The following is a 230686-nucleotide window of genomic DNA, read 5'->3' as shown; positions in this document are numbered from 1 at the left end:
TCTCAAAAAAGGATTTCCGCTGCAATCGGGGCTAGGGGGGTCCCGAAACTTCGACGTTCAATGTTCGTTGATCAAGATTCATCATTCAAAAAAATGTCGAATGTCGATTAACGAATTTCGAATTTTGAAGTACAATTAAACGATTCAACAAATAAACGATTCAACAATAAATGAGCATTCCCGCACAATTCGACTCCAAAGCCATAGAACAAAAATGGTACGACTACTGGATGAAAAACAACTATTTCCATTCAGAACCTGATTCGCGCACGCCTTACACCATCGTAATTCCGCCGCCCAATGTGACTGGCGTCTTGCACATGGGGCACATGCTCAACAATACAATCCAAGATGTTTTGATCCGTCGCGCGCGCCTCAAAGGGTTCAATGCCTGTTGGGTGCCCGGAACCGACCACGCGTCGATTGCCACTGAAGCCAAGGTTGTAGCCAAACTCAAAGCCGAAGGCATCAACAAAAACGACCTCACACGCGAAGAATTCCTCAAGCACGCCTGGGAATGGACCGACAAATACGGCGGTGTAATCCTCGACCAACTCAAGAAATTGGGTGCGTCGTGCGATTGGGAACGCACCAAATTCACGATGGATCCCGATATGTCAGCTTCGGTTATTCGCTCGTTTGTCGATTTGTACAACAAAGGACTCATTTACCGCGGCTACCGCATGGTCAATTGGGATCCGGAAGCCAAGACGACTTTGTCCGACGAAGAAGTGATTTACGAAGAACAACAAGGCAAATTGTTTTATCTGCGTTATCAAATAGAAGGCAGCGATGAATACGTAACGATAGCGACCACGCGTCCAGAAACGATTCTGGGCGATACCGCGATTTGCATCAATCCGAACGATGAAAGATACACGCGCCTCAAAGGCAAAAAAGCCATCGTGCCGATTGCCAACCGCGTGATTCCGATCATCGAGGACGAATATGTCGATATCGAATTCGGAACGGGCTGCCTCAAAGTAACCCCTGCGCATGATGTCAACGATAAGGCATTGGGCGAAAAACACCACCTCGAGATCATCGATATCTTCAACGAAGACGCGACGCTCAATTCGTACGGTCTGCATTACCAAGGCAAAGACCGTTTCATAGTGCGCGACGAAATCGCCAAGGAACTCGAATCGCTCGGCAATCTGGTCAAAACCGAAACGCATTTGAACAAAGTAGGTACTTCCGAAAGGACCAAGGCCGTCATCGAACCGCGTCTGTCCGACCAATGGTTCCTCAAGATGGACGATTTGGTCAAACCGGCGATCAAAGCGGTTTTGGAAAGCGACGAAATCAAATTGTATCCGAAGAAATTCGAAAATACGTACCGCCATTGGTTGGAGAACATCCGCGACTGGAACATCTCGCGCCAATTGTGGTGGGGCCAGCAGATTCCGGCCTATTATTATGGCGACGGCAAAGAGGATTTTGTCGTAGCGGAAACGCCAGCCGAAGCACTCGAACTCGCCAAAGCCAAAAATCCGGACATCACCGCCGAAACCTTGAGACAAGATGCCGATGCACTCGATACGTGGTTCTCCTCCTGGTTGTGGCCGATGGCCGTTTTCGGGGGCATCATGGATCCGGAAAGCAAGGATTTCAAATATTATTATCCGACCAACGACCTCGTGACCGGACCCGATATTTTGTTTTTCTGGGTTGCGCGAATGATCATCGCGGGTTATGAATACGCCGATGCCAAACCGTTTACCAATGTATATCTGACCGGATTGGTCCGCGACAAGCAACGTCGTAAAATGTCAAAATCACTTGGGAATTCACCTGATCCATTGGATTTGATCGATAAATTTGGAGCCGATGGCGTTCGCGTCGGGTTGTTGCTCAGTGCTTCTGCCGGAAACGACATCTTGTTCGACGAAGAATTGTGCGCGCAAGGCAAAGGATTCACGAATAAAATCTGGAATGCCTTCCGACTCATCAAGGGTTGGGAAGTCGCCGATATCGCGCAACCCGAATCGTCCAAAGTGGCGATCGAATGGTACGAAGCCAAGTTGCAACAGACGTTGGCCGAAATCGAAGACCATTTCGAAAAGTACCGCATTTCCGATGCGCTCATGGCCATCTACAAATTGGTCTGGGACGACTTCTGTTCGTGGTTCCTCGAAATGATCAAGCCGGCCTACCAGCAACCGATCGACAGTGCCACATTCGCCAAAGCGATAGAAATGCTCGAAAGCAACCTCAAATTGTTGCATCCGTTCATGCCGTTCCTGACCGAGGAAATCTGGCAGCACATTGCCCAAAGAAGCGAGGACGAAGCTTTAATTGTATCGTCATGGCCGGAAAGAAAAGAATTGGAGGTCTCATCATTCGATATGAATGAAGATTTCTCAAATTTCGAGCGCCCGATGAAATTGATTGCTGCTTTTGATCATGCGGCTGAAGTCATTTCCGGAATCCGTACGATCCGCAAAGAGAAAAACATCCCATTTAAGGATGCCATCGATTTGAAAGCGGTCAACAAGGATCAATTGTCGACCTATTTCGATCCAGTCATCATGAAACTCGGCAACATTACCGCGTTGGAATACGTTTCGGAGAAAGTCGACGGCGCCTTGTCGTTCCGTGTCAAATCGAACGAATATTTCATCCCGATTACCGGGGCGATCGATGTCGACCAGGAAATCGCGAAACTGACCGAAGAATTGAATTACACGCAAGGTTTCCTTAAATCGGTGCAGGCCAAACTGTCGAATGAGAAATTCGTCAACGGCGCACCCGAGAAAGTCCTCGAGATGGAACGCAAGAAAGAAGCCGATGCGCTTGCGAAGATCGCGACGATTGAGCAGAGCTTGGCGAGTTTGAAATAAAAAAAAATCCCGAATACTATTCGGGATTTTTTTATGCTTTAATGTTTAGTACCTCCTGATCGGGAAAACATAAGTGCCGCCGTCTTTGTCTGAGGTATGGTATTGCGCGGTATTGCTGACCGTATAGATGGTGTAGCCTTGATAGGCCGTGGTTTCTGTGGAAGTCCAGCAACTGTCCAGGTTGATGTTGATTCCCCGGAGGCTTTGCAATACAGTGACCATTTCATCCCTGGATCCCAAAAACCAATCCGTGTAACTGTTTTTTACAAAATTATAGCAGAGTCGTGCCGCGCAATTGGCCGCGCCACAACCCGATACGATTGTGGTGGTATTGGTCAGCCCGGTTCCCATTTCGGGATAGGTGTTGGAAACCAGTGTGCCGTAGCAACCCCATTGTACGTAATTTCCACTGTACATGAGTGAGGTAGGATTTACTTCAAGATAACGCCATCCATCGGTCGATTCACCTTTGTCGAAAGCAACGTATCCGCCTGCTGGTCCAAAATAACCCGCCGTACGGAAGCTGGATTCTGCGCCATAATACACCTGATTGTTGTTGATTTCATAATAAGGGCGGGCATAGTACACCGTGTTGGGCGTCAGCGGATCGATCTGGATGATGTTGGTATTTTCTTGATAACCTGCCGACAGTGAGAAATTCAATTCTTCGCTATTGGCCAATGTAGGATTCTGGATGGTTCCATAACAAACCCCGATCTCGGTTACGTTTTCAGGCACATTAAGCACATTGATCCTGAAAAGTGCCCTGTTGGTGATGATGTTTTTGGTCGTCAGGTTCTCGATTGGATAGGTTGTCGAAAAAGTAATGTCATTTCCATAAACGACCTGGGAACCGACAAAATTGGAAGTCCTTGCGTAAGCGCGCACATGATAAAGCCTGTTGGGCTCGTACATGTTCAGTGTTTGCGAAAAAGCCCCGGTATGGCTGCCGTTGTTGCTTACCACACGGGCATTTTCTAGGGTTGGATTGATGTCGGTCCCGATGCAAAAGCCATAATCATACATTCCGGTTCCGGCATTGGTGATGTTTCCGTTGAGCGTAACCGAAAGCCCGTTGACATTCTCAGCCGAAACCGTATTTACGGCCGCAGGAGTAACGGTCGGAACTACAGGCTCGCCACCACCGTCATCCGATGAGGAGCAATGGACAAGCAAAAGGCTTGATAGTAAAACTGTTGAAATTCTTAAAATTGTTCTCACGTGTTTGATGTTTTTGTTTGATGGCGCAAGAAACTTCTAATTAATAGGAAAATCAAATTTTTAACAGAATTATTTTTTCAAAAAAAAAGCCCTAAAATAGGGCGGTGGTTTAATATTTTCTTCGCATCGCGTCTTCGTAACGCTCATTGACCTTGGTCCAGTTGATGGCATTGAAAAAGTTGTCGATGTAATTTTTGCGTTTGTACCGGAAATTGAGGTAATAAGCGTGTTCCCAAACATCCAGGCCCAAAATCGGTGTGCCTTTGATGGGCATCTGCGGCATCAGCGGATTGTCTTGGTTCGGGGTCGAGATGACTTGCAGTTTTCCGGCACGGTCAGTGATGAGCCAAGCCCAACCCGAGCCGAACTGCTTTGAAGCCGCATCAGAAAAAGCCGTCTTGAAATTGTCGAACGAACCAAAATCGCGGTTGATGGCTACGGCCAAGGTATCCTTGGGGGCGCCACCGGCTTTGGGTGCCATGCCTTCAAAAAAGAGGGTGTGGTTGTAATAACCGCCGGCATTGTTGCGCAAATCGGCGTTGCTCATGTCGAGCTTGGCGATCAGTTCCTCGATGGGCAGTTTTTCCTGCTCGGTTCCGGCAATGAGGCGATTGAGGTTGTTGGTATAAGTGAGGTAATGTTTCGAATAATGGATCTCCATCGTAAGCGCATCGAGGTTCGGGGCCAATGCATCATAGGCATATGGCAGCTTGGCCATGGCAAACGTCCCTTCGTCGGCTTTGACGTCATCGGGTTGCCCGAGGGTTACTTTTTCTTCTGCGGCAGGCAACGGAACCTCGACCACCTCGGTCAGTTTCTTTTTGTTGCACGAAAGCAAGGCCGCGGTAACCAAAAAACACGGCAGCAAAAGTTTGATCGTCTTCATAATGTTATTTTTTTTGTAGGGAAAGGATCGCCTCGATGTACAATTCTTTGGCCTCATCGATCGAGAGATGGCTGATTTGCATCCAGGCATTGGTCTTGAAGGCATTCCTGAGGTCGAAATTGGCGCTGAAATTGGCAGTCGGGCTTCCAGAAGTCGCCTGTTTGTAATAGGCATACAAACGCAACTGCACATCCTGTGGCAGATCGGATTGCGACATGGTATCGGCGATTTCGACCGCTTCCTTAAAACGGGTATCTAGATCTTTTTCGGACATTAGGATTTAGTGGCAATGATTGTTTTCCCGCCAACTGCCTTCTGGTTTAATTGGACGTTGATTTCGGTGCCTAAAGGTAAAAATAAATCCACCCTCGAACCAAATTTAATAAATCCGGCATCTGTCCCTTGGACGACCTGCATCCCAGCCTCGGCATAATTGACGATGCGTTTGGCCAAGGCGCCCGCAATCTGGCGGTACAGGATTTCACCAAAAATCCTATTTTCGACCACAACCGTGGTTCTTTCGTTTTCGGTGCTCGCTTTCGGATGCCAGGCCACGAGGTATTTGCCCGGGTGGTATTTGCTGAAATTGATCCTTCCGTTGACCGGATAGCGCGTCACGTGTACGTTGATCGGCGACATAAAGATCGAAACCTGTAGGCGTTGGTCCTTGAAATATTCGGCTTCGTAGACTTCTTCGATGACCACGACTTTTCCGTCGACCGGCGCGATGATGTGGTTGTCGCTGATGTCGACCGCCCTTTTTGGATTTCTGAAAAATTGCAAAATCATGACCAGAAAGAACAAAACGACGAGCATGGTCCCCATCCGAAGCCAAGGCAAAGTGATGAAATGATCGATAACCAATAGCAACACTACGGTCAGTGTCGTCGAAATCAGGATAATTTTTGCGCCTTCTTTATGAAACATAATACAGGATTTGGTATAACAAAAAAACAAATGGTGCTACAAATATAATACTATCCAGCCGATCGAGTATGCCTCCATGGCCGGGCATGATTTTTCCGCTGTCCTTGACGCCTGCAAGCCGTTTGAATTTGGATTCGATCAAATCGCCGATTGTCCCGAAAATACTCACGACAAGCGAAATCCCGATCCACAGTACAGTGGGTTCCAAAACGAAATATTGGGCGATGAGCACGCTAAAAATAAGTGCAAAGATAAGACCTCCGAGAAAACCTTCAATCGTTTTTTTGGGAGAAATGCGTTCAAATAGTTTGTGTTTCCCGAACGATTTGCCGATTACAAAGGCAAAAGTGTCGTTGGCCCAAATCAGGATGAAAATCGAAATGATGATTTTTGGGGTGTAATCGGTAGTGATGAGCGGAATCTTGGTGATCAGTACAATCGGGAGAATGATGTACCCGATCAGGTAGACGTATTTGGAAAGTACATCGAGCGGGCGTTGGTTTTTGGCAAAAAGAAACACCATACATTTGAATGAAACAAACAGGGTTGCCGCGAGTAAAAGCCATTGCATATTGCGGTTCAAAGGCGTAAAGGTCAACAGCAGATAGGCGGCGATGGCAATACCGATCGGGAGGAACCGTTTGATGTGCACCAATTCACAAAACTCGGCCACGGTGATGAGCAGGAAAATTCCAAACAGCAACAAAAAACTCGGCAAAAATAAAGTGGCTGTAACCAGTATCGCAATGTAGACGATACCCGACAGCGTTCTCGTGAGCGTTTCGTTCATCTTAAAGGTCTTCTAAAAGCAGCAGGTAGAGGTTTTTGGCAGAGCTTCCGTATTGCAGGAAATCTTCCTCTTTGGCTTTTTCGAAATATTTGATGGTAGTGATATTGGTAGGGTAGTCCTTGTCGTATTTTTTCTTGATCACGCGGAGTCCGTCGCTTTTGCTTTCGAGAATCTGGCTCGTCGTGGCGATGATGACAATGTTGACCGGTAAATCGTTGGGTTTGTTTTGTTTGATCTGGTTAGAGGAAAACAGGATCGAGCCTTCATCGGCTATGAGGTTTTCGCAACTGGCCAGTAAGAATTTGGGGTTTGAAACGTTCTTGTATTCGAGCTTGTTCTCATCGAGCAGATGGTACAATTTCGGTTCGAAACAAATCGCTTCACTCTCAAACCAGTCGTTTTCTTCGAGGATGTTCTCAAACTGTTCCTTGACCTCGTCGAGGTTTTCGCAATACAGGAATTTGCCACCGTTTTTCTTGAAATTGAAGGTGAACTTTTCATCAGCAGGAGCTGAAAGATTGGCTTGCAGGTTGTTGAATTCGCTCTCTTTTTCCTCGTCGGAAGAATCGTTGCCTGTGCCAAAAAATTTCCTGAAAAGACTCATAAAAATTAGATCAGTGTTTAGGTTTTCCCTCTTGAAAACATTCAAAGATAAAAAAATCTTATTTCAAAAACATTTGAAATAAGATTTTTTTTAAAGTTCAATTATTTTCTTACAAAGCCGTTTCTTCCTGCAGGTTGCTGTCGAAAGTACGCTTGCCAAAAATGGCTTCGAGGTCGTCCTTGAAAATCACTTCTTTCTCAATCAGGATGTCGGCCAATTGGTTCAATTTGTCCTTGTTTTCCTCAAGAATCTGGATGGCCCTTTGGTACTGGCTCTCGATCAAGGCCGAGATTTCCTTGTCGATCAATTCGGCGGTTTGTTCCGAATACGGTTTCGAAAAATTGTATTCATTTTGCCCCGTCGAATCATAATAGGTCACGTTGCCGAGCTTGTCGTTGAGTCCGTAAATGGTCACCATCGCACGGGCCTGTTTGGTCACTTTCTCGAGGTCGCTCAAGGCGCCGGTCGAGATGCGATTGAACGTTACTTTTTCGGCAGCACGTCCGCCCATGGTGGCGCACATTTCGTCGAGCATTTGGTCTGGACGAACAATCAAACGTTCTTCAGGCAAATACCAGGCGGCACCGAGACTTTGCCCGCGCGGCACAATGGTTACTTTGACCAATGGCGCAGCATGTTCGAGCATCCAACTCACGGTAGCGTGTCCGGCTTCGTGGATCGCGATGGCTTTCTTTTCTTCAGGGGTAACTATTTTATTTTTCTTTTCGAGTCCACCGACGATACGGTCTACGGCATCGAGGAAATCCTGTTTGTCGACTGCTTTTTTGTCTTTACGCGCTGCAATCAAGGCTGCTTCGTTACAGACGTTGGCGATGTCGGCTCCTGAAAATCCTGGGGTTTGTTTGGCCAGGAAATCGGTATCGAGCGCTTCTTCTTTTTTGAGCGGCGCCAAATGCACCTCGAAGATTTCTTTTCTTTCGCGGATGTCCGGCAGGTCCACAAAAATCTGGCGGTCGAAACGTCCGGCACGCATGAGCGCTTTGTCGAGTACATCTGCACGGTTGGTCGCGGCCAAAACGATGACATTCGAATTGGTTCCGAAACCATCCATTTCCGTAAGCAATTGGTTCAAGGTGTTTTCGCGTTCGTCGTTTCCGCCCGAAATATTATTTTTTCCACGCGCCCTACCGACCGCGTCAATCTCGTCGATGAAGATGATTGCCGGGGATTTTTCTTTCGCCTGTTTGAACAAGTCACGGACACGCGAGGCACCCACACCGACAAACATTTCGACGAAATCGGAACCCGACAACGAGAAAAACGGGACGCGTGCTTCACCGGCTACGGCTTTGGCCAGCAAGGTTTTTCCGGTTCCCGGAGGCCCTACGAGCAAAGCGCCTTTCGGGATTTTACCCCCGATACTGGTGTATTTTTCTGGATTTTTGAGGAATTCTACGATTTCCTGGATTTCTTCCTTGGCGCCTTCGAGTCCGGCTACGTCCTTGAAAGTCGTCTTGATGTCAGTTTTTTCGTCGAACAATTTGGCTTTCGATTTCCCGATGTTGAAAATCTGGCCGCCACCGCCACCACCGCCGCTGCTCATCTTGCGCATGATATAAATCCACAGTCCGACAATGATGATGATCGAGAACAGGTTGAAGAAATCGGACCAGTTGCTTTTTTGCTGGAAGCTGAAATCCTGCAATTTTTTCTGGGCTACGGCATCTTCCATTTTTTTCTGGAAAATTTCATCGTTCCCGATGTCGAACACATAGTGCGGGCCTTTGGTGTTCGGACGTTCGAACATGTCTTTGGACACATCCTTGTGCTCGGGCTTGGACAAGGCCGCTTTGGTCAGGTAGACTTCGGCTTCGGATTTATTGTAGACCACCACTCTTGCCACGTCGCCATGATCCAAAAACGTGTTGAACTTGGACGAGGTTGTTTTGGCTGGATCCTGGAATCCCGAGCCGCCGCCACTGACGAAAATCAATGCGAATATGAGGAAAATAGCGCCGTAAATAAGCCACGGACTTATTTTAAATCTGTTTGGACTAGGTTTATTATCCATTGTCTGTTTTTCTTTAGTATTTGGTTTGGATGGTCGTGATTTTGGCGTCACCCCAAAGGCTTTCGATATTGTAGTATTCGCGGATGTGTTTCTGGAAAACATGCACGACGATGTTGACATAGTCCATGAGCACCCATTCGGCATTGTCCGTGCCTTCCACGTGCCATGGTTTGTCCTTTAATTCTTTGGATACGGTTTTTTGGACCGAGTTGACGATCGCATTAACCTGGGTATTGGAATTACCGTTGCAGATGATGAAATAGTCGCAGGCTGCGTTGTCTATTTCGCGTAAATCCAAAATGTCTATATCGTTGCCTTTTACTTCTTCAATCCCTTTGATGATGTTAGCCAGTAAAACATCATTATTTATTGTCTTTTTCGCCATTAATGTTTTCGTATAAGTGTGCAAAGTTACCATTTTTTGTCTTTAAATTTGAACCTTAACACAAGATTAAATTCTGTCACACAAAAAATTCCGATGCGGTTAGTCAAACTTGATGCCATTGATTCCACGAATGATTTCCTCAAAAGTCTGTCACAACAGGAAAACGTTGAAAATTTTACAGTTGTAAGCGCTGAAAACCAGACCAAAGGCAAAGGCCAAATGGGCGCCGTCTGGAACTCAGAAGCGGGTAAGAATCTAATTATGAGTATGTTGGTCAAGGAGGTGTTGGTTGATGTCCATGCGATTTTTCGACTCAACGTCATCGTGGCTTTGTCGGTCATCGAAGTGCTGCAAAAGCATGTCATTCCAAAACCCAGCGTCAAATGGCCAAACGACATAATGTCAGGAAATAAGAAAGTTGGCGGGATTTTGATCGAAAACAGCATCAAAACGGGCGGGATACAATCGATTATCGGACTCGGGCTCAATGTCAATCAAACCAATTTCGACCATTTGCCGCAAGCTTCATCGCTGGCTTTGGTATCCGAAAAAGTGTTTGATAAAGAGGGATTGTTGGTTGAAATCGCCGAAGCAATTGAGCGCAACATTCCGCAAATTTCTTCCAAAAAGCTATGGGGAAATTATATTTCGAATCTATTCAGGATTGGCATTCCGACGCCGTTTGAAAAGCCAGCAGGTGAAAAGTTCATGGCCATTATCGATGGAGTGGAAGCCGATGGGAAAATCCGGTTAAAACTTGAAGATGATTCTTTTGAAACTTACGGAATTAAGGAAATCAAAATGTTGTTTTGAGAACCAAGACCGCTGCGCTGTAAGACCGTTTCACTGCTAGAGCCAAGACTATTGCGCATAAAAAAACCTTCCCGGTTAACGGAAAGGTTCTATTTATCGTAGCTTAAAGCCTATAATTTACTCATGTTTCCGGCCAAAGTCTCGATGAACTTTGAGATCGGGCCTTTGACCATCATCGCCATCATTGCATTGAATTCGCCCTCGAAAAACAACTGAACATCCGATTTGTTGTCGGCTAGCGAATCGATTTTGGCTTCCAATGTAAACGGCAATTTGTCGCTGGCCGCACCCAGGACGAGTTTGTTTGGAGCCGATTTCTCTTTCATTTTGAGTTTGATTTCGGGCATGCCTTTGAGTCCGAAAATAAACGATTCGTCTCCTGTCACCTCGAATTTCGCAATCGTGTCAGGCATTAATTTTTCGAAGTTCTTGACATCCGACAATTGGTCGAATAAATATTGTGCGGATTGGCCGACGCTGACTTTCGGAGATTCTAAATTCATATTTGGATTGTAAGATTATTGATTTTATGACTGTAAGATTAGACCTCGACGCCCCAAGTGTCCGGATGCAAACTCCATTCGCTCAAAGTGGCTTGTTCTTCCTCGGTGATGTATTTTTTGGCTACCGCAAGGTTGAGTAAATTTTGGTAATTGCTGAGCGTGTACAAATCGAGGTGTGCTTTCTTGAAGTTTTCCTCGGCCACATCGAATCCGTACGTAAAAATCGCCGCCATGCCTTTGACGTTGGCGCCCGCTTCGCGCAAGGCTTCCACGGCCATGAGGCTGCTGTTTCCGGTGCTGATCAAATCTTCTACCACCACGACATTCTGGCCTTTCTGGAGGAAACCTTCCACCTGATTTTTGCGGCCGTGTTTTTTGGGTTCGGGGCGCACATAAACGAATGGCAATCCCATGCTTTCGGCGACCAATACGCCAATTCCGATCGCGCCTGTGGCCACGCCGGCAATGACATCGGGTTTCCCGAATTGCTTCTCGATGTGCTTGGAAAATTCGTCTCGGATGTAATTCCGGATCAAAGGAAACGACAGTGTCAATCGGTTGTCACAATAAATAGGCGATTTCCAACCCGAAGCCCATGTAAAAGGATTTTTCGGATTCAATTTAATTGCATTTATTTGCAAAAGCAATTCGGCTGTCTTTTCGGCTGTATCTTTATTAAAAATCATAGTTACAAATGTATAAAGTTTTTGTGAACGACAAACCACTTTTTTTGACAAATGAGATTGTTAAAGAGACCGATTTCCAGATGTTCTTGTTGGAAAGTATTGACATCGAACAGCTTATTGTAAAGATGTTTTCAGGCAAAATTTCCAAGGCTTATCTGTATTATCCCGACGAAAAGGAAATCCTCAAAAAACTCAAGGAGAAAATTCCGGTGCAAAAGGCCGGCGGCGGGCTTGTCTATAACAAACATGGCGAGGTGTTGTTCATTTTCCGCAACGGCAAATGGGATTTGCCCAAAGGAGGCATCGAAAAAGGGGAGGAGATCGAAAACACGGCCCTGCGCGAAGTCGAGGAAGAAACCGGCGTTTCCAAATTGACGCTTGGCCGCAAGCTGCAAAAAACCTATCACATCTTCAAGCGCAACGGGCGATACAAGCTCAAGATCACGCATTGGTTTGAAATGCACACTACTTTCGCGGGTCAACTCCATCCGCAGGAAGACGAAGGAATCGAGAAAGTGGCATGGCTCAAACCCGATGAAATCCAGCAGGCGCTCACAAATTCTTACGAAAACATCAAGTTGCTTTTTGAACCCGAAAAGCAATACGAGTAGTTTTTATAGCCACGAATACACGAATTTTAAATCAAATCTTTAATTAAAAATTCGTGTATTCGTGGCCAAACTTTTTTATCTCAAAACCCGATACACCGGATATTCCATGTGCGACTTCTCATAGTAGTCGGAATGCGTGTAAATCCAATCCAATTGCGCCTGGCCCGAATCGGCAAAGGCTTTATCGGATGCTTTTTTCTGGTCGAATTCGGCTTTCAGTTTTGGGTTTTTATCGAGTAGTTCCTTGGCCAGATCCTCAAACACATAAGCCGAATAATGTTCTTTTTGCTGCAACACCGAATCGAAGAAATTCCACGCAAAAAACGAATCATTGCCCTGCGGTTCAAGCGTTTCAAGCAAATATTTGACGCCTGGCTGCTGGGTTTTGACCACGAAATCGCCAGAGTGGAAAACCATTTTTTGCTTCTTCGGAAGGAGCTTCACGGCACTGTGCGGATAATGGCCTTCATAAGCGTATTTCGACGTCTTGAAATCGCCGATGCGGTAGCTTTCGACTTCCATCTCGGTGTCTTTTTCCAAAGCGGTCATCTCGATTTGATTGATTTTGAGCAAATCGATGACGGGCCACCACGATTTTGGGATGACATACGCCTCGGGAATGGTCACTTCCAAGGACGGTTGGTAGGTTTGGTAATAGGAAACCGTTTTATTGAACGGTTTTTTTGTATCGTAAAACAAACGTGGCTTACCCGAAATGTCACTTGGCTTGTAACCGCCTTCGTATCCCAGGAATGGCAAATCGGTGGCCTTGGTCTTGTCGAGTTCCCATTGCAGCGTGTATTTTTTGCCGGGCGCATAATTGGCCAGATTGGCTTGGCGCAATTGCTTGATCTTACCGAAGTTTTGTTCCATGTAATTGATGGTCGTCAGCATGTATTGGTAAGTCACCTTGACACGCGACGCATAATCCTTGAGCATGTGCGTTTCTGGCATCGAGCCTACGGTATTGAACATCGACGCGAATCCGGTCGAATACCGCGGATAATCCATGAATTGCTCAAAGCCGTTGTCGGGTTTTTCATCGTGGATGTTGACGTACGGGACTGATTCGATGTTTTTCTTTTTGAGGTCGGCCAGCAACGCCGGAATCATTTCCTTTTCCCAAAACGTTCCAAGTTCGCCGCCCATTTTCTGGTGGTGCGTAGCGATATAGGTAAACACGTATTGGTAATCGGCGCCATTGCTCACATGATTGTCGATGAACACATCGGGGTCGACCTCGTGGAAAATCTGCGCAAAGCTCCTCGAGTTGCGTGCATCCGATTTGACGAAATCGCGGTTCAGGTCAAAATTGCGTGCATTGCCGCGAAAACCGTACACTTCCGGTCCGTTCTGGTTCGCGCGTGAATGCGAATTGCGGTTGAGCATCCCACCGATGTTGTACACCGGAATGTTGACAATCACCAGATTTTTGGGAACAGTTATTTTACCCAAAGCCAGATCGCGGAACAGCATCATCGTCGCATCGATGCCATCGGGTTCGCCGGGATGGATGCCGTTGTTGAGCAATAAGATGGCTTTCTTTTGGCGTATTTTGTCGAAATCGAAATTTTTATCGGGGCTGAACGTGACCATGTGCAGCGGTTCGCCCGAATCGGTCGGGCCCATTTCCTTCATCGAAATGGTTTCGAACTGTTGGTCGAGTAGCTTGAAATAGGCGATCGTTTCTTGATACGTCGCCGTCTGGTTGCCGTTTCCTTTTTCGTAAACGGTACGAAAATCAGGCTGGTTTTGAGCTGTCATAAAAGAAGTGATTAATATGATGAATGATGATTTGATGTGCATGTTAAGCAATGGATGTTATGCGGTAAGCGGAAGTTTTTTTATCGTTGAAATAAACTTTAACAATTTCGGCAGATTTTCTGTATCCAAGTATCATTTTTATTTTGTTGGGATATAACTTCATTGCCCCCTTCCCTAGAAGCAAGATATCTTTTTTTAGCATTACTGCATTATAGAAAAACTGTATATTTAATTGTGATTGATCACTATTGCTTCAATCGCACCGAATCCGGTACCAAAACCGTATAATCGCCGCCGTTGCGGATTACATCGCGCACAATGCTCGAACTGATGTAAGAGGTCTTGGCCGCAGTCAATAAAAACACGGTTTCGATTTTAGACAGCAAACGGTTCGTGTGCGCGATGGCTTTTTCGAATTCGAAATCGGCTGGATTGCGAAGACCACGCAGGATGAATTTTGCCTGTAGTCTATGGCACAAATCAATCGTTAAGCCTTCGTAGGTCACGACCGAAACACTCGGGAATTCGGCAAAGGCTTCCTCGATGAACCGCTTGCGTTCTTCCAACGGGAACATGTATTTCTTGTCGGCGTTGACACCGATGGCAATCACGATTTCGTCGAATAACGGGATCGCACGTTTGATGATGTCGTAATGGCCGTTGGTGATCGGGTCGAAAGAACCCGGAAAAATCGCTTTTCTCATCGGTTGTCTGTCAAAAGTGGAAATCAAAATTAGCAATAAAAAGGGAAAATCAGGTGATGCGTAAGGTTTTTATGGCTTCGACCCATTCAGATTTACGGCAATGCGGACACTGGGCGGTTCCGGTTTTCTGTGGTTCGGTGTGGCCGCAAAATGTACAGGCGTACATCCCATCCGACGGAATCATCTTGTTTTTTTGCAGGAACAGTTGCGGCGTAATCGGAAGTCCATATCGAACTTCTTCGTCCGGGTAAAAGAACACGCTCACTTCGCCCGAAGTCTCAAGATAGGCGTTTTTGACCTGTCCCAAATGTTCAACCGATTTGAGCCGCAGTTCGGTAAAAAACTCATCCTGCGCGAGGCTTTCCTTCTTGAAGTTGTGGATGGCGAATTTGCCGTCGGTCACCAGACATTCGGTCTTGCCTTCGATGAATGCCTCGAATTTCTTGCTTTTGCCCACGAGATAGGTGACGAACCGGTACAGCAGAATAATCACCGTGAAAACCGTAATGGCCGGAATCAAGCCGACGTCTTCGTAAAACATCGGGTCGCCCGCCGCCGAACCCAAAGCGATGATCAGCACGGTTTCAAAAACCGACAATTGCTTGACGCCGCGTTTGCCCGTGAGCCTTAGCGTAAGCAACAACACGACAAACATCACCGACGAGCGAAAGATGACCTCGAGCAGGAACTCGAATGGCAATTCATTAATCAGGACGCGTTCCCACTCGAAGATTTCTTTCATATTTTTTTAGTACCTGAGTGCCTGAGTAGCTGAGTGCCTGAGAATTTTTTGGAACTTAGCAATCGGGCGAAAGAGTTATTTTAGGGATAATTCGATAGCGTTCGTGAATAAATCGGTTAACGAAATTCCGGCGGCCTTGGCCTGTTGCGGAATCAAACTTTCGGTCGTGAGCCCGGGGATTGTATTCATTTCGAGCATGTGCGGTTCGTCATTGACAATGATGAATTCGCTGCGTGAGAAACCTTTCATCTTCAAGACTTCGTAGGCTTTCTTGGCCGTGGCGGCGACTTTGGCGGTAAGTTCGTCCGAAATGCGCGCCGGGGTGATTTCCTGTGATTTACCGAGGTATTTGGCTTCGTAATCAAAGAAGTCGTTCTCGGAAACAATTTCGGTCATCGGCAAAACGGTGATCTTGCCCTGGTAATTGATCACGCCGACCGAAACTTCGGTGCCGTCGAGGAAACTTTCAATGATGATCTCGGAATCTTCCTTATAGGCCGTTTCGATCGCGGTGGGTAATTCTTCGGCGGTCTTGACCTTCGAAATCCCGAAGCTCGAACCCGATTTGTTGGGCTTGACAAAACACGGCAAACCGACTTTGTTGATGATGTCGTTTGTATCTATTTTATCGCCAAGATTCAGGTAATAGGAGGTCGCTGTTTTGATGCCGTAAGGTTTCAATACCGAAAGCAAATCGCGTTTGTTGAATGTGAGTGCGGCCTGGTAATAGTCGCACGAAGACTGCGGAATGTGCAGCAATTCGAAATACGCCTGCATGAGTCCGTCTTCGCCCGGTGTACCGTGGATGGCGTTGAACACGGCGTCGAACGTAATTTTGTTGCCGTTGACGTTGACAGAAAAATCATTGCGGTCGATCGGGAACTCGTTGTCGTTGTCGTCTACGTACACCCATTTTTCCTTGAAGATGTGGATGCGGTAACCGTTGTATTTGCTCTTGTCGAGAAATTGATACACGACGTTGCCGCTTTTAAGCGAGATTTGGTATTCGGAGGAATAGCCGCCCATGATGATGGCAATATTTTTCATTTTTTTGGGTTTAGTGTATTGGGTTCAGGGTTTTTGGCTCAACATTCGACATTCGTTGATCTTCGGTTCAACATTCAAAAGTGAATTTCGAATGTCGATCAACGAACGCCGAACGTCGAAGTTTGTGGGAAGTCCTAGCCCCGATGGCAGCGGCATCCTTTTTCCTGCTCCTTTAGCAGGGAAAAGATACAGCGCACAGCGGGATCAAGCTCCCAAACAAAAATATCATTTTTTGTTGAAACGAAAAGGGCGAACGCAAATTATATTTGGCTGTAGAAAACCATAAAAATCGAACGAAAAACCTTTACAATTTATATCTTTGCCGCACGACGGAACCCAGTTAAAATCCTATTCCATGAGTTTAAAGCAATATCTGACGAGCAAGACTTTTTTCATCCAGATGGCCATCGCCATCGCGAGTGTACTGGTGTTTGGCTATTTGTTCATGCACTGGCTGACTTATACGACCGATCACGGGCACGAGATTACGGTGCCTGATTTGCGCAAGCTCAGCGAACAGCAAGTCGAGGACAAGCTCGACGAACTCGACCTCGATTACGTATTGCTCGACAGCGTCGATTATAAAAAGGATTATCCAAAACATTCGGTCGTGGAGCAGGATCCGCCGGCAGGGGCGAAGGTCAAGGAAGACCGCAAGATTTACATCAAGATCAATTCTTCCGGGTTTACGACCGTTCGCATCCCGAACCTAATCGAGAAAACCTACCGCCAGGCCGTCCCAACCTTGAAATCACTCGGACTCGAGGAAGGCAAAATCACGTACAAACCGTACTTGGGCAAAGACATGGTTTTGGGCATGAGCCTCAACGGAAAGAAACTCAATCCGGGAGACAAAGTGTTTAAATCGTCCAAAATCGATTTGATCCTCGGCGACGGGAAAGTGGGCTTTGAGGAAGAAGTCGACTCTGTACCGGCTGCCAAGCCAGAAACTGCAACCCCGTCCGAAGATGAATAACGAAATGAACGACGAGATTGAAAACCAGGAACTGCTCGAGGACGAATTGTTTGAGCATTTCAAGTACGAAGTCCCGAAAGGGCAGGCGCTGTTGCGCATCGATAAATTCCTGATGCAGATTATGCCGAACGTGACGCGCAACAAAATCCAAAAAGCAGCAGAAAACGGCGATATTTACGTCAATGATCTTCCGGTAAAATCGAATTATAAAGTCAAGCCTTTTGATGTGGTCAGAATTCTTTTGGCGCATCCGCCGTTTGAAAACCGTGTCGATCCTGAGAACATTCCGCTTGACATTGTTTACGAGGACGATGTTTTGTTGCTCATCAACAAACCCGCCGGGCTCGTCGTGCATCCGGGCCATGGCAATTACACCGGAACGTTGGTCAACGCCTTGGCGTATCATTTTGAAAACCTGCCGATGAATTCGAGTGACCGTCCCGGGTTGGTGCACCGCATCGACAAAGACACCACCGGACTTTTGGTCATCGCCAAGACCGAACAGGCGCTGACGCATCTGGCGTTGCAGTTCGAAAAGAAAACCTCCGAACGCGAATACGTCGCGATGGTTTGGGGGAATTTGAAGGAAGACGAGGGGACGATCGGCGGCTACATCGGGCGCCACATGAAAGACCGCATGCAGATGGCCGTTTATGACGATCCCGACAAAGGAAAACCGGCCGTGACGCATTACAAAGTATTGGAACGTTTCGGATATGTGACCTTGATTTCGTGCATTCTCGAAACTGGCCGTACACACCAAATCCGCGCGCACATGAAATCGATCGGGCATCCATTGTTCAACGATGCGCGTTATGGCGGCGACTTGATCCTAAAGGGAACAACCTTTACCAAATACAAACAATTCATCGACAACTGCTTCAAGATCATGGCGCGTCAGGCGTTGCATGCTAAGACTTTGGGATTCGTGCATCCGGTCACCAACAAAATGATGCGTTTCGATACCGAACTGCCGCAGGACATGAAAGACCTGATCGAAAAATGGCGCGGGTATTCGAGCAGCCACATGATCGACGAGGAAGAAGATTAAATTTTTTGGCCGCGAATTCACGAATTTTATTTCGGATTATTGGCTAAAAAATAGAACCTCAAATGATCAGAAAGCTATTACACAGCAGATTGGTAATAGATTCGTGAATTCGTTGCGAACTTTACTCCAATTCCCAATCCTTGAGCACTAACGAACTTACCACTTCCGTAGGCCAAACCTCGTTGCTGCTCCAGTTTTTGCGTGCGGTCTTCGAAACCGTCCGCCATTCGCGGTCTTCGATCGAATGGTACAGCACCGTGTATTTGAGTTTTTTGCCAAACGGATTCTTGATCCAAAGTTGTGTCGGCCTGGCGGTGTGTTCCTTGACGGTTTGGCAGAACTCGATCTCGAAAGTACGCTCCGGATTCAAATTCTTCTCGACGGTCTTCATCGAATGGATCGTATCGGCCTTGATTTCGACCTCCACCAAAACTTTTTCGTACGGATACAACTGCAAGGTTTTCTCCATCGCAAAATAAGGCGAACGTTCTACCTGCTGTGCATAGAATTGCTTGGCGTTGCGTTCGACCTTGAGCGTGAAAGCCTCGCGCTCAGGTTTGTCATTTTGTGCCTGTTGTGAAAATCCGTTCGAAAAGGCGAGCAAGCCCGCCAGTATGATACTGTATTTCATAAACTCAATCCCAATTCCCTAAAAGTGTTTCCTTGTCTAAAATCACCCGATTCAAAGCCGCGTTTGAACCAGTACATGCGTTGCTCCGAGGTGCCATGCGTAAACGAGTCGGGATATACCTGGCCCTGCATTTTCTTCTGGATCGCATCGTCGCCGACGGCATGTGCCGCGCTGAGTGCTTCCTCGATGTCGCCTGCCTCAAGGAAATGGTTCTTCTTTTCGCCGTAATGCGCCCAGAGTCCGGCGTAGAAATCGGCCTGCAATTCCAAGGCTACGGACAATTTGTTTGCATCGGCCTCGCTCAGGTCGCGCTGCTGTTCGCGCATTTTGGCCGAGGTGCCGAGCAAGGTTTGCACGTGGTGCCCGACTTCATGCGCAATCACATAGGCAATCGCAAAATCGCCGCCCTGCGCCCCGAAACGCGTCTTGAGTTCTTCGAAAAATGCCAAATCCATGTAGACTTTGCGGTCGCCCGGGCAGTAGAATGGCCCCGAGGCCGAGCTGGCGCCGCCACAAGCTGTTTCGACCGAATTGCGGAACAAGACCAATTGCGGTTCTTCATACGTCATCCCGTTTTCCTGGAAGATTTGGTGCCAGGCGTCTTCGGTATCGGCCAAAACGACCTTGACAAATCTTCCCATTTCTTCATCTGCTGCCGAAAGCGGTACCGATTCGGTTTGGCCTTGCTGTACCTGCTGTTGCACCTGCTCGAGCAGTTGGGACGAATCGCCGCCCATGAACATATTGATGACCAAAATGATTAACCCGATGGCGCCACCGCCAATCGCGATTTTTCCTCCTGAAATCGAGCGGCGGTCATCGACGTTGCCGCTTTCTCTTCTGCCTGACCATTTCATAGTTGTGTATTTTTAAGTTAGACTTTGATCCAGTTTGCAATGATTTTTTCGAGCGTGTCCTTGACAATCGGTTTGGAGGCGTAATCGTCCATACCGGCCTCGAGGCATTTTTCGCGTTCCCCGATGACCGTACCGGCCGTCAAGGCAATAATCGGCACATGACCGGTTTGTATTTTCCTGATTTCCGAAGCGGCTTCATAACCATTCATGACCGGCATCTGGATGTCCATGAACACGATCTCGGGTTGTTCGGCCCCGAATTTCTCGAGCGCTTCTTTGCCGTCGTAGGCTTCGACGATCGCACAATTCGGGATGATCTGCTTGATCAGCGTTTTGGCGAGCAACATGTTGATTTTATTGTCTTCGGCCACGAGCACCTTGATGGCGTTTTCATTTTCGTTGCGCTGTCCATTCAAACGTTTTTCCGTCGTTTTAATTTCGCAGGATTCGCCAAAATTTTCCTCCGAACTCGTCCTGAACGCCACATCGAAATAAAACTCACTGCCTTGCCCAAACGCACTCTCGAGCTGCAATCGGCTGTCCATGAGCCCAAGCAACTGGTTCGAAATCGACAACCCCAATCCGGTGCCGCCAAATTTTTTCGTCGTCGAGGTATCTTCCTGAGAAAAGGCGTCGAATATTTTTTCCTGGTTCGCTTTCTGGATGCCGATGCCGGTGTCCTTGACCGAAAAACGCAGCACGGTACCGTTTTTCGTATTCGAAATCGGGCGGATGCTGAACGCAATTTTGCCTTTTTCGGTGAACTTGACGGCATTGCTGAGCAGGTTGATCAGGATTTGCTTGAGTCGGATGTAATCGGCCCAGATCAATTTAGGAACGTCGGGCGCAATCTCGAGCGCCATGTCCAGCTTTTTGTTTTTGGATTCGTAGGTCACGAGTTCCATCACTTGGCCGGCCAACTCAAAGATATTGCATTTTTCGATGTCGAGCTCCAATTTTCCCGATTCAATTTTCGAAAAATCGAGGATGTTGCTGATGACCTCCATGAGCAAATTCGCCGATTGGTTGACTGTATGCATGTATTGTTTCTGGAAATCCTCGAGTTTGGTGTTCATGAGCAGGTCGGTAAAACCGATGATGCCGTTGAGCGGCGTACGGATCTCGTGGCTCATGTTGGCCAAAAATTCCGATTTGGCCTTGTTGGCTGCCTCGGCGATTTCCTTTTCCTTGACCGCGGTTTCGTTGAGCTTGCGCTCGGTGATGTCGATGAAAATTCCTTCGACAAACGCAATCGCCCCGTCCTTGAAAATCGGTTCACCGAATTCCTCGACCCAAACGATATGGCCGCTCTTGTGTATAATTCGGTAGACGGAATGAATCGGCTTGTTGTTTTCGATGGCTTCCTTGTCTTCCTGCAGCGAACGTTCCTTGTCTTTGGGATGGATCAAATCGATGAACGAAATCTTGTTCTCCAGGAAATCCGATTTGGGATAACCGGTCAGTTTTTCGATTTCATCATTGAGGTAAATCTTGGTCGAGCGCTCGTCGTATTTCGACAGATACACCGTCCCCGGAATATTATTGGCCAGCAACCGGAATTTTTCCTCGCTTTCATAGATCGCCTGTTCGTTGTTGATGCGCTCGATCGAGGCGGAAAAATTTCCGGCCAGCGTTTGCAGGATCTTGACCTCGTCTTCGGTCCAGTTGCGTTCCTTGGCACAGTCGTCTAGACCGATAAAACCGGTGAATTCTTCCTTGATGAATATCGGCAGGATCAGGATCGATTGGATGTCGTTGTCGGTCAGCAATTTCCTGAAAAACGTATCGCCGAGTTTGCGCGTAATGGTCGTAAACGGTTTCTTGTCGGTGACTTTTTCGACCACTTCGATCAGTTTTTCATGCGTAAATTGCTGCAACGGCGTGATCTGCAACACGAGGCTATCCTTGCCCCATTTGTATTTTTGGCCAATGAGGTTGGTTTGCGGATCGTTCTCGTAATAATACATGTGGTCGGCGTTGGTCACCTCGGCCATGATCGGGAAGGTTTCCTTGAAGATGTCGTCCTTGGTCTTGCTGTTGAGGAATTTTTCGGTGCACGAAGCCATGGCCGAAAGCAGTTCGCTTTTGTAGGCCAATGTTTTTTCGGCGTCGAGACGCATCTGTGATTCAATCGCGATCACGATCAAATCCGAAATCGACCGCGCGAATGTAATGTCTTCATTGTCCCATTCCTTGGGCTCGTTGATGGACTCGAAGCTGATGATGCCGTTGAGTTCGCCATTGATGAAAACCGGCGTGTCGAGCAATGAGAAAATCTTGTTTTTGGGAAGATAATCCGAGCACAGTTCCTGGGTCATTTCATTCGAATGCACATCGGGGGCGATGATTTGCTGTTCGCTTTCAATCGTTGAGAAATAAACCGGGTAATCCTCGCGCCGCAGCACAAAACCCTTTTCGAATTTGTCTTTGTGGCGTTCGTACAAATTCTGGCAGCGGATCTTGTCGGGCGAATACGTCCAATAACTCGCGCGGTCCACGCCCAATGTTTTGGTGGTCATTTCCAAAATGCTGCGCAGGATGCTGTCGAGGTTTTCCTGGCTCGAATAACTCTTGGCGGTGAAACTTTTGAGCGTTTCGTTGTATTTCTGTGTTTTTTCCTGGCGTTGGCTGCGTTCATTTTCGATGTTCTTGAGCACGGTGATGTCGCGCGCAATGGCCGAATAGCCAATGATTTCCCCGGCGCTGTCTTTGCGCGAATTGACTTTTTGCGAGAGCCAGAATTCGGCGCCGTCTTTCTTGATGGCCGGGAATTCGATCGTCTTGTGGTTGGTGTTGTTGAAATCGATGTCGGCAAAAAACTCGACGACCTTCTCTACATAATCTTCACGGATGAATTCCGAAAAATGCCTGTGGATGACCTCCGATTGGTCGTAACCGAGCGTCTTTTCGGCAAAATCGTTGACAAACGTAAACTGGCCGCGCGTGTTGGTTTCGAAAATGACGTCGTTGGCCGATTGCACCAAATTTCGGTACTGGTCCTGCATCAGGATTTGGCTCGTCACATCCTGGCCGATCCCGATGACCAGGTCGTCGTTGTACTTTTTATCTTTCCACTGGATGTATTTGTATTCCCCATTGCGGCATTTGAGCTTTCGGATGTGCAACCGTTCGTCTACATAGTTTTCATGATAGGCTTCGCCAATGAATTCCGGGTCTTCGGTCAGGTACCAAAAGCCGAGTCCCATGGCTTCGTCGGTGGTATAGCCCAAAATCGACAGGATGGTTTCGCTGCAAAAGGTCACTTCGCCCTTCTTGTTGGTCGCAATCGTAAGCGAATTCCCTTTGTTGACGATTTCGTTGGTGAACAGGAATTTGTCGAAATCCTTGCTGTACTTTGAATTCTTGTTCAATGTGATGTACAACAATACAATCGCCAGCAACACCAGCGTGATCAGGATGAGCAGTTTTAAATCGAATATCGTATTGTCTGGAATGTGCAGCGAAATGGAATGTGCCTGCAACTGCTGCTGGAAAGCGAACAAGAATACCAGGGCAAAAACAACTCTGTGGCGTGAGGGCATGGCGATCAATTAAACGGACCTGTTAAAAATAGGAAAACCAATACCTTCCGTGCAACAAAAGGTTTACAAAAAATACCGGGTTGTTAACAAGTTTTTTATTGATTGATCAATAGTTGTCTTCAATATCGTTGTTTTCTTCAAAACCGACCGAATGGACATAGAGGCTGTACTGCAACACATACACCAAAGGAAGCGTAAAGAAAAAACCGACGCAACAGGCCAGAAGGCCACAAAATGCAATGATGTAACACACGATCAGCAATAGTAAAATCACGAAAAACTGTCTTGAAACCACCGTGATGCTCGCGGTGATGGCTTCGATCGGGCGCAGGTTTCCGAAGATGACCAACGGGACGGCCAAAATGGTCAACACGCCTACAATGCCCCCGATGAGTCCGCCGACCCAGCCCAGGTGCAAAAATTCAAACCCCACGCTGACTAACGTATTGAACGTTCCCAAGACAAACCCGGCGATGAAAAGATTGACAAAATGATTTCCGCTGAAATACGAAAAAGCATTCGCGATGGAAATTTCTTCATTCTTTTCGGCATTGTAGCACATCTTGATGATGCCGGCAATGAGCGGAACGGTCAGCGCGGTAAACAAAATCATGACCGTCATGTAACCGATCAGTCCCACCGTACTGAATTGCGTAATGTCGATTTGTTCAAATTGTCGCCTGTTTCCCATTTGGTTCTGCCAATCGACCGAGGTCAAAATAACCGTCAAAAAAACGATGCAAAGCAAAAAGCTGAAAATCAGCAGCGATAGCCCGGCCATCGCCGCCACTTTTTTATAGGTTTCAAAAGTGTGGTTAAAAATGACCCCGAAATCGGACGGATAGCCATTTCTGCGGATTTCTTCAATTCTGTTCTGTACGGTTTTCATAGGTTATGGTTTAGGTTTAGAGCCATTTTAAAATGCGGCGTAAGGTTTTCAATTTGTCGCCATAAGGCGCATAGCGTAACGGAATGTCAAGCCAATTGGCCTTTTTGACAATGGGTTTGAAATGCGAAAAAGTATCAAAACTGCGTTTGCCGTGGTACGCGCCCATGCCCGAATGTCCGACGCCACCAAAAGGCAGGCGCGCATTGCCGAAATACACCACCGTGTCGTTGATGCATCCGCCGCCAAACGAGAAATCGCGGACCATGCGTTTGGCAAAAGGCTTGTCGTCGCTGAAGACATAGAGCGAAAGCGGTTTTTCATATTTCGAAATGATCGTTTCGATTTCCTGCTCGTTTTCATACGAAATCACAGGCAGCAACGGACCAAAGATTTCGTCCTGCATGATGGCACTCTCGAGCGCCGGTTCGTCGATGATGGTGGGGGCAATGTAATTCGTCTCGGCATTGATTTGCCCACCGAAATATACCTTGTCCGAGTCGATTTTGTCGGCCAGGCGGCTCCAGTTTTTGGCGTTGATGATGCGCGCGAAATCGGCTGACATTTGAGGGTTTTCGCCATAGGCTTTGGTGATTTCCTGTTTCAGATGGTCGAGCAGTTTGGGTTTGACCTTGTTCTGTACCAAGATATAATCGGGTGCGATGCAGGTTTGGCCCGCGTTGAGGAATTTTCCCCAGACGATGCGTTTGGCCGCCAGCGCAATATTCGCCGATGAATCAACAATGCAAGGATTTTTGCCTCCGAGTTCGAGCGTCACCGGTGTCAGGTTTTCGGCCGCGGCCTTGGCAATGATCTTGCCCACGGCCACACTTCCGGTGAAGAAAATATAATCCCAGCGGCGGGAGAGCAATTTTTGGGTGACTTCGGCACCGCCTTGGTAGACTTCCACATGGTTTGGGTCGAACACCAACCGTACGATTTCGGCCACCAGTTCGCTTGTTTTTGGGGTCAGTTCCGAAGGTTTGAGTGTTACCGAATTTCCGGCAGCCACAGCGGCCACGAGCGGTGCCATCGCCAGTTGAAATGGATAATTCCAAGGTGCGATGACCAGTACGCTGCCATAAGGTTCTGCATACAGGTAATCGCTGGTCGGGAAATTCAAAAGCGATGGAAAAACGCGCTTGGGCTTGGCCCAACGGTGGATGTTTTTGATCGCACGCTTGAGTTCGGCGACGACCTGATAGGTTTCGGTCAATACCGTTTCGAAAGCCGATTTACCGAAATCTTCCTGCAGCGCCTTGATGATTTCGCCTTCGCGCGATTGGATCGCATCGAGCAGTTTGATCAGCGTTTGTCTGCGGTAATTGATATCGGTCTTAAAATCCATTTTCCGTTTTTAATCACCCAAATGTAGCAAATTATTAATCCAATTGAAAACTGTATCCGATATACGCATCGGCCTGTTTCGAATCGAACAAGGCGGTAATCAGCGAACCGGAACCGATGAAGAAACCATAGGCCCTGAATCCCAATCCGGTAGAGAATCCCGAGAATTCGCTTTGGGCAAACGGCATCCAGAGTTCATAATTTTTGACGGTGTATCTCGGGGTCAAAGAGATGATGTTCTGCCCCGCGATTTGGGTATTTTCGTCGTCCTTGCGCGCCTTGATCTGGGTAAAGGCCGTCACATAAAACGACGGAACGATCTTGACATCGGCATAGGCCGAAATAACGGTGGGCAACTTGACTTTGAACGATTGCTTTTCGTTGGCCGTTTTGTCGAGGAAACCGCTCGCGAGCAAAACCGCCTCGACTTCCTTCATGCTTTTGGCATCCTGGAACTGGTTCATGTTCAAACTGTCGGTGCCCTGAATATTCAAGACATAATTGGTGGCCGCATTGTTCGAGGACTTGAACGTCATGCCGCCGATGTTGCGGATGGCTGCACCGACACTTAACCGGTAATGTTCACCGTCACGATCTTTCAAACGGTAATTGATCCCGAGGTCGACCGCGGCGCCATTGGGTTTTCCGTACAGCGAACGGGTATAATCGCTGAATTCGCTGAAATCTTCCCCGAGGTTTCCCGAATAGGCGATGTTGAGATTGGCCCGCGCCTCGGTCAGTGTCAACTCACCGAATTCATTGGTGATTTTTCCCGTAAAACTGTCGGCCCCGAAATTGGCATACGAACCCGGAAACAACAATTTGACCGAAGCACCGCCACTGAGTTTGTGGTCGCTGTCCTCAAACACAACCGTCGCAGCCGAGAACGCGATTTCGCCCCAGCTCGTGCCGTTCATCCTTTGGTTGTTGTTATTGTTGATGTAAGTGGAACCGGTTAGGAACGAATCGAGTGCACTTTTGGTCAGCGCGTCCCCGAGATCAGAATCGACATCAACCAAATCCAATCGCGCATAGGCTTTCGAGGTCAGCGCAAATGCCCATTTGTCGCGTTTGATGGCCACACCGGGTCCGGTGATTTCGCCATCCATACGCAAATCAATCGAGCCGCTTCCGGCAAACAGTTTATCGGTGAAACTGCCGCTGCCGATCAGGTCGCTGAAACCGAGTTCGTTGTTCGATGCCTTGGCGCTGACCGAAAAAATGTGGAGGTCATACGGCGATTCGATGTTGACCAGTTCGGCTGGGTTGACGCCTGCGTTGATGATGCCCGTTCGTTGCGAGGTATTGATTCCGGAATAGTGTTCCTGCGCGCTCACGCCCAGGCAGACCAATCCGCAGAAGGTTGCAAATATCTTGTTCATAGCATTGAATTTTTGATATCAATGTATAACGTTTTGAACCGTGAATTGTTATATAATCCGAAGTAGGAATTAGCGGATTTCCATTTCGACGGTCTGCCAGATTTTCTCGTCTGGGACAGGTGCTACAATGGTAAGCGCTTCTTTGGAAACGGGGTGGATGAAGTGCAATTTTCTCGCGTGCAGGTGGATGCCGCCGTCGGGATTCGAACGGTCGAAACCGTATTTGAGATCGCCCTTGATGGGTGAGCCGATGGCCGACAATTGCGAACGGATTTGGTGGTGGCGTCCGGTATGCAGGTCGATTTCGAGCGCGTAATAATTTTGCAAAGTGGCGATGATTTGGTAATCGAGTTTGGCCATTTTGCTGTCGGGCACTTCCTTGAGATGCGCCTTGGACGTATTGTTTTTCTCGTTTTTCTTGAGGTAATGTACGAGCGTATCCGAATCTTTCGCGGGTTTATTCTTGACGACGGCCCAATACGTTTTTTGGGTTTCGCGGTTCTTGAACAATTCGTTGAGCCGCGTCAGGGCTTTCGATGTGCGTGCAAAAACCACGATTCCGGTGGTCGGCCGATCGAGCCGGTGCACGACACCAAGAAACACCTCGCCGGGCTTGTTGTATTTGTCCTTGATGTATTCCTTGACGACCTCGCCCAAAGTCTTGTCGCCGGTTTTGTCGCCCTGGACAATATCGCCCACGCGTTTGTTGACGACGATGATGTGGTTGTCTTCGTGGAGGATTTGGAGGTTGTATTTGTCGGAGAGTGTTTTCAAGGATTATCAGATTTTCAGAAACGCCTGCGGCTATAGATTTTCAGATTGTTTAAGAGTAGTTTTAAAACGAGTAATCATTTTACAACCGTATTTAGCTTGTTAACTACAGGCTCGACTTCTTCCTGGGGTATAAATTTTAGATCAGATGCAATTAATAGTTGCGTTTCAACTTCGTAAGCAGAACCCAAAGCGATATCAAGAAATCGACAAAAATCTTTATTTGAATTCCGGGCAGAACCTTCGGCAATATTTGATGGAATTGAAACTGAAGATCTTCGCAATTGATTGTTAAGGCCAAATTTTTCTTGTTCAGGAAAATTAAGTGTTATGGTGTAAATTTCAGAGCATAGAAAACGACTTTGTTTCCAAACTTCAAGGTCTTTGAATCGGTGCATAATATGGCATGTAAAATTATTATATGGCAAATATTTTTTTGAAAAATTAATTCAAATCTGATAGTCCGAAAATCCGACGATTTGATAATCTAATACTGTTCCTTCTCATTCGGAAAATCCTTCGACTTCACATCATCCACATATTTCCCAATGGCATTGGTCATGTCATCGTATAAATTGAGGTACCTTCTCAGGAAACGCGGACTGAATTCATTGTTCATGCCGAGCATGTCGTGGATGACCAAAACCTGGCCGTCTACGCCACCGCCCGCACCGATGCCGATGACCGGAATCGAAATGCTTTGTGCGACTTTTTCGGCGAGCTTGGCCGGGATTTTTTCGAGCACGACCGCAAAACAACCGAGTCTTTCGAGTAATTTGGCATCTTCGACGAGTTTTTCGGCTTCGGCTTCTTCCTTGGCACGAACCGTATACGTCCCGAATTTATAGATCGATTGCGGGGTCAAGCCCAAATGGCCCATGACCGGGATTCCTGCATTCAGGATTTTCTTGATGGAATCCTTGATTTCGCTGCCGCCTTCGAGTTTGACCGCATGTCCGCCGCTTTCTTTCATGATCCGGATCGACGAACGCAAAGCCTCCTTGGGATCGGATTGGTAGCTCCCGAATGGCAAATCGACGACGACCAATGCGCGGTCTACGGCGCGTATCACCGACGAGGCGTGGTAAATCATCTGGTCTAAGGTAATCGGCAATGTCGTTTCGTGACCGGCCATGACGTTCGAGGCCGAATCGCCCACGAGAATGACATCGACGCCGGCAGTATCGACAATTTTGGCCATCGTGAAATCATAGGCCGTGAGCATCGAGATTTTCTCGCCATTGGCTTTCATCTCGATCAGTGATCGGGTCGTTACCTTCTTGTAATCTTTTTTTGCGACAGACATAGTGTTGTTTTGTTTTTGGAAGTGTAAAAGTAAGAAATGCTTTTGGAAGCGGTAACACGGCAGGCGTTTTTTATACTAACTTTCGAAAATAAATTCAGCTTATGAAAAAAGCAATTCTGATTCTTTTCGTATTGATTTCGCATGGCATTTTGGCGCAGGAAGCCGAAGTGAAAAAAGCCATCGAAACATTTTTTGAAGGCTTTCACCAGCGCGACACAGTTAAAATGCAATCGGTTTTTGCCAAAGAAATGGTGCTGCATTCGGTGGGCGAGAAGAAGGAAGGCGCCAAACTGTCGGTCGAATCGGTGTCGCAGTTTTCCAAATCCATCGCTTCGATCCCGAAAGACATGTCATTCGAGGAAAAGCTTTTGTCGTGGAAGATCCAAATCGACGGCAGCCTCGCGCACGTTTGGACGCCTTACGAATTTTACATCAATGGCAAACTGAGCCACAGCGGCGTCAATTCGTTTCAATTGTTCAAGGACAAAGCCGGTTGGAAAATTACCTATTGCATCGATACGCGCCGCAGACCTTGAATTTAAGAGCGTGTTCATTTGACATTCCAAATTTTCCTAATTTTGCGCCATGGCTTCCATCCTTATCATTGACGACGAAGAAAAACTGCGTGGCCTTCTGGCACGCATCATCAAAGGCGAAGGTTTCGACGTGACCGAAGCGGGCGACCTCAAAACCGGCTTCCAAAAAATCAGCCACCAGCATTTCGACGTGGTGCTGTGCGATGTCAAACTGCCCGATGGCAACGGCGTCGAATTCGTCCAGAAAGTCAAATCGGCTTTTCCGGCGCTCGAAATTTTACTGCTCACCGCGTTCGGCAACATCCCAGACGGCATCCAGGCGATGAAAAATGGCGCTTTCGATTACATCGTCAAGGGCGATGACAACGACCGCATCATTCCGCTGTTGTACAAGGCCGTCGAGCAATCGGGCTTGCGGCAGCAGGTTGATTCATTGCAGAAACAGCTCGGCGACCGGCATTCGTTCGATACGATTATCGGCAAATCCAAACCCATCGAAAGTGCCATCGATTTGGCCAGACGGGTTTCAGTAACTGCTTCAACCGTTTTACTTTTGGGCGAAACCGGAACAGGGAAGGAGGTTTTTGCGCGTGCGATCCACAACGGCAGCCCGAGAACCAACAAATCGTTTGTCGCGCTCAATTGCAGTGCTTTTGGAAAGGATTTGCTCGAAAGCGAACTTTTCGGATACAAGCAGGGCGCATTTACTGGTGCGGCCAAGGACAAGAAAGGTTTTATAGAAGAAGCCGATGGCGGTACGTTGTTCCTGGACGAAATCGGCGAGATGCCGCTCGAGTTGCAGGCCAAATTGCTGCGCGTACTCGAAACCAACGAGTTCATCCGCGTGGGCGATACGGTGGCCAAGAAATCGGATTTCCGTTTGATAGCCGCGACCAACCGCGACCTCAAGGCCGAAAGCGAAGCGGGCCGTTTCCGTTTGGATTTGTATTACCGGCTCAACATTTTCGAGATCCAGATTCCGCCGTTGCGCGAACGCGCCAAAGATATTCCGCTGCTGGCCGATTATTATGTGACGCAGTTCTCCGAAAAAATCAACCGCAAGAAACTCCGGATTGCCGATGAATTCCTGCAAGCCTTGCAACAATATCCGTGGCCGGGCAACATCCGCGAACTCAAGAACATCATCGAACGTTCGGTGATTTTGGCCGCAGAGGATACGTTGACCGTTGGGTTGCTGCCGTCGGAAATCGCCTATGCATCGGCTGCAAAGAGCAAAATGGTGTCGGCCTTCTCGATGGCAGGCGCCGAAAGACTGCAGATCCAAAAGGTGCTCAATTACACCAAAAACAACAAGGCCGAGGCGGCGCGTTTGCTTGAAATCGGCATCGCGACCTTGTACCGAAAGATCGAGGATTACGGGCTCGATAAATAACACTACAATACTGCCATTTTGATAACAGCCTATCATTTTGATAGGCTTTTTTGTTTTGGCACAGCGGTCATTCTTTTTTAATCGCTTGCCAATCAATGGCTTTTGAAATATTGGTTTTTTGGGAACGGACTTTGGCAAATGGGCGCCAAATAAAATCTGAAACCATGAGAAATCAAATCAACAATGTGTACGGACAGGCTTACCGCTTTGCCGAAATCACCAAGAATTTCATCAAGACCGGGCACGTGGCGCGCGCCAAGAAATGCCTCGCCGTCGCCGAGCGTTTGTATGTGCAGGGGAACACACAAACCAAAGCCATCATTTCGAACACTTATTTGTTTTCGGTGACCACCTTCCTCGAATTGCGCAATTGCCGCATCGCCGACCTGCTGCCGACTTCGCTCAGGGCCGAGTACATCAAGGAAATCAATGCTACCAATGCTTAAACTGTAAAAGATGACTGTGCTATTGTTTTCGCTGGGCGTGGTGTTGTTTGGGGTTTGTTTTCAATCGATCCGTTTTTTTGAAAAAATGTAACCATGGGCACTTTGTTTATTGTTTCACTGCTGGTTTTCGGGTATTTGATTTATGTATTGGTCAAACCCGAAGAATTCTAAATCCTTGATTTATGTTAACTGAACTCACAGGCATCGTCCTGATATTTTTATCGGCTGTCTTGCTGGCCGTTCCTTTCGGGAAATTTATAGCCGCGACATTTTCAGGTTCGCGCACTTTTCTCGATCCGGTTTTTAACCCGATCGAGAAAATGATTTTCAAACTTTCAGGCATACATGCCCAACGCGAAATGAACTGGAAACAGCACCTTCGCGCGATGCTCGGCATCAACCTGTCTTGGTTTGTATTGTGTTTTTTCGTGCTGCTTTTCCAAGGGCATTTGCCGCTGAATCCGGATGCCAATCCTTCGATGTCGTCCGATCTGGCTTTTAATACGGCGATCTCATTTGTGGTGAATTGCAACCTGCAGCATTATTCGGGAGAAACCGGTTTGTCCTATTTCGCCCAGATGATGCTCATGTTCCTGCAATTTGTCTCGGCTGCGACCGGAATCGCCGTGGCAGCAGTGGTTTTTCGGGCGATGAAAGAAGGCACGACCACCGCACTTGGGAATTTCTATAATTATTTGGTCAAAAGTTGCACCCGCATTTTACTGCCGTTAAGCATCATCATTGCAACGATTCTCGCGTTCAACGGCACGCCGATGACGTTCGAAGGCAAAGATTCCATCACCACTTTACAAGGGGATTCGGTCGAAGTGTCGCGCGGACCCGCTGCGGCTTTCGTGGCCATCAAGCATTTGGGCACCAACGGCGGTGGTTTCTTTGGAGCCAATTCGGCGCATCCGCTTGAGAACCCGAATTATTTGACCAACGCGGTTGAACTTTGGGCACAGCTCATTGTCCCGTTTGCGATGATTTTTGCGCTCGGTTTTTACCTGCAGCGCCGCAAATTCGCTTATATGATTTTCGGGGTGATGACGATCGGTTTTCTGTTACTGGCCGTTCCGACCGTGATGACAGAAATGAACGGCAATCCGGCCATCGATAAATTGGGAATCGCACAAACCGGTGCGATGGAAGGTAAGGAAGTGCGTTTCGGTGCACCGATGACGGGCTTTTGGAGTATCGCTACCACAGTAATTTCTACCGGTTCGGTCAACGGCATGCACGATTCGATGATGCCGATTTCGGGTACGATGCAACTCTTGGCGATGATGGTCAACGCGTTTTATGGCGGCTGTGGCGTCGGTTTTCTCAATTTCTACATCTTCATCATCCTGGCGGTTTTTATCTCCGGGTTGATGGTGGGAAGAACGCCCGAATTCCTGGGCAAGAAAATCGAGGCGCGCGAAGTCAAGATCGCGGCAATGATCGCGATCCTGCATCCATTGTTGATTTTGGCAGGAACGGCTTTGGCAGCCTATTGCTCGGCCAATGCTTTGCCGATGGGCAACTGGTTCGATGGTAGCGGTGGCGGTTGGCTCAACAACCCGGGCAACCACGGTTTTTCGGAAATGCTGTATGAGTTTACCTCGAGCGCAGCCAACAATGGATCGGGTTATGAGGGGCTTGCGGATAACAATCCGTTTTGGAACGTCACCACAGGCATTGTCCTGCTGCTGGCGCGTTTCCTTCCGATCATCGGGCCGGTAGCCATCGCCGGTTTGCTTGCTTCCAAGAAATACATCCCCGAAAGCGCGGGAACCTTGAAGACGGACACTTCGGTTTTTGGCATCATGATTTTTGCCGTGATCGGCATTATTGCCGCCCTGTCTTTCTTTCCTGCTTTGGCACTGGGACCGCTCGCTGAATATTTTACCTTAAAATAAATCGTATGACACCGCAATCCTCTGCTTCATTGTTTGACCAAAAACAACTCAATGAAGCCATCAAACAATCCTTTGTCAAGCTCAATCCCAAAACGATGTTCCGCAACCCGGTAATGTTTACCGTTGAAATCGGAACGGCGGTAATGCTTGTGGTCTGTATTTCGATCCTGTTGGGATTTGAAGGCCAAGGAAGTTTTACCTATAACTTTACCATTTTCCTGATTTTACTCGCGACTTTGTTGTTTGCCAATTTCGCCGAAGCCATAGCCGAAGCGCGCGGCAAGGCACAGGCCGACAGTTTGCGCAAAACGCGTGAAGAAACCCCGGCGCGCCAGTTGTTGGACAATGGGGAAGAAAAGTCCGTCAGTTCTTCTTCGCTTCGCAAAGGCGACGTTTTCCTCTGCGAAGCCGGCGACATCATCGCCACCGACGGTGAAATCATCGAAGGCTTGGCCACCATAGACGAAAGCGCCATTACCGGAGAAAGTGCCCCGGTCATCCGTGAAGCCGGAGGCGACAAGAGCAGCGTGACCGGCGGCACGAAAGTACTTTCGGATAAGATCAAGGTCGTAGTCACTTCCGAACCAGGTGAAAGCTTTCTCGACAAGATGATTGCGCTCGTCGAAGGGGCGTCGCGCCAGAAAACCCCGAATGAAATCGCACTGACGATTTTGTTGGCGGCCTTTACGCTGATCTTCATCATCGTCTGCGTCACGTTGAAACCTTTCGCCGATTATGCGCAAACCCCGATTACGATTGCGGCTTTTATTTCGCTGTTTGTGTGTTTGATTCCGACGACCATCGGCGGACTGCTGTCGGCCATTGGGATTGCCGGAATGGACCGCGCGCTGCGAGCCAACGTGATTACCAAATCGGGTAAGGCGGTCGAAACGGCAGGCGATATCGATGTGCTGTTGCTCGACAAGACCGGAACGATTACAATCGGAAATAGAAAGGCGACCAATTTTTTCCCGGCGCCCGGCGTCACTTTCCACGATTTTGTCGAATATGCCGTGTTGAGTTCGCTCGCAGATGACACGCCCGAAGGCAAATCGATTGTAGAACTGGCTTCGGCCATGGGCAAAGATGTGAAAATTGAACCTTCCGCATTGGCTTCACAAATTGCACAAACGATTCGTTTTACTGCCGAAACCCGTACTTCGGGTGTCATTCTCGTCGATGGAACCGACATCCGCAAAGGCGCGCAGGACGCGGCACGCAATATTGCAACCCAATCGGGAAATGATTTTCCTGCCCAAACTGCCGAACAAGTAATGCAAATCTCCTCGAATGGTGGAACGCCGCTGGTCGTGTTGCGCAATGGGAAAGTCCAAGGGGTGATCGAGTTGCAGGACATCATCAAGCCCGGCATGAAGGAACGTTTTGAACGTTTGCGCAAAATGGGCGTCAAGACCGTCATGGTTACGGGCGACAATCCGCTTACGGCGCAATACATCGCCCAAAAATCGGGTGTCGATGATTTCATAGCCGAGGCCAAACCCGAAGACAAGATGAACTACATCAAGGCCGAACAGCAACAAGGCAAACTCGTAGCCATGATGGGCGACGGTACCAATGATGCGCCAGCCTTGGCCCAGGCCGATGTGGGTGTGGCGATGAATTCCGGTACGCAGGCGGCCAAGGAAGCGGGCAATATGGTCGATCTCGACAACGACCCGACCAAGCTCATCGAGATTGTCGAAATCGGCAAACAGTTGCTCATGACGCGCGGCACGCTGACGACGTTTTCGATTGCCAACGATGTGGCCAAATATTTCGCTATTGTTCCGGCACTTTTCATCACGGCCATTCCGGCTTTGCAAGGATTGAACATCATGGGGCTGCATTCGCCCGAGAGTGCTATCCTGTCGGCGGTGATTTTCAACGCGATCATTATTCCGATGCTCATCCCACTGGCCTTGAAAGGCGTGGCCTATAAACCGATCGGGGCGAGCGCCATCCTCAAACGCAACCTGCTCATTTATGGGTTGGGTGGCATTCTGGTGCCGTTTGTGGGCATCAAGCTCATCGATTGGGTCGTGGCATTTTTTGTATAACAACTTCAATAATAAAGACATGAAACATACCTTTCAAATCGTAAGACTGACCTTCGTATTGCTGCTTTTGTGCGCGATTTTTTATCCGATGGTCATTTATGGAATTGCCCAATTTGTCCCCAACCAAGGCAAGGGCGAAACGGTTTCGTACAACGGAAAAGTCGTCGGGTACAAACTGATCGGACAGAAATTCGACCAGACCGGTTTCTTTTGGGGCCGACCCTCTGCGGTCGATTACAATGCGGCAGGCAGTGCGGGCAGCAACAAAGGGCCTTCGAATCCCGAATATTTGGCCGAGGTGCAACAACGCATCGACACGTTTTTGATTGCACATCCATACCTCAAAAAATCGGACATCCCAGCCGATATCGTAACGGCTTCGGGCAGTGGGCTCGACCCGGATATTTCCTACCAAGCTGCATTGGTACAGGTCAAACGCGTGGCCAATCAAAACCATCTCGCTGAGGCTACCGTACGCGAATTGGTCGAAAAACACCTCAATCGTCCAACATTGGCCGGCGTTCCCACCGTGAATGTGCTGGCGCTCAACATCGAACTCAAACAACTTCAATAATTAAATAAACACGAATGAAAATTTTTAAAATTTCCGCATTGCTATTTTTATGCAGTATCAAACTTTGGTCACAAACCGATTCGACTTCGACGGCCAAAATTCCCTTCGAGGGCATGGACCTTTCCTGGATCAATGGCCAGAACCGTCAGACCGAATTTCCCTTGCAACTCAAGGACAAAAATGGAGAAACCATCGTGACGGCCGTTACTTATGTCGATGCTTATTACAATTACAGTTTCCACCATCCGAAAGACAATACGCATACGATTTCCTCGTCGATCGGCCGAAGCAATGAGTTTACGATCAATATGGCAAGCATCGGTCTGGAAACCAATTACAAGAATGTCATCGGTCGTCTTTGGCTGCAATATGGCCAGATGGGATCGATCGTGCAGGACCTCGACGGCACCGTCGGCCACGGACGCAACACCAGCGCCAACAACCTCAAGTACATCCGCGAAGCAGCGGCCGGTTACCACTTTGATGTGGCGTATGGATTGAATGTGGAAGCCGGTATCTTTATGAGTTACATCGGATTGGAAAGTTATGTCATCGGCGAAAACTGGTCGTACCAACGTTCGATGCCGTGCGATTTTACGCCTTTCTATTTCCAGGGCGCGCGTGTGCAGTTTTTCCCGACCAAACATTTCAAGACCGAACTCTGGTTGCTCAACGGCTGGCAAAGCTACAACAGTTGGAACCGCAGCCTCGGTATCGGGTCGTCGAGCTATTGGCGTCCGAACGAAAACCTGCAGCTCGTAGCGAATTTTTACCTCAATGGGAAAGACTCGCGCAATACCGAAACTTCCCGTTTCCATCATGACAACAGCGTGGTCTACCGTTATTTCAAGAACAAGGATGCCAATGGGATTTCGCAGGCCGCGTTCAGCTTGAACAACCATTACGGTTTCCAGTCGGGTGATGGTGTCGAGGCGAAGGACAATTACATGCTCGGTACCTCGTTGGCCAACCGTTTGTGGTTCAACCGCAACAAATTGGCGCTCACTTTACGTGGCGATTATGTGACCAATCCGGGAGCGTACCTGGCCTTTTCACCTTCGCCGGTGACCGACAACGATTTTAATGATGCCTTGGCCGCCGGCAAAGACCTTAGCATTTTTCAGGGCACGGCTACTTTCGACATCATGCCCAACGATTTTGTGACGTTCCGATTGGAATACGGTTTCCGTTCGAGCAACATCCCTTATTTCGCAGGACCGGGCGGAACGACCAGCCCCGACGGATGGATAGACACCCCAACCGACAACTGGCGTCCTGACCTGCGCAAGTCAGAAAACAGGCTGACCGTTGCGGTAAGCTTCAGGCTGTAAAAGAGTTCACTATTTTTTTTTGCAAGCTCGGGAGCGGATTTTTTTTTCGCTTCCGGGTTTTATCGGTTTAAATTATGGACAAGATGAATCATGCAGAACATTTCCTCGAATTGATCCAACGCTCGCGCCGCGGCAAATTCAAGATCTACATCGGGATGAGCGCCGGTGTGGGTAAAACCTATAGAATGTTGCAGGAAGCCCACGCGTTGTTGCGCGGCGGCATCGATGTCAAGATCGGTTACATCGAGACACACCATCGGCCGGAAACCCATGCTTTGCTCGAAGGCATTCCTGTGGTTCCGCGTCGCCGGCTGTTTTACAAAGGCAAGGATTTGGACGAGATGGATTTGCAGGCGATCCTGAACCTGCGCCCCGAGGTCGTCATTGTCGACGAATTGGCGCACACCAATATCGAAGGCAGCAAGAACCAAAAGCGTTGGCAGGATGTACTCGAGATTTTGGAGTCGGGCATCAATGTGATTTCGGCGGTCAACATCCAGCACATCGAAAGCCTGAACGAGGATGTACGGCGCATCACGGGAATCGATGTGCGCGAACGCATTCCCGATCGCGTATTGCGGTTGGCCGATGAGGTCGTCAACATCGACCTGACGTCGGACGAACTCATTGCACGGCTCAAGGAAGGCAAGATCTACCGGCCGGATAAAATTCAGCAGGCGCTCGACAACTTCTTCAAATCGAATCAAATCCTGCAATTGCGCGAACTCGCGCTCAAGGAAGTGGCCGGGCAGGTGTTGCGCAAGGTAGAAACCGAAATTCCGAATACGGCGGGTTTGCGCCACGAACGCTTGTTGGCCTGTATTTCGAGCAACGACAAGACCGCCAAAAATGTCATCCGGAAAACCGCACGTTTGGCCAATTATTACAACAGTGCCGAATGGTTTGTACTGTATGTGGAAACGCCAAAAGAAAGCCCGGACCGCATTCCGCTCGACAGCCAGCGCCACCTAATCAACAATTTCAAGCTCGCCGTAGAATTGGGTGCCGAAGTGATCCGAGTTAGAGACCGCAACGTCGCCCAATCGATATTGGATACGGCCTCGAAAAAAAACATCACGACAGTTTGCATCGGCAAGCCGCATTTTACATTAATTAAAGTAATTTTGAATACGACAATCTTCAAGAAATTGCTCGGTAGCCTTTCGCAGTCGAATGTCGATTTAGTCATTTTGTCATGAAAACCAAAACCAAACTCAGTCTCGCCGTGGGATTGCTGCTCGCCTTGATATTGTTGCTGATTGGGATGAGCGGCTATTATGTTTTTGCGATCAAACGCGATACGCAGAACATCCTCAAGGCCAATTACCAGACACTCGAATATTCGCGCAACATGCTCGCCGAACTCGAGCGCATGCAGCCCGGAACAACCCAGCCGGCCGTTACTTTCGAGCAAAATCTCCGCAAACAATTGGGCAACATCACCGAAGATGGCGAGGCCCAGGTGACCCAACGCGTACAACAGAATTTTATGCGGCTCAGGCAGAATCCTTCGGATGAACAACTGCGCAAGGACATCCGGCAGGATATTTTCGAGATCCTCAAGCTCAATATGGACGCCATCAAAAACAAGGCGGATTTGGCGGAAAAGACCGCCGACACGGCCAACATCTGGATCGGCGTGGCCGGGACTTTGTGTTTTCTGATCGGGTTCAATTTGTTGGTGAACCTGCCGAGCCACATCGCCAACCCGATCCGCAAGCTCACCGACAGTATCCGGCAGATTGCCGACCGCAATTACACCGAGCGCGTCCATTTTTCAGGCTACAGCGAATTTGACGACCTCGCGCGTTCGTTCAATACCATGGCCGAAAAGCTTCAGGAATACAGCAACAGCAGCCTGAACCAACTTTTGGTCGAGAAAAAACGCATCGATGCCTTGCTGGGCAACATGCATGATCCGGTGATCGGCATCAATTGGGATGGCAAAATCCTATCGGCCAATGAGGAAGCGCTCAAAATATTCGGTCTCAAAAAGAAGGAAGTGGTAGGCAAGGAGGCGGCCGAAGTTCCCAACGATTTGCTGCAGACCTTGATTGTAGGGCAGCCGCAGAAGCAACCGCTCAAAATTTATGCGGATGGAAAGGAAAGTTATTTCGAACATGAAAACGTGCCGATCCAGATCATCCCGACCGGTGAGGAAACACCGATACCGATGGGGCGTTTCATCATCCTGCGCAACATTACGGTTTTCAAGGAACTCGATTTTGCGAAGACCAATTTCATCGCTACGGTCTCGCACGAACTCAAGACGCCGATTTCTTCGATCAAACTGGGCGTGAACCTTTTGGAAAACAAACAGACCGGTGAACTCAACCTCGAGCAAAAACAATTGGTAGACAGCATCCGGGAAGACAGCCAGCGGTTGCTCAAAATAACAGGTGAGCTATTGGAAATGTCGCAACTCGAAACGGGAAACATCCAACTGGCCATCGGCAAATGTTCGGTGGAAGAAGTCGTCGCTTTGGCGCTCGATGCTGTGCGTGCGCAGGCCGAACAAAAGGGCATTGCCTTGGTTTTTGAGCCTAAAATTACTTTGCCGGAAATCCGTGCAGACAAGGACAAAACATCCTGGGTAATTATTAATTTCCTGACCAATGCCATCAGGTATGCGCCCGAAAACAGTGTAGTGGAATTGGCTGCCGAAGTTTCAGCCGATGTGGTTTCGATCAGTGTATCCGATCAAGGGCAGGGCATCGACCTCAAATACCAGCCGCGTATTTTTGACCGTTATTTCAAGGTGCCGGGACAGCATAAATCGGGAACCGGATTGGGATTGGCCATCAGTCGCGAGTTTATCGAAGCCCAAGGCGGAACGATTGGCGTGGAAAGCAATTTGGGATTGGGCAGCCGTTTTTGGCTGAGCCTGCCGATGGCTTGAGTCTTATCGTTTTTTGTATTCAGAAAGCAATTGCAAGGTGTGTTGCAAGCCTTGGTTGCTTTGCCAGCCTTGGTGTCCGGGAATTACAAATCGGGCGTCGGGAAATTGGGCCAGGGTTTTTTGTACCGATTGTGGCCAGGCCTTCACATCGGCATCCGACAGATTGCCCAGGTCGGGGCTTTCGGTACTTTTGACAAAACAGCCGCCGTGCAAGACGCGGTCTTTGCCAAACCAGACGACAATGTTGTCCCTGCTGTGGCCGGCTCCGGGATAAAACGTTTGGATTTTATAGCCGCCGATGGTAAATACCGTATCTTTTTCAAACGTAAATTGTGCTTGTTGCTCGTTGTTCTTCTTGCACAACTGGAGGGTGTGTTTGGAAGAATAGGTCTTGATGCCGATTGATTTGAGGTAATCGAAACTGCCCGTACGGTCGGCGTGGAAATGCGTGGCCAAGCACAAAACTACTTTTTTGCCGTGGCGCTTCTGGATCGAGTCGAGCAGTGGTTGGCATTGTGTTTTATCCCAAGGCGAATCGATGAGCACGACGCCTTCATCGGTGACCAGGTAAGTGCCATTGGCCGGATAGGGATGGTCGCCGCCCAAATCATGGTAAGTCGTATAGGTGTACAAATCGCCGGTCAGGTGATTGATGTCAAGCTGGGCGTGGCAGGTACCGATCGCCAAAAAGAAGAAAAATAACCAGCGCATCATTGATTAGATTAACAGTCGGCCATATTGACCGCGACCGCAAGACCGCCCTCCGAAGTTTCCTTGTACTTCGAGTTCATGTCCTTGGCCGTTTGCCACATGGTGTTGATGACTTTATCGAGTGGAACTTTGGCGTTCTTGGCATCGGTTTCGAGTGCGAGTTCTGCTGCGTTGATGGCCTTGATCGCGCCCATCGTATTGCGTTCGATACATGGAATCTGTACCAATCCGCCGATCGGGTCGCAGGTCATGCCGAGGTGGTGTTCCATCGCAATTTCAGCGGCCATCAAAACCTGTTCTGGCGTGCCGCCCATGACTTCGCACAGTGCGCCCGCGGCCATCGCCGAGGAAACCCCGATTTCTGCCTGGCATCCGCCCATCGCCGCCGAGATGGTCGAGCCTTTCTTGAAGATGCTGCCGATTTCGCCGGCCACCATCAGGAATTGCTTGATTTCTTTTTCGCCGGCCTGGTGGTTTTCGATCACGCAATAATACATCAAGACCGCCGGAATTACGCCCGAGCTGCCATTGGTTGGCGCAGTGACGACACGGCCCAAAGCGGCGTTGACTTCGTTGACGGCCAACGCAAAGCACGACACCCATTTGAGGATTTGCCGGAACTTGACCTCGGTTTTGCGAATGGTTTCAAGCCATTCCTGCGGATTCGAATAATTGGCGAGCCCGATGAGGTTCTGGTGCATGTCGAAGGCGCGTCGGCGCACGTTGAGTCCGCCCGGAAGCGTACCTTCGGTATGGCAGCCGATGTACATGCATTCGAGCATGGTATGCCAGATGCGCATCAGTTCGCGGTCGATTTCTGCTTCGGAACGCATCGATTGTTCGTTCTCGTAGACGATTTCGGAAATTTTTTTGTTTTGCTGAATCGTGTATTGCAACAATTCTTCGGCATTCTGTATCGGATACGGAAACGCGCATTTGATCGCTTCCTTTTTCTTGGCGTTCGGTCGGTCTTCCTTGACGACAAAGCCGCCGCCGATCGAGTAGAATGTCGAGGCATATTCCTGGTCGTCATTGGTGTAGGCCGTAAAGGTCAAACCATTGGCATGGAACGGCAGGAAGTTTTTGTTGAAAACGATGTCCATCAGGAACGAGAACGGGATCTTGATTTCGTTGCCGAGGCGGATTTCGTTGTTGTTTTCGATGTCCTTGATGATGGTGGAAATGCTGTCGATTGGGATGTATTCGGGGTCTTGGCCGCTCAGGCCGAGCATCACGGCGAGATCGGTGGCGTGTCCTTTTCCGGTCAGCGAAAGCGAACCATAGAGATCGACCTTGACGCGTTCGACTTTGGACAGTAGGTTTTCCTGACGCAATTCGGCCAAGAAACGTTCGGCGGCGCGCCACGGTCCTAGCGTGTGCGAACTCGAGGGGCCGACGCCTATTTTGAGCATGTCAAACACCGATATACATTCTTCCATAACAAAGCAGATTTGAACACAAATATAGCAGAATGTTAGCAGTTATCGCATTTCGCGCCGTTAAAAAATAGGAATGTGCTAAAATTCAATTCAATAACTAATAATTATTCAAAAGATAATGATTTGGTCATTTTTGGAACGACTATTGGTTGGCGGCGTTAAGTCATTTTTAACATTTGGGTTATGGTATCGGTTCGGAGTTTACGTTTGTTGGGTTTGTTGGGATTTTTGTTGTTGTTTGCGCCGTTTTATGACCATTGCGATGGAATGCGGATGAAAAAGATGCGTGAACTTCCGGCAGAAGAAGCGCCAATAACCGAAGAAGTAATTAATGACAGCTTGTACGTCGCTGCGGATACGATTTCCTCTCAAGATATAGAAATCAATCAGGCGATTGATGAACCATTATTTGATAGAATTTATGAATGTATTGATGACATTGACTCTGAAAGTGCTTTTGAAATCGTACAGATTGAAATCAGTATGTTGCAAGATATAACAGGCGACTATTTTAAGGAAATTAAAAAAGAAGATACTATTGGAATAGTTTGTCTTCATTTGAAAAATATTTGTTTCTTTTTTGTTCTTCCATTGACTTTACTTCAATTCATTTATTCATTTACAAACAGAAAACAAGTTCGTTATAAACTGATAAAATTCAATTTAATTGCTTTGATTTGTTCAATAGCATTTCTTTTTGGAGATGGAACGCTCGACCACTTCAACCAAATCAAATGGGGCTATTACACTTTCACCATCAATCAAATCCTCATTTTTATTCTTTCCCGAAAACTGTTAAAACCACCGCAACAATAAACCGAGATTGAAGACCAACTGCCTATCTTTGCAGCCAATCATCAATCCATGCAAACCAAAAAATACTTCCTGGCAGCCATCGGCGCCTTTACCATCTGGGGTTTTTTCAGCCTCGCGCTCAAGCCGCTACACGATTATCCGTCGCTTGACATTTTGTTTTACCGTGTGTTTTATGCGGCGACCTTGCTGCTGTTGATCAACCTGGTTTTCCGAAAGAAGGCATTGCAGAATGACCTGACCGTTTTTAAAAATTTCGACCGCAAGCAGAAAGTCAAGATGCTCGGATTGACGATTCTCGGTGGATTTTTACTGATCGTCAATTGGTTTCTGTTCATCTATGCTATCAACCATGTCAGCCTCAAATCGGCGTCGTTTGCCTATTTGATTTGTCCGATCCTGACGACGATTCTGGCGTATTTCATCCTGAAGGAACAACTCGGCAAATGGCAATGGTTTGCGGTTGGATTGAGCTTCATCAGTTGCGCGTTGCTGGGTTTTGAAAGCCTGCGCGATTTAATATTTAGCCTAGTGATTGCGCTCACGTTTGCCATTTATTTGATTTCACAACGCAAGAACAACCAGTTCGACCGATTTGTAATCTTGACCGTTCAGATGGTGATCGCGTCGGTTGTGATCTTGCCATTTTTCCCGACTTATTCAGGCGTTGTTCCCGCCGAATCGGTGTTTTGGGTCATGATGAATTTCATCGTGATCTTGTTTACGATTATTCCGTTGTTCTTGAATTTGTATGCCCTCAAAGGCATGAACTCGGCGACGGTCGGGATTTTGATGTACATCAATCCGATGATCCACTTTTTGCTCGCGGTGTTTTATTTCCGCGAACCGGTCGAGCAGTTGGAAGTGGTGTCGTATTCGTTGATTTTACTTTCGGTCATCGTCTTCAACAAGGAAGTTTTGTTTAAGTCCCGCAAGCCCTAGCCCTGATGGAAGCGGCATCCTTTTGCGGCCGCAGCGCAGCGCAGGCCGCAAAAGATAAAGCGAACAGCGGGAATTAGCTTCTAATAATATTTACTGTTCAAATACTGGTTCGTATTGATCTTGGCGATCTGGTCCCACATACTCACGTTGCCGTGGCCCGTGAGCGGAACCGCGCTCGCGAACGTCTTGAAACGGTTGTAGGTATTTTGTTCCTCGGTCTCGATTTCGGTCATGAAGAAATCGGTGCCGTACAGGACTTTGTTGCCGTACGGTTTGTTGGCTTCGAGGTAGAACATGTTGTACAAGAAATTGTCCTTTTCGACAGCCCCTTCGGCCACATCATACGAAATGTCGGTGTAGGCGCCCGGATAGTGCGCGATGATTTCCTGGATTTGCGTAAACCAATTCTTTTTCGCCACGCCGTACGGTATTGATTGCTGTGGATTTTTGGCCGGGATGATCGAGGCGCGGATCTGGTCGACGCCGCCGAAATGGGCGAAACAGACTTTTAGGTTGGGCAATTTGTCGAGCATCGTTCGGTAGCTGTACGGTTCGAGGAAATAGGAACACGAATTTTTGCAATTGGCCGTTTCCTGTCCGCCCACGATCCATTTCTTGAAGTTCTTTTCGGTGATGAATTTGGGGCCGGCATAAAAAGCGTTGGCGTAAGGGTCGAAAGAAACGAGGTTTTGTTCGATGACCGCCTTGCTGTAATTGAAAATCCCGCCGAGGTAATAGCAATGCGACATGACCGGGACGCCGTTGGCCGCGGCCCATTCGAAGGTTTCCTTTAAACGATAATCGAAGGCATAAAAACCGGTGCTCGGGTAAATCTTGAGCCCGGCAAACGGATAGATGCTGCGGCCGCCCGATTCGATGCGCGTCTCGAAATAGCTTTCGACGGTTTTGCGCAGTTCGCTCCCGGTGTTTTTCCAGCGTGGGTCGATGCCGAGAAAGATTTGCATGCGGTCGGGATATTGTCGCTTGATGTCGATGACTTGTTGGATCTGGCCTTCGAAACCCGATTTGGTCTTGCCCGCGCCGATGTAATCCATGTTGAGCGTGAGCGCGATCATTTCCATCGATTTGTCGGTGTAGCGGTCGAGCAACTCCTCGAACACGTTGAGTTGGCTTTTGCTTTTGCCGATGCGCAGGAATCCCGCGTAGCGTTTGCCCTGGTCGCCAAAACTTTGAATGAGTTTCTGTATCATCCAAGCGCCGGCCTGGGTGTTGGTGGCGGTATCCAAAGCATTTGAAATCGGTTTGGGCATGTAGAGGTTGAGAAAATTCTCGGGTGCGTTGTCCATCGTAAAAATATGGCTGTGGACGTTTTTATACAGGTCTTTCATGTCGTTTTGCTTTTAATCGGGTTGGCTTTTTTGAGGAGGTCGAACCAGAACGGCGCACCGACGCTCGCGGCAAACGCACTGGCAATGAATCCGAGGCACAGCAGGACAAAATCCCAGACTCTTTCCATCGTGGTGGTTTGAATTGTTTGGCGCGCTTCCTTGTCCTTTTGCGCTTTTTTCTCGGCTGCGATCAGGGATTCGTTGATCGAATCGGCCTTCTTTTCTAAATAGCAATAATATTTGCAATCCTTTACAAGGGTTGAATCGGAAAGTCGGACACTATCACAGGCGGTCAATTCGAATCTTTGCTTCCCGGTTCTTTTGACTGTATCGTTGAACCGAAGCAGCACGGTTGATTTGGTCTTCTCCGGTTTTGATTTTTCCTTTTCTAATAAGATCAGCAGGATGGAATCACGGTATTTGCGTATAACCAGGGAAGTGAGGCTATCTCCCCGGTACTTCACTTTTTTATTTTTGAGCAATATTTCGTTGAGCTTTAGGGTGTCGCTGCACGTCTTTGGGAAGTACTGTTTTTTCTTTTCATAATTCCATCCAATCGGAATCTTATTGGCTTTGGTCAGGCTATCGATGCTGAACTGAAAGGCTTTGATGTCGGCTTTGACCGAATCGAGCTTGGTTGAATCCTTGGCCAATTGTTGTTGCAATTGTTCGGTCTTGATCCTGGCGGCTGACGACGTATCGGTTGGCATATCGATAACCGACATCTTGATTTTGTGGTCGTATTTATTGGCCAATTGCTCGAGCGCCACCTTGTTTTTTTGGTAATAGGCGATGACGGCTTTGCGCGCAGTAGGGTTGTCGTTGTAGTACTTGAAAAGCGTGACACTGTTGATGTTGAGCGCTACACTAATGATCAAACCGAGAAAAAACAACCGCATCTTGGTCGCCTTGCCATACCAGATGGAAGTGCGTGTGCAGAGTTGGGCATACCAGTCGCTGATGTCCTCGATGAGCTGTTTGTAAACGAGGTCTTCATTGAGCAGTCCATCGGTAGTGGCCTTGATCCTTGCCTTGGTCAGCGCACTTTTGAGAAAATCAATCACACTGCTGGGCAGCAGGATTTTGGTTCCATACTCGAAATCGCTGAGCAATGGGTTGTTGAATGTCGGTTGGTAATTCGGGTCGCCGTTCTTGGAACTCTGTACCAAGTGGGCATTGGCGACGACTTCGATGAGGGCTTCGGAGAAAATCTTGGGCGTGATTTCCGAAGCGGGTTTGTTGTGTTCACGGCTCAATAAATCAACGGCGCTGTTGGTGTAGAGCATCGAGCCCCAGTTGATTTTGTTCGGGTTGTCGTACAATTGCTGGAGAATGTACTTCTTGAAAAACCGTCCGCGTTCGCTTTTGATCTGGACGAGCGTTTCGTGGATCATGCTGCAGAAGATGGCAAACAGCGCCCAACTGATGATGATCGACAGCCCGACTTCTACAATCGGTAAAGAAAAAATATCCATGTCAGAAATGTTTGTTTGTGCTTACTCTTTAAGGGATTTTCGGCCTGCTCCGGATTATTTCCTGGCGATTTCTGTGGTATTTGTTTGTAACCTGTGGCATTTGGTTGATTCAAATATAGTTCAAAACTCATTTGGATGTACTGGTTAATTGCCTAGTTTTCAACAATTTTTTACCTAATTGCCGAGTATTCATAAAGTCAAAAATGTCATCTTGTCATACTTTTAATCCGCCTAAACTGACAATTTTAACATTTTCGGCGCATGGCACAACAATTGACTAACGCCCGACGAAAGTTTAAAAAACAATTCAACAACAATATAAATTAATAAATAAAATGGGTAAAATAATTGGAATTGACTTAGGAACCACCAACTCTTGCGTAGCCGTAATGGAAGGCTCGGAGGCAGTAGTAATCCCTAACTCAGAAGGAAAAAGAACAACGCCATCGGTCATCGGTTTTGTCGAAGGTGGCGAAATTAAAGTAGGTGATCCTGCCAAACGCCAGGCAGTGACCAATCCTACCAAAACGATCGCTTCGATCAAGCGTTTCGTAGGTCATACTTACGAGGAAGCAAAAGAGGAAGCGACCCGCGTACCATACAAAGTCGTCAAAGGTGACAACAATACGCCACGCGTTGACATCGACGGCAGAATGTATACCTCGCAGGAATTGTCTGCGATGACGTTGCAGAAAATGAAAAAAACGGCCGAAGATTACCTCGGGACTACCGTTTCTGAAGCGGTCATCACCGTTCCGGCTTACTTCAACGACGCGCAACGCCAGGCTACCAAAGAAGCCGGTGAAATCGCAGGTTTGAAAGTCATGCGTATCATCAACGAACCAACGGCTGCGGCTTTGGCATACGGACTCGATAAAAAAGGACACGACCAAAAAATCGCGGTTTACGATTTGGGTGGTGGTACTTTCGATATCTCGATCCTCGAATTGGGCGACGGTGTTTTCGAAGTATTGTCAACCAATGGTGACACACACTTGGGTGGAGACGATTTCGACCAGGTGATCATCGACTGGCTCGCCGACGAATTCAAGGCAGAAGAAGGAATCGACCTGCGTCAGGATCCGATGTCTTTGCAACGTCTCAAAGAAGCGGCCGAGAAAGCGAAAATCGAATTGTCATCGGGTGCAGAAACCGAAATCAACTTGCCATACGTAACCGCTACGGCTACAGGACCAAAGCACTTGGTGAAGAAATTGTCGCGTGCGAAATTCGAGCAATTGGCTGATTCACTCGTGAAGCGTTCAATGGAACCGGTTGCGAAAGCGTTGAAAGATGCCGGTTTGTCTAAATCGGACATCGATGAAATCATCCTCGTTGGAGGTTCAACCCGTATCCCAAGAATCCAGGAAGAAGTAGAGAAATTCTTCGGCAAAAAACCGTCAAAAGGGGTGAACCCGGATGAAGTAGTAGCCATTGGCGCTGCGATCCAGGGCGGTGTTTTGAGCGGAGATGTAAAAGATGTATTGTTGCTCGACGTAACGCCATTGTCGCTCGGTATCGAAACCATGGGTGGCGTAATGACCAAATTGATCGAGTCAAATACAACCATCCCGACCAAAAAGTCGCAAGTATTCTCAACGGCAGCCGATTCTCAACCATCGGTTGAAATCCACGTGTTGCAAGGCGAGCGTACTTTGGCTTCCGACAACAAAACGATCGGACGTTTCCACCTCGATGGTATTCCACCGGCCCCGCGTGGCGTTCCGCAAATCGAAGTGACTTTCGACATCGATGCCAACGGGATCATCAAAGTTTCGGCTACCGATAAAGGAACCGGAAAATCGCACGACATCCGTATCGAGGCTTCATCTGGCTTGACCGCGGAAGAAATCGAAAGAATGAAGAAAGACGCCGAGGCCAACGCCGACGCCGACAGAATCGCCAAAGAAAAAATCGACAAGCTCAACGAAGCCGACAGCATGATTTTCCAGACGGAAAGCCAGTTGAAAGAGTTGGGTGATAAATTGTCGGCCGACCACAAATCGGGTATCGAAAGTGCTTTGGAAGAACTCAAATCGGCACACCAGTCGCAGGATTTGACTGCCATCCAAACCGGACTCGACAAAGTCAACGCTGCCTGGAAAACCGCTACCGAAGCGATGTACCAACAAGGCGAACAAGGCCAACCGCAAGCCGATGCACAGCCGCAAGGCGAGGCGCAGGGCGACAACGTCCAGGACGTCGATTACGAAGAAGTGAAGTAATTTTGCTTATTATAGAAGAAAGAAACCGGATTGGAAACAGTCCGGTTTTTTTATTGGAACAGACGCCTGATTTTCCAATAGACACGCCTCAAGAATTTGCCCTTGCGGCGACGGCTTGTTTTTTTCGCACAAACGATGCGAGGCTGTCTGTTTGGATGGTTTGCGTTTGTTCCTGCGCGTAGAGCGGGTCATTTCCGGAATTGAAAATCCCCAGAATTCCTGCGATTCCGGCGGTCCAGATCGTCGATTTTTTTCTGTGGACCACCAATTCGCGATCGAGTTGCGTAGGGCTGAAACGGCCGCATAGATTTTCGCCCGAACTGATTTTTTCGGCAATCGTGCGGTCGGATAATTGGGTGAAATCGTAAACCGTTTTTTGGCAGGCAAGACAAAAACGGCCTTGGGCTTCTGGCGTCATGTTGCTCCAGTTTTCGTGACAGGGTTGGGGAATGTGTATTTTGACCGGATGCATTACGAACGCCATTTAAGGGTGAAAAAACGATTGATGCTTTGGAACATTCGTCCGAAAAAGGTGCGCTTTTTGGGTTCGATTCCACCAGTGTAAACATCTCCGGATAAAAATTCGACACGGGAATCCATTTCGATATTCAAAACGGTTGTGGTGTCGCTAACGGTAATGATGCAGTTGTGGTAACCGATAAACGAAAATTCGATCTGGTCTCCAGTCTTAGCCTTAATCTTGAATAGTCCATCGAAATCGGTAAGCGTACTGTCTAGCGTGCGTTTGTTGACCACATTGGTTGACGGCATGGCAAGCTTGCTTTCGGAAACCGTTCCCGAAATTATCCTTTCGGTATCAGAATCGGTCGCAACTTCACCCAATTTTGCAGAAAAGTTTTGACGGTCGGTTTGTAGGGTCGCTGGTTTCTCTTGTGCCAATATTTTTTGGTTTCCAAGTGTCAAAAAACCTAAAATACCGGCAACTCCGGCCGTCCATATCGTAGATTTCTGTTTAGGGACGATCAATTCGCGATCGAGTTGAGAAGCCAAGAACCGTCCACACAAATGATCGCCGGAATTAATTTTTTCAAAAATCGCCCGGTCGGATAACCCGGTAAAATCGATCACCGTTTTCTGGCAGGATTGACAAAACCGGCCTTGTGCGTCGGGTGTCATTTCGCTCCAGTTCTCGTGGCACGGCTTGGGGATATGGATTTTCGTTTGGCTCATGATACCAAAGATAGCATTTCGGGGCATTGGGTTGGTAGCGTTTAAAAAATCTCGCTGTTAAAAACGACCGAGCTTGTTTATCGGATGCTTTTTTTTGTAAATTCGGAAACTTTGAAAAACAACCTCCTATGAAGAAAATAGCTTTATTGCTCGTCGCCCTGATGATGGTTTCGACGGCATTCGCCCAAAAATCAAAGAAACCGGCCAAAGGTGCGGCCAAGGTCAGCAAAACAGTCATCGGCAAAGGGCCGAACATGACCGCAGAATTGATGAAAGGCAAGGACGCCTATCGTTTGTACCTGCTCGTCGGTGTGGGTAAGAAAGTCGATACGGTTTCATTGGAACGTTATGCTTTCGATCCGAAGGCGGCCGATCCAAAAATCAAGAACCTGCCGGAAAATCTGACCATTACACCTTTTACGGCCAAAGGCGTGAAACTGTACAACATCACTTGGATCGAAAAATCGCTGACCGAGATCCCGGACAAAAAAGAAGACGCCACGCGTACGGTATCGCAAATCTGGAACCTTGAAACCAAAGCCCAGATTTATAGCAATGTACAGACCGCTACCAAAATCACCGAAATCCTTTATTTGGATAAGGGGAAAAACGCCTCACAAACCAGCGAAAAGATGCGCAATGAAGGTTTTGCATTGACGGTTACCCCAGAAGGCGATCTCGTGCTCAAGAACAGGACACAGGAAAACCGCATGGGCTATGATGCCGCTACCGATAAATATGTGGCCATCAAGACGGCGCCGCAACCCGGACTCGCACCGGCAGGGAAAAAGAAGAAATAGACCGCTGCGCTGCAAGAGCCAAGACCGCTTCGCTACAAGACAAGAAAAGAGTCAGGAAAATCATTTTTTACCTGACTCTTTATTTTTTTATTCGTCTTGGTTCTTGCAGCGCAGCGGTCTTGCTTCTATAAGCGTTAGCGGTTTAAAAATGTGCAGCCAGGAAAAGTGCCAATTTCGAATTGATGTCCTGGCTCTGGGCAAACGTAAAATTGCCATGCGCGGCTTCATAAGTAAAACGTTGGTTGGCGATTCCGGCAGTGTTCAATGCCGATTCCAGTCGTGTTCCCTGCGAAGGCGGAACCAGCGGATCGAGATTTCCCAAGAATTGGATCGTCGGTGGATCGTTGGCATCCACATGTGAAATCGGGCTGACTTCGGTAACGGTTTCCGCGCTTGGGTCTGGGCCGGCGAGATAGGGGAAATAAGTCGTTTCGAGTTCGGTGCCCACGTAGGCCGGATCGTTGAAATCGGTTGGGCCGACAATGCTGCAAACCGCTTTGACGCGGTGCTCCGGGTCGAAATTATAGGCATACAGCATCGACAAATGTGCGCCTGCGCTGATGCCCAGGAAAGCATAATTTTTTGAAATCGCATAATCGCCGCTGTGGTCGACCAAATGTTCGATCACCGATTGGATGTCGTTGATTTGCTTGGGATAGGCCGGACTCTCGGCAGTGGCCAACCGGTATTCGACGTTGACAATCGCAAAGTCGGGAAATTGCAAACGTGCAAAGGCGATGCCCGCGGTCATGTCGTCTTTCGAGCCGCCAATCCAGGCGCCACCATGTACCATAATGAGTACTTTGGTCGTAAAGGCATTGCGGCCTTCGGGAAGATAGATGTCGATGATTTGCTGGTCATCGGGTCCGTAATGTACGTTGGATAAGGTTTGTGCCGGAAGCACAACCGTTTCATTTTTGCTGTCGTCCGAAGAACAATTCCACAGCACGACAGCCAACAACAATAAAAAATATTTTTTACTCACAAGTTTAATGTTTGTTTTTTGGTGTTCGTGAATCTTCGATTTCATCTGAATTTTTTTAGAACGCTAAGTTAAAGAAATTCGTCATTCGATCTTTAATCTCGTCCATTTGTTGTTCGGTGCAATCGGTATGGCCCATGTCGAGCTGGTAAAATTCGTTGTACACCAGAAATTGGCTGAGCTTGTTGTGCAGGATTTCGCCTTGCGTGGCCGGTACCAGATTGTCCTTCGAGCCATAAATCAACAAGGTCTTGGGGGTAAACAAATTGATGTAAGTGGCCGGGCTGATTTCATTGTAGAGGAGCGGGTTCGATTCGTAGTTGGGATAATCGCCCACAAAGTAAGGCAGGCCGGTATCGAACAAATCCCTTTTTTCGGCATACGACGGATCGCTGAAATCGCTCGGACCTACCATACTGCAAACCGCTTTGACCTGATGCGCGCTGTCGTGACGGTAGGCGTAAAGCATCGACAAATGCGCGCCGGCACTGAATCCAATCATGGCATATTGACGCGAAACGTCGTATTCCTGCGTGCGGTCATTCATGTATTGGATGGCCGCCTGGATGTCCTGGACTTGTTTTGGATAGCCAATGCTGGACAAGGTCCCGAGTCGGTAATTTAAATTGATAATTGCCGCTTCGGGGAATTTCGTCTTGAGGTAAACCACGATAAAATTGAGGTCGGCCTTGTCGCCCGAATACCAGCCACCGCCGTGTACAACCACAAAAACTTTGGTCAATAACGCATTGCGGCCCTTGGGCAGGTAAATGTCCATCACTTGTTGGTCATCGGGACCGTAGTGTTCGTTGAGGATTTGTTTGGCCAGTTTGGGCGTGGTAGGCGTAGTGTAGTCTTCTTTTTGATCCGAGGAATCGCAGCCAAATAATACAAACAAGAACAAGCAGTAGGTCAGCATCTTTTTCATTTTTCCGAATTTGAGGTTATGGGCAAATATAGAACGCCGAAAACCTGAAACTATTACAAATATTGCTGATTGTCTTATATAATTTGGTGAAAAATGTTTAATCGTTTAACCGTTGAATTGTTTAATCGTTTAATCGTTAAATTGTTTAATCGTTTAACTGTTTGATCGGAAGCGCCAAAGAAACAATCCACTACTCAGAAACCCTGATCTCAAACATCTTGTCCCAATACTTTCCGGTCACGAAAATGGTCTTGGTCTTCGGGTTGTAGGCGATGCCGTTGAGCACCTCGGCATTTTTGCTTTTGACTTCTTTGCGCAGCGCCGACAAATCGATCGCGCCCACGACAGAACCCGTAGCAGGGTCGATAATCGCGATCACATCTTTCTGCCAGATGTTGCCGTAGATTTTACCATCGATCCATTCGAGTTCGTTGATGGCTTTTACTTTGTCGCTGCCGGTGTAGACCTTGATGTAGTCGGTCAATTTATGGGTATTCGGGTCCATCGTCCAGATCGTTTCGGTACCATCCGAATGGTAAATGTTCTTGCCGTCATTGGTCATTCCCCAACCTTCGATCTTGCGGTCATACTGGAATGTCTTTTCCTGTTTCATCGTGTTGGCGTTGTAGATGAAGCCCGTGTTTTCTTGCCAGGTCAACTGGAAAATCTTGTCGTTGATGACCGTAATTCCCTCCCCAAAATACTGCGGATCCAAATTGACCTGCTTGTACGCAAAGCCCGTCTTGTAATCGAACTTTCGGAAATACGAACCGCCTTTCTGGCCGGTACTTTCAATCAAGGTATCGCGGAAAAATTCCAAGCCTTCGGTAAACGCTTTCTCGTCGTGCGGATAGGTATTGACCACGGTGTATTTGTAAAACTTAGGCTGTACGGGCGAAATCACTTCGATACGGCCATCGGAAACTTCTTCGGGAGTCGTATTGCCGTCGAAATACACCAGCGCCTTGATGTTCTGGTAGCCGAGTTTTTTGCCCTTCAGATCGATAGACAATTTGTCGAGCTGTTTTTTGGAAACAAATTTCACATCATTGAGGTAATACACGACGCTGTCCACTGTTTTTCCTTCGGGATTGAGCACCAAAATGCCCGCCGTTTCATCGGGTTTGTATTGTTCGTCTACGGTCGATTTGTCGAAACTGAAATATTTTTTGTCTTTGTCCTGGCAGCCGCCGGCAACAAGCAATATACTTAACGAAATGAGGGATAAGAAGTTAGGCGATTTCATGGCGATTTTTTAATGGTATTTGTATTTAAAGCGAACGATTCTGCGGGTTCGCCCTTGCGAAAATACAAAAAGATTGTATATTTGCAACGGCAAGTCCTACACGACCAGCTCCTGCAGAATCCTCCAGGGTGGGAACACAGCAAAGGTATGCGGTTGTAGCGGTGCGATGTAGATCGCTTGCCACTTTTTTTTAAATTTGTGGTCTTCCTTCGGGAAGATTTTTTATTTTTATCAGGAGCTAATTCCGGCTATTCGTTGCAATCTTTTTGCAATTCCGCTGCGCTGCATTGAAGATTTCGCTTCGTTGCACTCCGCGTAATCCAAAAAGGATTTCCACTGCTATCCGGGCTAGGGCCGACCGTTCAAAATTCGTTGATGGACATTCGTCATTCAATCTTTTTTCGAATGTCGAACCGCAGAACAACGAACGTCGAACCCCGAAGTTCAAAACCAAATCAAACACCAATTAACGTTCAACCTAAAAAAAACCAACCATGAAATTGAAAACCTTATTAATCGCATTGCTTTTCACAACAGCGGCTTTCGCCCAGGACGATGTCAAGGCCAAATACGCCGCATTCCAGAAAGAACTCGAAGCCTACCGTTCGGATCCTTTGGTTTCTTCCGAGAACAGCACGATCAAGCCCGCACCTTGTGGCCAGTACAACCTCAAGTTTATGGTCGTCGGCCAAGGTTTCGATGAGAAAGTGGCCGTTCCGCCGGCACGCAAACTGTGCGGCGATTTGAACAAATACGACAAAAGCAAAAATCCGAACCCGAACCCGGATTGGGACTACGAAATCAAGCCCATCGGCAACCGCTATTACATCATCCGTGCGGACAAGAAAGGCGCACAGGGATTGCAGGAATTTTATTATTACGAACGCGTTGTGAAGTAATTAGAAAATGAGTCAATGAGAAAATGAGATAATGTTGGAGAAACGTTGATTCTTATTTTTGACGTTTCAATAATCATCTCATTTTCTAATCATCTCATTATCTAATTTTCTAATTTTCTCATTGTCATATTGTCACATTAAAAAATGAAAGTCATCCTCATCACCGGCGCCTCCTCGGGCATCGGCAAAGCCATAGGCGATTACCTGCACCACAAAGGTTTTGTCGTGTACGGCACGAGCAGAAATCCCGAGCGCATCACCAATTCTGTTTTTCCGTTGCTCAAGCTCGAAGTTCGGGACCCTGAAAGCATCCGTCACGCCATCGCCGAAGTCATTCGTATTTCGGGACGTCTTGATGTCGTGATCAACAACGCCGGTGTGGGCATACTCGGTCCGCTCGAGGAAATCCCAACCGACGAAATCCGCAATAATTTCGAAACCAATCTCTTTGGCCCGATCGAAGTCATCAAAGCTGCCTTGCCACAGATGCGCGCACAACAATCGGGGCTCATCATCAACATCACTTCGATTGCCGGTTATATGGGATTGCCGTACCGCGCGGTCTATTCGGCCTCGAAAGGCGCGCTCGAACTCGTCACCGAGGCATTGCGTATGGAAGTCAAGCCGTTTGGTATCGAGATCACCAATGTGGCACCGGGCGAATTTGCGACCAATATCGCCGACCACCGTTACCATGTTCCGGTTTCTACGGCTTCGGCTTACAGTTCGTACGGTAAAACCATTGAGGTCATCAATTCACAAGTGGGCGGTGGCGACAACCCGATCAAGATGGGCGAGGCGATTTATGGCATCATCCAAACGGCCAAGCCCAATGGGCATTACAAGGTGGGGCCTTTCCTGTCGAAATTCTCGATCGTGCTCAAACGCATTTTGCCCGATAAGATGTACGAAAAGATGCTGATGAACCACTACAAATTGTAATTCGTTACCGATTTTCGGTTTTCTGTAGCAAATCAGTCAACCTTTTGCCCAAAACTGCATCCTGTCAATAACTTAAACTTGCATCAGGATGATCATCAGAAAAAAAATTACACTTGCGCTGCTGTTGCTTTGCCTTATCGGTGCATCGGCACAGGAAACCAAAAAGGTATTGTTCCTGGGGAACAGTTATACCTATGCCAATAACCTTCCGCAAATGATTGCCTATGCGGCCGAATCGACAGGGAAAAATCTGCTGTTTGATATGCATGCCCCGGGCGGCTATTATTTGGGTCAGCATTTGACCAATGCCGTGTCGCTCGAAAAAATCGCGGTCGGCAATTGGGACAACATTGTTTTGCAGGACCAAAGCCTCGCGATGGCCTATCCCGGTTATTTTATGAACGGCTTGCCCAGCAGCAGGGCGTTGGACAGCATCATCAAACTGCACAATCCGTGTGTACAGACCATGTTCTTTGCGACTTGGGGCCGAAAAAATGGCGGTACGCACGTGTGTGGCGAGCCGTATTGCGATCCGCCCGAAGTAATTGTACGCGATTATTTTCAGATGGACAGCGACATCGAGACGCATTACCAATTTTTTGCCGATTCGTTGAAATCATCAATGGGGCCGGTTGGCGCAGTATGGCGGTACATCCGGCAAAATTACCCATCGATCGAATTGTTTGAGCCCGATGAAAGCCATCCTACCTTGGCCGGAAGTTATGCCGCGGCCTGTTGTTTTTACGCCGTGATTTTCAGGAGCGATCCGAGTTTGATCACTTTCGACGGATGGATTCCTGCCCCGCAGGCGGCGGCGATTCGAAATGCCGCCAAACTTGTCGTTTACGATCAGTTGCTGCAATGGAATGTGGGCCTGTATGACGATTTGCTCGATAAAAGCTGCTGGAAATTGGGAGTACCCAAAAAAGAAACGACCCATTGGAAAATTTTCCCGAATCCCGCAACGGATGTGCTGCATTTTGTGGTTCCTGCTTCGGCACTCAAAAATGAAATGGCGATTTACAACAGTTTGGGTGTTTTGGTCAGAAGCATATCAATCGAACAGGAAGTTTTTAAGGTTGATGTAAGTGATTTGCCGGTTGGTTTGTATGGTATTGTAATAGCCGGTTTTGAGGAATCTTTCAAGTGGGTTAAAAAATAAGTGCGTGGTGCAAGTTCCAAAGTTGCAAAGATTCAAAGTTAAAACTTTCGGGAACTGGATTTTAATTGTAATTTCGCGGCGCGTTCACGATTGCGTTAGGGATTCCTTCGGCAGTCGCTTCGCTCGTGTGAGGCAAGCACCGCGTGCAGCCGATAGCCCGGCCGAAGGCAACGCCCAAAAAAAATACACAACATTTAAATACAAAACCATGAAATTTTTTATTGACACGGCCAATTTGAACGACATCAAGGAAGCACAGGCGCTGGGCGTTCTCGATGGCGTGACCACGAACCCGTCATTGATGGCCAAGGAAGGCATCACCGGAAGAAACAACATTTTGAAGCATTACGTTGACATCTGCAATATTGTGGATGGCGATGTGAGTGCCGAAGTAATTGCGGTCGATTTCGAAGGCATGATCAAGGAAGGCGAGGAGCTGGCCGAACTGTACGAACAGATCGTTGTGAAAATCCCGATGACCAAAGATGGCGTAAAAGCCTGTAAATATTTTTCGGAGAAAGGCATCAAGACCAATGTGACTTTGGTGTTCTCGGCGGGTCAGGCTTTATTGGCTGCGAAAGCGGGTGCGACTTATGTTTCGCCTTTTATCGGTCGTTTGGATGATGTTTCTACCGATGGTTTGAACCTGATCCAGGAAATCCGCGAGATTTATGACAACTACGGTTATGAGACCGGAATCCTGGCCGCTTCGGTACGCCATACGATGCACATCGTAAACTGTGCGAAAATCGGTGCCGACGTGATGACCGGGCCATTGAGTGCGATCCTTGGTTTGCTCAAGCATCCGCTTACCGATATTGGCTTGGCGCAGTTCTTGGCCGATTTCGAGAAAGGAAATAAATAAATTGATAATTAACAATTGACAATTAAAAAAGCGGTTTCAATATGAAGCCGCTTTTTTTATACTGTAAACTGAAAAAAAGTAAACATTGAATTATCGCGAGGCCAAGGCGTGTTGGTGTTCTTGCTTCTTGACAATCGGTGCGTTTTTGAGGTCGTCTTCGAAATTGAGGTTGAAGATATTGGTAAACGCATTTTTGATTTTGCCGTTGCTGTCGAGGATGATCGTGCGGTGTACCTTCGTGATGGCCCATTTGGCCTTGATGTCTTCGAAATCCTTGCAGCGCAATTCGACGATGCCACCGAATTTGTATTTGCCCAAGGTGTTGACCCATTTTTGCTGGTCTTTGTCGAGGTTGATCGCAACGAATTGGTAATCGGGATGCTTGGCCTTGAAATCGAGTACTTTTTTGTGGACGGCCATCAGGTGTGACACCAGGTTTTCGCTCCAGAAAAACAGCACGGTTTTTTGGGTGGCGATGGTGTTGGAGGAAACCGTATTTCCGTTGGCATCGACCAATTCGACCTCAGGTAAGGCATTGCCCACGGTGAGTTGCTGGATCGCGTGGCCGATTTTGAGGATTTCGTTTTTCTTGCTTTTGTCGGTCGAGTATTTGTGGTAGGTCTCGAAAAACTTCTTGTTGTTGACCATGTTCTGGTCCTCGAGCAGGTAAGTGAAGGCGATGCTGTTCAGGATGATGTTCTTGACCTTTTCATTTTTGATCAGCGTATCGGCGATGTTGAGTTTGTTGATGTTGGTCTTGAGTGCGAGGTCGACTTCGGTAAAGTGGTTGTGGTAGTTGATCGCGGCCTCGTTGTTGAGCATGTGCGTCAGGTAAGAAACGAAGGGCGAATAACCTGAAAGTTTGGCATTGTTGAAATCAATCGATTTGCGGAAATCGTAATATTCCTTAGGCAATTTCTCGACCACATCTTCACCCGTCCTGATCTTGTGCACCTGTGGATAAATCTCTTTCTTGGAATAATGGTGGAAATCGAGCGTGGCCTTGGCGTAGGCATCGAAATTCTCGTCCCATTTGAGTTCCTCTTTTTTGGCGAGGTAGAATTTTTCGCGCGATTGATACGAGGAGTCGATATTTTGGACAAACTTATCGACATCATAATCGAAAATATCAAAGATCTTGCTGCGGTCATCCTCATTCTTGAGGTAGAGTTCCATCAGGAAATTGTTCTTTTGGTCGCCGCGTCCGCAGAATACGATCGAATTGTCAAAGTCACGCGCATTGATGTGCACCATGATGCTGTCGTTCTTGTCGAAATAGACGTATTGGTATTCGGGCTCGTTCTTGAACGTGTACATGCCCGGTGTGAGCGAATCGAACTTGATGAAGAAACGGTTGTTGGCGTCGAGCTTGATGCTGTCGATCACTTCGGAATTCCTACAAAACAGCACATACGGGCTCGTAGGATTGGTCACCTCGCCGCCAAAATAGGCTGTGTAGTTGTCGCCTTTGAAGCCTTTGTTGCAGGAACAGAACAGGCTGAGCGCGGCAGATGAAAACATCAGATAGTGAAGGACTTTGTGTATATGCATATATCAAAAGCTTGTAAACAAAAATATCCAGTTGGTTTCATAATTTTTGTTAAGGCATAGTTAAATAAAGAAGGCTTATTTTATTGGTATTCAAGGCTGAAATATGCCAATTTTTTTTATATTTTTGCGCCGCAATTTAAATCAAACACATCATGTTAACTGTAAATAATTTATCGGTCCAGTTTGGTAAAAGAGTTTTGTTCGACGAAGTCAACACAACTTTCTCCGACGGCAACATCTATGGTGTCATCGGGGCCAATGGTGCCGGAAAATCCACTTTCCTCAAAATCCTCGCGGGCGACATCGACGCGACATCCGGGCACGTTTTCCTCGAACCCGGCAAACGCATGTCGGTGCTCAACCAGAACCACAACATGTTCGACGAGCACACGGTTTTGGAAACGGTCATGATGGGGAACAAGGTGTTGTACGCCGTCAAGAAAGAGATGGACGAACTCTATCTCGATTACAACGACAAGAACGCCGACCGCATCGGGGAATTGCAGGTGCAGTTCGAGGAGATGAACGGATGGAACGCCGAATCGGATGCCGCGACGATGTTGTCGAACCTCGGTATCGGTCCCGACGCGCATTATACGCTCATGGGCGACCTCGAGTCGAAACTCAAAGTCCGCGTGCTCCTGGCGCAGGCACTTTTTGGGAATCCAGATGTACTCATCATGGACGAACCTACGAACGACCTTGACCTTGAAACCATTACCTGGCTTGAGAATTTCCTGGCCAATTACGAAAATACGGTGATTGTCGTATCGCACGACCGCCACTTCCTGGATTCGGTGTGTACGCACATTTCCGACATCGATTTTGGAAAAATCAACCACTATTCCGGAAACTATACGTTCTGGTACGAATCGAGCCAATTGGCGGCCAAACAACGCGCGCAGCAGAACAAGAAAGCCGAGGAAAAGAAAGCCGAACTCGAGGAATTCATCCGTCGTTTCTCGGCCAACGTAGCCAAGTCGAAACAGGCAACCTCGCGTAAGAAGATGATCGAGAAACTTAACATCGCCGACATCAAGCCGTCGTCGCGTCGTTATCCGGCGATTATTTTTGACCAGGAACGCGAAGCCGGCGACCAGATTTTGAACGTGGTCGGATTGGCCGCCTCGATCGAAGGCGAGACCTTGTTCACCAATGTCGATTTGAACATGGCCAAAGGCGATAAGATTGTATTGTTCTCGAAAGATTCGCGTGCCACGACTGCCTTTTATGAAATCCTCAACGGCAAACAAACGGCCGATGCGGGCAAATTTGATTGGGGCGTAACCACGAACCAAGCCTATCTGCCGGCAGAAAACCACGAATATTTCGACAACGATTTGACGCTTGTCGATTGGTTGCGCCAATGGGCCAAAACCGAAGAAGAGCGCGAAGAAGTCAACATCCGCGGATTCTTGGGCAAAATGATTTTCTCAGGCGAAGAAGCCTTGAAAACGGCCCGCGTTTTATCGGGAGGCGAGAAAGTGCGTTGCATGATTTCGCGCATGATGATGGAGCGCGCCAACGTGTTGATGCTCGATGAACCGACGAACCACCTCGACCTCGAATCGATTACGGCTTTCAACAATTCGCTCAAGAATTTCAAAGGCTCGTTGATTTTGACCACGCATGACCACGAATTTGCACAAACGGTCGGTAATCGTATTGTGGAATTGACCCCGAAAGGCGTCATCGACCGTTACATGACCTTCGACGATTACCTCGACGATGAGAAGATACAGGAACTCAGAAAGAAAATGTATGCCTAAAAGAAAACCCGACCATTTGGAGTCGGGTTTTTTTATCAGCCAATCGAAGCCTCGAAATCGAGCAGCGCCTTCTTCTTGAGGAAATAGGTGCGGCCCAAGATCAGGATGAAATAATGTACCGCCTGGTTTTTGAGTTCGATGGCTTCCGAGTTGTATTGGTCTTTGAAAAAATAGATCGATGGGTCGTCGATATATTTTTCACAGGTTTTGCGGATGGCATCATCGGTGATCGTTTCGGAATAAAACGGATCGGACAACAAGTTTTGGAATTCGGCTTTGAATGTGGCCTCCGTTTGTTTGAAGTTTCGCATTTTGAGCAGTATGGTTTCCGATTGAAGTGTTTCGTAGGCAAATGAAAAATCATGGATCATTTGCTGGTACAGTTCCAACCGCGGATTGTACTGGTCTTCGGCCCTAAAAAAGTCCTTGTAGCGTTCCATCAAACGTTGTTCTTGGTTGGCCATTTTGGCCCTGTGGTAGAAATAGCTGAAAATGGCATCGTCGTTGGCAAGAATCGCTTCGCGGTTTAGCTCAATCTGGCGCAACAGCTTCTCGTAAACCAGTTGTGCGTCGCTGGCTTTGTAGCGCGTCCCGTCATAATCGAATGTCTTGATGTCGTAACTTCCGTTGGCAATCATCCGCAGCGTTTCGGCGTCATTTTCCATGGCCTTGAACACAAATATCATTTCAATCTTGTCGTTGTTGAAAAGGCTATCAAGCGCCGGTACCTCGGTACTCTTTTGAATTTGGGCCTCCAGGTCGAATTTCGGTGGATTGTAGTTGGCGTAATAGGAATTGAAAAGATCGGGCAATTTATTGGCCTGGTGGTCCTCGATCAGGTAGGCCGAAAAAGCATCCACATCGGCAATGAAGCGCTCTTTTGGATAGGCAACCCCAACAAACAGCTTACCGGTGACCCGCTTTTGCAAGGCTTCGAGATTTCGGAAAAGCACATTGGCCGGACGGTTGTCGGGATTCTGCGTGGAGACGTTGAGCTGTTGGTAAGCGGCAATCCTTTCGTCTTCCGAAGGGTGTGAATTCCATTGGTTGCCAAAAACCAATTTCGATTTGTTGAACCGCTCCGAAAAATCGGGTGTTACCTCTGGCAAACCATCGACGAGCGGAATTTTATTGTTGCTGGCGATGAAGTGCAGGGCCGCGGTTTGCTGCGGAAAAATATTGTGGGTGGTGTAAGCCTCGCTGAAATTGTTGTTGTAAAAGGCGATGACCTGATCGTAGGATTCAGAAGCCAGGTTCATGCGGCGCATCGAACGGATCATGGGTTCGGAACCGACAATATGGGTTGCAATGGCATCGGCATGAAATTCCATCTGGCGCGACAAGGCCAAGTGTTTGACGTTGACAAAATTGTACATCATCCGCAAAATTCCTTGTACGCCTTTGTTGAATCCGACGGCAATTTGGGTAAACAAGGCAAAATACCCACTGTGGTTGGCCCATTGATACATCGATTGTTCGTATTCGGCATTGTCGTAAAGGATGTCGTGGATGACTTTGTTGACATTGTAGACATAACTGCCCACTTTCATCAAACGTTGCGAAAAGTGCCCGAATTCATGCGCAAGGATGCCTTTGAGTTCGCTTACCGTAGTCGTGTTGACAAGCCCCAATCCGATGTGGAGGTTTTTCCTGACCGGCAAAAACATGCTCCAGAAACTCGATTCGTAAAACACCGAGGCATTGACTTCGGGCGAAACATAGACCCTTTTCGGGAATTTGGTTTGGGTTTGCTCGACCAGGTCGGTAATCATCTGATGGAGTTCGGGTTCCTGTTCGGTATCGATTTCGGTCAGGTTCGAATAATCGGCCCTGTTTTTCTTGAAAAGGAATTTGAGCATGAAAACGACAATGAACACCCCCACGGCAAACAATCCGACGCCCAGGATCAGGGTAATGAACGAAGGTTTTATTGCAATAATCTTGAAAGCGAAATAACCGCATGCCGCCAACATCCCAAAGGCCAGCAACAGCAGCGATAGGTAAACGAGGATGAACAAGACGATGGCCAATACGGCCTGGTACGCCTTGGCGGTAAATTCTTTGGAAGGTTTAACGGTGGTCATAAAAGTTTGGTTGGTGTCCCAAAAATAAAAATTTTGTACAATCTACAAAGGGCAAAAAGAAATCCCATACCACCTTTTGGCACTATGGGATTTCTTACCAAACCTAAATTTTATTATTTGCTTCCGCCCAATTTACTGATGAGGAACACGATGAGCGCGATGACGGCAATGACGATAAAAATACCGACACCCATACCGGCCTTGAAAATCGCTTCGACTACATCACAAGAGGTAAAAGTCAGCGCCATCAATAGCAGCGCGAATGTGTTTACAATTTTGTTTTGCATGGCTTCTAATTTTTGTGGTTGATCTGATGCCCCGAGGGCTTGGGATAAAATTCCGAATAAAACCACAAAAACGGCTTATAGCATTTTCCGATTATCTTACAGAATTCGGGAGGAAGCTCAGGCCGGCAGGTAAATGGTAAAAGTAGCTCCTTTGTTGATTTCGCCATTTGCCGTGATCAAACCCTGGTGGTTGTCGACAATTTTCTTGACGATGGCCAGCCCGATGCCGGTGCCTTTGTATTGCTGGTCGATGTGCAGCCGTTGGAATACCTTGAAGATTCGGTCGTTGTACTGGGGTTCAAAACCAATCCCGTTATCTGAAAATGTCACCTGGGCGTAGGTTGTTTCGGGATTGATGCCTTCTATTTTGACCCGATTGCCCTTGACGATTTGGCTGTCGATTGTGATGTGCGGCGCCAAATCGGGTTGCGAAAACTTGATCGAATTCGAAATGAGGTTGATCAGCAATTGGCGGAATTGTGAGACGATGATCTTGATTTCGGGATGGCCGGTCACTTCGATCTCGACTTTTTTGCCCTCGATTTCCTCCTCAAAATCATGGCTGATTTCGGTCACAAGTGTTTGGAGATTGACCGTTTCGGTCGGGAACACCTCGGCGCTGAGTCGCGAATAGGCGAGCAGGTCGCGGATCAAATTCTGCATCCGGTGCGCGCTGTCCTGCGATCGTTTGAGGTAATTGTGCGCGGTTTCGGACAAATGATCGGATTCTTTCTCGATCAGGATCGAAATGAACGTCTGGATTTTGCGCAGCGGTTCCTGCAAGTCGTGGCTCGAAATGTAAGTGAAGGATTCGAGCTCCTGGTTCATCTTTTCGAGCGACTCGTTTTTGTCCTCGAGGTCCTCGCGCAGCAAATTGGAAGTCTTGAGTTCCTTGTTGATCTGGTAATACGAAGCAATCAACACGAGAATGGAACAGACGGTCAGCAAGGCGGCAAACATCGGGGTGAGCGAACTTTCCTTGATCAGTGACTTTTTTCGGATGCGCAACAGCATGTCTTCCTCATCCATCATCTTGTCGATCTGTCGGCGCAATTGCGCACGGGTTTCACGGAATTCGGGTCTTCGTTGCACGACCACAAAATTCATTTCGCCGATAGACAGCACGCTTTTCATGTTGTCGATGCGTTCGGTGGCGATCTTTTCGAGTTTGTGCAGGTTGGCGCGTTGCGAATAATTGTCTTTGGTGATGAGCCGCAAGCTGCGGTAATGGTCGTCTACGCGGTCCAGATAAGTGTTGAACTCCCGGTAATGCAAGGAATCCTTCGTTAGCAGGAAACCGCGCATGGCCGATTCGAGGTCTTTGGTCGTCGAAAAGAAACTTTCGAGCTCGAACTTGACGTTGGCCGTATGGTTGACCCAGGCCGAGGACTGCATCAGGTTCTTAATCCTGACATACGAATAGACCGAAAGCGAAAGCAACAGGACTGCCGCAAGGATGAAAGTGATCTTGATTTGTGTCAGCCTGTCATTCTTCATACATTGCAATCAGGCTACGTTGATGACGAATTTTTCGCGCAGGGGTTGCTGGGCGAGCTGGCTCAGGTCGAATGACAATACGGTTTGGATGGTTCTCTTGAGTAAAGTATACGATTGGGGTTTACAGATGTAATAATTGGCGCCTTGCTGATAGGTGCGGTTGACGATGTCGTTGTTCGAGGAAGTCGAAAAAATCACCACCGGGATGTTTTTCAATTTCGGGTCCCTGCGGATTTCATCGAGGCATTCGAACCCATTCTTGCGCGGCATATTGAGGTCGAGGAAAATCACCTCGGGTGCCGGCGGTACTTTCTCCTCGAGCGTCTGCATGAGTTTCACGCCGTCGTTGGTGATGGTCAGTTTGGCATGTTCAGGACCGAATATTTCCTGGAGCGCTTCGGAAAACAACAGGCAATCATCCGGATCGTCGTCGGTCAGGAAAATGTTCTTGGTTGTTGGGTCTGTCGTTTTCATAAGTTTATTTGGGGATTTGAGCGACTAATTTAGGGATTATATTTAACATACGACTTAACCCGCCACAATCTTTAAGGAAAAATAAAGAAGAATTTATGTTTTGAGGCTAAGTCTTTTTGCGTATTTTTACATCCCAAACACAACACTTCCCATGAGTCAAAAAGTATTGCTCACTTTCAAAGAAGTCAATATCATCTTGCACCGTTTGGCCTGCCAGTTAATAGAAAAACACCTTGATTTTTCGGATACGGTTTTGATCGGGATCCAACCGCGCGGGACTTTTTTGGCCGAACGCCTCAAGGACCTGCTCGAGCAGGAATACAAGGTAAAAGATATTGCGCTGGGTTACCTCGACATTACTTTTTTCAGGGACGATTTCAGGCGTACCGACAAGCCATTGGAAGCCAACAGGACCCAAATCAATTTCCTGGTCGAAAACAAGAAAGTCATTTTTATCGATGACGTTTTGTTTACCGGCCGCAGCATCCGATCGGCTTTGACCGCGATTCAGTCTTTCGGCAGACCATCCGAAATTGAACTGCTGGTTTTGATCGACCGACGTTTCAGCCGACATTTACCGATCCAGCCCGATTACCGCGGCCGCCAGGTCGATTCGATCAACAACGAAAAAGTAAAAGTGGCTTGGAAGGAACAGGATGGAGAAGATGGCGTGTATTTAATTACGAATTGAAATTGGATTGTCGGATTATCGGATCATCAGATTTTCAGAAGATTCGAATCCGGAAACCCGAAAATCTGAAGATCTGAAGATCAAAAAATATGAAAGAACTAAGCGTCAATCACCTACTGGGAATCAAATACATCAACAAGAACGACATCGACCTGATTTTCGAGACGGCCGACCATTTCAAGGAAGTCATCAACCGTCCGATCAAGAAAGTACCTTCACTGCGCGACATTACAATCGCCAACATCTTTTTTGAGAACAGCACGCGTACCAAATTGTCCTTCGAGCTCGCACAGAAACGCCTCTCGGCCGATGTGATCAGTTTCTCGGCGGCGCAGTCTTCGGTCAAGAAAGGCGAAACGCTGATCGATACGGTCAACAACATCCTGTCGATGAAAGTCGATATGGTCGTGATGCGCCATGCCAATCCCGGTGCGGCTTATTTCCTGTCGCAAAACGTCAAGGCGAGTATCGTCAATGCAGGCGACGGCGCGCACGAACACCCGACTCAAGCTTTGCTCGATTCGTATTCGATCCGCGAAAAACTGGGTGAAGTAGGCGGCAAGAAAGTAGTCATTGTCGGTGACATCCTGCATTCGCGCGTGGCACTTTCGAACATCTATGCTTTGCAGATGCAGGGCGCCGAAGTCAAGGTCTGCGGGCCGAAAACGCTGATCCCGAAATACATCGAATCGCTGGGCGTCACGGTCGAACCAAACCTCAGAAAAGCACTCGAATGGTGCGATGTGGCCAACATGCTGCGTGTGCAGAACGAACGTATGGATGTGAATTATTTCCCATCGACACGCGAATATGCCCAACAATACGGCGTCGATAAGGCGTTGCTCGATTCTTTGGACAAGGAAATCGTCATCATGCACCCGGGCCCGATCAACCGCGGGGTCGAGATTACCTCGGATGTGGCCGATTCGCAGCAATCGGTGATCCTGAACCAGGTAGAAAATGGTGTGGCGATCCGGATGGCGGTCATTTATTTGTTGGCTTCTAAAATACAGAATTAGTGAATTAGATAATTAGTCTATTAGAAAATTAGATAATTAGATAATGAGAAAATGAACGCTATGATGCTTGTATCTGGCGTTCGAAATGTTTAAATTCGCTTATTATAATTGTCTAATTTTCTAATAGACTAATTATCTAATTGACCATTGACCCATGAAAGTAGAAACCAAAGGACATACCACCACGATCAAAGACACCCAAGGCGACTTGACGGTGTTTGTCATGAAGGTCACGCACGAATACAAGACTTTCGAGAAGCACAACATCATCATCGATTTGCTGGCCTACGAAGCCTTGTCCGTCAAGGACATCAACGCTTTGCTGCCGTTGTCCAAGACGCACCGCAAGGCCAAAAAGTCGTTTGTCGTTGCCGCCAATGTAGATTTCAACAAAGTATCCGACAAACTGGTCCTGGTTCCGACCATACTCGAAGCGCACGACATCATCGAAATGGAGGAAATCGAACGCGACCTCGGATTTTAGTCAATTAATAATTAATAATGAATAAACAATTGCATTCATTATTAATTATTAACTATTAATTATTTCATTTAATGAAGCTCACCATACTCGGTTGTTATGCCGCCACACCGCGAACCCTTACCAATCCTACCGCACAGGTTTTGGAGATCAAGAATGAAACTTTCCTGATCGATTGCGGCGAAGCGACGCAGGTGCAGTTGCGCAAGAGCAAAGTCAAGTTTTCGAAGATCGACCATATTTTTATTTCGCATTTGCACGGCGACCATCTGTATGGCCTCATCGGATTGGTTTCGACCTTCATGTTATTGAGCCGTACCAACGATTTGCACATATACGGTCCGAAAGGCATCAAGGAAATCATCACGCTGCAATTGCGTTTGTCGAACTCCTGGACGAATTACGGTTTGTTTTTCCACGAACTTGAATCGGAACGGAGCGAGGTGGTTTATGAAACCGACAAGGTGCTGGTGCGTACGATTCCGCTCAGGCACCGCATTTATACCAACGGTTATCTGTTCGAGGAAAAAGTAGGCGAGAAGAAGCTCAATGTAGAAGCTGTCAAGCGACTCCAAATTCCGGTCTACGAATACCAGAATGTCAAGAATGGAAAAGATGTGACGCTCGATGATGGTACTTTTATCGAGAACCACCGATTGACATTGGAGCCCGATGCGCCCAAAAGTTATGCGTTTTGTTCGGATACCGTTTACCATGAAGCGTTGCTGCCGATCATCAATGGGGTCGATGTGCTGTACCACGAATCCACTTTTCTTGAATCGGAAGCGGCTTTGGCCGAAAAGACAATGCACAGTACGGCCAAACAAGCCGCGGCCATTGCGCATCAGGCCAATGTCAAACAATTGATACTCGGGCACTATTCGACGCGTTATGGCGACATCGGTCTGTTTGAGGCAGAAGCGAAGACCATTTTCCCAAATGTCCATTTGGCCGATGACGGCAAAACTTTTGAATTTTAACGCGACCCGATTCGGGAACTTCCTAACTTTGTTTTTCAAGACCTATTTATATGAGTGATTTAAGCAATTACCGGAAATCGTATGAAAAGAGCGAATTGCTCGAGACTACAATTCCCGAAGACCCGATTGCGCTGTTCAAGAAATGGTTCCATGAGGTGGAAGATTTCGGCGGCGAGGACGAAGTAAACGCGATGACCGTTTCTACCTTTGGTTTGGACGGTTTCCCTAAAGCGCGTGTGGTTTTATTGAAGCAGTATTCTTTCGAGGGCTTTGTCTTTTACACCAATTATCATTCAGAAAAGGGCAGGGCCATAGCGGCCAATCCGAAGGTGTGTTTGTCGTTTTTTTGGCATTCGCTCGAGCGTCAGGTCATTATTAAAGGCGTGGCCGAGAAAGCGCCCGAAAATATTTCGGATGGTTATTTTGAATCGCGTCCCGATGGCAGCAAGCTCGGCGCGATTGTTTCCGACCAGAGTGAAGTCATCGCCTCGCGCGCGGTTCTCGAAAGACAAACTCAAACAACTGGAAAAAGATTTTGAAGGCAAAGAGATCCCGCGTCCGGCGCATTGGGGCGGTTTCCTGGTCAAACCGGTCGAGGTGGAATTCTGGCAAGGACGACCGAACCGTTTGCACGATCGCATCCGTTACCAGATGCAGCAGGATTATTCCTGGAAGATTGAACGGCTGTCGCCATAAAGGCATTTGAAATGTCATTTTTCAATCATAAGATCGCTTGGGCGGTCTTTTTTTATGCCGTATTATTTGTACCTAAAAGCAATTAAAAAGTAAGAAAATTACTTTATAAAATATAAAAAAGATGTATTTCATCGATTTTATTTGACACTTAAACGATAATTGTGTTAATATTGTCTCAACAAAAAGCAACAACGTTCTTATAAATACAATTGTTAAAGAAGTTTGCCCCACAATCTACTTAAACAAAAACATTTCATAAAAATAATCAATAAAGGAGTTTGCCCCACAATCTACTTTAGACTTAACCCTACTACTATGAAAACAACTTTACTTAGAGCAATCATGCCATTGGTATTGGTACTTACATTAGTATCTTGTTCATCAGACTCATCAGAAGACTTGGCTCCAGCCGTTGACCAAACGCTGGTTCAAAACTACACCTATAACGACCAGGAGCTCGAACTGCTCGATCGCATCAACACCTACCGTGAAAGCATCGGGAAAAACCCGTTGCAACTCATCAACCACATCTCTTACAAATCAGAGGAGCACAACGAGTACATGATTGCTACCAATCAAGTGAACCATGACGGTTTCCAGCAGCGTTCGCAAAACATCATCGCAGTGCTTGGTGCCGTGAAGGTAAACGAAAATGTGGCTTACAATTACTCAACCCCAGAAGCAGTTTTGCACGCTTGGTTGCAAAGCCCGGGACACAAGGCGAACATCGAGGGCGATTTTACACACTTCGGCGCCTCGATCCGTACCAATCCTGACAACGGGAATACGTATTACACGAATATTTTCATGAAGAAATAAAAATATAAATTAAAGAATTGAGTTTAATTTAATATGTTTTGTTTTGACTTAAAAGCCACTTGATCAGTGGCTTTTTTATTTGGGTTATATACGAAATCACGAAAAAAAACGTTGTCAAATAAAAATGTAAGAAAATATTTTAGTATTTAAAAATACAATGCATTTTGTCGATTTTATTTTACTTTTAGACGTATTTCTTTTAATATTGAGATGAGTTAAAAACGACATATTAAAATATTTAGAGGAGTTTGCCCCACAATCTACTTTAAGCCTAAATCTCAATCCCTATGAGAAATCCTTTTTTAAAGGCCACGCTGCCATTCGTTTTCGTATTGGCGCTGGCTTCTTGCTCGAGCGATAAGCCCGAGGATTCAATTACCAATGTTCCGCAAACCGAAATCGTCCAGAATTACAACTACAACGCCGATGAGCTGGAACTGATGGAGCAAATCAACCAGTATCGTGAAAGCATCGGGAAGCATCCTCTGCAGACCATCAACCACATTTCGTACAAGTCAGAAGAACACACCGAGTACATGATTGCGATGAATGCGATCAACCACGACAATTTCGATGAACGTTCGCAAAACCTGGTCGATGTTTTGGGCGCTACCAAAGTCAGCGAAAATGTCGCCTACAATTATGCAACGCCCGAGGCCGTTTTGCACGCCTGGCTCGAGAGCGACGGCCACAAGAAAAACATCGAGGGCGAATACACGCATTTCGGCGTTTCGGTCAAGACCAATCCCGCCAACGGCAATAAATACTACACCAATATTTTTATAAAGAAGTAAGTTGAGTTAATCTTAATTACATTTTGTTTTGACGACGAAGCCACTCCAATTGGGGTGGTTTTTTCTTGCCAATAAACTGTAAGTGCGAATGTTATAATTATTGTTTTGTTAAATGAAAAGCATTTTTGAAACCGCCGCCGTACCTTTACACCATACAAGTTTGAGTAACAAAATACAACATACAAGCAGATCCGCAGGTTGAAGAAACAACTGCTACTGGAAGCGGATAATCTCTACAAACACCACATGGATTTACTCTTTGAGTGATCTAAATAGCTCCCGGAAGTTCTTCCGGGAGTTTATTTTTTTGGGCATTTTGTATTTTTTGGGCGTTGCCTTTCACACCGGCCTACGCACCAGTTGGCTCCTCGCTAAAACAGTCCACTGGACTGTTTTTTTACGCTCGGCCCTGACCCGGGCTTTCCGCAGTGCGCGCACTTTGCTTCACACGAGCGAAGCGACTGCCGAAGGAATCCCTAACGCCACCCCCCGCAATGTGCTGCGCCCAAAATTTTGTTTGCCAATCGAGGATTGTATCTTAAAAATTCCGATATTTATGATAACCTTAAACTTTATAATCATGAGACTTTTCATGCCGATTGCCATGGCGATTCTTTTCGTACTGTACATGCTCTATCTTGCCTTGGTCAAAAAAGAGTTGAAAAGCCATTTGAAAACGGTGCTTTATCCGGGACTGTTCTTCATTTTTGTCTGGGGAATTTGCTACAGCGTGTTTCTGCAATCCTAAGAAATGCTGCCGGTTTTTACCAACAACAGCAATTGTTCTGTTTATAACTATCTGGAAATTAACATTAAAACTGAAGGTGTTCCGTTCAACGGCATACTTTTTTTTGTAACATTGCGTTCCCAAGCTTCTTTTATTAAACCGAACCTACAATGAAGAAACTATTTTTACTGCTGCTCTTTGGCTTTGCGCTCGGTCATGCACAAGAGGCCGCCATCAAGAACAAATTGCTGCTTGAAAGCGATTTCAAGACCCAGGACGGACGCATGCTCGTCTCGGAATTTCCATGCCAGTTTTCCAATAACAAGGTGTTGATCAGCGTGATTTGCAAGACGCAGGCGTTCAAGGAATTTGGCATCCAGAAAATCAACGACATGATCCTGTTTGCCCACGACAAGATACGCAATACGATTCCCGTAGGCTATGGCTACAAACCTTCCGAAATTAAAATGTCCTACAATCCCGAGGCAAAAGCCTGGAGCATGACGAGCCTGTTTGCATCGACCGATGCCGCGGGAATGACCAGGGAAAACCTGCTCGCGCTCGACTTTGACAACAATGGGAAATTCCTGCTCATGAAAAAGATTTTTTAAAACATTACCCAGTTTGATATATATTATTGGTCATGTATCAAATGGAAAAAGCATCTTTCGGGATGCTTTTCTTTATTTTGAATTGTCGCTAATTTTTATTGTATTCCCTTATTTAAAATAGTTTGTTCTCGATTGCCAATAAAAGTAATCCAAGTGCGATGAGAATACAGCCCAATTTCGCCTATAGGTTTTATAATGTTCTGGCGACATTGTACGGACTGCAATGGAGGTTTTGAGCCATATTCCTCTCCGGAAAATGTTGGGCCAGATCAGCTAAATTGCGCCAAAGAGGATTAAAATGAATCCTGTCATGTCTAGAATTAAGCGATTTTTTCAGGACATTGATCATCGGTATTCTTTTCGGTATGTACGCTAGAAAACCACAATGGCGTTAGTGCACAAAACAGATAGGCAGTAGGCAGTGAAACAATTTTGTCGATTTTGGAAAATGATCCGCCAACCAGGTTAAATGTAGTTAGAATCCCAACAATCATCACCAAGCTCAAAACTACTTTAGCGATCAACGGCTTGCTGTTTTTATCATGAAGCTTTTGATTGAGCAAATAAAACAAGCCCATTGTAGGTATGGAAAAGAGGAAACCAAACAGCACAGAAGGAAGTAGTATGGGCAAAAATGACAGGAATTCAGCTATTTCTTCGCTTTCCTGAAATGCCGTTGGCACCCAAAATAGGACTGGTGATGCCAATACAGTGGTTAGCCAGACTTTCCAAATCGATACCATCATTTTAATTTTTAAATCGTACAAAAAACGCAATTGCGGAGTGGACTCAAAAATAATCTTTTTTTAAATCCGATACATAATTTACCGCAAACCCGTTGCAAAAAACGGTTGTAATAAACAAGATGTCTTTATTGGCATCTTTTTTGGCGAAATTTTGTCCATAAAAAAAGCATCCCGAAGGATGCTTTCTGGAGTTAATCTTATTTTGTTTTTGAGCTTACAAACGGGTAATGATGAATTCACTACGTCTGTTGGCCTGGTGTTCTTCTTCTGAACATTTTACACCATCGGCGCACTTGTTGAGCAGTTGGGTTTCTCCGTAACCTTTTCCGGTCAGACGGTCGGCGCTTACGCCATTTTTAACCAACCATTCCATTGTAGATTTTGCCCTTCTGTCAGACAATTTCTCGTTGTACTTGTGCGAGGCACGGCAGTCGGTGTGTGAACGGACGTCGATGGCCATGTTTGGATATTGCTTCATCACGTCGAGGATTTTCTCGAGTTCGAGTGCCGCATCCGGACGGATGTTCCATTTGTCCAAATCGAAGTAGATGATCTTGATGCCGAAAGCTTTCGCCAAGTCGTCGCCCACAGATACTGGCTTGACTTTTTTCTCCAACTGGATCGGCAAGTCGGTTTTGCCATCCACTTTAGAGATGGTAACCTTTTGCTCCTTGGTCTCGTAGTTTTCTTTCTCTCCGCGAACCCAGTATACTTTACCGCATTCCACCAAGCCCATGTCGTAGAAACCTTTGTCATCGGCGATCACTTCTTTGAGTTTGTTGAACTTGTCGTCCATCAAGGTTACTTTCGCACCCGGCAAAACTTCACCGGTATCCAAATCGGTTACGATACCCGAAAGCACTTGCTCGCAAACGAGTTTCCTGGTCTCGAGGAATTTGTAGATGTCGTCGTATCCTTGTCCGCCTGTACGGTTCGAAGACAAGAAGCCTTTTCTGGTTTTGGTATCGATTAGGTAAGCGAAATCGTCCTGTGGCGAGTTGGCCGGTGTCCCGACGTTGATCGGTGCGCCATAAGTGCCATCGTCTTTTACTTTCGACATGAAGATATCGAGACCACCCACACCCGGATGTCCGTCGGTGGCGAAATACAATTCTTTTTCATCGGTGATGTAAGGGAACGATTCCTTGCCTTCGGTGTTGATGGTGGTTCCGAGGTTCACCGGTGTGCCGAAGCTTTCGCCGTTGATGTCCACTTTCCACAAATCCGATTGGCCGTAACCGCCCGGCATGTCCGAAGCGAAATACAAAGTCTTTTCATCCGGGCTCAGCGATGGGTGTGCCACGCTGTAGTTGTCGCTGTTGAAAGAAACCTCGGTTACATTGGTCCAGGCGCTGTCTTTTTCTACGAAAGTCGCTTTGTACAATTTGAGCAAGGTCACACGGTTGCCATCTTTTCCTTTCTTGCCATTGTTGAAGTTGTTTCTGGTGAAGTACATCGTCTTGCCGTCTTTGGTAAAGATGGCACTGGCTTCGTGGAATTTCGAGTCGATTTTCTTGGAAAGTTTTTTCGCATTCGAACCCATTCCGGCCGTATCTACATCAGCCACATACAATCCGGTGAAGTAGGAGTTGGTCCATTTGTGTTTCTTTTGCGCGAAGTTTCCGGTGTCTCTCGACGAGGCGAAAACGACCTGCGTTCCTTTCATGGCTGCGCCATAGTCATCGTACTTAGAGTTGATACCCGCATCTTCGATTTTGTATCGGCCAGAGTTGGCTTTGATCTCATCCATGTAATTCTGCTTATCCTTGAGGATTTTAGCACGAAGATCGTCACTGGACTTTTTTGAGAATTCCGCCATCATCTGGTCTGCCTTGGCACTTTGGCCTACGGCTTTGAGCGTGTTGGCATAACGGTAGTAATATTCCGCTTCGATTTCACCGCCCATCGCAAAGAGTTGGTCGTACCATTTGTTTGCGTTCTCGTAATCGGAATTGAAATAATAAGAGTTACCGATTTTCTTGAACATATCGGCAGATCTGTAGCCTTTGTTGGCAATCCGCTCGTAGGTTTTCGTCGCATCGATGTAGGCGTACTTGGCGTATTGCTTTTCGGCTTTATTGATCGAATTGGGCGCTTTCGTGGCGTCTTGTACATCTTGTGCATAAGCATTTGCTGCCAAGAGACTCAAAAACGATATAAAAATTAATACTTTATTTTTCATGGTGTTTGGTTTTAGAAGAATCTTGGAGAAATGATTTTGTTATAGTTGTTGAACAACTCGAAACGCAGGAAGATTTCATGCGAACCATTGTTGTAGTTTCTCAAATTGGTGGTTTCGTGGTCGTAACCATAACCGATGTACAAAGCGTCGGTTACCTGGAAACCAGCCAGGGCAGACCAGGCAGCATCCCAACGGTAAGCGGCACCGAGAACGAGTTTGTCATACAACATGAAGCTCGCCGATCCGTCCATTTGCAATGGCGCGCCCTCAACCGCCTTGGCCAAGATGGCTGGCTTGAATTTGAGGTTCGGGTTCAGATCGAAAACATAACCGGCAATGAGGTAATAGTTCATTTTCTCGGTATAGATCGCAATGTTGTTGGCGTCGTACTCGTTTTTGTTCTGGATGAAGTTCGGCACCGAAAGACCCACATAGTACTTGTCGGAGTGGAGGTAAACCCCTGCACCGATGTTCGGCGTAAAGTCGCTGGTGTTTTGCAACGCACTGTCGGTACGGTCTACTGGATTCAAGCCGTTGTTGTCGAACTTGAAAAAGTTTCCGGTTCCCTTGATACCGAAGGACAACTTCGAACTTTCGCTTACAGGGACGGTGTAGGAAACGTCGGCTGAAATCGTGTTCTCGGTTGTAGGCCCAATTTTGTCGGTGACAAAGGAGAGTCCAACCCCAAGGTTACTGTTGTTGATCGGCGTGTTCATCGAAGCAGTGGCCGTAGTTGGTGCTCCATCGAGTCCGACCCATTGGGTACGGTATAGACCAAATATACTCATTGCTCCTCTCGACCCCGCATAAGCCGGGTTGATATTAATTGTGTTGTACATGTACTGCGTGTACTGCGAATCCTGTTGCGCAAAACCGACAGCTCCAGTCAACATCAAGACGAAAATTAGTATTCTTGTTTTCATTAGTCTTAGTTTTTAATCCCGGGATTGTGACATCCCGGGATGTTATAGATTTGAGTTGTTATTTTGATAAGTATAAGTATCCTTCTTTGTGGCCATCAACATAGTTCGGCACTTCAGTATTACTGTTGTTGTATTTGTAGTGGATGATGTAGAAGTAAGTTCCGGTAGGGAGATCGTCTCCGCCCACGTTGGCTCTTCCTTCAGATTGTCCTCTAAATACTCTAGTATTGTTGTCATACTGATTCGTTTCGAAAATCAAGATACCCCAACGGTTGTAAATCTCTACAGTGTTTGTAGGTACACACTCCAGATCACCGAAGTTATCAATTTGGAACCATTCGTTGGTGCCATCACCGTTTGGTGAGAAGGCATTGTGAACAATCGGTTCGCAAGATTCTATTGGTTCTACGATACAATCGTCATCGATTTCTACATCAACATTGAGCGTCAATGTACAAGCACCATCATTTACCACATACTGGAAGTTGTAGTGACCCGCTTGCATTTCGCCGTTTGGATCAAAGATACCAGTTGTTGGATCAAAATGTCCGGTGTTGCTCAAATCTGTCCATGTTCCTCCTGCAGGCAAGGTACCCAATTTTGTTGAAAGGTCAATGCTCAATGAGATATCGTTGAAACATTTCAGGTAACCGGTTTCGTTAAGGGCTTGGTTTCCATCGAGTACCACCACATTTTGGTTGGCGGTAGAGATGTTGCCGTTTCCGTCATCGAATGTCCAAGTCACCACATAAGTACCAGGACCGAATGTAGTTTGCGGTGTAGTACCGGTGATTACATTAGGATTACAGTTGTCGGTGGTTGTCGGTGCAGTCAGTGTTACTGAACATGATCCGTTTACATCAGCCAATACAGGAACTACCGGAGCAGTCACGTCGTCAACGATTACGGTTTGTGTAGCCGTTGAAGTGTTTCCGTTTCCATCATTGAATGTCCAAGTGATGATGAACGTACCTTGTGTAGTGTATACCAATGGATCGCTGGTGGTAGCTGTCAATGTACCCGCACAGTTGTCAGTTGTAGTCGGTGGAACAGCAGTAGCTGAACACTCACCAGTTACGTTAGCCAAAGTCGGAACTACCGGAGCAGTTACATCGTCAACGATTACGTTTTGGTTCACCATTGTGATGTTACCGTTTCCGTCGTTGAATTCCCAGTGGATTACATAGGTTCCTTGGATGTCATAGAACAATGGATCTACAGTGGTTGCAGTGATTGAACCCGCACAGTTGTCTGCGATACTTGGTGGCGTAGCCGTTACCGAACACTCACCAGTCAGATCAGCCAAAGCTGGGATTACCGGAGCAGTCACGTCGTCTACGATTACAGTTTGTGTAGCAGTTGATACGTTTCCGTTTCCGTCATCGAACGTCCAAGTAATTACATACGTACCTTGTACAGTGTAGCACAATGGATCGGTAGTCGTAGCAGTGATCGTTCCACCACAATTGTCAGTGGTAGTCGGAGCCACGGCACAAGCCGAACACTCACCAGTTACGTTAGCCAAAGTCGGAACTACCGGAGCAGTTACGTCGTCAACGATTACGTTTTGCGTAGCAGTCACTACGTTTCCGTTTCCGTCATCGAATGTCCAAGTCACTACATAAGTACCTTGTTCAGTATAGTTCAACGGATCGTTGGTTGTACCCACGATTTCGTTTTGGTTACAGTTGTCTGTAGTCGATGGTACTGGAACAGTAGCCGAACATTCACCAGTGATGTTAGCCAACAATGGGATGATTGGTGCTGTTACGTCGTCCACGATTACGTTTTGCGTAGCAGTCACTACGTTTCCGTTACCGTCATCGAATGACCAAGTGATGACATAAGAACCTTGTTCAGTGTAGCACAATGGATCGTTAGTCGTAGCCGTGATTTGGCCACCACAGTTGTCAGTAGCTACCGGAGCTACGGCACAAGCCGAACACTCGCCAGTTACATCAGCCAAAGTAGGGATAACCGGAGCGGTTACGTCGTCGACGATTACGTTTTGCGGAGCAGTAACTACGTTTCCGTTTCCGTCATCGAATGTCCAGGTAATCACATAAGTACCTTGTTGATCGTAGCAAATAGGATCAGTAGTCGTAGCCGTGATGGTTGCACCAGTACAGATGTTGGTGAACACAGGAGCCACAGCACAAGCCGAACATTCGCCGGTCACGTCAGCCAATACCGGGATTACCGGTGGCGTAGTGTTGTCGATGACCACGTTTTGGGTTGCGGTGGTTACGTTTCCGTTTCCATCGTCGAATGTCCAAGTGATCACGAAAGTACCTTGCTGGTCGTAGCACAATGCATCGGTAGTAGTACCAGTGATGGTTCCACCGCAATTGTCAGTCGTTGTCGGAGGCGTAGCGCAAGCGTTACATTGTCCGGTTACATCAGCCAATACAGGTGCTACTGGAGCAGTTACGTCGTTCACGATTACGTTTTGGGTCGCAGTGGTCACGTTTCCGTTTCCATCGTCGAATGTCCAAGTGATGACGTGTGTTCCTTGTGTAGTGTAGCACAATTCGTCAGTAGTTGTACCAGTGATGACACCACCACAGTTGTCCTGGGTTACCGGAGCCACGGCACAAGCCGAACACTCACCGGTTACGTCAGCCAAAGTTGGGATGGATGGAGCAGTCACGTCATCTACGATTACGTTTTGTGTAGCTGTAGTGATGTTTCCGTTTCCGTCATCGAATGTCCAAGTGATCACGTGTGTACCTTGAACATCGTAGCACAATTCGTCAGTGGTTGTAGCAGTGATTACACCACCACAGTTGTCTTGCGTTGTCGGAGCAACCGCACAAGCCGAACATTCGCCAGTTACATCGGCCAAAGTTGGGATTGCAGGAGCAGTCACGTCGTCAACGATTACGTTTTGCGTAGCAGTAACGATGTTTCCGTTACCGTCGTCGAATGACCAAGTGATCACATAAGAACCTTGTTCAGTGTAGCACAATGGATCGTTCGTAGTGGCAGTAATTACCTGACCTGTACAGCTATTGGTTGTAGTCGGCGCTACGGCACAAGCCGAACATTCGCCAGTTACATCAGCCAAAGTCGGGATCGTTGGCGGTACGGTGTTGTCGATAATCACGTTTTGGTTCACGGTGATTACGTTTCCGTTTCCATCATCGAATGTCCAAACGATCACGAAAGTACCTTGTTGGTCGTAGCACAATTCGTTGGTAGTTGTACCAGTGATGGTACCACCACAATTGTCAGTCGTTGTCGGAGGCGTAGCGCAAGCGTTACATTGTCCGGTTACGTCAGCCAAAGTAGGAACAACAGGAGCAGTTACGTCGTCTACGATTACGTTTTGTGTGGCCGTAGTGATGTTACCGTTTCCGTCATCGAATGTCCAGGTGATGACATAAGAACCTTGCTCAGTATAAGTCAACGGATCGTTGGTTGTACCTACGATTGGTGTCTGGATACAGTTGTCTGTAGTCGATGGCGGCGTTACAGTTGCAGAACACTCACCAGTTACATCAGCCAATACTGGAAGAACCGGAGCAGTTACGTCGTCTACGATTACGTTTTGTGTAGCTGTAGTGATGTTACCGTTTCCGTCATCGAATGTCCAAGTGATGACGTGCGTTCCTTGAGTTGTGTAGCACAATTCGTCGGTAGTTGTAGCAGTGATTACACCACCACAGTTGTCTTGCGTTGTCGGAGCAACCGCACAAGCCGAACATTCGCCAGTTACATCGGCCAAAGTAGGCAATACCGGAGCGGTTACGTCGTCTACGATTACGTTTTGAGTCGCAGTCGTGATGTTGCCGTTTCCGTCGTCGAAAGTCCAAGTGATGACATAAGAACCTTGTTCAGTGTAAGTCAACGGATCGTTGGTTGTACCTACGATTGGTGTCTGGATACAGTTGTCTGTAGTAGATGGCGGCGTTGCAGTTGCAGAACACTCACCAGTTACATCAGCCAATACTGGAAGAACAGGAGCCGTTACGTCGTCTACGATTACGTTTTGCGTAGCGGTAACAATGTTTCCGTTTCCGTCATCGAATGACCAAGTGATTACGTAAGAGCCTTGTACAGTGTAGCACAATGGATCGTTGGTAGTCGCAGTAATTACCTGACCTGTACAGCTATTGGTTGTAGTCGGCGCTACGGCACAAGCCGAACACTCGCCAGTTACATCAGCCAAAGTTGGGATTACCGGCGGTACTGTGTTGTCGATGATCACGTTTTGGTTCGCAGTCGAAATGTTTCCATTTCCGTCGTTGAAGGTCCAAACGATCACGAAAGTACCTTGTTGGTCGTAGCACAATTCGTTGGTAGTTGTACCAGTGATGGTACCACCGCAATTGTCAGTCGTTGTCGGAGGCGTAGCGCAAGCGTTACATTGTCCGGTTACGTCAGCCAAAGTAGGAACAACAGGAGCCGTTACGTCGTCGATGATGACATTCTGGTTGACGTTAATCGAGTTACCGTTACCATCGTTGAATGTCCACACGATTACGTGCGTTCCTTGTGTATTGTAAGTCAACGGGTCATTAGTCGTTGCAGTCAATGTTCCCGCACAGTTGTCTGTAGTCGTTGGAGGTGTAGCCGTAGCAGTACACTCAGCCGTGATGTCAGCCAAAGTAGGGATTACCGGAGCAACAGTGTCGTCAACAATTACGGTTTGCGTAGCTGTTGAAGTGTTGCCGTTTCCGTCGTTGAAAGTCCAGGTTACGGTATAAGTACCTTGTTCAGTATAAGTCAACGGATCATTAGTCGTACCTACAATTGGCGTAGGGATACAACCATCAGTTGTCGAAGGCGGTGTTACCGTAGCCGAACATTGTCCGGTTACCGTAGCCAATTGTGGAACTACAGGAGCAGTCACGTCATCAACGATTACGTTTTGCTCAGCAGTTACGATGTTGCCATTTCCGTCGTTGAATGTCCAAGTAATGGTAAATGTACCTTGTGTATTGTAAGTCAACGGATCGTTGGTAGTAGCCGTGATGGTTCCAGCACAGTTGTCAGTCGTAGTCGGTGGAGTAGCCGTAGCCGAACACTCACCAGTTACGTTAGCCAATTGTGGGATTACCGGAGCAGTCGTATCGTCCACGATTACATTTTGCGTAGCAGTCACTACGTTTCCGTTACCGTCGTCGAAAGTCCAGGTGATCACGAAAGTACCTTGTGTCGTATAAGTCAACGGATCATTGGTCGTAGCCACGATTGTAGCGCCTGTACAGCTATTGGTTGAAGTTGGCGGTGTAGCCGTAGCCGAACACTGTCCAACCACATCAGCCAAAGTAGGGATTACCGGAGCCGTAGTGTTGTCAATGATTACGTTTTGGTTCACGTTGATCGAGTTACCGTTACCGTCGTTGAACGTCCAGTGGATCACGAATGTTCCTTGGGTGTTGTAAGTGAGCGGGTCAGCAGTAGTCGCAGTCAAAGTACCGGCACAGTTGTCCGTAGTCGTTGGTGGAACCGCAGTAGCCGAACATTGCGCCGTGATATCAGCCAATGTAGGAACAACCGGAGCAGTTACGTCATCCACGATTACAGTCTGAGTTGCGGTTGAAGTATTTCCGTTACCATCGTTGAATGTCCAAGTGATGGTAAATGTACCTTGTGTAGTATAAGTCAACGGATCGTTGGTCGTAGCCGTGATCGTTCCCGCACAATTGTCAGTCGTTGTCGGTGGAACAGCAGTAGCCGAACACTCACCAGTCACGTTAGCCAAAGTAGGAACAACCGGAGCAGTCGTATCGTCAACAATTACAGTTTGTGTAGCTGTTGAAGTGTTGCCGTTTCCGTCGTTGAAAGTCCAAGTCACTACGAAAGTACCTTGTGTGTTGTACGTGAGTGGATCGCTAGTAGTAGCCGTCAAAGTTCCCGCACAGTTGTCAGTCGTAGTCGGTGGTGTTACGGTAGCCGAACATTGTCCGGTTACGTTAGCCAATTGCGGTACAACCGGAGCAGTCGTATCGTCAACAATTACCGTTTGCGTAGCTGTTGAAGTGTTTCCGTTTCCGTCGTTGAATGTCCAAGTGATCACGAAAGTACCTTGTGTGTTGTACGTGAGTGGATCGGTAGTCGTTCCAGTCAAAGTACCCGCACAGTTGTCGGTAGTCGTTGGAGGCGTAGCGGTAGCCGAACATTGTCCGGTCACGTTGGCCAAGTTAGGAACCACCGGAGCAGTCGTATCGTCAACGATTACGTTTTGGTTCGCCGTAACGATGTTTCCGTTTCCGTCGTTGAAAGACCAGTGGATCACATAAGTTCCTTGTTGCGTGTAAGTCAACGGATCATTAGTCGTAGCCACGATGGTAACACCTGTACAGCTATTGGTAGAAGTCGGAGGCGTAGCCGTAGCCGAACATTGACCCACCACATCAGCCAATACTGGTACTGAAGGCGGTACGTTGTTGTTGATGATCACGTTTTGGTTCACGTTGATCGATTGACCGTTTCCGTCGTTGAACGTCCAGTGGATCACGAATGTTCCCTGGGTGTTGTAGGTCAACGGATCAGTAGTCGTAGCAGTCAAAGTGCCTGCACAGTTGTCAGTCGTAGTCGGTGGAACCACAGTAGCCGAACATTGCGCTGTAATGTCAGCCAAAGTTGGGATTACCGGAGCAGTCGTATCATCGATGATGACATTTTGGTTCACATTGATCGATTGACCGTTTCCATCTGTAAAAGTCCAGTGGATCACGTGCGTACCTTGAGTCGTATACGTCAACGGATCTGTAGTCGTACCGATCAAAGTACCGGCACAAGCATCAGTCGTTGTAGGAGGCGTAGCCGTAGCCGAACATTGTCCAGTTACATCAGCCAAAGTAGGAACAATCGGAGCAGTCGTGTCGTCAACGATTACGTTTTGGTTCACATTAATCGTGTTGCCATTTCCATCGTTGAATGTCCAGTGGATCACGAAAGTTCCTTGCGTATTGTAAGTCAACGGATCGGTAGTCGTACCAGTCAAAGTACCGGCACAAGCATCGGTCGTAGTCGGTGGCGTAGCCGTAGCCGAACATTGTCCGGTTACATCAGCCAAAGTCGGAACAACCGGAGCAGCCGTATCGTCCACGATTACGTTTTGCGTAGCCGTAGTGATGTTGCCGTTTCCGTCGTTGAAAGACCAAGTGATTACAAAAGTACCTTGGGTGTTGTAAGTGAGTGGATCAGTAGTGGTAGCCGTGATGGTTCCTGCACAAGCATCGGTTGCAGTCGGAGCCACAGCCGTAGCCGAACACTGACCTGTAACGTTAGCCAAAGTAGGGATCACCGGACCAGCCGTATCCTGAATCGTGATTTGTTGAGAAGCTACTACAGCCGTTCCACAAATGTTGGTCACACTAAATGTACGTGTGATTACAATTGGGTTTGTACCTGAAGCCACATCGATGTAAGTCAAAGTATACGTTCCGATCGCAGCAGCGTTAGGAATGTTACCGCCGGCAGCCTGCAATTGGGCCAAAGTAATCGGCGTAGCCACAGTAGCGTAAGGCAGGTTTCCTGGAATCGCGCTTGGGTTACAACCTTGTACGGTTTGCGGAGCCGGACCTGTAATGGTCGGAGCCGGGTAAACCGTTACGATGATTTGTTTTTTAGGACCGATACAAGTCGAAGACTGTGCCTCAGCCACCCAGTAAGTGGTAGAACCTACGTTGGCAGTAGACGGTGTAATTGAAGTCTGTGCCGAACCGTTTTCGGAAGTATAATAATATAAGGTGTAACCAGGAACACTTGGCGTAGCCGTCAAAGGAGACGCAGCCGCGTTTTGGCAATACGATACATTAGCAGCGGTAGGCTGTGAAGTCACAGTGGTTACCGTAATGGTGAACTGGAAGAAACAACCATTCAAAACACCCGGTGGAATCGCATAGTAAGTCGAAGTTCCAAGTGTAGATGGGAATGGGTTGTTGATCGTGTACTGAACGGTTTGTCCGCTCACTACTGGATAAGCGCTCCAGAAAGTTGATCCCGGAGGGAATGCACCGGTCACTTCAGTAATTGGAATAGTCGTACCTGAATTACAGATAAAGAAAGCTGTAATCGGCGGAACCGACTGACAGTTCTGGTTTACGAAATCCTGGGCGTTGACGCTCACTTGCAATGGCGCAGCGATTTCGACACCGGTACAAGATCCACTTACGGTGTAACCTTGGATCAGGGATTTGTTGCCCAATGTAATTCCGGTAGTGGCACCGGTTCCAGTCATGGATCCGTTGACCGATACAACGTTGTTACAGTTGGTGTTCTTGAGCAATGTACAATCGGTTGTCACCTTGAACTTGAAGGTCATGTCGGCCAACAAAGTCTCTGGGTTTCCACCGATTGGCAATGGCAATGTACCATAATCCCAAACCAATGATCCGTTGGCACCGATAGTCGGTTCAAAAGTCAAGTTGTTCGGGGTTGGCAATGGCAATTGGTAAACGTTTCTAGAAGCGCTACCAGCCACATAAGTAGTATTGTAAGGAACAGGAACAGTGATCTTGAAGTTGTTGATCGCTTCGGTACCTCTGTTTCTGATCTGGATTTTGTATTCGAGGTCTTGTCCAGGCAAAGCCGTGTACGGGCCAGGACCAGCCGGTTGACCGTTGATCGTTACCGCAGAAATGTTTCCTTCGGTATCCGGGATGTAAGCGTCTACCGCCATCGCAATCGCGAAGATCGAATAGGTATCGCCATCGGTTCCGTATTGGAAGTTCGTAGAAGTTTGGTTGTTACCGATTACCGAGTTGCCCGGGTTCGGAACATCCGTCATGATGATGTCGATCGCCGTGTTGTTCTGCAATTGTGGGTTTCTTGCACCCGGCGCGTTGATGGCCGAGTTGAAGAAGTTGGTTGCAGTCGAACCACCGTGATCCAAAGTCTGGTAGTTGGCCGTGTTCAATTTTCTGACGCGGAAGAAGTCACCTGTAAAGGCAACGTCACCTTCAGAGGCCATAATACCCAAGGTCATTCCAACATTACCTACCTGAACCGAGTTGAAACCAGCTACAGGCAAATCGAGTGCTGAACTGTTTCCAGAGTTCACATAAGCATAACCGTCAAAAATAGTGACGTCGCGGTATTTCATCTTGCTGTTTTCATAAACAACGATGATACCCCAACCACCGGCATATCCGGTTCCACCAACATTTCCTTTGAGGAGTGCCATATCGGCAGCCCAGTATTGACCGATTCCGTTGGTTCTTACATAGTCTGTAATTTCAGTATAAGCCGTGTAGATGTCGTCATCTGTACCTGATGGATAGTAGATGTCGGCAGTTGCAGCAGTAAATTGCGTATAGCTGGCAGAAGCCGGACCTTTCAAAGAGATCACTCTCTTATCGTAGGTCTTAGTCAAGTTGCTAAAAACAGGAATAGTACCGGTAACATTCACATCTGCTGTAGAAGAAGATTGCGTGTCGCCTGTACTCAAGTTGGTAGCGGCATTTCTGTTCAATGCCTTGATGGTCAAAACAACGTTTCCGTCGGTGATTTGGTAAGGAGTGTTCAAGGTTGCAACGGTTCCTGCACCATTAACGGTAACCGGAACGTTGACCGCGCCGCCGCCATTGACCGAAAGCGTCACGCGTTGCGCCGCACCTGAATTGTAGAAATTGAACACATAAGTGTTTCCGTTCCCAGAGAAAGTATAAATCGGGTTACGGTTCGTGTTCGACGGGTTGTTTCTACTGATCGAAAGCGAGTAGTTTGTGTTCGCAATATTCTGGTTGTGACCCACAGTCGAGTTCGTGTTGACCGGAGCCGTTCCATTAGGAACCGATTTGGTCACGTTGAACGTCGTGTTGGCCGAAGACTTTCCAGTCCAGTACAAACCAGCGTAAATGATGTTTGAACAAGCCGGCACCGCACCGTTCTCTGTAGACAATACCAAAGTCGAAGCCGATGAGTTGAATGTGTTCGGATCGCCATCGGTGTCCACATAGGTCATGTACTGGCCGTTGTTGTTCGTATTGTCACCATAGTTTTGCGGTGTAAGGCAAGTGTTACCCAACATCGTGAAGTTACCTTTGATGTTGTAGATCTTCTTCGTAGGCGTGTAAGAAGACGTTCTTTGGGTAAAGTTTTTTCTAACCTGAGCTTCAGCCGAGAACAAGCCTCCAACTAAGAAAGCCATCGCAACTATAAACTTCAGTGTATTTTTCGGGGTAAAGTATAGATTCTTCATAATGATTCTCTTTTCTTTTATATCAATGATTATTGATTTCTCTCACCATTCTCGATTGAATAAAATACAGACAGGCGCTCCTCAGCGTTGCTGACCAAATTGGACAACTGCGAAGAAGTCGCAGGCACCGCCGAAACGATGTGTACATACTTTAAGCTTTTGAAACTTGAGAACAAGGATAAATCAATAGTTCCAATCAAATCATTAGCACTATTAATTCTGATCGTAACAATGTCGATGTTGTTTTTGAGCAACGCCGGATTGTTTAATCCGTTCAACGACTGCTTGTCGAGGAACAGATGTCTCGGTTTTTCGCCATAGGTTTTCACCATACCGTTTTTGAGGTACTGCGATGGCTGGAGCTTGTAGACCAAGTCTTCCACGCTTTGCGCTGGCGAATAGGCATTCGAATTCGAATTCCTGGAGGCCGTCTCATTCGCCCTTAGGGAGGCGATGAACGCTTTGATTTCCATCACTCCCGAACCGGAATTTCTGGAATCCTGTGCTGAAGTATTTACGGCAAAAAGCATAAATACCAGCAGTAGTAGTAGTTTTCTCATCATTAAAATTAGGGGATTTTGTAACAATAGAACATTGTTGGATTGGTTAATAAATTCGTTTGGGGCGTAATTTTTCATGACATTAATAATTTTGATTCATTAATATTCTCTGATGTATTTTTTTGAAATAACTTTTTGGGACACACGGACGCCAAGAAATTATTTTGGGCTAAATTACTTACATAAACCATTTTACTATCATTTTTTCCACCAACAACCGGAAAACTCGTTCAAGTGTCATTTTTTTCCAAAAATTAACATTCTTTTTACCCAAATTTTCCTGAAAATGGCCTTTTTTCACGTTCAGTTTTCAGTTAAAAAATCGACGAATGACACACAATATTTTTTGGTTTTGCATCATTTTTTCGCTATTAACCAAACCAAAACTATATTTTTAAAAATTACTGACCAAGAAAAACATCGATAAAATGCAAAAAACTTAGATAAAATACGTTAATTAACATATATTGTATTTATAATCTTACAATAATTAATAAACAAGTATTTGTTGATAACATTTAAACGAATGTTGCAGTTACGACTCAAAAATCGATATTCAAAAAAAGGAATGTGTTAAAAAAAATAAAACCAGATGTGAATATATTTTTATCGGATGAACGGCATTTTTAACATTAAAATAGCCCGAAAAAAATTACAATTATTAAAGCCCAGAAGCTTTGGGCTTTTTTGTAATCTTTTAACGTTTTCATCCAAAATTAATTTTGTAAATTACAAGTAATAAAACACACCACTTTTTTTAACAACACACCTAAGCTACTAATAATGAAAAATCTAATCTTAATCAGACACGCCAAATCGAGTTGGGAAGCACCACTCAGGGACATCGATCGTCCGCTGGACACCAGGGGCATCCACGACGCCCACCTGGTATCGATGAATTGCCAGAAATATTTACCCAAAGCCTTCCTGATCTGGAGCAGTACTGCCTCGCGTGCCTCCGAAACGGCGATGATTTTTGCCCAGAATATTTCCTACCCCGTAGAGAACATTATATTTAAGGAAGAACTGTACACCTTTGACGAGCGCGAGCTCGAAAATATAGTGAAATCGTGCAGCAACCATTATGATAATGTTATTCTTTTCGGGCACAATGAGGCCATTACGAATTTTGTTAATAAATTTGGGGACATTTACATCGACAATGTGCCTACTTCGGGCTTCGTTTCGATTAAATTCGATACCGAAAACTGGGAGACGCTGGCCAAGGGCAAAACCGAAAAGGCGCTGTTTCCCAAACATCTCAAAGAATCAAAACAAACCTAAGTGTCAGAAAACAGATATATTGACCGCGAAAAAAGCTGGTTGGCCTTTAACGCAAGAGTATTACAAGAAGCCGGAGACGACGCTGTGCCGTTGCTCGACCGGCTCCGTTTTTTAGGGATTTTTTCCAACAACCTCGATGAGTTCTTCCGTGTGCGTTTTGCCGCGATTCGTCGCTTGAGTTTGTCCGGTAAATCGGGTGAAAAGGAACTCGGCGGTGTGAGCGCCAAACAGTTGCTCAAGGAAATCACCGATACCGTCATCCAACAACAATCCGAAAGTTTGCGCATCCTGAGCATCATCGAAAAGAAGCTCCAGCAGGAGAATATTTTCATGGTCAATGAAAAGGAACTCTCGCCCGAACAGGAAACGTTCATCAAGGATTTTTTCATCCAGAAAGTCAGCCCGGCGCTCGTGACCATCATCTTGAACGATCTCGCCGAATTCCCGTTATTGAAAGATACTTCGGGTTATCTGGCTGTCAAATTGGTCATGAAGCCCAAGCAGGAAAAATCGTTGCTCAACCTGGTCAAGGTCAAGCAGGAAGTGCGTTATGCGCTGATTGAATTGCCCAAGACGATCAACCGTTTTGTGGTGTTGCCATCGAACGACGACAAGCAATACATCATGTTCCTCGACGATGTGATCCGTTACAACCTGAGCAGCATCTTCAACATTTTCGACTACGAAAGCGTCAAGGCGCATATGATCAAGATCACGCGTGATGCGCAGCTCGACATCGATTCCGATCAAAGCAAATCGCTCATGGAAAAGATCTCGACCGGCGTACGCGACCGTCTCGTAGGCGAACCCGTGCGTTTTGTGTACGACCAATCCATCGGCAAGGATACGCTCAAATTCTTCCTGTCCAAGATGGGCATCGACTCTACCGACAGCATCATTCCGGGCGGACGCTACCACAACCGACGCGATTACATGAACTTCCCGAACCTCGGAAGATTTGACCTTTTGTACCATTGGAACGAACCGTTGCCGATCCGCGGGCTCAGCCTCGACGGCAGTATCCTCGATAAAATCGCCAAGAAAGATTACCTCGTCAACGCACCGTACCAGTCATTTTCGTACCTAATCAAGTTCTTAAGGGAAGCCGCGCTCGACCCGAAAGTCACGGCCATCAAGATCACTTTATACCGTCTGGCCAAGAACTCGCAGATCATCAGTTCATTGATCAATGCGGCCAAGAACGGCAAGAAAGTCACCGTGCAGATCGAGTTGCAGGCCAGGTTCGACGAGGCCAGCAACATCTCGTATGCCGAGCAGATGCAAACCGAAGGCATCAACCTTATTTTCGGAATCAAGGGACTCAAAGTACACAGTAAAATATGTGTGATCGACCGCATCGAGGAAGGCGGCAAATTGCGCCGTTATGGATTTATCTCTACCGGGAATTTCAACGAGGCGACCGCACGCGTCTACACCGATGTGACTTTATTCACGGCACACCAGCAGATACTCAAGGACATCGACAAGATTTTTGATTTCTTCGATGTCAACTTCCGCATCCACCGCTACAAGCATTTGATCGTTTCGCCGCATTACACGCGAAGCAAATTCTATAAACTCATCGACCGCGAAATCATGAACGCCAATCTCGGGCGTCCGGCCTACATGAAGCTCAAGATGAACAGCCTGTCCGATTTCGACATCATCGACAAATTGTACGACGCGAGCCGTGCCGGGGTCAAGATCCGTTTGCAGGTGCGCGGCATCTGTTCGCTGATTCCGGGCATACCGGGCATGAGTGAAAATATCGAGGCGATCAGCATCGTCGACAACTACCTCGAGCACGCGCGCATCTATATTTTCTGCAACAATAATGAACCGGATGTTTATATTTCTTCGGCCGATTTTATGACGCGGAACCTCGACGGCAGGGTAGAAGTGACCTGTCCGATTTACGACAAGGACATCAAGAATGAACTCATCGATGTCTTCGATATCGGTTGGAAAGGAAATGTCAAGGCGCGTTTCCATTCGGAGAAACTCGACAACAAGTACCGGGTACGCGGACAAAACCCTATTTTCCGCGCGCAACTGGAAACCTTTAATTATTACCGAAATCGTCTCGATGTCGTGGCCGAAACGGTAAAAGAATTAGAAAATTAGAAAATCATAATTAGACCATTAGATAATTAGAAAATGAGATAATTTGGGGTGCGACTGGAAAATAGAAATTCTTTTATCCGCGAAACCAATTTTCTAATTTGCTAATTTTCTCATTGACACATTACAATGATCAACATTAAGAAATATGCAGCGATCGACATCGGTTCCAACGCGATGCGGTTGCTGGTGGCCAACATTATAGAAGAAGTCGGAAAAGAAACGCAATTCAGCAAAAGTTCACTGGTTCGTGTGCCGATCCGTTTGGGACAGGATGCCTTTACCGTCGGTGAAATTTCGGATGAGAACATCCAGCGCATGATCGACGCGATGAAAGCCTACAGCCTTTTGATGAAAGTGCACAAGGTCGAGCAGTACAAGGCTTGTGCGACCTCTGCGATGCGCGAGGCTTACAACGGAAGGGAAGTTGTCGACATCGTACGCCAGGAATCGGGAATCGAAATCGAAATCATCGATGGCAAAACCGAGGCGGCCATCATCGCCTCAACCGACCTGCACCACCTGGTGCGCACCGAACAGACCTATTTGTATGTAGATGTCGGTGGCGGCAGTACCGAATTTTCGTTGTTCTCGGGTGGCAAGATGATTGCATCCAAGTCATTTAAAGTAGGAACTGTCCGTCTCATCAACGAAATGGTCAACGACATCGTGTGGCAGGAAATCGAAAAATGGATCAAGACCAATACCGAAGATTATGAACCGGTCACGTTGATCGGATCGGGTGGAAACATCAACAAGGTGTTCAAGATGTCGGGGAAACTACAGGAAAAACCACTCTCTTATATCTACATCAATTCACAGTATACGATGCTCAGTGCGATGTCTTATGAACAGCGTGTCTATGAACTCGGCCTCAACCCCGACCGTGCTGACGTAATCATCCCGGCGCTGCGTGTCTACCTCAATGCGATGAAGTGGAGCGGGGCACGACAGATTTATGTGCCGAAAATAGGTTTGGCAGACGGAATCATCAAGGCTTTGTATTACGGTAAAATTTGATTTACCGCAAAGCACATAAAGTTTCAAGCCATCTTTTCTTTGCGCAGCCTTTGCATCTTTGCGGTTAAAAACTGTTGAAATCAAATATCGAGATCAAAAGTTTTCTTCAATACTTCCAAAGTGGGGTTGATCTGGTTGAGGCGGTTGTACTTGTCCTGGGTCGTAAACGCAAATTTATTCTCGACGCTTTCATTGACAATCACCTGGATCGTGATGTCGTGGTTGTGGAGCTTGCCGCGCAAATATCCCTGGAGTTCAATTTTTTCGCTTTCGAAATCAATCTTTCGAGCCTTCATTGGGCAATTCGTGGATGATTTTTGTGCCTTCGAGTTTCGGGTCGCTGATGAGCAATAGCGATTCCATAATCTTTTGCCCTTTGTCTCCCAAGCGCTGTGCGTATTTGTACCATTGCTCGAGCATTTCGGTTTGGGTGAAAGGCTCGGTCGGCAAATGTTCGACCTTCTTGACAAACGATTTGTTGGCTTCCTGCAATTCGCGTTTGGCCTTGATGCTCGACAACGAAAAAGCAGAAACTTTGGCTTCGCCCAGTTCGGTTGTGGCTCGGGTAGGTGCAGCAGCTTCCACATTGTTGGATGGCTGTGGGCTTGGGGGCAAATTATTTTCCGTTGGATTGCCAACAGCTTGCAGGTTTGTTGCCGGTGGAGTTTGCATTGCTGAACCGTCCACTGTTGTTTCGGTCGCAGCAACCGGTACGGGTGCCTGTACAATTTCGGGAGATTCTACTTCGAGTTCCTTGACGCGACCGTAGAAATATTTGGCGGGGATTATAAATCCGTCAACTTTTTTTTTTCTCCATCGTAAGTAATGGAGGCCAATTGCATCAGGCAAAGTTCAACGAGCAGACGCTGGTTCTGGCTGACCTTGTATTTCAAATCGCAATCGTTCGCAATGTCGATTCCCTTGAGCAAAAAATCCTGTGAAGCTTTTTGCGATTGGGCCGCATACATTTTCTGCGCCTGTTCACCTGCCTCGAGCAAGGTCAAGGTCGCTGGCGTTTTCGAAACGAGCAAATCCCTGAAATGAGACGCCAACCCCGACACAAAATGGTGCGCATCAAATCCTTTCGACAGGATTTCGTTGAACAGCATGAGCAAATCCGGAATCTTGTTTTCCAGAATCAAATCGGTGACATTGATGTAGGTTTCGTAGTCGAGTACATTCAGGTTTTCGGTCACGGCCTGGCGGGTCAGGTTGTTGCCGCAATAGGATACGACACGGTCAAAAATCGACAACGCATCGCGCATCGCGCCGTCGGCTTTTTGCGCAATGATGTGCAAGGCATCGTCTTCGAACTGCACACCCTGGCTTTTGGCCACTTCGGCCAAATGTTCCTTGGCATCCTTTACCGTGATGCGTTTGAAATCGAAAATCTGGCAACGCGACAAGATCGTCGGGATGATTTTGTGTTTTTCGGTCGTCGCCAAAATAAAAATGGCGTGCTTGGGCGGTTCTTCCAAAGTCTTGAGAAAGGCGTTGAAAGCGGCCTGCGACAACATGTGCACCTCGTCGATGATGTATACTTTGAATTGTCCCGTCTGTGGCGGAATCCGGACCTGGTCGATCAGGTTTCTGATGTCGTCGACCGAGTTGTTCGAAGCCGCATCGAGTTCGAATACATTGAATGTAAAATCCTCATTTGGATCGTCATAACCCGGCTGGTTGATTTTGCGCGCCAGGATTCGGGCACAGGTCGTCTTGCCCACACCGCGCGGCCCGGTAAACAACAGGGCAGAAGCGAGGTGGTTGGTTTCAATCGCATTGAGCAAAGTGTTGGTAATGGCCTGTTGGCCTACAACATCCTTGAAGGTCTGCGGACGGTATTTACGGGCTGATACGACGAATTGTTCCATAGAAAATCTAGAACAGCAAATATAAACGATTTGTTGCTTGGTTGCTTGTGGGATGTGTTAATTTGGCCGAAATGTTTTGAACAAAATCGGTCGTTTATTAACGGTAGGTTTTCCCCGCTAGATTTTGATGTGGCCCCAGTTTTCGCCGCTCTTGATCCGGAACAATTGCATTTCGCTGATGCCGAATTGCTTGGCGAGAATTTTCATTCGTGTCTTGCGGTTCGGATCGGCCAACAATTTCTTGAGGTGGATGACTTTGGTCACGGTCAGTTTGCGTCCGTCCGACTTGATGTTGTGCTCGAGCAGTTTTTGCTTGGCCCTGATCACATGCGGACTTTTCTTGTTGTGTGCGATTTTTTCTTCGTAAGTCGCCCATTTCAAATTGTCGATGTGGTCATTGTCGCGTGTGAAGTCGAGGTGCAACACGTGTTTCTGGTCTTCGGAAGTTTTCGGGATGAACAGTTCGGCGACCAATTTGTAAACGAAGTACTGTTTTTGGAGCGCATTTCCTTCGGCATCCTTGATTTTGCAACGGAAGACTTTGTAACCGTCAATCTTTCCGTGGAGTTCATGACCGTCTTCGTGTTTTTCAGAATAACTGATGAGACGGCCGCGGTTCGAAACCGCGTAGCGGTACTTTAACGGGTAATCTACTTCGATTTCTCGAAAGATTTCGTTGGGATAAATTCTAAGCATGTATTTTCTGGCATTTGTGGTATGACGTAAAAGTATTGTTTTTTTTTTGATTAAGCATTATTTAGCTTTCTCTTAACATTAGCCGAGGGCTTTGGCAATCAGTTCGGTCTGCAGCAGACGCACGAGTGCTTTTTCTTGCGGATTCAGCCGGCCATTGTTGCCGTTTGGCTCATAATTCCAAATCGTTCCCCGCTCATAGGCGGCAATTACGGTAGGATGTACGTAATATTTACGGCATACGGTTCTTGTGTTTCCCAATTTCGAAGCGACCTGATCGAGCACTTCGATGATTTTGTGTTTGGTTTCGGTTGCCGTCGTTGGTTTTTCGGATTCCTGGAATTGCTGCAGCGCGTTCACCGTTCCGGCCCAGCACCTGAAATCTTTCGCGGTAAAATCTTCTTGCGTGATGGCCTTGAGGTAATGGTTGACGTCGCCTGAACCAATCGCATGGCGCTTTCCGTCATCATCATAATATTGGAACAATTCCTGGCCCGGAATTTCTTTGCACCGCCTGACCAGGTTGACCAATTTCCGGCTGTTCAAGCTGATTTTGTGTTGGATGCCTTTCTTGCCGACGAATTCAAAACGCGCGATCGATTTGTCAAAGGAAACGTGTTTGTCGCGCAGTGTCGTCAATCCGAAAGAACCGTATAATTTTTTGTAGGCGTCGCTTCCAATCCGGATGTTGGTCATCTCAATGAGTTCGACCACCAGCGCAACGACTTTTTCATAAGGCAAACCTTTTCGCTTCAAATCTTTTTCGACCTGTTTCCGGATTTTGGGCAACGCTTGCGCGAATCTCCTGAGTCGGTAAAATTTGGATTGGTTCCTGATTTGGTTCCAGTTCGGATGGTAACGGTATTGCTTGCGGCCTTTGGCATCGGTACCGGTCACTTGCAGGTGTCCATTTTCGTAAGGCGAAATCCAGACGTTTTCCCAGGCGGGCGGAATGACGAGTTTTTTGATTCTTTCCAGCGTGGTCTTATCGGTGATTTTTTTTGCATCATGATCCACATATTCAAAACCCTCTTTTTTTCTTAGGCGGAAAATCCCGTTTGCCGAATGGGCAGCGTATCGAAGTCCGACCGATTGCGCGGTACTTTTCGGGTCGCTGCCAATTCTTTCCAATTTTTGCTGCAAACGGTTCATTGACCTAATTGTATAAGAAAAGGAAGGATTAATTTTCCCTTCCTTTGATGCTCAAATCGTTGAGTACTTTGGTCGCGCTGATTTCGCCTACCGACAAATCGCCCGCAACGAAAACGCCCTTTTCGCCCGATTTCGATTTGATGCCGTAAACAGTTGCTTCATCGCCCGGGTCGCTTTCCCCTTCGTACCTATAAATGTGAACGATTTCGAAATCGTCCGGATGCTCGACGATGCGTTTTTCGTCGAGGTTGAAATCGGTATTAAAACCTTTGCTAGCCAACTCCTCCAAGGCTTTGGAAACCGTGGCGTAATGATACATTTGACGTTCCATGATGCTGCATTTTTTTTTCCGCTGCGCTCCAACAGTTCGGCGGCGCCTCGGGTGATGTTTGATAAGCATAAAATTAGCCCATAAAAGCGCGGACGAATTATATCATTTGTACAGAAAGTTATAATTTTTGCATTTGAAGTTGTACTTTTGCCGCGCAGACCGCCTTATCGCTGCCGAGCAATCGGGAGAGGAAAGTCCGGACACCATAGGGAAGCATAGCGGATAACATCCGTCGGCCGGAAGCAATTCCGGTTAGGACCAGTGCAACAGAAAGCAAGTACAGTTCGGCTGTAGTGAAACCAGGTAAACTCTATGTGGTGAAATTTCAAGTATACCGGCTCCCGATCAGTCGGGGAAGGGTTTCCCGCCCGTTGCCGGAGGGTAGAAAGATCGAGCCGGTGGGCAATTGCCGGCCTAGATAAATGATAAGGGTTTTGTTGATCAAAAGACAAGATACAGAATCCGGCTTACAGGTCTGCTTTTTTATTTCAGATTTTAGATTTCAGATTTGTTGATTTTAAAATCGGCTTACGGAAATCTTTCCTACCTTGCACCATGCATTTTCCAAATGACATCTCCAAACCCAAGCGCAGTTGGCATTACCGCGTTTTGACCAATTTGACCTTCTGGGTTTTAACCGCGATTGTGTTCGGTGTTTGGCTCGGGCATTACTTTCCTGAGACGGGCGTGAAGATGGAAATCGTCGGCAAGACCTTTGTCGACATCATCAAATTGTTCATCGCACCCATCATTTTCCTGACCATCGTGCTCGGCATTTCGGGTATGGGCGATTTGAAAAAAGTGGGCCGCATCGGCGTGAAATCATTGTTGTATTTTGAAACCGTGACAACCTTGGCGTTGGCCATCGGTATTGCGGTGGCTTATCTTTTGCAACCCGGCAAAATCGACAAATCGGGATTGGCGTTGCAAGATCCTGCAAAATACACCAAGGCTTCCCAGTTCAGTTGGTTCGAATTTTTTCTGGCCAATCCGACCTTGCAGATTTTACTCACCGCGATCCTCATCGGTATACTCTTGAATTACACCAAACACCGCGAGCAAGCCGTGAATATTTTAAGCCGCATTTCCAAAGTGGTGTTTCTCGGATTAAAATACGTCATGTACCTGGCCCCGATCGGCGCGTTCGGTGGGATGGCTTTTACGATCGGCAAATTCGGATTGGCCACCTTGATTCCTTTGGGCAAATTGATGCTGACCGTTTATGTGACGATGGCGTTGTTCATTTTCATTGTGCTTGGAAGCATTTTACGGTATTACAAAATCGGCATCCTCCAACTCCTTAAATATATAAGAGAAGAATTGCTCATCGTTTTGGGGACTTCTTCCTCCGAAGCGGCGCTGCCATCCATCATGGTCAAACTTGAGAAAATGGGCTGTAGCAAACCGGTTGTCGGATTGGTCATTCCGACCGGTTATTCGTTCAACCTCGACGGCACTTCGATTTATCTGTCGATGGCGGTCATTTTCCTAGCGCAGTTGTATGACGTGCATTTGGGTTTTTGGGAAATCACGAGTATCATCGGTATATTGATGATCACTTCGAAAGGTGCGGCGGGCGTCACCGGAAGCGGATTCATCGTCTTGGCCTCGACCTTGACGGCCATCCATAAAATTCCCGTCGAAGGGTTGGCGTTTTTGCTCGGCGTCGATAAGTTCATGAGCGAGGCGCGCGCCATAACCAATCTGATTGGCAACAGCGTCGCGACGATTGTCATTTCCAAAAGTGAAGGCGATTTTACCCAGCCCGATTTCCATCCGCAACAAGACGAACAATTCTAAAAAAGCGTTATGAAAAAGTATTTTTTAATTGCATCGGTTTTGATTTTAATGGGCTGTAAAAAGCCAACATTTGAAAAAGAATGGACCACCGAACAAGCCCCCGAAACTTTTACCGCCATTTTTGAAACCACGCGCGGCGATTTCGAGATGGAAATCCGAAGGGAGTTTTCACCCAAGGCCGCCGACCGCCTGTACCAACTCGTCAAACACGGCTATTACGACAATGCCATCTTTTACCGTGTCGTTCCCGATTTTGTCGCGCAGTTCGGCAATACTGATACCATTGTCATGAACCAGTGGCGCACCGTTGTCGTTCCCGATGAGCCGGTCAAGCTGCAAAACGAAAAAGGAACGGTCAGTTTTGCGCGTTTCGGCAAAGACACGCGAGACCTCGAATTGTTCATCAACCTCAAGGACAACCCGGTTTTGGATACACTCGATTTCGAAAACGTCAAGGGATTTCCGGCTTTGGGCAAAATCACCAAAGGAATGGAGGTGGTCGAAAAACTGTATTCGGGTTATGGCGAACAGACCATGAGCGACGAGAACCTGTATGTGAACCGGGAATTGTTTTACCGAACCTATCCGAAATTGGACCTGATCAAAAAAGCCTATTTGAAATGACGATTGACCGCCAAGCACGCTAAGTTTTTCGCAAAGCTTTATTTTTGTCAATTCTTTGCGGTAGGAAAAATTATTCTTCCTCGCTGTCTTCCTCGGCATCTTCGGTTGGTTCGAATTCAAAAAAGCTAAAGAACGAACCGCCATAACTTTTCTGGAACGAGAAATGTTCCAAATGCTCCATCTTCGTGTATTTCGAATGTTCGATGACCATCATGCCGTCGGGATCGAGCAGACCGCGTTCGAAAACGAGTTGTACGATTTTCTCAAAGGTTTGCTGGTCCAATCCATAAGGCGGATCGGCAAAAATCAAATCGTAGGTCGCGGTGTTTTTTTCAAGGAATTTAAAAACATCGCTTTTGATCACGGCGATATCGAAATCGAATTCCGATGCAATCTGTTTGATGAATTTGATACAACCGAAATCGGCGTCGACACTTGTAATATTATCACTGCCGCGCGACCCGAATTCAAAACTGATGTTGCCCGTACCCGCAAAAAGATCGAGTACCTTGAGACCCGAAAAATTGAAATGGTTGTTGAGTACGTTGAACAACGCCTCCTTGCTCATGTCGGTCGTCGGGCGGACGGGAAGGTTTTTGGGTGGGGAAATGCGCCGGCCTTTGTATTTTCCGGAAATGATCCTCATGAATGGAACAGGATGAAATGTTTGCGGTTCTCGGCCTCGGTAAACGAATTGTGCTGTTGGGTGTTGGAAACGTCAAACAGCGATACGTTGCGGATGTAGCGGTAAGCGATTTCAAAAAATGGGCTCGCCTCATCGATGTCGCCCAGCAATTCGAGCTTGAAGTATTCGGGATTCAGATTGAGTTGCTCGGCCGTAAACAACAGATAGTAGATGAAATCCTCGGGCGTACGGTATTCAAACGAGTTGAACAACAACAGGTTTTGGTTCTGCACCACGATAATCTCAAAACGGCCCGCGCCAAAATGGACGAACATTTTTTTCTCATCGACATTCTTAGACGCCTCGAGCAATTTCCACACTAAAACCGTGTTGGCATGCTTGTAATCGAACTCGCTGTATTGGTCCACGAAGAAATTGTTGATGTTCACATACGGAATGTACACCGCGTTCATATGAAATACCGACATCGAATCGTACGCAAAAAAATCCGATTCGAACACCTTGGTATTGTACTGCAAATAGCTGCCAAGGAAATGCTCATCGAACAAGGCTACCGGCACAAAAGTCGACAGGTTGTTGTTGTGCACGAGCAAAACTTCGTCGTATTTCTCGGCCAACTCATAATGGCCGCGCAACGCATTGCCATACAATTCCTCGATTGGCGTGTTGTTTGAGGTATCAAAACGAACCTCACGGAAACCCAGCACGCGGTGGTTCAGCGTATCGGTGGTGCAAAAAGACAGACCGTCTGGCGAAACCATGATCGACAGTTTTTTGTAGACTTTCTCGGTGATGTTCGGGTTGTGTACCAGCATATGCCCGCAAACTTACAAATTTTTTGGTTGGGGATGGATTTTTTTTAGGAGCAAAACATTTGTCTTCGGTTCACTACTTGTCCCGCTATCCGCTCTATCTTTTTTATTTCCAAAAAGGAAAATAAAAAAGGATAGCCGCTGCTATCGGGGCTATTGTCGACGAATCGTTTCCAAAACCCGTTTCCCGACCCCAAAATTCCACTATATTTGTCCCCATGATTTTCCAAGATTTCTACCGCATCCTTTTAGGCCGTTTCCCCTTTTCGCCCACGCTGAAACAGGATGTTTTTTTCCAGAAAATCGCACAATTCATCACCAGCCCGACGAGCGACCAGATCTTTGTGCTAAAAGGTTACGCCGGAACCGGAAAAACCACCGTCATCTCGACGATCGTCCAAAGCCTGCCTGACATCCAATGCAAATCGGTATTGCTTGCCCCAACTGGACGCGCGGCCAAAGTGATTGCCAACTATTCGCAGAAACCGGCATTCACGATCCACAAGAAAATTTATTTCCCGAAGAAAAGTGGCGGCGGCGTTTCGTTTACGTTGCAGCAAAACAAACACAAGAACACCCTATTTATAGTAGACGAAGCCTCGATGATTTCCGACCGCGATTCCGATTCGAAAATGTATGCGAATGGTTCGTTACTAGACGATTTGATTTCGTATGTGTATTCGGGAACGAACTGCAAAATGATTTTGCTCGGCGATACCGCGCAGTTGCCGCCCGTCAACCTTGACATCAGCCCGGCGCTCGACACCGATACGCTCGAAATGCACTATTACAAATCGGTCGACCACATCGAGCTCGACGAGGTCATGCGACAGGAAGAAGGCTCGGGCATTTTATACAACGCCACCGAAATGCGCCAAATCCTGAAGCAAGAATTCATCGATTCGTTCCAGTTCGACCTTTCCGGATTTAAAGATATTGTGCGTTTAACTGACGGTTACGACATCCAGGACGCGATCAACACGGCCTACAGCAATTACAGCATCGAGGACACGGCCTTTATCGTGCGTTCGAACAAACGCGCCAATGCCTACAACCAGCAAATCCGCAGCAGGATTCTCGACAAGGAAAGCGAACTCTCGACTGGCGATTTCCTGATGGTCGTCAAGAACAATTATTTCTGGCTCAAGGACAACGACACGGCCAGTTTTATTGCCAATGGAGACATTGTTGAGGTGTTGGAAATGTTCGGCATTCTCGAACTGTACGGATTCAAATTCGCCAAGGTCAAGATCCGCATGGTCGATTATCCGGACCAGCGGCCATTTGAAACCGTGTTGTTGCTCGACACGATCACGAGCGAATCGCCTTCGTTGAGCTACGAAGAATCCAATCGATTGTACGAAGAAGTCATGCTCGATTACCAAGACGAGCCCAACAAATACAAGCGTTTCCAAAATGTCAAGGAGAACGAATACTTCAATGCGCTGCAGGTCAAATTCTCCTATGCGATTACCTGCCACAAATCGCAGGGCGGGCAATGGGATACGGTTTTTGTAGAGCAGCCGTATCTGCCCGACGGTATCGACCGCGATTACATCCGGTGGCTGTATACGGCCGTGACACGCGCGAAAGAGAAGTTGTATTTGATTGGGTTCAAGGAGGAATCCTTTTTGGAAACGTGACAGTTATCCTTCCAGACGCTTCAGTTGTCATTTTTTAGTATTTGGCTAATAATCAAATGGTTAATTTTAAATATGAAACCATTTTTTTATGTATTGCTGTTGCTTTGGGGCATCGAAGTTTATCCGCAACGCCAATGGGCGGTCAACGATTCGACCGATTACGCCTTGGGAAATACACACATCGTGGCCGGACGCCACAAGCTTTACCTCGAGAGCCAAAACAACCTGTCGCTGCTCTACGACTTTACCCAGCCAGACGAGCCCGATTATTACATCCGCGATTTCGATTTTATCGACAACCAGCATTGGTATGTATTGGTCGGCAGCCGCTACATCGGACACCCGACGCAACTCTATGAAACGGTCAATGCCGGCGCCGATTGGCAACCGATCCTGCCCGAATCGTTTACCGTGCCTGAAACCTTGAATGGCAAGGCCGAAAGCATCAACCAAATCCAAGTGCTCGACGGACGCATTTACCTGTTCAACGGCTATTACATTTCCAATTTATTGTATTCTGATGATTTTGGGCAGACCTGGGTGTATTGGTTCCAAAGCGTCATTGCGCATTATTACCAAATGTACCGCTGCGGCGATGCGCTGTATTTGCATGGCTTGGCCGGCGACGCGTTCCAGCCGTATTTGTTTGAAATTCCTCAAAGTTTGTTGCCGCAGCAAAATGTGACCAATTTCTACAGCGGATGCCACAACCTGTCACCGCATTGCTATTATCCGCCGTCCAACAGTACGGTTCCCGAGATTGTGGCTTATTTTGATACGGTCATCGATGGGGTTTGCAGTTTGGGGATTTCTGATGGGGCAAAACCGATAGCGGGCCTGGTGGCCAATCCGGTGCAAGACTTTTTCGAGATGGTCTCAGAAGTTCCTATTTTAAAGATGGAGGTCTATAATCTGTTTGGCCAATCGGTGGCCCATTTCGATAATACGGCCCATGGCAATATCGGAAATCTGGCTTCGGGGATTTACCTGCTCCGGGTAGCAACCGAAAATGGATCGGCGACTTTGCGGTTGTTAAAACGATGAGGCGCAATCCACCCGACGGGCAAAATCTTTACATTTGGGAATTCAAGCAAAACCAACACGATGCACAATCAAGAGCGAATCTACAAAATGCTTTTCTCGAGTGTTTACCCCTTGTACATTCAAAAGGCGGAGAAAAAAGGGCGCACCAAGACCGAAGTCGACCAAATCATTTTTTGGCTGACGGGTTATGACGAACAATCGCTGCAACAGCAAATCGACCGCAAAACCGATTTCGAAACTTTTTTTGGGCAGGCACCACAAATCAATCCCAATGTTTCCAAAATCACGGGTCTGATTTGCGGGTATCGCGTAGAAGACATCGAGGACAAACTGATCCAACAGGTGCGTTACCTCGACAAACTCATCGATGAACTGGCCAAGGGCAAGGCGATGGAGAAAATTTTGAGGACTTAATTTTCGAATCTTTTCAAGTTTAATTGTAAGTTGAAAGAAAACCAATCGAATAACTTTAGGTTTAAATTTCAGCGTCATGAAAAACTGGATCGTACTCGCGCTCATTTCGATGTTCTTCGCCGGACTCACTTCGGTCATCGCCAAAATGGGTTTGAAGAACGTGAGCAGCGATACCGGCTTGGCCGTGCGCACCGTATCGGTGGTGCTGGTCGTGGCGGCCAATGCGTTCCTGTTCCATTCGGCCAAGGATTTCAAGAACCTTTCGTGGAACGATATTTTGATCCTTTCTATTTCGGGTATCACGGCGGGTTTGTCTTGGATCTTTTATTTCCGTGCGGTCAAGATCGGCGAGGTGGGACAGGTGGCGCTGATTGACAAAGGCAGCATTGTGGTGACGGTATTGCTTTCGCTGTTTATTTTACACGAGGAATTCACCTGGAAAACGGCTCTTGGCGGCGTGTTGATTATAGCGGGCTTGCTGGTTTTGACCTTGAAGTGAATGGAAATTCCAAAGCCCTAGCCCTGATGGCAGCGGCATCCTTTTGCTCCGTCCCGACGCTTCGGGACGGAGCAAAAGATAAAGCGAACAGCAGGATAAAGCTTCTAAAAATAAAAATTCTCGTTAACTTAGCAACCCATTAACCACCCTGATTGGCAGCTCAGGCACTCAGCTACTCAGGCACTCAGTTACTCCAAAAATGAAAATCATCGCAGTCATTCCCGCGCGCTACGCATCTACACGCTTTCCGGCCAAACTCATGCAAGACCTTTGTGGCAAAACCGTCATCCGCAGAACCTATGAATCGGCGGTCAATACTGGTTTGTTCGACGACGTGTTTGTCGTGACCGATTCGATCCTGATTTACGACGAGATCATTTCGAATGGCGGAAAAGCGATCATGAGCGTCAAGGAACACGAATCAGGCAGCGATCGCATTGCCGAGGCGGTGGAAAATTTGGATGTTGATATCGTGATTAACGTACAAGGAGATGAGCCTTTTATCAATGCCGAACCGCTGGCCAAAGTGATCGAGGTGTTCCGCAATGATTTTGACCACAAGGTCGATTTGGCTTCGCTGATGGTGGAAATCACGGCCGAAGACGAAATCAACAATCCCAATATCGTAAAAGTGGTGGTGGACCAAAATGGATTTGCGTTGTATTTTTCACGTTCGGTGATCCCGTACCCGAGGGAGAAAAATGTGGGCGTACGCTATTTCCGCCATATCGGGATTTACGCGTTCCGCAAAAAGGCATTGCTCGATTTCTACCGACTGCCTATGAAATCGCTTGAAGCTTCCGAAAAATTGGAGCAGTTGCGCTACCTCGAATTCGGCAAACGCATCAGGATGGTCGAGACTTCGCATGTGGGCATCGGCATCGATACGCCCGAAGATTTGGAAAAAGCGCGTCAAATGCTCTAGGCAATATTCTTTTTCAAATACCGCAGGAATTCAGGCAACGGCAATCGGTTGATTTCTTCGTGCTGGAATTTTTTCTTGCGGTAATGCGCGTAGAAATCGGTGTAGAAAATCATGTAATCGTCCCAAAGTACCGATGGTGGCAGTAAATCTTCGATGTCGCCAGAGAGCCAATTCCTGATTTCGGTGACAATCATTTCGGCGTCGTTTTTATGCGAACGGCAGTCGGTTCCGGCCATATCGGACAAGGCGTGGCGCATGCTGTCTTTTTCGCCTTCAAAGATCAGGAATTTCTTCGTCCGGTAGATTTTTTTCGAATGGTATTGCTTGCAGCCGTAGTCGATGCCGAGTTCGAAGGGCATGTTCAATCGGAAGTATTCGTTGCCCGAAGATGACTTGGCGCGGCTCAAATCGTGGATGCTGTATTTGGATTCCTGGATCAATTCCTTGATTTTACTGAGGCGGACCTCACCCGAATCGTTGCGTTCGGAAGCGATGCGCGGCGTGAGTCCAATTTTGGAAATGACATACAGGATGACCTTGAGCAAAGGAAGATAATCTTCATCGAAAGGGCAGTTGATGAAAACATTCTTGTCGAAATGTGTTATCTTTTTGCTACGAGCCATTGGTCGATGGAGCCATCGGTTTTGTGGATGATCAGGTCGCTTCCGGCTTCGATTTCTTTTTGCGCATATTGGATCGCGAGTTCGATGGACTCGTAAATGCGGGTGGCCCGGTGCGTGCCTTCTTTCTTGACGGCCCAACCGCTGCCGCGCTTGACGATATGTGTCCTTTTCTCGTTCAACATTTTTTTAGGATATAACGCAATCCATCTGGGAAGATTTTGCTCTGGTAAAAATAAAACTTTTTTTGACAATTTCCGAACAATTCAGGCACGGGCTGTTATTTGTTGTACAGGAAATAGTAGGCTTCGACATTGTCGAGGTAAGCCCCGTCGAATCCGGCATCGAGGATTTTCTTGAAGTAGGAATTGTTGTTGCCGTACATGATCTTCTGCCATTCCGGGTTCCAGTATTCGACGTAGAATTCGTCGTTGTAGCCCGCGTATTTTTTCTTGAGCCAAACCGGGTCGCCCAAAATCCAGTTGCCGTCCCAGTAGTAGCGGAAATTCTCTGCCGATCCGATGCTTACATACGCCAATACCAGGCGTTTGCCGCCGTTGGCCTTGGTCTGCAATTGTTTGATTTCTTCGGGGGTAAACGGTTTGGTGTGGAAAAACAAATCGATGATGATGACATCGAAATTGGTCTTGGCGATGTCTTTGAGGTAATAGAACCGCTGTTTGTAATTCGATGAATTGATCAGGTACAAATAATTCTTCGCATCGGAAAGTCGGGTGATGTCATTGGCATTTTCATCGGTAATCGCAGGGATGTCCTTGTAATCTTCGTTCTTTTCGGTACGCGGGAAACACAGGAAACCGGCTTTTTTGTTTTTGGCGACGATGTCTTCGGTCACCTCGCTTTTGGTGATGAATTCCGAGACGAGGATTTTCTTTTGCGGCTGTAATTTCTGCAGCATTTTTAATCGGTAGCTGTCCACTTTCGATTTTTCGTTGAAGAACAATTCCTCGATCCCAAAACCGTCCACGGCATTCATATAAGCCGTATTCATGCCCGCATCGGGGTTGAGTTTGTTGAATGCCAATTCGGCGCCGTTTTGCGGAACGATGATAAAATCGGGTTTGATGCCGCGGGTGTATTTGGAGATGCTGATGACGAATTCCTGCATCTTGATTCCTGCCTTGGCGGTTTTGTTTTCCCTGGTGTTGAAGGAAAAAAGGAAGACTAATACGAATGCGGAAAGGTATTTTTTCATCAAATGCAATTTGGATTTTCGGGCTTTCAAAATCAGTGCCCAAAATTAGAATTTATAATCGAGACAAAATCCCAATCCCCAATTATTTTCAAAATTTTGAACGCAAAGGTAATAAAACCAATGCATTGACCTGTTTTGATCTACTTTGGATAGTTTAAAATTATGTTAAAACGAATATTTCAAAAACCACTGTTCCAACTTTGGGCGTAGATGCCGATATAACTTTTAAAATCAATCTTTATGAAAACCCACAAATTATTATCTGCCACTTTTATGGTTTTGGCATTGACATTTGGAACTGCTGCTCTCGCACAAAAACCGATAACCGTTGGCGGTGCGCCGATGTATGCCAGCAAAAACATCATCGAAAATGCCGTCAATTCGAAAGACCACACCACATTGGTGGCGGCCGTTAAGGCGGCGGATTTGGTCGAGACTTTATCGGGAAAAGGACCCTTCACGGTATTTGCGCCGACCAATGCCGCTTTCGAAAAATTGCCCAAGGGAACGGTGGAAACCTTACTCAAACCCGAAAACAAAAAGAAGTTGCAAAGCGTTTTGACCTACCATGTGGTCGCCGGAAAAATGAATGCTTCGGACATCGCAAAGGCCATCAAGGCCGGAAACGGAAAAGCGGTATTGACAACGGTTCAGGGCGGAAAACTGACCGCGTGGATGGACGGCGACAAACTCGTCTTAACCGATGAAAAAGGAGGCAGGTCAGTCGTTACGATCGCCGATGTGAATCAATCGAACGGCGTTATCCATGTCGTCGATGCGGTGTTGATGCACCAATAAAATAATTTTAGTTAGTTGGAATGGCCTGCATCTGCGGGCTTTTCTTTTTTAAGCCGTGCCGATTTTGCGCACCAGAATCAATTCGTTATGTGCCTCGATCCGCGGAATCCGGGTCAGTTCGAATGCATCGGGGTCGAACTTGCCGATGTACTTCTGGTTGCGTTTTTCCTGCTCGGTGTTGAGGATCATGGTATTGAACAGCAAAACGCCCTTGTCGCGCAGCAGGAACCCGATGCGGTTCACGAAGAATTTCTCGAACAGGAAATTGGGCATGGTCGTATCCTGGAAAATATCGACAATGATCAGGTCGTATTTTTCCTTGGTCTTGAGCACGAATTCAAACGCGTCGTCGATCACGATTTCAAGGTTAGGAATCTGGTCGAGCGCAAAGTATTGGTTGGCCATCTTAATGACTTCGGGATCGATCTCGACCCCGGTGATTTTTCCCTTGCAATGGATTTCGTTGACGAGTGTTTTGATGACACTGCCGCCGGCCACGCCAAGGATCAGGATGTTTTCCTTGAGTGCCACTTCGGCAAAACCGATTGTTTTGAGGCCCTTGCGCAATATGCGTTGCAGGCTGCCGTACGAATAATTGGTGTTCTGCGAATCGAGCACGAGTTCGCCGTTGTTCCACGTCACTTCAAGATTTTTGCTCAAAGCCGATTTCTTTTGGTAGATGTTGACCGGGATAAAATAACTGAGCCACTTTTTGAACATTCGCAGAATTTTCACCAAAAATAAGCGAATAACCTTATTTTAGCACAAAATATTTTCGAAATGAAAAAGCGAATCTACGAGTGGATTTTTTTCAGGCTCATGGGCTGGAAAATCAAGGGCGCCTTCGATCCGGAAATTAAAAAATGTGTCATCATGGTGATGCCGCATACGAGCTGGCACGACTTCTATATCGGGTTGTTTGCACGCGGGATCATCAACCTCGAAATGCATTATGTGGCCAAGGCCGAGCTGTTCCGGTTTCCGTTCGGGGGGTATTTCCGATGGATGGGCGGTGCGCCGCTTGATCGATCCGGTGGCCAGAACAAGGTCGATTCGATTGCCGAGATTTTCCACAAACGCAGCGTGTTCCGAATGGCCATTGCTCCCGAAGGCACGCGCAAGAAAGTAGCCGAACTCAAGACCGGATTCTATTACATCGCGCTCAAGGCGGGCGTTCCGATCATTCCGGTGGCTTTTGATTATGGAAAAAAAGAAGTCAATGTAGGCGGCTATTTTTATCCGACCGGAAATATTACAGCCGATTTGAAAGCACTCATGGCCCATTTTAGCGGAGTATCGGGAAAATACCCGCAAAATGATTTCGACATCGAAAAAATGCTGCAATCCTAAAACCAAATTTCCAAAATACACGTAGATACAAACGCAAGACAGAACTTGACGATATTTTTGTGTTTGTTTTATTGGTTCAGAAACCTTCGGTCAACCCACCGGAGGTTTCTTGTTTTTAAGGCGTTGGTAAAATGACTATTTTTGTGTAGCAAAATTTACCTCATGGATTTCGAATCAATATTCCACCAGCACCAGCTTTCCCGATTGTCGGGCAGGTATATTAATCTGGAACACATCGAACCGTTGCTGCTGCAATGGAATACGGCCAACCAATTGAAAGTGCTCGGTCAATCGGTGCAAGGGCGCCCGATTTATGCGTACCAGATTGGAAATGGAAAAATCCGCATCCTGATGTGGTCGCAGATGCACGGCAACGAAAGTACGACGACCAAGGCGGTGATGGATTTGCTGCACCTGCTGCACGGCGACGCGGAGATTGCCCAAAACCTGCTGGCCGATTTTACGTTTTGCATCCTGCCGATGCTCAATCCCGACGGTTCGAAAGTTTGGACGCGCGAGAACGCCAACGGCATCGATTTGAACCGCGACGCCTTCAACCGCACACAGCCCGAAAGCCAAATCCTGCGCCAGGTTTTCGAAGATTTCCAACCCGATTGTTGCTACAACATGCACGACCAGCGCACGATTTACGGCGTCGGGGACAGTGGGAAACCGGCTACGGTCTCTTTTCTCGCACCGGCCTTCAACGAAGAACGCCACATCCACCATGCGCGGGCCAAGGCCATCGATATCATAGCGGCGATGAATGAGGAGTTACAAAAACACATCCCGGGACAGGTGGGTCGTTTTGACGATTCGTTCAACATCAATTGCGTGGGCGACAGCTTTCAGCAGCTCAATGTGCCGACGGTGTTGTTCGAAGCCGGTCATTTTCCCAACGATTATGCGCGAGACGTTACCCGAAAGTATATTTTTATCGCCTTACTTTCTGGATTTGAATTCCTCAACGAAAACGTTATAGTTAGCAATGGATTGCAAGATTATTTAAATATTCCTCAAAATAAGATATGTTTTTTTGATTTTGTTTATAAAAACGTCAAGATAAATTATGATAGTAACATAATTATTACGAATTTTGCCGCTCATTTCACCGAAGAATGCATCGAAAATGAAATCCAATTCAACGCCAGCATAGTACAGGTCGGCGATTTGGACGGATATTTCGGTCATGTGGAAGTGGATGCAAAAGAAGCTGAATATTCTGATGATAATGACAATTATCCTCAATTAAATCGAAAAGCCGACTTTTATTTAGGAAAAAACGTTAAAGTTCTTAATGGAATTATAAAAAATTAACGTTTTAACATTAATTGCCGAATTTTTATCCTTCTTTTGCGTAACAAAACAACAAACACAAAAAATAAACACATTTTATGAGCAAGTTTCGTTTAGATGAAGTCGATCACCAGATCTTAGACATGTTGATTGATAATACCAGGGTTCCATTCACAGACATCGCAAAGAAATTATTGATTTCTGCCGGAACCGTCCATGTAAGGGTTAAGAAAATGGAAGATGCCGGAATCATCATGGGTTCTTCACTGACGTTGGATTACGAAAAACTCGGCTATTCTTTTATCGCTTATGTCGGCGTTTTCCTCAACAACACTTCCCAAACGAAATTTGTACTGGAGCGCATCAACGAAATTCCATTCGTGACCGTGGCACACGTGACCACCGGTAAATTCAACATCTTCTGTAAGATCCGCGCCAAAGACACCAAGCACGCCAAAGACGTGATTTTCATGATCGACGACATCGAAGGGGTTTACCGTACCGAAACGATGATCTCGCTCGAGGAAAGCATCAACGACAAAAAGCGACTGATGCACACCATCTTCAAGAACATGTAAAAATTACGATAATTATAACGAAGACCCCAAGTGAAAGCTTGGGGTTTTTTTATTATCTTGATGGAAATTTCGCCATCATGTATACGCTTCCCAAAATCGAACGTTTCAACCAGAACGTCTTGTCCAAGTACCAAGTCTACAACAGCGTTTTCCTGACCTTGCCTTTCGACTCGATCGAAAATACCGGGGTGCTGTTGCCGCTTTTTTCCGAAGTCTGCGAACGCGGTTTCCAAAATGAGGAAACGCCGGGCCAGATCGTCGATGCCTTTTCCAAAAAGTACCTCGACAATTGTTCCGAAGAACGCCGCATCGACATCCTGTTTCGTTTCATCCAATACGTCGAAAGACAGATCGTACTGTTTGACGCCATTGAAGACGCCGCTTTCCCGATCATCAACAACCTCGAAGGACACGGCTCGTTGCGCGACATGAAAGAAACCGCCGAATCCAACGACAAGAAAGGCAAACTCAAGGAAATCCTTGAAACTTTTCGTATGCGGACGGTTTTGACGGCGCACCCGACGCAATTTTATCCGGGCTCGGTACTGGGCATCATCACCGATTTGACCGAGGCGCTGCGCAAAGACGACCTGGCCAAAATCAAGGAATTGCTTTCCCAATTGGGCAAGACGCCGTTTATCAAAAAGGAAAAACCGACGCCTTATGACGAGGCCGTGAGCCTGACTTGGTACCTCGAGAATGTCTTTTACCAGACCGCTGGTGAAATGATCCAATACATCCAGCGCAATATCTTTCCCAGCGAAACCATCACCAACCCGATTTTCAACCTGGGTTTCTGGCCTGGTGGCGACCGCGACGGCAACCCGTTTGTCACGACGGAAATCTCGCTCAAGGTGGCCGAACGGTTGCGCAGTTGCATCCTCAAATGCTATTACCGCGACATCCGTGACCTCAAGCGCAAGTTGACTTTTTCCAAAGTCGATGAGCTGGTTGCCGAAATTGAAATCGCAATCTACCGTTCGGCTTATTATGCCGAAGAAGGAATCCAGATCAGCGTGGCCGATTTCCGGAATAAGCTCGAGCAAATCAAGCAAATCGTTGTCCAGCAGCACCAATCCTTGTATCTGGAAGAAGTAGACGATCTGATCAACAAACTCAACCTGTTCGGGTTTTATTTTGCCTCGCTCGACATGCGCCAGAACAGCAAGATACACGATACGGTCATCGCAGACCTGTACCAAAAGCGTCCGGATTTGTTTCCAAAAAATTACCTCGATTTGGATGCTACGGAGCGGGTGGCGGCGGCTTCCAAAATTTCGACCCGACTGGATCCTGCCGATTTTGAAGGCGATACAAAATCCACGCTCGAATCGGTCTATGCGATCAAAACCATCCAAAGCCAGAACGGCGAGCAGGGTTCCAATCGCTACATCATCAGCAATTGCGAAAGTGCCGTGAACATTATGGAGACTTTTGCGCTAATCCGGATGTGCGATTGGCAAAAGCCCCAAGTCGATGTGGTGCCGCTTTTTGAAATCATCACCGACCTGCAGCATGCGCACCTGGTCATGGAGAAGATGTATACGAATCCCGAATATGCCCAACACCTCCAAAACCGCGGCAACCGACAAACGGTCATGCTCGGTTTTTCTGACGGTACCAAGGACGGCGGTTACCTGATGGCGAATTGGAGCATCTACAAGGCCAAGGAAAACATCACGGCCATGTCCCGCAAATATGGCGTCGAAGTGTTGTTTTTCGACGGACGCGGCGGACCTCCGGCACGGGGCGGCGGAAAAACAAACAAGTTTTACGCTTCGCTCGGGCCCGAAATCGAAAACCATGAAATCCAGTTGACGATCCAGGGGCAGACGATCAGTTCGAATTTCGGGACGGCCGATTCGTGTCGGTTCAACCTCGAAAATTTGCTCAGCGCGGGTGTCAGCAATCATTTGTACGATACGAACAAAAACCGGCTTTCGGTCCAGGAAAAACAAATCCTCGATGAACTTTCCCAGATCGGCTACCGCAAATATTCCGACTTCAAGCAGCACCCCAAATTCATTCCGTACCTCGAGAAGATGAGTACGTTGCATTATTATTCGAAAACCAACATCGGCAGCCGTCCTTCCAAACGCGGCAAGACCGACCAGCTCGATTTGGCCGATTTGCGCGCGATACCGTTTGTGGGTTCGTGGAGCCAGATCAAACAGAATGTCCCGGGTTTTTTCGGCGTGGGTTCTGCGTTGCGGCATTTTGAGCAAAGCGGGCTTTGGGAATCGCTCGTGGATTTGTACAATACTTCTTTGTTTTTCAGGACTTTGCTCGAAAACAGCATGATGTCACTGGCCAAGTGTTTTTTTCCGCTGACGGCTTACATGAAAAACGACCCAGAATTTGGGGAATTCTGGCAAACCATATTCGATGAATTCAACCAAACGCACCGTTTGCTGCTCAAGATCGCCCACCACAAAGAGCTCATGGAAAACTATCCCGACGGCAAGGCTTCGATCGCGACGCGTGAAAAAATAGTCGTGCCGCTTTTGGTCATCCAGCAATATGCCTTGCAGCGCATCAACGAAATCCGCGCTTCGGGCCAACCCAATGAAAACCTGTTGGGGATTTACGAAAAGATTGTGACGCGATCGCTGTTTGGTAACACCAATGCGAGCAGGAATTCGGCATAATTTAGTACATTTGGTCAAACACCAAACCACCAACTACAATGGGAAAAAAATTACTGTTGTTTCCAGTCCTGTTGCTTCAGCTTTCCTTATTTGCCCAAGCCCCGGCAATCGAATGGCAAAAGTCATTCGGCGGATCGGACTATGAATACGGATATAAAATCAGGCAGGCCGCAGATGGCGGCTATATCATGATTGGTTCGACCGTATCCACCGATGGCGACGTTTCCTTTCACCATGGCGGTACCGACTGTTGGGTCGTGAAGTTGGATTATTCGGGCGCATTGGAGTGGGAGAAAACGTATGGTGGCTCGGGCTACGATTTGATACTCAGTATCGAACAGACCTCCGATGGCGGTTACATCCTCGCTGGTTTTACGAATTCGACCGATGGCGACATTACAACCGTCAACAAAGGGAGCTACGATCTGTGGGTGGTGAAAATAGACGGCCTCGGGACCATCCAATGGCAGAATACCTATGGCGGATCTTCAGCGGATCAGGCAGAATCCATCAGCCCAACCGACGATGGTGGTTACATCATTGCCGGTACGACCTATTCAAACAATGGGGACGTGTCAGGAAACCATGGGGCCACTGACGCTTGGATATTGAAACTAAACAGCACAGGTGCGATCGCATGGCAAAGAACACTTGGCGGGGGCGGAAATGACAATGGCTATAGGATCAAACCAACGGCTGACGGCGGTTATATTTATACCGGGATTAGCTCGAACAATGGGAATGATTATTTTATCGTGAAGCTCAACAGTGCGGGGGTGTCTGAGTGGCAAAGGCTTTTGGGCGGATCCGGTTTCGATTGGTCATCCGATATTACACAGACAGCCGATGGCGGTTACATCGTATGTGGCGACACCGATTCCACCAACCTCGATGTCATCGGGAATCATGGTGCGACCGATGCCTGGGTTGTCAAACTCAATGCCGACGGCACGACCCAATGGAAGAAAACCTATGGTGGAACCAGTACGGACAGGGCCAACAGCATCCAGCAAACCGCCGATGGCGGTTATATCCTGGCCGGCTACACTTCTTCAAACGATGGCGATGTGACCAGCAACCATCCGGGCGACCTCGAATATTGGGTTTGGAAAATCGATGCGGCCGGTATTTTGCAATGGCAAAAAACGTTGGGCGGCCAAGGACCCGAGGTAGGCTATTCTGCCTGCCAGACGACCGATGGCGGTTATGTGGCATTTGGATGGACTTATGCCTCAGATGGTGATGTCACCGAAAACAATGGCATCCAGGATTACTGGGTCGTGAAATTGTCGCCTGAATCACTGTCTGCCGTTGCTTTTGCTTCGGATGCCTTGCAGATTATTCCCAATCCCGTCCAATCGGTATTGGAAATCAAGTATCTGGCAAACCTGGCGATCGACCGTGTGGTCATTATGGATGCATCCGGGAAGAAAATAATCGAACAACCGCAACCGGAATCGAATACCATCAATGTTGAAAACTGGACCAGCGGAATGTACATCCTTCAGGCATTTTCAGGGGAAATCAAATACCAACAAAAAATCATCAAGCAATAATGAAAACAAGCGAAGTAGGCACCAACGAATATGCGTCATACTACCAAAACTACATCACCAAGGCCGGCGAGGTCGATTTGATCGAGGAGCTCGAAATCTCGGTGCACCGGCTCATCCACTTCGTACGCGAAATCCCGATGGACAAATTCGATTACCGCTACGCCGAGGGCAAATGGACCATCAAGGACATCCTGCAGCACCTGATCGATGCCGAACGCATTTTCAGCTACCGCGCCTTGCGTTTTGCGCGCAAGGACCAAACGCCGTTGGCCAGTTTCGAGGAAGACGACTATGCCCGGGAAGCCAACGGGGGCAGGCGCAGCATCCAGGATTTATTGACCGAAGTGGCCGTGGTGCGCCAATCGACCTTGTCGTTGTTCAAATCTTTTGATGCAGAAACGCTCCAACGCATCGGGACGGCCTCGAACAACCCGATGTCGGTACGTGCCTTGGGGTTTGTGATCATCGGGCACCAGAACCACCACCAGCAGGTTTTTGAAGAACGGTACCTGTAATTTGCAACAGATATGGAGCAATGTCAACTCTTTTGGAAGGATGCCTTAATCGGGGAATACGAGGATCCAATGCCGGACATGTGGTATTTCGACGGGAAATTCATTCCCAACGAAAGCCCCTTGGCCAAAGCGTTTATGGATCATATGGCCAACACGAATCCGCAAGAACTGTTACACGATTGGAGCAAAGGCATCAAGGCAGCCATGCAATTCGGCAATGACAAGCCGATAGCGGTTGTTGTTCTCGCATTGGATGAGGAAAACAATTTATTCGTGCGACGGATCCCGGGATGAATTACCGCAACGCTGCGGCCCAAGCTTCCCATTTTTTTTCGAATTTCATCGTATGCGCCGGACTCGTCGAGGGCAATACATGGTAGGCTATCCCTTCAATTTGCCCAAATATCTTGAGAAAGAATTTATGTGCCTGTTGCCCGTTGAACAGAATCTTTTTGATTTTGGGATGCGCCTGCAACAAACCCGGAATATCATTCTCGAAATGGTTCTTGATGTTCGAATCAAGGCTTCCTTCGCGTTCGCAATGTTTGAGTACATCCCATATGGCAATATTGTTCTTTTGGAGCAAGGCGACCCTATCCGAAAAATTTTCATCGATTGGCTGGCCCGAAAACAGGGCGTACATGATTTTCCAGAAGTGGTTTTGTTTGTGCGCATAATATTCCTGCTTGGCCAATGACATCGCGCCGGGCATCGTTCCGAGGATCAGGATTTCGGAATCCTTGTTGGCGAAAGGCGGAAAGGAACTGATTTTCAATTGGGTTATTTTTTGGTGGCAACAAGCGAAAATACCATCGGGATTTTGTTGCCGAGGCTTTTGATGATGAATTTTCCAGGTTCGGGTTCTGTCATTCCGCTGAAACAAGGGTAGGGTGAATAATCGTATTCGTCGAATCGATCGATCGAAAGCCCATTTTGGATCAGGCTGTTGAGCACTTCGCTGGTCGGATGGTTCCAGCAAACCGATTGGTTTTTGATCGGCGCGTTTTTGTCGGCATAGGTGCCTTCGGTCATTTCAACGATTGCGCCCGTATTGAAATAATCGTATTCGATCGAGTGGTAATTGGAGTCAAACATCCAAATAAACGGATGGAATTCGACAAATACCAATTGCCCGCCCGGTTTAAGAAAATGGGCAATCACTTTGGCCCATCGGTCCAGGTCAGGAAGCCAGCCGATCGTACCATAACTCGTAAAGACAAGATCGAATTTTTCGTCGAGTTGGTTCGGCAAATCATAAATGTCGCAGCAGAGGAATCGGGTGTCGGTTGGCAAATCGGCGGCGATTTTGCGTCCGGCCTCGATGGCCTTGTCGGATAAATCGACGCCCGTAACTTCTGCGCCCATGCGCGAAAGCGAAATGCTGTCCTGCCCGAAATGGCATTGCAGGTGCAGGATTTTCTTGCCTTTGACTCTGTCGAGCAACTCGAGTTCGATCGGCTTTAGGGAAGTTTGCCCCGATAAAAATCCGGGCAGGTCATAGAATTCAGACTCGAGATGGAAATCAACCTTGTCGTTCCAGAGCTTTTTGTTGTATTCGAGGTAATTTTCTTCGGGTTTCATATGGGCTAAGATACGGTTTTTATGGCCAATGCCACTGTTACTTTTTGGGAACCGAAAGGACTAATGGAGTAAAACGGAATCATGAAGACATTTTGCATTTTACTGGCGGCCGTAGCCTGCATGACTGGTTCATTGGCCGCCCAACAGCGAGTCCTCAACCTGCACGAACTGTGGGAAAGGAATGGGATAGAGGTGTACAACAGGGAATTGACCCCGATCGATGACCGCTCGGGCATCCGCCTGGATAAAAAGGAAGGCGAGGGAGTGGCTTGGCTCAAAGACGTTGAATTCTCCGAGGGCATTATCGAATTTGACGTACGTGGCGAAAACCTCAAGCAACACAGTTTTGTCGGGATTGCGTTTCATGCCAAAGACGATTTGACGTATGACGCGATTTATTTGCGACCATTTCAATTTCAATCTGAAGATGAAATTTTGAGGCAACGCTCGATCCAATATGTTTCCTTTCCCGATTTTACCTGGCGCAAATTGCGCGAACAATTCCCAGGCAAATACGAAAGTGCCATTGTGCCGAGTCCGGATCCCAATTCATGGGTAAAAGTAAAGATTGTGGTGAAAGATGGAACTGTTTCTACTTACATCAACGGAAATGCACAACCGAGTTTGGTCGTTCAGAAAGTGACGAATGCTGTTTCAGGAAAAATCGGTTTTTATGTGGCCGATACCTCGGGTGGTGATTTTGCCAACATCAGTATTGTCAAGCATTAAAAAAGGAACCTGTTGGGGTTCCTTTTTTATTATCTGTCGTCTTCGTCGTCTTCGTCGTCTTCTTCATTGTTGTCCGAATCGAAATCGTCTTCATCCTCATCGTCCTCGTCGTCTTCGTCAGATCCGCCCGGATCTTTGGTCACGTCGACTTCTTCTTCGTCATCATCAATGGCATCCTCGTCATCGATGTCCATGCCTTTGATGTTGTCGATCGGTGCGACCACATCGTCTACGATATCGTCGTCTTCGTCTTCGAAATTCTCGAGACGGCTTGCGAGTTTGGTGCTTACTTTTACCAGATAGATCGTGTCTTCGGTTCTTACTTCAACGGCTTCAACCAATTCGTTTTGCGCATTTCTGAAGCGGATGATGTTCGAGTCGTCATAGCCATCGGGAAACCGCTCCACCAAAAGGTTGAGGATTTCGTTGGTTAATTTGGAATAGTCAACAATAATTCTTCTCATAAGTGTATTATAAATCTAGTAGGTAAGCAAAAATTAGCGGTGCGACAATCGTGGCATCCGATTCAACAATAAACTTCGGTGTCGTGATGTCGAGTTTTCCCCAAGTGATTTTTTCGTTCGGGACGGCTCCGGAATAAGATCCGTAACTCGTCGTCGAATCGGAAATCTGGCAAAAGTAACTCCAGAACGGCACATCGTGCATTTCCATGTCCTGGTACAACATCGGTACGACGCAAATCGGGAAATCCCCTGCGATACCACCGCCGATCTGGAAAAATCCGATGCCTTTTCCTTCGCAGTTTTTGGTGTACCAGTCGGCCAGCCACATCATGTATTCGATGCCGCTTTTCATCGTCGTCGGCTTGAATTCGCCTTTGATGCAATACGAAGCGAAGATGTTGCCCATCGTTGAATCTTCCCAGCCCGGAACCACGATCGGCAGGTTTTTTTCGGCTGCGGCGACCATCCAGGAATCTTTCGGGTCGATCTCGTAATATTGTTTCAAAACGCCAGAATTGATCATCTGGTACATGAATTCGTGCGGAAAATAACGCTCGCCTTTAGAGTCGGCGTTGTTCCAGATGTCGTACAAATGCGATTGCAACCTGCGGAAGGCTTCTTCTTCGGGAATACAGGTATCTGTCACGCGGTTGTAGTGGTTTTCCAATAAATCCCATTCTTCCTGTGGACTCAGGTCGCGGTAATTGGGAACCCTTTTGTAAGAGTTGTGCGCCACCAGGTTCATAATGTCTTCTTCCAAGTTGGCGCCGGTACACGAAATGATGTGCACTTTATCCTGACGGATCATTTCGGCCAACGATTTGCCCAGTTCGGCCGTACTCATTGCGCCGGCAAGCGAAACCAACATTTTGCCGTTTTCCAGCAAATGGGTTTCATAGCCTTTGGCTGCATCCACCAACGCTGCCGCATTGAAGTGCAGGTAGTGTTTTTCAATAAACTGGCTAATTGGTCCTTTACTCATTTTTGTTGTTGTTTATTTATGTGTTGGGTCTGGTTGGCTCCTCAAAGGAAAACTATTTTTTTGAAAACGCCAACCGAAATTTATTAACTATTATTTGCCGTAGCCCAAAATCTTGAGCACGTCGTCTGAGGTTTGTGCTTCCGAAAAGACTTCGGTGGCCAAAATCCCGTTTTCGTCGCGGTCGATCAGGATGTGTTTCGGCTGCGGGATCAAGCAGTGGTGCAATCCGCCGTAACCGCCGATGGTTTCCTGATAGGCGCCCGTGTTGAAAAACCCGATGTACAATGGTTTTTCCTTGTTGTATTTGGGCAGGTAAATCGCGTTGATGTTCTGCTCGGAATTGTAATAATCGTCGCTGTCGCAGGTCAATCCACCCAAAAGGACACGCTCGTAAGTGTCGTTCCAACGGTTTACGGCCAGCATCACAAAACGTTTGTTGATCGCCCAACTGTCGGGTAGGGTCGTGATGAAAGACGAGTCGATCATGTTCCACGCCTCACGGTCGTTCTGTTGTTTCTGGTACAACACCTGGTAGATCGCACCGCCCGATTCGCCTACGGTAAACGAACCGAATTCGGTAAAGATGTTCGGTACTTCGACTTCTTCCTCGTCGCAGGCAATCTTGATCTGGTTCAGGATCTCGTCGATCATGTATTGGTAGTCGTATTCGAAAGCCAATGAATTTTTGATTGGGAAACCGCCACCGATGTTGAGTCCGTCCAAAGTAGGACATTCTCTTTTCAAGGCGATGTACACCTTGATACATTTCACGAGTTCGTTCCAGTAATAGGCTGTATCGTTGATGCCGGTGTTGATGAAAAAGTGCAGCATCTTGAGCTCGAGGTTCGGGTTTTCCTGGATCTGTTTTCTGTAAAACGCCACGATATTCTTGTATCCGATCCCGAGACGCGAGGTATAGAATTCGAATTTCGGTTCTTCCTCGGCCGCGATTCTGATTCCGATCTTGAATTTGCCTTTGATTTCGGCCTGCAGCAAATCGAGTTCCTCGTAGTTGTCGATGATCGGAATTGTATTCTTGTGCCCGTTGTTGATCAGGCGTGCAATGTTTTCGATGTATTGGTCGCGCTTGAAACCGTTGCAGATCACATAGGTACTTTTATTGATTTTCCCCGCGGCCAAGAGGTTTTCCACAATATTGATGTCGAAAGCCGAAGACGTCTCGATGTGGATGTTGTTCTTGAACGCCTCATTCATCACATAGGAAAAATGCGAACTCTTGGTACAATAGCAATAGTAATATTTGCCTTCGTACTTGTTTTTTTCCATCGCATTACGGAACCAGTTCTTGGCGCGCTTGATGTTGTTGGAAATCTGCGGAAGGTATGTGAATTTGAGCGGTGTGCCATATTGCTCGACCAGTTTCATGAGGTCGATTTTGTGGAATTCAAGGTTGTCCTTGTTCAGGGTGAATTCTTCCTGAGGGAAATAATAGGTTTGGTTGATGAGGTCGTAATACTTGGTATTCATTTACGGATCAGGTTTAGGAGTTGAAATTAAAATATTGTTTGGTGCGTCAATACATTAATTCCGTTTCTCAAACCCGGATGTTGGCATAAATGATCGGAAGTTTCTCTTGGTGAACAGTAAAAGTGTCAAACGGGACAGCCATTTTGGCGGCAAAAATGTCGCGCAGCAACCGAAAGAAGGTTTTACTGCTTTTGTCCTGTGCGGCTGTGGCGTTGTGGCTGTTTTGCGTTCTGTTCATTAAGGGCAAATGTAAAAAATAAAATAAGTGAATAACAATACTTTTTTATTAAAAAAATATTAAGATTTATAATCCAAAAATGCCTCTATAATCAATTCATTGTCAGTATGTTGGTTGATCTTAATTTTACCGATTCCGTCAATCAATGCAAATTGGATGTTGCCGTACTCGTTTTTCTTGTCGTGGATGAGCAGCTCGAGGATCGGTTCGATGTCTTCCGATTCGAAATCGATCTGGCCGAAAATATCGGTAATCACATACTTGATCTGTGCATATTCTTCGCGGGTCAGCAGTTGTTTTTGCATCGAAAGATAGCTTTCCAAAATCATCCCCGCGGCAATCGCCTCGCCGTGTAAAAGCGTCGTTTTGTTTTCACTTTCGAGGAAATGGCTCTCGATGGCGTGGCCCAGGGTGTGTCCAAAATTGAGTGCCTTGCGGATGCCGTTTTCGGTCGGGTCCTGCATCACGATTTCGTTCTTGATTTCAATCGAGCGGAAAATGAGCGCATCGAAATCGGCAAAATCTACCGAAGCCAAATCGAGGAATTGCTCCCAGTACGGCTTGTCGAAGATGAGCCCGTGTTTGAGCATCTCGGCCAGCCCCGAACGCATTTCATTTTGCGGCAGCGTTTCGAGATAAGTCGTGTCGATGAGCACCATCTGCGGGACATTGATCACACCGATCTGGTTCTTGAGGTGGCCCAGATCGACGCCGTTTTTACCGCCCACCGAAGCGTCGACCATCGCGAGCAAGGTTGTCGGGACATGGATGAAATCGATGCCGCGCTTGAACGTCGAGGCGACAAATCCGCCCAAGTCGGTGACCACGCCGCCGCCCACGTTGATGATTAAACTCTTTCTGTCGGCCCCGAGTTCGGTCAGGATGTTCCAGATCTGGACACAGGTATCGATGTTCTTCGACCCTTCGCCCGATTCGAATTCGACGATCTCGATCGGGATTTCGGTGGCGAGATACGGCAGGAATTTGGGGACGCAAAATTCATTCGAATGGGTGTCGGCCACAACGAATATCGAAGAATATTTATGCGCTGAAAGGAGGTGGTTCAAAAATTCGTAACCGTTTTCACCGAAATGAATCGGGTAGCCGTTGGCCGGAATGGATTGCATCGCTTCAAATTTAGTCAGGCAAAATAACGCATTAATATTTTTTTGTGGCCACGAATGCGCGAATTTTTTCCCAAAGATTTTTCCTTAATATTTTTTAAAACCCATGGATTCGTAATCCACACTGCCTATCTTTGCATTATCATTAAAAACTACATGGAAAAAATCTTCAACAATACACAAAACGCATTTGCGCTCAAGAGCGACACCGAACTCGACCGCGCTTATTTTCTGTTCAAATTAATCGACAGCGAGCCGCTCGTACGCATCGGCACTGCGGTAACCAACTTTGCGATCAAGGCGCATTTGCCGGTCGAAGGGTTGATCCGCGCAACGGTATTTGACCATTTCTGCGGCGGGGTCAATGAAAATGACTGTCTTCCGGTGGTCGATAAGATGTTTACCAAGGGTGTTTCCTCGGTACTCGATTATTCGGTCGAAGGCAAGGAAGAAGAACAGCAGTTCGATTCGGCGCTCGAGATGACGCTCAAGACGATCGATTTCGCCGAACAACGCAAGGCGATTCCGTTTGCGGTTTTCAAGCCGACGGGTTTCGGAAGATTCTACCTGTACGAAAAATTAGGGGAGGGCCAAACCCTTACCGCCGAGGAACAAAAGGAATGGGACCGAGTGGTCGAGCGTTTCGATACCGTCTGCAAAGCCGCACACGATAAGGACGTGGCATTGCTCATCGACGGGGAGGAAAGCTGGATGCAGGACGCCGCCGATGACCTCGTGGCCGACATGATGCGTAAATACAACAAACAAAAAGCGATTGTGTTCAATACCTTGCAGATGTACCGCCACGACCGACTGGACTATCTCAAAAGGTTGCACGAGCAAGCCAAGTCCGAAGGTTTTTATATCGGGATGAAGCTTGTTCGCGGCGCCTATATGGAGAAGGAGAACAAGCGTGCCGAGGAGAAAGGCTACCCAACCCCGATCTGCGCCTCCAAACAGGCCACCGACGAAAATTATGATGCCGCGGTGGTGTACATGATGGATCACCTCGACCAGATGGCGATCTTTGCCGGGACGCACAACGAAGAAAGTTCTTATCAATTGATGGAATTGTTGCAGCAGCGCAACATCGCCAAGAACGACGACCGCATTTGGTTCGGACAGTTGTATGGCATGAGCGACAACATCAGCTACAATCTTGCGGCCAACGGCTACAATGTGGCGAAATACCTGCCGTTCGGGCCCGTGCGCGACGTAATGCCGTATTTGATCAGAAGGGCCGAAGAAAACACTTCTGTGGCCGGACAGACCAGCCGCGAACTCACTTTGATCAAAACCGAACGCGACCGAAGAAAAGGCAAGAATTAAGAAGTCCCGAGGCTTTAGCCGAATTGAGCGAAGCTAAAAACCGTTTCACTGTAAGAGGCAAGATTGCTTCGCTGAAAGATTTAGAAGTATGAAAACCTGTTCGAGTTCCGGGCAGGTTTTTCTTTTCTTTCAGTGAAGTGGTCTTTCTTCTGTTTTCTGAAATTTGGCCTATCTTTTCCTGTTAATTCGTTAATTTTTTGGTTATTCACCCTGATTGTTAGCAAGATTACCTCATTATGTTTAATTGTAACAGAAATTATTTTATATTGTGCCAAATTTCTATAAAAACCACATGAAAAAACTTACTTTTTTTAAAGAGGGTTTGAAATTGAACGGATTTTAGATGCATTTTATCGTTAATGGATCCATTGGTTTTTTAGCGGTTTAACCCAAATTTTGCACGCTTATGAAAAGGACTTTTACCCATACGGCGCTACTCATCCTGTTGTTTATTGCCTCGGCTTTCCAGGTTCCTGAAACCGAAGGCCCGCCTTATACCAAAGCACAAATTGAATCCTTTGTACGCGAAGTTTTTGGCAACCAGGCCGATGCATTGGTGCTCAAGGACAATTCACCCCGGCTGCAACTCATTCAAAATTTCCTGGGCAGGGTAGCGGTGCTCCACAAACCCGAATTGGCGGGTAAAAAGTTCAAGCTGCTCTCTAGCGTAGCCTTGCAAAACAAATACAACCCTACGATGACGCGCGACCAGGTTTACCATGCCGCGACGTTCAATCCGCTCAAATACAACCTCCCGATGGCTTCCAAACAGCGCGAGGTATTCCGCATCGACCATTCCGACTACCTCATCATCATCGAACCTTTACAGTAGCGTATGAGAAAAATTATCCTGCTTCTGGCCTTTTTGGTCTCGTTTGCCGCGAAAGCACAAGTGTATCCGATGCAGAACGGAACTTTTTCTACCTGCTCGGGAACCTTTTATGATTCGGGTGGTGCAGCCGGCAACTACGGTGCGATGGAAACTTATCAGATCACGTTTTGCCCTTCAACGCCGGGAACGTACATCCAGCTCAATTTTACCAATTTTGATGTCGAAGGTTCGCCTTTCGATTACATGACGATTTACAACGGTTCTGGAACGGGTGGGGCAGTAATTGGGGTGTATGACGACGTTAACCTGCCGAGCTGCGATGTAATTGCCTCGTCCCATGCTTCAGGTTGTTTGACCGTGGTGTTTGTATCCGACGGAAGCTTGCAGTATGGCGGTTGGGCAGCCAATATCGTCTGCAGCAATGTCCCGGGCGGTACGCCTACTTCGGCGCCTTCGAATTCGGTTTGTGCCGGTGCCGATGCTTTTTGTGCCGATGCCGGTCCGTTGGAATTTCCGAACAGCAGCGATGGCGGATGCGTGCCTGATGCGCCGACCGTTGTGACCAACAATACGTGTTTGATCACCGCACCAAACCCGGCCTGGTATTATCTGGAAGTGGGCGTTGCCGGAAACATCAACCTCGAAATTGAACAAACCACAGGGCCAAACGGAACAGGCACCGGACTCGATGTGGACTATGCCATTTGGGGACCTTTTGCCAATTCGGCTGCCGCCTGTGCCGATTTTACGTTGGGCGATTGCGTGGGCGATCACGATTGTTCGGGAAATGTAATTGATTGTAGTTTTAGCATCGATGCAATTGAAACGGCCACGATTCCCGGTGCTCAGGTCGGGCAGATTTATATGGTACTGATTACCAATTTTGACGGTGCGCCGGGATACATCACGATGACGCAAACCAATGCCGGAAGCCCTGGCGCTGGTTCCACCGATTGTTCAATTGTTTGTCCGACCTTTGCCGGAACCAACCCGACGACTTGTGGTGCCACAAACGGAAGCATCACCATTTCCGGACTCGATCCCAATACGAATTATACCGTCACCTATCTCGATGACGGTACGCCAACGTCGGTGTCGGTTACGAGCAATGCCGCCGGTGTAGCCGTGATCAACGGGTTGAATGCAGGGAATTACACCAACATCAGGACGAATTACCCGGGTTGTACCTCGACTTCAGGGACCGTGACCCTAACGGCCGCGAGTGCGCCTGTGGTCAGCAATATCAGCAACAATTCGCCGGTCTGTATCGGTGGCAATGCGGTCTTTACCATTACGGGAACACCCAATGCAACCGTAGGATACAATATCAATGGCACCGGAGCGACGACCACGGTGCTCAGTGCAGCCGGAACCGCGACGGTGACGGTCAACGGTGTGTCGGCCAATACGACAATCAATGTAGTTTCGGTCAGTGTGCCGGGATGCAATGTGCCGTTGGTGTTGTCGAGTATGGTTACCGTCAACTCGGTAGCTACCATTACATTGACCTCCGCCGCTGCAACGACCAACCAAACCGTTTGCAGTAACGCACCCATTACGGCCATCACTTATAATGTCGCCGGAAGCGGCACTGGAGCTTCGGCCTCTGGATTGCCAACCGGCGTAACGGCTAATTTTGTGGCCGGCGTATTGACCATTTCGGGAACGCCAACTGCGACAGGTACGTTTAATTATACGGTGACCACTTCAGGTGGTTGTGGCGTGGCTTCGCTCAACGGAACCATTACCGTCAATCAGGCGGCGACCATTGCATTGACTTCGGCAGCCGGTACGACGAACCAAAACATCTGTATCAATACGGCCATCAATGCCATTACCTATGCCGTAGCCAATGGCGCGACCGGAGCAACCGTAACGGGGTTACCGGCCGGTATTACCGGAAGTTTTGCGGCTGGCGTCTTTACTATTTCGGGAACGGCCACCGCTTCGGGTACCTTCAACTATACTGTGACCACCACGGGCGGTTGCGGATCCGACAGCGAAACCGGGACCATTACGATTTTCGGTGCGGCCACACTGACGTTGACCTCGGCCGCAGCGACGACCAATCAAACGCTTTGCGTCAATACACCAATCGCCAATATCACTTATGCGGCAGCCAATGGGGCAACCGGTGCGACGGCCTCTGGCTTGCCTACGGGCGTGACCGGTAGTTTTGCCGCGGGTATTTTTACCATCAGCGGTACACCGACTGTTTCAGGGACTTTCAATTATTCGGTCACCACGACCGGCGGTTGTGCCTCCGATACCGAAAACGGTACGATTACCGTGAACCCCGATGTTACTTTGACATTGACTTCGGCCGCTGCGACGACCAACCAGACGGTCTGCGGGAGCACGGCCATTGCCAATATTACTTATGCTTATGGCAACGGGGCGACCGGGACAACCGTATTGGGATTGCCAACCGGGGTTAGCGGAAGTGCGGTTGCGGGCGTGTTTACGATCAGCGGGACACCAACGGCTTCAGGGACTTTCAATTATACCGTGACCACGACCGGCGGTTGTGCCTCGGCTTCGTTGAGCGGAACCATCATCGTGGGTGCCAATGCAACGATTGCACTGACTTCCGCTGCGGCAACGGCCAACCAAACCGTGTGCATCAACGATCCGATTGCAACCATTACGTATGCGACGACCAATGCATCGAATGTCTCGGCGACAGGATTGCCGGCAGGCGTGAATGTGGTGTATGCTGCAGGTGTGGCGACCATTTCGGGTACGCCAACGGTTTCGGGTACTTTCAATTACACCATCACCACGGTGGGCGGTTGTGCCGTCGATAGTGAATCGGGAACCCTCACGATCAATTCGGATGCAAGCCTCACACAAACTTCAGCCATTGGAACCGAAGTCCAAACCCTTTGTGTCAGCACGGCCATCACACCGATTACTTACAGTGTGGGCGGAACGGCCAGCGGAGCCACTGCCATTGGACTCCCGGCGGGTGTTGCGGCGGTTTATACCGCGGGTGTGTTGACGATTTCAGGAACACCGACCGCGACAGGAACATTTAATTTTACGGTTACGGCCACGGGAAGCGGCTGTTCTTCGCCTTCCTTGACCGGTACGATTACAATCGATGCCAATGCTACGTTGGCCTTGACTTCTGGTATAGCCACCGACAACCAAGTGCTTTGTATCCATACCGCCATTATACCGATTGCCTATTCGATAGCCAACGGAGGAACGGGCGCTACGGTGTCTGGATTGCCAACCGGTGTCACCGGCAGTTTTTCCGCCGGTGTATTTGCCATCAGCGGAACACCAACAGTCGACGGGACTTTCAATTATACCGTAACGACCACGGGCGGTTGTTCTTCTGCTTCACTCAATGGTACACTCACAGTGACTCCAGAGGTAACGATGACCCTGACTTCGGCAGCAGGCACCAACAACCAGACCGTCTGTACCGGTACGGCCATCACGACCATCACTTACGGTACGGCCAATGGCGTCACCAATGTAACGGTATCTGGATTGCCTACCGGCGTGACCGGAAGTTTTGCGGCGGGAATCTTTACGATCAACGGTACGCCTACGGTTGATGGTATTTTCAATTATGCACTGACTACTGTCGGAGGTTGTTCTTCGGTTACTTTGAACGGCACGATCACGATAGATGCCAATGGTGCGATGACACTAAGCTCCGCACCAGCAACGACCAACCAAACGCTGTGCATCAATGCTGCCCTTGTACCGATCACTTACAATACGGCCAATGGGGTCACCAATGTAACCGTTACGGGACTGCCTGCGGGTGTGACCGGAAATTTTGCCGCCGGTATCTTTACAATCAGCGGATCGCCAACGGTGGATGGTATTTTCAATTATGCAGTGACGACCAGCGGTGGATGTACCCCGGTTACCTTGAACGGGACAATCACAGTCAGCCCGGCAGTCACGATGGTATTGTCATCGGCCTTGGGTACCGACAACCCAACGCTTTGCATCAACACCGCCATTGCGGCCATTGCTTATACGACCACCAACGGTGCCACCAATGTGACGGTTTCTGGACTGCCAACGGGGGTGACCGGAAGTTTTTCCGCGGGAATCTTTACGATCAGCGGATCACCAACGGTAGACGGTATCTTTAATTATACAGTGACTACCGTTGGCGGATGTTCGTCGGTTACCCTGAACGGAACGATAACCGTGAATCCTGATGTGACGATGACTTTGTCTTCGGCGGCGGGCACTGACAACCCAACGCTTTGCATCGGCAGCGCGATGACACCGATTACTTATGCCACGACCAATGGCGCCACCAATGTGACGGTTTCCGGACTGCCGACCGGTGTGACGGGAAGTTTTGCTGCCGGTGTGTTTACAATCAATGGAACGCCTTCGGTTGACGGCATCTTCAACTATACGGTGACTACGGTCGGCGGCTGTTCTTCTGTTGCGCTTAACGGAACGATAACCGTAACCCCAAATGTCACGATGAACTTAACTTCGGGCATCGGGACGGATAACCAGACACTTTGCATCAGCACGGCCATTGCACCGATTGATTATACAACAACAAATGGAGTGACCAATGTTACCGTTTCTGGACTGCCTGCGGGTGTGACCGGAAGTTTTGCTGCCGGAGTCTTTACGATCAGCGGGACACCAACGGTGGATGGTACTTTCAATTATACGGTAACCACAGTAGGCGGCTGTTCTTCGGTGACGCTCAACGGAACCATTACGGTCAACCCGGGCGCGAGCCTGGTGCAAATATCGGCACCGGGTACCGAAACCCAAGGCGTTTGCATCAACAACGCGATTGTACCTATTTCCTATATGATTGGAAGCGGCGCCACCAATGCCACGGTGTCGGGATTGCCGGCAGGCGTGAGCGGAACATTTACCGCGGGCGTATTTTCGATTACGGGCGCGCCAACCGTCGATGGCATTTTCATCTTTACGGTGACCGCCACAGGAAGCGGCTGTTCATCGCCTACGCTGAGCGGGTCGATCATCGTGAATCCTGATGTAACGATGGTGTTGACCTCGGCTGCGGCTACCACCAGCCAAAACCTGTGCATCAATACACCGATTGCACCGATCATCTACACGACCACTAATGGCGTGGCCAATGTAACGGTTTCGGGTTTGCCAAGCGGCGTTACGGCGAATTTTACCGCCGGTGTGCTCACGATCAGTGGAACGCCAACGGTAGCCGGAACGTTCAATTACACAGCGACTACGACAGGCGGCTGTGCTTCGGTAACCTTGAATGGAACCATCACCGTGAATCCGGATGTGACAATGGTGTTGACATCGGCTTCGGCGACGACCAACCAAACACTTTGCATCAATACCGCGATTGCGCCAATCAAATATACGACGGCCAACGGCGCGACCAACGTGACCGTTTCGGGATTGCCGACAGGCGTGACCGGTAGTTTTACCGCCGGTGTGTTTACCATTAGTGGAACGGCAACCGTTTCGGGAATATTCAATTATGCGGTGACGACTGCTGGGGACTGTTCATCGGTGACATTGAACGGAACGATTACCGTGAATCCGAATGTAACGATGACGCTGACTTCTTCGGCTGCGACCACCAACCAGACACTTTGCATCAACACCGCGATCGTACCGATAACCTATGCGACGGCCAATGGCGTAGCCAATGCAACTGTCGTAGGTTTGCCGACTGGCGTCACGGGAAGTTTTTCCGCCGGAACCTTTACCATCAGCGGAACACCAACCGTATCGGGTATTTTTCCTTACACGGTCACCACCGTCGGCGGGTGTAATTCGGTAATCCTAAACGGAACTCTTACCGTGAATCCGGATGTGACAATCGCACTGACTTCGGCGGTCGGAACAGACCACCAGGTGTTGTGTATCGGGACCCCGATCGTACCGATAACGTATGTGACGACCAATGCGACCAATGCCACCGTGATTGGATTGCCCAACGGGTTGACGGCAGTTTTTGCTGCGGGTATTTTAACGGTCAGCGGTTCACCTACGGTCAGCGGTGAATTCAATTATACCGTCACGGCAACTGGCATTTGCGTTTCGGCTTCGCTCGTCGGAAGCGTTTCTGTGAATCCAAATGTAGCCCTCGCTTTGACTTCTGCATCGGCGACGACCGCACAAATCCTGTGCATCAATACGCCAATTTCGGCCATCACTTACCTAGCGACCAATGGAGCGACCGGTGCAACTGCTTCCGGTTTGCCGACGGGCGTGAGCGGTAACTTTGCTGGCGGTATTTTCACCATCAGTGGAACACCGACCGCAGCAGGCGTTTTCCCTTATACGGTCACGACTACGGGTGGCTGTTCCTCGGTTGTATTGGGCGGAACAATCACCGTGAATGCCTTGGCCACGGCGACCATCAACTATGCTGCAAGCCCTTATTGTACGACACTAAACAGTGCCCAAGCGGTCACTTTGACCGGAACCGGACCATATACGGGCGGTGCCTTTTCGGCTGCGGCAGGACTCAGCTTGAATGCCACAACCGGAGCCATCAATCCATCGTTGAGCACGGCTGGTAATTATACCGTGACCTATTTGATTCCGGCTTCGGGCGGTTGCCCTGCGATTCCTGTGTTGGCCAATGTGACCATTACCAAAGCGCCTACGGCGACCATCAGCTACAGCGGCGCATTTTGTACCTCGCTTACGGCTTTACAGCCTGTTTCGTTGAATGGTACTTCGGCATATCTCGGCGGTATCTTTTCGGCTCCGGCTGGCTTGAGTTTGAACGCGACGAGCGGGGCCATCAATCCATCGCTGAGTACGCCAGGAAATTATATGGTGACTTATACCATCCCGGCTTCGGGCGGTTGCGCGGCGGTACCGACGACCACGAATGTAACCATCAATGCAACGCCAATCGCAGTGGCCAATCCTGCTGCGCAAACCATCTGCTCAGAAGAAGCCACAGCCATCAGCTTGAGCAGTGCCGTCGCAGAGACCACGTTTACCTGGACTGCTGTGCAGACCAATGTGACCGGGGCAAGCGATGGAAGCGGGGACAGCATCATCCAAAACTTGACCGCGACCGGAAATTCGGTTGGGACGGTGCGTTACACCATTACGCCATCCACCGCATTTTGCACCGGTACACCGATTGTGGTGACCATTACCGTCAATCCATTGCCAATAGTATCGCTATCCGATGGTGTGATTTGCCGCAACCCGACCAGCGGAATTGCCGTTCGCACCTATGTGCTGAATGCCGGGCTCAACAATGCGGCCTACGATTTCGTCTGGACGCACGACACTTATGTGATTCCGGGTGCGGTCGACAATACCTATGAGGCCGATCAGGCGGGTGTTTATACTGTCTATGCGACGAATGCGGCGACGGGTTGTATTTCGTATGCGGCCACGGCTGTGGTTACCGAAACCGAAGTGGCCGAAATCGCGTTGATCGAAGGAACCGAAGCGTTCGCACAAAATCCGGTGATTGTGGTGACGGTTTTGGGTTCGGGCAATTATGAATACCAGATCGACAACGGTGCGTTCCAGACCTCGAATGTCTTTGCGAACCTCAACATGGGCGAGCACACGCTGCACGTACGCGACCAGGACGATTGTACCGACATCACACAGGCTTTTACGCTAATCGATTATCCGAAATTCTTCACCCCGAACGGTGACGGTTACAACGACTTCTGGAACATCGATGCGTTGGCTGGACAGCAAGGCTCAAAAATCAGCATTTTCGACCGTTACGGCAAATTGATCAAGCAGATCAGTCCGTCGGGGCAAGGATGGGACGGGACGTATAACGGCGCAATGCTGCCATCGACCGATTATTGGTTTGTAGTCGAATACACGGACCAGCAAATCAAGAAGGAATTCAAGGCGCACTTTTCGCTCAAACGATAAAACAAAAGGCTGCTTTCGGGCAGCTTTTTTTATTGGAGATAATCGGCTACATCATCGTCTGGAATCCAATCTTTCATATCGGGCAATGCGCGTCTTTGCATGAAGTCGAAGAAATCACTGTATTCATTTTCGACAATGTTCCAATCCTTGGTATTGGTCTGGAACGACGGATGGAAAACCAATACTTTTTCGGTAATTTCCCCATTGACAACCTCAAAACCCGCAAAGGTATCCTGGTCCTGTCTGGCGGCAAAGGTCAACACTTCACGGCCAGGACATTCCATTTGGAAACGATTGTCGATAAAGGTATTCGGATTGGTTTCAATGGTGGCATCAATCGACCATGGGATGAATTGGAGTTGTTTGAGTTTGGCAAACCAATGGTAAGCTGCGGGAATATTCATCTGAATCAGTTATGATCTGGGCGTAACGGTCAAGAAACCAATTTCACGGTCCAAAAAGTCGTCAATCTCTTTTCGGGTCAGTTGTACAATTTGAAATTTCGGGGCAATCACCTCGAGCGTCACCTCTTTGAATCGGATGATGTAATGTTTGTCATCACGGTACAAATCATCTGAATGCGAAGAATGGCTGCGGTTGTTTTTTTTTAACCTTTTGATCCAATTCGAATTGAACACTTCAGAGAAAGCATACAAGGCAACTCCTGGCGTTTTAGAGGGCAACCCAACTTCGTCATTGGGGTAACCGAACTGGTAAATTTTGAAATCGAAACGCAATGCTTCAATCGTTGCATTGTTTTCTTTGAGCAAAAGATACAATTTGCGTTGGCTCGAAAGGATAAAACCCTCGTGCATGAATTCGTATTCTTTTTCAAGTCGAACCGGTTTTGCATTTTCGTTTGGCGATTCCATTTTGATTCCAAAAAATCCCATATCCCAAAAGTTGAGGTTTGTCACAAATTAATGATCCGAAAACTGCAAATTACTCAAATTTTTGTACGTCCCGTTTTCAATCGCAAGCAATTCCCGGTGCGTGCCCTGTTCGGTGATGCGGCCCTTGTCGAGTACCAAAATCTGGTCGGCATTGCGGATGGTTGACAACCGGTGCGCGATGATGATGCTCGTACGGCCTTCCATCAGCACTTCCAAGGCTTCCTGCACGAGCTTTTCGCTCTCGCTGTCGAGCGATGAGGTGGCCTCGTCGAGAATCAGGATGCTCGGGTTTTTGAGCAACGCGCGCGCGATGGCGATGCGTTGTCTTTGCCCGCCCGAGAGCTTGATGCCGCGTTCGCCCACGACGGTTTCGAATTGTTCAGGGAATCCTTCGATAAAATTCAACGCGTTGGCTTGTTTGGCGGCCAGCAAAATTTCTTTGTCGGTTGCGTCGGGCTTGCCATAGGCGATGTTTTCACGGATGGTTCCGCCAAAAAGGATCACGTCCTGCGGCACGATGCTCATGTTGCCGCGCAGGTTTTCAAGCTCGTAATCGTAGATGCTTGTTCCGTCGATCAGGATTTGTCCGCCATCGAGGTCGTAGAAGCGCAACAGCAACGAGGCAATCGTCGATTTCCCGACGCCGCTCGGACCGACAATCGCGATTTTTTGCCCGAAGTTGGCCGTAAAACTTACATCCGAAAGCACTTGTACTTCTTTGCGCGACGGATAACTGAACGCGACATTTTGGAACGTCACGGTGCCCTTTAATTTTTGGGTGCGGGTATTCTCGACCGAGCTGATCTTTTCGGGTGTTTCGTCGAGCAGTTCAAACACGCGTTCGGTGGCGCCGAGTGCCTTTTGGATCTGCGTGTACAATTCGGCGATACCGCCCGATGAGGCGCCGACATAAGTCGAATACAGGATGAACGTGAACAATTCGCCCACGGTGATTTCTCCGGCGATGCTCAGCGTAACGCCATACCAAACCACGGCGACGATTGTCCCAAAAAGACAAACGATGATGAACGAGGCGAAAATCCCACGGTAGTTGCCGCCCTTGATGGCGACTTTGACCACATCGCTTATTTTCTTTTGGTAGCGCAAGATTTCGTACCATTCGTTGGCAAACGCTTTGACAATCGTGATGGCCTGCATCGATTCGACGACGATGCCCTGGCTTTCGGCTACCTGGTCTTGTACAATCTTGGAATATTTGCGGATGAACCTGCCAAAAAATACCGCGGCGATGGCCACTACGGGAACCACCGAAAGCATCATCAGCGTCAGTTTGATGTTGAGGTTGGCCAGCAAGATGAAACTGCCGATGATCAAGATGAACTGCCGTAGGAATTCGGCGATCGTGGTGGTCAGCGTGTCCTGGATTTGGGTGATATCGGTGCTGATGCGGGAGTTGAGTTCGCCCACGCGTTTCTGCGAGAAATAGACCATCGGCAACTTGATGAGGTTGCTGTAGACCGCAATGCGGATGTTGGCCAGCGTGTGTTCGGTGAAATTGACGAACAACGAGATGCGGAAAAATGAAAACGCCGACTGCAACAGCAAAATCCCCATAAGCCCGAGCGCGATCGTATTGGCCTGTTCGCCGTCTTTTTCCTTGACACAATCGACAAGCATCCCCATGAATTTGGGGAAGGCCAGTGCGGTGGCACTCGTGAGCAGCAGGAACAGCAAACCGAGCAGGAATTTCCATTTGTGGTTTCCCGAATAGCGGAAAATCTGTAATGCCTTTCCGAGTGAAGTGGCGGTGATTTTGGTTTTTGGTAAGTCGTTTTCGGTTTTGTGGCGTGCCATCTGTTTTTTTTTTTGAAGCGCCCAAACGATTGCTTTGCCAGTTCGCTAAAGCTCGTGTCGGCTGCGCCTTGGGTCTGGGACAAAAGTAACCAAGAAATACATACCGAAATCTTATATTTTCATTAAAAATCAGCAGGCCAATCATTTCTTATCTTTGTTGAACCCGTTTCATTTTTTGAACAGACGCCAATCTCCATTTGTCCATCATCAACAACGAAATAAAGAACACATGAAAATCAAAGAAATTGAGCTGTGCTCGGACGATCTCAAAGCGACCGAACGGTTTTATAAAAAAGTATTGGATGTGGGCCAATTTTGGAAGGGCGACAATCGTTTGTCGTTTTTTGCCGGAAGCACCAAAATCACTTTCCACCGATCGGACAACAGCCATCCGGTTTACCATCTGGCGTTTGACATTCCGCACAACCAACTCGACCAAGCCTTGGCCTGGCTAAGCCAAAGAACCGACATTATTCCCGTTTCCGATACCGAAACCATAGCCGATTTTGCCAATTGGGCGGCGAAATCATTTTACTTCCATGACAACAACGGCAACATCCTCGAGTTCATCTGCCGTTTCGCGGTCAGCAATGCATCGGATGCGCCATTTGGTGGTTCTTCTATTTTGTACGTCAGCGAAATGGGTTTGGTGACCGATGACGTGGCCGGCGTCTGCAAGCAAATCAAAACAAAATATGGACTTTCGTTTTTTACCCGCCAACAGCCCACCGAAAAATTTTCCGCCATGGGTGACGACTATGGTTTACTGATCATCGTCGACAGCCACCGCAATTGGTATCCGACCCAGCAGCCATCGCGCCCGTTTCCGCTCAAGCTCGTTTTTGACGGGCCAAAAGATGCGAACCAAGTCTTGCGGTTTCCATAAATTGACTAGTTTTGTTGGAATACATCAATTGTTGGCCATGAAAAAAATACTACTTCTTCTCCTGTTGATCGGTTTTGCTTCCCTGCAAGCCCAAACGATTGAATCCCCAAGCCGTTCCACGCTCGGTTACATCAAACCCGACGGGACGATTGAAAGCAGCAGCCGGTCGACCTTGGGTTACATCAAAAATGACGGTACGATCGAGAACCGAAGCCGCTCGACCATGGGCTACATCAAATCGGATGGCACGATCGAAAACAGCTCGCGTTCGACGCTGGGGTATGTGAAAAGTGACGGGACGGTCGAGAACAGGTCGCGTTCCACCATCGGCTACATCAAAGACGACGGGACGGTCGAGAACAGCAGCCGAAGCACGATCGGTTATGCGAAAGGCGTCCCGAAAGAATGGGCGGCCGTGTATTATTTCTTTTTCAAATTCGAATAAAGGTGCTGGCGGGTATGGCAAAAAGAACCTTCCGGAGCCAACTCGATGCGGAAGAAATCTGCAGGCGACTCGATGCCGCGACCGAAAGTTTCCAAACCGATTCCAATATATCCAAACTTTTTGAGGGAAAAGTCACCGCTTCGGGTTTCCGCATTTGGCCTACTTTTGATTATGCCCCGCGCAACCAGCTCCGGCCGGAAATTGTCGGTACGATGGTACGGGGCGAAAAGCTGACCTCGATTGAGGTACAATTCCGAATGCCTCAAGGGATGTCGTTGTTGTTGAAAACCGTGTTGGTTTTGAATACTGCGATGGTGGTTCTCTTGGCCTTGGGCCCGACCGATCCCATTATTTGGAAGGCTTTAGCGGGACTTATTGTCACCACTTCGCTGATCATCTATCTGGTGTTTCGGTCAAAAGTAAAGGCATGCCAGGTTGTTTTGGCGCGTCTGATCGAAGCCGAATAAAACGGTCGGGTTATTTGTAGTGCTCATAGGATTTGTTGTTGAAAATTTCCCGGGTCGTATTTTCGTTTGAATCGGAAAAGGCATCGGCTTTGCCCATCGTCTGTTTGTCGATGTGGACCGCTAGGGCTGGTGATTTTGTATTGCGACCGCCAGCATTTCCTCTTGCATATAAAAAAAATTAATTCCACAGGGTGCCGTCCAAGCCCAAAATGATGCCCATCCAAAGGCCGACAAAATAAGCGAATACGGCAATCGTAATTCCCATTGCTTTTTTCCAGTCGGGGAAGGGTTTAATTCACAGTTTGTGAAGGTAAAAGTAAGATTTCTTTTATAAACACGTTTTTTAGTGTATTTTTAAAATCTATTCAAAATATTAGTAATCAATTGATTGTGATTTTATTATTAATGTCGTCACGATGATTTGCTAGATTTTTCCGACGAAATACGAGCAACGCGTTAAAAAGTGCATTTCAACGACTTTTGGTGTTACGTACGGGGAAAATCAATCAAAAAAAAACCACTCGAACTACCTTTACAGAGGTTTTTAAAAGTTGATAATAATCCCTTTACCTGAGTTATTATGAAAAATTATACACTACTTTTTGTTGCGATAGCCAGTGTTTTTTCTGTCAGTGTTTTGGCTCAGCGCGGTGATCGTGCCGGTGCGAAAATGGGAAATACACAATTGATGTCCGATATGATGTCGAACAGCGACATGGCCATCATCGCCTATCATGTGGAAGAACGCATCAACATGCCATTCGGAAGCTCAATCACTACTTATGAAGTATCGAGCGAAAGCTTGATCAGCACCACCAATCTCGGGGAAAACAATACACGTGTCGTGACACCAAAATACGGGAAAGCAAAAATCAAGGCGGTTGCCATTTCGCTCAAGCCCGAACAGGCCAAAGTACAAATCGTAATGCCCGAGGTCAGCCCTGCTAAAATTGAAATCGCAAGGACGGTCGAAAAAGTCAAGTCGGTCAACATCGACATTTTGGGTACTTATGAAAGGGTGCTCGACAAAGGATACAAATCGATCGATATGCTCAAAAGAGTAGGGAATGGCCGTTACTTCGACGGCGATCTCGTGATGGCAGCCAAATGGTACGACCAGTTGTTTGCCTTGACCACCGACCTTGAAGCAGAGTACTTTTTCAGGTATGCTCAATCGCTCAAATCGGTCAGCCAAGACAACAAGGCCAATGAGATGATGGCCATCTGGGAAAGCAAAAATGCCACTTCCAATTAAATTTACACCTTAAGCGACGCGCGAAATCCGCGTGCGGCATAATAGGATTCTGCGCCGTTGTGGTATAGGAATACCTGATTGTAGCGCCGGTCGCAGAACAATGCCCCGCCCAATTTCCTTGTTTCGGCTGGCGTCAGCACCCAACTTGAGGTCTTTAGATCAAAATTTCCTAGTGTTTGCAGGTTACGGTATTCTTCTTCATTGAGAATCGTGACGCCCATGCTTTGCGCCATTCCGATGGCACTGCCGTTGGGTTTGTGTTCTTTCCGCGATTCTAGCGCCTGCTGGTCATAGCAAATGCTTCGACGGCCTTTCGGGCTTTCGGCCGCACAATCGACAAAAATATATTCACCGTTTTTTGTATCGTAACCGATGACATCGGGTTCGCCTCCGGTTTCTTCCATCGCATCGAGCGACCATAGTTTATCGGGATTGGCTTCGAGTTTGGCTTGCACTTTGGCCCAGTTGAGCCCTTTGTGTCGGTCCATGTTCTTTTCGAAACGCGCTTTGAGTTCGCCCAGCAACGCGTTGCGGTGGTCGTCGGATAATTGCTTTTTTGGGTTGTCCATCATATTTCGGTTCATTTTTAAGCGTGTGTATCATTCAATCCTTTTCCGTCGAGGATTTGCGGGAGGCATTTTTCGATCCGGGCCATACGTGTTTTGGCTTGCTTGGCCGAGGAAAAATACAAAAGATAATTCCTTTGCCTGCCTGGCGTCAACGCTTCGAATGCCTTTTTGAGGTTGGGATTGTCATTTAACTTTTGTTGAAATTCTGCTGTTACTGTAAAATCCTCTGTGGTTTTAAGCGCCACTTTGAGTCCTGCCTTCTCGACTTCGATGGCTTGATAGATATAGGTTTTGATGATTTTTTGCTGTTCCAGAATCTGGTTGGTTTGGGTGAAACGGATTTGACGCGCAGCCTGCACATTTTTGGTTTGCTGCACCAAAATCCCGTCGGTATCCTGCAACAATGCCCCTTTGAAAAACAACAGCGCGCAGTATTCCTTGAAATGATGGATCAATACGAGGTTGTTTCCATTGATCGTATAACACGGGCAGCCCCATTTCAATTCTTCGGTGAGCCCGATGCCGAGGACGATGTCACGCAATTGTGCTACCGCCGCCTGCCATTGTCCGGCCTGATCGAAGAAAAAATCGACTTTAGGATTCATGATGAATGGTTGTAATTTTTCTATCGGCTGGTCTTAGGTACCAGGAGACAATCGTTAGCGTCAACAGTAAAATCGACGGAAAAGTTTCATTGAACGGGTCGGCCTTGACCAAGTGCGAGAAAGCTGCGCCCGACATGGCAAAGAAGAAACCGGCATAGGCCCATTCCTTGAGCAATGGGAATTTCGGGATTAGCAAGGCAATCACACCCAGGATTTTCCAGATGCCGAGCAGGATCAGGAAATAAGCCGGATAACCGAGCCGCGCCATATTGGCCACTTCTTCCTTGACCTGGAACAATTGGACGCAGGCACTTGACAGCATCCCCAATGACAGCCAAAGCGTGGCGATCCAATAGATGATTTTATTTCTTTTGCTCATGTTTTTAGGGTTTTAGGGATTGGACAATTTCCTGCAAACGGTCGTGGGCCATATTGATGCCTTGCGCAAACGGCAACTGTAGCTGTTGGTCCCGGAGCGCTATCGAACGGTAGATGATGTGCATCGTAAGTTTGCTCGTATGCCCGTCCAACGATTCGAATTCGAGAAATTCGAGTTGCGGTTCGAAAGGGGTGTTTTCCATTTCAAAGGTGCGCGTGATTTTTTGGTTCGGGAGGAATTCATGGATTTCGCCGCTCATTTGCAAAACGACAATTCCTTGCGGATTGCTCGTCTCGAAACGGTAACTTCCGTGTTTGTGGTTGTCGAGCTTGAGAACATTGGTTCCCATCCATTGCGAAACAAGTTCCGGTAAGGTGTAGCCCTTGAACAACAATTCGAGCGGCAGATCAAATTCGCGTGTGATCGTGATTTGCTGTTGGCCTTCTTCGGCGTGGATTTTAGTCTTTCTTTCCATCGTTATTTTTTGGGCTGATAGTTTTTCATGAGGTCTTCGAGTTTGTTGAATCGGTCATCCCACATGGCGCGGAATGGCTCGATGAAATCGGCAATCGCTTTCATTTTATGCGGGTTCAGGTGGTAGTAGATTTCGCGTCCGTTTTGTTGCTGCTCGAGCAATTCGCATTCGGTCAGGATTTGCAGGTGCTTGGATACGGTCGGTCTGGCCGTATCAAAATTAGAGGCAATCGCACCGGCAGTCATCGATTGGGAGGAAACCAGTAAAAGAATCGCCCTTCGGGTAGGATCGGCAATCGCCTGGAAAACATCTCGTCTTAAGTTCATTGCGTAGTTATTTGACTACAAATATATATGTAGTTATTTGGCTACGCAAATTTTTTTTCAAAAAAATCAATATCCGTAAGCCAATACAGCTAAGTGAAGGCATAAAACAGAAGATTAAAAGCCAGGGTTAAGGCTCATTTAAATACAAAGCCGATGAAAATTGGGTTAAGAATCCTTTTGGTTAAAGTAAGCGACGCCCATCCAAACCAAGCCCAGGCCAAACCCTATGGTGGCGGCAAGCTGTACAGCATCAAAGATGAATCCGATGACCAGCGCGATAATTACACAGCAAAAAAAGACCGTCAGCGCCTTAAAAAAACCTTCCTTAATAATTTTCATGACTCTATATTTTAATGTTAATCCTACTTTTTTCTGAATCGTATTGTCAATTATTTGGGGTTACTGTTTGTGATTGGATTTGATTATCGAACGGGCGGCCTTGGCACCTCAAACACCAAATTGCCGCAAATGATGATCGGCATGCTTGTAGGCAAAGATTCCGATCTGCCTTTCGGTCATAGGGCCAAAGAACGGATGCACGAAATGGACTTCCTTGAGTTCGGCGTACTGGTCGATGCGGTTGATCCATTCCTGGCGTTGCTCATCGAAATCGCCCGAGGCACCGGTTGTTTTCAAAACCGGGCTCGTCGGTGAATTCTTGCCAAACGGACGTTCATCCCGAATCGCTTTATTGAGGATCATTTTGCCGATCAACCGTCCGATAAATACCCGTTTGAGCGGCAATTTTCCCTGCATCATGTCCTCGCACATCGTGCAATGCTTGAGCATCTGGAACGCATTCATCTTGCCCCATTGCGCGTGGTTTTGTTCGTTTAGCGAACCGATACGGGCTACCAATTCCGTTCTTGTGGCCGACTCGAAGATGTTTTTCATTGTTAAAGGTTTGGCTTCCAATACCGAAGATACTAAATTAAGTTTCATCGCGTTCTTAAAATTCGCTAAAAAAGTGGGTATGCCTTTTTTCTCCCCGACGACAATTTAATATCTTTGGGTTGGGTAAAGCGCAAATAACCAACTGTTTACTTTTAATAAGATGTTCAACGTATACGAAGTCATCAAAGGCAATCCTGATTTTTACCGCCAATTGCGCAGCGGCGAATCGCTCATTACGCAGTTCAGTTGCCTGCTCGACGACAAGTTCAAAGACGCGTGGAGCCACAACAATTACTTCGCCTACATTGTCGAAGGGCGTAAAATCTGGCATACGGCCAACGGCTCCTATGACCTCAAGGCCGGCGATTGTGCGTTCGTACGCAAAGGTGCTTTCATCTCTGAACAGTTTTTCGAAACCACGCGCTGCTTTATCTTTTTCTTCATGCCCGACGAATTTATCCGTGAAACCTTGCAGGGAAAAGTCAAAGCCACGGAAAAGATTGGAAAGCCATTCGCCCCCGTGATCCCTGTGGAAGACAACGCGATGATCCAGGCATTTTTTCATTCGATGTTGTCATATTTTGGCAGCAAGGGCGAACCCGATGAGGCTCTGCTCGAAATCAAGTTCAAGGAACTGCTGCTGACCTTGGCAGACAATCCGGCCAATGCGGAGCTGCGCGCTTATTTTGGCTCGTTGTTGCACGAACCCCGCGCCGTTTCCATCCAACAGGTCATGGACCAGAATTTTTGCTTCAACCTCAAACTCGAAGAATTCGCCCGGCTCAGTGCACGCAGCCTGTCGGCCTTCAAGCGCGATTTCGAGAATTGCTACCAAACCTCACCCGGAAAATGGCTGCTCGAAAAGCGGCTCAACCACGCGATGCACCTGATCACGAACCTCGGCAAAACGGTCAGCGATGCGGCCTTCGAGAGCGGTTTCGAAAGCACTTCGCATTTTAGCCGTGCGTTCCGACAGCGTTTCGGGACACCGCCTGCGGCCGTCAAGCAACAAGCAGTGATTCAATGATGACCCAGTATTTTTTATTCTTATTGATGATTGTGATCGGGGCGGCCTATGCCCGCAAGTATGGCAACAAGGCCAAGGCCGATATCGAAAGGTTCCAAAAAAATAAAAAAGAAGAAGAAGAAGACCAAAGAAAAAGCAATTGAACTTTTGAGGCAATCTTTTGGACGTTTAAGCAACACCGATAGCCAAGGATCGCGATACATTTGTCCCAATCAAAAAATGAATCATTAATCAAAATTGAACAGTATGAATGCAAACAAAGCATTATGGGAGAAAGGCGATTTTACGCAGCTCGCACAGACCATGCGCGAAAGCGGAGAAGCATTGGTCAACAAAATTGGGGTAAACAAAGGAATGCACGTCCTTGATCTGGGTTGTGGCGACGGAACGACCGCACTTCCCGAAGCGCGTCTCGGGGCCACCGTTTTAGGCGTCGATATCGCGTCGAACCTCGTTCAGGCCGGAAACCAGCGCGCCCAAAAAGAAGGATTGTCCAACTGCAAATTCCAGGAAGGCGACGCCTGCGACCTGCAGGATTTGAAGGACCACAGTTTTGACCAGGTCGTGACCATTTTCGGGGCGATGTTCGCACCCAAACCTTTCGAGGTTGCGAGCGAAATGGTGCGCGTGACCAAAAAAGGCGGTAAGATTGTCATGGGCAACTGGATTCCGGGCGATCCGACCCTGGTGGCGCAAATCCTCAAAATCAGTTCGGCATACACGCCGCCACCGCCCGAAGGTTTCATCAGCCCGATGTTGTGGGGCGTGGAGGAACACGTGGTCGAACGTTTCGGCAAGGCGGGCATCGCCAAGGAAAACATTTCGTTCGAAAGGGATACGTTTACGTTCCGCGCCGATTTTTCGCCGGAAGAATTCCTCGCCAAATTCCAAAATTATTACGGCCCAACGATGAACGCGTTCGAAGCCGCACAGAAAGACGGTAAGGAAAATGAGCTCAAACGCGAATTGGAAACGCTTTTCAAGAGCCAGAACCAAAGCGGGAGCCAGGACAAGACCTCGATTCCTGCGACGTTCCTGCGCGTGACCGTACAGTGTTAAACGGATTTTCAGTAACAACCAACAACCGTCAAGTTTGCGCTTGGCGGTTTTTTATTCGATAACGGTTTGGAATTGGCCGATGACCGTATTGTTTTTCCTTTCCATGAACGCAATGGTGATCGTGTCGCCGACCTCGCACGGAATCCGGGTACAGCAGGGTTCATAAGCGCCCGAAAAATTTTCCATATAGTCCACAAATTCGCCGTTGCTCGATTGCAAACTTTTGCGTAAATAGGCCGAACGCTAATGTTTGATATAATTCTTTTTGGCTTCAATATTCAGGTAACGCCACTTTTCGTCTTCGAAAAGTCCAATAAAAAAGGAGGCCATAGTATTTGATTTCATAGCGTTTGTTGGTCCAGACGTCGAATTTATCGCGCCAATCTTTCAACGAATCGCCCTGTGTGGCGACATATAATTGCTCGCTCACGAACATTTTTTTCTCCTTCGAAGCGACAATCGTCGATTCGTTGAACGAAGTCCAATAGGTCAATTGCCCGTTGAGGAAAAACAGGCTGGCGAGCAGATAAACGAGTGCAATTCCGATTGCAGTCAGTCCCATTTTTTTTATCATTCGATTTGAAAATTTTCGACACGTTTGATTCCCCAAAACCCCGCACGCGTTTCCAGTACCAAAGTTTTGCTTCTGATGGCTGTTGCCGGCAAATCCTTCAAACGATTATTGACCGTTGGGTTTTCGCTGTTGATGCTTTGCTCTTTGCCATTTTCGAGGTAATCGATCCGGGAAAACCGGTTGATTGAGTTGAGTCCGTGGCTGAGGCCCGCTACGAATCGGGTTATCGGGTATTTGTTCGTCGTGGTTTGCGGATCGGCCGTCCAACTGAAAGCCGATTTGAAAAGGATATCGGCCAATGTGCCCAACGAACCAAACGAAATCATCGCGCCGCCGACCAACAGGAACAAAACCACCCCGGTTTTTTCCAGTTTACTTTTCGTGTCCAGGTAATAGGCGACATACGATTTGAAGTATTTTTTCAGCAAAACAATCCCGATTCCAATCGGCAGGGCCACAAAAACAAGCATGTATCGGTAATCGCGCTCGAGGAATTGCTGGTGCCAAAACAACCAATTGGCGATCCCAAAACACAGCGATCCCACCAAAATCCGGTAAATGGATTGTTCTTGTTTTTTGAAGGGTTTAAGATCTTTTTTGGGTCGTCGCATTTTTCAAGGATTGTATTTTTTCATTGACCAGATCAAATTCGATTTTCCGGTTCTGCTCATTCAATATTTTCCGGTCGTAATGTTTCTCGATGTAGGTTTGCGCCGATCCAAAATCGCTCTTTTTCGCATACAAAAATGCCAGGATGTAATTGAGCGAAATGACGCGGTAGATTTGGCGCTTTTTTTCTTTTTTTTCTTCGACGTCCTTTTCGGACAGGATGTTTGAAATGTTCTGTTCGAGTGTTTGGTTTTGATCGAACCACTGTTTTAATTGGGGAAGGTTGCGGTCGAATACCTCCTGGATGCTTTTGCGTAATTTTTCTTCATTGACCGTGCTGATTTTGTCAATGTTGCGAATGCTGTCGTTGTCGTCGCTTTGCTGCCAGCCCGGAAACTTTTTGTAATAGATGATTTTCGTGGATTTGTCGGTTCGGTGGTAGACCAATTTTTTGGACGAGATCGTCGGGACGAAATCATAGCAATTGCCAAACGAAAATGACCCGCCAAAGTACTTGAACGTTTCGTAATGCACGACATGCTTGATGCCGTCTTGGTTGAAATCGCTAAACCAAAAGTATTTGCCATCCCAATTCCTGAGCCCGATTTCGGCCAGTCGCGGCGTGATCATCTCGCTGAAAATCTCAAGTCTTTTTTCGAGCAGCACCTCGTCGAGCGTGTTGATGTCGTCGTAGATTTCCCTGAGTGCTTTTCGCCTTTCGAAAATGTCTTTTATCCGTCGGAAAATGTTCATGGTATTGGATTGGTTAACCGAAGATAAAATTAGGGACTGGTTTTGAAATCGATCAAGAAAGGCTGCAACGAATAGCCGTTTTCGTCCTTGAAACGTTCGCTCGCTACCGATTGGTAGTGCTTGCCCGGAGCCAGGTTCACGTCAAAACTGAACGATTTACGGTCGGCCGAATAGCCGTTGATTTTTTGTACGCGCAGCACAAAATCGGCGCCCATCGGACCAAAATCAAATCCCCTCGAGTGCGGGTTCATCGGTTTGGAAAAATGCAGCGTGATGGTCTTGGTGCTCGGGTTCACGTTCTGGCTTTTGTTTTCGAACGGCTCGATGCGGACCACTTTCGGGCGGTTGTTCTCGAATTCGTCCCTGAAACTTTTGATCGGTCGGCCAAAATAACCCGAATCATCCACGAATTTGAACAGCGCATTTTCGTTGTTGTAATCGAGCTGGATCATTTCCCTGACGGCGGCGATCTTGTCGGTGGATTTGTTGTAGTATTTCTCGCTGATCGCATACCCGATGTAATAGCCCAGGTCGCGCATCCCGAACTGGTCGGGTTCGGCGCCCCAAAGCCACAGCCCGAAATCGGAACTGAACATCTCCCTGGCAAAAGCCGATTGGAGCTTGGCGTCGTTCATTTTTCCATAAGCGATCTGAGGGTTCGGCGATTTGACCTCGAGCGCCTTTTCGGCCACGTATTCGGCCACGCCTTCAATGAGGCATTGCGCGAGCAGGCTGTTGCCGATCGTTGTTTTCTGCTGGGTATGGATGTATTCGTGGACGTTGAGGAAATCGAGGCTGTTGATCGGGTCGGATGCAAAATATTCGCGCAGGTGGGCGTATTGGGCATCGAGTTCCTGTGTTTCGGTATTGTGGTCGGCCATCGCGACCTCGCTGCCTATGAGCACATCGTTCTTGAGTGTGGTGCCGCCAGTGCGCAAAACCCCGATCGTAAAATAGATATTGGCCGGTTTCAAACCCGGGTAGAGCCGTCGTAATTTTTGGATGGCTTTCTCGATGTTGGCCGCATATTCATCGGCTTTGAGCGTATTGTTGCGGATCGAGTGCCAGAATTTGGGGTATTGGTTGATCGCGTGCACATAACCTTCGCGCGTATACCTTCGCGCTTCCATGATGCTTTTGAGTCCGGGACTGCCTTTGGAAATGTAGAGTTGGTCGATGAGCCGGAGTTGTTCCAGGCTGTCGGTTGTTTGTACGATTTGGTCGTAGGCGTTCCAGAAATGCCTGATGTCATCGGCGATCACGACGCGTTTCTGTGCAAGACAGGGGAAACCGAGCAACAAGGATAGAATGAAAACGAACACTTTTTTCATGTAGGGACATTGTTGGTGTCGTGCCAAGTTAACATTTTTTGCCGAACCAACGGCAAATTTGTCACGCAAGTGGTTTAAAATGACCTGTTTCGGACTGTCTTTGTGCAGTTCGGAAGGGCTAGAATGGGGTTTTCTTCAGTTGCTGCTCGAATCTTTCCAGCGTTGCTTTTTCTTCGACAGATAACTGCAAATCCGTATGGAATCCCAAGTAATCGAGCAATTTTTTCAGGTCGGCTTTGCCCCAGTCGAAATCGTTGTTCAGGTAAAATTTTTTGCCTTCGATTTCAAGGATTAGTTCGCAATTGAAATTGAATCTGGAGGAAATGTCCCTCAATTCGATCTTGAGCGCATCCAGACTGCATTCTAGTTTGTGTTCCTGTGAATAGTGCAAATAAGTCATCCATACCCGATTAGAGTCCGCATAAAAATCAAGCAGGAAATAGCGTGCCCGATAGACTTTGGGAACCAAATAAAAGCCCGCACACAAAGTGAAAACAACAAGGAAAACCCAAAAGTACCGGGATTGGCCATTGATCAATTGGAACAGGCCGGCAAACGAAAGGAAGCCCACATACAGCAACAGGTAATACTTGGTGCGGTCAAAAAATGAAATGGGATGATGTTCCAATTTTAGGGTCGGTTCCATGGCCTGCGATTGTTATTGGTTTTTTCCCTCCAACATCTTCTTGATCAAAACGACCTGTCCCAGATGGTAATAGCTGTGTTCGATCATCCCGTCGATGTTGCGCAGGTAAGTGCCATACTTAGGGTCGACAAAGGGTTGCGACAATTGTTCATCGGGCATTTGTTCGACCAGGTCCGCGAACGCCGAAGCATCGCCCCAGAATTTCTCGAGAAACGATTCCCATTGCGGCTGCGACTCGATCGGTGGGAAGTCGAAACTGAATTTGTCGCTGATGTCGAGCGTTCCGCCCTTGAAAACGTTGTTGATGCCGGCAATGTAATAGTGGATGTGTTGCGCCAAAACGGCAATCGTATTGAGCGAATCGATTTTGGTATTGGCGGTTTGCCAATCGGTACCGGTGAGTTGGTGCTTGAAATTGGTGTTGGCGATCCAGGTTCCGTTGAGGATGACTTCACGGAAACGGCTGGCGAGGGCTTGTGAATTTTTCATGGCTTTTGCGTTGGACGATAAAAATAAGATTATTTTCGGTTATCGGGTTCGGCTTCGAATAAAAATCGCGTCGTACCGTCGGGCTGTGTGATGATTCTTTTGTTTTGGAGCTTGGCATCGGTCAAGTTTTTTTCGGTCAGTACAAATTCGGCCAGGAAATCCTGTTCGGTCATGCCTTTGCCGCCGATGAATTCGTAATGCCCGGGTACTTTTTCGGCTTCGTAATTGCGGAAGCAGCCCATCGAATAGGAAAAGTCATTGAAGATTACATTCGTGCGGATTTTCCAAAGCAAGAACGCGGTCGGCACTTTTACCGGCGGCGCACCGATTCGGAACAAGGTCAATGCATTTCCGTCGATGGCATAGCCTAAAAATTGGCCTTTGCATTTTCCGGCGGCCAGGCGCTCAAGGGTCATGTTCTCGGGCGAATCGACCTTGGCAAAATTCCCCAATTCGGTTTCAAAGAAGAAAAATTCGGCTTTGTACAGCTTGTAAAAACCACAACCGCCCTTGTTGTAAATGCGGTAACTGTTGCCATAGAAAGCGATGCCCAAGACCAGCAAGGCTGGAATCATCCAAAATCTGGAAATCTGCTGGAACTTCCAAAGGCTTGCAACGAAGATGATCGAAGCAAGCAACATCAACACATAACCAACCAGCCGTGCACCGAGTTCCGGATAGTATACCGAACAAAGCGAACTGCAGCCGCAACCGTCATCGGCGTGGGCAAAACTTTCAGCGTGATAATAGATGACGCCCGGTAGCACCAGCAATGCCAGTGTCAGCAGCATTCCGATTTTGGTCTTGGGGTCGGTTGGTTTTGCCATGCAGTGCAATTGCTATTGGTTGGTAACGAAATCGTTTTTGGCGGTTAATCCAATCCATTCAGGTAAATCCGGTCAAACAATTTGCCGTTGTTCGGAATGAAATAGAAGCCCGATTTCCGCGCTTCATTGAATTTCTTGTCGGATTGTTCGGAAAACAATTTCAACTCGTTGCCCTCGAAATAATACATACCTTCCCGCGTCGGATTTTTTTTGTTCCAACTTTTCGGCATGGAATCTACGGCAAACCGGGTTCCTTTGTTTTGGAATGGAAAAGTCCCTTCGGTGTAAAATTCAGCGTACATCCAGATGCCGTTCTTGCGCCGTTTTTCTTCCGGACCCAGGATCAGTTCCAAGGTATAATGGCGGATCGTTAGGCTGTTTTCCAATTCGCAATCGTAGTTGAAAAGGTAACATTTGTCCGACTGCAGCGTTTTGACCAGCAATTGCGGAAACTTATCCTGTGGCGACTCGCCAGCCTGCAGCACCATCCATTTGGCATTGCTGACCAGCGTATCTTGTACCGCCAGTTCTTCCATTTCACGATCATTGATTTTGCGATAGGGCTGATCGCACGCACAAAAGAGCAAGAGCAGCACACAATAGGGCAGGTATTTTATCATTTGAAAGATTTTTATTTGAACAGGGTTTGGTAAAAATCCCAGAAACCTTCGATTGTTGTATGGCCGATTGGGTGGCTTTCGCTGTTGCTCAATTCTGTAAGATTGTGCCATTTGGTCAATTTATAACGCACTGTTTCGGGTTTGCCATCGGGGATTTTGGTGATTTCGATTTCTTTTTTACCGGTTCGTTTCCAGGTGAATTCGCCCGAAAAATCATAACCGGTATCGTCGTCTTCATTACCGCCCCAGCTTTGATAGGTTCCCGTCCCGTCCGGTTTGAAATGGATCGCCGAACCCATGATCATGCTAAAACCGCTGCCATCGTCGGTAGACCATTGTCCGCAGAGTTCGTCTTTGGATAAAAAGGAAAACCAATTTTTCATCGTTGTTGATCTTTTGTCCGCGACAGCAAAGGCTCGTTTGGATGGCGCATTTGGAAATTCAGGCTAAAAATGGAACATACTTAATCAGGCTGCTTTTTTGGTCGTCAGGCGTAAATATACAAAACCAAGCACACCCGAAACCACCGAAGCGACCAAAATGGCAATTTTCGATTCGGTCACGACAGATTCACCGTCGAAAGCCAACAGCGTGATGAATATCGACATGGTAAACCCGATGCCGCCCAGCATGGCAGCGCCTAAAATGTTTTTCCATTTCAAATCCCCGGGCAGCGCACACCAGCGCAGATACGTACCGATGTAAGAAAACAGTACAATGCCCAAAGGTTTTCCTATGACAAGCCCGAGTACAATTCCGAGGCTGTTCCTGCTATCCAGGCTGAATTCGCTGCTCCCGAAAGCGATGTTGGTATTGGCCATCGCGAACAAAGGCAATATGACAAACGCAACCGGCCGGTGCAAGAAATGTTGCAACCGGTAAGAAATGGAGTCTTCGTTGCCGTCGCCGAACGGAATCGCAAAGGCGAGTAAGATGCCGGTGATCGTTGCATGCACACCCGATTGCAGCATAAAATACCACATCGCCACACCGCCAACCAGATAGGGGAGAAGCTTGTTGATTTTAAGCCGGTTCAGCATGAGCAACAATCCAAAAATCAACAAGGCAATCGACAGATTCAGGAAAGACAACGAAGACGTGTAACAAACCGCGATGACCAAAATGGCACCCAAATCGTCGATTACAGCCAAAGCCGTCAGGAAAACCTTGAGCGAAAGCGGGATGCGGTTGCCAAGCAGCGACAGGATACCGATGGCAAAAGCAATGTCGGTGGCCATCGGGATTCCAGCACCCGATTGGGTGGGCGTACCACAATTGAGCAACAGGAAAATACCGGCAGGGACAAGCATTCCGCCCATCGCACCGAAAATAGGCAGCGCCGCTTTTTTGAGGTCGGACAATTCGCCTTGGTAAATTTCCCTTTCGAGCTCGAGCCCGATCAAGAGGAAGAAAATGGTCATCAGCCCATCGTTGATCCAATGTGCCAAATGATGTCCCGCCAGTTCGAGATGCCATAGCGAGGCATAACCCGCATGCCAAGGAGAATTCGCCAAGACCAGCGAAACGGCGGTAACGAAAACCAGGACCAAACCGCCGGCTTTTTCGCTTTCGAAGAAATCATGGAACAGTTTGGATGGATTCATGGCAGTGGTTTGAACCGCAAGATACGCATTTAAAACTTAAATGTAAGGCAATCCGTCTAAACCTAAATCGATAGTGGTTGCCGAAATGTTATTTTCAACAGGAAATGGATTCCGGTCATGTGTCGCCTCTGGCAATTTGAAATCGAAACCGCCTGTGCATCGATCGAAGGTTTTATTTTTCCCGAAGCTGCCCGATGGCTTTGAGTACCGATTCGCGGTTTTTGGCCGAGGTCATCCATTTGGGCAATCGGCTGCCGAGGCTTTTGTTGCGCATGTGCTCCGTATTTCTTTCGCGCAGTTGTGCCTGTACGTGTTGTTCCAAAAAGTCGAGATGGGCAGGATTGTAGGCCCAAAGCACATTCCCGCCAACGGGTTGGATGAGCCAAAGCCGCTGGTGGAAATACGGATCGATGGCGCCGCCCATGACCAGTACACGTGAAACCCATTGGTGTTGCTGTGGAATTTCTGACAATCGCTTGCTGTGCCCGCAGGCCGTACAAATCAACCGGATGGCATCCTCATCGATATGGGCAAATGTTTTCTGGTCGCACTTGACCAATGCTTGCTGGCCGCAATGCGGACATACCACCCAAATGTCTTTTAGGAAGTCGTACAAGAGGGTTTCGTAGGTGCTTTTGCTTCTGATGGACATGATCGAAAATCGTATGTTCTTTAAGGATTTGTTTCGTTTTGCGGCCTTTTCGCCTGCTTGCAATAACCGCGGAACTTGTTTATTGGCCACCGGTTGCCTGCAATTCCCAGACCTTTCCGTTGCGCAATTCATATTTGACAAAGCCGCTGGAAATGCTCCAGTACAGCGTTTCTATAAAGTTGCTTCTCGATTGGTATTCGGTGTTGGGGGATTTGATCGCGATGATGTCCTCATAGGTTTTTCCGCCTATGGTTTGGGTTGACCGCGGCATTTTTTGAAGAGCCGCCAGGTCGAAAAAGCTCCCATTGTAAAAGGTCCCTCCTCTGGTCCAGAGATAAAAATCGACCATTGTGTTATCGATTTCCAAGAGTGGATTTTCCAGGTAGCGTTGAAAATTGGAATCCGTTTTTCGGGCCATTACCTGAAGGATCTGTGTGCGTATAGGGAATACGGCCAACGGAGGACCCGGCATCATGACTTTTTCGACCGAAGTGATGAAAATCGTATCCCGATCACCCGAGTTTGACCTGAAAACGAGCGTATCGCCCTTTTGATAAGGATTGAATTTTACGCTCCGTTTCGATAACCTGGAGGCACAGCCACCAATACAACAGCCGATCATCAGCAAACACATCATTTGGAATCGCATCATAAAATTATCGGTTAATTGGCCTAAGATAAACTTTATTTGCGAAATAAATCCCGTCAATGTATCGGCTGCCATTCCATGCTGGCTGCATTGCATCAAACAAACGAATGGGTAGCGGCCTGGTATTTTTTATTGAAAATGCCATTGGTCTCCAATGCCTTGATGCTTTTTTTGAGCGAACTGATCCGGTCGGCATAATTGACCTCGCCGATGGAACACAGGTTGGTGAAGGCTTTTTCATGGTTGCCATTGGTGTCGAGTGCATTGGCAATCCGGTCAAATTTGCCCCTTCCTTGGTGCAGAATGTCGCACACCATCAGGCAGACTTTGGCGGGATAACCGTCAAGCCCGAGCCGGTTGTGGTATTTTACGAGGTTGTTCTTGTACAGGTTGATGGAATCGCTGGCCTGTATTTTCCGGTGTTCGATGTCATGGGTCGCCCAGTGTATCATGCGTGCCGAGCAGATGAGCTCCTGGTGTTCCACATCGCGTAGGCCCGGATTGAGGTATTCCATCAAAGGCTTGGTGCTGCCGTCCGACTCCAATTGGGTCTGCGTTCCGGTATCGGAAACATAAAAGATGCGGTTGTCGATCAGCTTGAGCCTTGGGAAATAGTCTTTGGCGTTGTGGAGCGTCAACAATTTTCTGAGGAACTTGACAAAATCCCCATTCGGCACATGGGCGGCAAACTGCATGAACCCAAATGTAAAATAGGCGCGATCGTAGGTGTTGAGGCAAATGAATGACCCATGGCTTTCGGCTTTTGCCGTCGGGGCGATGAAATGGGCAAAGAAACCAAATTCGGCTGCATAATCATCGCTGTTGTAGACCAGGTTGGTCAATTGCGACGAATTGTACAGGCCATAGCCGTCCTGTTCCTTGTAATAGGTTTTGTAGCCGATAAAGAATTCCGCTTCGGTTGTGTTCGAAAGTTTTGCGTAATGGGCCGTTTTTCCCTTGTCGGTGACCACGCTCCTGAGTTTGAAATCGTATGCCATATGATCTGTTTTTTTGGTTACTCGAATAGGTGCAGGCTTGCGTGCCTGTGTTGAACCGCCGCAAGTGCTGGGGTCGCCATTCAGGTGGAATGGCGTTCTGTTTGCCTAAAGATACGATTTTCTATAAAGCAGTATGTCAATTTGTTGAAAATCAAGGCGAAAAGAAGCGAATTTTTGGTTTAACGTCCTTTGGCTTATCACAGCAAAGTGCATTTACACGGATGTTTGCCGGGCACCGTACCGTATCGCTTCAAGCAATACCGCAAGGTCGATGTGCTCGAGCGACTTGAACTTGATGCAATACCCGCTCACGCTGGCCTTACCGATCTTATGCGCGTAGGCTTGGGCCAGGAATTGCTTGTCTGCGATACCAAGAATGTAGACCGAAATCCCAATTTGGTTGGCACTCATGCCGATTTGGTAAAATTCCCGGGTTTTTCCTCCGGCGGAGGGCAGGTTTTGCAACCCGTATCCAATGTTGGGGTTCGAAACCGTTTTGCCTTCGTCGTTCTTCCCGTCCAGGAACCACAATGGACAGCCGGGCATGGCTTGAAGGATGGCGGTGTGCAACGTTCGCATGTCGCTGCGTTTGGGTTCGGGCTGGGCCATTATATAGCCTTCTATTTGTGCTGCAATGGTCATATCGGTTATTTATTTGATGATGTCGGACTTGAAAATCGACTCCTCGATATAGCCTTGTATGTCAGGATATACTGTGCTGTAATTGATTCCCATAAACTCTAAATCGGCCAGCACGGCATCCATCTCAGAAACAGGCAGGTTGAGTTTCCACAACAAGTCATCTATCTTTGTTGATTTTATCAAGGCAGAATCAAAATCGTCCAACGAATCTTCGGTATGATTGGATAAGGTAAAATGACCGATTTGGTTTTTCATTCGGTAATTGAACTTATTGGAGGGCAACGAAATAAATTCGATTCCGCTTTTCATCTTCAATGATTCCGACTCCTTGTTGATTCCCCAGATGGTGCATTTGGTTGCATTGGTCTTGATGGTTTTTGCCGTAGAGAATGCAAAGAAAGCTGCAAAATAGGGGCTTGATGTCCAATCCAATAATCGGGTCGGTAAGCCGTAATGCTGGGCATAGGCCGCAATGACCTTATCGTCATTTTTGAAGAGTTCTTCATTGTGGTTGTAATAGTTGCAGATTTTTTTAAAATTATTGATCAGGATATTGTACTTGGCCTTGTTTTTTTCAATCCGGTCAAACGAGGACCACAAATGCCATTTGGAGTCCGCTTGCCCGCGAAATAAGAAATTGTTCAGATTGATTCCGGCGTGGCTGCCTTCGACGCGGTCCTTCAACCCAGATTTAAATTCTTTCCAGTTCTTGAAATTCATTTCGTGCATGATACAGTTATTAAGTGAATACTACGGGTTCGCCCACGGGTTTTATCTGCAGCAAATCAATCAGGCAGGAATGGAACACATATTCTGATGCGGTCATGGGCAGATTAAATTCGGACGACCGCAAACCCGAAAACGAGGATACTATTTTTTTGCCGTCCTGGTCTTGGGAAACGTAACCCAGCAATCCGCTGTGGTAGAGCGCGGTAAACGGCGCGTCGGCTTTGTTGAATCCGAATTGGGTACCCGCATCGTTCTTCTCGTTCAATTCTTCGAGCGTGAACCGATCGGTGTTGATCGACTTGATCAGGTTCTTCAGGTTTTCCTTGGTGATGGCCAAAATGTCGGGACTGGTATAGGAATCGATGTTGTCCTGTTCGATGGCGCCTTTGTAAATCCATCGGGTATTGATCAAAAGTGCGGCCGACATCAACTGTTCGGATGCAATCTGTTTGGCGACTTCATGGACCGATTCCTTGAGCAGCAACTGCAGATCGTTGTTATTGCCTCTGTTCAATAATTTGTCGCAATAAAGGTTGCCGATGTTGATGATGTCCCTGGGCATCAGCATGGTATGTCGGAAAATATACTGATAGATGTCCTCGTATTGCTCGTGCCTGAGGTTGAAAATTTCTTTGGTCCCGACAAAATTCTTGATCTTTTTTTCTTTGTCCGGATTCAAGAAAAACCGGTCGTCGAGCTGCGCGATTTTTTTTTCAAAAAAGATGGCCAGTGTTTTCTTGTCCCATTTCAGCAGTTTGATCCTCGACTCGCCCAGGTACCTGCTTCCATGAGTAGTCTGCAGGATATAGGAATAGACAAATTCCCTGAGGCAAACCACTACGTGGAGCCTCGTCCCGATGGTTTGGCTTCGGAGCATCCTGAAGATGCAGTTGAACAACCCAAATTGGCAGCGCAGCCAATGGTGCGGGGCATTTTGGTAATCGTCGTCGATTGCGTCAATAAAGAAATACAAGGGCGGAAGGTCGCTCAGCAGTTCCCCGATTTCCGCCTCGAAATCGGCCCATTCTTCCAGTTCGAGAAAGGCGTTCAAATCGCGTAGGCTATTGAATCGCGTCAGTATATTCTCGAGTTGCCTGAAGATGCTGATGGGGACGGAGTTTGAGGGTATGATTCGCTCATATTTTTTGACATAAGAGACCTTGAGGTTTTTTTTGGTGATGTATTTGTCAAACTCCTTGTTGTTGAATACATGGCAGTAGATGGTCCTCAATATGGCACGGTACCAGATTTTCCTCCAGGTTTCATTGGCCATGTCCTTGTGTTCGTCCAACCAATTGGTCACTTTGATGATGATCCTCGAATCGGGCGGCATGTTGTCGATCTGCGTAACATAGATCGCCCCGGTCTTGTCTCCGTTGTTTTGCCTGCAGTAGTCCTGGATTAACTTGAGATACAGCGTTTTTCCGGCGCCCTTTTTCCCAAAGATAACCCTTGTCGTCGGGGTAATCTGAAATGGATCATCAATCGAATTGTTGTGGTCCTCATCGGCAAAATTGATCAATCCTTTTTTGAGTACGGTAAAATCTACATTGGCCGCATCGGAATCACCAAACGGGCCATTTTCTGAAGCAAGGGTTGCATTATTGGTCGAGATCATAAAATCAATTTGTAATTAGATGCATCAATTACTTCGGCCGGTTGACTTTTATGCCTACACAGCATTTCGTACAAGCATACCGGTTTTTCATCTTTCCGGATGCATTGGGATTTGCGGTGTCGATAAATAAAGTCTTGGATTGGGGCGGGACCTCTGTCTTGCCAAGATAGGAATTTCTTTCTAAAAAACTAACGTATAACAACTATATTTTTACCCGGGCTTTTCGATGCGGCTGCTCCGGGCACCCTTTTATTTAATGATGACGTTGATGCCTTTTGGGTCGATTTCGGGCTTGGTGGAAAACATCTTGAGCAGGGAGAGCGGAGTTGCAGGGGAATTCTTGAGCACCAAGATTTCAGGATTGCCGATTTGAATCTGGTAGCGGCCCCAATCATTGATTTGAAACGCGAAGCAGCAGATTGCTTTTTGACCGGCGATCATTTCACGTGACTTGAAAGATTTTTCGCTCAGGGTCATCGTCTCTTTTGTTTGGGCGTTGAAAAGATGGATGTCGAGTGAGTCTAAATTATCGATCGAAAATCCGCCCGAAAAAAACAAATGGTACAAGCCATAACCGAATTCAAATTCTGCCTGCCGCTGCAATAGGGGAAAATAGATCATGGCAATTTATTTTTTTACGAAATAATCCATATGCCTGTCTGCATAATCCACAAAGTTTTTATAATAATCTTTTCGGAATTCGGTGGTGTAATAATAGTCTTCCAGGATCGCAGCCGACTTGATTTCGTCATAGCCCTTGACAAATGCCTTCCAGCGTTTTTCCCAATCCAGATTTTGATCATTGAAGATTTGCTTTCGCTTGAGGTAACTCTCGGAAGTGCCCAAAAACTCGTTGAGGCATTTTTCGTAATCGGCTTTCAATTGGGGCAATTTCAATTCGTCGAAAGTCTCCAAAACCGCAAACACGAACTCCGGCCTGTTGAAGAAAAATTGGGCAACGCCGCCATTGTCGGTATCGCCGTTAAAAACCAGCAGGGAATAAAAAACCTTCTGCGGCCGGTTCAGGTTGTTGAAAAAATCAATCCTGTTCTCTGTTTCGGCCAAATCGGGAAGTGTGTCGAAAAGCTGGTACATGTATTCCCAAAAGCGGTTGTCGTATTCGTCGAATCGGTCCCAGGAATATTTCTCGTCGAGCGCCTTGAACCATTCCGGATCATATTTTGGGGCAACAATGACCTCGGTCTGGTTGCCGTCGTTGAGGCTGAAGAAAAAGGTAGGGGTTTCTTGGTCGGCATCGGCCTCATTTTCTGTATTGGACTTTTTCCTCCGGGAATACCACCGATAGGCGTAGGCCGAAAGGGCCAGGAGCACGATGGCGATTTTTAACAGTTGCGTGTTGCTCATTGGATTGACAGGGTTTCTGCCGAAGATAGTAAAATCTGCCAAATTACAAAAACAGTCAAATGTTGCGGTTGGGAATCGCTTTTAGCTGTTTTGTGCCATAAACGATTCGCAATAATTCTTGATCGCATCGCGAACGTTCCTGAATTCCTGGAGTATTTCCTCTTGTGTGCCTTGGGCTTTGGCCGGATCGGCAAAATTGTGGTGGAACTTTTTGGCTTGGGTCGGAAAAAATGGGCAATGCTCTTTGGCATGGTCGCAAACGGTAAGCACAAAATCGAAATCGATGCCGCGGTATTGGTCGATCGGGTTTGAAGTGTGGTGCGAGATATCGATCCCGTCTTCTTTCATGACCGCAATCGCTTTGGGATTTACACCATGCGTTTCCAGGCCCGCACTGTAAACCAACATTTTATTTTTTGAGAAATGGCGAAGATAGGCTTCGGCGATTTGGCTTCGACAGCTATTTCCCGTACACAGGACAAGAATTTTTTTCATAATTAAAACAATAACCAAATCAGGTTGATGATAAAGAATTTCGGGTCCCAGCCAAATATAAGTTGCAAGACCATTGTGGCCGAAATGATGACAACGGGTTTTCTGTATTTGAAGAAGTACTCGCGATTACTCATTGCCTACGATTTTGCTGCGGCGCTCCATCACCACATTGTTTTTCCAGAGTCCGTTGATTTTTCCAATCCGCTCACGCAAGCCTACGGTGCGAAAACCGCACTTCTCATGCAATTTGATGCTGCTGGTGTTTTCTTCGAAAATCCCGGATTGCAAGGTCCAGTAATTTTGTTTTTCGCTTTCCTGGATGGTATGGTTCAGCAGTGCGAACCCGATTCCTTTTCCGCGGGCCTTTTGTGCGACATAAATGCTCACCTCGGCGACACCCGCATAAATACACCTGTTGGAAACGGCGGTCAGCGCGCACCATCCGAGCATCTCGCCATTTTCGTATGCCGCGAAACGGCAATTCTGCAAATGGCTTTTATCCCAGTCGGTCCAATTTGGAACCTGTGTCTCGAAAGTAGCCATCCCGGTTGTGATTCCTTCCTGGTAAATTCGGGAGACCGCTGCGTAGTCTATTTCTGTGATCGTTTTTATTTCCATGGTTAACAGCAATTGGCTTCCGTTGGGCAACAGGTCATTTGCCTACCGGAAGATTGGCGTGTTTGTTTGGGACTGCCGCAGCTTTCTTTTGCAAGACAGGCTGTTTTTTTGGAAAGAAGTACAAAATGCTGTCCGTCGAATCCCAGATCATATTTCCCGATGGTTTCTGTTTGGTATTCTACTTCGATTTCCATATCGTCCATTCCCAAAACCTTCTCGGATAGGGCGATGATGTTTTGAAGTTTGCCCGGTTTGAGCCGGTGTTCATAATCATTGGCATCCCAAAGTTGGAAATTGGCCACTTTTTCTTGTCGGACTGTTCCGCCGCAGTCGATGAAATGTTTGGAAATGATCCCGATTTCGGTCACATGGAAATGTTCCGGGACCAGAGAATGGTTTTCCAATTTAAAATGTACCGCTTCGACGGTTTGCAGGATTGACTTGATTTCAGATAGTTTCATGATTTTTTGTTTTTTGATCAGCAACAGTTGTTTTTCTTTTTTCCGAGATTGGCCGACACCAGTGCAAAATAACTTTGCAATATCTCTAGAGTGTTTTCATCGATGCAGTAACAGATTGCATTTCCCTCGATGTTTCCTTTGATCAACCCGGCATTCTTGAGTTCTTTCAAATGTTGGGAAACCGTCGGCTGGGCCAGCGGCAATACGTTTACAATATCGCCGCAGATGCAAGTGTCAATGCCCATCAGGTACTCGATGATGGCAACCCTGGCCGGATGGCCAAGTGCTTTGGCCAAAACGGCAATTTGGTTTTGCGTGGTTGTGAAATGTTCGGTTTTGGTGGCGCCCATTTGGATGTATTTTTATATTGCAATATTACGATAAAGTTTTTCAAATCATCATTTTTTTTCAGGATTATTTTTAAAATTTCAAATTTTAAAGCATATGAAGGACGCCGAAGCTTCCCCAATAGGCAGATTCAAAAAAAGCCGACAAGGTCTTATGCGGTATCGCCGTTGCTGCTTTCAAAACTTTTTAAGGTTTCCCCGGTTTTCAATTTCCATTCTTCCAAGCCGTTTGCGTTTCTTCCCATGACGGTCGCTGCGGCCAGGGAAGGGCTCGTGAAAATATAATCTTCAGAGAATACGAAATGGTCATCCAAATGGCGCAGGATATTTTTCTCGATCAAGTTTTCCCTCAGTTTGGCCAGCGAGGGCGATAGGGACGGCGTCACCGAATTGGCAGCGATGGAGCCTTTCAGGACCAGAAACCCATCGGAGGTAGGCTCGCCTTTGGCATTGGCGCCACGCGCGGCATTGATGGCGAAAATTTGGCTTTTCTTGTGGTTGCTGGTTTCCCTTTTGTCATCAAATACCTTATGTCCGAGCGTATTGACCAACATCCTGAGGTTCTCGATGTATTCTTCCATTTCAGAGCGGTCCGATTCAGAAATAGCCGATTGGGTAGGAGTGGCGGAATTTTCGATCTTGTACCTGTTGGAAGATACGGCAATGTCGTGCAACCGGTTCTCGATGTACTTGATGTGGGCTTTGTTCAAATTCTCATCCTTGCTGATGAAGGCGATGGTTTCGTGCCAAAAATCTTTCTGCGACAATTGTTGGTTGAGCCGTTTCAAAACCGATTCGGCCTCGCCGATATAGACTTGGTCTTTTCCTTCGTCGTCTTTTCCGAACAGCAGATAGACCCCTGTAGAATTGAGGTCGGTTCGGTCGCTGCAGTCCTTGACTTTTATCCTGGGAATTTTGTATGCTTTGCCCGTCCAATTGGATAATTCGCAACTCATCCTTCCGTTTGGGTCTCCGTCAATAAGAAAAATTTTGATTGTTTTGCCGTGCTTTTCCAATGCTGATTTGATTTACTGGAGCTAATTTATATGATTCGGTTATGGTGGGCAAATCTTTTGGTCATTTCTGTGGCGTTTGGCGGGACGCTGGCCCCATCAGATCGCTTGGGTCAAACTGTCCGGTTTATTCGTACTGGTCCTTGTAAAATGCTATAATTTTGGCTGCAAATTCCAAGAATTCCTCTTTTTCCTGTTGGGATGGTTCATTAGGGTAAAATCTTGCGAAATGCAAATCCGATATGGTTTCCAGGTCAAGCCCGCCAACATAGTATTGCTTGGCCACCCGATTGGTAATTTCGGCCAAATTCTCGGCATAAATCCGGGCCCTTTCCAAAGCCTTTTTGTCGCCATTCAAAATTCTCGACCGTTCGATTTTCGATAGGCTTGTCGTTAAATAGGCCAAGTCTGCCGGAACCGCAGCAACGGTATCTTGGAAGACCTTTCCGCTGCCGTTACAGAATGCGCACTGGCCCGGCAGCCAACCGAGTTCTTTGCCCAACCGCTTGATGTCATCTGCATCAACGGTTCCTTTGCCCAGGCATCTTGGGCACTCGGTATCTGGTTTTTTGAATAATCGTCGAAATATAAACATAGCTTAAAATTGGGATGGTGTTTCGGGTCGCGCAATGCAACGGGTTTCATTTTATTTCAATCCAATCTATTTTGGCCTCTTTCCGGATCGGTTGGGCCGGTTGCTCGCTGTCGTCATATGGTCCGACCCTGTTTTCTTCGTCGGTTAAAAAGACAAAGGTCCAACCATTGGTTGAATCGTGCATGTATTCCCAATCCATCATATCGTCTCGATTGATGCGCATCTGTGGGTATTTTTGCAATAGGGCAGATACTTGGGATTCCGGACGCAGGCCATTGCTGGTTTTCAATCTTTTGCTCAATGCAATGATCGATAGAATGTTGTCCGAATCTGCTTTTGGGATCAGCGCCATTATGGGCTGGTTGGCCACGGAATAAACATAGGCTTTTCCGCCGCCGTCAAAGCCATAATCGTAGGCCAGGGTTTCTTTTTTACCCAATGCCGTGAGTAATTTGTCGGCCTCTGTTATGGACATTCCTATTTTTATTTCACCGATTTGTCCTTTTGAGATTACAAACCGATCAAAATCGATGGGATTTTCGGTCTTGTCTGTACACGAAACAAGCGCGATCATTAAAAGTAAGAAGGCTGTTTTTATTTTCATACCGGATTTCGTGTGACACTGTGGGCCTTGTCGTTGCGTTTGACAACGCGGCAGGCGGATTATGTTTTTTCTGCCAAGATAAAAATTTCTTTGAGAAAAAATAAGTCGGCTTATCCAAAACCAATAAATTACGGTTGCAGGAATTCCCGATTGAAGTTTTGGGTTAATTTATTTACTTTTGAATGCGGTGTAAAAAACCAAACGAGCAGTAATGGCATCGCAATCCTGCCTATCAAGAATAAAGAATGACAGAAATCAAATTTTATAAATCCCCCATCAAGTCTTTAAGGTTATTTCTATTGAGTTCCCTATTCGTAATTCCTTGCGCTTGGTTCATTTTTATCGAAGGCGACAATAGCTGGAAACTTTGGTTTCCACTGTGTTTTTTCGGACTCGGTTATATGGTAAGTCTGTTTCATTTCCTGGACAGAAGGGTACAAATCATCATCAACCGAAACGGCATCTGGGATAGGACAACAAAATTAGGCTTAATCGAATGGGAGCTGATTGAAAGTGCTTATGAAATTGAAATTCAAAAACAAAAGTTCATTTCAATTGTTGGCGCTGAAAAATTAAAATCGAGAAAAAAGGTTTACAGTTGGGCAACTTCTCTCAATCGGAGCGTTGGTGCCCAAGATGTAAACCTGAATGTATCCCAAATAAAAGTCGATGCCGGGAAACTGGTAAAGCTCATAGACATCTTAAAAAGCGAAGCAAGCGAAAAGCGCGATGAAGTCCTGGCGATGTACAAGGACCGGTTGTGAATGCTGCTGCCGTTACCTGTTGCTTCGTTGAAATAATCTTGGCTATCTTATTTTCCTTCCTTCCATCTGCTGGCTTCCCTGTATAAAACGCAGGCTTTTTACGGTACCGTCGGTTTCGAAATCAAAAACGATTTGGGCATTGATCTCCTTGATGAAAAAGCGGTTGTCGGTTTCGGCGAAAAGCCCCACGGATGGTTGCCCGGTCGCCTTGGCCAACAGGCGGTCGTCCTGATAGTCAATCGTTATCTGAAACGAAGGCTGGAGTTCATAAACCCCCACATATTTGACCAGCATTTCTTTGGACAGTACCATGGCTTTTCTTTCCGACGGAAGCTTTTTATCGGTTTGATTGCCGATGCTTTTGTTGATCCGATTGACGTAAACCGCCTGCTTCTTGCCGTTTTTTAAAGTGAATTCGTAGGTCGTAAAACTGTCCTCAAACTTAAATTCATTTTCCGATACGGGCAAGAGCCTGAACGGACGACCGCCTTCACGCGTACTGTACAAAGCGCCATCCGCTAAGGTGATGAAGCGCACAGTATCTTCAAATTGGTAAGCGCCGACCCATCGTTTGAGCTGCTTGTCGGTCAGCGTTACCGAAGGTTTGTCTGCAATGGGTTTGCCCATGATCAGGGATACCGCCTTCAGGTTGTTCATTTCGGGACCGATGCCGTCATCAAGGTTGGTCAATACGATCGCGTACAGATTGCTATCGGGGACATAAATGCCCGAGGTGGTGAAACCGTCGATGCCTCCCGTATGTTCGATCGACGTGGCACCGGCCAGTTCGTTGATGGCCCAGCCATAGCCGTAGTTGGTGTGTTTTCCATTTTTTAAGGAATGATTGGTAAAGGCGAGTTGCTTGCTCTTTTCTGAGATCAGCGTATTGTGGTGGATGGCCTTGCTCCACAAGAACAGGTCATCGACGGTAGACAGCAAAGCGCCGGCAGCATACACAGTGCCCATGCTGATGTACTCCGGATTTTGGAAGCCCGAATCGCCCGGTTGATAACCGTTGACGCGGTTGGGGATGAGTTTGTCATGCTGATCATATTGGGAGTTCTTCATGCCCAATGGGTCGAAAATAAACTGTTGTATGAAGTCTGCATAGGGCATGCCCGCTATTTTTTCGATGAGGTATCCCAAGAGTACATATCCTGAGTTGCTGTAGGCATACCGCTGGCCGGGTTCGAATTCCAACGGCAGGTTTTTGAAGCTGTCGATGATTTCTTCCGGGCTCATGTCGTTGCGCTTTTTGCTCCCGAAGTCCGGCAGGTTGGTAAAACTCGTGATGCCCGAAGTATGGTTGAGCAAATGATGGATCGTAATGTCATTTCCGCGCGGATAATCGGCTATGTATTTGGACAATGGATCTTGAAGGCTGAGTTTGCCTTGTTCCATCAACAGCAGGATGGCCACGCTGGTAAATTGCTTGGTGATGGACGCCAGGCGCAATACATTTTCGGGTTTCATCGGTACTTTGAGTTCGAGGTTCGCCATCCCGAATGACTTGCGGTACACAATCCGGTCGTCTTTGGCGATCAGGACTGCCGCACCGGGTGAATCTGCCGGATAAGTCTGATTGAAAATGGCATCAATCTGTGTCTCGATCGATTGTGCCCAAGTAAGATTAATGCAAAGCAATAAACCTACGGATGCTGCTAATGTTTTAAATGTTGTCATGTTTTAGTGAAAATAATTGATTGATATGATGGGATTTGACAATAGTATTCCAGTCCCAGCGCGTGGGTTTTAAAAATGGCCGGGAAATAAAGGGTTCGGGATTATTTTTTTTGACGCAGATAGCAGAAGTACGCAAAATAACTCAGGCCGATACTCGATGCCATGATGGCCAAGGAGAGCATGCTGATGGGGCCGGCCAGATAGGTGAGGGACAAACCTATTCCCAGGCCGCTAAACAGGAGGGCCAATTTGATCGCGTCATCCACTTTGTCCTCGTTTTTATTGGATAAGTGCGTGAGCATTTGTTCGGACATGCCCTTGTCGATCATTTTGTTTCTCAAGCGAAATTCCAGGAAATATTTGATGCCGGAGACGAGCATGAACACCAGAAAGGCCATGAATAAAATAGGGAATACGGGGCCGATTATCGGTTCTGTGGTTGCTTCGGCAATGGTATTGACAGCATTTTCCGTTTGGTAGTCTTTGGTTTGTGCTAGGCCGTCGGCAATCGCTAGAAGGGTTACGGCAATTATTGCTATTTTTTTCATCGTTTTTTTTAGTTTGATTATACTTAATTAGACCGGTGGTCAGGGCATCGGTTGCAAATGATTGTCAAATAGTGCTTTTTCTTTATTATCGTATCGCTTGTACAAATCGGCCACAAAGAAAACCGTTACACAGAGCGCTGTTCCCAGGATGAATGAATTGACCAGCAAGGACTTGGTATAAAAAATACTGGCGACTGGCGCTATAAAAGGAAGCCCTAATAATACAATGATTGCGGCAGCAATGCCCATGACACCCCAAAAAATCAAGTCCTGTTGGCTGTTTTTTCGCCGCTGCTGTAGTTCAATTTGGTGCATCACGACGGTGGTCACATCAAAAGGAAATGATTCGGGTGCCATCTGATCGATCCGTTCGATCAGGTACTGGTAGTTCTTGAGCCTGGCGGAACAAACCGCGCACTCGGCCATGTGAATGGCAGCGGCATCGTCCTGTATTTCATTGAGCAGGAATGCCTGCAACGTTTCGTCGGTCAAATGGTTATTTTTCATGGTGGCTAATGTTGTAATGACGGTTGATGTTGTCCTTTAGTATTTTCCTAGCCCGGTACAAGTAGCTTTTGATGGTGCCTTCGGGCAGTTTGGTGATTTCGGCTATTTCCTTGTTGGACAGTTCTTCCAAATGGTAAAGCGTCAACAAAGTCTTGTACAAAGGCGGAAGCTTGTGCAATTCGATGTCCAATACCGCCAGCATTTCTTTTCTGAAAATCTCGAGTTCGATGTCTTCGGACTGGGCCGATCGGCTTTCGGAATTTTCCGCAATGTCCAGTATCGGGATTTTCTTTTTTTGCAGATAACTTACGGTGGTATGGTAAGCGATCTGGGCAATCCAGGTTGATAATTTTGACTGGTATTGGAAGGACGGCAAATTTTGGAAAACCTTGAGGTAAATGTTCTGTACGAGGTCTTTCTGGTCGTCCTGGCCGACCGTCATTTTCCGTACGATATGGGTGACCAATCGTTCTGTGTTTTTCACAATAACGGCGAAATCCTGTGTGTTTCCACTCAAAATTCCAGCAACTATCGCTTGATCAGCAGAAAGATTATTTTCCTTACCCATATGACTTATTAGACCAATGAGTTGAAATCAGGTTGCAAAAAGAGTTGATTTTTTTAGCCTTTATGTTTTGGTATTTTTTTAATGCAAATAAACGGTAGTGTCATTTTTGTGTTTTGGGCTATATGCCGTTGTACGAAGCCGTGTAAGAGCCACAGATGCAATCGAAAGTTACCAATTTATTTTCTGTTTAATTACCCTTTTGTCATTGCCTCCGAACCACATATTCATTATTAGTGAATCGGGGGTTTTCCTCATTTCTTGTAAAAATTCAGGATGGTCTTTTCTAAATTTTTGATAAGGAATCAAATCAATTGTATCGTGATGCCTTCTCTGAAGTGACGAAAGCGATGCATTAGGGTTGTATTTTTTTATCAGCGTCAGGGCTTGCTGTTCGGAAATCTTTCTTTTTCGCGTCATAAAATAGATTCTTTTGGGGTAGCTGTAAGGGGCAAAGCTATCAAAGCCCCAAAGAAGTTTGTTGTTAACCTTGTTATACATCAGATAGTCGGTACCTATCATTAAGTGTTTCCCATCGATTTTGTAATATGGAATTGCGCTAATCAGTTTTGAGGAATTAAAATTTAATTCAAACTCAACTGGAATATTAAGCGTCAGGTATTTCTCATTATCTTCTTCGTGCAAGGAAAGCGTAACCTCTTTTTGCGAGATTACTTCTTTAAAGTATTCTTTTTTTCCACAACTGGCAGATGAAAGCAGGATAAAGGCAATCAAAAAAGTATTTTTCATGAATCGTAATTTAGGTATATACAATCTACGACATCAGTATAGGTATCTAATTTTTCATTTGTTACCCGGTATGTAAATACGACATAGATTTTCGGATTTTCGCTTACAAAACTTGCCCGAATTAATTCTTCCAACGCATTGTATTCCCCTTTTAATAAAGAATCTAAATTTTCCTGCGCAATAAGGATACTTGTAAAGCCATTTTCCCTTGCCCAGTTACTTTTTTGGATGAAATTTAAGGCATTGTCCAAGCCTTTCTTCTTTGCATTTTGCCAATCAATAGATAAAAATTGATTTATTGTTTCCTCGTCTTCTTTCATTTGGTCCTTTATCACCCATTCGGTAACCATCAAGGCAAAGGCTATAACTTCGGCGCCACGAATTAACCCTACAAATGTAGAAAGCGATGGCATGTTAAACTGGCTATTGTAGCTTAATTCCGGAAACATATTTATAGTTTCTTTGATTACCTGATAATGGCCATATCCTTTTGCAGCATTTTTTGCTAAAGCAATTCCTTTGTTTAGGCTATTGTATACGGCCAGTTTGGTTCCTTTTTCAACCGGGACCGTTATCTTTTCTTCTTCGATAAATATGCTTGTCGCGTTGTTTTTAATTTTGAAGTAATTGTTGAGTTCAGTCACCTCATAGCCCGCTGCCTCGATTTCATTGGTATCTAAATTAATTCGTTCGGTATAAACTTCTTTGAGAAACTTGTTGACATCTTCAATTGATTTATAAGTGGTCGTATTTCGGATGGCAATAGATACAAATTTTTTAATTTCGCCATTTGGCAATCGCTCGATAGCGAATAAGATTAGATCACCTAGGCGAGAATAAAATTCTGGCAAATTGAATTTTTCATCCTGCAAGACGGGCTTGATATGAAGTTTGATCAATGATGGATAGACGTTAAGTTGTATTTGCTTAGACGACCAAATCACATTTTTAAATTCCCATTGCCAATAGAGTTCAATACTTCCATTTGCAAAGAGTCCTTTTTCTATGGCAATATCACTACCCCAATTGGGGCTTAAAAACAATTCTATTGTAATTCGTTTCTCTTTATTGACCGTTCTGACAACAGCAGTTTTGATAATTTCATTTTCTGCAAAAGTCTTATCATCGAAGTTAAACATTCCATCGAAATCGTAAAGCTGGAATCTTATGCTGGTTCCTGAAGGAATTTTAGGATTAACCTCTATCTGGAAATACACTGTTTTTTCTAAGTTAGACCTGTATAGATGGTATTGATCAGATGGCACTTTTTTCTTCCCCTCATAATCTGTGCTCCACCATCCGAATTTAAAATTATCTTCACTTGCGGCATTTAATTCATCACTGTTGATGTCTTTTATTAATTGAATTTTTATAAGTTTTTCTTTTTTCCGGTTTTCTTCCTCCTCTTTTTTGCTTTTGTCATAATTCGGATGGAAAATACTGTTTTCTTTAAAAGGACTGCTTAAAGCATATTGTGTAGCATTATTTTCTATGGAATTTTCACTGCTAAGATCTTGAAAATTATTCTCAAAAGAAGGCGCACTCAATCCTTCTGGAAATAAACTGCTGAAAGTATCGGTGTCCGTAAAAGTATTGTATGCCATTGGGATGCCATCGATAAGTTGTAAACTGATGTTCGGTTTTGCCACAGTAATTCCGTTTATAACGGAAAATAGCTTATCAAAAAGATAAATGTTAAGAGATGGATTGCCCTTAAGGTTTTCGTAATATATAATTTCTTCGTTTGTCATGACCTTTAATTTTGACCAACCGTTTCAATGTTTCGTGTCATCTGCGCCGTTGCGAAAGCAAGGGCAGGTTTGCATTGTCAATACAAGAATCTTGTGGAATTGAACAAACGTCCAGTTGCTACAAAAACAGCAAGGACACAGTTGCTTTATCCCGGCAGTATTTTTTATGGGCAATTAGATCACAATCCACTAACATTTCGCACAGATGGATGCCCATCGAAGCAATCCTGTTCTTTTTGCCTAAGATAATGTTTTTTCGCGAAATAAGATATTCAAACATTTCAAAAACTAACCTTTGCGCAAAGGGGTTGTTATGAAAATTACCTACTGCCCAAATATATTTTTTTCAGAAAATCGAACCCATCCCAGTCGCAGGTACGTTCAATTCCTTTGTACCGTGATTTACCGTCTGCTACAAAATCGTAGGATGTCCTTGGGGCGCAATGGTCGTCCCGTTTTTCGTATTTGCCCTGACAAATGTTAGGGTGCATACCCATAAGATTGCCAATGCAAGCTGTTTCATTATCGCAATGTTTACAAGCGTTCTCCTGACATTTGGCCACTGGACGGGCGGTAGTCTTTGACGAAGATAAAGGTTTTTATGCAAACACACCATTGGTTTTGCGGCGGTTACAATGCGTTAAGCGGCCCAACTGGATACGTGACAGTAAAATTGCCAACGGTTGTTTATTTTCCTGTAGATGACCGAACTTCCTGCGCCGAAGGTGTCAAAATTGATAAAAACAGTCTTTTTATCTTTCGAAAATAACGGTATCCCGATGCTGTAATACCATCCTTTCCCCAATTTTTTGGTATACAATTCATAAAATCCTTTTCCCGTTCTTTTTCGTTCCTCGATCAGGTGTCGGATCGTATCGATCGAAATGACTTTTAAGGTTTTGCTTTTAATTTCATCTTTATCGTACCTGAAATTTTTTCTCTCTTGGATTTGCCTGCCAACAAAATCCAAATCGTGCTTGGAGAAAATAGAATCACCCGAAAATAGCTTTAGACTATCCGATTTGTTGAAAAAGGGATCAAGGCTTCTGTCCAAAAAATACTGGTACGGCGACGGAACACCTTCGCGCATATCGTGTTTTATGGCTTGTTCGTGTTCGGCGATTACTAAATTTACAATCTCATAGATTTCTTTGTCTGTCACTTCTGCAGCAATCGGAATAGGTTTTTCTTGCTGGTTTTTGCAACCAATAAAGATCGAAAGGGAAAGGAGAGCAATGGCAAAGTTTTTCATGGCGCAGTTTTTTAAATGGCTTGGTTGTCAGTATGACGCTTACTTGATCAGATGAATCGGAATTTTATTGGACTGGATTTTTTGGTCGAAAATAGTGTATCCATTTTCGTTGATTTCTTTCAATTGGTTCTCGTCAAGATTTTTGATCAATTCCTTTTTTTGATTTTCGAGGGTTACTTGAAAAAAATAGTTCTCATTTTCTTTGAAATCATATTTATAGCGTCCTTCAAAATCATCCTCGAGAAAATAAGGGAATGTCCTGTAAAATGTAAAATACCGGGATTCGTTTGGATGGATGACCACATAAGTTGTTTCCCGTTGAAATTCCAATTGTCCAAAATCCACCTTTTTCTTTCGGTAGATTTCGTTGACTTCATTGGTTAACGAATCGGTTGTTCTTTCGTTTAACCATTTCCTGGAAACATAGGCTTGCATGGTCCAGCCCACGGCACCACCAAAAAAATAGGGCGCTAGAATGTCATTGTTGTGATAGACCACAGATTTGATGTTCTTTCTTTTGGATTCAACTTTGTCAAAATTTTTATACAAATACAGCACATAGGTCTTGCTGCTTGAATTTGAAATTTTAACATCGATTTTATTCACGGGCAAACTGTCCGCAATATCGAGAATTGCTGTAATGTAAAATTGATCCGTGTTTTTGGAGGTTGGCTTGGAAATGAGTTCTTTGGTAATTATTTCTATGCTGATATCATTTTCGGCTGTATTGGGTTTGCATGAAAGACACAATATTGAAATGAGGACGGCAGTAATATTTGGAAATTTCAATGTCATGTTTTTGTGTTTTTATGGATTGGTTTTTTAATGTTGTTTTGCGGCGGTTTGCCCGACGTTAAAATTCTAATCCATTCTTCTTGTTTAATCGAAAGCCTTTCCAGCCATCAGGAGGATCAATTTGTGCATTTAAAAATAAGGCATTTTCATTGATCTCGCCTATTAGTACGCCATCAACTCCTAAACGGTTATTTTCCCATAAAAGTTTACCTTCTTTACTAATCGCATAAACTCCTGAAGCGCCGGTGACGAAAAATTTGTCTTCATCGAAATAGATTTTACAAAAATAGCCTTCGATTTCTTGGCTTAAAATATTTTTCTGAGTTTTTAAATCGAAAAGATAAAAATGGTTTTGTATTCCAACGGCAAGAATATCGCCAACAATTAGCCCTTCTTTGAAAGGATTGAAATCATACTCATATTTTATTTCATATGCCACGGGATATTCAGAATCTGCATCAATCATATAGACAGATTCTGTGAATTCGCTTGGTGTATTGTCTGAAAGTAATGTTGACTTTGGCCAAACTGATTCTGGAATTGATGGTGAAAATTTAAACTTCATTTTTAGTTTTTCGCGGTATTAATGGTGGCTAACGTTTCGCCTGTAAGTGGATTTGCGTAGGGGTGAAAAGAGTTCTCTCTGCCAATTGCGTTTTTTTTGAAGAAAAACGTCCTGCAAACACAAAACCCAGCAATGGCTGAAACGGCGTTATACACAGTTTTTATTCTCTATATCTAATGTCATTTGTAATTTTATTGTAAAGACTTAATGTATCATTATTTTTATCTTTCAAGAGTTCCAAAATCAATTTATGTTCGGCAGGACTGTAATTGAAATCTTTATCCTGAACTGTCCAATACCAATCTTCTACAAATTTTGAATTATTGCTAAAGTCGTACTCTATAATTGAGCTTAATATCCCTTGTCGTGTAAATGAACCTTTTGTTGGATTTTTCTGAAATTCTTTTTTAAAAATTTCATTTGCTTTTTTACGATCAATTTGAATTAACATATCGGTTACAAAATATTCGAATGGCCAGGAAACATGCTCATTAGTCCAATAATAATAGTAATTTTCAAAGACTCTTTTTTTATCGGGATAATTCAGAAATCTTTTGTATTGTGAAGCCAAGATAAAACTTATCAGGTATTTGTGTTCCAGGAAATCTTCTGTTTTGAGTGTCTGATTATAAATTTTAATTGAATTGGGATTGAGTATATCAAATATTTCTTCCATACTCAACTGATTGACAACGATTTTTAAAGCATTTACTTCTCTGTTTGAATCTTCATTATCTCTATAATCAAATTTTCCTAATAATCTCTGGCTGTAGGGATATGTATGATCAATTTTCTGTTGACTTTCTATATAGTTGATTAAGTCGCCACTGCTACCTCTAGAACCCTGAATTAACTGATCGTAACTGCTATTTCTGTAAAAATATTTTTGCGTCAGAATCAATATTTCTAATAGCTTTCGTGGCTCATTAATTAAAATTTTGTAATCTTCTGAAGAAAGCGTTTTTAAAAACTTCCACTTTGCTAAGTAATTGTTGTTGCAATATTCTAAAAAGGTTTCATAATCGTTTGATGTATTAAATGTTTTGTTATAGATAATCTCATAACACTTTAATGAGAAATCTTTATATGAAATTTTTTTGAAAACGTAATTGATTCCAATTACATCGTCATTCTCTTTTGTTAACTTTTTTTGGCTATAGATGTAGTGATAAGATGGAATCTTAAAAAAATCATTTTCATTTTCGTAGTACGATTGAATTAAATTTGTTTTTTCTTCTAAATCTGGGTCAAATTGGGATATATATCGTAATCCCAAATAAGAAGTTTGATTTTTTTCAAGCACCATTTTTTTAGCAGCATTTAATATTTTGGCATTCCTAATACTGTCATTATTGTTTTGATAATAATAATCGGCATGATAAACCCAGTATGGCAGAGAAGATAAATAACCCAATCTATTGCCTTCACCTTTATTTATTATTGTCAAAATGGAATTAAAATAATTTTCAGGCTCTACCTTTTCAAAGTCTATTAATTCTAAATCACTATTAAGTTGGTCCCAAACTCCAGCTAATATAACATTGGTTACATCTTCATAGTGCACAAATTTCACTCCTGTGCTTTTTGCGCATGATGTTAAAAACTGACTGTCTGTATAATCGATTAGGTTGTTATCGTGGATTATATAATCAAATTCCCCAACATTATATTTAGGACAATCTCTCAATAAATTTTTAGTCTGCTCATCTGAAATTTTAATTACTTTTTCTATTGCCTCCTGATAGGTCTTGGGATAGACCTTTTTTTGCAGATTTGTTTGTGCAAAAACGGTACTGGTAAGAAGTATCAAAAACAAAAGTTTAATTTGGCTCATAAAATAGGGTATAACGTTATGCGCATTTGCGCAGGAACGGAAATAGGAGCAGAGTTCTCTCTGCGATGATAAAATTTTCTTGGTTCGAACAAACGTTCTTGCCCAATAAAACCAGCGCACTACGCCTAACGGGATTTGGATAAAAACCGATTTTGTTTTTTTCATTTTGCTGAACTGAAAGAGGAACGGAATATTCGTATATTTTATTAGCCATAAAATCAGAAACATATAACTTATCTTGGTGAAAGTAAAACCCAGATGCTTTGATGCCTGTATCGAAAGTTGTGAGCGGCGGATCAATTTGTGTGAGATCTAAAGTCGAAATAGTTGAAATATCTTGTTCGGCAAAATATAAAATGTTATTTCTAACCGCCATGTCGCCATTAACGCCAAGAAGTCCATTTTTTACAATTATTGGAACCGGATTGGAGTCAGTAAAATCAATTTTTGATATCCTACCTAAAAAAAATTGAGAATAGAATAAATAATTTTCATGTCGTACTATACTTATAGGGCCCGTTAAATTATTTACGAGAACGATCGGAATCGGATTTGGTTGCGTTATGTCGATTTTTGAAATCTTATTCATCTCACTATAATAAAGAAAATCCCCGTGCAGGAATATTCCTTTTGGATTGTTCAAATCTGATAAAATCACTGTCACTGTGGGCGACTGTTGCATAATATCAACCTTTGAAATTTTATTTCCGTAAAATTCCGTAAAATATAAAATAGTTCCATCAAGATACATATAATCAGGTCGGTAAAGACCTGTGATATAAGGTTCAGGAATGGGGTTAGTTTGTGACAGATCAAGTTTGGAAATCCGATCAATCGAATTTTCGGCAACAAACATTGTATTTCCCGAGAGTTCCATTCCCAAAGGCCACGTTACGTTGGAAGTAACGATAGTTTGTGCTTTAATCGTAAGTGTAAAAATTATCGCTGATGCAAAGTATATTTTTTTCATAATGTCTGCAATAATGTTTTGTAATGTTTGCTAACGTTAGGCCGGTAAGAGAAGTCGCTGAGAAAGCGAACCGAGTTTTCTCTGCCAAGATAAAACTTTGTTCGTGAAAATGAAAGTTCAATCCGCTAAAAACCAGCGCACTTCGCAAATGCGCGGTTAGTCGCTGCCACTGACAAAGCTATTCTTCTTTCTCTGATTGCTGTTTATTTTCAATTTCTTTCTTAAATGCTTCATCAATATCGGGAGTTGCATCAATTCTTGAAAGAAAGGCCATCGTTCCTTTAGTTTTCCAAATTCTATTCGCGAGTAAGATTCCTATAATTAGCCCCAAAATAACGATTCCAACCGCGAGATACATTTTTGTTGAATTTGGGTTTGGAAAATATACAATTGAACCAATCAAAACGCCAAACAATAGAGGTGAAGCTACAATTTGCAGCCAACCTATAACTCCGACAATTTTCTCAAATATTTGCGACATTATTTCTACGCACAGTTTGGTGGTTGCGACTAACGTTTCGCCTGTAAGCGAATTGAGTTCTCTCTGACGAATATAATGTTTCTTCGTGAAATAGAACGTTATGATCTGAAAAATCTAGCGCTTGCTTAGTTGCGCTGTTATATGTCGCACTAACATTCTATCCCGATTGTTTCGAACAGTTTTGAAGCATTAATCATCAATTCGCGAGTTTGACCTATATCTAAAGAATATTTTGAGGAATAAACTAACGTTTGAGAGCATACAATAACAAATTTATCTGCAGAACTCAATCTCCGATTTATATTTTCAAATCTCGCAATATACTTATCACAAGAATCAAAAATTAATTTTAAAACGTTTTTAATATCCGTTTCAAGGTAGTCATTACTTATATCTGTTTTTTTGCAAACTAATATCGCGTCAATGTTTATTGGATTTTTCGCAGCCTGCTTTGGAGAGGCAACATCCATTTCGGCCTTTACTGGGTGAGAAGCGACAATTACAAAATTAGCTAGAACGATTGCTTCATAAATAGCAATCCATCCTTCTATTTTCGAATGATGAAAACTAAAAGTAAGTAATCCATCCTTTTTGACAACCCTGTAACATTCACGAAAAATTAATCCAATTTTTAATGCAAATGATATCGAATCTTTATCTTGTACTTCATTTATATCAGCAGAGTTTTCCTTATTAAAATATTTATATTCTTTTCGTAGGCCGATATTAAGCCAGGCATAAAAGAAATCACTTAATTCACTATAATGGATGAAGTCAAAGTATGGTGGATCCGTGACAATTGCATCAACCGAATTGTCAGGGATTGGGAGTTGTGCGCTATTTCCATTTAAAACTAAAGCATCGCAATTATAAAAGGTTTCCCAATCATTCGCTATTTTGATGTTCAATGAATTACTACAAACGACTTTGTCTGTAATTCTTTTTTCATTTAAGTAATGGACTTTTAAGTCAAAGGGATGATCTAAATATTCTTTGGCCTTTATCAATTTGCTTTTGAAAAGAGTAGAAAAGGCTCCGCTACTTTTTGTAGTTCCCCATGGGTTATTTTCTAGTGGAATTCTTTCTGGTTTCAAAATATGATTTGAAAACAGATGTCGCACTGCGCCAGTGCCTTCTCCTTTAAAAGAGCAGAACAGATTATTAAATTCAAGCGTGCTGCTGAACAAAGTAATAAATTGTTCTCTTACTTTTTTATCTTGGATTTGTAATATTCTTTTATATAACATACCCAAACATAACAGTTGTCTTGTGTTAAAAAAATCTCGCCAATTCAAATAGTTATATCCTCTAGCTTGATCGGTATTGTGACCTTTTCGGACTTGCATGTTGGGCAAAGGAAGTTCATTTTCAATTTCTTTAAATCTTTTTTCTGCCTGGGCGTATAATGCTAAATCATATTGCGAAGGTTTAAGATATATTTTTTCACCTTTTTGATTTAGCGCAAGTATTGCAAAGAGTTTGTGCTTAGGCGGATTAGCGGTTTTATTTATTATATCTTTTATCTTATGTGATTCACCATTTTTGTCATAAACCAAGCTTCCTTTAACTCGCCCCTCTTGAGGATTAAAAGTTTTTTTGCATAGACGGCATAATTCACTTATTGAATCATATCTACATTTAAAAATATCTCCACAATTTGGGCAGACAACTTGCGCATGCGGTTTTTTATTCGGATATGCATTTTTACTAAAGATATACGAGCTGTGCAATAGTATCTTTTCATCATTAACTTCGACTTCCTTTACCCAAAAATAATATAGGACATCACATTCAAAACCGTCATTTAGTGTTTTGTAGAATTTTTTTATCTCCTGTGAAACATCGGTTTCGATAGACTTAAATTCATTTTTTAATTCATCTAAACCTACTTTTGTTAAAGCTTGAGTAACTAAGAAAGTGCTAACAGGATTTATGTCGCAGCCAATAACTTTGTAACCGAGCTTTAGTGATTCACCTAGTGTTGTTCCTGAGCCCATGAAAGGATCTAAGACAATTTTTTCGGGATTTTCGAATGTTGAATTATAAAAATCGGGCCATTCATTCTCAACAGTACCCATCACAATTGAGCGAAATACAGATCCCAAACGTTTCGCCCACCATTTATGTATGTGATAAATGGGGCGGTTAATCTCTTTACGATAGCTTTCTACTTCTGCAATGTTATCGATGAATTCGAATGGGAAGTCTTTCTCAATTGCTTTCATTATCGCATAGATACTTTAGGTCCAAGCTCTTTTTTTAATCTGCAAGCAATGAAATGGTGCGATTTGTCGGCATTTGAATTTTTACCTGTATGAGAAAGTAGTTTTCTTTTTTTTATTGGTTTACTATCATGGCTCACTTCTTCAGCACAATAATCGCAATATAATTCAGTCAACTCAATTTTTACTTATGAATTTGTCCTTTTTATTACACCACTATAATAATAGAATCCACCATCCGAGGCTGAATAATAAGTTTTTTTGCCAACTTTACTTATGGGATTTTTATCTAAAAACACGCTGTCATTTCTAATTTTTAAGATATTTTCATGATACCATTTTTGGCTAGGTATTTCATTTAAGTAATTTTCACAAGTGTCTTTCTCATTTTTTTGCCAACAGATTTTTTCATAACCAATAAATGTCTTCTCAGCGTTCTTTTGAGGAATATCTAAAATAGCAATAAGTAGGATAAAAATCTGTATTGTTCTCATTTACGAAAGAGTTTTTGATTATTGCTGCTAACGTTAGGCCGCTTCACGCCGTTGCCGATCAAAGCGGACTGAGTTCTCTGTGCCAAGATAGAACTTTCTTCGTGAGAAACGAAAGTTCAACTTACCGAAATCTCGGAAATGGCTTGAAACGGCGGTTGAGCGACGTTTATTGGTTTAACCTTTTTAAGCTTCTATTCAAACCTTCAACAATAGCTTCTTTTCCTAAGATTATTCCCTTTGTGTCATCGGTGAAATTTATATTTCCTTCTTCAATAAGTTTGTCCAAGTTACTCTTAGTTATTTCAAATCCAGAAACGTCTCTGCTGAAAACGAATGAAGTTTCAAAACCTAACTTATTTTTCTTCAGCATTAAGCCGCCAATATATTCATCAGAAATATCGTAAGCCAAAAAAGATTTTTTCATTACGATTACAAGTTTCAATCTTGTTCTTCCAATAAGAGATTAATTCTTTGATTTCGATTTTTGTAATTTCATATGCTGACATTCCCGTCACATCATTTTCGAGTTCCAAGAAATCAAATAGAAAATAGCTGTCAAATACACTTGATATAATTGGAACACTATCAATTTTTAGCCAACAATCCTGATGTCCCGTGCCCAATTCGTCAACTATAATTCTTATCATGTTTACAATGTGTTTCTGAAATGTCGCTCGACGTTAGGCCGCTTTGTGCAGTTGCTGATTAAAGCGGACCGAGTTCTCTCTGCCAAGATAAGACTTTCTTCGTAAAAACAGAACGTCCAATCTACCGAAAACCAGCGTGTTCTTCGTTGCGCTGTTAGCGGTTCGGCTTTATTTTCCTATTCCGTTATTCAATAAGTCAGTTCGCTAATTGATTTTGTAATTTCTGATTTAACTTTTAGTAATATTCTGTTTCAATAAGCATAATTAAGCATTATCTTTTGATAGAAATGTTTAATCAACGCAACATTATAATTCAGTTTGTTTAGTTTTCCTTTTAATTATCTTACCTTCTTCATTGGCGCGATTGTATAAGAATATACCGATTGATAATATAAAAAGAACCGTTAGGAAAGAACCCTCAATGCCGATGGCGCCACCAGTAAATATTATCGGACCTTCAAACCTTGATTTAATAATAGTTCCCATGTTATTTAATCCTGTTAGATTCGACCCATAAAAGGGTTGGGCAAAATTCCAGCCAAGATGAAAGAAAAAAGGCAACCAAATTCTTTTTGTATAAATGAAAAGCATAGACAGGGTAAACCCCCAGCACAAATCAAAGAAAAGGCTAAATAGGTTGGCATTGGGATTGAAAACGTGTGATGTTTCAATTAACATAATAATTACTAAGGCAATGTGAGTGCCAAGCCATTTTTCTAATTCACGTAAAATTAATCCTCTATGAAAAAGATCTTCGATTAATGCCGCAACTACTAATGTTGTAAATAATCTTATGGGATAATTGGCGGTCGATATTTCGATGAATTGATAATATCCTAATAAATAGAGAATAAAGATCGACAATGAGATGGTTAAAAATCCTAATGCAAAACCCCCAAACATTTCTTTTGCTAAATACTTTGCAGAAAGCTCCTTTATTTCTCTTTTATCATAAAAACGAAACAGTAAATAATAGCTAAGTAATAAAGTAAAAAATGAAATAATATGGATGAATGGGTCGGCAATATCTTTGTCTTGAATTAACCTGTAGAATAATGGTTTTAAAATAAAATTTTGGGCTCCTACAAAAATTGAAAAACAAATAGTTATTGCCAGAATAATTTTTGTAATTGGGAAATACAAGATTTTTTTGATTAACTGATTCATGATTGATTGATTGATTTAAGACTTGACGAAGATGACGGGAAAATGTTGCAAAAAAACCGATTTTAATTTCTGCTTTTTTAAGCTGACCGCTAACGTTAGGCCGCTAAGCGAGGTTGTCGATCGAAGCGGACCGAGTTCTCTCTGCTGAAGATAGAGTTTTTTTGTGAAGGAAAAACGTTCTAGCCCAACAAAACCAGCCGCTTCGTCTTAGCGGCGGTTAGCGGTAGTTTACCCATTGAACAAATCAAGGTACTTTTTATAGATATATACTTTTCCATATTTATTAGTTTCATCAATAGGTTTAAGTATGTCTAATTCAACGAATCTATCAATTAACTTTGTAGCGCCTGGCCGAGTAAATCCCATTGTATTTATAGCCATTGATATTGTTATCAAAGGATTTTTGTATAAAGACTGCAAGAATTCTACTCCACTAGTTGCTTCTCTTTTGCCAAGTCCTTGTATTTTCCTCATATCTTCTTCTCTCAAGGCAGTAATCTTAGCAGATGTTTCAATACTTTGTTGTGCAGTCTCGATTACACCATCTAGAAAAAAATGTAGCCATTCATCAACCTTATTGTTGTGATATGCGTTTAACTTATCGTAATATAATTGTTGATTTCTCTTAAAAAAACTACTTAGAAATAAAACTGGCTTTTCTAAAATTGCTCGCTCATATAAAAATAAAGTTATTAAAAGACGTCCAGTTCTACCATTACCATCTAAAAAGGGATGTATAGTTTCAAATTGTGCGTGTAGAATTCCAGCCTGTAAAACAGGCATAACTGAATCGTCATGAATATATTTTTCAAAATCACCAAGAGCTTTTTTCATTGCATCCACTGGCGGTGGTATATATAAAGCAGTTTGTAGAGTTGCACCACCAATCCAGTTTTGCGATGATCTAAATTCTCCAGGGTCAGCAAAGTGAGTTGAACGCGCTTCTATCATTAATTCTTTATGAAGCTCCTTTATAAATCTTAAAGAGAAAGGAAAGTCCTTTAATCTTGCAATGCCATAGTGCATAGCTTTTATATAAAAAAGGATGTCATTTGCATCCGTATCATTTACATTAATTCCAGCTTTCATTTCTAGAGCATCCATCATCGTGGCTCTTGTACCCTCAATCTGAGCAGAGTTTGTTGCATCTTTGATGACATACATATTTAAAAAGAAATCAGAGTTAGGTAATATATGTGTGATACCATCAAGCTTTCCAATAAGTCTTTCAGCTAATGCAGCTTTAGTAATAATATCTGTTGAGAATTCTGTTAATTCTTTAGGAGGAAAACTATCTGGAATAAATGCAGAATAACCTTCAGTTTGTTTTACATATTTACCTAACATATATTTTTAGTTTACATTTATATCACAAATATAAACTATTTCTCTATTTAGTTTACATGTTTGAGCTCAATGTAAACTATTTTATAATTTTTATTTTGAAGATTTACTAATTTACCGACAAACTTCTCAGTAAATTACCGCTAACGTTAGGCCGCTAAAGCGAATTTGTGAAGCCAGCGGACCGAGTTGCTTCAGTCGAAGATAGAGTTTTTTCGTGAAGAAAAAACTTTCCGCAACTACAAAACGAACAAATTAGCTTAGCGGCGGTTAGCTCGCAGGTTGCCGAGCTTTTAAAACGGCAAATTTTGCGTTAGCCAAAGATTGCAAAATTTAAGTTTGGAAAGCGTCGCAATTTGCAGCTAACGTTTCGCGCAACTACGCAGGCGCGGTCAAGCGAACTGAGTTCTCTCTGACGAATATAATGTTTCTTCGTGAAAGTAGAACGTTGTAGCCCGGAAAATCAAACGCTTGCTTAGTTGCGCTGTTAGTAGCCGTTTATTGACTTATTTCAAAAATTTGTAACTCATAGTTATCTCCATTTAAAACATAAGATTTTTCTAAAAGAATAATTTCTTTAAAATTTCCAGGAATTAAATCAACTACATAATATTCCAAAGGATTTTCATTTTTTAAAAGATAACCGAATTCATAGTTGCCAACTTTGGCTTCCAATGTTTGACAAGCTTTAGAAGAATTGTAAAACACTCTATATAAGTCATAATTGTCAGTTAGTTTTTCGTTGTCTACCATTGAGCTTTCCCATTTTATTTTTTGGAATTTAAGACGGTCATTTTTTATTAATCCAATTCTTTCTAACTCAGATTTTATTTTTGAGTGCTTATCAGAAATTAACTGCGGCCCAATTTGCTCCAATGAATCATTTTGAAATTTTGAAAATTCTTGATCATTGTAAGAATTTCTGAACCTTAGTTCGCCTAAACAATTTAATCTTAATTTATGCGACTGTGAGCACGAACACAAAATACCGATTAAGAAAATGAATGGTAAAGTTCTCATATAGTGCATACGGTTTTTAAATGGCTACTAACGTTAGCTCGCTAGGCACGGTTGCGGATCAAAGCGAACTGCGTTCTCTCTGCCAAGATAGAATTTTCTACGTGAACGAACAACTTCCAGCTACCCAAATCTCCGCAATCGCGACCTAGCGAGGGTTAGTGGCGGTTACTTTAAATACCACGAATTCTCAAACAAATCCGTTAATTTTCTTGCCGGATTTCCTTGATTTTCATTTTGAACTTTGGAAATTTCTTCGAAAGAGAATTTCTTTAAATATGCTAAATTCTCTAATTCTTCATCGCCATATCCTCCTTGTAAGAACATTATTTTTGAAACGTCACCAATTTCATTTATAATTTCAGTAAAAATCTCATTTAGGTTATCTGCATACTCATTACCTTTCAGATATAGACTGGAAAATCGATCATAAGATGTAATACAAATTACTTTTTCATATATATTAATGGAAAAGCCATAACCTTCATACGAAACATATCCAAGATGTTTAATTTCTTGATCAATGTTATTCATTTGCCAAGAATTATTTTCAAAGCTTTCTATCTTCTTTAGTTTTGATAAAGAATTTTTAAAGGTTTTGTCCAATAAAGATTTTAGATTCTGTTCGTGTAACTCAATCTTTTTGGACGTAAAGCATTTTATAGAAGTTCCCATTTATTGGATGTTTTTTGTAATCGCCACTAACGTTATGCCGCTAAAGCGAATTTGTGAAGCCAGCGGACCGAGTTGCTTCAGCCGAAGATAGAGTTTTTTCGTGAAGAAAAAACTTTCCGCAACTACAAAACGAACAAATTAGCTTAGCGGCGGTTAGCTCGCAGGTTGCCGAGCTTTTAAAACGGCAAATTTTGCGTTAGCCAAAGATTGCAAAATTTAAGTTTGGAAAGCGTCGCAATTTGCAGCTAACGTTAGGTCGCTAGGCGAATTCTTGAAGCCAGCGAACCGAGTTTTCTCTGTCGAAGATAAAACATTCTACGTGAAAAATGAACGTTCAACTTACTGAAAGCGAAAGCAATTTGCCTCGCGGCGGTTACCAGAAGTGCTCTACTTTATTTGATGAATCTTGTTATAGATATATTCAAGAACATATATTTTATCAAACTTACTTTCAAAACTAGAAATAGGCTCTTTCCTCATTATGTACGAACTTTCACCAGTTTCATTTATTACTAACAAAAGCCAAATTTGCCCATTTACATTTTCTCTATAGCTCGGGAGTTTTTCCTCTTTATTTCTGATTGAAGATAAAATTTCTTCGTCCGATATTCTTTTCTGCCACCAAGCACCAAGTTGCGGATAAATAAAGAAGAAGTCGTCTGGATTCCAATCTATATCATAAATTATTGGATTTTCTAAAGTATTCGCATTTACAATACATTCTCGAATTACATTTTTTACAATTTCTTTTAATTCATTTTTGCGATATAAACTATGATCAAAGTTTTCATGAATATAGCATGTTGCGAAAAACGGAAGCAATTCAGGATTTTCATTTTGTAATTCTTCTTGGGCTAGCACAAATATATTTTTTAAATATCCTTCGCGCTCTCTTGCTTTTGAATTTACGATGATTTGATGTTCAAGTCCAATAATCTCATTTTGCTGTTTTAAAATAAAATCAGGTTTCTCAAAACTTTTTTCTATCTCTAGATTTTCGAAATGACTCAAAAATTTCTCGACATAAATAGTTTCAATCTTTTTTTTTGACGTTGAATTTTTATTCATGTTTTTGTTTTTACGAACGGTTTCTCAGCATTTCTGGTAACGTTTCGCGCATTTGCGCAAACGCGGCGCAAGCGGAAAGAGTTTTCTCTGCCGAAGATAGTGTTTCTTCGTGAATTCTAGAAGTTCAACCTAACGGAAATGAGCGCTTTGAGTAAATGCGCTGTTACTGGCAGTATTGTTAGGAATTTAGCTTTTGATAGAATTTAGATTTGGCTAGGACTTTATCAATGCTTTCTTGCCGGTCTTTCTTATCTGTGTTTTTATCTTCATAATAGGGTAAGTAAATTTTTTCGTTTAAAAACAGAATGTAGAATCTAGTAATTGGCTTCTTACGAGATTCATCTATTTCTACTTGATAATTTTTAAACGCCTTTTCATACAAAGATTTTAATTCTGACTTACTATGCTTTTTTTGTAATGATTCTATAGCCAATTCGATTATTCCAGCATCAGAAAGACAACCAGGTTCAAATAAGTTTGGAATTAATATAGAATAAGCTTTTTCGTAATCATTCAATCCAATATATGACTTCGCCATTAAATATTTATATTTTGCTTGATCTTGATAATAACCGTTAAGGCACATATATCTGATCGTATAATTTTTGCTACTTTCTAGATAAACAAGAGCAGCGTTATATTCTTTATCCATCACCGCTATCTCTGCAAGATGAATTGCTACCCAAAACCTTGCGCTCATTTCACTATTATTTGAGCTAAAATTTAGACTGTCTCTAGTGTTATATATTTTTAGAAATTCCTTTTTGGCGTTTTGATATTCTCCAATTTCATACTTAATATAAGCTTTTCCAATGATTGCCTTATATATTAATTTTGAATTTGGAAAACTATCAATTAGTTTATCATAATACTCTTCCGCGTTTGACAGAATTTGGCGTTTTGTTTCTTTAGCGAAATTAGATTTTATAGAATCTTTCTCTTTAATTAAAATATTTAAACTTGTATAGCCGAGTACATTTTCAATAGTGTATGCTTTGTCTAAAAGATTTTCTTCATAGGTTTGACTTTTGTTTTGTCCAAAACAAAACAATGTAATTGAAAACGATATAATAAAAAACGTGATTTTCATACTTCGTTCGTTTAATATTGCCAGTAACGTTTCGCCTGTAACCGTAGTCGCGGATCAAAGCGAACTGAGTTCTCTCTGCCAAGATAAAACTTTCTTCGTGAATCAACAATTTCCGGCTACCGAAATCCCCGCGATTACGGTTACAGGCTGTTAGCAGAAGGCCAAGTTACTTTGTTCGTTTAATTTTAGAAGGATTTTGTCTAGCGTCAAAAACATCTGCAATTTTTATAAGCTTTGCTTTCGAATCTACAGAGTAAATTATCTTGTAACTTTTACAAACAAGATAACGATATTCATTCTCACGATCTAAAAGTAAATCTTCGCGCTGACTTATTTCTGGATTAGAAATTAACTTATTCGGTTCTTCGATAATTTTTTGAATGAGATTTTTCGCAACATGTAAACTTGCAAATTCAGAATAGTATTCAAATATTTTATCTAATTCAATTTCTGCTTGATCAGACCAAATAATTTCGAACTGCTTCATTTGTATTTCGCCAAAAGTTGAGCGCTTGTTTTGAATTTACCAGTTTTGAAATCATTTTCAGATTTATCAATTCTTGAATTCAGTTCTTGAATTGACATCGGTTCCACAGATTTCTCCTTTATTGATTTCTTTTTCAATAAATTTTCAAACTGAGAAATTACTTCCTCGCTTTGCAGCTTTAAAAACTCTTGTACAAATTCTATTTTTCTAGTTTGCAAATCCATGATAAAATATTTGAATTCAAATTTACAAAATATCTAATCTCACGAATGTTAATTTTTTTGACAATCTTTCAAGGCTTTCTGCTAACGTTTCGCCTATTTGCGCAGGAGCGGAAATAGGAGCAGAGTTCTCTCTGCTAAGATAAAACTTTCTTGGTTTGTAAAATGTTTCAACTTACCAAAAACCAGCTCTTGCGTAAAAAGGCTGTTGTGAGCAGTTCTTACTGTTTTACTAAGCTATGACAACCCTTTTCAATATAATCAATGAAATCTTGAGCATCAGTAAAATAATTTTTAAATGCCATTCGAACTTCAGAACTCGTATCAGCTCTAACCAAAACAATATCTAGTTTCGGATTTTCTTTTTCAAGTTTAAAAAGTTCTTTGATTGCGTCTGTCGCATCGCGAAATAAACGAATTTCTAGATCCCGCTCTTCGTTAAATATTAAGATTGAATTTTTATGATCTAAAATTTTAGTATTCGGAGTCGCATTTAGACTTTTTAAAGTTTTGAGAAATTGCAATTCTGTATCGAGTTCTACAAATTGATTTACTAACTCGCGATTTTTGATTTCAGGAAGTGGTCCTTTTGTATTTTCAAAAGCTCGAGCTAATATTTCGCTAGCAAGTACCATAATCTTCTCATATCTTTCGTCGCCTCTTTCGAATTTGGGTTGATTGGAAGTAATAATTCCTATGATTTCAACTGTGGTTGCCCAAGCATGTTGAATTAAAGTCCTGTATTGAATCTCTATTAATAAACCCTGTAAACCTTTTCCAATTTCGGAACGAACATTATAACTATAAACATCGTGAATTCCACGATAACCAGTTTTCTTAGGTCTTTTTATGTAATCATATTTGTCAACGTCATTTTTTCTTCTGTGAAGAAAGCGTGCTTGATGAAGTTCCGATCGAAATTGATAAAGTTCTTCGATTGTGCCAAAAATTACTCTACAGCCGGCAACATCGTCCATCCTCGATAGTTCCATATCTGGAAAACGCGTTAGCTTATCAAGTATAGTATTTTTACGTTTATGCCTTTGCGCGACAACAATTTCTTTATTTCTTGTTCTTGTACGCAAAATAGCTTGAAATGTATTTAAGACTGCTCTATGAGCTTCGCGCCAAATATCAACTGTTCTGGATGCATCGTTATCGAAAATATCTACTTTGATTTTATCTCCAGCTTTATTGACTTTTGTTTTAGATCCTCCAGGATATTCTTTGTACTCCATGATATTCGTTTTTCTAGAATTGCTCACAACGTTAGGCCGCTAGGCGAAGTCGCGGCCAAGCGGACTGAGTTCGCTCTGCCGAAGATAACATTTTCTTCGTGAATACAAAACGCTGACGCTACTGAAAACCAGCGTACTTCGCCTAACGGCGGTTATAAGAAGCCATTAATCATATAATAGATTTCCAAAATGAAGATTTATTTGGTTAAGCATAACCTCTATAATAGAAACTAATATCATGATTTTGGTAAAATTGTTAAAATAAAAATTTGATTTTTCACTGGTATCTTGATTATAATAGAGAACAGATATTACAATCGAACCAAAAAGACATAAAGCTCCAGTAATACAAATATTTTTGATTATGCCAAGTATTAAGAAAATCGGAGTAAAAAGTATTTTTTTTAAAAATGGATTTTCACTAGTAATAATTTCCTCCATGTTTTTTAGAGAAGAAGTTATACCAATATAAATAAAGAATAAAAATTTTCTCGTTGATTCACTCTTTAGTAGTTTTTCCATTCTAAGGTGATGTCGTTTTACGATCGTTTCTATGGTTTCTTATAACGTTAGGCCGCTTCACGCCGTTGCGGATCACAGCGGGCCGAGTTCTCTCTGCCGAAGATAAACTTTATTCGTGAAACCGCAACTTCCGACTACCGAAAACCCCGCAATGGCTTGAAACGGCGGTTAGCGGACGGCATTTGCCCTATGGTTTGAAATCAAATCTTGAGAAACTCTTAGTTTCAACATTACCATGCTCATCATAAGTGAAGGTTGTATCGGATTCCATTTCTAAATGCGTTTCCCATAAAATAACTTTAGATTTTGGGAAGAAATATTCGATTCCAGAATCCGTTTCCCTTTTCAAATTGGTATAAATTCTATCTTCCTCATGATTTGCGCTCCAAATTCCTATAATTGGAGTCCCAAAATTTGGATTAAAATAGACAGCAGTATTATTACTGTTAAAATTCAAAGTTTCTAAATTCCTGTTTATTGTATCTATGATAATTGTGTCTAAAACATTGTCTTGGTATACATATTTTGAATATCTCCATTTTTTCCAAGTAATAGATTCGAAAATTTCATTTGCTTGATTTGAGCTAGTCTTTTCCTCATTATCACAGGAGATAAAAAGAAAAGGAAATAATAAAAATCCTATTTTTTTCATACGCTATTTTACGATTAATTTTCTGATGCTGTCCGCTAACGTTTCGCCTGTAACCGTAGTCGCGGATCAAAGCGAACTGAGTTCTATCTGCCAAGATAAAACTTTCTTCGTGAACTAACAATTTCCGGCTACCGAAATCTTCGCGATTACGGTTACAGGCTGTTACTAGCAGTTACTTTAATTTGAATGTTTTAGCAATTGCTTTAAACGCTTCCAAGTTTTTCTTTTGATCGTTTGAAGCTTGGCCAACCAGCAAATAATATTCAGATTTATTGTATAGCATCACTTGATAAACCAACTCGTCTTGCGAATTCTCATTTTTACCATCTGCAATTATTTCATAGCCGTTTAGGTTATCTATGGTTATTGAATTGATTTCTCTAACTTTAGTGTTTTCACCGTTTGGAAGTTTTTTTAATCTATCGATTGAGTATTGCTTATGATTTGAATCAGGAAACTTTCCAACAGACGGGCCGACTATGAGAATCCCTTTTTCAGTAGGCAATTTTCCATCTTCACTGTAGAGTAATGAACCGGAAAGATATTTTACAAATTTATACCCGGTTTCTTTGGTGTCGATTGAAAATTTCACCGCGTCAAATGGATTGTCATTTTGAGTTTCACTATACGTTGTTGAAAAAAGCGAAGCTTTAATTTCATTTTCAATTTCTTTGGCTGATTCTGGATAAATGCCATTAATCATAATGGTTTTAGAATCGTCTCCAAACATTAATATTTGCTTTAAGTATGTAATTCCGTTAGCTGCTTGACTAATTTTGAAATATGTTGCTTCTTTCCCATTAAAGCTTACTTTTTCTTTTGATTTTAAAATCATTCCTCTACTTTTTAAAGCTTCTGCTGTAAAGCCATCGCGCATCTCAAAATATGACGATGGTAATTCAGAGACCATTATCGAAGCACCATTACTTACATTTTGGAAGCCACTAAAATTTGATGCAGTTGTAAAACCTTCAGGTGGAGTCAGGCTACATTTCGTACCGATTACAGAAATTTGATTTTGCGCATTTGTGGATCCGATTAAAAAAAATATAAATGTTAGAGTAAGGATTAATTTCTTCATGATACTTCCGAGGTGTTTGTTTGTAATTGCTAGTAACGTTTCGCGCAGTTACGCAGGAGCGGAAAAGCGGACTGAGTACTCTCTGCTAAGATAGAGTTTCTTTGTGAAGAAAAAGCGTCCAGTCACGAAAAACCAGCTCTTGCTTAACTGCGCTGTTGTAGGCAGTTAGTATTTGATGGGTTTATGCAACATCCAACCTAATTCTATTTTCCTCCATTTATTGTCAGGTGAATACATGCTATTAACGATGTCTTCAACTGGTTTGGTTATAAATTGCGATCTATTTATATATCCAATAATCTCATTTGAGTAAATAACTTTATCACCTTTCAAAAAATTGACTCTAACCTTGGTTTTAAAATTACCACGATATTTGATTATAGCTGTGGCTAAATAGTGTTTGGGTTGAACTCGATAATTTACGATTGAAGCCGCTATACCGCATCCAGGCATTTGATATGTAAATTCGATAGGTTTCCATTTATTATCAATATCCAAAGCTTCTTGTATTATCAATAATGGAGTCATTCCAAAATACAAATCGGATTTAGAATTGTTGTAAATTAAAACGGGATAAGATTTTAAATATTTCTGTTTTAACGAGTCTAGTTGTTTAAAATATCTAGGGAATAATTTTTTCTCGTAATCTGGTTCAGAAATATTTGGTTTGGGTGCGGATTTTTCTTCTTCGGTTGGACCAGCGATTTCTCGGTATACAAAACCACGATTTGAAAATGCATATGACGTATCTATAATAACTTTAATTTTTTCGTAATCCATTTTTGATTCACTATCTTGTTCTACATTTTTCATGTTATAAAAGTATCTCATCTCTTCTATATCTGAAATAGTGGTTGTATCGTCAATAAAATTTACAGCTAATAAAGGCGCTTGACTTCTTAGCATTATTTTGGAATCGATAGCTATAATCGAATCGTGTTTCTCAACTTCCAATCTTGGCAAATCATTTTTCTTTCCCGAGCAAAAACTGAGAATAAGTAAAATAGATATGTAAAAAACAAGTTTCATAAGAGTAGTCTCTGATGGTTTGCGAATTTCTAATTGCCTACAACGTTAGGTGCATTTGCGCAGTCGCGGAAATGCGAACTGAGTTTTCTCTGCCAAGATAAAACTTTCTTCGTGAAAAAGGAAGTTCAACTTACCGAAAACCAGCGCACTGAGTAAATGCGCGGTTGGCCGCAGTATTCTAATCATCAATATACCAACGCTTTTCTTGTGACAAGTAAATACTGTAATCCCAAAAGCCAGAAAAGTAACGTATATGATAATTTGTACTGATTGAATCTGGAAAATATGCAAAGGACTCACTATATAAACCAAATCTTGAAATTGGTAAATTTGAATTTTCGATTTTAGGTAAGTGATTAAACTTTAATTTGTACTCGTCAATTCTCGATATTAATTCTATCGCTTTGTTTCGATTTATCTTTTCTTGGAGTTTCCAAGTTAGAACTCCGCAAAGGACAGCAAGTAAACAACTGAGAAATAAAAATCCAAATCTTTTTCGAAAGATTAGTTTTTCGGAAATAATCGACTATTAGTGATCCTGTAAACGTTAGTATGCAGAATACAATAATCATTATTGAAAACCCATTGAATAAAATTGTATTAGTCGCCGCAATAAGAAATACTAGAATAAAAATAATCCCAAATATTAGATATTTTTTTATCATAGGTTTAAGTTTGAGTTCTAAACGACAACAGTACGCGGAATATTGCGGCCAACGTTAGGCCGCTAGCCGCAGTTGCGAGAAAGCGGACTGAGTTCTCTCTGACGAATATAATGTTTCTTCGTGAAAACCGAACTTTCCGGCCAGAAAAATCCAGCAATTGCGGCTAACGGCGGTTATATGCTGGCTAATATTTATCTAATAATTTTGTTTTAATTTTCCCAATACAGTTTGCCGATGTTGTATTATATTTTTCATAATATATCCAATATACTGTCTTGTTTGAAAAGCTTCTGACTAATCGTATTTTTTCATTATCGAGGGTTACAAGTATTTCAGATTTACCTGTATTTCTCTCAAACCATGATGATTCAATATTTTGTAATTTGTATTTTATTGAATCATTTCTAACAGAACGATTGTTGATAATTAACATCGGAGATTTACTCATTTTGCTTGCTATTTCTGCTTGAGCAACTTTTTCTATAATCGTTTTCAAACTCGCTAGACTAATTCCGGAAATTAAAAGTATAGGCAAACAAATTTTAAATGATTTATAATTCCATAATTCTTGGATTGTTTTGTTATGCAATTTGGCTGCACCAATAAGAACTGCAACAACAAAAAATGAAGTAAAAAATGTGAATACAAAAAAAGGAATTATTTTTTCTAAAATTTCAATCATTATCTGGATGTTTAAGCTAGCATATAACGTCTCGCCTGTAAGCGAATTCGCGAAGCAAGCGGATTGAGTTCTTTCTGCCGAAGATAAAAATTTCTTCGTGAAGAAACAACTTCCTACAACCAAAAACGAGCGCAATTCGCTTACAGGCTGTTAGTTGCAGTTTAATCTTCCTCGTGAATTTCTGATTTTTTTTCACTTTCATAATCTAAATCTGTCAAATGAGATTTTAGAAAGTCATCATTTAAAATTCCTATTGTTAGAACTTTTGAAACATCTGTATCAAGTACAATTGTATTGTTTTCTTCATCAATTCGTATGCGACGACGCAATCTTTCAGTGTCTAAAACAAATTGAATAATTCGCTCTCTCGCCAATTGTAATACTGGTGATTCAGGATTTATTTTTAGGATGCGCTTTGCATATTTTACGTTACTTACAAAATCAATTAACTCCTGAATATTCTGAATTAAATTTAAATTTTGGATAAGTTGAATTTTTTCAACCGCTTTACGAATTACTATTTCTTTGTAACCATAACTGTTCGTTAATGTTTTTAGGCTATTCACGATTAAATTTTCATTGACATATAGAAAATCTATAGCTGTGTTTATCTGTAAAATATTTTCATTTAGCTTTTCAAAGCGATTTCCAACAGGAATCAAACCAATTACTCGATCTCGCCTGATTATGGTAACGGGGTAGACATGTTTGTAAATTGTAAAGTGTCTGTTTTGGTTTCCAATTGTTACTAATAATGCTTTGACATTTTCAATGTCATTATTATTGAATGAGAAGTTCGGGTAATCGTGCCAAGGATCAAAATCTCCTAGCAAGTGTAATTTTTCTGGAAGCTCATCCAAGTCATAATAGAATGCGCTATTGGAAACTTCGTTTGCTGCTGAAATATTTGACATTGCAAATTCTTCATCATTAAAAAATCTATCATTTATGACGTTAATAAAATCTTCCTTTAATTCGGCAGCTAATTCTTCGCTAATATCTGCTTCTCTAATATCTTCTTCAATGACTATTTCGCCATTTTGTTCTATTTCCCTACGTTCCACCAAGTGAATTTTTATTCCAGTAGGGTCTTCTCCATTTATGACCGATAGAAATTCTCGTAATTCTTCTAAATTCATGTTTGTTTAGATGTTTTGTTTGAAAAATAAATGTTGTCACCAATAAACTTATATTCAATCCAATCTTGTTCTTTAAGGCTATCTTTCGAAATCAAAATAATATTTTTCTTCTTGTTTGTTGTTACTTTATAGATATGGTAACCTAAAATTGCCAATGTGGGATTATTGTAAAACATATTAGTTTTTACGTATATCATGCCGATTATTACAAGTACCAAAAAAAGCATAAGTCCATTTCTGTCTTTTGCGAGATTGAAATCCAAATCGAACGTGAGTAGAGGAACAACATAAGTGACTAAAAAAGTTAAATGTTCCCAATTTAAATTATCAATTTCCACTACTTGTTCAGGTAAAGACTTTGCGCCTTTGATTATATATTTGAATTTGTAATAAAAAATAAAGCCCGCAATTACAAAAATTAGACAGATGGCGGGGATAACATTTAAAGACAGCAGTTTTTCAAAGCCGATAAAACTGCAATTTTCTCCATAGCAATAAGGAATGTCAATCTTATTTATAAGCAATAATAAGAAAAGTAGCCATAGAGACAAAATGTAAAGTTGGATTTTTAGTTTCATGGTACCTATGTTTTAAATTGCAACTAACGTTTCGCGCAACTACGCGGGCGCGAAAAAGCGAACTGCGTTCTCTCTGACGAATATAATGTTTCTTCGTGAAAATAGAACGTTATAGCCTTGAAAATCTAGCGCTCGCTTAGTTGCGCTGTTATATGGCGGCGCACCAAAATAAATCTACACGCAATGCAATTTTTTTAAACCTAGGAATTTTAATTTTTAGGAAAAATGCCCTTTAGTTGACAAATCTTGCTGGAAAAAATGACAGAGAAACTCGACAAAGGAATTGACAAAGAAACTCTACAAAAGTAATTCGACAAAGTTTTAGTTTTGAATTTCTGCAATCCAGAAGGAACGTTCTATTTTAGACTAACTTGCTCGTTGGCACTAAACACCCCTGCTTGGATTCTACGCAAAGAAATTAAAAAATTGACAACAAGATTCAAACAACAACCGATGAGAAATTTCAATTTTGACGACGAAGTTCAGCGCTGTCATATAACGTTAGGCCGCTTTGCGCAGTTGCTGATCAAAGCGAACCGAGTTCTCTCTGCCGAAGATAGAGTTTTTTCGTGAAGGAAAAACGTCCCGCAACCACAAAACCCAGCAATTGCTGCAAAACGGCGGTTATTTGCAGTAGCTACACTTTTCTATAAATAGTTTTGTTATCTTTCCCTTCTTTTCGAAAAGAAGATTTAATTCGACAGCTTTTTTCAAATCTCTAGACGCAGTAGCGGTAGAAATGCCCTTAAAAACATTCATATAATCTTTTCTTGAAAATTCTATAGATGAATGGCTTAAAAAATATTCAATCCTATCTATTTCTTTCATCGTTCTATTATTGAAAGATAAAAGTTCATTTAAAGATTCCGCAATAACCTTAAGCATATATTCGATAAAAAGAGTTGAATTTCCAGCCTTGTCGCACAAAGCCAAAACTTTATAATATTCACTCTGATTTTCACTTATCAGGGTTTCGAAAGGAAGAAATTCAAATACCGGATATTTCTCCATTAGAATTACTGTTTGCCACAATCTTCCCATTCTTCCATTTCCGTCCATAAACGGATGAATAAATTCCATCTCATAATGAAATACGCAACTTTTTATTAGATGTATTTCTTTGGATTTCAAATATTCAAATAAATCTTTCATTAGAAAAGGCACATTTTCTGATGGTGGCGCAACGTGTGCAACCTGCGATCCTTTTACAATCCCAACATTCTTATTTCTATATTTTCCAGGATTTTCAATTAGATTCTGCATCAAAACCTGGTGCGCTTTCAAAAAGGTTTTCTCGGATGATGATTTATACGATTCAAGATTGCCATAAACCTTAATCGCGTTTAGAACTTCAACAATATCTTTCTCAGGACCGATTACTTTTTTATTCTCGATAAGCGCAGTGATTTGTTCCTCACTTAATGTATTTCCCTCAATTTGAAGCGAAGAATGAATCGTTTTGATTTTATTCTGTTTGCGTAGGGTAGGAGATTGTTTATTGAGATAATTTGCATTCACTTCCCCAATCATTTCAGATATCGAAGTAATTAACTCTAAAATATTTTGATTTAACTCATAAGGTGGTTTCATTCCGATGCTATCATTTGATGCTATCAAAGATAATCGTTTTTGTGTTACGTTAGCTCTGGCTATTGCAAATAACGTTTCGCCGGTAAGCGAAGTTGCCGACCAAGCGAACTGAGTTCTCTCTACCTAAGATAATGTTTCTTCGTGAAACCACAACTTCCGGCTACCGAAAACTCGGCAATTTTGCTTACCGGCTGTTGGCCGACGTTGCTTATTTTGCTATATAGCCAATTTCTTTATTCATAAAATCATCAATATCTTTTCTTGTTAGCTGAACTTCATCGTATTTTCTAGCGATTACTTCTAACGTTACATCTTTAAAACGGATGACAAAATGTTTATCATTAATAAATAAGCTATCATTATGCCGAGTATGGGTTCTATTATTTAGCATTAATTCTTTGACCCATTTTGAATTAAAAACTTGACAAAATTCATAGTATTCTATTCCTGGAATTTTAGAAAGCAATCCAACTTCATCATTTGGATATCCATATTTGTAAACGGTAAATTCGAAATTCAAAGCATCAATGACGCCATCTTTTTCTTGAAGCAAAACGAACAAATTTTGCTGGTTTGAGATAACAAAATTATCATACATAAACTCATAATCTTTCTCAAGACTTATAGGTTTTGCATGTTGATCGGGTGATTCTAATTTTATTCCAAAAAATCCCATTGTTATGAATTGTTAATGTTTACTCCGGCAATGTTGGCCAACGTTTCGCGCAACTACGCGGGCGCGAAAAAGCGGACTGAGTTCTCTCTGACGAATTTAATGTTTCTTCGTGAGAAACAAAATTTCTAACCTGAAAAATCCAGCGCTTGCTTAGTTGCGCTGTTGGCTGCAGTTACAATTCTCCGATTAATTCATCTACTTCTTTTTTCAAAGTAGGTAAGTGGTCATTTAAGATTGACCAAATATTTTCATCTGAAACATTATCATATGAGTGAATTACATGATTTCGCAATCCGATAATTGAATTTGCTTCAGTAATTAATGATATGAATTCTGCATCTCTTTGCTTTATTCTGTTTACTGCTTCTCCAATTATTTCGAGATTTCTCTCGACGGCCCTTTTTAAGATTATGTCGTCTTTATAGCTCTTGAGAGATTTATCACGGTCAGCAAAGAAATCTTCAATTTCTCCTATCGCAATTTTAATATCGTAAAGCCATTTCAAAATTCTCTCATCCATAAATAAGCTCCTTTGATTTATTTATTGAACGAATTAAGATTGGATTTTTTAAAGCTTGCTCCTCAACCAAATCTACTTCTCTACCTAAAAGGTTTGCTAAATTAGTTTTCAACGTCAGGTAGTTAGAAAAGTAATCTTTGATTTCAGATGATTTGAATTTAACCAAAAAATCAATATCACTTTCATCAGAAAATGTACTATTAGTAGCTGAACCAAATAAATACATATGCTCGACCTTGTGTTGATTACAAAGTTGAGATAGCTTGTTTATATTTTGATTTATAAGATTCATCGCTCAAATTTAGTAAAAAGTTCTGTATGTGCGACAAACGTCAGTAATTGCAGCCAACGTTAGCTCGCTAAGCGCGGTTGAGGATCAAAGCGGACGAAGTTCTCTCTGCCAAGATAGAATTTTCTTCGTGAACGAACAACTCCCGGCTGCCAAAATCCCCGCAATCGCGACTTAGCGAGGGTTATGCGAATTTCTAGTTTTGACTTACAGCAACTATTTTCAAGCTAACGTCTCGGAAAGTTCTAATTTCACCTGTTAGAAGTTCTGATTTTTTGAAAATGTTTAGTAAGCCAGTATTCGAAACTTCAAATTTTTCAAATACTTTCTTTCCTTTTGACACAATCGTAATCTGCTCAACCATTTCGGAAAAATATTTATCTAAATAAGGCTCAATTGGACTTGAAGGTTTTAAATCCGAAACATCAACGTCTCGTCTCTGTAGATATTTTTTCAATGTTAAGAATATTGCTGCGGACAAACATTCGCTTCCAAGTAATTTTATCGGCTCAATATTTTTGTGTTTTGAATATTTGGAAATTAATTCGCAAACATCTTTGAGTTTTTTCTTCGAGGATGGCGTTAAAGCATTTTTCCAATCTTCTTCACTAACATCAATTTGAAAAGAATCATTCAAAAAAGGATAAAGTTTCCTCCAGCCAAGCAAATCATTTGCATCACTCCATTCCTCAATTGTTGAATCAAAATCTAATTCTACATAAGGATCTGCTTCAAAATCTAATGGACTACAAAGTCTGTGCTGCTCAATAAAAATATTTAATACGTCTGTTGGTGTCATATTTACTACGGATTTTTGGAAATTCGCATAACGTTAGGCCGCTAGGCGAATTCTTGAAGCCAGCGAACCGAGTTTTCTCTGTCGAAGATAAAACATTCTACGTGAAAAATGAACGTTCAACTTACTGAAAGCGAAAGCAATTTGCCTCGCGGCGGTTAGCGGATGGGCTATTGCCATTTTAAATAGCAATGAAAGAAATTCTAGAATTGTTAAGCAGACGGATCGTAATGACTATATTTATTTTCTAATGCTTTTTTCGCAAATAGCTTTGCATAATGCCCGTCCATTAATTCACTATCGAGTATTTTTTGTAAAATTTCATTTGATAAGTTATTTTCAAAACCAGCTAAACAAGAAGCTATCAAGGCAATGCCATTTTCACCATAACTTTCTTTTTGTAATTTGAAATTTTCGAAATAGTCTGAGCAATAATCAATGAATTTTTGTTGCGTCACCAAATCAGGAACCATTCTGTCAAAATTGACAGCAAATAGGGCAGCTTCAAAGGTTGCACAACCCCATTTTTCATCTTTTAATCTGTCAATTTGATAATCGAACAATTCAAAGACAGTAGAAAAATCTGTTTTATCGGAACGACTAAGTCGTATATATGCACAACCTGCTCCCATGCAAATTATCCAACATCCCGATTTCGCAATTTTCTGAATATCTAAAGTTGCATCTTTATAATTTAGGAAACCCAAAGTCATGCAAAGTTCATAAATGTCAAAATATTGTGATTCAGAACTTCCATCTAAAACTTCATATTTTTGATTCAAAACATTATGTAACACCTGCGAATATTTTGAAAGTGAATAATCACCAATAAAGGTTAAAGCTTTTCTAAATTTTGTTAAGTTTTTTCCTTTAAGATGATTTAATATTTCTTCATCAGTAAATTTTTTTGCCATACTTGAACTGTCTTTGTTTGTATTCTGTGGTGTTATGCCTTTCCGCTAACGTTAGGCCGCTAAAGCGAATTTGTGAAGCCAGCGGACCGAGTTGCTTCAGCCGAAGATAGAGTTTTTTCGTGAAGAAAAAACTTTCCGCAACTACAAAACGAACAAATTAGCTTAGCGGCGGTTAGCTCGCAGGTTGCCGAGCTTTTAAAACGGCAAATTTTGCGTTAGCCAAAGATTGCAAAATTTAAGTTTGGAAAGCGTCGCAATTTGCAGCTAACGTTAGGCCGCTTCACGCCGTTGCGGATCAAAGCGAACTGAGTTCTCTCTGCCGAAGATAATCTTTCTTCGTGAAATAGGGATTTCCGGTGATGAAAATCTCCGCAATGGCTTGAAACGGCGGTTATGCGCGCCCGGTTTTAGTAATCTCCCCAACGATAATAAAGAATCATTTTATTTTTATTTAAAATTATAAAACAATTCTCTTGCGTTGATAAATTTTCATCTTCATGAATAGTTAATAAATCAGTTTTGAAAATCAAGATTCGAGAGTTTTTATATTCATCTAAATCAAATTTGTCACTTAAAATTCGAGAAGACAGATTATTTGCTTTCTGTATCTCGGCGCTATTTTTTTCACCAACAAATTTCCAGTTATTTTCTTCAGCGAATTTTACTATCTCTGACTTTTTAAAATTTTCATTACTTTTCCAAATTATCTCGCTAGTTCCTCCATATGGACCATGATCAAAATTTTCAGTTTTGATTTCTTTAGATTTAAAGTCTTTCCAAAAGTTTCCAGAAATCGAATTTCCACAAGAAGTAAATATTAAGATTGAAAGTAAAACAGTTAAATGTCTTTTCATGTTATCGACGAATTTTCTCTAGGGTTGCGCATAACGTTTCGCGCATTTGCGCAAACGCGGCGCAAGCGGAAATAGTTTTCTCTGCCGAAGATACAGTTTCTTCGTGAAATCTAAAAGTTCAACTTACCGGAAACGAGCGCTTTGAGTAAATGCGCTGTTACAAGAAGGCCAACACAAACTTTCGACTTCTTTTATTTTTATTTATTTATTTATTTATTTATTTATTTATTTGAAAAAGCGTGCTAATAAAACTCTTTTCTTGCTTAATCTGATAATAAGAAATATTGAATCAAGAAAACGATTGGTGTTATCGTAAGTATAGTTATTGTTGCATTTACATCGATATTATCTTTCAAAAGCTCTTTAATTGACTTCTTTCTATTTGAGAAAAACCATCTGATTGCAGCACCAGGATATTGTAAAATGTAAACAAATATAAATTCAAATATTATTTCGAACATGATTACTGATTCTTAATTTTTTATGCGCAATCTCGGTCAGGCTTTCTTGTAACGTTAGGCCGCTAAAGCGAATTTGTGAAGCCAGCGGACCGAGTTGCTTCAGCCGAAGATAGAGTTTTTTCGTGAAGAAAAAACTTTCCGCAACTAACAAAACGAACAAATTAGCTTAGCGGCGGTTAGCTCGCAGGTTGCCGAGCTTTTAAAACGGCAAATTTTGCGTTAGCCAAAGATTGCAAAATTTAAGTTTGGAAAGCGTCGCAATTTGCAGCTAACGTTTCGCGCAACTACGCGGGCGCGAAAAAGCGAACTGCGTTCTCTCTGACGAATATAATGTTTCTTCGTGAAAATAGAACGTTATAGCCTGGAAAATGTAGCGCTCGCTTAGTTGCGCTGTTATATGGCGGCGCACCAAAATAAATCTACACGCAATGCAATTTTTTTAAACCTGGGAATTTTAATTTTTAGGAAAAATGCCCTTTAGTTGACAAATCTTGCTGGAAAAAATGACATAGAAACTCGACAAAGGAATTGACAAAGAAACTCTACAAAAGTAATTCGACAAAGTTTTAGTTTTGAATTTCCGCAATCCAGAAGGAACGTTCTATCTTAGACTAACTTGCTCGTTGGCACTAAACACCCCGGCTTGGATTCTACGCAAAGATTAAAAAATTGACAACAAGATTCAAACAACAACCGATGACAAATTTCAATTTTGACGACGAAGTTCAGCGCTGTCATATAACGTTAGGCCGCTTCACGACGTTGCCGATCAGAGCGGACTGAGTTCTCTCTGCCAAGATAAAACTTTCTTCGTGAAAAACGAACATTCAATTCACCGAAATCTCGGCAATGTCGATGAAACGGCGGTTATGCGGCGTATCACTGTTTGTAATAGTCGTCCAATTTATGTTTCTTTTTTTTTACCTGCCATTTCCCTTTGATTAATTTTTTTTCAGTTACGATAACATGCTCACCTCCTTGTGCGTCTTCTTCCAGTTCGTAAACGTTTACTAATCCTTTTCTCGGGACAACTTCGTACTCAAGAGTTGTATGAAAGCAACAACCACTTTTTGAGAAAGTTTTAATTCGCTTTCGCTCATGATCAACTTCAAACATTCCAAGATTTGGCGCATCAGCAAGTTCGGAAAGTTCCAAGCTATAGACAAACTCCTTTTTTGTGATATTGTATACGTAAACACTGTAAGACGGACCGCCATAACCGCTATGATTTCCATCGCGGATAGCTAAATCTTCTGTACCATCAAAATTAAAATCATCGAAAATTAATGGGCTTTGTTCATCGTAAAGTTGGATAATATTTACTGTAGGCTTATTTCTCTCATCTAAAAAGAAATATAAATCTTCCGATGTAAACTCTTGAACAAGCCTTTTAGAAACTTTATCAATTAATTTAATTACGCCTAATCCTTGACAGTTTTGTTGATCGCAAGTATCAATTAAAATTTCGGCACTATAAATTTTAGAGCCATTTTCGATTGAAAATTTGTGTTGAGCAAAAATTATGTTTGTAAAAAATAGTATGATGATTATCGTTTTCATGATGTTTTTCAGATATGCCGCATAACGTTAGGCCGCTAAAGCGAATTTGTGAAGCCAGCGGACCGAGTTGCTTCAGCCGAAGATAGAGTTTTTCCGTGAAGAAAAAACTTTCCGCAACTACAAAACGAACAAATTAGCTTAGCGGCGGTTAGCTCGCAGGTTGCCGAGCTTTTAAAACGGCAAATTTTGCGTTAGCCAAAGATTGCAAAATTTAAGTTTGGAAAGCGTCGCAATTTGCAGCTAACGTTAGGCCGCTTTGCGTAGTTGCTGATCAAAGCGGACCGAGTTCTCTCTGCCGAAGATAATAGTTTTTCGTGAAGAAAAACGTCCTGGAACCACAAAAACCAGCAATTGCTGCAAAACGGCGGTTAGTGGCGGTTACTTTAAATACCACGAATTCTCAAACAAATCGGTTAATTTTCTTGCTGGATTTCCTTGATTTTCATTTTGAACTTTGGAAATTTCTTCGAAAGAGAATTTCTTTAAATATGCTAAATTCTCTAATTCTTCATCGCCATATCCTCCTTGTAAGAACATTATTTTTGAAACGTCACCAATTTCATTTATAATTTCAGTAAAAATCTCATTTAGATTATCTGCATACTCATTACCTTTCAGATATAGACTGGAAAATCGATCATAAGATGTAATACAAATTACTTTTTCATAAATATTAATGGAAAAGCCATAACCTTCATACGAAACATATTCAGGATATTTATTTTCTTGTTCAATGTTATTCATTTGCCAAGAATTATTTTCAAAGCTTTCTATCTTCTTTAGTTTTGATAAAGAATTTTTAAAGGTTTTGTCCAATAAAGATTTTAGATTCTGTTCGTGTAACTCAATCTTTTTTGACGTAAAGCATTTTATAGAAGTTCCCATTTATTGGATGTTTTTGGTAATCGCCACTAACGTGCCGCGGCTTTGCGACAGTTGTGAAGCCAGCGGACGGATTATTTTCTGTTAAAGATAAACGTTTTTCGTGAACACATAAAAATAGAAACCAACAATTGCGCGAAACCGTTGTTAGTAGCTGGCTTTCATTTTATGCCAAAAATTTCCTCTTTCATTTTGTAATATCCATCCCAATCACAACTACTGTCAACTACATTTTGTATTGCTTTTCCGTTTAGTATAAAGACATATTGAGTTGAACTTGTGCAACCGCCCATACTATTATTAATAGCAATAATTTTTTTCTCCAATAAAATTAGTTGCTCTCTTTTACGCTCATTTAGGGTAATTCTTTTTTCTTTTTTTTGATTATTGAAATATTCAGCAATCAATTTTTGACTCTTGTAATAGTATTTTATTTTCTCTTTTTCAAAGTGAAAGCAACCTGAAGATGTAATTGAAATCTCTAAAGTGTCATTTTGTGTTAGATTTTCTAAAATGGTTTTTTGGTTTGTGTCAACAAATTCTTCAGTACACAACTCAACTTTTGTTATCTTTTCATTAACCACAATATTTTTAGTAATTATTTGCCCAAAAATATTTGTAAACTCAAAAGTGTATTCTCCTTTTTTTAAATTCTTTATTTTGAACTCGCCAAATCTCTGTTTTATGTTTTCTTGAATAATTTCATTATTAGCCTTTAACTTGACATATCTTTCTCTTGAGTCATAATTGTTCTTTTCACAATTTAATGTGATTCCTTCAATCACAAAATTACTATCATTTTGAGAAAATGATTTGCAAAAAACGAACAGGAATAGAATTACATACTTCATTTCTTATGGATTTTGGAAAGCTTGCTACTAACGTTTCGCGCAGTTACGCAGGAGCGTCAGAGCGAACTGAGTTCTCTCTGCCAAGATAAAACATTCTTCGTGAAAAATGAACGTTCAACTTACCGAAATCCAGCTCTTGCTTAACTGCGCTGTTAGTAGCCGTTTTATTTTCTGCGTTCACAAATGTCTGAGTTAAATATTTTCAAAATTCTATTTCCCATATCTACATTCTCGCTTTTAGCTGCAATCGTCGTAGTCAGTTCAATTCCCGAAGGATAATTAAACACTGTTTCTATATTTAAACTATAGTTATATTCGTTAACACCTGAAATATATAAGCGAACATAGTTTCTTTCAAATCCAACTTTGGTTTTCTCTTTGCTGGCTTTTAGAGCCGGCCAATCTGCCATTTTTCCGGAAACACTTTTATTTTCAGCAATATTAAATTTATTGAAATTACGTTTTACAGCTTCGCCAATAATTTCTGCGGAACTTTTCAAATCAATGACTTCACATTCTTCTTGTTCAAAACTATAACCTGCTGTAGATTCTTTCGATTGTGGTGCCAGAATTATTTCGGAATACTTTTCGGAAATGTAGACAGAAAGACTTTTAACCACTTTCAATTCTGGTTCAGTAACTTTAAATATAAGGCTTCGTATTTTCATTTGAAATGGATAGTTGTCAAAATGGCTACTAACGTTAGGCCGCTAGGCGCAGTCGCGGCCAAGCGAACTGAGTTCTCTCTGCCAAGATAATATTTCTTCGTGAATAATGAAAGTTCAACTTACCAAAAACCAGCGCACTGCGCCTAACGGCGGTTAGCCGACGTGCTGGTTTCAGTTCACCATAATTGTTTCGTCAGGAAGTTCATTAAATTCATTTCTCAAGCCTAATTCTTTTATGAACATTTCCTCTAAATTCTTTTTTATTTCACTTCTATTGACGCGATTTGGATTTCTACGAACTTCAACATAATTATCGTACATCATGCTTTTTGCAAGCTCACCGACAGTTTTCTCTGAAAACTTTGTAGTAGTCATGCCTATAAATTTGGTTAGTGCAATTGAAAAGATTATTCCGAACAAACCAAATTTCCAATTGATAAATATCATGATAAATGATGCTATAAACACGGTAAATATAAATAGTGCGATTATGTTTGGAACTCGAAAAGCTTTTAGATCTAAAGATAGTTCTCGTTCTATTAAAGTAAATATCTTTCTTCTCTCTTTTGGAAATAGTGAGGTTAATTCTGTTGAAGGTGAGATTTCACTTGACGGAATTCCAGTTACTTTAGTTATAGCATTTCTTAATTTATAAAAAGCCTGTTGAGATGTACAACCATTGTCATTTTCCAGTTCTATTTTTGAAATGATATGGTTTGATATTTCTCCAAATGTTTTCAGATTCTCCAATTCATTTTCATAAAACTTTAGGTAACTATATACAAGTTTGCAGTTGGGCGGCTTTTTTTCTACCTATCGCTTTTTTCATCAATTTTTGGGTTCGGTAAGCGCATTTTTTCGCTTTCGGATTCAGCGAGAAAAGACAACTGTTTAAAGATGATTTACGGGCGTTCTGCCGAATATCTGCCAACAGCATCAAACAGGCCGATAAGCGTTCGCGTCTTGAGTTTCCCCATCCTGTTCCCTACGGAATTGCGCGGGTGCGTTATCGTTTAACTTTAAATGCAATATTATGAAAATTTTTAAAAACATCGCCAACAGTTTATTGGGTTTTGGAAAAACTCTACTGCATATTTTACAATTTCTAAAATCACGTAAAGAGCACCAATCGCAGCCCCCAAGCCCATCAATATATTCATGTCTAACAAAAGAAGAGCTTGGCGCTGTTGTTCAATCGCAATCGCGTCACTTGCATTTTTTGCAGCACGGATTCTATCCGCTTGCCCATCATAACCACCTGACCGAAGAAAGAAAACGCCCTCAAAGGAAATTTGATAATATTTGACAATCCCCCAATCTTGAAATGCACTTTCTTTTTCTGAAGTTTCTAAAAATTCATCCTTGAATAATTTTCTGAGAGCGCCTTTTACGATATTTTCTTCTATTGGAATGCGTTCTTTTAATATGGGTAAAATTCCACTGCTTACAGAAAAAAATTCAACAGGTTCATTTTGATCATGTAAATACGTCAAAATTGCATCTAAAATTATGAATTGGGAATTGTCTTGCACCCAATCATTAGGTATCTTTGTAATCATATATTTTCTTGTTTAGCGACATAAATATATGAAAAAACCCTGCTTTAATCGGCAGGGTTTATTTTTATAATACAGTTCGATTTTACAGGAACGAATACGATGCCCCGAAATTCAACATCCTGTTTTGCACGGCGTAAGTGCCGCCGCTCATATCCGACAATCCGTACATATATCGGGCGTCAACCGAAAATTTCTTCGTTGCATTGTAGGATATGCCTAATAAAACGCCTGCGTCGCTTTTATACCAATAATCGGTCAAATCGTAGTTCCTCGTTCCGTATCCTGAAATTTCCTGTTTTACGGATAAAATCTGTCCATAATAACCGCCTGCCTTGATTGAAAATCCATTATTGATGTAGAACTTCAGCGAAAGTGATTCGACGACCATATTGATGTCGTAATCGTGTTTATAATTTACGTTTTGCTCCTCATAAGTTTTTCTGAGGTTGCTCATTCCAATATCACCTGCTTGCGTGTAAACTATGTCGAATTCCGGCTCGATACGATTGAATTTGTAGCTTACAAAAATACCTGCATAATAGGAAGGTTCGAATTTGCCGCTTGCGTTTTTCTCGAAACCAAGTTTGGTTAGTGCGGCGCCGGCCTTTAATCCGGTTTTAACTTGTGCGTTCGCTGCAATCGAAAGCAGCATTAAAATAAGAATTGATTTTTTCATGTTTTGGTACATTTTGAGTTAGTATTAAATTAAAAAAGCGTGAACTGTATCACGCTAACTCAGGTAGTACCAGTACCCAACAAACAATGACACAGCCACGCCGTTTGGCGTACTATAATCATTATCTGCTTGTTTTCTAATTTGGTACTTTCGAGTTAAGCGATAATATTATGCACAATATTTTTCAGCCGCTAATATAGCGATTATTCCTTATGCTCTTTCGGGTTCCAATTAAGCCCCTTTTGGAGCTTCTTGTTAAAATCCGACAATTCGGGTTCTGTATTTGGCTTAGATTCTTTGACGGCCTCGATATGCATTCCCATCGTCTCGACAAACCCCTTGAAGTCCGACAATTTTATAAACTTCTCGTTGTCTATTTTCGTGACAGGCAATTCCTGCCCGTTTACGGTTATTTTCCTGTTTTTCATTATGCGATAAGTTTTGCGTAGGTAAGACGGTTTTCCATGTTCGACAGCATCAGGTTAAATCTAGTGTTGGTCGTAATTTCGCGGGTGTTGTATCTGAAAACGAACTCATCGACGTACATTTGCAAATGTTTCTTTGATGTGAAGTGATAAATTCCGAAAATACCGCGTTTCAACAATGACCAAAAACCCTCGATTGTATTGGTATGTATGCGGCCGTTAACGTATTCGTGCGCTTTGTGTTTCACAACGCCGTGATCGTAAACTTTCTTCAATGATTTGTAACCCACGTGTTCATCTGTGTAGATGGTAGCGGTTTTGTTGATTGCAGCAATGATTTCACGCGTCAAGGTCTTTTTTGTTCTGTCTTCGATTGTCATGGCATTCAATTTTCCATCACGCTCAACCATACCCATCACGGCTGCGTGATTTGCACCACCTTGACCACCGGAAACCTTTTTGCTTGAGTGACGGTTTTCGTTAGAACCACCGATAAAAGTCTCGTCAACTTCAACCTCATTATTCAATTGGTTGTCGTTCTCAATACCAAAACAGTTACGAACGCGTTGTAACATGAACCATGCAGATTTTTGGGTAATGTCAAGGTCACGGCCGAGTTGCAAAGAAGAAATTCCTTTCTTGTGTGAAGTCACAATAAAAATCGCCAAGAACCATTTTTGCAAAGGAAGTTTGGTATTATCGAAAATTGTATTAGTTTTGACATTGAAGTTCTTGCCTGTATTTTTACACTGATAACCCGCTTTGGTTTTGTAAACCTTAGACGTTTTGTCGAAAGGCGATACAACACCGTTAGCCCAACGGATTTGTTCCAAATGCTCAATACATGATTGCTCCGTCGGAAAGGCTTGGAGTAGGTCGAAAACTGATTTTACTTCTTTGTTAAACATGGTTTCTGTGATTTTGTTCAACAAATATAAGAAGTTAATTGCAGTAAAACAAATGAAACATCGATTATTTACTGCAAAGTAATATATAATTACCAAACTTTATCTTGTATGATACTTCAATTTTTCTCAAAACATCCTCAACATCTTCTATATCGCTATGAATTTCTCTTGGTTTCATGTTGTTTTGATTGTGTTCTTTAAGCATGTTGGCTAACGTTAGGCCGCTAAAGCGAATTTGTGAAGCCAGCGGACCGAGTTGCTTCAGCCGAAGATAGAGTTTTTTCGTGAAGAAAAAACTTTCCGCAACTACAAAACGAACAAATTAGCTTAGCGGCGGTTAGCTCGCAGGTTGCCGAGCTTTTAAAACGGCAAATTTTGCGTTAGCCAAAGATTGCAAAATTTAAGTTTGGAAAGCGTCGCAATTTGCAGCTAACGTTTCGCGCAACTACGCGGGCGCGAAAAAGCGAACTGCGTTCTCTCTGACGAATATAATGTTTCTTCGTGAAAATAGAACGTTATAGCCTTGAAAATCTAGCGCTCGCTTAGTTGCGCTGTTATATGGCGGCGCACCAAAATAAATCTACAAGCAATGCAATTTTTTTAAACCTGGGAATTTTAATTTTTAGGAAAAATGCCCTTTAGTTGACAAAACTTGCTGGAAAAATGACAGAGAAACTCTACAAAGGAATTGACAAAGAAGCTCTACAAAGTAATTCTACAAAGTTTTAATTTTCAATTTCCGCAATCCAGAAGGAACGTTCTATTTTAGACTAACTTGCTCGTTGGCACTAAACACCCCGGCTTGGATTCTACGCAAAGAAATTAAAAAATTGACAACAAGATTCAAACAACAACCGATGACAAATTTCAATTTTGACGACGAAGTTCAGCGCTGTCATATAACGTTTCGCGCAACTACGCAGGCGCGAAAAAGCGAACTGAGTTCTCTCTGACGAATATAATGTTTCTTCGTGAAAATAGAACGTTATAGCCTGTAAAATCCAGCGCTTGCTTAGTTGCGCTGTTACCAGTAGTTATTGTATCATATTTATGCTTTCCTGAATTTTCAATTCTTCATTGCATTGAGATAAATCCCAAACAAAATTAGATTTATTGGAGCCTAAATCTTCAGTATAGAAATAGTTTACTAGAAATTGTTTTTTACTACTTCTATGAAATCTATGAGTTGAAACACTTTTCAATTCTAGATGTTGATCTACAATAGTTGGTTTTAATACAATATTATTTCCTTCATAATTAGTTTGTACGCTAGGATAAATAATTCCGGCGTAAGAATTTTGATTTTCGTATAAAACAACATCAGTAAACGCAGCAGAGATTTTATAATCAAAGTTGGATTTTATTTTTCTTGCAAACTCATTGCTGAAAAATTGTAACTGTTTTAAAGCAATTTCTGGGTATTCATTAAGCTGTTGAAATTGAATTTTGTAATATTCTAGTATATCCGGATTGCTCTTAAAAACTTCTTCGCAAAATACAATTTCAACAATTTTTAAATCTTCTTTGTTTTTCCAAGTTCCTCTTGTAAAAAGTTCTCCTTCTAATAAAATTGAATTGCTCTCGCGAAAAAACCTTGATGTTTCTCTGTAAGCTGTTATTCTTGGAACCTGTATTTTTGAACTTTCAGTTGCTCCATAAAATAAAGACTGAAAAGGCTTATTAGCTCTGCCATAATTTTTTAGACAAGTTTTGATTATTTCTTCGTCAGAAATATATGATAACTCCGATTGTGTTGTGAAAAATTTTCGATTTCCATTAATTCGTATGCGCTCAATTGTACTATTTTTTTCTAGAATTGCTGTTGCTAAGGGCATTTCAAATAGTGTTTCTCTAATGAGTTCCTTGATATTTTCAAATTCAATTTTTTCTAAATTATCTTTCAGCGAAATGAGTTTGTTCAGGGAACGTTCTTGTGAAGTCATATCGTCTTAATAATTACTGGTAACGTTTCTCGCATTTACGCAGGAGCGGAAAAGCGAACTGCGTTTTCTCTGCGCAATATAATGTTTCTTCGTGAGAAAGAAACGCTCGGCGACCTAAAACCAGCTCTTGCTTAAATGCGGTGTTGTGGGCAGTTTCTATTTAGATTAAAGTTATAATTTGAAAAATCATAAAGGCAAAATATATAATTGAAACCCGAATGATTATTTTCTTTAATCTATTGCCATATTTGTCAACCCACTCAAGATATCCTGTTTTTTTCTGTTCAGAAACTTTGAATTTTCCATCAGCATATTTGTAGCCAATAATCATAATCACTGAAAAAACTATAAGACCAATTATTGATGCAAGAAAAGTCAGTTCCATAAGTTTTATATAATTGTCAAAATTGCGGCTAAAATTTCTAATAAAGTAGCATAAAATTCTCGGTTTGATTTTTCTGGGACTTCTTCTTGGTTTACAATCTCATTCATTCGATACATTTTGCTTGTCTTTCTTTTGAAAAAAACAATTGATAAAATACCAAATATGAAAAAGAAAATAATTACCATGAAATTCATAAACTCTAATTTTATCGATGATCTCCTGAAATTGCTCACAACGTTAGGCCGCTTCACGCCGTTGCGGATCAAAGCGAACTGAGTTCTCTCTGCCGAAGATAATATTTCTTCGTGAAATAGAGATTTCCGGCGACGAAAATCTCCGCAATGGCTTGAAACGGCGGTTAGCCGTAGTTCTTATTGTATTGTTATGTTGGCAGGGTTAAGACTTGAATAATTTAATATATGTGTTTGATAAAGAGTTTTATATTGAATAGCTTGTGATAGACCAGCAAGAAACATCATAATATGCTGATATTTTTTCTCAACATTAATTTTTACAAATAATGGTTTGCATTCATATTGGACTTGGTCAAAAGTTATCATTGAACATTCCATATTCGCTCCAGAATTTATATTACCACCTATATTGATAAACTTAGTTCTTCCTGGCTCTTGAAAATTTTTAAATTCAAAATTGTAGTTTATAATACCTTGTTCTACAAATAAAATTGCGTTATGCCAATATTTGCGATCAATACCTTCATAAATTTTTTCGAAATCTAACGTCTCAATATCAAACGATGCATTTTTGCAGACTAAAAATGATATAGGAACATCATATTCTTCTCCAAATTTCTTGTGTTTAATTATTCCGTTTATATCTTCTGAAAGCATTTTATTATTGGCAAGTTCTAACAATGCTTTTTTGAATTTAGTATGAGTAAGAGTAGACTTAACTTCACCGATTGCAATAACGCTTTCAATTGTAAAAAATTGAGTAAGATTGTTTTCTAATAATGGTAAATCTGTATTGTCATATATGACTATGTCACATTGTGAACTTTTGCGGTCTTTTGATGTAATAATGAAGCCATCTGAGATTTTATAACTCGACAATAAGCATAATAAATCTTTGGTTGAGTTTTCACGATATTTTCCAAACTCACCCGGATGAAATAATTGGTTTTCATTATAAAAGATAGATTGACTATCATCAACAAAAGTTGAAACAAAACCTTCTATCTTTCTTTTTAAAATCGTATCAAAAATTTTATTTGCCATCGTTTTTTAAAATTACGGCTAACGTTAGGCCGCTAAAGCGAATTTGTGAAGCCAGCGGACCGAGTTGCTTCAGCCGAAGATAGAGTTTTTTCGTGAAGAAAAAACTTTCCGCAACTACAAAACGAACAAATTAGCTTAGCGGCGGTTAGCTTGCAGGTTGCCGAGCTTTTAAAACGGCAAATTTTGCGTTAGCCAAAGATTGCAAAATTTAAGTTTGGAAAGCGTCGCAATTTGCAGCTAACGTGTCGCCTGTAAGCGAATTCGCTACCAAGCGGATTGAGTTTTCTCTGCCGAAGATAAAAGTTTCTTCGTGAAGAAACAACTTCCGGCAACTAAAAACCAGCGCAATTCGCTTACAGGCTGTTACATGGCGGCGCCCTCAAAGTGATTAAAAGATTATGCGCAAAACAAAAAAATGCTAATTAGTATTCCAGTCACACTTCTTTAAAATTAATTTCATTTGAAGAATGAACTTGTGGAAAGACAAAGTTTGGGACAAAGTGATTCGACAAAGATTTTCCGCAAAATATTTCGCCAAAGATCTTCGATTCCAGTTTTGCGCAATCCAGGAAATGGAAAGTTTCTACTTTGGAGAAATTTACTTGTGCGCACAAAACCCACCGGCTTGGTTAAACGCAAAGAATTTAAAAAAAGGCAAAGAAATTCGACAAAGAAATTAAAATGAGAATTTCCAGTTTTGACTAATGTTGCTTGTTTGAATCAGCGCTGTCATGTAACGTTAGGCCGCTTCACGATGTTGCCGATTAAAAGCGAACTGAGTTCTCTCTGCCAAGATAATGTTTCTTCGTGAATTGGAAACTTCCCGTTACCGAAAACTCGGCAATATCTTGAAACGGCGGTTGTGCGACGGTTGCTATTTATGTTTTAATTTCTCTCTCAAAACCTCAATGATTTTTAAAACTCCATTGAAAGTTCCTCGATAGAACTCTTTATTCTCGAAGTTTGGAATAAATTCATTATCTATAATTTCTTTTGTTTCTTGATCAGAGAGAATTAGTTCAATTCCGTTCCCATTTTCAATTCGAATTTTTCTAGAAGTATTAGAAATTTCTATTACAATTCCATTGTCTAAATATTTTTTGCCAACACCAATCCAATTTGCGACAAATAAAGTATTCTTATGAAACTCTTCGTCTGAATCATATTTTGTATCAAATGTAATAATTGCTATTTCAATTGATGTTTCTTTTTCGAAATCTGAAATTAACTTGTTGAGATTTTTAGTTTGCTCTTTGTCGAAAGTTTTCTCAAAATCTAAAACAAAAGTTTTTTCAACAATTGTGTCATATTCGGCTCTGAAATATTTTTCTTCGTCAGATTGGGCAACTAAAGATAAAGTGTGAAATGAAACGAAAAATATAAAAAGAAATTTCTTCATGGTTCAATATTATTGCGGTTCTCAACAACTGTCGCACAACGTTTCGCGCATTTGCGCAAACGCGGCAAAGCGGAAATAGTTTTCTCTGCCAAGATAGTGTTTCTTCGTGAATTCTAGAAAGTTCAACCTACCGAAAACGAGCGCTTTGAGCAAATGCGCTGTTGTGTGCCGTTTGGACAATGATTTTTCTAAATATAAATTTATCTATTGCTACAATTGTATCTAAATAAATTTCTTTTGTGTTTGAATCTTGCTTTTTTACTATTATCGTTTTTTGATTTCCGGAGACTTTGATTACTGCTATATCTTGTGGATACTTCTTTAATTTTTCGGAACCAAATTCAATGTAAAATATATAGCCCCAAGCCAAAATCATTACAGGTAATAGTATGCGAGTAATTTTAGGAATTTTTAGAATAAAAGATGAAAATATTGCACCAACCATTGAGCATTGGAAAGCACTTGAAAATATATTAATATAAATTGGATTAGTAAAACCCCATCCATGGGAAAACTTCATATAGAAATATAGAACAGCAAGGATTACGATTGAAATAATCAAAATGACTTTTATAAATTTACGCTGCATGTTCATATTTTAAGATGATAATTTTAGTTGGAATATCTTTAATTGACGATGTTCTCTCAAATGGCACACAACGTTTCGCGCATTTGCGCAAACGCGGCGCAAGCGGAAAGAGTTTTCTCTGCCGAAGATACAGTTTCTTCGTGAAATCTAAAAGTTCAATTTACCGGAAACGAGCGCTTTGAGTAAATGCGCTGTTATATGGCGGCGCACAAAATTAGATTTATGCGCAATTCAATTTTTTTAAATTTTGATAGTTTTGACTTTTAAAACAAATTCACTTTAGTTAGATAAACTTGTTGCGAAGAAAGGCAAAGAAGCTCGACAAAGAATTAGACAAAGAAATTCTACAAAGTTTTACGTTTTTGATTTTGCGCAAACCAAGACAAAACATTCTATTTTCGATAAACTAGTTTAGTATTACAAAACACACCGGCTTGGATTGATCGCAAAGAAATTTAAAAAATGCACAAAGAATTTCAAAGCAATTAAAAGAAGAATTTTAATTTTTACGACGAAGTTCAGCGCTGTCATATAACGTTTCGCCTGTAAGCGAATTCGCGAAGCAAGCGGATTGAGTTCTTTCTGCCGAAGATAAAAGTTTCTTCGTGAAGAAACAACTTCCTATAACCAAAAACGAGCGCAATTAGCTTACAGGCTGTTGGCTGCAGTAACTATTTTGGTTTCTCTAATAAATCTATCAACTCAATAACATAGTCTACGGAAACAGCTATAGAATATCCAGAATTTAAATAATCTATACTGATTGATTCATCTCTATCGTTTCTCCATTTTTTTACGAAAGGAATATATTGCGAAATAACACCAATTAGTTTGAATAATTTTTTTCCGTCTATATCGTCAGTATATTGGATTACAGGACCTCCACTGTTTCCGTGATAAACAGGGCAATCTAAAATTATAGTTTTCTGGTCTTTGTAAACATTTGCGACAATACCTTTCCTTAGTAAGGGCTTGGTATAATCAAATTGAGGACTAGATTTCAAACCTAGTGATGTGGGATATCCAATAATAAAAACATCGTTTGATATCATTACATCTTCAAAATTGCATACATTTCTTTTTGAACTTAAGATAGGAGTGGAGTTTCCATCTTCCACTCGTGTTACACCAGATAAATAATTTATTTTGGTCTTTTCACCCTTATGATAAACTACCTTTCCTATTTGTATGACTGCTACATCAGAATTATGGTGCTTTGAATATTTTAATTTGTTTATGTCAACTTGAAATCTTAAAACACTTTCGTCTTCTAAAACTGTGGTGTGAGCTAAGATTTCTATTTCAGTAGTCCTTAATTTATCTTGGTCATTAAATAATACATGTTTGGCCGTAACTAAATAAAGATAACGATCAGAACAATACATAAATCCTGTTCCGCTCGATTCCCCCAGGGAGATAAGATTTGCCAACGCTAAAACTATTTCTGGAACTTGTCTCATTTGTATCTTGTTTTCTGTTATTGCAGCCAACGTTAGGCCGCTTCACGCCGTTGCGGATCAAAGCGGACTGAGTTCTCTCTGCCAAGATAAGGTTTCTTCGTGAAATAGAGATTTCCGGTGACGAAAAACTCCGCAATGGCTTGAAACGGCGGTTAGCGGCTTTGCCTAATTTTGCGGATAAAAGCAACTGGCGATTCGAATTTCTTTATTCTTTAATTCAATTATTGGAATTCTATAGTATTGAAAATTTTCAGGACCAATAAAATATCTTATACTATTTTTATTCTCATTAAACCAAAGCTTCCATTTGGCGATGTCATCTAATGTGACTTTAAATGATAATCCAGAATACTGGTGATCCATTCTTTTTGGATATATTCTTGAAAGGCAAATAATATTGTCGTAATGATTCCAAGAAGTTTCTGTAAAAGGAATTCTTAAATTTATTTCGGCAAATTCTATATCAGAATAAACTAAATCTTGCGGATTATCATATACAATAGGTTCGAATGAAATATCTTCTTGGCAATATCCAATTGAATAGATTAAAAAGATTGATATGAGTAAGATTGATTTCATCGTATTTTTCAGGGCATTGCCGCTAACGTTTCGCGCAACTACGCGGGCGCTAAAAAGCGAACTGCGTTCTCTCTGACGAATATAATGTTTCTTCGTGAAAATAGAACGTTATAGCCTTGAAAATCTAGCGCTCGCTTAGTTGCGCTGTTGGCGGTAGTTTTTAAATACTTGATAGTTGTAGATTTCCAGTTTCAGTTTTGATAATTATTTCTGGAGAAATTCGCTCACCTATGTAACTAAATATTTTTTTTATGTCTTTACAATAAACGCTAACATTATTAAAAGAATTTTTTTCAGACCATCTATGTGGTAAATAACCACCTCCACAAGAGTTTATAAATTCACATTTTAAACATTCCAAAGCAAGATTTGTTGAGTTATTGTAAGTTTCTTGGAATGCATTATCATTTACAAAATCTTGTAGCTCAGAATTTAAAATAGATGTTTTACTTCTGCTTTTACATGGAATTATATTCATAACATCAAGTTGTTCCATTTGCCCGTCAGTATTAATGGAAATTGTGGTAATTGGGTCTAAGCCAAAACCTTCCGTAAGAGATGGAAATCCTAAAAGTCCAGAAATTATTGTATGAAAAATGCGAATATTAAAACTTTTATTTTTTCCATCTGCATACCACATGTCAAATAATTTGATGTAATAATCAGCAATTGAAACATAAACATCTTCATGAGTAATATCTGGAAATAATAAATCGAAATTTTCGATCTTTAGATCTTTGGTAAAGTGATGGACAACTCTTTTTGGATCAACTTTAGGATTACAAACACTTAAAATATTAAAAGGAATTTCATATTTATTTAACAAAGGAAATTTTTCTATAACTTTTGCATAAGTTCCATTTCCTCGAAAGTCTATTCTATTTTCATCATTTGTTTTTTGGTCACCATCCAAACTTATCGTGACATTAATATCAAAGTGTTTAATAATTGTACAGTAATCTTCATCAATTAAAATTCCATTTGTTGTAATTGACAGTCTTATTTCACATTCGCATCTATGTTGCAATGCAAATAGATCATTGCAAAGATTAAATAACCGTTGTTTACCAAATAATAAAGGTTCGCCTCCATGAAATATAATATTAAACACTTTTAGGTTATATTTTAAAATATGTAATTCTAATTTTTTTAAAAATGCCTCAATTACTAATGGCTCCATTAATTTAGGTTTTCGATATACTTCTTTATCACGAAACCAATAACAATAACTGCAATTGATGTTACATCGCGATGCAATTTTTAAAAGAACATATCTAAAAGGTTTTGTCAAGATTACATGTTTTTTTTATTTATAAATTTTTCTATTTTATTCTCGATTAGTTTATCAAGATCTGACGGTGTTTTTATTAAGTCTCCTTTGGTTTTAGTGGATGGCCACCATTTATCATGGGTTTGAATTGTTTTTGTGTACGGTCCATCAACATAATCTTTACTATGATTTTTACTATGTTCTTTTGGTTCATCGGATAATTGTCCTTTATTCTTCTCGTGCAACTTTATTATGTCATTTATAATTGAAGGATTTGCTTGAATATCGATAATATTACCGTGTTTTTTTTCAATTTCTGAAAGAAGATTTTTATTTAATTGTTTTGCCATGGTTGAGATTTTCTGATGCTTACTTTGTAATACGGTTTTCAGCTATTCCGTTCATGTTCAGGTAAATATATGAATTTAAAAAAGATAACGCAAAGGTTAGGCAAAATTACCGCCAACGTTTCGCGCAACTACGCGGGCGCGAAAAAGCGAACTGCGTTCTCTCTGACGAATATAATGTTTCTTCGTGAAAGTAGAACGTTGTAGCCTGGAAAATCCAGCGCTTGCTTAGTTGCGCTGTTGTGCGAAATATTATTGATTCAAATTTTCCGGTTGTGGCATACTTTGAGATAAAGCGAAAGGCACTAATTTTCTTCGTAACATTGTTTTATCACGAAAATGTCTTGAAATCTCATAGGTTTTTTCAGTAAAATCAGTTTCGTCTTCTGACTTCTGATGATAGAATATTTTTACAGACTTGCAATTTTTGTGTTCAAAAATTTGGCTTAACATTGTTCGATCTGATACCCCGCATGAATGTCCATAAATGTGTACTTGGAAATCGTTGGATTCAATGAATCTGGTTAACAAATAAAAATTTTTTGTACGTAAATATTCAAATGATTTAATGTGCTTAAACAATTCATTGTTTTTTTCATCCTCAAATTCCAAATATTTTTTATCCAATTCGTCACCAAATCCAAAAATTGGTTTTCCATTATTTTCGTGTAAATCACCGTGGATAAAGTTGTAATCAGTTTCGATTTTCTCGCGACATAGACTAACATAGCTTTCTATTGTATTGGTATAATTGAAATTTAAAAAATACAATTTCTCGGGAAGCAAATCATTTTCAATATCCATGGTTACAATTTCATGCGATTTAATTTCCTCACAAAAACAATCAAGTAGTGGCAGTTTATTTTTTACTCCGCCAAATTCTAATTGCTGCTTTTTTAAATATTCTACAAGTTTTGACTTCAGAAAGTCTAGCTGATCATTTACTTTTTTTATTGCTTCAACTTGGTCATCATCATTGTGTTCATGTTTTGTAGCTAATAAAATATTGAAATATTCAATCTCAATGTCAACCCACAATAGAGATGAACATTTGGAATAAATTCGCTCAAATAAGAGCGACACGAAATTTAATTGATAATTATTAGAGTTTATAATAGCTTCAATTGCTTCAAATATTTGTGATTTGTCTATGGGATTTCCCATTGGATTACGAAAAGCCCACCAATTGTATTCAAGGATATTAACTTCGATTAATGGGTCTTTGTAATTTTGTCTATTAAGTAGGCTATTGACAACATTGCACAAATAATCAGAAACGAAGTCATTGAAACTCGTTTTTATTCCGTGTGCAAGATCAAATCCATTTCCTATGATGATTAAACGATTCATGTTCTAAATATTTCGCACAACGTTAGGCCGCTTCACGACGTTGCCGAAAATGCGGACTGAGTTCTCTCTGCCAAGATAGAACTTTCTTCGTAAAAACCGAACGTTCAACTTACCGGAATCTCGGCAATGTCGATGAAACGGCGGTTACCTGCTGGCTGTTATAATTTAATCTTCAATTTATTAGACCAAACAATTATATATTTTTGAGAAATTTCTGTGTGATTAAAAAATATAATTTTTTTTATAGATTTCGGATCAACTATATGCATTCCAATTTTGAAATTTAAAATAGATTTTCCCTCGGGAAAGTTAACATCAAGTTTCACGCTGTTACTTTCTCCAGGTGGTAAAGTGACAATTGTCTCAACATCTTTGTCGCATGCTGGCAAGTCAATTAACATTCTATTCCTATCAACTTCATAAAAGTTACTCCAAGAGCAAGATCGACTCAAATAGCGAAGAGTGTCTTTTGATTTATTGATTAGAATCGCATCAATTCTAACAATTTTTTTGTGTTCCGTAAAGACTTTTGGATTCTCGATTACTAACTCATAATTTGATTCTTTCAAATCCTGAGATCTTATTTTACCAACAAGAAATATTATCAAAATAAGAAATAGATATTTTTTCATAAATCTGTTTTTTGCTGTTTCTTCGCAGCTTGCAGGTAACGTTAGGCCGCTTCACGACGTTGCCGAAAATGCGGGCTGAGTACTCTCTGCCAAGATAAAACTTTCTTCGTGAAAACGAGCGCCCAACTCACCGAAATCTCGGCAATGTCGATGAAACGGCGGTTATATGCCGTTTCTTCTTCTGGGATCATTTTTTTTAACTCCTCTTAATTTCTTTTTCAGTTCCTCTTTGGTTAAATATTTTGTGTATCCTGTTTCCAAATATTCTCTCCAATGTCTAAAATTTTCTAATGATAAAGCAAACCCCATTTGTGGGTTATCCCAATCATAAATTACTTCTGCAATTAATTCATGTTCCTTTGTATTTCCACCCCAAACGAAAAATTCAGAAAAAGATAGGGCAGAAGCTATAGTGTTAACATCTATGGCTGAGAAATTCCCATCAATAAAATCATCACAAATTTTAATCAAATGAGTTTTCGTTATTTCAAATTCTCCATCTTCAATTTGCTCAATATAAATAGAACTTACATCATAACTCGTTTGCTTTTGGCTGCCATCTAAATCTTTAAATAATTCTTCGGCAGTTATTAAATTTTCGAAGTATTCTTTGAGTTTTTGTTCTTTCATATTGCGGTTTTTGAAATGGCATATAACGTTAGGCGCATTTGCGCAGTCGCGGAAATGCGGACTGAGTTTTCTCTGCCAAGATAAAACTTTCTTCGTGAAAATGAAAGTTCAATTTACCGAGAACCAGCGCACTGAGTAAATGCGCGGTTGTAGGCAGTTGCGTTCATTTACATTAATCCCAATAATGAATTGCTATATGTAATAATAAAAAGCTTATCTCTATTCTTTACTTTTCTCCCATTTTTAATACTATCTGAAACTAATCCAGAAGATATTAAATATTCCCGCTTACGATTGACATAAATGTATTTATACTTTTGTGCAAAATTCCTTTTTACAATGATTTTTTTTCCAGTTGAATTGTCAGTTATTTTAGTGTCATATAAGTTATTTATTCGAATGTATTTTGCGTGACCATAATTCGGATTTGTATTTAAGATACTATCGTAAATTATCTCGCGATTATTTATAATTGTATATTTTTCTCCCGAGAATCCATTACCAAACTCCAGCACTGAATATTTCGATTCTTCAGCATTATAAAAATTCAGGAATTTCTTTTTGACATGATCGAAAGAATCACCTTCATAATCTTTAAATTCATTTCTATAGCTTTTGCAGTTACATAAGAAAGCTAAAAAGACAAAATATGACAAATACTTTTTCATATTACTTTTTTGAAGATTTCGTTTTTACACGGATTTTCAGCAATTGCCTACAACGTTTCGCGCAGTTACGCAGGAGCGTCAGCGCGAACTGAGTTCTCTCAGCCAAGATAAAACATTCTTCGTGAAAAACGAACGCTCAACTTACCGAAATCCAGCTCTTGCTTAACTGCGCTGTTGTGTGCCGTTCTTCATGTTTTAAAATGAAATATTACTTAAAATGAAATCATAATCTTTAATCGAGTTTGGATTTTCAATCTCAAATACAAGGCTCCGATTTGCTTCTATGTTTTGACGAAATCTCCTTGTAACAAGTTTACTCGAGCTAAATCGATAAATACCACCACCATCATAAACTATTTGATTATTGATAGATGTATGTATTCCAACAATCTGATCATTTGGATCTTCAATATATATGGCAAAATATTGATCGCTTTTCCAACTATAATTCTGATGATCTGATACAAGCAGATTTATACATTTTTTAAATAGCTTCTTGTTTAATTTATTATTTGATGTTATGGAGTCAATAACACGATTAAATTGTTTTTTGTTTTCAATTACTGAGATGAAATCGTCGACAGCTAAAACAATTACTTTGATGCCATAATTATTTTTTAAGACATTGAAATTGCAATTTCGTTTTGGATTTTCAACTATTTTAATTCCACCATTTTCAATAGTTGGAGTAAAGTATCTAACTTTACCACTAATATTTAATGGCTCTTTAATACGTTTTTTTGTGATGAACGTTACAGGAAAAGTATTTTTTAGAACCATATCGTCATAACCAAAATAGTCAAAATCATCTATTTTGTATTTAGTTCCAAACTTATCTTTTCCTTCCGCATAAATTAGTTTTATTTTTCTAACAGAATCAATGACAATTGAGTTCGTTTCACATTGAATGGACGAAATGATAGAATTCTTTATTTCGGTAGAATCGACATATATATTTCTAACTGAAACTTCAATGTTTTGGCCAATACATACACAGTGAATAAAGAAGATTGTAGAAAAGATCGCTAATTTCATAGATGTTCTTTTAGAATGGCACACAACGTTAGGCCGCTTCACGACGTTGCCGATCAGAGCGGACTGAGTTCTCTCTGCCAAGATAGAACTTTCTTCGTGAAAAACGAACGTTCAACTCACCGAAATCTCGGCAATGTCGATGAAACGGCGGTTAGCCGACGTTTAATTTTGAAATAAGTCTTTAAATCTAGTAAGCCTTTTAGAAACAAATAAAGTTTTGACACTCGCTCCAAGAACAGGCTTGGCTACATTATTTTTAATTTTATAAAATGGTTCAGGAACATAAGTCTTTCGCATATATTCATTATAACTTGTTACGTCAATTGCGCCCGTTTCTCCCAAATCTATTTTGAAAGTTTCTAATTTTGAATTTATTGCGAAGTCTTCTTCCATTCTAAAATCAAAATATCCAAATGTTTTTCCTTTCTTTTTAAATAATGGATCGTATTGATATTTTTGGTGAAAATAACCTTTCCCGTCTTTAGTTTTAGAAATATACAATATGACATTTTCGTAGTTATCAAAACCAGGTCTTCCATAGTGATCGTAAGCTATGAATTCGACCGTATCATTTTTTAGGTCGTTAAATATTTTCTCTATAACTACATATTTGCATTTGAATGCATTATCCATAGTTATAGACTTACGGACAAACTGTTCGCCAGTTATGGAATCTGTTTCAACAATTTCTTTTTTTCCTGCATTCGGATCAAATTCTTGAACTGATATTTTCTTTCCGATAAATGCAAACAAATTGACATTGCTATTTTCCTCATAGAAATTAGCTTTCTGCGCAAAACAAGATAACGATAGAAAAAATAATATTGAGAATGAAATTTTTTTGTTCATTGATTGGACAATTTACTTCCCATAAATGTTGGCTAACGTTTCGCGCAACTACGCGGGCGCAAAAAAGCGAACTGAGTTCTCTCTGACGAATTTAATGTTTCTTCGTGAGAAACAAACTTTCTTGCCTGAAAAATCCAGCGCTTGCTTAGTTGCGCTGTTATAAGCTGTGCCTTTTAATATATCTTTCAATGCTTTTATAAATCAAAATAGCTAATAACAGAATAATCGATAAATAAGCACAAAGTTTTAAGATAATTTGAAAAAGATAACTTGGTGTGGATTTATTCAGGGCATAATTTTCTGCCTTTGAATATACGGATGATTGATCAATAAGTATGTAAGCAACAATCAGTACATTTAAGACAGCAATTAAAAAATGTATTTTGAAAAATTTTGAAAAAGTATGTTTAGGGCTTACCCTGTCTAATACAATCTTTATTAATAAAGGTGAAAGAAATATAAAGCATTCGTACCATATAATTGAAAATTCTGTAACTCTTATTGTATAATCATGATTTGATAGATATGTTTGATTACTTAGAGCTATTAAAATTAATATTGAACAAATGCAAGTTGCTGAGTATTGTATTATATCGTTTTTCAAATTTTGCATAGAAAAATATGTTTGAAGCAGATTAGTTCTTTGGCATTGCTTATAACGTTAGGCCGCTTTGCGCAGTTGCTGATCAAAGCGAACCGAGTTCTCTCTGCCAAGATAAAGTTTTTTCGTGAGGAAAAACGTCCTGCAACCACAAAACCCAGCAATTGCTGCAAAACGGCGGTTATGCGAGGTTTCTTATTTCTTTAATTAACCTTTCATATTCGCCAAGATATTTTCTATTTCTATTAATTAATTTTGGGTTATTTATCCATGGAAAATTCCATTCATCATCTTCATCGTATACATTTCCCCAAAAACAAAATTTTTGATCTGAAGAAAATAAATTTTTGAGCGCATCCCAATTATGTTCAATTTTTTTCTTTCTCTCTTTAAATCTTAGGCAAATAAAGAAATACTTTAAATCTGGATATTCGGTTTTGAATTTTTTACAAGCAAAATCAATAGGTCCATTTTCAGCAATCATTGACGGAGTTGCATATTTTTTAAGTTCAATTACGCCCAAACAGTCAGAAGTTTTAACAACATTTACATTTGAATTTATTCCAATTAGAAAATCAATTTGTGGCGTATTTGATTTACATATAATTATGTCGTATTGTGATGAAGATTTTTTATCGTCATTGATTTGACCGCGATAAAAATTTAATTCAGGAATGTCTTTTCTCAATAGACTTATTAGTAAATCTTCATACAAGGTTCCATTACCTGATTTATGTCGAAGACCATTATGATAAACCCTTTCGCCAAATTCGACGATTTTAACTTGTGTCAAATCATAATCATTCATAATGTATTTCCAGTTTTGGGGTGAAATCTCGCATAACGTTTCGCGCAACTACGCAGGCGCGAAAGAGCGAACTGAGTTCTCTCTGACGAATATAATGTTTCTTCGTGAAAGTAGAACGTTGTAGCTTGGAAAATCCAGCGCTTGCTTAGTTGCGCTGTTAGCCGCAGAACTAATTTTTTTTATCCAAATCTAAATTATATAGTTTGGCAGCCTGCTCAATTTCTTCATCTATACTTGAATCAATTGAAAACTCATAGAGAGTCCATTTGTCATTAGGCTTATATAACTTAAAGATAAATCTCATTGGCTGCCTATCATATTTCACCAAATAGGAGTAAAGAATCAAGCTTTCGGAAAATTGTTTCTTTGCAATTAACTCATTGCCATAATATTTTCCAATATAGTCAATCGTATATTTGCCGACCTCGTTTTTTATTTGTTCAATTCCATCTTTGATTCTCGAAGTCCAAGGATTTGTAGCATACATTTCATCAATCGCTTTCGAAGGGTTTTTAGGATATTCTTTAAAAAAATTGTTGACTATATCTTCGGACTTAGTTTGTCCAATTGAAAAAGATGTTGAGAAAATTAAAATTAGAAGTAATACGGATTTTTTCATGTTTGTTTGATTTTCAGGTTTTGCGGCTAACGTTTCGCGCAACTACGCGGGCGCGAAAAAGCGAACTGAGTTCTCTCTGACGAATATAATGTTTCTTCGTGAAAATAGAACGTTATAGCCTTGAAAATCTAGCGGTCGCTTAGTTGCGCTGTTATATGGCGGCGCACCAAAATAAATCTACACGCAATGCAATTTTTTTAAACCTGGGAATTTTAATTTTTAGGAAAAATGCCCTTTAGTTGACAAATCTTGCTGGAAAAAATGACAGAGAAACTCGACAAAGGAATTGACAAAGAAACTCTACAAAAGTAATTCGACAAAGTTTTAGTTTTGAATTTCTGCAATCCAGAAGGAACGTTCTATTTTAGACTAACTTGCTCGTTGGCACTAAACACCCCGATTTGGATTCTACGCAAAGAAATTAAAAAATTGACAACAAGATTCAAACAATAACCGATGACAAATTTCAATTTTGACGACGAAGTTCAGCGCTGTCATATAACGTTTCGCGCAACTACGCAGGCGCGAAAAAGCGAACTGAGTTCTCTCTGACGAATATAATGTTTCTTCGTGAAAATAGAACGTTATAGCCTGGAAAATCCAGCGCTTGCTTAGTTGCGCTGTTACCTGAAGCCTATAGTTTATTTTCTTTTAAAATAAGTTTTATTTCATTTACAATCCGTATTTCAAACTCCTTGATTTTTTCTTTGTTTTCTAAAAGAATATAATCTCTATTAATATCTTTCCAATTCCCAATATCCAAACCTTTATTGATACTGACAATTGCCAAAGTTGTAGAATTTTCACCTCCGCGGAGATAAGCGTTTACAATCTCATTTTTTTCTTTGTAGTAAAAATAAATATGATACCAATGGTCATGACGGTCATTTTTACCATCATTCAATTCTTCAATGCGCTGATTATTGATTGTAATATTAGGAACTTTATACTCTGGATGGATTTCTTTAAATTTTTTAACAGCTTTTATTGCCTTGTCATTTGAAAAGTTTAATTCAAATTGTTCGGCAAACGGATAACTTCCTGCGGATGGTAATATTTGATTTAATTTATAGGCTATATTTTCCCAGTAAGAACATATTAATATTAATGAAGCTAAAACTATCAAAAATACTGTGATTCGTTTTTTCATTGGGATCTCGTTTAGGGTTTCAGGTAACGTTTCGCGCAACTACGCGGGCGCGACAAAGCGAACTGCGTTCTCTCTGACGAATATAATGTTTCTTCGTGAAAATACAACGTTATAGCCTTGAAAATCCAGCGCTCGCTTAGTTGCGCTGTTGGCAGAAGTGCGCTATTTGTTTCTTATTATTTTTTCCAGTTTTTCTAATTCACTATGCAAACCAAATCCCTCAGTGTTGATTTTAGTTCCTCGAAATTGTGAAACTCCACAACCAAAACACACTTTGGAAATCCCTACTATTGAATCATTCTTTTTAAATATAAATATATCTCTGTAATACGGAATACAACCAGAGAAAACATTTTGTATTGAATCTTGCTCACTGAAAATATTTTCAACTTGAGTTTTGCGTTTTTGATTTAGCTCAGTTTTTATGAATTTAAATTTTTTAAGATTAGATTCTAGGTCATTGTCAGGTATTTTTTCTGGATAACTTGACATCAGTAAAGAAGCTAAAATTTTTTGATTATCGGATTTATTTTCAATTGCTAAAATATCATTGGCATCTTCTTCGGAAATATCCAAATAGTAATGGTCAATTTTATCGCTTTCGAAAAATTTTCGATGCAAACTATTTTTTACGAATATGGCTTCTTCGATAGGCGGGTTGTCTTCTACAGAATATGACTCATTAGGCTCATCTTGCGCCGTTGTTTCTTTTCTTGATTGCTGGCAACTGAAAATCACGAGAAGAAGCAGAAAGTATTTTTTCATAGTTTCTAATTAACGATAATGTTCACGGCATTTCTGCCAACGTTATCTCGCTAAGCGCGGTTGCGGATCAAAGCGGACTGAGTTCTCTCTGCCAAGATAAAATTTTCTTCGTGAACGAACAACTTCCGGCTACCAAAATCCCCGCAATCGCGACTTAGCGAGGGTTATGTGCTGGCTTACAACTCCTTTTTCTCGTAATCGTTTTTCAAATATTTCTTTTTAAGCTTATTATTGTAAATTTCGAGCTGCTTTATTAGTTCGAAAAACTCTAAAATTTCCAAGCTATATTCTTTCAAATTTCGATGTTGCTTATAAGGAATTACAATAATAAAGACTGAAAACTTTGAGTTTTGAATTTTATTGAGTTGATGAAGCAATTCACTTTCTAAAAATGGCATGTAGGTAAATATCTTGTCTACAAAAAACTTAATTTTAGTTACTCCGTTAGATACTATCATATTCCCGACACTCGCTTGATATTCTTTCGGTATCAAATCTATTTTAACTTCTGCACAAAACAATTTAAAATCTTCTTTGCTCATTCCTTCGAAAACTAAATTGCGCATCTTTTCCCGCTCCCGCCCGTAGCCATTTTTTGACATTCTCTCCATTGTGTATTACTGAATCGATTAAAGCGCATATCACCGCATAAGCTTCTTTTTTCTTTAGCTTATCCGTTGTTTTAGTTACTACATTGTAAAAAATATAACTGCCGATAAAAGCGAAGCAAAGTTTTGAAATTAGATCCTCGAGATTTTTTTCATGAGTAGTAATAAATAAATCATCAATAAGAAATTTCAAAATAATTATTGACAAAGAACAAACTATAAAAAAGAAATTTAAAGTTTGATTATAGTTGAACCTCGATTTTGTTTTTCTATGATAGATACTTACAGAAGGAGTATGAGGAATTGATGGAATATGTGCATTTGGCATCAACTCTACAAAATCGTCTTCAGTTGTTTGCTTTGCACCTTTTCCATAAGTTCCGCCAGGTGCTTTAAATAAATAATTAACTTCTCTTTTTTGATTTTGCTTGTGTATCATGACGATGTTCCTATAAGCTTGCACATAACGTTTCGCGCAACTACGCAGGCGCGAAAAAGCGGACTGAGTTCTCTCTGACGAATATAATGTTTCTTCGTGAAAGTAAAACGTTGTAGCTTGGAAAATCTAGCGCTTGCTTAGTTGCGCTGTTGGTGGCAGTATCGTTACTTTTTCTTTTTGTTCAATTCAGAATCGCATATTTGATATAGAGATTTTCTGTAATTATCTCGATCAATAATTGCATTTAAACAAGCGCTGTATTTATAAGTTTTACTTTCATCTAAATATTTTACAGCAAGTTTAAAATTCTTGTCTTTCATTGCATTTTCAGCTAACCGAATGGCGACATCATATTTCAAATATGTATTATAATTTTCTCCAACAATATCGGCAGCTCCAACACTATTGTAAAATTTTAGATAGTTATTTATTGCTTCAGTTTCATTTCCTAAACTTTCATTTGCTGTTGCTTTTCTATAAATTGAAATGTTTACATATTTTGAAGTTGGAAAACTGTCAATGATTTTCTGGTAATTTTTTAAAGCCAAAATTAAAATTTGAGTTTTAATTTTTTTCGCTTGATTAGATTTTATAGAATCATTGCTTTCTATATCAGAGGAAATATCAGTTTCATATATAACAGTTCGAAGATTATCCGCTCGATCAAATAATTCTCTATCAACCGTAGTTTGTCCAAAACTATACAAAGACAAAAAACAAAATATCAAAATTGATGTTGCTTTCATACGATTTAGTTTTAGATATTGCCACCAACGTTTCTCGCATTTACGCAGGAGCGGAAATGGGAGCAGAGTTCTCTCTGCTAAGATAGAATTTTCTTGGTTCTGATAAACGTCCAATCACCTAAAAACCAGCTCTTGCTTAAATGCGGTGTTAGCGGACGTGCTCTAGTTAAATTTTTTTTCAATGATTTTATTACTCAGCGATTCAGTGCTTATTTCATGATATTCTTCATTGATAACTAAGTTTACAATTATGTTTTTTATGAGGGATAGAGCATCAAATAAATTATCAGCATTTACCTCATTAAATCCAGAATGCACGACTTTCGATCTCAATGCATAAAGTTCTTTGATTTTTTTATATGTTTTTAGACGAATTTCTTTTTTTTCAGAAAAAATGAATGCACCCCATTCGCTAATTTGATTAGCTATTGATGATGATACTAACGCATTAGATTGATGTTGCAATAATACTTCAAATGCAATCATCATTTGAATAAAAGATTTGGTGTAATCTCTTTCCCAAAGTGCTTTGCCAATCCATTCTATTGCGACTACAATTTTTTTATTTAGTGGAGATAAATTTTGTTGTCCTATTAATGCCCATAGCTTATCGTAGCCATAAGGTTTATAATTTATTACTTCGCTATTTACTTTATAGTTTTGGTGAAAAGTATGTGTCTTATTACCAAATCCCAACCCATTTTCGTCCAGAGTTACAATTGTTGTAGTTTGGAATCGTCTAATGTCTTTAGTTCCTACACTATAAAAGAAATTTATGTCAGCGATTATGAAATGCATTAAGTGCTCAAACCTTTCGCATAAAACTCTTGATTGCTCAATCGCGGTTTCATAGTTTTCTGATTGCACTTTGAAGTTTAATACAATTGAATCGGGATTTACTCTGTTTAGAGCGCTAGAAAGCATTTCCTTTTGTGTGTCCGTAGCTTCCTTTAAAATAAACTCATTCCAATCTTTAAAATGCAAAAGAGTAAAGTGTGGCAGGAATATTCTATTCTCTGACATTTCTAGTCCTTCCAAAAAATGAAATGTTTGAAATTCTCTAGTTTCTTTTTTCATGGTTTAACCGAGTTTCAACAAGCATGTCCGCTAACGTTTCGCCTGTAACCGTAGTCGCGGATCAAAGCGAACTGAGTTCTCTCTGCCAAGATAAAACTTTCTTCGTGAATCAACAATTTCCGGCTACCGAAATCCCCGCGATTACGGTTACAGGCTGTTACAAGACGTTTATTTTATCAAAAGTAATTCTGAAATTTTGAACTTTCTTTCGCTGCTGTAACCTCTTGAAAATTCTTTATAGTAGTTTTTCAAATAAATTATATTTTGACTTTGAAATTTGTCTATTACAATTCGTTGGCTATTATTGATTATGAAAGTCTTTGGTAAACTTTGTTCAGAAAGTTCTATTTTTATTTCACCATTTTCAGATCGTAGATTATTTAATTCAACACCATTGTCTTCTTCTTTGATATAAATATCCACTGGAAGGAAATTGTCAAAAATCTCATATTTTGCACTGAAAGTTACTGTAATTAGATTTTGATTATTCTGCACAGGTAGATATTCAACGGTTAAACTATCTAATTTGTGTTCTACAAATTTTAGCAGTAAGTAATCATTCTTTATTTCATAATTTCCGTAAGCTTGATCATCTAAAATAAAACTCCCAAGACATCTTGATCTGGTTTGCGATTTAATTTGTCGCTGACTTGCCATAATAGGAGAAAAACGAGAGTACTTAATATATCTCGCCTTATTATTGTCCAATATCGTTATTTCAGTCAAACTATCTTTGGTGATGAATGTCTTGATAACTTTAGTTTGAGAATAACAGCTAAAACCAAGGATGGTAAATAATATGGATATGAGTTTCATCATCGTACCTTAAATGTCTTGTAACGTTTCGCGCATTTGCGCAAACGCGGCGCAAGCGGAAATAGTTTTCTCTGCCTAAGATAGTGTTTCTTCGTGAATTCTAGAAGTTCAATTTACCGAAAACGAGCGCTTTGAGTAAATGCGTTGTTATATGGCGGCGCACCAAAGCAAATCTACGCGCAATACATTTTTTTAGACAGAAAGTTTGTGATTTTAGGATAAAAGCCCTTGAACTGAAAAAACTTGCTGGAAAGAAATGACAAAAAAACTCGGCAAACTATAGAGAAGAAGCACGACAAAGTAATTCGACAAGGTTTTAGTTTTTAATTTTCGCAGTCCAGAAGAAAACGTTCTATTTGGATAAACTTGCTCGTTGGCACTAAATACTCCGGCTTGGATTCTGCGCAAAGAAACTAAAAATAGACAAAGATATTCAAGCAGCAAACGATGAAAAAATTCAATTTTGACGGCGAAGTTCAGCGCTGTCATATAACGTTTCGCGCAACTACGCGGGCGCGAAAAAGCGAACTGCGTTCTCTCTGACGAATATAATGTTTCTTCGTGAAAGTAGAACGTTGTAGCCTGGAAAATCCAGCGCTTGCTTAGTTGCGCTGTTACATGGCGGCGCCCTCAAAGTGATTAAAAGATTATGCGCAAAACAAAAAAATGCTAATTAGTATTCCAGTCACACTTCTTTAAAATTAATTTCATTTGAAGAATGAACTTGTGGAAAGACAAAGTTTGGTACAAAGTGATTCGACAAAGATTTTCCGCAAAGTATTTCGCCAAAGATCTTCGATTCCAGTTTTGCGCAATCCAGGAAATGGAAAGTTTCTACTTTGGAGAAATTTACTTGTGCGCACAAAACCCACCGGCTTGGTTAAACGCAAAGAATTTAAAAAAAGGCAAAGAAATTCGACAAAGAAATTAAAATGAGAATTTCCAGTTTTGACTAATGTTGCTTGTTTGAATCAGCGCTGTCATGTAACGTGTCGCGCATTTGCGCAAACGCGGCGCCAGCGGAAAGAGTTTTCTCTGCCGAAGATACTGTTTCTTCGTGAATTCAAGAAGTTCAACCTACCATAAACGAGCGCTTTGAGTAAATGCGCTGTTGGCAGACGTGCACTTACTTTCTAAAATAAAAATGTACATCTTTTAAGCTTCCACTATATGCTCCAAAGTGCCCATTAATTTTGATATCGAAAACTCCGCTTAAACTTCCGTATTCTTTATTGTAAATGTTAGCACGATCGGATTCTACATTTAGCCATATTCCATTTTTTGTAAAACCGTGTTCGTAATCTTCGCGGCTAAAAAAGATTGCTGTTCCCTCAAACTCGGTCATTATATAACCACTAATTGTAACGCGTTTCCCATCATATTTTTCAGGATTAGCAATCAGTTGGATCATTGAAATTGAAACAGATTTTTCTTCTTTTATCGCTTTACGTTTTGCAATTGTGTCACTTTGCGCAAACGATGCAAATGAGAGTAAAAGAAAAATGACAGCTAAGATTTTACGCATTTTCATATTTTACGATTTTTTGTTTCAACGACGGATTTCGCGCATGTTTGCCAACGTTAGGCCGCTTCACGACGTTGCCGGAAAAGCGGACTGAGTTCTCTCTGCCAAGATAAAACTTTCTTCGTAAAAAACGAACGTTCAATCTACCGAAATCTAGGCAATGTCGATGAAACGGCGGTTATAGGCGGTTTATGCATTTTTAGATTTACTAGCTATATTCATACTTGATTTAGAAGGTTGAATAAATATATCTTTTGGGACATTATCTCCAAACTTTTTGAGCATTACCTTCAATTCTTTAATCTTATGAATATCTATTCCTAAATAAACAGCAGTGCCTTCCATTTCTAATTTTAATTCCTGTTCACCAGTTTTTGAAATCAATAAGCCTGATTCCCCTGAACAGATAAAAAATGTACTTGAGCCTTGTTTACATATATTGCTTGTCATATATAACCCATAACCCGAATTAGCCCAATCTCCCTTTGGTTTTCGCTTTTGACCTGGATAGACTTTCCCTGAGACACCTGGCTTTAACCCCCACCGTATTGCATCCATATCGTCTAGGAGCGAGAGTTTAGGGTTACTTGATAAAGCTTTTTTCAATCCGATTCCTTTGTCCAAAACGGCAAAATAAACTTTTCCTAGGCTTGGAATGTATTGAGCGCAAAAAGAAAATTCATCTCCCTCGCTATGTTCTACAATATTTCTAAGAATTTCACGGATAGAGTATTTCAAAATATCTGTTACCGTTTCACTTTTATTCTGAGTCAATATATTACTGATTTCTTCTGCGAGTTGTTCTAAATATTCAGCATAGTGTATTCCTGAATCTCGCGCGGTCTGCTTTATCTCACTAATTTTGAAAATCTTAATTGGACTATAGGTTCTCGATCCTGCTGCTTCGCCAGGATTTTTTCCAAAATTTGCTCCAAATGATTTGAAAAAGCCCATATGAGCCGGATAAGTTAAATGCTTAATATTTCGGGCGTGAAATTCTGACGTAGGATTATTTTTTTTAAAGACTTCAAGCTTGTAACTAACATATAGAAGAGAAAATGTGTCGAGAGTAGTGGTGTTTTTAAAGTCGAAAATATATTTTTTCTTTCCCCAAATTCTACAAAATGAATTCACAAATTTTATTGTGTCTTCAAAGATAAGTTTGTTAGGAGCATATATGATTTTTTCTTCGAGCATTATTTTGATTGAGATTCTATAAATCGCCTATAACGTTAGGCCGCTAAAGCGAATTTGTGAAGCCAGCGGACCGAGTTGCTTCAGCCGAAGATAGAGTTTTTTCGTGAAGAAAAAACTTTCCGCAACTAACAAAACGAACAAATTAGCTTAGCGGCGGTTAGCTCGCAGGTTGCCGAGCTTTTAAAACGGCAAATTTTGCGTTAGCCAAAGATTGCAAAATTTAAGTTTGGAAAGCGTCGCAATTTGCAGCTAACGTTATGCGCATTTGCGTCAGTCGCGGCGCAAGCGGAACGAGTTGTTTCTGCCGAAGATAAAACTTTCTTCGTGAAGATGAAAGTTCAATTTACCGAAAACGAGCGTACTGCGTAAATGCGCGGTTGGCTGAAGTTTTATTTGATATCAGGTAAGGCCTCTAATTTTTTGTTTGGGCCAAGAATAAAAAAATCAGCTTTAGTTTTTCTAAACTTAGATTTCTTCCCTTGTAAATCAAAAGCATTATAAAAGTCTTTATTGCAAAATATAATTAATTCAATTCTTGATTGATAATACTTAGACTTATCCTCGTTATAAATATGTTTTTGATAGATAAATTGAGTTTTGAAATTCTTTTCGGAATACTTTTTCTTTAATTCTAGATGGAAATCTTCTGCAATTTTTTTTCCTTTTTCTTCAACTATGAATGTAAATTCACCATCATAACTCATCCAATGTTTAGAAACCGTTGGCGCATTTTTGACTATTAGATTATTTTCAAGACAGATATTATAGATTTTCCTTGCGGCGGCAAGGTCAGATGTTCGGTAATGCCTATTTTTTATTTTTTTATCCTTTAAATATTCTTTCCATTTTTTCTTATTTACTAAGTATGAGAATTGATATCCTTTATCAAAAATTCTAACTTTATTTTTGAACTCTATTGTGTCTACCAAATAGCTGTCGAATTCGGAATTATTATTGTAAAAC

The 230686-nt window shown here is 43.6% G+C and carries 235 protein-coding genes, 2 other RNA genes and 2 pseudogenes (1 of these 239 running past the window's edge); 67 read left to right on the top strand and 172 right to left on the bottom strand.

Going from position 1 to position 230686, the window contains the following annotated elements; genetic code table 11:
* Positions 1 to 170 precede the first annotated feature (170 nt).
* Positions 171 to 2843: a valine--tRNA ligase gene (locus tag QM717_RS19245; RefSeq protein ID WP_415040020.1), complete on the top strand. Its 2673-nt coding sequence runs from the start codon at positions 171 to 173 to the stop codon at positions 2841 to 2843.
* Between the two features lie 45 nt (positions 2844 to 2888).
* Here QM717_RS19245 and QM717_RS19240 read toward each other — a convergent pair whose 3' ends face one another.
* The 8 genes from QM717_RS19240 to rsfS form a co-directional block, all read right to left on the bottom strand.
* Positions 2889 to 4064, bottom strand: coding sequence for a hypothetical protein (locus QM717_RS19240; protein WP_415040018.1), 1176 nt, complete (start codon positions 4062 to 4064; stop codon positions 2889 to 2891).
* A gap of 109 nt (positions 4065 to 4173) precedes the next feature.
* Positions 4174 to 4950 carry a superoxide dismutase gene (locus tag QM717_RS19235; protein WP_415040016.1) on the bottom strand — a complete coding sequence of 259 codons (777 nt, stop codon included), beginning with the start codon at positions 4948 to 4950 and terminating at the stop codon, positions 4174 to 4176.
* A 4-nt stretch (positions 4951 to 4954) separates the two neighbouring features.
* Positions 4955 to 5224, bottom strand: a complete 270-nt coding sequence (locus QM717_RS19230) for an acyl-CoA-binding protein (protein ID WP_415040014.1) — start codon at positions 5222 to 5224, stop codon at positions 4955 to 4957.
* A complete protein-coding gene (locus QM717_RS19225; RefSeq protein WP_415040012.1) occupies positions 5224 to 5877 on the bottom strand; it encodes a phosphatidylserine decarboxylase family protein in 654 nt (217 codons plus the stop codon). The genes QM717_RS19230 and QM717_RS19225 overlap by 1 nt, the downstream gene beginning before the upstream one ends.
* Positions 5867 to 6667: a phosphatidate cytidylyltransferase gene (locus QM717_RS19220; protein WP_415040011.1), complete on the bottom strand. Its 801-nt coding sequence runs from the start codon at positions 6665 to 6667 to the stop codon at positions 5867 to 5869. The genes QM717_RS19225 and QM717_RS19220 overlap by 11 nt, the downstream gene beginning before the upstream one ends.
* Position 6668: 1 nt before the next feature.
* Positions 6669 to 7271 (bottom strand): LUD domain-containing protein, encoded by a 603-nt coding sequence (locus tag QM717_RS19215; protein WP_415040010.1) that lies wholly within the window; start codon positions 7269 to 7271, stop codon positions 6669 to 6671.
* Between the two features lie 109 nt (positions 7272 to 7380).
* On the bottom strand, positions 7381 to 9303 hold the full coding sequence (gene ftsH, locus QM717_RS19210; protein ID WP_415040008.1) for an ATP-dependent zinc metalloprotease FtsH: 1923 nt from the start codon (positions 9301 to 9303) through the stop codon (positions 7381 to 7383).
* A 13-nt stretch (positions 9304 to 9316) separates the two neighbouring features.
* On the bottom strand, positions 9317 to 9688 hold the full coding sequence (rsfS, locus tag QM717_RS19205) for a ribosome silencing factor (protein ID WP_415040006.1): 372 nt from the start codon (positions 9686 to 9688) through the stop codon (positions 9317 to 9319).
* A gap of 93 nt (positions 9689 to 9781) precedes the next feature.
* On the opposite strand from rsfS, the gene QM717_RS19200 reads away from it, so the two are divergent.
* On the top strand, positions 9782 to 10501 hold the full coding sequence (locus QM717_RS19200) for a biotin--[acetyl-CoA-carboxylase] ligase (protein WP_415040004.1): 720 nt from the start codon (positions 9782 to 9784) through the stop codon (positions 10499 to 10501).
* A gap of 110 nt (positions 10502 to 10611) precedes the next feature.
* Here the strand turns inward: QM717_RS19200 and QM717_RS19195 are convergent, their stop codons facing one another.
* Positions 10612 to 11004 carry an SRPBCC family protein gene (locus QM717_RS19195; RefSeq protein ID WP_415040002.1) on the bottom strand — a complete coding sequence of 131 codons (393 nt, stop codon included), beginning with the start codon at positions 11002 to 11004 and terminating at the stop codon, positions 10612 to 10614.
* A 38-nt stretch (positions 11005 to 11042) separates the two neighbouring features.
* The gene (pyrE, locus tag QM717_RS19190; protein WP_415040001.1) at positions 11043 to 11690 is read right to left on the bottom strand and encodes an orotate phosphoribosyltransferase; all 648 of its coding nucleotides are present in this window, start codon (positions 11688 to 11690) and stop codon (positions 11043 to 11045) included.
* A gap of 8 nt (positions 11691 to 11698) precedes the next feature.
* Here pyrE and QM717_RS19185 point away from each other — a divergent pair, with 8 nt between their 5' ends.
* Positions 11699 to 12301 carry an NUDIX hydrolase gene (locus tag QM717_RS19185; RefSeq protein WP_415040000.1) on the top strand — a complete coding sequence of 201 codons (603 nt, stop codon included), beginning with the start codon at positions 11699 to 11701 and terminating at the stop codon, positions 12299 to 12301.
* A 75-nt stretch (positions 12302 to 12376) separates the two neighbouring features.
* Here the strand turns inward: QM717_RS19185 and QM717_RS19180 are convergent, their stop codons facing one another.
* The 4 genes from QM717_RS19180 to QM717_RS19165 all read right to left on the bottom strand — a co-directional run bounded on the left by QM717_RS19180 (position 12377) and on the right by QM717_RS19165 (position 16558).
* On the bottom strand, positions 12377 to 14065 hold the full coding sequence (locus tag QM717_RS19180; protein WP_415039998.1) for a M14 family metallopeptidase: 1689 nt from the start codon (positions 14063 to 14065) through the stop codon (positions 12377 to 12379).
* Positions 14066 to 14310: 245 nt separating this feature from the next.
* Entirely contained in the window at positions 14311 to 14769 is a 459-nt protein-coding gene (coaD, locus tag QM717_RS19175; protein ID WP_415039997.1) for a pantetheine-phosphate adenylyltransferase, read from the bottom strand.
* Positions 14770 to 14818: 49 nt separating this feature from the next.
* Positions 14819 to 15511, bottom strand: coding sequence for a DUF421 domain-containing protein (locus tag QM717_RS19170; protein WP_415039995.1), 693 nt, complete (start codon positions 15509 to 15511; stop codon positions 14819 to 14821).
* Positions 15512 to 15586: 75 nt separating this feature from the next.
* Positions 15587 to 16558, bottom strand: coding sequence for a D-alanine--D-alanine ligase (locus tag QM717_RS19165; protein ID WP_415039993.1), 972 nt, complete (start codon positions 16556 to 16558; stop codon positions 15587 to 15589).
* A 355-nt stretch (positions 16559 to 16913) separates the two neighbouring features.
* On the opposite strand from QM717_RS19165, the gene QM717_RS19160 reads away from it, so the two are divergent.
* Together QM717_RS19160 and QM717_RS19155 are read left to right on the top strand one after the other, a co-directional pair.
* Positions 16914 to 17534, top strand: coding sequence for a PASTA domain-containing protein (locus QM717_RS19160; protein ID WP_415039991.1), 621 nt, complete (start codon positions 16914 to 16916; stop codon positions 17532 to 17534).
* A gap of 4 nt (positions 17535 to 17538) precedes the next feature.
* The gene (locus QM717_RS19155; RefSeq protein ID WP_415040171.1) at positions 17539 to 18585 is read left to right on the top strand and encodes an RluA family pseudouridine synthase; all 1047 of its coding nucleotides are present in this window, start codon (positions 17539 to 17541) and stop codon (positions 18583 to 18585) included.
* A 121-nt stretch (positions 18586 to 18706) separates the two neighbouring features.
* Here QM717_RS19155 and QM717_RS19150 read toward each other — a convergent pair whose 3' ends face one another.
* The 9 genes from QM717_RS19150 to panB all read right to left on the bottom strand — a co-directional run bounded on the left by QM717_RS19150 (position 18707) and on the right by panB (position 29307).
* A complete protein-coding gene (locus QM717_RS19150) occupies positions 18707 to 19216 on the bottom strand; it encodes a hypothetical protein (protein ID WP_415039990.1) in 510 nt (169 codons plus the stop codon).
* Entirely contained in the window at positions 19213 to 20073 is an 861-nt protein-coding gene (locus QM717_RS19145; protein ID WP_415039989.1) for a neutral zinc metallopeptidase, read from the bottom strand. Before QM717_RS19145 ends, QM717_RS19150 begins: the two co-directional genes overlap by 4 nt.
* Positions 20074 to 20090: 17 nt before the next feature.
* Positions 20091 to 23615: a PAS domain S-box protein gene (locus QM717_RS19140; RefSeq protein WP_415039987.1), complete on the bottom strand. Its 3525-nt coding sequence runs from the start codon at positions 23613 to 23615 to the stop codon at positions 20091 to 20093.
* 106 nt (positions 23616 to 23721) lie between these two features.
* Entirely contained in the window at positions 23722 to 24504 is a 783-nt protein-coding gene (locus tag QM717_RS19135; protein WP_415039986.1) for a hypothetical protein, read from the bottom strand.
* A gap of 16 nt (positions 24505 to 24520) precedes the next feature.
* Entirely contained in the window at positions 24521 to 25849 is a 1329-nt protein-coding gene (locus QM717_RS19130; RefSeq protein ID WP_415039984.1) for an aldehyde dehydrogenase, read from the bottom strand.
* 34 nt (positions 25850 to 25883) lie between these two features.
* The gene (locus tag QM717_RS19125; RefSeq protein WP_415039982.1) at positions 25884 to 27230 is read right to left on the bottom strand and encodes a hypothetical protein; all 1347 of its coding nucleotides are present in this window, start codon (positions 27228 to 27230) and stop codon (positions 25884 to 25886) included.
* 69 nt (positions 27231 to 27299) lie between these two features.
* Positions 27300 to 28004 (bottom strand): RluA family pseudouridine synthase, encoded by a 705-nt coding sequence (locus tag QM717_RS19120; protein WP_415039980.1) that lies wholly within the window; start codon positions 28002 to 28004, stop codon positions 27300 to 27302.
* 74 nt (positions 28005 to 28078) lie between these two features.
* The gene (locus tag QM717_RS19115) at positions 28079 to 28399 is read right to left on the bottom strand and encodes a four helix bundle protein (RefSeq protein ID WP_415039979.1); all 321 of its coding nucleotides are present in this window, start codon (positions 28397 to 28399) and stop codon (positions 28079 to 28081) included.
* An 89-nt stretch (positions 28400 to 28488) separates the two neighbouring features.
* Complete coding sequence (gene panB, locus QM717_RS19110; protein WP_415039977.1) at positions 28489 to 29307, bottom strand: 3-methyl-2-oxobutanoate hydroxymethyltransferase; 819 nt, start codon at positions 29305 to 29307, stop codon at positions 28489 to 28491.
* A gap of 101 nt (positions 29308 to 29408) precedes the next feature.
* Between panB and QM717_RS19105 the strand changes: the two genes are divergently transcribed.
* The 10 genes from QM717_RS19105 to QM717_RS19060 all read left to right on the top strand — a co-directional run bounded on the left by QM717_RS19105 (position 29409) and on the right by QM717_RS19060 (position 40444).
* The gene (locus tag QM717_RS19105) at positions 29409 to 29843 is read left to right on the top strand and encodes a nuclear transport factor 2 family protein (RefSeq protein ID WP_415039975.1); all 435 of its coding nucleotides are present in this window, start codon (positions 29409 to 29411) and stop codon (positions 29841 to 29843) included.
* A 49-nt stretch (positions 29844 to 29892) separates the two neighbouring features.
* The gene (locus tag QM717_RS19100; RefSeq protein WP_415039973.1) at positions 29893 to 31236 is read left to right on the top strand and encodes a sigma-54-dependent transcriptional regulator; all 1344 of its coding nucleotides are present in this window, start codon (positions 29893 to 29895) and stop codon (positions 31234 to 31236) included.
* A 164-nt stretch (positions 31237 to 31400) separates the two neighbouring features.
* The gene (locus QM717_RS19095) at positions 31401 to 31682 is read left to right on the top strand and encodes a hypothetical protein (protein WP_415039971.1); all 282 of its coding nucleotides are present in this window, start codon (positions 31401 to 31403) and stop codon (positions 31680 to 31682) included.
* Between the two features lie 93 nt (positions 31683 to 31775).
* A complete protein-coding gene (locus QM717_RS19090; protein ID WP_415040169.1) occupies positions 31776 to 31853 on the top strand; it encodes a potassium-transporting ATPase subunit F in 78 nt (25 codons plus the stop codon).
* 11 nt (positions 31854 to 31864) lie between these two features.
* The gene (kdpA, locus tag QM717_RS19085) at positions 31865 to 33583 is read left to right on the top strand and encodes a potassium-transporting ATPase subunit KdpA (protein WP_415039969.1); all 1719 of its coding nucleotides are present in this window, start codon (positions 31865 to 31867) and stop codon (positions 33581 to 33583) included.
* A 5-nt stretch (positions 33584 to 33588) separates the two neighbouring features.
* Complete coding sequence (kdpB, locus tag QM717_RS19080) at positions 33589 to 35640, top strand: potassium-transporting ATPase subunit KdpB (RefSeq protein WP_415039967.1); 2052 nt, start codon at positions 33589 to 33591, stop codon at positions 35638 to 35640.
* Positions 35641 to 35659: 19 nt separating this feature from the next.
* Positions 35660 to 36214: a K(+)-transporting ATPase subunit C gene (locus QM717_RS19075; protein WP_415039965.1), complete on the top strand. Its 555-nt coding sequence runs from the start codon at positions 35660 to 35662 to the stop codon at positions 36212 to 36214.
* 14 nt (positions 36215 to 36228) lie between these two features.
* Positions 36229 to 37545, top strand: coding sequence for an outer membrane beta-barrel protein (locus QM717_RS19070; RefSeq protein ID WP_415039964.1), 1317 nt, complete (start codon positions 36229 to 36231; stop codon positions 37543 to 37545).
* A 74-nt stretch (positions 37546 to 37619) separates the two neighbouring features.
* On the top strand, positions 37620 to 38744 hold the full coding sequence (locus QM717_RS19065; RefSeq protein WP_415039962.1) for a sensor protein KdpD: 1125 nt from the start codon (positions 37620 to 37622) through the stop codon (positions 38742 to 38744).
* Positions 38741 to 40444: an ATP-binding protein gene (locus QM717_RS19060; protein WP_415039960.1), complete on the top strand. Its 1704-nt coding sequence runs from the start codon at positions 38741 to 38743 to the stop codon at positions 40442 to 40444. Before QM717_RS19065 ends, QM717_RS19060 begins: the two co-directional genes overlap by 4 nt.
* Positions 40445 to 40447: 3 nt before the next feature.
* Here the strand turns inward: QM717_RS19060 and bla are convergent, their stop codons facing one another.
* Together bla and QM717_RS19050 are read right to left on the bottom strand one after the other, a co-directional pair.
* Positions 40448 to 41158, bottom strand: coding sequence for a BlaB/IND/MUS family subclass B1 metallo-beta-lactamase (gene bla, locus QM717_RS19055; RefSeq protein WP_415039958.1), 711 nt, complete (start codon positions 41156 to 41158; stop codon positions 40448 to 40450).
* 8 nt (positions 41159 to 41166) lie between these two features.
* On the bottom strand, positions 41167 to 42594 hold the full coding sequence (locus QM717_RS19050; protein WP_415039956.1) for an L-serine ammonia-lyase: 1428 nt from the start codon (positions 42592 to 42594) through the stop codon (positions 41167 to 41169).
* 282 nt (positions 42595 to 42876) lie between these two features.
* Between QM717_RS19050 and QM717_RS19045 the strand changes: the two genes are divergently transcribed.
* Positions 42877 to 43410, top strand: a complete 534-nt coding sequence (locus tag QM717_RS19045) for a hypothetical protein (protein ID WP_415039955.1) — start codon at positions 42877 to 42879, stop codon at positions 43408 to 43410.
* Positions 43411 to 43458: 48 nt separating this feature from the next.
* The gene (locus QM717_RS19040) at positions 43459 to 44349 is read left to right on the top strand and encodes an EamA family transporter (RefSeq protein WP_415039953.1); all 891 of its coding nucleotides are present in this window, start codon (positions 43459 to 43461) and stop codon (positions 44347 to 44349) included.
* Between the two features lie 80 nt (positions 44350 to 44429).
* Here QM717_RS19040 and QM717_RS19035 read toward each other — a convergent pair whose 3' ends face one another.
* Both QM717_RS19035 and QM717_RS19030 read right to left on the bottom strand, forming a co-directional pair.
* Positions 44430 to 45698, bottom strand: a complete 1269-nt coding sequence (locus QM717_RS19035) for an amidohydrolase family protein (protein ID WP_415039951.1) — start codon at positions 45696 to 45698, stop codon at positions 44430 to 44432.
* Positions 45695 to 47173 (bottom strand): hypothetical protein, encoded by a 1479-nt coding sequence (locus QM717_RS19030; RefSeq protein ID WP_415039949.1) that lies wholly within the window; start codon positions 47171 to 47173, stop codon positions 45695 to 45697. The genes QM717_RS19035 and QM717_RS19030 overlap by 4 nt, the downstream gene beginning before the upstream one ends.
* A gap of 335 nt (positions 47174 to 47508) precedes the next feature.
* Between QM717_RS19030 and dnaK the strand changes: the two genes are divergently transcribed.
* Entirely contained in the window at positions 47509 to 49398 is a 1890-nt protein-coding gene (gene dnaK, locus QM717_RS19025; RefSeq protein ID WP_415039947.1) for a molecular chaperone DnaK, read from the top strand.
* Positions 49399 to 49486: 88 nt separating this feature from the next.
* On the opposite strand, the gene QM717_RS19020 is transcribed toward dnaK, so the two are convergent.
* Both QM717_RS19020 and QM717_RS19015 read right to left on the bottom strand, forming a co-directional pair.
* Positions 49487 to 49870: a hypothetical protein gene (locus QM717_RS19020; RefSeq protein WP_415039945.1), complete on the bottom strand. Its 384-nt coding sequence runs from the start codon at positions 49868 to 49870 to the stop codon at positions 49487 to 49489.
* Positions 49870 to 50589, bottom strand: a complete 720-nt coding sequence (locus QM717_RS19015; RefSeq protein WP_415039943.1) for a carboxypeptidase-like regulatory domain-containing protein — start codon at positions 50587 to 50589, stop codon at positions 49870 to 49872. Before QM717_RS19015 ends, QM717_RS19020 begins: the two co-directional genes overlap by 1 nt.
* Positions 50590 to 50717: 128 nt before the next feature.
* Here QM717_RS19015 and QM717_RS19010 point away from each other — a divergent pair, with 128 nt between their 5' ends.
* Positions 50718 to 51389 carry a hypothetical protein gene (locus QM717_RS19010; protein ID WP_415039941.1) on the top strand — a complete coding sequence of 224 codons (672 nt, stop codon included), beginning with the start codon at positions 50718 to 50720 and terminating at the stop codon, positions 51387 to 51389.
* A gap of 142 nt (positions 51390 to 51531) precedes the next feature.
* Here QM717_RS19010 and QM717_RS19005 read toward each other — a convergent pair whose 3' ends face one another.
* The 3 genes from QM717_RS19005 to QM717_RS18995 all read right to left on the bottom strand — a co-directional run bounded on the left by QM717_RS19005 (position 51532) and on the right by QM717_RS18995 (position 54545).
* Complete coding sequence (locus QM717_RS19005) at positions 51532 to 52374, bottom strand: alpha/beta hydrolase fold domain-containing protein (RefSeq protein ID WP_415039940.1); 843 nt, start codon at positions 52372 to 52374, stop codon at positions 51532 to 51534.
* Between the two features lie 55 nt (positions 52375 to 52429).
* A complete protein-coding gene (locus QM717_RS19000; RefSeq protein ID WP_415039938.1) occupies positions 52430 to 53299 on the bottom strand; it encodes an alpha/beta hydrolase fold domain-containing protein in 870 nt (289 codons plus the stop codon).
* A gap of 190 nt (positions 53300 to 53489) precedes the next feature.
* Positions 53490 to 54545: a glutaminyl-peptide cyclotransferase gene (locus QM717_RS18995; RefSeq protein WP_415039936.1), complete on the bottom strand. Its 1056-nt coding sequence runs from the start codon at positions 54543 to 54545 to the stop codon at positions 53490 to 53492.
* A gap of 87 nt (positions 54546 to 54632) precedes the next feature.
* Here QM717_RS18995 and ffs point away from each other — a divergent pair.
* The 5 genes from ffs to fsa all read left to right on the top strand — a co-directional run bounded on the left by ffs (position 54633) and on the right by fsa (position 58413).
* Positions 54633 to 54731: signal recognition particle sRNA small type (gene ffs / locus QM717_RS18990), an RNA gene on the top strand.
* 308 nt (positions 54732 to 55039) lie between these two features.
* The gene (locus QM717_RS18985; protein WP_415039934.1) at positions 55040 to 55444 is read left to right on the top strand and encodes a hypothetical protein; all 405 of its coding nucleotides are present in this window, start codon (positions 55040 to 55042) and stop codon (positions 55442 to 55444) included.
* A gap of 144 nt (positions 55445 to 55588) precedes the next feature.
* On the top strand, positions 55589 to 56386 hold the full coding sequence (locus QM717_RS18980) for an SDR family oxidoreductase (RefSeq protein WP_415039932.1): 798 nt from the start codon (positions 55589 to 55591) through the stop codon (positions 56384 to 56386).
* An 88-nt stretch (positions 56387 to 56474) separates the two neighbouring features.
* Positions 56475 to 57548 (top strand): T9SS type A sorting domain-containing protein, encoded by a 1074-nt coding sequence (locus QM717_RS18975; protein ID WP_415039931.1) that lies wholly within the window; start codon positions 56475 to 56477, stop codon positions 57546 to 57548.
* A 208-nt stretch (positions 57549 to 57756) separates the two neighbouring features.
* Positions 57757 to 58413 (top strand): fructose-6-phosphate aldolase, encoded by a 657-nt coding sequence (fsa, locus tag QM717_RS18970; RefSeq protein WP_415039929.1) that lies wholly within the window; start codon positions 57757 to 57759, stop codon positions 58411 to 58413.
* Positions 58414 to 58503: 90 nt separating this feature from the next.
* On the opposite strand, the gene QM717_RS18965 is transcribed toward fsa, so the two are convergent.
* Complete coding sequence (locus QM717_RS18965; protein WP_415039928.1) at positions 58504 to 59964, bottom strand: TlpA family protein disulfide reductase; 1461 nt, start codon at positions 59962 to 59964, stop codon at positions 58504 to 58506.
* Between the two features lie 152 nt (positions 59965 to 60116).
* On the opposite strand from QM717_RS18965, the gene QM717_RS18960 reads away from it, so the two are divergent.
* The gene (locus QM717_RS18960) at positions 60117 to 61733 is read left to right on the top strand and encodes an ABC-F family ATP-binding cassette domain-containing protein (protein ID WP_415039926.1); all 1617 of its coding nucleotides are present in this window, start codon (positions 60117 to 60119) and stop codon (positions 61731 to 61733) included.
* Between the two features lie 35 nt (positions 61734 to 61768).
* Here the strand turns inward: QM717_RS18960 and QM717_RS18955 are convergent, their stop codons facing one another.
* The 4 genes from QM717_RS18955 to QM717_RS18940 all read right to left on the bottom strand — a co-directional run bounded on the left by QM717_RS18955 (position 61769) and on the right by QM717_RS18940 (position 66075).
* The gene (locus tag QM717_RS18955) at positions 61769 to 63817 is read right to left on the bottom strand and encodes a M48 family metalloprotease (RefSeq protein WP_415039924.1); all 2049 of its coding nucleotides are present in this window, start codon (positions 63815 to 63817) and stop codon (positions 61769 to 61771) included.
* A gap of 113 nt (positions 63818 to 63930) precedes the next feature.
* Positions 63931 to 64104 (bottom strand): hypothetical protein, encoded by a 174-nt coding sequence (locus tag QM717_RS18950; protein WP_415039923.1) that lies wholly within the window; start codon positions 64102 to 64104, stop codon positions 63931 to 63933.
* Positions 64105 to 64221: 117 nt separating this feature from the next.
* Complete coding sequence (locus QM717_RS18945) at positions 64222 to 65601, bottom strand: sensor histidine kinase (protein ID WP_415039921.1); 1380 nt, start codon at positions 65599 to 65601, stop codon at positions 64222 to 64224.
* A gap of 9 nt (positions 65602 to 65610) precedes the next feature.
* Positions 65611 to 66075 (bottom strand): response regulator, encoded by a 465-nt coding sequence (locus tag QM717_RS18940; RefSeq protein WP_415039920.1) that lies wholly within the window; start codon positions 66073 to 66075, stop codon positions 65611 to 65613.
* Positions 66076 to 66226: 151 nt separating this feature from the next.
* Here QM717_RS18940 and pyrR point away from each other — a divergent pair, with 151 nt between their 5' ends.
* The 9 genes and pseudogenes from pyrR (at position 66227) to QM717_RS18895 (ending at position 72893) form a co-directional block, all read left to right on the top strand.
* Complete coding sequence (gene pyrR, locus QM717_RS18935) at positions 66227 to 66766, top strand: bifunctional pyr operon transcriptional regulator/uracil phosphoribosyltransferase PyrR (protein WP_415039919.1); 540 nt, start codon at positions 66227 to 66229, stop codon at positions 66764 to 66766.
* An 89-nt stretch (positions 66767 to 66855) separates the two neighbouring features.
* A complete protein-coding gene (locus QM717_RS18930) occupies positions 66856 to 67785 on the top strand; it encodes an aspartate carbamoyltransferase catalytic subunit (protein WP_415039918.1) in 930 nt (309 codons plus the stop codon).
* A 154-nt stretch (positions 67786 to 67939) separates the two neighbouring features.
* Positions 67940 to 68269 carry a ribonuclease Z gene (locus QM717_RS18925; protein WP_415039917.1) on the top strand — a complete coding sequence of 110 codons (330 nt, stop codon included), beginning with the start codon at positions 67940 to 67942 and terminating at the stop codon, positions 68267 to 68269.
* A 71-nt stretch (positions 68270 to 68340) separates the two neighbouring features.
* The gene (locus QM717_RS18920) at positions 68341 to 69246 is read left to right on the top strand and encodes a ribonuclease Z (RefSeq protein ID WP_415039915.1); all 906 of its coding nucleotides are present in this window, start codon (positions 68341 to 68343) and stop codon (positions 69244 to 69246) included.
* A gap of 50 nt (positions 69247 to 69296) precedes the next feature.
* Positions 69297 to 69942, top strand: a pseudogene (gene pdxH, locus QM717_RS18915) (pyridoxamine 5'-phosphate oxidase).
* A 315-nt stretch (positions 69943 to 70257) separates the two neighbouring features.
* Positions 70258 to 70761 (top strand): CAP domain-containing protein, encoded by a 504-nt coding sequence (locus tag QM717_RS18910; RefSeq protein ID WP_415039914.1) that lies wholly within the window; start codon positions 70258 to 70260, stop codon positions 70759 to 70761.
* A gap of 287 nt (positions 70762 to 71048) precedes the next feature.
* Entirely contained in the window at positions 71049 to 71555 is a 507-nt protein-coding gene (locus QM717_RS18905; RefSeq protein ID WP_415039913.1) for a CAP domain-containing protein, read from the top strand.
* A 580-nt stretch (positions 71556 to 72135) separates the two neighbouring features.
* Positions 72136 to 72303, top strand: a complete 168-nt coding sequence (locus tag QM717_RS18900; protein WP_415039911.1) for a hypothetical protein — start codon at positions 72136 to 72138, stop codon at positions 72301 to 72303.
* Positions 72304 to 72452: 149 nt separating this feature from the next.
* On the top strand, positions 72453 to 72893 hold the full coding sequence (locus QM717_RS18895) for a hypothetical protein (protein ID WP_415039909.1): 441 nt from the start codon (positions 72453 to 72455) through the stop codon (positions 72891 to 72893).
* A 320-nt stretch (positions 72894 to 73213) separates the two neighbouring features.
* Here QM717_RS18895 and QM717_RS18890 read toward each other — a convergent pair whose 3' ends face one another.
* The 5 genes from QM717_RS18890 to QM717_RS18870 form a co-directional block, all read right to left on the bottom strand.
* On the bottom strand, positions 73214 to 73639 hold the full coding sequence (locus QM717_RS18890; protein ID WP_415039907.1) for a hypothetical protein: 426 nt from the start codon (positions 73637 to 73639) through the stop codon (positions 73214 to 73216).
* A gap of 214 nt (positions 73640 to 73853) precedes the next feature.
* Complete coding sequence (locus QM717_RS18885; protein WP_415039906.1) at positions 73854 to 75821, bottom strand: OmpA family protein; 1968 nt, start codon at positions 75819 to 75821, stop codon at positions 73854 to 73856.
* An 11-nt stretch (positions 75822 to 75832) separates the two neighbouring features.
* Positions 75833 to 76744, bottom strand: coding sequence for a type IX secretion system membrane protein PorP/SprF (locus QM717_RS18880; RefSeq protein WP_415039904.1), 912 nt, complete (start codon positions 76742 to 76744; stop codon positions 75833 to 75835).
* A gap of 58 nt (positions 76745 to 76802) precedes the next feature.
* A complete protein-coding gene (locus QM717_RS18875) occupies positions 76803 to 86900 on the bottom strand; it encodes a gliding motility-associated C-terminal domain-containing protein (protein WP_415039902.1) in 10098 nt (3365 codons plus the stop codon).
* Between the two features lie 29 nt (positions 86901 to 86929).
* Positions 86930 to 87460 (bottom strand): hypothetical protein, encoded by a 531-nt coding sequence (locus QM717_RS18870; protein WP_415039900.1) that lies wholly within the window; start codon positions 87458 to 87460, stop codon positions 86930 to 86932.
* Positions 87461 to 88243: 783 nt separating this feature from the next.
* Here QM717_RS18870 and QM717_RS18865 point away from each other — a divergent pair.
* From QM717_RS18865 to QM717_RS18855, 3 genes are all read left to right on the top strand, one after another.
* On the top strand, positions 88244 to 88744 hold the full coding sequence (locus QM717_RS18865) for a SixA phosphatase family protein (RefSeq protein ID WP_415039898.1): 501 nt from the start codon (positions 88244 to 88246) through the stop codon (positions 88742 to 88744).
* Entirely contained in the window at positions 88745 to 90868 is a 2124-nt protein-coding gene (gene ppk1, locus QM717_RS18860) for a polyphosphate kinase 1 (RefSeq protein WP_415039896.1), read from the top strand.
* 126 nt (positions 90869 to 90994) lie between these two features.
* On the top strand, positions 90995 to 91885 hold the full coding sequence (locus tag QM717_RS18855; protein ID WP_415039894.1) for a Ppx/GppA phosphatase family protein: 891 nt from the start codon (positions 90995 to 90997) through the stop codon (positions 91883 to 91885).
* Between the two features lie 80 nt (positions 91886 to 91965).
* Here the strand turns inward: QM717_RS18855 and QM717_RS18850 are convergent, their stop codons facing one another.
* From QM717_RS18850 to QM717_RS18825, 6 genes are all read right to left on the bottom strand, one after another.
* Positions 91966 to 92181 (bottom strand): hypothetical protein, encoded by a 216-nt coding sequence (locus tag QM717_RS18850; protein WP_415039892.1) that lies wholly within the window; start codon positions 92179 to 92181, stop codon positions 91966 to 91968.
* Positions 92162 to 92470 carry a hypothetical protein gene (locus tag QM717_RS18845; RefSeq protein WP_415039890.1) on the bottom strand — a complete coding sequence of 103 codons (309 nt, stop codon included), beginning with the start codon at positions 92468 to 92470 and terminating at the stop codon, positions 92162 to 92164. The genes QM717_RS18850 and QM717_RS18845 overlap by 20 nt, the downstream gene beginning before the upstream one ends.
* Positions 92471 to 92670: 200 nt before the next feature.
* Positions 92671 to 93756 (bottom strand): DNA polymerase III subunit gamma/tau, encoded by a 1086-nt coding sequence (dnaX, locus tag QM717_RS18840; RefSeq protein WP_415039889.1) that lies wholly within the window; start codon positions 93754 to 93756, stop codon positions 92671 to 92673.
* Between the two features lie 117 nt (positions 93757 to 93873).
* Positions 93874 to 94452 (bottom strand): hypothetical protein, encoded by a 579-nt coding sequence (locus QM717_RS18835; protein ID WP_415039888.1) that lies wholly within the window; start codon positions 94450 to 94452, stop codon positions 93874 to 93876.
* Positions 94453 to 94530: 78 nt separating this feature from the next.
* Positions 94531 to 95580 (bottom strand): DNA topoisomerase IB, encoded by a 1050-nt coding sequence (locus QM717_RS18830; RefSeq protein ID WP_415039886.1) that lies wholly within the window; start codon positions 95578 to 95580, stop codon positions 94531 to 94533.
* Between the two features lie 49 nt (positions 95581 to 95629).
* Positions 95630 to 95932, bottom strand: a complete 303-nt coding sequence (locus QM717_RS18825) for a hypothetical protein (protein WP_415039884.1) — start codon at positions 95930 to 95932, stop codon at positions 95630 to 95632.
* A 151-nt stretch (positions 95933 to 96083) separates the two neighbouring features.
* Between QM717_RS18825 and rnpB the strand changes: the two genes are divergently transcribed.
* The 3 genes from rnpB (at position 96084) to QM717_RS18810 (ending at position 98356) form a co-directional block, all read left to right on the top strand.
* Positions 96084 to 96418: RNase P RNA component class A (gene rnpB, locus QM717_RS18820), an RNA gene on the top strand.
* A gap of 69 nt (positions 96419 to 96487) precedes the next feature.
* On the top strand, positions 96488 to 97732 hold the full coding sequence (locus QM717_RS18815) for a cation:dicarboxylate symporter family transporter (RefSeq protein ID WP_415039882.1): 1245 nt from the start codon (positions 96488 to 96490) through the stop codon (positions 97730 to 97732).
* Positions 97733 to 97741: 9 nt separating this feature from the next.
* Complete coding sequence (locus QM717_RS18810) at positions 97742 to 98356, top strand: peptidylprolyl isomerase (RefSeq protein WP_415039880.1); 615 nt, start codon at positions 97742 to 97744, stop codon at positions 98354 to 98356.
* Positions 98357 to 98426: 70 nt separating this feature from the next.
* On the opposite strand, the gene rsmD is transcribed toward QM717_RS18810, so the two are convergent.
* The gene (gene rsmD, locus QM717_RS18805; RefSeq protein ID WP_415039878.1) at positions 98427 to 99002 is read right to left on the bottom strand and encodes a 16S rRNA (guanine(966)-N(2))-methyltransferase RsmD; all 576 of its coding nucleotides are present in this window, start codon (positions 99000 to 99002) and stop codon (positions 98427 to 98429) included.
* A complete protein-coding gene (locus QM717_RS18800; RefSeq protein WP_415039876.1) occupies positions 98999 to 99817 on the bottom strand; it encodes a DUF3822 family protein in 819 nt (272 codons plus the stop codon). Before QM717_RS18800 ends, rsmD begins: the two co-directional genes overlap by 4 nt.
* 215 nt (positions 99818 to 100032) lie before the next feature.
* Here QM717_RS18800 and QM717_RS18795 point away from each other — a divergent pair, with 215 nt between their 5' ends.
* The 5 genes from QM717_RS18795 to kdsB all read left to right on the top strand — a co-directional run bounded on the left by QM717_RS18795 (position 100033) and on the right by kdsB (position 104339).
* Positions 100033 to 101457 (top strand): ATP-dependent DNA helicase, encoded by a 1425-nt coding sequence (locus QM717_RS18795; protein WP_415039874.1) that lies wholly within the window; start codon positions 100033 to 100035, stop codon positions 101455 to 101457.
* A gap of 72 nt (positions 101458 to 101529) precedes the next feature.
* Entirely contained in the window at positions 101530 to 102501 is a 972-nt protein-coding gene (locus QM717_RS18790) for a T9SS type A sorting domain-containing protein (RefSeq protein WP_415039872.1), read from the top strand.
* 60 nt (positions 102502 to 102561) lie between these two features.
* A complete protein-coding gene (locus tag QM717_RS18785; protein WP_415039870.1) occupies positions 102562 to 102915 on the top strand; it encodes a DUF2200 domain-containing protein in 354 nt (117 codons plus the stop codon).
* A 76-nt stretch (positions 102916 to 102991) separates the two neighbouring features.
* On the top strand, positions 102992 to 103414 hold the full coding sequence (locus tag QM717_RS18780; protein ID WP_415039868.1) for an EamA family transporter: 423 nt from the start codon (positions 102992 to 102994) through the stop codon (positions 103412 to 103414).
* A gap of 199 nt (positions 103415 to 103613) precedes the next feature.
* Positions 103614 to 104339 (top strand): 3-deoxy-manno-octulosonate cytidylyltransferase, encoded by a 726-nt coding sequence (kdsB, locus tag QM717_RS18775; RefSeq protein ID WP_415039866.1) that lies wholly within the window; start codon positions 103614 to 103616, stop codon positions 104337 to 104339.
* Here the strand turns inward: kdsB and QM717_RS18770 are convergent.
* From QM717_RS18770 to QM717_RS18760, 3 genes are all read right to left on the bottom strand, one after another.
* The gene (locus tag QM717_RS18770) at positions 104336 to 104962 is read right to left on the bottom strand and encodes a hypothetical protein (RefSeq protein WP_415039864.1); all 627 of its coding nucleotides are present in this window, start codon (positions 104960 to 104962) and stop codon (positions 104336 to 104338) included. The genes kdsB and QM717_RS18770 overlap by 4 nt on opposite strands.
* The gene (locus QM717_RS18765; RefSeq protein WP_415039862.1) at positions 104941 to 105144 is read right to left on the bottom strand and encodes a DUF2188 domain-containing protein; all 204 of its coding nucleotides are present in this window, start codon (positions 105142 to 105144) and stop codon (positions 104941 to 104943) included. The genes QM717_RS18770 and QM717_RS18765 overlap by 22 nt, the downstream gene beginning before the upstream one ends.
* Before the next feature lie 95 nt (positions 105145 to 105239).
* Positions 105240 to 106175 (bottom strand): endo alpha-1,4 polygalactosaminidase, encoded by a 936-nt coding sequence (locus QM717_RS18760; RefSeq protein WP_415039860.1) that lies wholly within the window; start codon positions 106173 to 106175, stop codon positions 105240 to 105242.
* A gap of 240 nt (positions 106176 to 106415) precedes the next feature.
* On the opposite strand from QM717_RS18760, the gene QM717_RS18755 reads away from it, so the two are divergent.
* A complete protein-coding gene (locus tag QM717_RS18755; protein WP_415039858.1) occupies positions 106416 to 106973 on the top strand; it encodes a fasciclin domain-containing protein in 558 nt (185 codons plus the stop codon).
* A 48-nt stretch (positions 106974 to 107021) separates the two neighbouring features.
* On the opposite strand, the gene QM717_RS18750 is transcribed toward QM717_RS18755, so the two are convergent.
* Positions 107022 to 107693 carry a spermidine synthase gene (locus tag QM717_RS18750; RefSeq protein WP_415039856.1) on the bottom strand — a complete coding sequence of 224 codons (672 nt, stop codon included), beginning with the start codon at positions 107691 to 107693 and terminating at the stop codon, positions 107022 to 107024.
* Positions 107694 to 107753: 60 nt separating this feature from the next.
* Here QM717_RS18750 and QM717_RS18745 point away from each other — a divergent pair, with 60 nt between their 5' ends.
* The 7 genes from QM717_RS18745 to QM717_RS18715 all read left to right on the top strand — a co-directional run bounded on the left by QM717_RS18745 (position 107754) and on the right by QM717_RS18715 (position 115210).
* Positions 107754 to 108323, top strand: coding sequence for a 1-acyl-sn-glycerol-3-phosphate acyltransferase (locus QM717_RS18745; RefSeq protein WP_415039855.1), 570 nt, complete (start codon positions 107754 to 107756; stop codon positions 108321 to 108323).
* A gap of 162 nt (positions 108324 to 108485) precedes the next feature.
* Entirely contained in the window at positions 108486 to 109640 is a 1155-nt protein-coding gene (locus QM717_RS18740; RefSeq protein WP_415039853.1) for a M14 metallopeptidase family protein, read from the top strand.
* A 77-nt stretch (positions 109641 to 109717) separates the two neighbouring features.
* Positions 109718 to 110197 (top strand): Lrp/AsnC family transcriptional regulator, encoded by a 480-nt coding sequence (locus tag QM717_RS18735; RefSeq protein ID WP_091140893.1) that lies wholly within the window; start codon positions 109718 to 109720, stop codon positions 110195 to 110197.
* 77 nt (positions 110198 to 110274) lie between these two features.
* Positions 110275 to 112845, top strand: coding sequence for a phosphoenolpyruvate carboxylase (locus tag QM717_RS18730; protein ID WP_415039851.1), 2571 nt, complete (start codon positions 110275 to 110277; stop codon positions 112843 to 112845).
* A gap of 38 nt (positions 112846 to 112883) precedes the next feature.
* Positions 112884 to 114401 carry a T9SS type A sorting domain-containing protein gene (locus QM717_RS18725; RefSeq protein ID WP_415039849.1) on the top strand — a complete coding sequence of 506 codons (1518 nt, stop codon included), beginning with the start codon at positions 112884 to 112886 and terminating at the stop codon, positions 114399 to 114401.
* Entirely contained in the window at positions 114401 to 114916 is a 516-nt protein-coding gene (locus tag QM717_RS18720) for a DinB family protein (protein WP_415039847.1), read from the top strand. Before QM717_RS18725 ends, QM717_RS18720 begins: the two co-directional genes overlap by 1 nt.
* A gap of 12 nt (positions 114917 to 114928) precedes the next feature.
* The gene (locus tag QM717_RS18715; protein WP_415039845.1) at positions 114929 to 115210 is read left to right on the top strand and encodes a hypothetical protein; all 282 of its coding nucleotides are present in this window, start codon (positions 114929 to 114931) and stop codon (positions 115208 to 115210) included.
* Position 115211: 1 nt separating this feature from the next.
* Here the strand turns inward: QM717_RS18715 and QM717_RS18710 are convergent, their stop codons facing one another.
* Together QM717_RS18710 and QM717_RS18705 are read right to left on the bottom strand one after the other, a co-directional pair.
* Positions 115212 to 115691 (bottom strand): DNA-deoxyinosine glycosylase, encoded by a 480-nt coding sequence (locus QM717_RS18710; protein ID WP_415039843.1) that lies wholly within the window; start codon positions 115689 to 115691, stop codon positions 115212 to 115214.
* 5 nt (positions 115692 to 115696) lie between these two features.
* Positions 115697 to 116497, bottom strand: coding sequence for a class I SAM-dependent methyltransferase (locus QM717_RS18705; protein WP_415039842.1), 801 nt, complete (start codon positions 116495 to 116497; stop codon positions 115697 to 115699).
* Positions 116498 to 116578: 81 nt separating this feature from the next.
* On the opposite strand from QM717_RS18705, the gene QM717_RS18700 reads away from it, so the two are divergent.
* Positions 116579 to 117226, top strand: coding sequence for a hypothetical protein (locus tag QM717_RS18700; protein ID WP_415039840.1), 648 nt, complete (start codon positions 116579 to 116581; stop codon positions 117224 to 117226).
* 29 nt (positions 117227 to 117255) lie between these two features.
* On the opposite strand, the gene QM717_RS18695 is transcribed toward QM717_RS18700, so the two are convergent.
* From QM717_RS18695 to aroB, 5 genes are all read right to left on the bottom strand, one after another.
* Entirely contained in the window at positions 117256 to 117690 is a 435-nt protein-coding gene (locus QM717_RS18695) for a DNA primase (protein WP_415039838.1), read from the bottom strand.
* A 7-nt stretch (positions 117691 to 117697) separates the two neighbouring features.
* Positions 117698 to 118672, bottom strand: coding sequence for a deoxyhypusine synthase family protein (locus QM717_RS18690; RefSeq protein ID WP_415039836.1), 975 nt, complete (start codon positions 118670 to 118672; stop codon positions 117698 to 117700).
* A 90-nt stretch (positions 118673 to 118762) separates the two neighbouring features.
* Complete coding sequence (locus QM717_RS18685) at positions 118763 to 120160, bottom strand: arginine decarboxylase (protein WP_415039834.1); 1398 nt, start codon at positions 120158 to 120160, stop codon at positions 118763 to 118765.
* A 67-nt stretch (positions 120161 to 120227) separates the two neighbouring features.
* Positions 120228 to 120398, bottom strand: coding sequence for a hypothetical protein (locus QM717_RS18680; RefSeq protein ID WP_415039833.1), 171 nt, complete (start codon positions 120396 to 120398; stop codon positions 120228 to 120230).
* A 59-nt stretch (positions 120399 to 120457) separates the two neighbouring features.
* Positions 120458 to 121525: a 3-dehydroquinate synthase gene (aroB, locus tag QM717_RS18675; RefSeq protein ID WP_415039831.1), complete on the bottom strand. Its 1068-nt coding sequence runs from the start codon at positions 121523 to 121525 to the stop codon at positions 120458 to 120460.
* A 153-nt stretch (positions 121526 to 121678) separates the two neighbouring features.
* Here aroB and QM717_RS18670 point away from each other — a divergent pair, with 153 nt between their 5' ends.
* The 3 genes from QM717_RS18670 (at position 121679) to QM717_RS18660 (ending at position 131552) form a co-directional block, all read left to right on the top strand.
* On the top strand, positions 121679 to 122851 hold the full coding sequence (locus tag QM717_RS18670) for a proline dehydrogenase family protein (RefSeq protein WP_415039829.1): 1173 nt from the start codon (positions 121679 to 121681) through the stop codon (positions 122849 to 122851).
* A gap of 406 nt (positions 122852 to 123257) precedes the next feature.
* Positions 123258 to 123683 carry a hypothetical protein gene (locus QM717_RS18665; protein ID WP_415039828.1) on the top strand — a complete coding sequence of 142 codons (426 nt, stop codon included), beginning with the start codon at positions 123258 to 123260 and terminating at the stop codon, positions 123681 to 123683.
* Between the two features lie 3 nt (positions 123684 to 123686).
* Positions 123687 to 131552, top strand: coding sequence for a T9SS type B sorting domain-containing protein (locus tag QM717_RS18660; RefSeq protein WP_415039826.1), 7866 nt, complete (start codon positions 123687 to 123689; stop codon positions 131550 to 131552).
* Positions 131553 to 131581: 29 nt separating this feature from the next.
* On the opposite strand, the gene QM717_RS18655 is transcribed toward QM717_RS18660, so the two are convergent.
* From QM717_RS18655 to QM717_RS18645, 3 genes are read right to left on the bottom strand one after another with little or no spacing between them, the layout of a single operon-like run.
* A complete protein-coding gene (locus QM717_RS18655) occupies positions 131582 to 131956 on the bottom strand; it encodes a hypothetical protein (protein WP_415039824.1) in 375 nt (124 codons plus the stop codon).
* A 9-nt stretch (positions 131957 to 131965) separates the two neighbouring features.
* Positions 131966 to 132445, bottom strand: coding sequence for a hypothetical protein (locus tag QM717_RS18650; protein ID WP_415039823.1), 480 nt, complete (start codon positions 132443 to 132445; stop codon positions 131966 to 131968).
* 27 nt (positions 132446 to 132472) lie between these two features.
* Positions 132473 to 134260 (bottom strand): ABC transporter ATP-binding protein, encoded by a 1788-nt coding sequence (locus tag QM717_RS18645; RefSeq protein WP_415039821.1) that lies wholly within the window; start codon positions 134258 to 134260, stop codon positions 132473 to 132475.
* Positions 134261 to 134489: 229 nt separating this feature from the next.
* On the opposite strand from QM717_RS18645, the gene QM717_RS18640 reads away from it, so the two are divergent.
* From QM717_RS18640 to QM717_RS18625, 4 genes are all read left to right on the top strand, one after another.
* Positions 134490 to 135146: a VOC family protein gene (locus QM717_RS18640; RefSeq protein WP_415039820.1), complete on the top strand. Its 657-nt coding sequence runs from the start codon at positions 134490 to 134492 to the stop codon at positions 135144 to 135146.
* Positions 135147 to 135183: 37 nt separating this feature from the next.
* Complete coding sequence (locus tag QM717_RS18635) at positions 135184 to 135591, top strand: 5-fold beta-flower protein (protein ID WP_415039819.1); 408 nt, start codon at positions 135184 to 135186, stop codon at positions 135589 to 135591.
* 14 nt (positions 135592 to 135605) lie between these two features.
* Complete coding sequence (locus QM717_RS18630) at positions 135606 to 136058, top strand: hypothetical protein (protein WP_415039818.1); 453 nt, start codon at positions 135606 to 135608, stop codon at positions 136056 to 136058.
* A gap of 670 nt (positions 136059 to 136728) precedes the next feature.
* Complete coding sequence (locus QM717_RS18625; protein ID WP_415039817.1) at positions 136729 to 137313, top strand: hypothetical protein; 585 nt, start codon at positions 136729 to 136731, stop codon at positions 137311 to 137313.
* 2 nt (positions 137314 to 137315) lie between these two features.
* Here the strand turns inward: QM717_RS18625 and QM717_RS18620 are convergent, their stop codons facing one another.
* The 7 genes from QM717_RS18620 to QM717_RS18590 all read right to left on the bottom strand — a co-directional run bounded on the left by QM717_RS18620 (position 137316) and on the right by QM717_RS18590 (position 140561).
* Positions 137316 to 137882 carry a DUF4256 domain-containing protein gene (locus QM717_RS18620; protein ID WP_415040168.1) on the bottom strand — a complete coding sequence of 189 codons (567 nt, stop codon included), beginning with the start codon at positions 137880 to 137882 and terminating at the stop codon, positions 137316 to 137318.
* A gap of 17 nt (positions 137883 to 137899) precedes the next feature.
* Positions 137900 to 138487 (bottom strand): YdeI/OmpD-associated family protein, encoded by a 588-nt coding sequence (locus tag QM717_RS18615; protein ID WP_415039815.1) that lies wholly within the window; start codon positions 138485 to 138487, stop codon positions 137900 to 137902.
* A complete protein-coding gene (locus tag QM717_RS18610; protein WP_415039813.1) occupies positions 138477 to 138866 on the bottom strand; it encodes a DoxX family protein in 390 nt (129 codons plus the stop codon). Before QM717_RS18610 ends, QM717_RS18615 begins: the two co-directional genes overlap by 11 nt.
* A 4-nt stretch (positions 138867 to 138870) precedes the next feature.
* Positions 138871 to 139341 (bottom strand): SRPBCC domain-containing protein, encoded by a 471-nt coding sequence (locus QM717_RS18605; protein WP_415039812.1) that lies wholly within the window; start codon positions 139339 to 139341, stop codon positions 138871 to 138873.
* Between the two features lie 2 nt (positions 139342 to 139343).
* On the bottom strand, positions 139344 to 139667 hold the full coding sequence (locus tag QM717_RS18600; RefSeq protein WP_415039810.1) for an ArsR/SmtB family transcription factor: 324 nt from the start codon (positions 139665 to 139667) through the stop codon (positions 139344 to 139346).
* Positions 139668 to 139832: 165 nt separating this feature from the next.
* The gene (locus QM717_RS18595) at positions 139833 to 140006 is read right to left on the bottom strand and encodes a hypothetical protein (RefSeq protein ID WP_415039808.1); all 174 of its coding nucleotides are present in this window, start codon (positions 140004 to 140006) and stop codon (positions 139833 to 139835) included.
* A 108-nt stretch (positions 140007 to 140114) separates the two neighbouring features.
* Positions 140115 to 140561 carry a DinB family protein gene (locus QM717_RS18590; RefSeq protein ID WP_415039806.1) on the bottom strand — a complete coding sequence of 149 codons (447 nt, stop codon included), beginning with the start codon at positions 140559 to 140561 and terminating at the stop codon, positions 140115 to 140117.
* Positions 140562 to 140721: 160 nt separating this feature from the next.
* Here QM717_RS18590 and QM717_RS18585 point away from each other — a divergent pair, with 160 nt between their 5' ends.
* The 3 genes from QM717_RS18585 (at position 140722) to QM717_RS18575 (ending at position 142647) form a co-directional block, all read left to right on the top strand.
* A complete protein-coding gene (locus QM717_RS18585; protein ID WP_415039804.1) occupies positions 140722 to 141588 on the top strand; it encodes an AraC family transcriptional regulator in 867 nt (288 codons plus the stop codon).
* Positions 141585 to 141731, top strand: a complete 147-nt coding sequence (locus QM717_RS18580; protein ID WP_415039802.1) for a hypothetical protein — start codon at positions 141585 to 141587, stop codon at positions 141729 to 141731. Before QM717_RS18585 ends, QM717_RS18580 begins: the two co-directional genes overlap by 4 nt.
* A 103-nt stretch (positions 141732 to 141834) precedes the next feature.
* Entirely contained in the window at positions 141835 to 142647 is an 813-nt protein-coding gene (locus QM717_RS18575) for a class I SAM-dependent methyltransferase (RefSeq protein ID WP_415039801.1), read from the top strand.
* Positions 142648 to 142698: 51 nt separating this feature from the next.
* Here the strand turns inward: QM717_RS18575 and QM717_RS18570 are convergent, their stop codons facing one another.
* From QM717_RS18570 to QM717_RS18445, 26 genes are all read right to left on the bottom strand, one after another.
* A complete protein-coding gene (locus tag QM717_RS18570; RefSeq protein ID WP_415039799.1) occupies positions 142699 to 142833 on the bottom strand; it encodes a hypothetical protein in 135 nt (44 codons plus the stop codon).
* 85 nt (positions 142834 to 142918) lie between these two features.
* Positions 142919 to 143209 carry a hypothetical protein gene (locus QM717_RS18565; RefSeq protein WP_415039797.1) on the bottom strand — a complete coding sequence of 97 codons (291 nt, stop codon included), beginning with the start codon at positions 143207 to 143209 and terminating at the stop codon, positions 142919 to 142921.
* A gap of 8 nt (positions 143210 to 143217) precedes the next feature.
* The gene (locus tag QM717_RS18560) at positions 143218 to 143832 is read right to left on the bottom strand and encodes a hypothetical protein (protein WP_415039796.1); all 615 of its coding nucleotides are present in this window, start codon (positions 143830 to 143832) and stop codon (positions 143218 to 143220) included.
* A complete protein-coding gene (locus QM717_RS18555; protein ID WP_415039795.1) occupies positions 143807 to 144583 on the bottom strand; it encodes a hypothetical protein in 777 nt (258 codons plus the stop codon). Before QM717_RS18555 ends, QM717_RS18560 begins: the two co-directional genes overlap by 26 nt.
* 29 nt (positions 144584 to 144612) lie before the next feature.
* Positions 144613 to 145914, bottom strand: a complete 1302-nt coding sequence (locus QM717_RS18550) for a hypothetical protein (protein WP_415039793.1) — start codon at positions 145912 to 145914, stop codon at positions 144613 to 144615.
* Between the two features lie 118 nt (positions 145915 to 146032).
* The gene (locus tag QM717_RS18545) at positions 146033 to 146560 is read right to left on the bottom strand and encodes a hypothetical protein (RefSeq protein ID WP_415039791.1); all 528 of its coding nucleotides are present in this window, start codon (positions 146558 to 146560) and stop codon (positions 146033 to 146035) included.
* 12 nt (positions 146561 to 146572) lie between these two features.
* Positions 146573 to 147049: a DUF1572 domain-containing protein gene (locus QM717_RS18540; RefSeq protein ID WP_415039790.1), complete on the bottom strand. Its 477-nt coding sequence runs from the start codon at positions 147047 to 147049 to the stop codon at positions 146573 to 146575.
* A 29-nt stretch (positions 147050 to 147078) separates the two neighbouring features.
* Complete coding sequence (locus QM717_RS18535; protein WP_415039788.1) at positions 147079 to 147876, bottom strand: hypothetical protein; 798 nt, start codon at positions 147874 to 147876, stop codon at positions 147079 to 147081.
* 44 nt (positions 147877 to 147920) lie between these two features.
* Entirely contained in the window at positions 147921 to 148496 is a 576-nt protein-coding gene (locus tag QM717_RS18530) for a hypothetical protein (protein ID WP_415039787.1), read from the bottom strand.
* Positions 148497 to 148507: 11 nt separating this feature from the next.
* Positions 148508 to 148879, bottom strand: a complete 372-nt coding sequence (locus tag QM717_RS18525) for a hypothetical protein (protein ID WP_415039785.1) — start codon at positions 148877 to 148879, stop codon at positions 148508 to 148510.
* A gap of 84 nt (positions 148880 to 148963) precedes the next feature.
* Positions 148964 to 150100 carry a Na+/H+ antiporter NhaA gene (nhaA, locus tag QM717_RS18520; RefSeq protein WP_415039783.1) on the bottom strand — a complete coding sequence of 379 codons (1137 nt, stop codon included), beginning with the start codon at positions 150098 to 150100 and terminating at the stop codon, positions 148964 to 148966.
* Between the two features lie 172 nt (positions 150101 to 150272).
* Positions 150273 to 150752, bottom strand: coding sequence for a hypothetical protein (locus tag QM717_RS18515; RefSeq protein WP_415039781.1), 480 nt, complete (start codon positions 150750 to 150752; stop codon positions 150273 to 150275).
* 79 nt (positions 150753 to 150831) lie between these two features.
* On the bottom strand, positions 150832 to 151404 hold the full coding sequence (locus QM717_RS18510) for a hypothetical protein (protein WP_415039779.1): 573 nt from the start codon (positions 151402 to 151404) through the stop codon (positions 150832 to 150834).
* 92 nt (positions 151405 to 151496) lie between these two features.
* Entirely contained in the window at positions 151497 to 152399 is a 903-nt protein-coding gene (locus QM717_RS18505; RefSeq protein WP_415039777.1) for a hypothetical protein, read from the bottom strand.
* 213 nt (positions 152400 to 152612) lie between these two features.
* Complete coding sequence (locus QM717_RS18500; RefSeq protein WP_415039776.1) at positions 152613 to 153041, bottom strand: DUF1801 domain-containing protein; 429 nt, start codon at positions 153039 to 153041, stop codon at positions 152613 to 152615.
* 9 nt (positions 153042 to 153050) lie between these two features.
* Entirely contained in the window at positions 153051 to 153770 is a 720-nt protein-coding gene (locus QM717_RS18495; protein ID WP_415039774.1) for an FRG domain-containing protein, read from the bottom strand.
* Between the two features lie 10 nt (positions 153771 to 153780).
* Positions 153781 to 155388 carry a P-loop ATPase, Sll1717 family gene (locus QM717_RS18490; RefSeq protein ID WP_415039772.1) on the bottom strand — a complete coding sequence of 536 codons (1608 nt, stop codon included), beginning with the start codon at positions 155386 to 155388 and terminating at the stop codon, positions 153781 to 153783.
* Positions 155389 to 155637: 249 nt separating this feature from the next.
* Positions 155638 to 156009: a hypothetical protein gene (locus QM717_RS18485; protein WP_415039770.1), complete on the bottom strand. Its 372-nt coding sequence runs from the start codon at positions 156007 to 156009 to the stop codon at positions 155638 to 155640.
* 6 nt (positions 156010 to 156015) lie between these two features.
* Entirely contained in the window at positions 156016 to 156753 is a 738-nt protein-coding gene (locus tag QM717_RS18480; RefSeq protein ID WP_415039768.1) for a hypothetical protein, read from the bottom strand.
* Between the two features lie 81 nt (positions 156754 to 156834).
* Positions 156835 to 157248, bottom strand: coding sequence for an arsenate reductase ArsC (locus QM717_RS18475; RefSeq protein ID WP_415039766.1), 414 nt, complete (start codon positions 157246 to 157248; stop codon positions 156835 to 156837).
* Between the two features lie 126 nt (positions 157249 to 157374).
* On the bottom strand, positions 157375 to 157866 hold the full coding sequence (locus QM717_RS18470; protein WP_415039764.1) for a GNAT family N-acetyltransferase: 492 nt from the start codon (positions 157864 to 157866) through the stop codon (positions 157375 to 157377).
* A 2-nt stretch (positions 157867 to 157868) separates the two neighbouring features.
* Entirely contained in the window at positions 157869 to 158327 is a 459-nt protein-coding gene (locus tag QM717_RS18465; protein ID WP_415039762.1) for a DUF6428 family protein, read from the bottom strand.
* A gap of 17 nt (positions 158328 to 158344) precedes the next feature.
* Positions 158345 to 158677, bottom strand: coding sequence for an ArsR/SmtB family transcription factor (locus QM717_RS18460; protein WP_415039760.1), 333 nt, complete (start codon positions 158675 to 158677; stop codon positions 158345 to 158347).
* 149 nt (positions 158678 to 158826) lie between these two features.
* The gene (locus tag QM717_RS18455; protein WP_415039758.1) at positions 158827 to 159630 is read right to left on the bottom strand and encodes a GIY-YIG nuclease family protein; all 804 of its coding nucleotides are present in this window, start codon (positions 159628 to 159630) and stop codon (positions 158827 to 158829) included.
* 184 nt (positions 159631 to 159814) lie between these two features.
* On the bottom strand, positions 159815 to 160282 hold the full coding sequence (locus QM717_RS18450) for a hypothetical protein (protein ID WP_415039756.1): 468 nt from the start codon (positions 160280 to 160282) through the stop codon (positions 159815 to 159817).
* Between the two features lie 46 nt (positions 160283 to 160328).
* Complete coding sequence (locus QM717_RS18445) at positions 160329 to 160757, bottom strand: hypothetical protein (RefSeq protein ID WP_415039754.1); 429 nt, start codon at positions 160755 to 160757, stop codon at positions 160329 to 160331.
* 374 nt (positions 160758 to 161131) lie between these two features.
* Between QM717_RS18445 and QM717_RS18440 the strand changes: the two genes are divergently transcribed.
* Entirely contained in the window at positions 161132 to 161650 is a 519-nt protein-coding gene (locus QM717_RS18440; RefSeq protein ID WP_415039752.1) for an STM3941 family protein, read from the top strand.
* Between the two features lie 42 nt (positions 161651 to 161692).
* Here QM717_RS18440 and QM717_RS18435 read toward each other — a convergent pair whose 3' ends face one another.
* The 51 genes and pseudogenes from QM717_RS18435 to QM717_RS18185 form a co-directional block, all read right to left on the bottom strand.
* A complete protein-coding gene (locus tag QM717_RS18435) occupies positions 161693 to 163333 on the bottom strand; it encodes a serine hydrolase (RefSeq protein WP_415039750.1) in 1641 nt (546 codons plus the stop codon).
* A 101-nt stretch (positions 163334 to 163434) separates the two neighbouring features.
* Entirely contained in the window at positions 163435 to 163881 is a 447-nt protein-coding gene (locus QM717_RS18430) for a hypothetical protein (RefSeq protein ID WP_415039748.1), read from the bottom strand.
* 39 nt (positions 163882 to 163920) lie between these two features.
* On the bottom strand, positions 163921 to 164388 hold the full coding sequence (locus QM717_RS18425; RefSeq protein WP_415039746.1) for a hypothetical protein: 468 nt from the start codon (positions 164386 to 164388) through the stop codon (positions 163921 to 163923).
* The gene (locus tag QM717_RS18420; RefSeq protein ID WP_415039744.1) at positions 164378 to 164956 is read right to left on the bottom strand and encodes an RNA polymerase sigma factor; all 579 of its coding nucleotides are present in this window, start codon (positions 164954 to 164956) and stop codon (positions 164378 to 164380) included. Before QM717_RS18420 ends, QM717_RS18425 begins: the two co-directional genes overlap by 11 nt.
* 168 nt (positions 164957 to 165124) lie before the next feature.
* Positions 165125 to 165703 carry a hypothetical protein gene (locus tag QM717_RS18415; protein WP_415039742.1) on the bottom strand — a complete coding sequence of 193 codons (579 nt, stop codon included), beginning with the start codon at positions 165701 to 165703 and terminating at the stop codon, positions 165125 to 165127.
* Complete coding sequence (locus QM717_RS18410; protein ID WP_415039740.1) at positions 165700 to 167454, bottom strand: hypothetical protein; 1755 nt, start codon at positions 167452 to 167454, stop codon at positions 165700 to 165702. Before QM717_RS18410 ends, QM717_RS18415 begins: the two co-directional genes overlap by 4 nt.
* A gap of 640 nt (positions 167455 to 168094) precedes the next feature.
* Complete coding sequence (locus QM717_RS18405) at positions 168095 to 168706, bottom strand: hypothetical protein (protein WP_415039738.1); 612 nt, start codon at positions 168704 to 168706, stop codon at positions 168095 to 168097.
* A 39-nt stretch (positions 168707 to 168745) separates the two neighbouring features.
* The gene (locus QM717_RS18400; RefSeq protein ID WP_415039736.1) at positions 168746 to 169501 is read right to left on the bottom strand and encodes a hypothetical protein; all 756 of its coding nucleotides are present in this window, start codon (positions 169499 to 169501) and stop codon (positions 168746 to 168748) included.
* A 58-nt stretch (positions 169502 to 169559) separates the two neighbouring features.
* The gene (locus QM717_RS18395) at positions 169560 to 170066 is read right to left on the bottom strand and encodes a hypothetical protein (protein ID WP_415039735.1); all 507 of its coding nucleotides are present in this window, start codon (positions 170064 to 170066) and stop codon (positions 169560 to 169562) included.
* A gap of 160 nt (positions 170067 to 170226) precedes the next feature.
* Positions 170227 to 171900: a hypothetical protein gene (locus tag QM717_RS18390; RefSeq protein WP_415039733.1), complete on the bottom strand. Its 1674-nt coding sequence runs from the start codon at positions 171898 to 171900 to the stop codon at positions 170227 to 170229.
* Between the two features lie 16 nt (positions 171901 to 171916).
* Positions 171917 to 172870 carry a hypothetical protein gene (locus QM717_RS18385; RefSeq protein ID WP_415039732.1) on the bottom strand — a complete coding sequence of 318 codons (954 nt, stop codon included), beginning with the start codon at positions 172868 to 172870 and terminating at the stop codon, positions 171917 to 171919.
* A 178-nt stretch (positions 172871 to 173048) separates the two neighbouring features.
* Positions 173049 to 173351: a hypothetical protein gene (locus QM717_RS18380; RefSeq protein WP_415039730.1), complete on the bottom strand. Its 303-nt coding sequence runs from the start codon at positions 173349 to 173351 to the stop codon at positions 173049 to 173051.
* 149 nt (positions 173352 to 173500) lie between these two features.
* Positions 173501 to 175576 (bottom strand): DNA methyltransferase, encoded by a 2076-nt coding sequence (locus QM717_RS18375; RefSeq protein WP_415039728.1) that lies wholly within the window; start codon positions 175574 to 175576, stop codon positions 173501 to 173503.
* A 185-nt stretch (positions 175577 to 175761) separates the two neighbouring features.
* Positions 175762 to 176067, bottom strand: coding sequence for a hypothetical protein (locus QM717_RS18370; protein ID WP_415039726.1), 306 nt, complete (start codon positions 176065 to 176067; stop codon positions 175762 to 175764).
* Between the two features lie 166 nt (positions 176068 to 176233).
* Entirely contained in the window at positions 176234 to 176491 is a 258-nt protein-coding gene (locus QM717_RS18365) for a hypothetical protein (RefSeq protein WP_415039724.1), read from the bottom strand.
* A gap of 529 nt (positions 176492 to 177020) precedes the next feature.
* Positions 177021 to 177881: a lysostaphin resistance A-like protein gene (locus QM717_RS18360; RefSeq protein WP_415039723.1), complete on the bottom strand. Its 861-nt coding sequence runs from the start codon at positions 177879 to 177881 to the stop codon at positions 177021 to 177023.
* A 228-nt stretch (positions 177882 to 178109) separates the two neighbouring features.
* Positions 178110 to 179228, bottom strand: a complete 1119-nt coding sequence (locus tag QM717_RS18355) for a Fic family protein (protein WP_415039721.1) — start codon at positions 179226 to 179228, stop codon at positions 178110 to 178112.
* A gap of 495 nt (positions 179229 to 179723) precedes the next feature.
* Positions 179724 to 180245 carry a hypothetical protein gene (locus QM717_RS18350; RefSeq protein ID WP_415039719.1) on the bottom strand — a complete coding sequence of 174 codons (522 nt, stop codon included), beginning with the start codon at positions 180243 to 180245 and terminating at the stop codon, positions 179724 to 179726.
* 165 nt (positions 180246 to 180410) lie between these two features.
* Positions 180411 to 180917: a hypothetical protein gene (locus tag QM717_RS18345; RefSeq protein WP_415039717.1), complete on the bottom strand. Its 507-nt coding sequence runs from the start codon at positions 180915 to 180917 to the stop codon at positions 180411 to 180413.
* Between the two features lie 387 nt (positions 180918 to 181304).
* A complete protein-coding gene (locus QM717_RS18340; RefSeq protein WP_415039715.1) occupies positions 181305 to 181985 on the bottom strand; it encodes a hypothetical protein in 681 nt (226 codons plus the stop codon).
* A gap of 178 nt (positions 181986 to 182163) precedes the next feature.
* Positions 182164 to 183075, bottom strand: coding sequence for a tetratricopeptide repeat protein (locus QM717_RS18335; RefSeq protein WP_415039713.1), 912 nt, complete (start codon positions 183073 to 183075; stop codon positions 182164 to 182166).
* A gap of 166 nt (positions 183076 to 183241) precedes the next feature.
* A complete protein-coding gene (locus QM717_RS18330; protein WP_415039711.1) occupies positions 183242 to 183562 on the bottom strand; it encodes a type II toxin-antitoxin system RelE/ParE family toxin in 321 nt (106 codons plus the stop codon).
* Positions 183559 to 183786, bottom strand: coding sequence for a hypothetical protein (locus QM717_RS18325; RefSeq protein ID WP_415039709.1), 228 nt, complete (start codon positions 183784 to 183786; stop codon positions 183559 to 183561). Before QM717_RS18325 ends, QM717_RS18330 begins: the two co-directional genes overlap by 4 nt.
* Before the next feature lie 218 nt (positions 183787 to 184004).
* Positions 184005 to 185021 (bottom strand): RelA/SpoT domain-containing protein, encoded by a 1017-nt coding sequence (locus QM717_RS18320; RefSeq protein WP_415039707.1) that lies wholly within the window; start codon positions 185019 to 185021, stop codon positions 184005 to 184007.
* 165 nt (positions 185022 to 185186) lie between these two features.
* Positions 185187 to 185543, bottom strand: a complete 357-nt coding sequence (locus QM717_RS18315; RefSeq protein ID WP_415039705.1) for a hypothetical protein — start codon at positions 185541 to 185543, stop codon at positions 185187 to 185189.
* A 187-nt stretch (positions 185544 to 185730) separates the two neighbouring features.
* Positions 185731 to 186195, bottom strand: coding sequence for a hypothetical protein (locus QM717_RS18310; protein ID WP_415039703.1), 465 nt, complete (start codon positions 186193 to 186195; stop codon positions 185731 to 185733).
* A gap of 172 nt (positions 186196 to 186367) precedes the next feature.
* On the bottom strand, positions 186368 to 187276 hold the full coding sequence (locus tag QM717_RS18305; RefSeq protein ID WP_415039702.1) for a hypothetical protein: 909 nt from the start codon (positions 187274 to 187276) through the stop codon (positions 186368 to 186370).
* 165 nt (positions 187277 to 187441) lie between these two features.
* Positions 187442 to 188305 carry a hypothetical protein gene (locus tag QM717_RS18300; RefSeq protein WP_415039701.1) on the bottom strand — a complete coding sequence of 288 codons (864 nt, stop codon included), beginning with the start codon at positions 188303 to 188305 and terminating at the stop codon, positions 187442 to 187444.
* Between the two features lie 849 nt (positions 188306 to 189154).
* Positions 189155 to 189652, bottom strand: coding sequence for a hypothetical protein (locus tag QM717_RS18295; protein ID WP_415039699.1), 498 nt, complete (start codon positions 189650 to 189652; stop codon positions 189155 to 189157).
* Positions 189653 to 189813: 161 nt separating this feature from the next.
* A complete protein-coding gene (gene kwaB, locus QM717_RS18290; RefSeq protein ID WP_415039697.1) occupies positions 189814 to 190791 on the bottom strand; it encodes an anti-phage protein KwaB in 978 nt (325 codons plus the stop codon).
* Positions 190788 to 191369 (bottom strand): anti-phage protein KwaA, encoded by a 582-nt coding sequence (kwaA, locus tag QM717_RS18285; RefSeq protein WP_415039696.1) that lies wholly within the window; start codon positions 191367 to 191369, stop codon positions 190788 to 190790. The genes kwaB and kwaA overlap by 4 nt, the downstream gene beginning before the upstream one ends.
* Before the next feature lie 637 nt (positions 191370 to 192006).
* Positions 192007 to 192959, bottom strand: a pseudogene (locus tag QM717_RS18280) (Fic family protein).
* 208 nt (positions 192960 to 193167) lie between these two features.
* Positions 193168 to 193635: a hypothetical protein gene (locus QM717_RS18275; protein WP_415039695.1), complete on the bottom strand. Its 468-nt coding sequence runs from the start codon at positions 193633 to 193635 to the stop codon at positions 193168 to 193170.
* Between the two features lie 172 nt (positions 193636 to 193807).
* A complete protein-coding gene (locus tag QM717_RS18270) occupies positions 193808 to 194155 on the bottom strand; it encodes a DUF86 domain-containing protein (RefSeq protein ID WP_415039694.1) in 348 nt (115 codons plus the stop codon).
* Entirely contained in the window at positions 194148 to 194447 is a 300-nt protein-coding gene (locus QM717_RS18265; protein WP_415039692.1) for a nucleotidyltransferase family protein, read from the bottom strand. The genes QM717_RS18270 and QM717_RS18265 overlap by 8 nt, the downstream gene beginning before the upstream one ends.
* Before the next feature lie 193 nt (positions 194448 to 194640).
* Positions 194641 to 195243: a hypothetical protein gene (locus QM717_RS18260; RefSeq protein ID WP_415039690.1), complete on the bottom strand. Its 603-nt coding sequence runs from the start codon at positions 195241 to 195243 to the stop codon at positions 194641 to 194643.
* Positions 195244 to 195452: 209 nt separating this feature from the next.
* A complete protein-coding gene (locus tag QM717_RS18255) occupies positions 195453 to 196154 on the bottom strand; it encodes a hypothetical protein (protein ID WP_415039688.1) in 702 nt (233 codons plus the stop codon).
* Between the two features lie 407 nt (positions 196155 to 196561).
* Complete coding sequence (locus QM717_RS18250; RefSeq protein ID WP_415039609.1) at positions 196562 to 197008, bottom strand: hypothetical protein; 447 nt, start codon at positions 197006 to 197008, stop codon at positions 196562 to 196564.
* A gap of 1340 nt (positions 197009 to 198348) precedes the next feature.
* Positions 198349 to 199029 carry an XAC2610-related protein gene (locus QM717_RS18245; protein WP_415039687.1) on the bottom strand — a complete coding sequence of 227 codons (681 nt, stop codon included), beginning with the start codon at positions 199027 to 199029 and terminating at the stop codon, positions 198349 to 198351.
* A gap of 378 nt (positions 199030 to 199407) precedes the next feature.
* Positions 199408 to 199914: a hypothetical protein gene (locus QM717_RS18240; RefSeq protein ID WP_415039685.1), complete on the bottom strand. Its 507-nt coding sequence runs from the start codon at positions 199912 to 199914 to the stop codon at positions 199408 to 199410.
* A 158-nt stretch (positions 199915 to 200072) separates the two neighbouring features.
* Entirely contained in the window at positions 200073 to 200762 is a 690-nt protein-coding gene (locus QM717_RS18235; RefSeq protein ID WP_415039683.1) for a hypothetical protein, read from the bottom strand.
* Positions 200763 to 200926: 164 nt separating this feature from the next.
* Positions 200927 to 201430: a hypothetical protein gene (locus QM717_RS18230; RefSeq protein ID WP_415039681.1), complete on the bottom strand. Its 504-nt coding sequence runs from the start codon at positions 201428 to 201430 to the stop codon at positions 200927 to 200929.
* A gap of 171 nt (positions 201431 to 201601) precedes the next feature.
* On the bottom strand, positions 201602 to 202180 hold the full coding sequence (locus QM717_RS18225) for a hypothetical protein (RefSeq protein ID WP_415039679.1): 579 nt from the start codon (positions 202178 to 202180) through the stop codon (positions 201602 to 201604).
* A gap of 293 nt (positions 202181 to 202473) precedes the next feature.
* Positions 202474 to 202989 (bottom strand): hypothetical protein, encoded by a 516-nt coding sequence (locus tag QM717_RS18220; RefSeq protein WP_415039677.1) that lies wholly within the window; start codon positions 202987 to 202989, stop codon positions 202474 to 202476.
* Between the two features lie 82 nt (positions 202990 to 203071).
* Positions 203072 to 203665: an outer membrane beta-barrel protein gene (locus QM717_RS18215; protein ID WP_415039676.1), complete on the bottom strand. Its 594-nt coding sequence runs from the start codon at positions 203663 to 203665 to the stop codon at positions 203072 to 203074.
* Positions 203666 to 203868: 203 nt separating this feature from the next.
* Positions 203869 to 204093: a hypothetical protein gene (locus tag QM717_RS18210; RefSeq protein ID WP_415039674.1), complete on the bottom strand. Its 225-nt coding sequence runs from the start codon at positions 204091 to 204093 to the stop codon at positions 203869 to 203871.
* The gene (locus QM717_RS18205) at positions 204093 to 204998 is read right to left on the bottom strand and encodes an IS1595 family transposase (protein WP_415039673.1); all 906 of its coding nucleotides are present in this window, start codon (positions 204996 to 204998) and stop codon (positions 204093 to 204095) included. Before QM717_RS18205 ends, QM717_RS18210 begins: the two co-directional genes overlap by 1 nt.
* 1034 nt (positions 204999 to 206032) lie before the next feature.
* On the bottom strand, positions 206033 to 206941 hold the full coding sequence (locus QM717_RS18200; protein WP_415039671.1) for a hypothetical protein: 909 nt from the start codon (positions 206939 to 206941) through the stop codon (positions 206033 to 206035).
* 160 nt (positions 206942 to 207101) lie between these two features.
* The gene (locus QM717_RS18195; protein WP_415039669.1) at positions 207102 to 207326 is read right to left on the bottom strand and encodes a hypothetical protein; all 225 of its coding nucleotides are present in this window, start codon (positions 207324 to 207326) and stop codon (positions 207102 to 207104) included.
* Between the two features lie 5 nt (positions 207327 to 207331).
* Complete coding sequence (locus tag QM717_RS18190; RefSeq protein ID WP_415039667.1) at positions 207332 to 207520, bottom strand: hypothetical protein; 189 nt, start codon at positions 207518 to 207520, stop codon at positions 207332 to 207334.
* Positions 207521 to 207697: 177 nt separating this feature from the next.
* Positions 207698 to 208564 (bottom strand): DUF6602 domain-containing protein, encoded by an 867-nt coding sequence (locus QM717_RS18185; protein ID WP_415039665.1) that lies wholly within the window; start codon positions 208562 to 208564, stop codon positions 207698 to 207700.
* Positions 208565 to 209024: 460 nt separating this feature from the next.
* Here QM717_RS18185 and QM717_RS18180 point away from each other — a divergent pair, with 460 nt between their 5' ends.
* Positions 209025 to 209249, top strand: a complete 225-nt coding sequence (locus tag QM717_RS18180; protein ID WP_415039663.1) for a hypothetical protein — start codon at positions 209025 to 209027, stop codon at positions 209247 to 209249.
* Positions 209250 to 209438: 189 nt separating this feature from the next.
* Here the strand turns inward: QM717_RS18180 and QM717_RS18175 are convergent, their stop codons facing one another.
* The 21 genes from QM717_RS18175 to QM717_RS18075 all read right to left on the bottom strand — a co-directional run bounded on the left by QM717_RS18175 (position 209439) and on the right by QM717_RS18075 (position 227004).
* On the bottom strand, positions 209439 to 209963 hold the full coding sequence (locus QM717_RS18175) for a TPM domain-containing protein (RefSeq protein WP_415039661.1): 525 nt from the start codon (positions 209961 to 209963) through the stop codon (positions 209439 to 209441).
* Between the two features lie 127 nt (positions 209964 to 210090).
* The gene (locus QM717_RS18170; RefSeq protein ID WP_415039659.1) at positions 210091 to 210552 is read right to left on the bottom strand and encodes a hypothetical protein; all 462 of its coding nucleotides are present in this window, start codon (positions 210550 to 210552) and stop codon (positions 210091 to 210093) included.
* Positions 210553 to 211223: 671 nt separating this feature from the next.
* Positions 211224 to 212012: a S1 family peptidase gene (locus tag QM717_RS18165; RefSeq protein ID WP_415039657.1), complete on the bottom strand. Its 789-nt coding sequence runs from the start codon at positions 212010 to 212012 to the stop codon at positions 211224 to 211226.
* Between the two features lie 165 nt (positions 212013 to 212177).
* The gene (locus tag QM717_RS18160; protein ID WP_415039655.1) at positions 212178 to 212591 is read right to left on the bottom strand and encodes a hypothetical protein; all 414 of its coding nucleotides are present in this window, start codon (positions 212589 to 212591) and stop codon (positions 212178 to 212180) included.
* A gap of 160 nt (positions 212592 to 212751) precedes the next feature.
* On the bottom strand, positions 212752 to 213882 hold the full coding sequence (locus QM717_RS18155) for a radical SAM protein (protein ID WP_415039653.1): 1131 nt from the start codon (positions 213880 to 213882) through the stop codon (positions 212752 to 212754).
* A gap of 2 nt (positions 213883 to 213884) precedes the next feature.
* Positions 213885 to 214211 carry a hypothetical protein gene (locus QM717_RS18150; protein WP_415039651.1) on the bottom strand — a complete coding sequence of 109 codons (327 nt, stop codon included), beginning with the start codon at positions 214209 to 214211 and terminating at the stop codon, positions 213885 to 213887.
* Between the two features lie 249 nt (positions 214212 to 214460).
* Positions 214461 to 215558, bottom strand: coding sequence for an AbiH family protein (locus QM717_RS18145; protein ID WP_415039649.1), 1098 nt, complete (start codon positions 215556 to 215558; stop codon positions 214461 to 214463).
* 158 nt (positions 215559 to 215716) lie between these two features.
* Entirely contained in the window at positions 215717 to 216190 is a 474-nt protein-coding gene (locus QM717_RS18140) for a hypothetical protein (RefSeq protein ID WP_415039647.1), read from the bottom strand.
* A gap of 162 nt (positions 216191 to 216352) precedes the next feature.
* Positions 216353 to 216820, bottom strand: a complete 468-nt coding sequence (locus QM717_RS18135) for a hypothetical protein (RefSeq protein ID WP_415039586.1) — start codon at positions 216818 to 216820, stop codon at positions 216353 to 216355.
* Between the two features lie 167 nt (positions 216821 to 216987).
* On the bottom strand, positions 216988 to 217488 hold the full coding sequence (locus QM717_RS18130; RefSeq protein WP_415039571.1) for a hypothetical protein: 501 nt from the start codon (positions 217486 to 217488) through the stop codon (positions 216988 to 216990).
* Positions 217489 to 217683: 195 nt separating this feature from the next.
* Complete coding sequence (locus QM717_RS18125; protein WP_415039645.1) at positions 217684 to 218523, bottom strand: hypothetical protein; 840 nt, start codon at positions 218521 to 218523, stop codon at positions 217684 to 217686.
* Between the two features lie 162 nt (positions 218524 to 218685).
* Positions 218686 to 219372 carry a hypothetical protein gene (locus QM717_RS18120; RefSeq protein WP_415039643.1) on the bottom strand — a complete coding sequence of 229 codons (687 nt, stop codon included), beginning with the start codon at positions 219370 to 219372 and terminating at the stop codon, positions 218686 to 218688.
* Between the two features lie 782 nt (positions 219373 to 220154).
* On the bottom strand, positions 220155 to 220781 hold the full coding sequence (locus QM717_RS18115; protein ID WP_415039641.1) for a DUF6602 domain-containing protein: 627 nt from the start codon (positions 220779 to 220781) through the stop codon (positions 220155 to 220157).
* A 169-nt stretch (positions 220782 to 220950) separates the two neighbouring features.
* Positions 220951 to 221400 carry a hypothetical protein gene (locus QM717_RS18110; RefSeq protein ID WP_415039639.1) on the bottom strand — a complete coding sequence of 150 codons (450 nt, stop codon included), beginning with the start codon at positions 221398 to 221400 and terminating at the stop codon, positions 220951 to 220953.
* Positions 221401 to 222034: 634 nt separating this feature from the next.
* A complete protein-coding gene (locus tag QM717_RS18105) occupies positions 222035 to 222550 on the bottom strand; it encodes a hypothetical protein (protein ID WP_415039637.1) in 516 nt (171 codons plus the stop codon).
* 162 nt (positions 222551 to 222712) lie between these two features.
* The gene (locus QM717_RS18100; protein ID WP_415039635.1) at positions 222713 to 223315 is read right to left on the bottom strand and encodes a hypothetical protein; all 603 of its coding nucleotides are present in this window, start codon (positions 223313 to 223315) and stop codon (positions 222713 to 222715) included.
* Between the two features lie 176 nt (positions 223316 to 223491).
* Entirely contained in the window at positions 223492 to 223857 is a 366-nt protein-coding gene (locus tag QM717_RS18095; protein ID WP_415039634.1) for a hypothetical protein, read from the bottom strand.
* Positions 223838 to 224362 (bottom strand): hypothetical protein, encoded by a 525-nt coding sequence (locus tag QM717_RS18090; protein ID WP_415039632.1) that lies wholly within the window; start codon positions 224360 to 224362, stop codon positions 223838 to 223840. Before QM717_RS18090 ends, QM717_RS18095 begins: the two co-directional genes overlap by 20 nt.
* Positions 224363 to 224526: 164 nt before the next feature.
* Positions 224527 to 225108, bottom strand: a complete 582-nt coding sequence (locus QM717_RS18085) for a tetratricopeptide repeat protein (RefSeq protein ID WP_415039631.1) — start codon at positions 225106 to 225108, stop codon at positions 224527 to 224529.
* Between the two features lie 162 nt (positions 225109 to 225270).
* Positions 225271 to 226185 (bottom strand): hypothetical protein, encoded by a 915-nt coding sequence (locus tag QM717_RS18080; protein WP_415039629.1) that lies wholly within the window; start codon positions 226183 to 226185, stop codon positions 225271 to 225273.
* 168 nt (positions 226186 to 226353) lie between these two features.
* Positions 226354 to 227004, bottom strand: a complete 651-nt coding sequence (locus QM717_RS18075; RefSeq protein ID WP_415039627.1) for a hypothetical protein — start codon at positions 227002 to 227004, stop codon at positions 226354 to 226356.
* Between the two features lie 708 nt (positions 227005 to 227712).
* Between QM717_RS18075 and QM717_RS18070 the strand changes: the two genes are divergently transcribed.
* A complete protein-coding gene (locus tag QM717_RS18070) occupies positions 227713 to 227937 on the top strand; it encodes a hypothetical protein (RefSeq protein WP_415039578.1) in 225 nt (74 codons plus the stop codon).
* A gap of 190 nt (positions 227938 to 228127) precedes the next feature.
* Here QM717_RS18070 and QM717_RS18065 read toward each other — a convergent pair whose 3' ends face one another.
* The 3 genes from QM717_RS18065 to QM717_RS18055 all read right to left on the bottom strand — a co-directional run.
* On the bottom strand, positions 228128 to 228532 hold the full coding sequence (locus QM717_RS18065) for a hypothetical protein (protein ID WP_415039625.1): 405 nt from the start codon (positions 228530 to 228532) through the stop codon (positions 228128 to 228130).
* Positions 228533 to 228715: 183 nt separating this feature from the next.
* A complete protein-coding gene (locus tag QM717_RS18060; protein WP_415039623.1) occupies positions 228716 to 229723 on the bottom strand; it encodes a hypothetical protein in 1008 nt (335 codons plus the stop codon).
* 389 nt (positions 229724 to 230112) lie between these two features.
* Positions 230113 to 230686, bottom strand: the 3' portion of a protein-coding gene (locus tag QM717_RS18055; RefSeq protein WP_415039621.1) for a hypothetical protein. Its footprint extends 326 nt past the window's final position; the window shows 574 of its 900 coding nt (coding positions 327-900); its start codon lies beyond the right edge, outside the window — the gene reads right to left on this strand; the stop codon is at positions 230113 to 230115.

Origin of the sequence: Flavobacterium sp., from assembly GCF_047602195.1 — a bacterium.
Taxonomy (GTDB): Bacteria; Bacteroidota; Bacteroidia; order Flavobacteriales; family Flavobacteriaceae; genus Flavobacterium.
Note: the sequence above shows the minus strand (reverse complement) of the source record. Positions and strands in the feature narration are given on the sequence as shown.

Excerpts from the sequence above, each read along its gene's own strand:
- QM717_RS18315 (WP_415039705.1), bottom strand. The coding sequence starts at position 185,543 with ATGGAAAAACTACTAAAGAGTGAATCAACGAGAAAATTTTTATTCTTT.
- QM717_RS18660 (WP_415039826.1), top strand. The coding sequence starts at position 123,687 with ATGAGAAAAATTATCCTGCTTCTGGCCTTTTTGGTCTCGTTTGCCGCG.
- QM717_RS18175 (WP_415039661.1), bottom strand. The coding sequence starts at position 209,963 with ATGAAGAAATTTCTTTTTATATTTTTCGTTTCATTTCACACTTTATCT.
- QM717_RS18205 (WP_415039673.1), bottom strand. The coding sequence starts at position 204,998 with ATGTTTAACAAAGAAGTAAAATCAGTTTTCGACCTACTCCAAGCCTTT.
- QM717_RS18955 (WP_415039924.1), bottom strand. The coding sequence starts at position 63,817 with ATGACCACCGTTAAACCTTCCAAAGAATTTACCGCCAAGGCGTACCAG.
- rsfS (WP_415040006.1), bottom strand. The coding sequence starts at position 9,688 with ATGGCGAAAAAGACAATAAATAATGATGTTTTACTGGCTAACATCATC.
- QM717_RS18300 (WP_415039701.1), bottom strand. The coding sequence starts at position 188,305 with ATGAAACTTGTTTTTTACATATCTATTTTACTTATTCTCAGTTTTTGC.
- QM717_RS19065 (WP_415039962.1), top strand. The coding sequence starts at position 37,620 with ATGGACAAGATGAATCATGCAGAACATTTCCTCGAATTGATCCAACGC.
- QM717_RS18680 (WP_415039833.1), bottom strand. The coding sequence starts at position 120,398 with ATGAACAGAACGCAAAACAGCCACAACGCCACAGCCGCACAGGACAAA.
- QM717_RS18325 (WP_415039709.1), bottom strand. The coding sequence starts at position 183,786 with ATGGATTTGCAAACTAGAAAAATAGAATTTGTACAAGAGTTTTTAAAG.
- QM717_RS18560 (WP_415039796.1), bottom strand. The coding sequence starts at position 143,832 with ATGCGACGACCCAAAAAAGATCTTAAACCCTTCAAAAAACAAGAACAA.
- QM717_RS18430 (WP_415039748.1), bottom strand. The coding sequence starts at position 163,881 with ATGAAAAAAATAGCAATAATTGCCGTAACCCTTCTAGCGATTGCCGAC.
- QM717_RS18965 (WP_415039928.1), bottom strand. The coding sequence starts at position 59,964 with ATGCATATACACAAAGTCCTTCACTATCTGATGTTTTCATCTGCCGCG.
- QM717_RS18140 (WP_415039647.1), bottom strand. The coding sequence starts at position 216,190 with ATGAAAAAATATCTATTTCTTATTTTGATAATATTTCTTGTTGGTAAA.
- QM717_RS18765 (WP_415039862.1), bottom strand. The coding sequence starts at position 105,144 with ATGTTGAACGAGAAAAGGACACATATCGTCAAGCGCGGCAGCGGTTGG.
- QM717_RS18645 (WP_415039821.1), bottom strand. The coding sequence starts at position 134,260 with ATGGCACGCCACAAAACCGAAAACGACTTACCAAAAACCAAAATCACC.
- QM717_RS18920 (WP_415039915.1), top strand. The coding sequence starts at position 68,341 with ATGAAGCTCACCATACTCGGTTGTTATGCCGCCACACCGCGAACCCTT.
- QM717_RS18130 (WP_415039571.1), bottom strand. The coding sequence starts at position 217,488 with ATGAAAAAGTATTTGTCATATTTTGTCTTTTTAGCTTTCTTATGTAAC.
- QM717_RS19090 (WP_415040169.1), top strand. The coding sequence starts at position 31,776 with ATGGGCACTTTGTTTATTGTTTCACTGCTGGTTTTCGGGTATTTGATT.
- QM717_RS18570 (WP_415039799.1), bottom strand. The coding sequence starts at position 142,833 with ATGGAAAATTTTTCGGGCGCTTATGAACCCTGCTGTACCCGGATTCCG.
- QM717_RS18640 (WP_415039820.1), top strand. The coding sequence starts at position 134,490 with ATGAAAATCAAAGAAATTGAGCTGTGCTCGGACGATCTCAAAGCGACC.
- QM717_RS18780 (WP_415039868.1), top strand. The coding sequence starts at position 102,992 with ATGAAAAACTGGATCGTACTCGCGCTCATTTCGATGTTCTTCGCCGGA.
- QM717_RS19075 (WP_415039965.1), top strand. The coding sequence starts at position 35,660 with ATGAAACATACCTTTCAAATCGTAAGACTGACCTTCGTATTGCTGCTT.
- QM717_RS19245 (WP_415040020.1), top strand. The coding sequence starts at position 171 with ATGAGCATTCCCGCACAATTCGACTCCAAAGCCATAGAACAAAAATGG.
- QM717_RS18700 (WP_415039840.1), top strand. The coding sequence starts at position 116,579 with ATGAAGACATTTTGCATTTTACTGGCGGCCGTAGCCTGCATGACTGGT.
- QM717_RS18895 (WP_415039909.1), top strand. The coding sequence starts at position 72,453 with ATGAAGAAACTATTTTTACTGCTGCTCTTTGGCTTTGCGCTCGGTCAT.
- QM717_RS19220 (WP_415040011.1), bottom strand. The coding sequence starts at position 6,667 with ATGAACGAAACGCTCACGAGAACGCTGTCGGGTATCGTCTACATTGCG.
- QM717_RS19050 (WP_415039956.1), bottom strand. The coding sequence starts at position 42,594 with ATGGAAGAATGTATATCGGTGTTTGACATGCTCAAAATAGGCGTCGGC.
- QM717_RS19045 (WP_415039955.1), top strand. The coding sequence starts at position 42,877 with ATGCGTGAACTTCCGGCAGAAGAAGCGCCAATAACCGAAGAAGTAATT.
- QM717_RS18120 (WP_415039643.1), bottom strand. The coding sequence starts at position 219,372 with ATGAACAAAAAAATTTCATTCTCAATATTATTTTTTCTATCGTTATCT.
- QM717_RS18400 (WP_415039736.1), bottom strand. The coding sequence starts at position 169,501 with ATGACATTGAAATTTCCAAATATTACTGCCGTCCTCATTTCAATATTG.
- QM717_RS18495 (WP_415039774.1), bottom strand. The coding sequence starts at position 153,770 with ATGCACGAAATGAATTTCAAGAACTGGAAAGAATTTAAATCTGGGTTG.
- QM717_RS18080 (WP_415039629.1), bottom strand. The coding sequence starts at position 226,185 with ATGAAAAAAGAAACTAGAGAATTTCAAACATTTCATTTTTTGGAAGGA.
- QM717_RS18930 (WP_415039918.1), top strand. The coding sequence starts at position 66,856 with ATGAAAGAACTAAGCGTCAATCACCTACTGGGAATCAAATACATCAAC.
- QM717_RS18555 (WP_415039795.1), bottom strand. The coding sequence starts at position 144,583 with ATGAACATTTTCCGACGGATAAAAGACATTTTCGAAAGGCGAAAAGCA.
- QM717_RS18340 (WP_415039715.1), bottom strand. The coding sequence starts at position 181,985 with ATGAATAAAAATTCAACGTCAAAAAAAAAGATTGAAACTATTTATGTC.
- QM717_RS18540 (WP_415039790.1), bottom strand. The coding sequence starts at position 147,049 with ATGAAAAATTCACAAGCCCTCGCCAGCCGTTTCCGTGAAGTCATCCTC.
- QM717_RS18575 (WP_415039801.1), top strand. The coding sequence starts at position 141,835 with ATGAATGCAAACAAAGCATTATGGGAGAAAGGCGATTTTACGCAGCTC.
- QM717_RS18715 (WP_415039845.1), top strand. The coding sequence starts at position 114,929 with ATGGAGCAATGTCAACTCTTTTGGAAGGATGCCTTAATCGGGGAATAC.
- QM717_RS18550 (WP_415039793.1), bottom strand. The coding sequence starts at position 145,914 with ATGAAAAAAGTGTTCGTTTTCATTCTATCCTTGTTGCTCGGTTTCCCC.
- pyrE (WP_415040001.1), bottom strand. The coding sequence starts at position 11,690 with ATGATTTTTAATAAAGATACAGCCGAAAAGACAGCCGAATTGCTTTTG.
- pyrR (WP_415039919.1), top strand. The coding sequence starts at position 66,227 with ATGAGTCAAAAAGTATTGCTCACTTTCAAAGAAGTCAATATCATCTTG.
- QM717_RS18135 (WP_415039586.1), bottom strand. The coding sequence starts at position 216,820 with ATGAAAGAACAAAAACTCAAAGAATACTTCGAAAATTTAATAACTGCC.
- QM717_RS19010 (WP_415039941.1), top strand. The coding sequence starts at position 50,718 with ATGAAGAAAATAGCTTTATTGCTCGTCGCCCTGATGATGGTTTCGACG.
- QM717_RS18455 (WP_415039758.1), bottom strand. The coding sequence starts at position 159,630 with ATGAGTTGCGAATTATCCAATTGGACGGGCAAAGCATACAAAATTCCC.
- QM717_RS18705 (WP_415039842.1), bottom strand. The coding sequence starts at position 116,497 with ATGAAACCCGAAGAAAATTACCTCGAATACAACAAAAAGCTCTGGAAC.
- QM717_RS18875 (WP_415039902.1), bottom strand. The coding sequence starts at position 86,900 with ATGAAGAATCTATACTTTACCCCGAAAAATACACTGAAGTTTATAGTT.
- QM717_RS19180 (WP_415039998.1), bottom strand. The coding sequence starts at position 14,065 with ATGACAGCTCAAAACCAGCCTGATTTTCGTACCGTTTACGAAAAAGGA.
- QM717_RS18635 (WP_415039819.1), top strand. The coding sequence starts at position 135,184 with ATGAAAAAAATACTACTTCTTCTCCTGTTGATCGGTTTTGCTTCCCTG.
- QM717_RS18480 (WP_415039768.1), bottom strand. The coding sequence starts at position 156,753 with ATGAGCAACACGCAACTGTTAAAAATCGCCATCGTGCTCCTGGCCCTT.
- QM717_RS19185 (WP_415040000.1), top strand. The coding sequence starts at position 11,699 with ATGTATAAAGTTTTTGTGAACGACAAACCACTTTTTTTGACAAATGAG.
- QM717_RS18790 (WP_415039872.1), top strand. The coding sequence starts at position 101,530 with ATGAAACCATTTTTTTATGTATTGCTGTTGCTTTGGGGCATCGAAGTT.
- QM717_RS18735 (WP_091140893.1), top strand. The coding sequence starts at position 109,718 with ATGAGCAAGTTTCGTTTAGATGAAGTCGATCACCAGATCTTAGACATG.
- QM717_RS18185 (WP_415039665.1), bottom strand. The coding sequence starts at position 208,564 with ATGGCAAATAAAATTTTTGATACGATTTTAAAAAGAAAGATAGAAGGT.
- QM717_RS18870 (WP_415039900.1), bottom strand. The coding sequence starts at position 87,460 with ATGAGAAAACTACTACTACTGCTGGTATTTATGCTTTTTGCCGTAAAT.
- QM717_RS18075 (WP_415039627.1), bottom strand. The coding sequence starts at position 227,004 with ATGATGAAACTCATATCCATATTATTTACCATCCTTGGTTTTAGCTGT.
- QM717_RS18335 (WP_415039713.1), bottom strand. The coding sequence starts at position 183,075 with ATGAAAATCACGTTTTTTATTATATCGTTTTCAATTACATTGTTTTGT.
- QM717_RS18250 (WP_415039609.1), bottom strand. The coding sequence starts at position 197,008 with ATGAAAAGACATTTAACTGTTTTACTTTCAATCTTAATATTTACTTCT.
- QM717_RS18855 (WP_415039894.1), top strand. The coding sequence starts at position 90,995 with ATGATCAACATTAAGAAATATGCAGCGATCGACATCGGTTCCAACGCG.
- QM717_RS18500 (WP_415039776.1), bottom strand. The coding sequence starts at position 153,041 with ATGACCATTGCAGCACAAATAGAAGGCTATATAATGGCCCAGCCCGAA.
- QM717_RS19135 (WP_415039986.1), bottom strand. The coding sequence starts at position 24,504 with ATGAAAACCGTACAGAACAGAATTGAAGAAATCCGCAGAAATGGCTAT.
- QM717_RS18740 (WP_415039853.1), top strand. The coding sequence starts at position 108,486 with ATGGATTTCGAATCAATATTCCACCAGCACCAGCTTTCCCGATTGTCG.
- QM717_RS18535 (WP_415039788.1), bottom strand. The coding sequence starts at position 147,876 with ATGGCAAAACCAACCGACCCCAAGACCAAAATCGGAATGCTGCTGACA.
- QM717_RS18900 (WP_415039911.1), top strand. The coding sequence starts at position 72,136 with ATGAGACTTTTCATGCCGATTGCCATGGCGATTCTTTTCGTACTGTAC.
- QM717_RS18595 (WP_415039808.1), bottom strand. The coding sequence starts at position 140,006 with ATGAAAATTATTAAGGAAGGTTTTTTTAAGGCGCTGACGGTCTTTTTT.
- QM717_RS18190 (WP_415039667.1), bottom strand. The coding sequence starts at position 207,520 with ATGAATTTCATGGTAATTATTTTCTTTTTCATATTTGGTATTTTATCA.
- QM717_RS19200 (WP_415040004.1), top strand. The coding sequence starts at position 9,782 with ATGCGGTTAGTCAAACTTGATGCCATTGATTCCACGAATGATTTCCTC.
- kdsB (WP_415039866.1), top strand. The coding sequence starts at position 103,614 with ATGAAAATCATCGCAGTCATTCCCGCGCGCTACGCATCTACACGCTTT.
- QM717_RS18110 (WP_415039639.1), bottom strand. The coding sequence starts at position 221,400 with ATGAAAAAATCCGTATTACTTCTAATTTTAATTTTCTCAACATCTTTT.
- QM717_RS18720 (WP_415039847.1), top strand. The coding sequence starts at position 114,401 with ATGAAAACAAGCGAAGTAGGCACCAACGAATATGCGTCATACTACCAA.
- QM717_RS18090 (WP_415039632.1), bottom strand. The coding sequence starts at position 224,362 with ATGATACACAAGCAAAATCAAAAAAGAGAAGTTAATTATTTATTTAAA.
- QM717_RS19105 (WP_415039975.1), top strand. The coding sequence starts at position 29,409 with ATGAAAAAAGCAATTCTGATTCTTTTCGTATTGATTTCGCATGGCATT.
- QM717_RS18890 (WP_415039907.1), bottom strand. The coding sequence starts at position 73,639 with ATGATGGTATCGATTTGGAAAGTCTGGCTAACCACTGTATTGGCATCA.
- QM717_RS19100 (WP_415039973.1), top strand. The coding sequence starts at position 29,893 with ATGGCTTCCATCCTTATCATTGACGACGAAGAAAAACTGCGTGGCCTT.
- QM717_RS18880 (WP_415039904.1), bottom strand. The coding sequence starts at position 76,744 with ATGAAAACAAGAATACTAATTTTCGTCTTGATGTTGACTGGAGCTGTC.
- QM717_RS19160 (WP_415039991.1), top strand. The coding sequence starts at position 16,914 with ATGAGTTTAAAGCAATATCTGACGAGCAAGACTTTTTTCATCCAGATG.
- QM717_RS18960 (WP_415039926.1), top strand. The coding sequence starts at position 60,117 with ATGTTAACTGTAAATAATTTATCGGTCCAGTTTGGTAAAAGAGTTTTG.
- QM717_RS18275 (WP_415039695.1), bottom strand. The coding sequence starts at position 193,635 with ATGGGATTTTTTGGAATAAAATTAGAATCACCCGATCAACATGCAAAA.
- QM717_RS18235 (WP_415039683.1), bottom strand. The coding sequence starts at position 200,762 with ATGAAGTATGTAATTCTATTCCTGTTCGTTTTTTGCAAATCATTTTCT.
- QM717_RS18975 (WP_415039931.1), top strand. The coding sequence starts at position 56,475 with ATGATCATCAGAAAAAAAATTACACTTGCGCTGCTGTTGCTTTGCCTT.
- QM717_RS19015 (WP_415039943.1), bottom strand. The coding sequence starts at position 50,589 with ATGAGCCAAACGAAAATCCATATCCCCAAGCCGTGCCACGAGAACTGG.
- QM717_RS18945 (WP_415039921.1), bottom strand. The coding sequence starts at position 65,601 with ATGAAGAATGACAGGCTGACACAAATCAAGATCACTTTCATCCTTGCG.
- QM717_RS18435 (WP_415039750.1), bottom strand. The coding sequence starts at position 163,333 with ATGACAACATTTAAAACATTAGCAGCATCCGTAGGTTTATTGCTTTGC.
- QM717_RS18745 (WP_415039855.1), top strand. The coding sequence starts at position 107,754 with ATGAAAAAGCGAATCTACGAGTGGATTTTTTTCAGGCTCATGGGCTGG.
- QM717_RS18410 (WP_415039740.1), bottom strand. The coding sequence starts at position 167,454 with ATGACAAACGAAGAAATTATATATTACGAAAACCTTAAGGGCAATCCA.
- QM717_RS19060 (WP_415039960.1), top strand. The coding sequence starts at position 38,741 with ATGAAAACCAAAACCAAACTCAGTCTCGCCGTGGGATTGCTGCTCGCC.
- QM717_RS19125 (WP_415039982.1), bottom strand. The coding sequence starts at position 27,230 with ATGAACAAGATATTTGCAACCTTCTGCGGATTGGTCTGCCTGGGCGTG.
- QM717_RS18905 (WP_415039913.1), top strand. The coding sequence starts at position 71,049 with ATGAGAAATCCTTTTTTAAAGGCCACGCTGCCATTCGTTTTCGTATTG.
- QM717_RS18060 (WP_415039623.1), bottom strand. The coding sequence starts at position 229,723 with ATGCTCGAAGAAAAAATCATATATGCTCCTAACAAACTTATCTTTGAA.
- QM717_RS18615 (WP_415039815.1), bottom strand. The coding sequence starts at position 138,487 with ATGAATCCTAAAGTCGATTTTTTCTTCGATCAGGCCGGACAATGGCAG.
- QM717_RS18655 (WP_415039824.1), bottom strand. The coding sequence starts at position 131,956 with ATGAATATTCCCGCAGCTTACCATTGGTTTGCCAAACTCAAACAACTC.
- QM717_RS18200 (WP_415039671.1), bottom strand. The coding sequence starts at position 206,941 with ATGACTTCACAAGAACGTTCCCTGAACAAACTCATTTCGCTGAAAGAT.
- QM717_RS18760 (WP_415039860.1), bottom strand. The coding sequence starts at position 106,175 with ATGAAAAAATACCTTTCCGCATTCGTATTAGTCTTCCTTTTTTCCTTC.
- QM717_RS18320 (WP_415039707.1), bottom strand. The coding sequence starts at position 185,021 with ATGGAGTACAAAGAATATCCTGGAGGATCTAAAACAAAAGTCAATAAA.
- QM717_RS18650 (WP_415039823.1), bottom strand. The coding sequence starts at position 132,445 with ATGGGATTTTTTGGAATCAAAATGGAATCGCCAAACGAAAATGCAAAA.
- QM717_RS18425 (WP_415039746.1), bottom strand. The coding sequence starts at position 164,388 with ATGAAAAATAACCATTTGACCGACGAAACGTTGCAGGCATTCCTGCTC.
- QM717_RS18485 (WP_415039770.1), bottom strand. The coding sequence starts at position 156,009 with ATGATCTATTTTCCCCTATTGCAGCGGCAGGCAGAATTTGAATTCGGT.
- QM717_RS18925 (WP_415039917.1), top strand. The coding sequence starts at position 67,940 with ATGAAAGTAGAAACCAAAGGACATACCACCACGATCAAAGACACCCAA.
- QM717_RS18310 (WP_415039703.1), bottom strand. The coding sequence starts at position 186,195 with ATGAAAAAAATAGGATTTTTATTATTTCCTTTTCTTTTTATCTCCTGT.
- QM717_RS18260 (WP_415039690.1), bottom strand. The coding sequence starts at position 195,243 with ATGACACCAACAGACGTATTAAATATTTTTATTGAGCAGCACAGACTT.
- QM717_RS18220 (WP_415039677.1), bottom strand. The coding sequence starts at position 202,989 with ATGATTACAAAGATACCTAATGATTGGGTGCAAGACAATTCCCAATTC.
- QM717_RS18625 (WP_415039817.1), top strand. The coding sequence starts at position 136,729 with ATGGGAAATACACAATTGATGTCCGATATGATGTCGAACAGCGACATG.
- QM717_RS18600 (WP_415039810.1), bottom strand. The coding sequence starts at position 139,667 with ATGAACTTAAGACGAGATGTTTTCCAGGCGATTGCCGATCCTACCCGA.
- QM717_RS19095 (WP_415039971.1), top strand. The coding sequence starts at position 31,401 with ATGAGAAATCAAATCAACAATGTGTACGGACAGGCTTACCGCTTTGCC.
- QM717_RS18985 (WP_415039934.1), top strand. The coding sequence starts at position 55,040 with ATGAAATTGAAAACCTTATTAATCGCATTGCTTTTCACAACAGCGGCT.
- coaD (WP_415039997.1), bottom strand. The coding sequence starts at position 14,769 with ATGAGAAAAGCGATTTTTCCGGGTTCTTTCGACCCGATCACCAACGGC.
- QM717_RS18940 (WP_415039920.1), bottom strand. The coding sequence starts at position 66,075 with ATGAAAACGACAGACCCAACAACCAAGAACATTTTCCTGACCGACGAC.
- QM717_RS18865 (WP_415039898.1), top strand. The coding sequence starts at position 88,244 with ATGAAAAATCTAATCTTAATCAGACACGCCAAATCGAGTTGGGAAGCA.
- QM717_RS18100 (WP_415039635.1), bottom strand. The coding sequence starts at position 223,315 with ATGAAAAAATACTTTCTGCTTCTTCTCGTGATTTTCAGTTGCCAGCAA.
- QM717_RS18065 (WP_415039625.1), bottom strand. The coding sequence starts at position 228,532 with ATGAAAATGCGTAAAATCTTAGCTGTCATTTTTCTTTTACTCTCATTT.
- QM717_RS18980 (WP_415039932.1), top strand. The coding sequence starts at position 55,589 with ATGAAAGTCATCCTCATCACCGGCGCCTCCTCGGGCATCGGCAAAGCC.
- QM717_RS18145 (WP_415039649.1), bottom strand. The coding sequence starts at position 215,558 with ATGAATCGTTTAATCATCATAGGAAATGGATTTGATCTTGCACACGGA.
- QM717_RS18505 (WP_415039777.1), bottom strand. The coding sequence starts at position 152,399 with ATGGCATACGATTTCAAACTCAGGAGCGTGGTCACCGACAAGGGAAAA.
- QM717_RS18215 (WP_415039676.1), bottom strand. The coding sequence starts at position 203,665 with ATGAAAAAATCAATTCTTATTTTAATGCTGCTTTCGATTGCAGCGAAC.
- dnaK (WP_415039947.1), top strand. The coding sequence starts at position 47,509 with ATGGGTAAAATAATTGGAATTGACTTAGGAACCACCAACTCTTGCGTA.
- QM717_RS19155 (WP_415040171.1), top strand. The coding sequence starts at position 17,539 with ATGAACGACGAGATTGAAAACCAGGAACTGCTCGAGGACGAATTGTTT.
- QM717_RS18755 (WP_415039858.1), top strand. The coding sequence starts at position 106,416 with ATGAAAACCCACAAATTATTATCTGCCACTTTTATGGTTTTGGCATTG.
- QM717_RS18370 (WP_415039726.1), bottom strand. The coding sequence starts at position 176,067 with ATGAGAACAATACAGATTTTTATCCTACTTATTGCTATTTTAGATATT.
- QM717_RS18165 (WP_415039657.1), bottom strand. The coding sequence starts at position 212,012 with ATGAGACAAGTTCCAGAAATAGTTTTAGCGTTGGCAAATCTTATCTCC.
- QM717_RS18685 (WP_415039834.1), bottom strand. The coding sequence starts at position 120,160 with ATGAATACCAAGTATTACGACCTCATCAACCAAACCTATTATTTCCCT.
- QM717_RS18245 (WP_415039687.1), bottom strand. The coding sequence starts at position 199,029 with ATGAAAACGATAATCATCATACTATTTTTTACAAACATAATTTTTGCT.
- QM717_RS19225 (WP_415040012.1), bottom strand. The coding sequence starts at position 5,877 with ATGTTTCATAAAGAAGGCGCAAAAATTATCCTGATTTCGACGACACTG.
- QM717_RS18665 (WP_415039828.1), top strand. The coding sequence starts at position 123,258 with ATGAAAAGGACTTTTACCCATACGGCGCTACTCATCCTGTTGTTTATT.
- QM717_RS18795 (WP_415039874.1), top strand. The coding sequence starts at position 100,033 with ATGATTTTCCAAGATTTCTACCGCATCCTTTTAGGCCGTTTCCCCTTT.
- QM717_RS18995 (WP_415039936.1), bottom strand. The coding sequence starts at position 54,545 with ATGAAATCGCCTAACTTCTTATCCCTCATTTCGTTAAGTATATTGCTT.
- QM717_RS18390 (WP_415039733.1), bottom strand. The coding sequence starts at position 171,900 with ATGAGCCAAATTAAACTTTTGTTTTTGATACTTCTTACCAGTACCGTT.
- QM717_RS18230 (WP_415039681.1), bottom strand. The coding sequence starts at position 201,430 with ATGAAAATACGAAGCCTTATATTTAAAGTTACTGAACCAGAATTGAAA.
- panB (WP_415039977.1), bottom strand. The coding sequence starts at position 29,307 with ATGTCTGTCGCAAAAAAAGATTACAAGAAGGTAACGACCCGATCACTG.
- QM717_RS19020 (WP_415039945.1), bottom strand. The coding sequence starts at position 49,870 with ATGCATCCGGTCAAAATACACATTCCCCAACCCTGTCACGAAAACTGG.
- QM717_RS18815 (WP_415039882.1), top strand. The coding sequence starts at position 96,488 with ATGCATTTTCCAAATGACATCTCCAAACCCAAGCGCAGTTGGCATTAC.
- QM717_RS18515 (WP_415039781.1), bottom strand. The coding sequence starts at position 150,752 with ATGTCCATCAGAAGCAAAAGCACCTACGAAACCCTCTTGTACGACTTC.
- fsa (WP_415039929.1), top strand. The coding sequence starts at position 57,757 with ATGAAATTTTTTATTGACACGGCCAATTTGAACGACATCAAGGAAGCA.
- QM717_RS18460 (WP_415039760.1), bottom strand. The coding sequence starts at position 158,677 with ATGGGCGCCACCAAAACCGAACATTTCACAACCACGCAAAACCAAATT.
- QM717_RS18670 (WP_415039829.1), top strand. The coding sequence starts at position 121,679 with ATGGAAAAAATCTTCAACAATACACAAAACGCATTTGCGCTCAAGAGC.
- QM717_RS18530 (WP_415039787.1), bottom strand. The coding sequence starts at position 148,496 with ATGATAAAATACCTGCCCTATTGTGTGCTGCTCTTGCTCTTTTGTGCG.
- QM717_RS18725 (WP_415039849.1), top strand. The coding sequence starts at position 112,884 with ATGGGAAAAAAATTACTGTTGTTTCCAGTCCTGTTGCTTCAGCTTTCC.
- QM717_RS18620 (WP_415040168.1), bottom strand. The coding sequence starts at position 137,882 with ATGGACAACCCAAAAAAGCAATTATCCGACGACCACCGCAACGCGTTG.
- QM717_RS18730 (WP_415039851.1), top strand. The coding sequence starts at position 110,275 with ATGTATACGCTTCCCAAAATCGAACGTTTCAACCAGAACGTCTTGTCC.
- kdpB (WP_415039967.1), top strand. The coding sequence starts at position 33,589 with ATGACACCGCAATCCTCTGCTTCATTGTTTGACCAAAAACAACTCAAT.
- QM717_RS19195 (WP_415040002.1), bottom strand. The coding sequence starts at position 11,004 with ATGAATTTAGAATCTCCGAAAGTCAGCGTCGGCCAATCCGCACAATAT.
- QM717_RS18585 (WP_415039804.1), top strand. The coding sequence starts at position 140,722 with ATGTTCAACGTATACGAAGTCATCAAAGGCAATCCTGATTTTTACCGC.
- kdpA (WP_415039969.1), top strand. The coding sequence starts at position 31,865 with ATGTTAACTGAACTCACAGGCATCGTCCTGATATTTTTATCGGCTGTC.
- QM717_RS19165 (WP_415039993.1), bottom strand. The coding sequence starts at position 16,558 with ATGAAAAATATTGCCATCATCATGGGCGGCTATTCCTCCGAATACCAA.
- QM717_RS18580 (WP_415039802.1), top strand. The coding sequence starts at position 141,585 with ATGATGACCCAGTATTTTTTATTCTTATTGATGATTGTGATCGGGGCG.
- QM717_RS18170 (WP_415039659.1), bottom strand. The coding sequence starts at position 210,552 with ATGCAGCGTAAATTTATAAAAGTCATTTTGATTATTTCAATCGTAATC.
- kwaB (WP_415039697.1), bottom strand. The coding sequence starts at position 190,791 with ATGAATTTAGAAGAATTACGAGAATTTCTATCGGTCATAAATGGAGAA.
- QM717_RS18405 (WP_415039738.1), bottom strand. The coding sequence starts at position 168,706 with ATGAAAAACTTTGCCATTGCTCTCCTTTCCCTTTCGATCTTTATTGGT.
- QM717_RS19070 (WP_415039964.1), top strand. The coding sequence starts at position 36,229 with ATGAAAATTTTTAAAATTTCCGCATTGCTATTTTTATGCAGTATCAAA.
- QM717_RS19170 (WP_415039995.1), bottom strand. The coding sequence starts at position 15,511 with ATGAAAGAAATCTTCGAGTGGGAACGCGTCCTGATTAATGAATTGCCA.
- QM717_RS19230 (WP_415040014.1), bottom strand. The coding sequence starts at position 5,224 with ATGTCCGAAAAAGATCTAGATACCCGTTTTAAGGAAGCGGTCGAAATC.
- QM717_RS18605 (WP_415039812.1), bottom strand. The coding sequence starts at position 139,341 with ATGGAAAGAAAGACTAAAATCCACGCCGAAGAAGGCCAACAGCAAATC.
- QM717_RS18695 (WP_415039838.1), bottom strand. The coding sequence starts at position 117,690 with ATGAGAAGAATTATTGTTGACTATTCCAAATTAACCAACGAAATCCTC.
- bla (WP_415039958.1), bottom strand. The coding sequence starts at position 41,158 with ATGATGCGCTGGTTATTTTTCTTCTTTTTGGCGATCGGTACCTGCCAC.
- QM717_RS18375 (WP_415039728.1), bottom strand. The coding sequence starts at position 175,576 with ATGAAAGCAATTGAGAAAGACTTCCCATTCGAATTCATCGATAACATT.
- QM717_RS18240 (WP_415039685.1), bottom strand. The coding sequence starts at position 199,914 with ATGGGAACTTCTATAAAATGCTTTACGTCAAAAAAGATTGAGTTACAC.
- QM717_RS18465 (WP_415039762.1), bottom strand. The coding sequence starts at position 158,327 with ATGAAACTATCTGAAATCAAGTCAATCCTGCAAACCGTCGAAGCGGTA.
- QM717_RS19040 (WP_415039953.1), top strand. The coding sequence starts at position 43,459 with ATGCAAACCAAAAAATACTTCCTGGCAGCCATCGGCGCCTTTACCATC.
- QM717_RS19145 (WP_415039989.1), bottom strand. The coding sequence starts at position 20,073 with ATGAAATGGTCAGGCAGAAGAGAAAGCGGCAACGTCGATGACCGCCGC.
- dnaX (WP_415039889.1), bottom strand. The coding sequence starts at position 93,756 with ATGGAACAATTCGTCGTATCAGCCCGTAAATACCGTCCGCAGACCTTC.
- QM717_RS18345 (WP_415039717.1), bottom strand. The coding sequence starts at position 180,917 with ATGGGAACTTCTATAAAATGCTTTACGTCCAAAAAGATTGAGTTACAC.
- QM717_RS18115 (WP_415039641.1), bottom strand. The coding sequence starts at position 220,781 with ATGAATGATTATGATTTGACACAAGTTAAAATCGTCGAATTTGGCGAA.
- QM717_RS18125 (WP_415039645.1), bottom strand. The coding sequence starts at position 218,523 with ATGAAATTAGCGATCTTTTCTACAATCTTCTTTATTCACTGTGTATGT.
- aroB (WP_415039831.1), bottom strand. The coding sequence starts at position 121,525 with ATGCAATCCATTCCGGCCAACGGCTACCCGATTCATTTCGGTGAAAAC.
- QM717_RS18690 (WP_415039836.1), bottom strand. The coding sequence starts at position 118,672 with ATGAGTAAAGGACCAATTAGCCAGTTTATTGAAAAACACTACCTGCAC.
- QM717_RS19235 (WP_415040016.1), bottom strand. The coding sequence starts at position 4,950 with ATGAAGACGATCAAACTTTTGCTGCCGTGTTTTTTGGTTACCGCGGCC.
- QM717_RS19130 (WP_415039984.1), bottom strand. The coding sequence starts at position 25,849 with ATGGATTTTAAGACCGATATCAATTACCGCAGACAAACGCTGATCAAA.
- QM717_RS18265 (WP_415039692.1), bottom strand. The coding sequence starts at position 194,447 with ATGAATCTTATAAATCAAAATATAAACAAGCTATCTCAACTTTGTAAT.
- QM717_RS18195 (WP_415039669.1), bottom strand. The coding sequence starts at position 207,326 with ATGGAACTGACTTTTCTTGCATCAATAATTGGTCTTATAGTTTTTTCA.
- QM717_RS18395 (WP_415039735.1), bottom strand. The coding sequence starts at position 170,066 with ATGAAGTTTAAATTTTCACCATCAATTCCAGAATCAGTTTGGCCAAAG.
- QM717_RS18450 (WP_415039756.1), bottom strand. The coding sequence starts at position 160,282 with ATGTTTATATTTCGACGATTATTCAAAAAACCAGATACCGAGTGCCCA.
- kwaA (WP_415039696.1), bottom strand. The coding sequence starts at position 191,369 with ATGAAACTAAAAATCCAACTTTACATTTTGTCTCTATGGCTACTTTTC.
- QM717_RS18385 (WP_415039732.1), bottom strand. The coding sequence starts at position 172,870 with ATGAAAAAAATATACTTTGCATCAGCGATAATTTTTACACTTACGATT.
- QM717_RS18800 (WP_415039876.1), bottom strand. The coding sequence starts at position 99,817 with ATGCTGGTACACAACCCGAACATCACCGAGAAAGTCTACAAAAAACTG.
- QM717_RS18565 (WP_415039797.1), bottom strand. The coding sequence starts at position 143,209 with ATGGGACTGACTGCAATCGGAATTGCACTCGTTTATCTGCTCGCCAGC.
- QM717_RS18295 (WP_415039699.1), bottom strand. The coding sequence starts at position 189,652 with ATGATTGAAATTTTAGAAAAAATAATTCCTTTTTTTGTATTCACATTT.
- QM717_RS18420 (WP_415039744.1), bottom strand. The coding sequence starts at position 164,956 with ATGGGTAAGGAAAATAATCTTTCTGCTGATCAAGCGATAGTTGCTGGA.
- QM717_RS18545 (WP_415039791.1), bottom strand. The coding sequence starts at position 146,560 with ATGGAACCGACCCTAAAATTGGAACATCATCCCATTTCATTTTTTGAC.
- QM717_RS18305 (WP_415039702.1), bottom strand. The coding sequence starts at position 187,276 with ATGAAGAAATTAATCCTTACTCTAACATTTATATTTTTTTTAATCGGA.
- QM717_RS18850 (WP_415039892.1), bottom strand. The coding sequence starts at position 92,181 with ATGAAGGCTCGAAAGATTGATTTCGAAAGCGAAAAAATTGAACTCCAG.
- QM717_RS18355 (WP_415039721.1), bottom strand. The coding sequence starts at position 179,228 with ATGTTAGGTAAATATGTAAAACAAACTGAAGGTTATTCTGCATTTATT.
- QM717_RS18440 (WP_415039752.1), top strand. The coding sequence starts at position 161,132 with ATGACAGAAATCAAATTTTATAAATCCCCCATCAAGTCTTTAAGGTTA.
- QM717_RS18085 (WP_415039631.1), bottom strand. The coding sequence starts at position 225,108 with ATGAAAGCAACATCAATTTTGATATTTTGTTTTTTGTCTTTGTATAGT.
- QM717_RS18095 (WP_415039634.1), bottom strand. The coding sequence starts at position 223,857 with ATGAGCAAAGAAGATTTTAAATTGTTTTGTGCAGAAGTTAAAATAGAT.
- QM717_RS19215 (WP_415040010.1), bottom strand. The coding sequence starts at position 7,271 with ATGAGTCTTTTCAGGAAATTTTTTGGCACAGGCAACGATTCTTCCGAC.
- QM717_RS18365 (WP_415039724.1), bottom strand. The coding sequence starts at position 176,491 with ATGAAAAAATCTTTTTTGGCTTACGATATTTCTGATGAATATATTGGC.
- QM717_RS18630 (WP_415039818.1), top strand. The coding sequence starts at position 135,606 with ATGGCAAAAAGAACCTTCCGGAGCCAACTCGATGCGGAAGAAATCTGC.
- QM717_RS18105 (WP_415039637.1), bottom strand. The coding sequence starts at position 222,550 with ATGAAAAAACGAATCACAGTATTTTTGATAGTTTTAGCTTCATTAATA.
- QM717_RS18490 (WP_415039772.1), bottom strand. The coding sequence starts at position 155,388 with ATGATCTCGACCAATAATGCAACCCTTGCTTCAGAAAATGGCCCGTTT.
- QM717_RS18525 (WP_415039785.1), bottom strand. The coding sequence starts at position 148,879 with ATGAAAAATTGGTTTTCCTTTTTATCCAAAGACGAACTCTGCGGACAA.
- QM717_RS18885 (WP_415039906.1), bottom strand. The coding sequence starts at position 75,821 with ATGAAAAATAAAGTATTAATTTTTATATCGTTTTTGAGTCTCTTGGCA.
- QM717_RS18475 (WP_415039766.1), bottom strand. The coding sequence starts at position 157,248 with ATGAAAAAAATTCTTGTCCTGTGTACGGGAAATAGCTGTCGAAGCCAA.
- QM717_RS18750 (WP_415039856.1), bottom strand. The coding sequence starts at position 107,693 with ATGTTCAAAAAGTGGCTCAGTTATTTTATCCCGGTCAACATCTACCAA.
- QM717_RS18785 (WP_415039870.1), top strand. The coding sequence starts at position 102,562 with ATGCACAATCAAGAGCGAATCTACAAAATGCTTTTCTCGAGTGTTTAC.
- QM717_RS18810 (WP_415039880.1), top strand. The coding sequence starts at position 97,742 with ATGAAAAAGTATTTTTTAATTGCATCGGTTTTGATTTTAATGGGCTGT.
- QM717_RS18825 (WP_415039884.1), bottom strand. The coding sequence starts at position 95,932 with ATGGAACGTCAAATGTATCATTACGCCACGGTTTCCAAAGCCTTGGAG.
- QM717_RS19140 (WP_415039987.1), bottom strand. The coding sequence starts at position 23,615 with ATGCCCTCACGCCACAGAGTTGTTTTTGCCCTGGTATTCTTGTTCGCT.
- QM717_RS19000 (WP_415039938.1), bottom strand. The coding sequence starts at position 53,299 with ATGAAAAAGATGCTGACCTACTGCTTGTTCTTGTTTGTATTATTTGGC.
- QM717_RS18160 (WP_415039655.1), bottom strand. The coding sequence starts at position 212,591 with ATGAAATCAATCTTACTCATATCAATCTTTTTAATCTATTCAATTGGA.
- QM717_RS18770 (WP_415039864.1), bottom strand. The coding sequence starts at position 104,962 with ATGGCTCGTAGCAAAAAGATAACACATTTCGACAAGAATGTTTTCATC.
- QM717_RS18445 (WP_415039754.1), bottom strand. The coding sequence starts at position 160,757 with ATGTCCATAACAGAGGCCGACAAATTACTCACGGCATTGGGTAAAAAA.
- QM717_RS18910 (WP_415039914.1), top strand. The coding sequence starts at position 70,258 with ATGAAAACAACTTTACTTAGAGCAATCATGCCATTGGTATTGGTACTT.
- QM717_RS18150 (WP_415039651.1), bottom strand. The coding sequence starts at position 214,211 with ATGGCAAAACAATTAAATAAAAATCTTCTTTCAGAAATTGAAAAAAAA.
- QM717_RS18350 (WP_415039719.1), bottom strand. The coding sequence starts at position 180,245 with ATGAGAACTTTACCATTCATTTTCTTAATCGGTATTTTGTGTTCGTGC.
- rsmD (WP_415039878.1), bottom strand. The coding sequence starts at position 99,002 with ATGAGGATCATTTCCGGAAAATACAAAGGCCGGCGCATTTCCCCACCC.
- QM717_RS18330 (WP_415039711.1), bottom strand. The coding sequence starts at position 183,562 with ATGAAGCAGTTCGAAATTATTTGGTCTGATCAAGCAGAAATTGAATTA.
- QM717_RS18415 (WP_415039742.1), bottom strand. The coding sequence starts at position 165,703 with ATGAAAAATACTTTTTTGATTGCCTTTATCCTGCTTTCATCTGCCAGT.
- QM717_RS18610 (WP_415039813.1), bottom strand. The coding sequence starts at position 138,866 with ATGAGCAAAAGAAATAAAATCATCTATTGGATCGCCACGCTTTGGCTG.
- QM717_RS18380 (WP_415039730.1), bottom strand. The coding sequence starts at position 173,351 with ATGTCGCAAATATTTGAGAAAATTGTCGGAGTTATAGGTTGGCTGCAA.
- QM717_RS18255 (WP_415039688.1), bottom strand. The coding sequence starts at position 196,154 with ATGGCAAAAAAATTTACTGATGAAGAAATATTAAATCATCTTAAAGGA.
- QM717_RS19030 (WP_415039949.1), bottom strand. The coding sequence starts at position 47,173 with ATGGATATTTTTTCTTTACCGATTGTAGAAGTCGGGCTGTCGATCATC.
- QM717_RS18590 (WP_415039806.1), bottom strand. The coding sequence starts at position 140,561 with ATGAAAAACATCTTCGAGTCGGCCACAAGAACGGAATTGGTAGCCCGT.
- QM717_RS18470 (WP_415039764.1), bottom strand. The coding sequence starts at position 157,866 with ATGGAAATAAAAACGATCACAGAAATAGACTACGCAGCGGTCTCCCGA.
- ftsH (WP_415040008.1), bottom strand. The coding sequence starts at position 9,303 with ATGGATAATAAACCTAGTCCAAACAGATTTAAAATAAGTCCGTGGCTT.
- nhaA (WP_415039783.1), bottom strand. The coding sequence starts at position 150,100 with ATGAATCCATCCAAACTGTTCCATGATTTCTTCGAAAGCGAAAAAGCC.
- QM717_RS19035 (WP_415039951.1), bottom strand. The coding sequence starts at position 45,698 with ATGAAAGACCTGTATAAAAACGTCCACAGCCATATTTTTACGATGGAC.
- QM717_RS19150 (WP_415039990.1), bottom strand. The coding sequence starts at position 19,216 with ATGAAATACAGTATCATACTGGCGGGCTTGCTCGCCTTTTCGAACGGA.
- QM717_RS19115 (WP_415039979.1), bottom strand. The coding sequence starts at position 28,399 with ATGCACCGATTCAAAGACCTTGAAGTTTGGAAACAAAGTCGTTTTCTA.
- QM717_RS18835 (WP_415039888.1), bottom strand. The coding sequence starts at position 94,452 with ATGCTTAGAATTTATCCCAACGAAATCTTTCGAGAAATCGAAGTAGAT.
- QM717_RS18210 (WP_415039674.1), bottom strand. The coding sequence starts at position 204,093 with ATGAAAAACAGGAAAATAACCGTAAACGGGCAGGAATTGCCTGTCACG.
- QM717_RS18360 (WP_415039723.1), bottom strand. The coding sequence starts at position 177,881 with ATGAATCAGTTAATCAAAAAAATCTTGTATTTCCCAATTACAAAAATT.
- QM717_RS18950 (WP_415039923.1), bottom strand. The coding sequence starts at position 64,104 with ATGCAAAACAAAATTGTAAACACATTCGCGCTGCTATTGATGGCGCTG.
- QM717_RS18270 (WP_415039694.1), bottom strand. The coding sequence starts at position 194,155 with ATGGATGAGAGAATTTTGAAATGGCTTTACGATATTAAAATTGCGATA.
- QM717_RS18510 (WP_415039779.1), bottom strand. The coding sequence starts at position 151,404 with ATGATGCGATTCCAAATGATGTGTTTGCTGATGATCGGCTGTTGTATT.